Source organism: Paenibacillus sp. NPDC057886, from assembly GCF_042796655.1.
Taxonomy (GTDB): Bacteria; Bacillota; Bacilli; order Paenibacillales; family Paenibacillaceae; genus Paenibacillus.
On sequence record NZ_JBHVMZ010000005.1, the window covers coordinates 1 to 230,686 of the forward strand.

Here is a 230,686-nt window from a genome sequence, read left to right on the forward strand (position 1 = left end):
ATCCTACCACCGCTCATGTTTTCTTCATTATAAACAAAAAAAAGCCCTATAAGATGACCTTTTTCAAAGTGTCTATCTTATAGGGTACATTTTATGAGAGGAACAGCCTTCTTTATTTACTTTCATAAGCTGCACGTTAGCCTTATTACAATCTATTCAAACTTGAAATCATCATCCGTCAGGGGTTCTACATTCAGTGTACGAATATACCCGTTGCCTTTTTTAGAGAAAAAGTCATGTTGTTTGGTATGTGTACTGATTCCATTTAACACAATCGGGTTGACTTCCTCATCTTCAAATAATGGCTCAAATCCAAGGTTCATCATGGCTTTGTTAGCGTTATAACGAAGGAAGGTTTCCACTTCTTCGGTTAAATGAATAGGTGTATATAATTCCTCCGTATAGTGCAACTCATTTTGATGAAGAAGCTGTACTAGATCAACTAGACTTTGGTACACATCGTTCCGCTGCGTTTCATCAAAGCTTGCGTATATTTCCTGGGCCAACACGCCCACATATACACCATGAATACTTTCATCCCGCAGAATCAGATCAATGATCTCACCACTGCAGGTGAGCTTGCCTTGTCCAGCTAAATAGAGTGGATAGAAAAATCCGCTGTAAAACAAATAACTTTCCAAAAGTACGGAGGCAGCCATCGCCATATACAAATCTTTTGAAGTTTCAATGTTCATGTAATACTGACGTATAACTGTCGCTTTGGTTTGCAGATATGGATTTTCTTCCACCCATTTGAATACACTGTCAATTTCTTCGGTTGATGCCAACGTGGTAAAAATACTGCTGTATGATTTCGCATGAATTTGTTCCATCATTGCCATAAAACTAAGTACGGCCTTGCGTTGCAGTCCATCGACATGCTCCATAATCTGCGGCATACCTACACCGCCCTGGATCGTATCCAGAAGGGTTAAGCCTCCCAAAACTTTCATATAAGCGTCTTTTTCTATATCACTGAGCATGCCCCAGGTCATTTTATCATCGGATAAAGGAATCTCGTCATCGGTCCAAAATTGCATAATATTCTGATTCCAGAACATCAAGGTGAAATCATCATCCGCTCGATTCCAGTTCACAGCTTGAATTGCCGGCATGTTATATCAAACTCCAATCGTAATACCCCAAAGGGAATTTTGTTTATATTGAACAAGCAATGCATTCTTCCATCGTCAGTTTGTTGGTTCTTGTATAATATAGAGATTTCAACCCTTTATGAGCAGCATACAGGTAGCAGCGAGCCAATTCTCGCGTGGATACATCACTGTTTACATGAAGAATGGTTGAAATCCCCTGGTCCACATGCGGCTGAATCTCCGCAATCAAGTCAATTACCTTGAATTGATCCATTTGATACGCCGATTTGTAATAGAAGACGTTATCCTTTTGCAAATAGGGCATTGGATAATACGTGGTTGAATTGGCATAGGTCCGTGTCTCAATCTGTTCCACGATGGGCATTACACTGGATGTTGCGTTTTGGATATAAGAGATGCTGGCCGTTGGAGCAATAGCCATCCGATAGGCATGATAGAGACCCTTTTTCATCACTTTAGCCTTAAGCTGCTTCCAATCCTCGGGAGACGGAACAGCAATGCCTTTAAACAATTTCTGTACTTTGGACGTGTTAGGACGGTAATCCGTAGTCACATAACGATCAAAATATACCCCGGTCGCATAATCCGATTGTTCAAATCCATAGAACCGTTGACCCGTTTGCTCTGCAAACTCCATACTTTTCTCCAGAGAATGATAATTCATGGTCATAAAGAAGGTGCGTACAAAATCTTTGGCTTCCGAGCTTTCATAAGCAATCCTGTTTTTGGCTAAGTAACCGTGCAGATTCATGGCACCCAAGCCAACGGAATGCATTTCGGAATTGGCTTTTGCCACACCGGGAGCATTGGCAACATGTGTCATGTCGCTGACGGAGGTCAGTGCGATCATGCCCTCATGAACGGATTCCTTGATCTTGCCACTCTCCATAACATTAACAATATTGAGGGAGGCCAGGTTACAGCTGATATCTTTACGGATAATATCCGGTTGACCATAGTCTGTAATTTCAGAAGTCTCCTGAAGTTGGAAGATCTCTGTGCAGAGGTTGGACATTTTGACTTGTCCTACGTTTTTCAAGGCATGTGCTTGATTGGCATTGGTTTTATTAATGATGTAGGGATAGCCGGATTCAAGTTGAGTCATCGCTATTTTGGTCAGCATATCCCGCGCGTTCAACGATTTTTTCTTCTTCACACGATCGTCAGCCAGCAACGTATCATACATCACATCCAGATCCATATCATCCAAGTGTGTTCCATACGCTTTATAGACACTATAAGGTGCGAAGAGGTACAGGGGCTCATTATCTTGAGCCAGCTTATAAAAACGATTGGGAACAATAAGTCCGATAGAGAGAGTTTTCAGCCGGATTTTCTCGTCCGCATTGATCTTTTTGCTATCCAGTAGTTCCATAACGTCCCAACCGAAAATATTATAGTATGCTGCGCCAGAACCTTTACGTTGACCCATCTGATCGGCGTAGGAGAAGCCATCTTCCATCAGCTTGAGAACAGGTGTAATGCCTTTAGCAGCACCTTCAACACCTTTAATGACTTCGCCACGAGCACGCAACTTCGAGAGATTGACAGCCACTCCACCACCGATTTTCGATAACTGCATACAAGTGTTTAGTACATAGTTTATGGAGTTCAGTGAATCATCCATTTCAAGCAGGAAGCAAGAAACCAGTTCACCGCGCCGACTTTTTCCCGCATTCAGAAAAGTGGGGGTTGCGGGTTGAAGACGCTGCTCCATCATAGAACGAGACAGCAAACAAGCCGTATCAAAGTGTCCTTGACCCAAATGAAGTGCTACGGCTGCTACTCGGTCCGCATATTGCTCTAGGTATGTTTTTCGGTCATATGTTCTCAACGCATAATCGGTGTAGAACTTGGACGCTGCCATATAGGAAGGAAAGTGATATTGATAGCCGCGCGTAATTTCAAACACCGTTCTAACTTCATCGGTTGTATAGAAAGCATAGAAATCCTCGTAATAATCATGATCAATCATGAAATTGATTTGATCATCAATGTTGGCAAACGCCATACTTTTATCTTTGATTTCTTTCATAAACTCCTCTACAGCCTCTTTATCCTTATGTAACTGGAAGAAGCCATCAGAGTCGCGCTTTAGCAGCATGTTATTTAATTCAATATGACGCAATGCGGCTCACCTCCTGTTCAAAATACTCCACGTCTCTCTTGGAACCCGATAATTCAAATTTACTAATAACCGGAACGTTATACGATGCAGATATCAAATCTGCACTTTTGGCAAAACGCTCACCCCAGTTACGGTTACCGCTGGCGGCCACGCCAATCAGGTATGCAGAGTTTTTTTGCAAAAAAGAAGACACCTTATCAGGTATCTGTCCAAAACCTGTTGTATATGTCACAAGTACGTACGGTTCATCAATCGTCATTTGATTCTGAATCTGAACAGCCGGCAGTTGAAGCTTGGAAATAAACCTCTTAACGTTCCCGGTTATCGAATCATACACAATTAGCACTATCATTTCCTCCTTGACAAATGAAAGGTGATCAAAAACAAACACTATATATAGATTACTTCCTTAATTTTATATCAATATATAGGTTTGTCAAATGCTTATCGGTATCAATTTTGTGAAAAACCGGATGAATGGGCTCTATTACTAGGTTTCAAAAATTTGTGGCTTAGTAGATATCCATATTCAAAGACACGTTATTTGGTGCATGAAAGAATTATGATTGAAAGCTGTCACCGGCAAGACATAAGCCTGAACATAATCGTTCATACATTGTCTACAATTCAGAGATAGATTATTAAAGGCATGGCTCTATGGAGTCATGCCTTTTGAGTACGTTGAAGGTATGCTGATTACATCAAGTTCACTCACTGGGAGGCTTTATAAAGAGAAACTAAGAAAATGACCCGAATATCAAAGATTTGGAGGTAAGACATGAACGGGACCCTGCAGCAAAATAGAATATTGATTGTAGATGATGATAAACGGGTCCGTGGACTTCTTCGAATGTATTTGGAGAAAGAACAATTTATCGTTGAGGAGGCTTCGCTGGGCTGGCAAGCCTTAAGCAAGCTTCATCATGACTCGTATGCCATGATCATTCTGGATTGGATTCTCCCCGATATTAAGGGGATTGAAATATGCCAATATCTACGGACCAACTTAAGCATACCCGTCATGTTTCTGACAGCCAAGTCAGAAGAGGGGAATCGGCTTGAAGCTTTCAAAGCCGGGGCGGATGACTTTGTCGTGAAACCGTTCAGTCCGAGGGAAGTTGTGCTGCGCATCAAAACCATGATGGCTCGTTATAACGGATTAATTAAACCTGCGCCAAAAGACCATTCAGCAAGCGAGGTGTTGATCTCCTCTATTTTAATCAATCCTACTTCCCGAAGAGTCACAGTAGAACATGAGGAGATTCATATGACTCCCAAAGAATTTGATTTGCTTTATCATCTGGCGACACACGCAGAAATCGCATTCTCCAGGCAGGATTTGCTGAGAATTGTTTGGAAAGTGGAGGATGAGGAAGATCTGGATTATCGAACCGTGGATACCCATGTGAAACGGTTGCGGGACAAACTATCCGAGCATGTGCCGAATCGGGAGGATCTGATTCAAACCCTGTGGGGGTTCGGTTATATTCTTCGTTTGCCTCACTGATTCTTATCTTGAAGTTCAGGAGGGGAATATGTCTTATAAACAAATCAAGTGGATGATCTTGCTCATTCCCACCTTAACCGTTGGTCTCTGGGAATATGTACGACATCAGTTTCTACTCCCCTATATATCAATGGATTTGGGCAACTGGCTTACGCCAGTCATTGTATATGTAGTGAGTATAACGTTGTTAACTCGGTTATTTCTCATGTTGGAACGAATTCAAAAAGAGCTGGAGCATGAGCGTGAAGCCAAAGCCGCATTTGAATCTCGCGAAAAGATGGCCAAGGAGCTCCATGATGGAATCGCCCAATCCCTTTTTTTATTATCGGTGAAAGTGGGGCGTTTAGAGGAACAAGCCAAGCAGGATCAACAGTTGGACGATGTGTATTCGATCAAAAAAACGGTTCATGAAGTCAACCGTTATGTGCGTCAGGCCATTGCCGATTTACGTTATGATCCTAACGCTAATTATGCCTTGGCTATGAACGAATCGGTCACACTACTTGGTCAAATTCGAAGAATTGCCAAAGATATCCCCGTCCGAATCGAACTGGATTGGAGCATCCCGGATGATGCATTTACTGAGAAAGAGAAAGTAGAACTGCTCGCTTGTATTCGGGAAGCTCTTTTTAATATTCAAAAGCACGCATCTGCTTCCCAAGGATGGATTCAGGGAAACGGGCACAAGAAGTGCTGGAATATTACGATTCGAGATAATGGAAAAGGATTTGAGATGAATCCCTTTGAACGAAAGGATCGATATGGGCTGAAAATCATGAGAGAGCGGATGCATGAACTGAACTTTAACATGCAATTCCGAAGGGAGCAGCAGCTTACTGTTGTCGAATTTACAAAGGATGGTGAGATGTTATGAGCCATACTCGCGTACTTGTTGTAGACGATCACGCTCATGCGAGAGAAGCCATATGTGAAATTTTATCCATGGATCCCGGCTTCGAAGTGATTGGCGTTGTGTCGGACGGTCAACAGGCGATTGATTATACAGAACAATGGCTTCCCGATCTAATTCTCATGGACATTCAGATGCCGATTATGAATGGCCTTGAAGCAACTCAACGAATCAAATTAGCCTTTCCTTATGTGAAAATTGTCATGATTACCGTCTCGGATGATGTACTCCACCTTCTGGAAGCGTTGAAGCGGGGAGCTCAGGGTTACTTGCTCAAAAACCTTGAACCGTCCATGTGGCTGGAATATCTTCATTCCATCGTTACAGAAGAAGCCCCATTGAGCCGCGAGGTGGCTTACCAAATCCTGAAGGATGTCTCCCTCACGGAGAAAAAAGAACCTGACGTTCCACTAACCACAAGAGAAAAGGATATTCTGTATGGCGTGGCTGCAGGATGGACCAACAAAGAAATCGCTGTAAATTATACGATCTCAGAGTATACGGTCAAGAATCATTTGAAAAATATTTTGCAAAAACTGCAGGTTCAAAATCGCGTTCAACTGACACGTTATGCGCTGGAGCAAGGGCTTATTACAGACCACAATCGTCTGTAATAAGCCTTTTTTACTATCCGAGCGTTCTTTCTGTTTTTATGTTAAGTGGATGTCCTTTTTTCTGCTTTTCACCACAATGACCTCACAAATTGGACACAAAACTCCCAGCTCTATAGCCAGATTGAGCTATATGGTAAAAATTTGTTTTTATGTACACTATGAGCAGTGTGCTTCATAAAGGAGGTTATGATGTTAAACGGACGGATTGTCCTGGGCATGTTGCTGCTTATAGGGATACTGGCGATCCCGCTCTCTTACCCGCTTGACACTGCAAACGCTGCTCCTGAAACCAAAGACGCTATTCCACTCCAGCCAATCATTGATGGTTCTAGACCCGGAGAAGTGCTTGTGCTTGAGCCTGGTATTTATTCTGGTCCCGTAAGTATAGACAAGAATATATCCATTCGGGGGGACTCATCCGTAACGGTATTGAATACGGAAGCTGAATCCACGATCACCATTCGTTCAGATGGAGTGACTTTGCAGGGGTTCACGGTTCGACACTTAACCAACGAACCTACTGCAGCGATTCAGGTTGAAGGAGATCGTGTAGAGATCACGGGCCTGGATATTCAGAGTCAAAGTTTCGGAATCGTGCTGCGCGGTTCCGTCGATGGGCTCATACATAGCAATACCATTTCATGGGCTGGACCGGAATCTGCTTCCAGTGGTCAAAAGGGGAATGGCATTGATCTGTACAATTCACATCGTACACACATCGAAGACAACAAAATTACGGGAATGCGGGACGGTATCTATCTGGAGAACAGTCGCAATCTTACGGTCAAGGCTAACACGCTGTTACATACCAGGTATGGCATTCATTGTATGTATATCGATGGTTCTTCTGTTGTGGACAATTTGGGGGAGAACAACAGTACCGGGGCCATGGTGATGGGTGTCAAGAATACGGTTGTATCGGGAAATTCCTTTCGTAAACAGAGCGAAAATGTGCATTCACAAGGGATTTTGTTGTATGACGTACAGCAATCCTCGATTCATAACAATGTCGTGGAAGGCAATCGAGTCGGCATGAACATTGCCGAATCCTCAGGAAATGAAATTCGCGGCAATGCGGTGCTCCGGAATTTCATCGGAATTCAGCTCGTTCTTGCAGAGGATAATCAGTTTACCAGAAACCAATTTGTTTCGAATGTGATTGAAGCTTCAGCGATGGACAGCCGGAACAATGAGATGAAGGAAAATTACTGGGATTCCTTTCAGGGTCTTGACCTGAACAATGATGGAATCAGTGAACTATCCTATGGGATTAATCCTTTTTATGAGCAAGTGGTTAACCGAAATTCAGCCTACCAGCTTTTCTTTCAATCTCCAGGCATGATCTTTATGAGCAACTTGTTTACGGAAGGCAAGGCAGAGTGGACAAGCGACAGATCACCGTTAATGAGTATGGAAGCGGAATCACAGACGACGAATACAGATACACAAGCGGTTAAAGAGACAACTGGGGTTTGGATCATCGGATGCATTCTGCTGGGTATGGCCACTTTTATTATGATCAAAATGGGGGTATTACGAAAATGAGAATGAAAACACATTGGAAAACAGTTATGGTGCTTCTCTTTGGGGTACTGTTACTAACAGCTTGCGGAAAAAAATATGAGGCATTGCCCATCAATGAAGACGTGGACATCTGTGCCATTTGCAAAATGCAGGTGAAGGATGATGCCTATGCCACGCAGCTTACCACGAAAGACGGTAAAAATTATAAATTTGATGACATTGGTTGTATGCACCAATGGAAAGAAGAGAACGGAACAGATAATATCGGGATGGATTTTGTTCGTGATTATAATGACAAGGAATGGATTGAGTACAGCAAAGCCACTTATGTATATGATACTTCACTGCGTACACCCATGGCTTACGGCATCCTCAATTTCAAGGATAAACCATCTGCCGAAGCATTTGTTGCCGAGCAGGGTGTGGGAACGATCATGACCGCTGAAGACCTCGCCTCCCACGACTGGAAACAAAACACAGAGATGATGGATATGATGGGTGAGCATGGGCATTCGGAAGAAGGAATGAGTGAAGGCGTGCATGAAGAAACACATGGGGAAAGTGAATCAACGGAAGATTCAGGCCATAAGTAAATGACCAATAAAGATGGTGATGCATGATGGGAGATATGTTACAAGTTGTACGACGAGAGATGAAAATGGGATTTCGCAACCCTTGGGCATATTCATTTTTGATTCTTTTCTGCGTATTTAGCCTGAGTTTGTTGATCATTAATTCTCAGAATTTTGTAGCAGGATACTCTGGCACGACAGGTTCCATGTTAAATCTTATTCTTTATCTGTTGCCGCTGATGACCCTCTTTCTGGGCTCGTTCTCGTTGACTTCTGAAAAGGAAGAGGGCAGCTGGCAGCTGTTGTCCACATACCCCATCGGCACGATGTCTTTTATTGTTGGCAAATATCTGGGTCTGTCGGTTGTATTAATGACGATAGTTACATTCGGATATGGCCTGATGGGACTTCTTAGCGGATGGGTGGGCAGCCCTTTAGATGTTATGACGTACCTTTTGTTTCTGGTATTCTCCTGCGGACTGGTGTTGCTATTTCTGACTATTGCACTGTTCATCGGTTCGTTATCCAAAAATCGGTGGCAAGCGTTAACGATATCCGTATCCGTTTGGTTTTTTGCTGTAATCGGATGGCCTACACTTCTAATCTCTGTATTGGGTCTCATGCCTTATCAGTGGGTAAAACCTTTACTCACCGTTCTAACCTTCATCAATCCGGCTGAGCTGGTACGTTTGTTTGTTGTGATCAAACTTGGCGGTGGCTCTATATTGGGACCTGAATATTATCAGTGGGTAGATTGGGTACAGCCATCCAGCGGGACCTGGATCTTTGTGGGGATATGCCTGCTGTGGATTGCATGTTCGATCGTGGCAGTTTACGGGATCTGGGAAAGGGGGCGTTCCCATGGATAACGTGGAAGCAGAGATTGTTGGACTGTGTAAATCCATAAAAAAACAACAGATTGTTGAAGATATATCCTTTCGCATTTCTTCCGGTCATGTGCTTGCCTTATGCGGCGGAAATGGGGCCGGAAAAAGCACCGTTCTGCGTATGCTCGCAGGTATCCTTCAACCTACCTCGGGTGAAATCATTGTAAACAAGATGCGCTGGTCCAAAGAACGAAAGCGATATTCGGAACAGATCGGATATATGCCGGATGATTATCATTTCAACCTGGGTCTGACGGCAGAGGAAGTGCTCCAGTTCTGGGCGGCGCTTAGGAAAGTGTCTAAAGAGAGAGTAACGGAAGTGCTAACCATGGTAGGCTTGGCCGATCAAAAAAATAAACGGGTCACGACCTTTTCCAAAGGTATGCGGCAGCGTGTGTTATTTGCTCAGGCTCTGCTGGCCAAGCCTCCGCTGCTGATCATGGATGAGCCAACGAATGGACTGGACCCCTTCTGGATGCAGGAGTTTGCAAATCTGATAAAACAGATCAAGGAGGAGGGACATATGGTCGTGTTCTCCACCCACCAGCTTGAAATTGCAGATGATGTTGCCGATCACATTGTTTTTATGAACCATGGACGTAATGTGGGAGATGGCTCAACTGAAGACTTTCGTCAACAGTTCGGGTCGCTTCATGCTGCTTTTCATCATAGTCTTGGCTTAAAATGAAGGTGAATCGATTGGAAAAAAAGAGTGTGAAAATGAGTGCGGAAATGAGACGTTTGATTACAATCCTGATTGGAATGGCTGCTGTGCTGACCGCTGTGTGGGCAATTTATCAGGGGAATTCATCATCCGAACCCAAAAGAACCGGTGCCATTGAAGCCGGTGCAATCGCTCCCGAATTCACTGCGGTTAATTCAGCCGGACAACAGGTAAAGCTCTCCGATTATCGGGGAAAAGTCGTCATGATGAACTTCTGGGCTTCATGGTGCACCCCCTGTGTGAGGGAAATGCCGATGATTAATCAGATCGCTCAGACATATCAAAATGACGTAGAGACCCTGTTTGTCAATGTGGGGGAAGCGAAGGGCACCATTCGTGAATTTATGGAGAAACGGAAATTCGATTTCCCTGTTATCGTTGATGTAACCGGAAAAGTCTCCGGTCTGTATCGCATCACCGGGTTGCCAGCAACGATGATCATAGATCAGAAAGGCATGTTCAGCCACATTCTGCTTGGTGAGTTGACCGAGGAGATTCCCTTGCAGCAATGGCTGGAGGAGATCGTAGAGTAAAGGAATTGAAGAATTAAAGGATCAGTTCCCAACAGATCTGCTGATTTGTAAGACTTAAGATTAAGAAGTCGCTCCAGTAAAAGCGGCTTTTTTTTGTTTTGTTTGAAGGCTGCTATAAGAATCTGAGCAAGCTCGAACGATTTTTTCGAACATCGTGCACGCATAGTGAAAAAAATGCAATACCACGGTTGTGCCCAATGAATCAATAGCTCCTTTGGGTACTTTTTACGCTTTTCACCGAGTTGTCAGAAAGAGTTGATCCTTTCTTGAACATTTAGGGACGAAGACGTGTCAGTGATTGAATTGCTAATTCACAAAGATATAATAATTTTAACTATTAGGTCCCATTAAGTACTTTGGCCCTTCAGTATCAGGTAAAACATAGCTCGCCAACCCATGCTCAGTCCAGTAACTATGTGTAGCAATACACAATGATGGAGTGGTAAAGCTTCCTTCGCCTCTTACTTTGTGAAAAAATTCTCTTTGTACATACAATGATGGAGGAACACTTTATAGACAAATTCTGAACCTATCTCATGGAGCTTCTTTAAACCTGATGTTGAATGTCGTCCAAGGGCTGACTGACCTAATGATTAAACGATTCAAATTATTGAAAATCGAACAGAGTTTGAAAGGAGGCAGTAAAGAATGGCAATCGATACGGTAATGTGGAGTAAGTTGGTGACAGGCATGACGCTGGGCTTCCACGCTATTTTTGCAACGCTTGGCGTCGGTGTACCCCTAATGATCGCAATTGCAGAGTTCATGGGGATTCGCAAGAAGGACCCTCATTACACACTGATGGCGAAGAGGTGGTCTAGAGGGTTTGTCATTTCTGTGGCGGTTGGTGTAGTGACCGGTACAGCGATTTCACTGCAGCTGGCCCTGGTGTGGCCGAATTTTATGAAACTGGCAGGGAATGTCATTGCACTTCCTTTATTTATGGAAGTATTCGCGTTCTTTTTTGAAGCCATCTTCCTGGGCATTTATTTGTATACATGGGATCGATTCAAAAATCCGTATATCCACTGGCTGCTGACGATTCCAATCGTCACTGGTGCAGGCATGTCGGCTGTATTTATTACGACGGTGAACGGCTTCATGAACCAGCCTGGAGGCTTTGTCATGGAAGCAGGCCAATTCACAGCGGTTAACCCAGTGGAGGCGATGCTGAATACGGCGACGTTCTCCAAGGTGTTTCATGTGTTAAGCTCGGCATATTTGACAGGAGCTGCCCTGTTAGCCGGAATTGCAGCCTTTGCGCTGCTGAGAAAAGGGGCATCTGCATACCACAAAAAAGCCTTGAACCTCATGATGGCGGTGGTTTTGCTATTTGGCTTACTGAACACATTAGCGGGAGATGTGTCCGCCAAGTTTTTGGCCGAGCATCAGCCGGAGAAACTTGCAGCAGCAGAATGGCATTTTGAGACGGAAAGCGGCGCAGATTTGATTTTATTGGGATGGCTGAATGCAGAGCATGAAATTATAGGAGCTCTTCACCTGCCTAAACTGCTCAGCTTCCTGGCCTTTAGTGACTTTAATGCAGAGGTAACTGGACTGGAGGAGTTTCCGAAAGACGAATGGCCGCCGCTGCTCGTTCACTACCTGTTTGATTTAATGGCTGGAATCGGATTTACTCTGCTGGCTATCTCAGTTCTGTATTTCCTGTTTGTGTTCTGGAAAAAGCGCAATGAGCTGAACAAGTGGCTGCTTGGGATCATTGCCCTGGGCGCACCGATGGCTTTTCTCGGGGTTGAGCTGGGCTGGTTCTATGCTGAACTGGGACGACAACCGTGGATTATCCGGGGATATATGCGTGTGGAGGAAGCCGCCACTTCATCACCCAACATAAGAATGATCTTTTTCTTCTTCCTGCTGCTCTACATCGTTCTGGGAGTCATGTGTGTTCTCGTGTTAAGACGGTTGTTCAACAATAATCCGGCAGAAGTCGAGATGGAGAAATGGATGAAGGAGAAGGGCAATCAGTCTACAGAAAAGGGTGAGCGTGCATGATGAGTTACGAGCTGATTGGCATCTCGGTGCTCTGGCTGTTCTTATATGGCTATTTAATTGTAGCCTCCATTGATTTCGGGGCGGGCTTCTTTGCCTTTTATGCACGCTTGACGAAACAGGATCACCTGATTAATCGTCTGATTTCCCGTTATTTATCACCGGTATGGGAGATTACAAATGTATTTTTTGTCTTTTTCTACATCGGCATCGTTGGATTCTTTCCGGACACGGCCTATTATTACGGATCAGCACTGCTTGTACCGGGAAGCATTGCCGTCATTTTGCTCGCCATTCGTGGGTCGTTTTATGCCTTTGAGAACTATGGTTCCAAAAATAACATCGTGTATCTGTTTCTATATGGAGCTTCGGGTCTGCTTATTCCCGCTTCGTTATCAGTGGCATTAACCCTGTCTGAAGGTGGCTTTATCGTGAAGCAGGGCTCGACGGTTTCTCTGGATTACTGGACGCTGTTTACCAATCCGTTATCGTGGAGCATTGTTGGACTGGCGATTGTGTCGGTTTTGTTCATTAGCAGCTCCTTTCTGGCCTTTTATGCATCGCGGGCAGAGGATCATTCTGCGTTGAAGCTGGTGCGTACCTATGCCCTGTTCTGGAGTACACCGACGATTATCATCGCACTGACTGCATTTATTTATTTGGGACAGCACAATGAGCGACATTTTCAAAATATGATGGATTTATGGTGGCTACTTGCGCTCTCCGTTGCATTCTTCATGATTGCGATGTGGCTGATCTATAACGGACGCCGCTACGGATTAGCGTTTATATGTATCATGCTGCAATTTTTCTGTGCCTTTTTCGCTTATGGAATTGGTCAATATCCTTATATTCTTGATCCGTTCATTACAATTCAAAACAGTGTAACCTCACCAGCGATGGGCTTCGCACTGGTTGTTGTGTTTATCGGTGGCATGTGTATGTTGATTCCTTCCTTGATTCTTGTCTTCAGACTGTTTCTGTTTGATGCGGATTATGTAAAAGGAAAAAAATAAATTGAATTCATTATGTCATGTAAGGAAGTAATCTCACAGGTTCATAGAAAGGAGGAGAGCTTACATGAAGAGGAAAACAAGCCTGATCTCTCAACAAATGTCAGGCCAGCGAAAACGTCTTGTGCTCCTTGCGGTCATTTCACTTGCGCTGGGTGCAGCGATTGTAAGTCAGGCTGCGCTGCTGGCTGAAGCAGTGCAACAGATTTTCGTGGAGAAGGCTTCCCTCTCGTCGGTCGTCATGCTGCTCGGGATACTCCTGGCTGTCATGGTTATACGTACAGGATTGTCTTATGGGAACGGAAAAGTTGGTTTGCATATGGCTGCCAGTGCCAAGACGAATATGCGGGCAGCCGTGCTGAAACATTTGACCCATGCGTCGATGCCATCAACTCTTCGTGGACAAACAGGCGGAAAGGTCAGTGTTGCTCTGGATGCTGTGGATGAGGCTGACAGTTATTTCAGTCTGTATATGCCGCGTATGATGGAGGCTGCCATCATTCCGATTCTGATTTTGGTGGTAACGTTTATGCAGCATGCCAATTCAGGCTTCATTATGCTGTTTACGGCCCCGTTTATCCCCTTGTTCATGATTTTGGTGGGACTGAAAACAAAGAACAAATCAGAGGAGAAATATGCGCAGCTGGCCGAGTTTTCCGGTACGTTCCTGGATTCTCTTCAAGGGCTGGTTTCGTTGAAAATATTTGGACGAGCTCACCGCCAGCAGCAGGAGATTGAACGCACCAGCCTGGGTTATAGGGATGCCACGATGGGTATTTTGCGGATTGCGTTTACAAATACGTTTATGCTGGAATCGATCGTAATGCTAAGCATCGGTGTCGTAGCTCTCGAATTGGCAATCCAGCTGCTTGTATTCAAATCAATGTCGTTTCACACTGCATTTCTTGTTTTGTTGCTCGTTCCCGAGTTCTATAGTTTGCTGAAAAATACGGGAACAGCCTTTCACAGTGGGCGAACAAGTATGGGAGCGGTTCGTAAGGTGGAGCAGATGCTTGAGGAAACGGCTGGGGAGAGCAAGTCTGGAGAAGGAAAAGAGGGAGCAGGTACATCCCGGGGGATTGACGAAATCCACAGCGTAGAACGGATTGAAAGGGAGAACAGGATAGGGACGTTGCAAATAGCCCGCTTCAATGAAAGCTCCATGCCGCCATCCATAATATTGAACCATCTCGGATTTCGATACGCACCCGGGTCATTCGAGCTTGAAACTGGCCGGGTCCAGCTTGATCCGAGAGAACACATTGCCATTGTCGGCAAAAGCGGCTCAGGGAAAACGACGTTACTCCATCTTATTGCGGGTTTGCTGAAACCAGCATCAGGAGAGGTTATGGTCAATGGACAGCCGCTTTCCGATTGTGATGAGGCTGCATGGTTCGAACATGTTAGCTACATTACACAGCATCCGTATATTTTTGCAGGTACATTTGCTGAGAACATTGCGATAGGTGCGGGTCGGAACGTATCCAGGACTGAAATTGAGCAGGCGGCAGAGGATGCCGGGCTGGCCGAAGTTGCTGCCCAATTGGAGCAGGGCTTCGATACTTTCGTTGGTGAAGGAGGGCGTGGGCTGTCTGGTGGGGAAAAGCAGCGACTTGCCTTGGCACGCGCTTTTTTGAAGCGGCCTGCCATCATATTGTTTGATGAACCCACGGTAGGACTGGATTTGCGCACGGAGCAGATATTGCAACGTTCCATTGCCACATTGGCAGATACGGCGACAATGATTACGGTGGCTCACCGTTTATATACGATTCAACAGGCTGACCGCATATGGTTTATGGACCAAGGTGTGTTAGTAGATACGGGACGCCATGAAGAGCTTCTGGCGCGCCTGCCTCAGTATGCCGAGATGATTGATGTTCAACGAAAAGGGGGCTTAGCATGAACGAGCTAGCGATTTTGTCCAAGGCCATGATTCAGGAGCGTAAGGATATTATCCTTTCGATTCTAGGTGGGTTTATTGCCGGCATAGCAGGAGTGGCCCTTTTCTCGGCGAGCGGGTATCTGATTTCGCAAACGGTCTTTGCGCCACCGCTCTACACCTTAATTGTACTCACCTCGCTGGTCAAGCTGCTTGGACTGCTTCGGGCGGCGAGCCGTTACGGAGAGCGCTTGTATTCCCACCGGGCGACGTTCTCCATGCTTAGCCGTTTGCGTACATCCTTCTTTGCCCGGCTCATTCCTATGACGCCGGGGATATTGAACAAAAAACGAAGCGGGGACCTGCTTGCACGGATTGTTGGGGACGTGGAGAGCCTGCAACATTATTTTTTGCGAGTCGCTTATCCACCGATCATTGTTGTCATGGTCTTTTTGGCGACAGTGTTGTTTACTTCAGCCTTTTCATTCTGGATTGCGGGGCTTTTTGTATTAGGTATGCTCACTACGGCATTGGTTGTACCGGGAATGGTTTTGCTTGGGCAGCGTAAAATACATGGACACGTTCGGGAGCAACGGGCACTGCTTTCCACAGAAGTCACCGAAGTATTGTATGGATACCGGGATTTGAAAGTGTACGGACAACTGACACAGCGGGAGCAGCAGTTGCAGGAGACTTCATCGGCGTTGACGGCCCAGCAGCAACGGGCTGCTGGACACTTGCTACGCGGGCAATCCATGCACGCTTTGATTACGTTTCTTATTTCCTGGGGTGTGCTGGCTCTTGGTGCTTATCTGATTATCGATGGAGCGCTTGCTGGCGTGTTTCTTGCAATGCTGGTCATGGCCTCACTAACCGTATTCGAAGAAGCTGCGGCAATGGCGACATTACCCTTGTATAAGCAGGATAGCGAACACGCAGCCAAACGACTGACGGAAACCATACAGACCTCCGATAGGCAGTCTGCGCAGCCAAAAGGAGCGTTATCTGGCAATCAGGCTGTTTCGCTTGATCTCTCCGATGTTACGTTTCAATATGAAGGGGAATGGAGACCGGCGCTAAAGGACATTTCACTGCATATTTTACCTGGCTCCAAAACGGCGATTGTTGGACCAAGTGGATCAGGAAAATCAACGATTATTGAACTACTGCTTAAACTGCGAACCCCTACGTCTGGGGAGATTCGATTAAACGACCTTTCGGTGAAGGAACTGGATGAGACGAGTATTTGGCGATCGGCTAATGTCGTGCTGCAGCAAAGTCATTTCTTCCGGGGAACGATCCGGGATAACCTGCTGCTGAATGATGAAGAACACTCGGACGAACAACTGTTAGATGTGCTGGCCAAAGTACAGCTGCCGAATACATCATTGACTGATGAAGTATATGAAAAAGGGGAAAACCTCTCAGACGGCGAGAAGCAGAGGCTGGCTCTGGCACGGGCCATGCTTCGCAGAGGTCGGTTATGGCTTCTTGACGAACCTACTTCCTCACTGGATTACGTTACAGAAGAACGTGTGCTGAAACATCTCTATGCACAAGCAGCCGAGGATACCATTCTCCAGATCTGTCATCGGCTTACCGGTCTGGAAAAGATGGATCGAATTGTAGTGATGGAACAGGGAAGGGTTGTGGAGGTAGGTTCCTATGCGGAGTTAATGGAGCAAAAAGGTTATTTTTATGAGATGAAGAGGATTGAGCGGCAAATGATCGGAGAAGTTGGAGTGTAAAGAACAAGATATGCACTGATGCGAAAGAATGAGGATGCTTCATCGCAGTTTGAACAACTTCGCCATACAAAAAAATACACTCGCACGTTTACACGGTGTGCGAGTGTATTTTTTTGTATAAAATCCGAAAAAGAATGATGGCAAGCATCAATCAAATGAAGCTTCGTTTAGCAGCTTGCAATACAATAGGCCTTAATGGCCTCCTGTATTGGATGCCCAGACTGGATACCAACCTGTACTAGGGGTTTCTGTATTGTACAGCACCAGATTGCCGTCATTTTGAACGATGAGCACATTGCCTCTAAGGTTGGGTGGCACATTGTCCGCTCCATACCACGCTGTAGACCATGCTTTGTTGTCTGACGTCCAGTAAGGCGTGTTTTGGGGATCCTGGAGTACTAGTTTTCCACTCCAATAATCAATCTTGAAATGATTTATTCTCGTGTCACTGGTCTTGGTGTTCCATAACATCGTGCGTGTGCGGTTATCCCAGAGCTGTAGGTCGCCGTAGACGTTGTATTGCAGAGAAAACCTGTTGTTGCTGGATACGAGTGGAATCGAGTTGTTATACATGATGTCGTAAATGAGGCGGTCTCCAGCCGCAGACGCTGAAGGAGCGATGGAGAGCAAAAACATGAAAATTGCAGCAAATAGCAAAACGACCTTTTTCATAACATCCTCTTTTCTGGAATATATTTTAAATTACATACCAAATATATCATATGTTTCTATCAAAAATGTATAAAATTTCAAGTGGGATGAAAATATTTTTGGAGGTACTTTCGTTTGAAAATAATTCATTTAACAACTTATTGTAAGCCTATTAACATGATATTGACATGAAGGGTTATTCTACTTGAATCTATCTGATGATAGACTAATCTAAATTCCCATGTTACCTATATCTATCGTATCCATGTCAGATTCACGAGCTTTCTTCAAGCTTAGGGATATAGGATTATGAATAATTAACTGTTTATTGATCAAGATACCTTTCAAATTTGGCGTTCTAAATGCCAAGCTGAGGTATAGATTTGCCGCAATAATCAGGGATGTCGGAGAGTGTAATGCGTGTTCCAAAATGACGAATTAATTATTTTTTAGTAATCACTTGATTTTTTTTGATGTATCTGATATTGTAAAACCTGTGATTTTGGAAAGCAGATATATCAACATAAATCAGGTCTTTCCAGCAGATAATTTTTGACCACTTCTCCAAGGGAAGTTAAGGCCATACGGACAGCCGGGTCAAACGCCGATTGGCAACTTATGTTGCCTTATTGATTGAGTTAAAAGCTCAAATTTTATAAGTTGGTTACTTTACAACCAGTGCATCTGCACATCAACTTGTGAAACGGTCAATAAGAGTGGTAAAGGCGAATTATTTGCTATATAGACTCTGATCTGATATTGATATACATGAAGAAGCTTTCCGCTAGAGGAGTTCTTTTGAACTTTTTTAGTTATGGAGACTTTGCGTCTTTTTAATGATGTATATCGACAAGCAAGTGTGATGATGCGCGTTTGGGGCATTTTTCACCTTGCTTTTTTTGTTGGTTCAGAACGGGCGAAAAGTTGAAAAATGAGAAAAATAATGAAGTTAATTTAAAAAAATTTATATTGGGTTAGGAGAATGGAAAATGGGAAAAGCACTAATCATCGGCGCCGGCGGCGTAGCTTCAGTAGCAGTTCATAAATGCGTTCAAAACAGCGAAGTATTCGAGGAAATCTGCATCGCAAGTCGTACGAAATCCAAATGTGACGATCTTAAAGCCAAGCTGGACGGCGGTAAAACAAAAATTACGACGGCTCAAGTGGATGCCGACAACGTTGACGAACTGATCGCGCTCATCAATGAAGTTAAACCGGATATCGTCATGAACCTGGCATTGCCTTACCAAGACCTGACAATCATGGATGCTTGCCTTGCAACGAAAACCAACTACATGGATACAGCCAACTATGAGCCGGAAGATACGGCAAAATTTGAATACAAATGGCAATGGGATTACAAAGAGCGTTTTGAAAAAGCGGGAATTACAGCTCTGCTCGGCAGTGGATTTGACCCAGGTGTTACCGGGGTATTCTCTGCGTATGCCCTGAAGCATTACTTTGACGAGATCGAGTATATTGACATTCTGGACTGCAACGGTGGGGATCACGGCTATCCGTTTGCAACCAACTTCAACCCTGAAATCAACATCCGCGAAGTTTCGGCTAACGGGAGATATTGGGAAAAAGGTGAATGGATCGAAACAAAACCAATGGAAATTAAACGTGTCTATGACTTCAAAGAAGTTGGCGAGAAAGACATGTATCTGCTTTATCATGAAGAACTGGAGTCCCTGGCTAAAAACATGCCTGGTCTGAAACGTATCCGTTTCTTCATGACATTTGGCCAAAGCTACCTTACGCACTTGAAAGCACTTGAAAATGTGGGCATGACTTCGATCGAACCTATCGAGTACGAAGGCAAACAAATCATTCCGCTGCAATTCCTGAAGGCGGTACTGCCAGATCCGGCGTCCCTTGGACCACGTACTGTGGGCAAAACGAACATTGGCTGCATTTTCAAAGGTAAAAAAGACGGCAAAGACAAAACGTACTACGTTTATAACATTTGCGATCACCAAGAATGCTACAAAGAGGTTGGTTCCCAAGCCATTTCTTATACAACAGGCGTTCCAGCCATGATTGGTGCAGCAATGGTGATGACTGGCAAATGGAACAAACCAGGTGTATACAACGTTGAAGAGTTCAATCCAGATCCATTCATGGAAGAGTTGAACAAATGGGGTCTCCCATGGGTTGAAGACTTCAACCCAGTACTTGTTGACGAACTGCCAGAAGAACTCAAAGAATCGGAGCTCGTTCGTTAAGATGCGGTTTGAGCAATTACCGACGCCATGCTTTGTTGTTGATGAAGGACTTATCGAGAGAAATCTCAAAATCCTGAACGGTGTCATGCAACGTACAGGAGCCAAAATCGTGCTGGCTCAGAAAGCATTTTCCATGACCACGATGTATCCGCTCATTGGAGAATACCTGAGCGGTGCAACGGCAAGCGGGCTGTATGAAGCCCGCCTGGGTCATGAGGAGATGGGCAAAGAGAACCATGTCTTTGCCCCGGCCTATCGAGAAGATGAGATCGATGAAATCCTTTCGATTTCTGATCATATTATCTTCAATTCATTCTCCCAACTAGAGAAATTCAAGGGCAAAGCGCTTCAGGCTGGTCGAAAAGTAGGCCTGCGTATTAACCCTGAATGCTCAACTCAGGAGGGGCATGAGATTTACGATCCATGTTCTCCTGGTTCTAGATTCGGTGCAAAGCATGAAGATTTCCGTGCGGAGCTGCTGGAAGGTGTCTCCGGACTGCATTTCCATACCTTGTGCCAGCAAAATTCAGACGATCTGGAAACGACGCTGAATGCGGTAGAAGAGAAGTTTGGACAATGGCTGCCACAAATGGAATGGATCAACTTTGGCGGTGGACACCACATCACACGCGAGGATTACGACATTCCAAGACTGGAAGCTTGCATCAAACGCATGCAGGAGAAATATGGCCTGGAAGTATATCTGGAGCCGGGCGAAGCGGTTGCGCTGAACGCGGGCTTCCTGGTCACTTCCGTGCTCGATTTCCACAAGAACGGTATGGACATTGCCATTCTGGATACCTCGGCAACATGTCACATGCCGGACGTGCTGGAAATGCCGTATCGCCCGCCGCTTATCGGTTCGGGAGAAGCGGGAGAAAAACCTCACCTGTATCGTTTGGGTGGACAAACTTGCCTGTCGGGTGATGTGATCGGCGATTATGCCTTTGACCAACCGCTCAAAACAGGTGACAGATTGGTATTTGAGGACATGGCGATCTACTCCATGGTCAAAACAAATACATTTAACGGCATGCCGCTACCAGCGATCGCAGTGAAAAGAAAAGATGGCGATTGCGAAGTGGTTCGCGAGTTCGGCTATCAGGACTTCAAAATGAGATTGGCTTAATATTTCCTACTTTTATACTGTGTTTCTCAGATAGAAATGCCCCGCATATATGGCACTTCTGTTGGAAACATTTGAATACACAACCGGATTCCTCTCTACGAGGTATCCGGTTTATTTATGCTAAATTCAGCTTTTTAGATTTGGTCAGAAAGCATATTTTCGGGCGGAGATATCGTAAATGCTCTTCACACCAAAGCATATTAATTTGCCAAATTAGTGATAATTATTATAGACTATTTTCTATCGGTTAATTGTCCAAGGGGGAAAAGGAATGAATCAAAGGAACATGCAAAAATCTAACAAACTGAAAATCGTCTCCAAAGTATTATTGATTATGATCGGGGCTTTTATAACCTCATATGGTCTGGAAGCCGTATTAATTCCAAACAATGTCTCAGACGGTGGTGTAACAGGTCTTAGTATCGTTGGCTCACAACTGTTTGGGTTACCGTTAGGGATGCTGATTGGTGTAATCAACATTCCATTTGTCTGGTTAGGCTATAAACAAATAGGTAAGAGTTTTGCTATTTATTCCATTATCGGTATTGCCTCGCTAGCTGTTGGTACAAGCCTTATGCATCATGTACCAACGATTATTCAAGGGGATACATTGTTAATTACCGTTGTGGGCGGGATTATCATCGGTTTTGGTATGGGTTTGGCGCTGCGTAATGGTGGGGCATTGGATGGAATTGATATGTTGGCTGTCCTGCTTTCACGAAAATTACCTTTTGGGACCAGTGATCTAATCTTATTCTTGAACATGTTTGTCTTTATAGTCGTTTCAACTGTATTTGGTCTGCAAGGGGCTATCCTCTCCGCACTTGCTTATTACATCGCTTCTAAAGTGATTCATATTGTTGAAGAAGGTTTGAGCGGCTCCAAAACCTTTAAAATTATTACCACTCAACCTGAGATCATGGTCGAAACCATTCGTGATCGTTTAGGTCGTGGAGCAACTTATACCGATGCTTATGGTGGTTATTCCAATGAACAATTCAAAGAAATTACCTGCGTAATCAACCGTATGGAAGAAAGCAAAATCAAAGATATCATTCACGAAATTGATCCCAATGCTTTTATTGTAGTTTATGATGTAGCCGAAGTTAAGGGCGGAAATTTCAAAAAGAAAGATATTCACTAATCACTAAAATGAGCAGGAGTTAACTGTCGGGGAGAAAAGGACAAAACATACATAGGGGTCCCGCCAACATTTTCACGAAAATATACGCTAAGCCTTCGGAGTGACCGGCTTAGCGTTTTTTCTTACTCTAAGCTAAAGCAATATCCCCTGGATAAGCTCCAGCGGTGCACCGTTATCTAATAACTGGCAGGCGTAAGTGTGACGAAAACGATGTGGGTAGACGTTTACAGCAACATTACTCCGGCTTGCCAGCTTTTTTAATGAGTAACGAATCGTAGGTATCGACATTCGGCGAGCAGGCTGATTGCCATTCAAAATGGCTGAACAGTTTTCGAAGTTGATGTCTTCAATAATTACATGCCAAAGGAGCACCGCTAGGCGCCCCTTTCAATAAACTATAGTACCCCTTTAGTTGAACAAATTACTTAATAATTATTCTAAGGAGAGAAGTAGGTTTTACGTGAACGCTTTGTTATCTTCTTTCCATGAAATATTATAGTTGCTTGCTTATCGTCAACATGAAATGAAGAGCCAACATTTACGCTTCGTCCTTTTTCGAGAACTGGAAAATTGCCAGTCGTTTTATCTCGTATCAGGAATTCTTTAATCTCGTTGAACCATATTGATATTCCTTGTATTCCTCCCCCCAAACCATAACCGAATCTAGTATCGGCTTTAGTTTTTTTCCGATATCGCTCAACGAATATTCGACTTTAGGTGGTATTTGAGAATATACGTTACGAACAACAACGCCATGCTCCTCCAAAATGCGAAGTTGCTTGGTTAAGGTTGCATGAGTAATGTCTGGAAACAACCGTTGAATTTCATTAAATCGCATCGTTTTTTCACTTAAAAACAGAATGATCAGCATGGACCATTTTCCCGACAATATCTTTTGAGCGCTTGTGAATCCGCATTCTTCCAATATCTCATTTGTGTAGTTCATAATAGCTATCCTTCCCGGTATCCATTTGCATACTAACGCTACTCCAAGAGCGTAGAAACCCTCTGAAGAAACTTCTATAATACTAATTGCGCGATATAATTTTATCATATGATAAATTTTCAAACAATAAAATGAAAAACAGAGGAGAGTACTCGGATGAATACAATCATACCCGTTTGCAAAGAACACGTTATTTCAGCTTTTCAATATAGACACGCTACCAAAACTTTTAATACGACCAAAAAAATATCCGAAGAGGATTTTAACTATATTCTAGAAACGGGAAAGTTATCTCCCAGCTCGATTGGTTTAGAGCCATGGAGGTTTATCGTTGTGCAAAATCCGGAGTTAAGGAATAAGCTAAAAGCAGTTTCACCTGGAGCCCAAGGCCAACTGGATACTGCGAGTCATTTTCTGATCATTCTTGCTCGGACAAATGTAAGGTATGATTCCGAATATGTGATTGATCAAATGAAAAATGTGCAAAAAATGCCCCAAGAGGTTGTTACTTATATCTCTGGTGCATTAAAAGAGGTTCAGGAAGTGCGTGGTTTGTTGAAAGATGAACGTTTAATGTATGAATGGTCTGCCAAGCAAACCTATATTGCTATGGGGAATATGATGACCGCCGCTGCTTTAGCTGGAATCGATTCTTGTCCGATTGAAGGATTTGACTATGCAGCAGTAGACCATATCTTAAAAGAAGAAGGTTTGTTAGAGGAAGGAAATTTGAAGGCATCCGTGATGGTCGCTTTTGGATATCGGAATGAAGAGCCCAAACGAGCCAAAACAAGAAGCAATATGGATCAAATTGTGAGTTGGACATAAAGAATCGAAGATCGCCAATAACAATCAATTAGAACGGCCTTAGTCCTGAAACCCATTGGACTGAGGCCTTTTAACTATCGTTCTCTAGCTTAATATCATCCCTGAAATCTGAAATTTTATCATTTTATGCTAACGCATCACAATGGTGGGTAGTTCGCCATCATATGATTATTAATCAATAAGGCAAAAAAAACAGCCCTCATGTTGAGCAAACCTTACAGGCCCTGCACGATTCGCTCTTGTATGGCTTTCTCTTGCTTCGCGATAAATTTTACCGCTTCTTTATGGTAAGTCAACTTGTAACCCGAACTCACGCTTAGCCTCCTTACCCGACACACATATCCAGCATCGCTTTTCAACTGGCGAAGCTCTTCTTCACTCTTATCCGCTTCATCTCATCTTCTGGAAATTTGACTCACAATTCCTGAATTAAGTTTAGTGGAGCAAATAAAGTACAACAACTTAAAAATGGGAGAAAAGGGAGCGATTATCAGTATTATTGCTTATATTTGTCTGACTGCGATTAAAATGGTCATCGGTTATATGTCTAACTCCGAAGCTTTGAAAGCCGATGGGTTAAATAATGCTACCGATATTATTGCTTCAATAGCGGTTCTTATCGGTCTGAGACTTGCTCAACGACCTGCAGATAAAGATCATACATACGGACATTGGAAAGCAGAGACCGTTGCCTCCCTGGTTGCTTCTTTTATAATGATGGCAGTAGGGCTACAAGTGCTTTACGAAGCAATTACATCCGTATTCCTGGGGAAAAGCGAATCTCCGGACATCATCGCAGCATGGACAGGCATTTTCTGTGCCGCAGTGATGTACCTGGTTTACCGATATAATAAAAGACTTGCTTTGAAGATCAAGAGCCAGGCGATTATGGCAGCTGCAAAAGACAATATTTCTGATGCCTGGGTTAGTATAGGGACAGTTATAGGAATTATTGGATCACAATTTGGCCAACCGTGGCTCGACCCATTAACAGCTGTAGCGGTGGGCTTTCTAATATGTAAAACCGCTTGGGACATTTTTCGGGAAGCTACACATCATCTTAAAGATGGATTTGACGAAGAACTAATCAAGGTGTACAGAAAAATGATCGCTAATATTGATGGCGTAGAGGCAGTTAAAGATTTAAGAGCCCGGAATTACGGCAATAATGCCGTTGTCGATGTGGTAATTCTTGTACGATCGGATTTGGATCTTCAGAAAGCCCATGATATTTCAACAAATGTAGAGGACGAATTGTTAAGAGAACATGATGTGTACACTGTTCATGTTCACGTTGAACCCGACTCGGATGAAGCCCCTAACGAAGCACTTCAATTATAAACCATGGGCGGCAAATATAAGGACTTGCTAGTAAACAGGAACATAGCCTTCTCTTCTTGACGTATGACAGAACAGGTAGCCCTCCGGCTACCTGTTTTTTAGTTGGAAGGGTCCCCGAACATGTCCTTTTGATTTCTTTTGCGGAAACTTCTCGGAGATTCACCGACCGTTTTGGTAAATAGAATCGTAAAGTAGTTTGGGTTCTCGTACCCGACTAACTTGGAGATTTCCCATACTTTTTTCTTGGTCGAAACCAACAATCGGGTCGCTTCTCCCATTCTTCGCTGAATGAGGTAATGATAGGGGGAGGTACCGTAGCAATTTTTATACATATGGATTAAGTAGTAGAAGTCGATATGGAATTGGTCCGCCAAGTCCTTCAGCTTAATATTTTGACGATAGTTCGTGTCCAAATAATCTTTGATGCTTTCAGCGAGGGTATTGCTCCGAACGATCTCACTTGCTGTCCGCTGATGGTGAGACATGCGATCGATAATCAGCAGCACCGCATTCAGCAGATGATGGGAAATAGAGTCGTATCCTTCATCCCGGATTGAAAATTCATTGAACATGGTCTGCATTAACGAACGGATCTCTTCCGAATAACGATTGGCACGAACGACTGGCTCGCTGCCGGGAGGAACAACCCAATCATTGTTGGCGCGGGTACCCTCTTTGAAACGAAAGCCACAATAAAAGGTGGATAAAGGGAATTCCGGGTCCGATCTTTCCTCGTGAAGGGTTCCTTTGTTATATACAAGAAGATCTCCCTTTTGGGCTGAGTGCTTTGTCCCATCAATCGTGAACGAACCCTGACCCTCATTAACGTAAATAATCTCATGCAGATCATCATGCTTATGGGTCGGAAAACTCCAATGCGGATTGTCTGCCAACTTTCCTACATAAATAATAATACAATTTTGATCTTCATGCAGTCGGTCGGGCTCATGGCGTGTATTCATTAATGTCTTCCCTTCAGGATTCTGTGGTGAAATGACAACATACATAATGTTTTATATGAAGATCACAACAACCTTGATTGTCGAGGAGCATGTCTGACAGTACAATTTCACTATTCAATAATATGTACTATATATCGAATGGAAGGGATGTGAAAGCAAAATTTGCTAAGGATGGAATTCATTTAAGAAAATGAAACGCTTGCAACATTAGAGAGAATTGTGAGGGCTTATTCGTGACTAGAAAAAGAGAAAATTTACTTATTTTAACACTGACATTAGTTAGCTTTGTACTGGGAACAACCGAATACGTGATTGTGGGCGTGTTGAAGGAAATCGAAACCTATATGAAAGTATCGCTGGCTGCCGCAGGAGCGCTCGTATCTGGCTTCGCCATTGCCTATGCAATCGGAACACCATTTGCCGTTGCTTTCTTGGCCAAAATTCCCAGAAGAAACTCCATTTTAATTGGGTTTGCAGTCGTGCTTGCCTTAAACGTACTTACCATTTTCTCAACGACGTTCTACTCCTTGATGGTTATTCGGATCGTTTCAGCCGTTGCATGCGGACTTACGATATCGCTTTCGATCTCGATTGCAAGCGATGCAGTCAACCGTGAACGGAGAGGGGAAGCGATCGCCTGGATACTGGGCGGATTTTCCATCGCCAATGTGTTTGGCGTCCCACTCGGTACCTTCATCGGACAGCATCTGAACTGGTCCATGACGTTTGTTGTTACGGCATGCATCGGGGCCGTGCCATTCATATTCATGTTCCGTATTCTTCCGCAACAAACGACGACCATTGCCGGTTCATTCAGCGATCAGATGGCGCTATTTATGAAGCCGCGCATATTGCTGGCCTGCTTGATTCCGGTTCTTGGAAACAGTTGTATTTTTGTAATCTTTACGTATATTACTCCGTTGCTGGGGCAGTCCATGGGTATCCCTGCACGTTGGATTAGCGCTGTACTCCTCATCTACGGTGCCTGCAGCATACTGAGCAACTGGATCGGTGCCAAAATAGCAAAAGGAGATTTCTTGCCCAAGCTCAAGTGGCTTTTCGTCATTCAAGCCGCCATCTTTCTGGGACTCAGCTTCTCCGTGTCTCACCAGTGGCTGGGCTTGGCGTTCCTGTTCCTGATCGGTTGTCTATCATCGTCCATGAGCGCGGCGTCCCAGCTTTATCTGTTCGACGTCTCTGGAGCAATCGCACCGAATTCCAGACCGTTCGCGTCCACGCTGCTACCCGTGGCGGCAAACGTGGGCATAGCCCTCGGCTCCGGAGTTGGCGGGCTTGCTGTCAATTTAGGTGGTGTGAAGTGGGTGCCACCAGTAGCTGTGATACTAGCTCTGCTGGCTTTTGTGATCACAGCGATCTGCCAGCGATCCATTCAATTGAAGCCGGATGTAGCCACCGCTCCTAAAGTAGACTATTCGATTCCAAGTACCAATTAGTAGACCCTGTTTGAGCGAATTGAACCGACAAAATGATGCATATTCGAGCACGGAAAGCCGCTAATTTAGCGGCTTTTTTTGTTTTTTTTGCGGATACAGTTCTTGCACAAAAATCACAGTGAAAATAAGCTAAACAGCGCCTTTTTCCCATACATCACTTTTTGTTCAAAAACAGAATTGAAAAGGAGACATTCAAAAAAAACGGTTGACGAAGGAAGATATCCTGTATAAAATGAAGCCGTGATTTAGTAAATTAGTAATTTAGTAAATTACTAAATGAAAAGTTGGTGAATAGGAGGAAAAAAATGAAAGAAGCAGTTGCTCTAGAGCATAAGCCTGTTGTCGTAGTGGAGCACGATGAAAAGGTGGATGGCCGACTGGCCAGCAACGTGGGCGCAAAAGGTCTTTAATTGGGCTTGGTCCAGTGGAACAAGAGGCTATTCAGTCAGGCTTTGCATGATGATGAGATGAATAGTGAACGGCTGCGCACGTTAGCAAAAATCTTAAAGGATACGGGGTATTAAAATGTTTGCCAATCCATATGTTCGAACAATTATCCTCTCCCGGGTGCTCTTGCAGCTCGGAATTTGGATCCGGAATTATGCTGTTCTTCTTTATGTTTCTGAATTGACGCATAATAATCCGGTTGATATATCACTGATTTCGGTAGCGGAATTTTCACCAATCTTTATATTTGGCCTGATTGGCGGTACCTTTGCCGACCGATGGCGGCCGAAAAAAACAATGGTATGGAGCGATTTATTATCAGGTTTGTCCGTTGGCGTTGTATTGCTCGCGGTCATGAATGGTGGATGGATTGCACTTCTGATTGGATCTTTCGTTTCTGCCAGCTTGTCACAGTTTTCTCAGCCTTCGGCGATGAAACTGTACAAACGGCATGTACCAGCCGAACAATTGCAAGGCGTTATGGCGATGTCCCAAACGCTTGTTGCTGTCTTTATGGTTTTGGGGCCGGTCATTGGTACGTTTATTTTCATTAAATTTGGCATTAGCGTATCCCTCATCCTGACAGCAGTTATGTTTCTGGGCTCTTCGCTCGTATTATCCTGGCTTCCTAGGGATGTAGAAGAAGCAAAACCAGAAAATACTGGTGGCTTCATCAAAGAGCTGACGGATGGCCTGTGTTATATCGGGGCGAATAAATCCTTGAGAACACTTGGATTAACTTTCTCGGCTGTCGGTTTGGCATCAGGACTGACTCAGCCACTTCAGCTCTTTCTTGTCATTGAAAATTTGGGTCAGGACAAAGAGTTTTTACAATGGCTGGTAATGGCGAATGGGGCGGCCATGTTGGTCGGAGGTGCTGTGATCATCGCGATCGCTAAAAAAGTGAAGCCACAGTTATTGCTTTTAGTCGGTTTACTTGTTAATGCCATCTGTACGGTCGGAATGGGCGCATCAACACAAATTTGGTTAACCATTATTTTGCTCGTAATCAGCGGTTTGTTCTTCCCGTGTATCCAAGGTGGAATTCAGACGCTTCTTATGCGGAATACGGAAGGGGCATTTATTGGCCGGGTATCCGGAGCGATCATGCCGATTTTTATGGGAATGATGGTGATTGGTATGCTTACCTCCGGGTATCTCAAGGATACGTTTTCCCTGCTTAGTGTATTTATGGCGAGTGGTGTTTTTGTGATTATCGGTGCGATGTTTTTGCTCCCCATTGTCATTGAAAGAGGAAATAAAGTTGCCGAGGAAACTCCATCATTATGACGGAAAGGGAATCGAAATGAGAAGGAGAGAGACACATGGATATGAATAAGCGCAGGGAGCTGCTGGAGGAATACAAGCAGATCAAGACATATATGGGTGTAGTCCAAATTAAAAACAAAGTAAACGGAAAAATCTATATCGACAGCTATCCCAACTTAAAAAACAAATGGTTTACTCTGCAGATGCAACTGAATCAAGGAAGATTTGCAAATGCGGAGTTACAAAAAGAATGGAGAGAATTCGGAGAAGATGCATTCACTTATGAGGTTCTGGAACAGAAGGAAATCGATAAGGTGACGGATATGCGTTGGGAACAAAAACAAATCCTGAAGCCGTGGCTTCAGAAGTTACAGCCCTACGGAGACAAGGGCTATAATAGACCTCCAAAAAATTAAATAATATCACGGAAAACGGATTTGACTAACGGTGGAAATCAAGATAAGATGAAACCGTCGTTTAGTAAATTAGTAAAAGGTAAACGGAATGAGGGAATGAAATTGAAAATACCTACAACGTTAAAACATAAACCTGTTATCGTGTCGGATAATTATGAAAAGGTTGACGGCCGAACCGCCGGGAACACGGATGCAAAAGGTCTTTCCCTGGGATTGGCTCAGTGGAATGATAGAGGAAAGGTTGATATTTCAGCCAAAGTATGGAGATACACCGGAGAAAAGTGGTCAAGACAATCGGAGGAACTTCCTCTTCATCGCGTGCTTGATTTGTCCATTCTGATCTGTCGGTCTTTGGAACATTTTCGCGAGGCCTATAGATATGAGCATTTATATGATCCAGAGCAGCCCGTCATTGATCGGGTTGGCCTGCAGGGAGATGCGATGTCCGTAGAGATCTGTACGGACAATGAGAGAATTAATGAAGATATTAAGCTGTTCAGTCAAGCTTTGAGTGATGACGATGAAATGATCGGCGAACGTTTGCGCACATTATCCAAAATATTAAAGGATATGGGGTATTAAACGAAAAATGTCACGCTAAAGTGAATTGAGCAACAAAGAGCCTAAACGTCTATAGACGTTTAGGCTCTTTGTTGTGAGTTGAATATAACGTACTTAGTTAGCAATGAAATTCCCCATTCTATTGCTTTTATGAATCTCTTCCGTTCCAGCATCGAGAGCAGTCCTGTAATATGCACGTTTATGTTCAATAACTTCCATGGTCTTTCTAAGTTCTTCCATTTGTGCTTCTACACTAGCCTTGCGTTCGGTGAACATGTCATATCGCTCCTGCAAGGTGGAGTCACCCTCGGAACACCATGCAATAAAATCTTTGATATCCTTGATCGGCATCCCGGTAGATTTCAGACATTGAATGATCTTTAAAAAATCGATGTCTGATTCTTTGAAGTTTCGTGCTCCGCCAGGGGTACGCTCTACAAAGGGCATGAGTCCTTCCTTGTCGTAGTAACGCAATGTATATACGGTTAGATTCAATTCTTTAGCAACTTCGCTAATTGAATACGTCATTTATTTTCCCCTTTTCGTACTGATATAGACTTCGAGCTAACTCTAGGATCTTTTGGGATTTTACCACGCAGGTTGTAGGATGTCAAAGTTTCTAAAGACATTTGACCTAGAGTTAACTAGAGGGATTAAGATCGTTTTGCAAGAGAAAAGGAAGAATGACTATATTAGGAGGTTTTATGATGATAACTGCTAAAGCACGAGCTGTTGACGGTCCGGACCAATCGTTCCGGGCGGCTGAGATTAAACGACGCGATCTTGATTTGAACGATGTCCTGATCGAGATTCAATATGCCGGCATTTGCCACTCTGACATCCATACTGCTCACGGCGAATGGGGCCCAGTAAACTATCCGCTCGTACCTGGACATGAGATCGCAGGAATTGTCACAGATGTAGGAGCCGAAGTTTCAAAGTACAAAGTTGGTGACCGAGTAGGAGTCGGATGTATGGTTGACTCCTGTGGCGAATGTGAAAACTGCCGCCAAGGAGAAGAGCAGTACTGTCTCAAAGGAAATGTTCTCACATATGCTGGTGTTGATAAGTACGGCGAACCTACACAAGGCGGGTACTCCACTCACATTGTCGTAACTGAGGAATTTATCGTTCGTATTCCGGACAACATCGAGCTGGATGTCGCTGCACCTCTACTTTGCGCAGGTATTACAACATACTCGCCGCTAAATCATTGGGGAGCTGGACCAGGTAAAAAAGTAGCGGTTGTAGGTCTGGGCGGTCTGGGTCACATGGCTGTCAAAATTGCACATGCCATGGGTGCAGAGGTAACTGTTCTATCACAATCAATGAAGAAAAAAGAGGATGGTTTGCAATTTGGGGCAGATCATTACTACGCCACAAGCGAACCAGATACGTTCGAAAAACTCGCCGGGTCCTTTGATCTGATTATTAACACGGTAAGTGCGAATATCGACATCAATGCTTACTTCTCACTGCTCACTCTGGATGGCACCTTGGTTAATGTGGGTGCTCCTGGGGAGCCGTTGGCAGTAAACGTGATGTCCCTCATCGGTCACCGTCGTTCATTTGCAGGTTCAATGATCGGGGGCATCCGTGAGACTCAGGAAATGCTTGAGTTCTGTGCAAAACATAGTATCGTCCCTATGATCGAAGTCATTTCAGCTGACCAAATTGACGAAGCATACAAACGTGTATTAGCTTCAGATGTGAAGTACAGATTTGTAATTGACACGAGCACAATTTAAGTTTTTTAAAATTTCGATAATTGATTAAATCTATCTTCTAATACTGTCTCGGACTAGATCATAGTCCCATTGAGAGCCGCTAATGCAGCGGTTTTTTTTATTATGGCTTTAGCCAGTTGAGTGCGTGAAACGCGCGAAACAAAAAAACTACCTCTTTATGCCATGCCATAAAGAGGTATCAGGTGGAAACCAACCATAACAAAATAAGCTTCTCGGTACAAACACCGAGAAGGTAGGCATGTCGGGCATGTTACACGACAGCATGAGTATATGATGGTTATATTATGGACCTGAATTCTTGGGAAGTGCCCAAAATAAAATACAAAATGCTGCTTCGGTACTACATTAATCCAGCGATTTATTCGATCCTGCCCGTTCTGTGATGACCTTCCAGTCCTCTTCTTCAAAAAGTGTACCATCCTCATCCTCCGGTCCGCCGATTCGGGCCTCAAGAATGACCATCCTGGTTTCAGCCAGAATAGAAAATAGGCCCTTCAAGGTAATAGCGAACTGATTGCCAGTAGTAACCTGCATGATCCCACCATTGATAAACACCTGACCACTGCCTGAAAGGACAGTCCATGCTTTGCATCCTGAACGATGCTGGCGCAATCCGATATGTTTGCCGGGTAGAAGTATGATACTCAATGTGGTTACGGTTGTATTTTCGTCTTCCACCGTTCTCTCCATAACACGATAGCTGCCCCAGGTTGCTTCACCGTACATCGATTTCAGTGGCAAACTGCCCAATTGCTCTTTAATTTCATCTGAATTTTTTTTGTTCGCAATGAGAATGCCGTCTGGACTTGCGGCAGCGATAATACCCGGGATTCCGATAATCTGGATCGGGTAGGGTAGCACGTTAACGATATGGGAACCCGAAGATTGTCCGGATATTCCGCCTTTTCCGAATACATTGGAATCCAACTGGGCGCACAGCGCATCCCAGCTCCCGATATCCTGCCATACTCCGTTATATGGAAGCACAACGGACCGTTGCGTTTGTTCAGCAACTTGCTTGTCAAAACTGCGTTCAGGCAGCTGTTCATACAAGGCTAATAATTGTTCATAATGAACAGGAAGCCCGGATTTCTCAATATGGGATAACATAAACGCGAGTGAGAAGGCATATACCCCGCAGTTCCATAGTGCGCCTCGCCGTAACAGGGCTTCAGCAATCCCCGTCTCCGGCTTCTCTATAAATTGGTTTACTGTCGAATAAGCATCTTGTTCTTTCTTGTCAGGCAGGATGTATCCATACTGTTTCGAAGCATGTGTAGGCCTTGTTCCAATCAAAGCGATATCGGCACCGGACTGCTTCAATATATCAGGAAGCAAACCGAAGCTGCTAAAAAAGTCTTCGCTTGCGAACATATCCGCCGGCACGATACAGATCATATCGTCAGCTCCAGCTATTCCGAAGGATTGCAGATACAATGTCGCCAAGGCGGCCGCAGTAAACGTTCCCCGCTTAAAGGGTTCCCCGATAACTGGTATCTTGCCTTGGGTATGCCGGGTCGTTATACTGACCTGGTCCTGGTGTGAGATAATGATGGTTGAATCGAGCAAGTGCAAGCTCTCCAGTTGCCGACATACTCTGCCCATCATGGACTCTCTCCCACCTGCGGGTGATGGAAGTATATCAACGAACAACTTGGAGCGAAGCTCATTGGATAGCGGCCAGAGTCTTTTGCCAGAGCCGCCGCACAGCAGTACGATATGCATGGGCTTCCCCATTAAGCTTTGGGAGCTTTACTGTAGATTTTACGTTTGTGAAAAGACAGAGAGCGGTATTTAAGCGCCAATTTGCGGATTTCTTGCTCTTTTAACGAAGACGCGTTTATATTCAGACTTTTATTCATTGAACTTTTGAGGATCATGCTCCCCGGGCTCTTCGTGTACATAAAATTGGCATAAGTCTCGTACTCGGAGAAACCAAACTGCTTCTTCTTATTGATATTGGAAATAACCGCTTTGTACCACGGTAGCTGATGGATGGCTTCGATTTTCTTTTTCAAGGCAGAGAGCTTCGACTTTTCGAACAGCATATAATGGGTCACAAAAGAGCGGGGACGGGGCGCTTTTTTGCCCAACAGCTTACGATAGGTGTTAAAATATTCCGGCTGGCTCCAATCGCGGCAGTAAAATACGGTTTTGTTTTCAACAGTAAATGAATGAGGCTTAATCAGGACGGTATCCGCATCCATTACCAGAAAGTGCTTCGATTTCACAATATGATCTCCGTTCATTTTAAGCAGTTGCTGATACAACCAACCTGATCGATTCCAGTGGGAAGATTGATAATGTATATCGTTTTTGGTGATCGGCAGGACTGTCCGTTCATTAACAAAAATACAATTTTTGGTGGAACAAAGTTTTCTGATTATGTTGCTGGAAGGGGAAACGATATAAATGCGGCCAATCGGATGCTGTACATAACGGCGAATGTTATCGATGACGATAGGAAGAGTGCTCAAATCTTTTTCAATTGCAGGTATAAGAACATCGATCATAGGCGCACTATTGAACTGTAATCCGCGCTGAACTCTCATTTCCTCAACTCCTTGCACAAATAATTACGTCTTGTTCATGGTATGTTGTGCAAAGGTGGTTTGGTCAGGGCATTCGCCAATATAATATTTTTTACGAACAGGGCCTTTGCTTAGGATTGTTTTATCAATATTGCATATATTGCATGATCTTGACAAAACAGCAGGAGTTGAGTCTTTTGCTGAAGGAAGAGGTGTGTTGTGGAGATCGATAGATTGCAACCGTTAAAAAGCAAATGGTTAAAAACAAAAGTGATCCTCAAAAACGATTTTATCAAACCGTTTGTCCCTGACACGCAGAGGTATAACAAAACCAATCTGAGGTCCATGATCAAAAAATACGGTATGGTCTATATTAAACCGGAAAGCGGCACTTATGGAATGGGTGTTATTAAGGCGGAGATGGCGAGTGATCAGAACTTTGCTTATCAGATTGAACAAAACCACCTGACGTTCGACAGTTTTGAGTCGTTTTATACAAGTCTGGCACGTCTGGTGCATAAAAGAAGTTATCTGATTCAGAGAGGAATCCACCTGCTTAAGCATAACAACAGACGTTTTGATATCCGAGTCATGATCCAGCTAAGCCCGAAAAATCAGTGGGTAGCTACGGGGGTCATCGGCCGGCTTGGCCATCCGAAAAAAATCGTGACCAATTATCATAGCGGTGGGAAACCAATGGATGTTCAGGACCTGCTGAAATCCCATGCATCTTCAAAGCGCAGGAATGAACTGGTTCAGGAGATGAATGAACTTGGCCTGCGCATAGCCCGTCACATGAAGAAAAAATACCCGCATCTGAAGCAAATCGGCGTGGATATCGGGTTGGACCGAAGTCTGAAGCCCTGGATTATTGAAGTGAACGTCAAACCGGACCCTTATATTTTCAATCAATTAAAGGACAAAACGATGTATCGCAGAGTGATGCAATATTACCGCCACACTATTAAAAAAATGAAATAACGTTCCACCTTTGTAGGAAAACCCGCTGGGAACCCGATGATTTGTCTCGCTCCTGATTTATTGCACAAGCAGACCAGGAACCCACCTAACAATGGTGGGTTCCTGGTCCAGGATTAAGTATTTTTTAGAATTTTCATTGTTTAGTAGGAATCATTGAACACATAAATAGATGGAATCTATTACTTCGGCTATCATGCAAAGTTACCACAGAACTAGAAACAGAAGTTTACGACAATCTTGGCTTCCGCTTCATGCCAAGATTGGGAACTTCGAGGCACTAATTTCATTCACCCTTTGACTGCTCCCGCAGTAAGTCCGCTAACGATATATTTCTGTCCAAACAGGTAGAGGATAAAAACAGGAAGTGAGGTCAGTACAAGGTTAGCAAAAATCAGGTTCCAGTCCCGGCTGTATTTGCCGTAAAAATTATAGATCGAAAGTGGCATCGTCCATGTTGAACTATTCGTAAGGAAATACACCGGGATCGTAATATCATTCCATACCGACATAAACACCATGATCGCTACCGTTGCGTTAACGGGCAGAATTAGCGGTGTAACGATACGGAAAAACACGCCGAATACGCTGGCACCTTCCAGAAACGCGACCTCGTCCAGCGCTTTCGGAATGGTTTTGATAAATCCGCTGTACAAAAATACGCTAAAAGCAGTATTAAGCGCTGCGTAAATTAGGATGACGCTTGATATGCTGCCGTAAAAACCCAACCCTTGCACGACCCGGATCGTCGTAATGATTGACATCGGTGCAATCAGTCCCATGAAAAAATACATATATATGGTGTTTGAAAATTTTGTGTCCCGGCGTGCCAGAATGAAGGACGCTGCTGAGGAAGCCAAAATGTTGATGATGGACGAAATCCCCGTAATCCAGATGCTGTTCAGGAATGCCCTGGACAGACCGCCTTCTTCAAATACCCGAACATAGTTTGAAAATTGCCATTTATCCGGCAGACTCAAGGAGAAGCTGAGCACTTCAGCGCTTGTTTTGAACGAACCCAGAATTAGAATCACCAGAGGCAACAGAATGAGCAGAGAGGCGAGGAGCAGAAATCCTTCAACAATATAGTTGCGAATAGCGAGTTTGCGTGTATAGCCCATGTTATTCCGTAACCTCCTTGCGCCGCATGAAAATCAGTAGCGGTATGGCAATAATCGTGACAACCACAAACAGAAGCGTATTGACTGCGGTACCAAGTCCCCAATTTCCTTCGCCGAAGGAGCGGAGAATGATCGTACCCACAACTTGTGAAGCGTTGCCTGGACCTCCGCCGGTCATGACATACACTTCCGAGAATACTTTGAGCCCGCCAATCAGCGTCAACATCAGATTAATATTGATGGCTGGCAGCAAAAGGGGCAGTGTAATTTTGAAAAAACTTTTCCAGGAGCTTGCGCCGTCAATCGTGGCGGCTTCATAATATTCTTGAGAAATGGATTGCAAGCCAGCCAGATAGATGGCCATTTGGAATCCGGCGCTTTGCCAGATGGATACTATGGCGATTGTCCAGATGACAAGGGAAGGATTGGTCAACCAAGCCTGGCTCAATGAATGTAATCCGACTGCTTCCAATACGCGATTGATCGTACCTTCTGTACGCAGCATTGGTGTGAACAAGATGCTGATGACCAGAATACTCAGTATGGAAGGGGAGTAGAAAATTGCGCGTAGCAGGTTCTTCGTTTTTAATCTCATATTTAGAGCCACGGCCAATAGCAGACCAATGATATTTTTGCCAGCAACCGTAACGACGGCAAAAATCGCCGTGTTTTTAAGCGCCAAAATAAGCGTTTTGTCTGAGAAAATTTTCTCGAAATTGTCCCATCCGATAAACTTCAGATCAATACGATCCAGACGCCAATCCGTGAAGGAGTAGTAGAAAGCAGCAATTGCCGGAATAACAAAAAAGATAGAGTAGATGAGTAGTGCCGGAAATACCATGTAATACGAATATAAATTTTTTGCCCTTTTCATGTCTCACGCTCCGTTATGGCTAGGCAGCACATCATTCAGGAATGATATGCTGCCCTGTATTTCACTTCTTAGAAACCGGAAACGCCTTTATCCTGCATCAGCTGACTGAACTTCTCATCCCAGGATTTCAACACTTCCTCCGGTGTCAAACCGCCAGCGAATTGATCCTGTAACAGCCTGTATAGTTCACTGCGATCTACCAGCATGTAAGCATCCGTGGTCAACACGGTTTTCTTCGGCAGGATGTAATTGTCGACGATATCCTGTTTGTAAGCAGGTAACTCCGGCGTAGTAACGTCGCTAAAATTGGATACATAGCCCTTGGAATCGATGATCTGTTGCGCGATCTCCTTGGAGGCGATAAAGTCCAGGAACTGTTTGGCTTCGTCCAAATGCTTCGCTTTCTTCGGAATAAACAGTTGTCCTCCAAGCGGACTTGCCCCCAGTTTGGCATCATTGGAAGACGGAATTGGGAATACGCCCAGTTCCATGCTTGGATCCTGCTGTGCTACGCCTTCGATTAACCAATCTCCCATAAACATCATCGCGACTTCCTTGTTCAGGAATTTGCCAACCGCCATGTCATAGCTGTCGCTAAGCACATCTGTATTGGTATACCCCTTGGTGTACACTTCGTATTGCTGCTCCAAAAACGTTTTAAACTCGGGAATATCGGACCATTTTTTCTTGTTGCTGTTGAGTTCATCGAAAAAAGACGGATCATTTTTGGCTACAAAATCGGCAAATGCTGCCGCAGGCCAGATATTCGCAGCCCATGCATCTTTATAGGGCATGAATACCGGAGTAATGCCGCCAGCTTTAATTTTTTCACAAATGGCCAAAAATTGTTCGTAACTTGCAGGGATGGACAGACCCAGGTCAGCAAAAATCTGTTTGTTGTATACGACTCCTTGCATGCCCGTGTCCTGACTGACATGGAAGCTGTAGATATGGCCGGCAGCGGAGAGCACATCTTTGTTTACAATTCTGCCCGCCCAGGACTCGTTATCCAGAATTTCGAAATTGCGTTCAAGATTTAGATCCGTAATCGCGCTGGCCAAATTGTATTGAATGATGTCGGGCGTTTCGTCTACAGCCAGCTTGGTTTGCAGCACGGTCGTTGTTTGTTCAGCCGGAATGAGCTGCAGATTGACAGAAATATTGGTTTGTTTTTCAAACTCATCGAGAATGTCCTGCTGGATAAAGGCGGAATCCTGTGAGCTCTTGGAAATGGCCAATTCCAGTGTGACCTTGCTGTTTTTGTTGCCATTGCTTGCAGACGTACCAGAATCAGTACCTCCTGACCCGCAAGCGGTCAGCGAAATGGACAACAGACTTGCCAATACAATGGCTGCTGCTTTTTTTCTTTTATGCATTATCATTGCAAATCCCCCTCTGAAACATTTAATGAATCCGTTTACAAGTTCAATTATAGAATCCCCTTCTACTTCGGTACATGTCTGTGCTTGAATATTTATGTGTAAAATACTGAACTTGAAATCGCTATCATTTCATTCAAACCCATGCTACATTAAGACATGATCCAGACGAATTTCACAGCATGATAGGACAGGAGGCTTCTCGAAGAATGGCTAAATTTATACATAGAGCCACACAATTCAGCTTGCAGACCAAAGTATTTTTGACATTTCTGGCGCTTCTTTTGTTCGTGCTGGGCTGCTTTATCGTTTATGTGAACCTTGTCGTTATCCGCCCGCTTACACAAAAAACGGAGGAGGATATGCTAGTCACTGCCACTAAGGTACGAGAACAGGTTGACCTATACGTAGAGCAGCAAAACCAGATGTCCCAGCGCATATTGTCCAATAAGGACATCTTCGCAACGATGGACAAGAGCTCTTCAGCCCCAAGCAATTATGAAAGACTGAAGCAGATTCGTAAACTAAAAGATATCATGTTTCAGGCTATTGGCCCCAGCATGAACATCAAGGACATGTCCATTTATGATAAACATGGTGTGCTGCTTACATCGTATCTGGGTTCAGGACATCCTCCAACAATCCTAAGTGACTTAACGGGAAAAAGTAGAAGTGGACGAGAGTGGACCGGGAATGGTTTTATCCTGCTTCGAGAGGCAGACACCATCTCCTTTGTCCGCACGGTCAACGATCAGAATGGCAAGCTGTACGGATATCTTAGTATTCAAATGGATCAAGCTTACATTCAAAAACTTACAGAAGGAATTACAGCAGGGGACGTTTTTATTCTTAACCAGCAAGGTGAACAGATGACTGGCTTGGAAGCGAAAAAGAACGCGTTGATGTGGAAAGAACCATTATCTGATGAGGGACTGACAGTTGATCAACAGAATAATTATGTTACGCATTCGACATCTCATCATACGGGTTGGATTACTTTTATCGTAACTCCGAAAAACTCGGTGTTAGGCTCGATCCGTTCCGTACAAAGCATGTCCGTTCTACTGATTACAGTCTTAATGCTCATTTCTTTTGTGTACATTTTCTTCTCCACGCGCAACCTGTTGCTTCCCATTCGCAAGCTTCGCAGCCAGATTTGGCGCATCAATTACAGCAATATGAAGTTGAAAGTCGATGATCGGCCTAAAAATAACGACCTGCTGCTTCTGAATGAAGCTTTTCAGGATTTGATGGAGCGATTACAGGAGTCCATTAACCGTGAGAAGAAGGCATTACATGAAGAAGTCACCGCTCGGAATTCCGCACTGCAAGCTCAGATTGCTCCCCATTTCCTTCATAACGTCCTTTATTTGATCAGCATTGCTGCTCAAGAGGGGAGAACCGGGGTTGTGTCCGATATGTGTAAACATCTGTCAGACAGTTTGCGTTATATTGTTTCGTCCCCTTATGCACATGTAACAATGGCAAATGAGCTTGAGCATACGAGACATTATTTGTCGTTGGTACAGCAAAAGTATGAAGAAGATTTGGAGTGGAACATCCATGCTGATGAACTGGCGAGTGAAATCCGACTACCACGGCTGGTGATTCAGCCTTTTGTGGAAAACTGCATTGAGCATGCTTTTTTTAACATCACACCGCCTTGGCGTATTCAAATTACCGTGAAACATTATAACGGATTATGGGCTTTGGAGATCAAAGATAACGGGGAGGGCTTCCCGCCAAATAAAATAGAAGAGATTTTGTCTAATATTCAGCAGTCCGGCTCCGGAATGAATCAAACCCCCGATCGCCAGACAGCTCTTGGCAACATGGGGATCGTCAATAGCGTCAATCGGCTGAAACTGATGTATAGCAATCGGCTTTTATTTAACATCTACAACAATCATTCTGACGAGGGAAAAGGAGCAACTATTCAAATCATCGGCTCGATGACGAGGGATTTTTACTGAGCACAGGAGGCATAGACCATGTACAATATCATGATCGTTGAGGATAGCAAACCCATATTGCGCAATATTAAAATGCTGTTGGACAAGCTGAATTTTCCCATTCACGTGGCAGTTACGGCCACGAATGGGGAAGAGGCGCTGGCGGCACTTCAGAAGCAGCCAATCGATCTTCTGTTGACAGACATACGGATGCCCAAGATGGATGGCTTATCACTAATTGAGCACGCCAAGCTTGCCCAGCCTGAGTTGAAGGTTATTCTAATTAGCGGGTATAGCGATTTTGAATATACACGAAAAGCATTGAATTTGCAGGTCTTCGACTATTTGCTGAAACCCGTCGAGCCTGAGGCGCTGGAGGAAGTCATGGGCAGAGTTATTAAACAGCTCGATCAATCAAGGACGAGGAACTTTCATGAGTTGCAGGAGATCGTTGATCCCCATAGTATTGCTGAACTTAAGCCAGGAGAAAATGCTGCTTTTTTGGCCCAAATGATGATTATTCTGCGCAGACAGCCTTTTACCCGGGAACGGGAACGGTGGGGACAAAAGACGTTACAGGCTTCTTTGGAGGAATTCTTTGCTCCACGTCCCTGTAAAGTGTTTCTGAGCCAAAATCCGCAGCAATTCATCGTTTTTGTGAACAGGGGTATTCTTGATTTGTATTCTTCTGTACATGAATGTCTCGAAGCGTTGCGGCGCCATTTGGTTGCACAAGGTATGGACACAACAATCGGTGGGCAGCTGGTATGGTCGGAAACTGTTAATCTGTCTGAGCTTTACCACCAAATATCGTCCATTTTATCAATGCATCAGCGATTGAACAACGGATTGGTGTTAGATAGCGGAAACCTCTTCTCCATAGCAAGAACTGAAGCAGGTTGCCTGGATTCCGTATTGGAATCTGCTTTTGTCCACATGATACAAGCTCGTCAGAAGGAGCAGTTTGCCCTAAAGCTATCCGAGTTGATGAATCGATGGACGGAGGAAAACGTGCATGTAAAAGAATTAGAACGATTTATCGGACTAGTGGTGGATACATTCGCACATTTGGTTGAAGAGCAGGGGGGTGGAATTAGGCTTGGACTGGATCTTAGAGCAAAAAAACTATTTGATGAAGAAACATATGGCGATTTCTGCCGTGAATTAACGGAATGGATCGGCCAATGTTTTGAAATGCTTCAATCCCATGGTCGGAAAAGCAGAGAAGATCTGTTTGAACAAATGGATGAATACATCAAGCGGAACAAGTATACCCAAATCTCCATCAATGACATTGCAATGAAGTTTCACGTCAGCCCCTCTTACGTTAGCAGAGTGATTAAAAACGTAACTCAAGTCACGTTTGTTCAGTATTATACAAAGCTTAGAATTAAGGAAGCATGCAGACTGATGGAATGTCAACCGGATATGAAGTTTAAGGAGTTAGCGGATCTGCTATCGTTCAGTGATCAGCATTATTTTTCCAAGGTGTTTAAGGAATATACGGGACTCAGTCCCACAGAATATAAAGACATAATGCTTAAATAGTCCGGCATAGGAAAAACGTATTAAAATTCCGAAAACGTTTGCCATGTAATTCAATCTACCTAATCTCATTATTTTATGTTGCATACTATACAAATTTAGAGTAGATTAAATAGAATAATGTTGTATTTGCAACAAAAAAAACAAACTGCTTTTAATTAAGTAATGATTCCTAGAAGGAGAGATACATCACAATGACAGTAGAAATAAGAGCATGCCGTCGTGAGGATTTACAAAAACTACAAGAAATAAGTATAGAAACATTCAACGATACCTTTAAAGATCAGAATGCCCCTGACAATATGAGAGCTTATCTGGAAAGAGCTTTTAACATTAGACAGTTGGAGGCTGAACTGTCTAATAGCTGTTCAGACATTTTTTTCGTCTACTACAATGATGAACTTGCCGGATATCTAAAAGTGAACAGAGATGGCGCCCAATCCGAAAAAATGAGTGATGCTTCACTAGAAATTGAGAGAATTTATATCAGGAAAAAATTTCAAAAGCATGGACTGGGTAAATATCTGCTAAATAAAGCCATGGAGACCGCATTGGAGCACAAAAAGAAGCAGATCTGGCTCGGGGTATGGGAAAGAAATGACAATGCCATAGCTTTTTACAAGAAGATGGGGTTTGTTCAAACCGGCTTACACTCTTTTTACATGGGCGACGAGGAACAAATCGATTTTATCATGGTCAAGACCCTTTAGTAATCGTACCGATCCTAAAAAATTGTATGGATTGTTTAAAGTTGCTTTCTATTAGATATGGTCAATGCATACGAATGGTCGTATATTAATACTATGTGGGTCATGTGTATGAACACAGATTCACTATGTGCATTGATAAACGATTCTACATAGAAGGACGGGGAAATATGGACTTTAAACCGCTTGCTTCATTTATTGATCGCATCACATCATGGAGAATTCCGTGGGCAGAGGTACTTGTGATGCATCAAAATGATACCGTTTTCCGTTACCGGAATGGTTACGCCAATCTGGAGGAGCAAACGCCCATCGGCGATGGGGCGATCTTTAATCTCTACTCCATGACGAAAATTATGACCTGTGTGGCAGCGCTTCAACTTGTAGAGAGAGGGCAGATGCTGCTGAGTGATCCGGTATCCGACTATCTGCCGGAATACGCCGAGATGACAGTGAAGAAAACATTATCGAGCGGCGAGGTCAGATTGGAAAAAGCGACAAAGGCGATTACAGTACGCGACTTGTTTACGATGACTGCCGGGTTCTCCTATGATATTGGCTCGCCAAGCATTCAGGAAGCTGTGCAGAGCACCAACGGAACATTATCGACACGAGACTTCGCGAAAGCGCTCGCCAAAGAACCGCTTCTATTTGAGCCAGGTACACATTGGAACTATAGCATGTGTCACGATGTGCTCGGAGCCTTGGTCGAGGTTGTAAGTGGCAGACGTTTTGGTACGTATCTGCAAGAAGAAATTACCGGACCGCTCGGCATGAACGATACGGCATTCGATCTGAACGATGAACAGCAGGCCCGCCTGATCCCACAGTATGCTTACAATGATGAGCTTGAAAAAGCCGTACGCATGGACGGAAACGGATTCCGGATAAGCACGGATTTGGAGAGCGGCGGTGCCGGACTATTGTCCACCGTCAGCGACTACGCATTGTTCCTTAGCGCGCTGACGGGAAAAGGAACAAGTCCAAAAGGTGTTCGCATTCTGTCACAGGCTTCAATTGAGCTGATGCGCACAGACCATCTGAACGATCTGACCCGTGGTGATTACTCCTGGGATCATATGGGAGGGTATGGTTATGGGATGGGTGTACGTACGCATATCTCCAAAGCCGGCAGCGGTTCGTTAAGTCCGCTTGGTGAATTTGGCTGGAGTGGGGCTGCCGGGTGCCTGGCTATCATTGACCCAGACTCCGAACTCACGGTCATGTATGCGCAGCATCTGCTGAACAATCAGGAGCCTTACGTTCATCGTCGCTTGCGTAATGTTGTTTATTCCTGTTTGTAATGCGAAAAGGTGAGGCTTAAATACAAGAAAAGGTCGCTAATTAGCGACCTTTTTGTATTTAGAGAGTAAGTTCTTGTACCAAGTCTTAGGTGGGTAGTCCCTATTCGTTTGGAAAGAAACACATTATTTTGATGAGGTTACTCTATTGACCATATAAATACCGATGGATACAAACAGCAATGCGATTAGGTTTTTGAATTCCATAATCGTTTCTCCCAAAAACAACGCCGATAGTAATGCACCAAATACAGGGATAAGGAAGTTATACACAGATACTTTTCCGACTTTGTTGTATTTCAGAAGTAGATTCCACAAGCAAAATGCGGCAGATGAAAGTAAAACTAAATAAATCAAGATCCCCGTTGATTCAAGTGTAAAATGTGTAACCCGGCCGCCAAGCAGGAGTCCCAGTATGGTGAGTGCCAGTCCGCCGACAAACAGGCTAACTCCGGTAATTACGAGGACGTCGATGGAGCCAGTTAAGTGTTTTGCATAGATGGCCGTAATGGAAAAAATAAGAGCCGCCATAATAACGAAACCTTCACCTGTGAGAGAAAAGGAGAATTCCAGCAGATTGGAGTGGAAATTAACAATAATTACGCCAATAAATCCTAGCAAACAGCCAACTATTTTATTTTTGCTTAGTTTATCATTTTTATATAAAAAATGAGCTAGAACAACACTGAAAAAGGTCGTTGTTGCATTCATAATTGAACCTTTGACACCTGTTGTATTGGCTACACCCACATAAAAAAACATATATTGCAGACCCGTTTGGAACATGCCAAGCAATATTAAGCTTGAAAATTGTCTTCCAGACAGATTAAACTTCCGTTTACTAATGACACGAAACAGGAATAGGAGCAGTAATCCTGCTAAAATAAATCGATAACCCGCAAATACAAATTTTGATGGAACATCTTCTGCCAGGATGTCAAAAGCACTATATCCAAGCTTAATAAACGGGTAGGCACTTCCCCATAACAAGCAACATATACTTGCAACTAGTGTTACAAATAAAGGGTCGCTAAACTTATTCGGTTTCTCCATTGCTTTTATCTCATTCACTTTCAATCTTCTCCTCGCATGATATGTAAATGTGTACGATTGATAGCACCTCACTGACCATATCACAAACTGCTAGTGGCTGTAACCCAAAATAAGATGCCTTCTTATCAAGCAACAAATCTCTTAACTAAATAACAAAGAGCCAACTCAAAGGTTAGCTCTGCCGTGTTATGTATAAGCACTACTTTCTTTCCAAGGTGAAGCCTTCCTTCTCCAGCAAAGTAACTACCCTGGTCGCCAAACATAGTAGCATTCAACAACTACAATATACGTTTCTCTTATCGTTGTCTACAGTTTAGAAAGTTATATATTTACAAGATTCTTTTAGATTAAATGTTATGTTTAAGACCAAAAAAATCCAATCGCAAACATGTCTGCGATTGGATTTTTCATCTGATTTTATGAGGAAATTAGCCTACTTCATTAAGGTACTGACTCGCTACCCAGCCCCAGACACCATGTTTATAACTATATACACTTACCCATGTAATGCCTCCGGAAGTCACTTGTTCCGATCCTCCATTTACCAAATCACCTTTTTGGAGTTGGCCAAGAATAGTACCGCTGCTCGAGGCTGTCTTTCTGAAATTAACATTGTTTGCTGTAATTTCATATGTTGAAGTCATTATAGTAACAAGATCTGATCCAGGCTCTTCCGTAATACGTGAATCCTGTGTTAATTGATTGTTAGGAGAAATTCTATCCTGTGGATTTTCCGATGCAAATGCTGCTGTTGCCGGCAGTGCTGTTGTGGCTGTCACAAGTAAAACAGCGATGAACTTTTTCAACATTTTAATGTCTCCTTTTTAAATGATTATAGTAAGTAGAATATTAGAACCATCCTTTTCATTTACTATTAAACTTATATATGTAAATGAAATGACATACATAATATACCATATAATTACACAAAAAGGAAATAAAATTTCGTAACATACTGTTGAATTTGAAGAAATAATAGAGACAATCCAAAAAAAGGATTAGTGCTATTTTAGATGTATTAAATCCAATTATTGATTATCATCCGATCTCCAAGAGAGGAAGCGATTTCTGATACTTTAGGTGAATATCAAAAGAAAATATTTTTTAAATTATTTACAATTAAATGAAACATTTTACTATTATGGAGCGTCTATATATTGTACATAATTTTATGAGCGTTGGCCAATGTCAACCTGGGGTTAAACTACAGTGCTCTTTACTTGAAAATCAAAGCGATCAGCCTGGAATATACAAGAAATTTATACAGCTTTATTGAACAACAGAGATTAGAGCAGCTCACTTAAGAAAGGGGAGTGCTGTATATTCAGTACCTTTAACAGAAAGGTGTAAATGCAAGCTTCTCATCACATAACAACTAGTTGAAACCTCTTGAATTAGATAAATATGATTATAAGGCGGAAGGGACTGAATTTTTGTTGAAAAGAAAATTGAAATCTGCAATTGTTGCAACTATCGTTGGTGCTACATTCTTATTGTCTTCACAAGCGTTTGCAGCAGAAGTAATGTTTACTAATTCCACGAGTACAAATAGTTCGTTTGATCGGGGTAAGGCTGCGGACTATGCTGAAACATGGGCAACAACAGCCAACCCTGATTTTGCTAATTACGGAAGTAACAGTGATGGGGGAGATTGCACAAATTTTGTTTCTCAAGCTCTCTACAAAGGTGGAGGTTTGGCGTTTAATGGTTCAAAAGGGTACAACAGGAATACCGTCGATTGGTATTATTATGGTCCTCATGTCCCCCCATCAACAAATCCTAGAACTTCTTCTTGGACGGGAGCGCATCAGTTCCGAGAGCATTTTGCGGTTATAAATAATCAAGGCGGAAAAAAGGCTTATAAAGCAACAAAATACACATCAGAAGAATTACAGAATAATTTTGCCCCTATATATGCTGAATTGTATAGAGGAGATATTGTCCAACATGTTAATTCTGCAGGACACACTATCCATTCTCAAATCGTCAATGGCTACGGTTCCGGAAACGATCTTAAAATGGCGCAACATTCCGTCACCAACGGAACCTGGAACAAGGATATCTCTTTAAAATCGTACGTAGCTTATGGGTCATGGATGGTCTCAATAAAAATCAAAAATTAATTTAATGTAAGGAGTTGGAATAAGTTGAAAAAGAAAACGTGGGTTGTACTCACTATATGTTGTTCTCTGGCATTAGGCGTGGTAGCATTGGCTAATTTAAACACTAACCAGGTAAACGCAAATAGCCCGAGTCTTACAGAGAAAACCTCTTATGCGACTGAAAGCTACGAAGCACAGAAGAAAATCGCTGACGCTCCTGGTGCAACTACAGAGGATGAGCAAAAGCTCAAGGAACTGGCAACAAAAGCTGCAGATTTAGAAGCAGAACTAAACCCCAAAAGTGACTTGGAAGAATTCAATGAAGTATTTGAGGGTTACAATGACTTGTTCGCCATCGAAAGTGCATATTATGCGGACCAACATGATTCAGAAGACCCTGCAGTTCAGCGGGTATTATACGAACTGGAGCAAAAGGGAAAGTTAATTGCCCAATTCGAAAATTTACAATTAAAAGCTCAATCTGAAGATGCAAATTTAATCAAAACACTAAACGGACAATCACTGCTTGATAAGTTTCTTGAAGAAACGCAACAACTGAATCAAGAGCTTTATCCAGACAAAGATTCAACTAATTAAATCCAACTTATACCCAAACGAAGGCGTCTCTAAGGAGACGCTTTTTCTCCTTTAATAAAATAATCCTCCGATCCCTCACAAAGAAAATTTAGAAAATAAATGCTTTTTTATGAATCGAAAATCGGTAAGAATGACGACTTAATGCAATTGGGTGAAATCAAAGGACCCATTTGGAATAAAAACGAGAGCCAGATTTTCACATGGATGACGAAACACCAAAAGTAAAAGGTTTTGAAGGACCGAGGATGCTGGACGAAATCTGGTTGAGAGATATGGTTTTTGATGTAATTAATAATAATGGTAAGCAGAAAAAGAACCTGAGTGATTTTACTCGGTTCTTCGATATTGTATATAAATAAACACGATGATATAATCAGACTACACCTTATTTTTTTTCGAAAGACAAAATCATCTCATCTTATATTTAAATCTTATCATGGCGGTAAACTCTTTGTCAAATGTTTTTTTCTCAATATATTGGTTAGGGGAGATACGGAATGAGTTCTTTGGTTATCGGATTTCAGGAAATGGAAAAATTGCAGCTTGCACTCGTTGGTGGAAAAGGATTAAATCTAGCGAAGTTATCAAAGGTTGAAGGAGTACAGGTCCCCGATGGATTTTGTGTTACAACCGTTGGATATCAAAAAGCCATTGAACAAAACGAAACGTATCATTCTTTGCTGGATCAATTAACCATGTTGAAAGTAGATGAACGAGAGCAGATTAGTGAAATCAGCAGAAAGATCAGAGAACTTATTATGGACGTAGACATTCCTGCCGATGTTGAAAAAGAAGTTGCTTACTATCTCTCCAAGTTTGGAGAAGGACATGCGTATGCAGTACGTTCCAGTGCGACCGCTGAAGATTTACCATATGCCTCTTTTGCTGGTCAACAAGACACTTACTTAAATATCATTGGGAAAGAAGCAATCATGCACCATATCAGCAAATGTTGGGCTTCCCTGTTTACGGATCGTGCAGTAATCTACCGTATGCAAAATGGATTTGACCATGGTCAGGTTTATTTATCCGTTATCATTCAAAAGATGGTTTTCCCAACGGCTTCAGGGATTTTATTTACGGCTGATCCGATTACATCCAACCGGAAACTGCTATCCATCGACGCCAGCTTTGGACTTGGTGAGGCGTTGGTGTCCGGCTTGGTATCTGCCGATTATTATAAAGTACGGGAAGGTGAAATTGTCGAGAAAAGGATAGCCACCAAAACGTTGGCAATTTATGGACGGAAAGATAGTGGAACGTATACAGATCAGATCGATCCCGTTCTGCAAAAGACGCAAACACTTACTGATCAACAAATTTTAGAACTGGCACGCTTAGGAAGACAGATTGAAGCTCATTTTGGTTTCCCGCAAGATATCGAATGGTGTTTGGCGGATGATACGTTTTACATTGTTCAGAGTCGTCCAATCACCACTTTATACCCGATTCCTGAAGCGAATGACCAGGAAAATCATGTGTACCTATCTGTGGGTCATCAACAAATGATGACCGATCCCATGAAACCGCTGGGCTTATCTTTCTTTCTATTAACGACTCCGGCACCCATGCGTATAGCTGGTGGAAGATTGTTTGTTGATGTTACGCCTAGGCTGGCTTCGCCTGTCATGAGAGAAAACTTCATAAATACCCTGGGGCAATCCGATCCGCTCATTAAGGACGCACTTACAACCATACTCAAGCGAGGGGATTTCATAAAATCGTTACCTATTGATCAGCCAGCACCAACTCCACGTAATAACAATGAACAGAGCGTGTCTGAGGGTTTTCAAGCACATATTGAAAATGAATCGACCATCGTCTCTGATTTGATTAAGAGCAATCAAGCCTCAGTAGAAGAATTAAAACGTAACATTCAAAACAAATCTGGATTGGATTTGTTTGATTTTATCCTTGAAGATCTGCAAGAGTTGAAGAAATTTCTATCTGACCCACGAAGTTCAAATGTGTTCATGACTGCCATGAAGGCTTCAGCATGGATCAATGAAAACATGAAAGAGTGGTTGGGTGAGAAAAATGCAGCAGATACGCTGTCTCAATCTGTACCTAACAATATCACTTCGGAAATGGGTCTGGCATTACTTGATGTTGCAGATGTGATTCGTCCTTATCCTGAAGTCATTGCTTATTTACAGCATGTAAAAGAGGATGACTTTATGGATGAATTGGTTAAGGTTGAGGGTGGACAGGAAACAAGGGACTTTATCCAGAATTATCTGGACAAATACGGAATGCGATGTGCCGGAGAAATTGATCTTACCAGAATCCGTTGGATTGAAAAACCCGTGACGCTTGTGCCGTTGATTCTGGGTAACATCAAAAACTTTGAGCCTAATGCAAGCAAACGGAAGTTTGAACAGGGACGACAGGAAGCGTTGAAGAAAGAAGAGGAATTATTGGATCGATTGAAGCTATTGCCTGATGGTGAACAAAAAGCCAAGGAAACGAAACGAATGATCGACCTGGTTCGCAACTTCATCGGTTATCGGGAATATCCCAAATACGGCATGATCAATCGTTACTTCGTATATAAACAGGCTTTATTAAAAGAAGCCGAACGACTTGCACAAGCGGGCGTTATTGCTGAAAAAGAAGATATATACCATCTCACTTTTGAAGAACTTCGTGAAGTCGTACGCACCAATAAACTGGACCAAAAGATCATCAGCCAGCGGAAAGACGATTACAAATACTATGAAAAACTGACTCCACCTCGTGTGATCACGTCTGATGGTGAAATCATTTCAGGTCAGTACCAACGTGGAAATCTGCCAGCTGAAGCCATTGTTGGCCTGCCTGTTTCTTCCGGAGTTATAGAGGGTCGTGCACGTGTCATCTTCAATATTGAAGATGCTGATCTGGAAGATGGAGATATACTAGTGACCCCCTATACTGATCCGAGCTGGACACCATTATTTGTCTCTATAAAAGGCCTAGTCACCGAAGTGGGTGGATTGATGACCCATGGTGCAGTGATTGCACGTGAATATGGGTTGCCAGCCATTGTCGGAGTGGATAATGCTACCCAACGAATAAAAGATGGGCAACAAATTCGGGTACATGGAACCGAAGGATATATCGAAATATTGTGAATTTATATCAATAGATTATGAAATAGACGATCGTGCATCAGATCTGATGTACGATCGTTTTTATTTTCATATTCATAACGAAAACGAATCGTGCAAATTCAATTGCTAATTAGAGCACTTAATTCTGCCTGAAAGACCTTTTCATTATTTTGATTAAAAGTAGTGAGCAGCACAGTAACAATTCCGCCAATGCTCCTTCTTGGAGATAATTCAATCACTTCTGATAGAACACTGATTTCATCATCTGGAAACACAGGTTTGATAAACTTTATGTTATTCATACCCGTTCCTGCGACAATATCTTCTCCATATATCCCGAGTTCCACCCAAAGCTTGAAGGACGTGCTCATCGTCTGCATACCCGAAGCAATTAGGCTGCCGAAGCGGCCTTCTTTGGCTTTGGCCTCATCTATATGCATATATTGAGGGTCGTACATTTTTGCAAAATCAATAATATCCTTTTTTGACAATTGAATAGACTCTGTTCTATAGGATTCGCCTATAACATATTCGTTAAATTTCAATGATGTACACCTCCCATATCTACTCTAATAGATAAGTTGAATTTAGGGCAAGTAGTGCTCAACTAGAACATGTGCTTAATGTTCTAGTTTAACCATGTAGAGGTTGCATGAAAACTATTGAATTCTTTAGTGCAAATAATGAGTATTAAGCAGTTTAAACATGGATTAACTGGTTAAACATTTGATTATACTGCATATACCATTTTGATAAAGTATAGAAATTTAACAGATAACCCAACATTGGGTCGGCCACCATTCAATGGCTGACAACCGGCTATTTGCTGACAATGGGGGTTCACGTTCCGTTATCCGGCCAATTAATTCAGCGTTTTACAACAAGGCAACTGTTTATGACGTCGCTTATATTTTCATGTCTCGGTGCTCTGATTGGAGCCGTTGCTTCAAGCTTCGGCGTGTTAATGGTTTCGCGTATTATTGAAGCAGTAGGTACTGCGTTATTACTACCGCTTATGTTCAATACTGCTCATTTTCCCAGTGGAAAAGCGCGGTGCAGCCATGGGCCTGGTTGGGCTCGTTATTATGTTCGCCCCTGCGGTCGGGCCGACAATTGCCGGACTGCTCATTGAAGCGCTGAATTGGCATTATATCTTTTGGCTTTCATTTGTTTTTCTTGTCATCGCCCTGATGATTGGGATGTTCACGATGCAGCTTTAATCAGTCCTCTTTCTGGCCACTTGGATAAATTTCCAGTGAAAATAGGGTTGTCAAACTAAAAAAAATATGATATTTTCATATCTGTAACCGGTTACACATGGGAGTGAACGTTCATGACAACAATTAAAGATGTAGCTAATTTGGCTGGTGTTTCAGTAGCCACTGTATCAAGGGTCATTAATGAAAGAGGTTATGTTCATGCGGACACTCGCAAGAAAGTGGAGGAAGCGGTCAAGCAACTTAACTTCTCTCCCAATGAAGTGGCCCGCTCTTTATACAAGCGTAAGTCCAAACTGATTGGCCTGCTGCTACCGGATATTGCAAACCCTTACTTTCCGCAGCTTGCGCGCGGTGTAGAGGACCGGATGCAGGAGCAGGATTTCAGACTAATTTTCGGAAATAGTGATGAGGACGAACAGAAGGAAAAGGATTACATCCAGACTTTTATCCAAAATAATGTGGTTGGCGTAATCTCCTCAACGAATTACCCTCATTCTTCAATATATGAGAACTTGAAAATTCCCGTGGTGTTTCTTGACAGAACACCTCTGGACAGCCCCTCCGTATATGCGGATGGCAGAGAGGGGGGGCGGCTGGCTGCGCGGGAGATCATCAAGCGCGGAAGCCGCCGAATTACGGTTATGCAGGGACCGGCACATATCAAACCAGCGCAGGACCGTTTTGAAGGCGCAATCGAGAGCATACGTCAGGCCGACCTGGATTACCGTGTAATCCAAACGACATCCTTTTCCTTTAACGATGTTGGGTTATGGGCGGATGAACTTTTCAGCAAGTACGGCGATACTGACGGAGTCATTGCCAGTAATGACATTGCAGCTATGGCGGTACTGCACGAGGCACTGCGAATCGGAAAAAAAGTTCCGGAGGATATGCAGATTATCGGCTTCGACGATATCCCGATGAGCAGCCTGCTATCGCCTGCATTGTCGACCATTCGCCAACCGGCGTACGAGATGGGAAGGGAAGCTGCCGGTTTGCTTATCAAACTGGTGGAACAATCTCCAATCGAAAACAAACACATACAGCTGCCGGTCAGTTTCATTGAACGGGGCACAACAAGAAAGGTGAATTCAGATGGCTAAAATATGCGTAATTGGCAGCAGTTCCATGGATTTGGTTGTTACTTCCTCAAGACGACCGGGGGCGGGTGAAACCGTCCTTGGCGACAGTTTCAAAACCGTTCCGGGCGGCAAAGGAGCAAATCAGGCAGTCTCTGCAGCAAGACTGGGGGCCGAAGTTGCCATGATCGGCAGGGTAGGCGATGATGCTTTCGGTACGGCCATTTTAAATAATTTCAAAGCAAACGGTGTAATTACGCACAATGTGAAACCGGTTACACATATGGAAAGTGGTACGGCTCATATCGTGCTGGCTGAGGGTGATAATAGTATCGTGTTCGTTGAAGCGGCAAATCGCGAAGTTACACCAGCCTATGTCGATGAAGCGGCAGATGTGATCCAACGTGCCGATATTGTGTTGATTCAGCAAGAAATTCCGGAGGAAACCGTTGTTCGTGTCAGCGAAATTTGCGCCCTAAGCGGAACTCCGCTGTTGTTGAATCCAGCGCCGGCAAGAAAAGTACCGGATGAGGTCATCGACAAAGCTGCTTATATCACGCCGAACGAGCATGAGGCCGAGATTTTGTTTGAGGGGATGACCCCGGCAGAGGCGCTGCGCAAATATCCAAACAAGTTGTTTATTACGGAGGGCAGCAACGGAGTTCGATACTTTGACGGGGAACAGGAAATCGTTGTACCTACGTATAAGGTAGAACCAGTGGATACAACCGGAGCGGGTGATACGTTTAACGCCGCATTTGCGGTTGCTCTGGCTGAAGGCAAACCGCTACAAGACAGCATTAGATTCGCGAACCGGGCTGCATCGCTATCCGTAACCAAGTTTGGGGCGCAAGGAGGCATGCCAACGCGGGATGAAGTGGAGGAAAGCTTGAAATGAAGAAACAGGGAATAATGAATAGTCATATCTCCAAGGTGCTGTCTGATCTGGGTCATACGGACACGATTGTCATCGCAGATGCTGGGCTTCCGGTTCCAGACGGGGTACCCAAAATTGATTTGTCCCTGAAACTGGGGACACCGAGTTTTCAAGAGGTTGTGGAGCTTATTGCGGACGATATGGTCGTCGAGAGAGTGATTTTGGCAACAGAGATCAAGGCAGGGAATCCGGAGGCTTTGCAATTTATTACCGGGAAATTTGGCGATGAAGCCATTGACGTTTCCATCAGTCATGAACAATTCAAGGTGTTAACCCGGAATGCCAAAGTAGTCATTCGTACGGGTGAAGCAACGCCGTATGCCAATTGCATTTTACAATCGGGCGTCATTTTCGGTTAAAAGGGGGACGGCATCATGCATATTCAGATGCAAGACATATATAAAGCGTTTGGCACCAACCAAGTGCTGAGCGGTGTGGATTTTGAACTGAAGGAAGGCGAGGTTCATGCCCTGATGGGAGAGAACGGGGCCGGCAAATCCACGCTGATGAACATTTTGATCGGTCTACATGGGCGTGATCAGGGAACCATCTCTATTGATGGCAAAGAAACCTATTTTGCCAATCCGAAGGAAGCTGAGAAGATGGGGCTTGCTTTTATCCACCAAGAGTTAAACGTATGGCCGGAAATGACGGTGCTTGATAATCTCTTCATAGGTAAGGAAATAACTTCGTCTTTTGGGTTGCTGAACACGAGACAAATGAAAGCGCTTGCCTCAGAACAGTTCGCCAAGCTATCCGTGCAAATTCCGTTGGACCGTCCTGCTGGGGAATGCTCTGTCGGCCAGCAGCAGATGATTGAAATTGCCAAGGCACTGATGACCGACGCCAAAGTCATCATTATGGATGAGCCAACAGCGGCGCTTACAGAGCGGGAAATTCAGAAGTTGTTCGGCGTGATCACTTCGCTTAAGAAAAACGGTGTTTCCATCGTATATATCTCGCACCGAATGGAGGAAATTTTCACAATTTGCGACCGGATTACGATCATGCGTGACGGCAAAACGGTAGACACCAAGGCGATCCCGGAGACCAATTTTGACGAAGTGGTGCGGAAGATGGTTGGACGGGAGCTTACGGAGCGATATCCGGCACGAAATCCTTCGTACGGTGAAGTGGTCCTGGAAGTACGGGACGCAAGCAGCAAAGGATTGTTTCAGAATATCAGCTTCACGGTGAGAGCAGGCGAGATCCTCGGGTTCTCCGGGCTGATGGGCTCTGGACGGACAGAGATGATGCGGGCGATCTTCGGTTTGGAACCTCTGGATGGTGGCGAAATCATGATTCGAGGCAAAAAGGTTCATATCCGGAAGCCTGCCGACGCGGTTAGACATGGGATTGGATTTATTACCGAAGACCGCAAGGATGAAGGTTTGGTGCTCGATTTCTCGATTCGTGAGAATATGTCGTTACCCAATCTGTTCAGTTTCTCAAGTAAGGGTTTCATCTCGACTCATAAAGAACAGGAATTCGTTGATACGCTCATCAAACGTTTGCAAATTAAGACTCAATCATCTGAGACTGCGGTAGGAAACCTGTCAGGGGGCAATCAACAGAAGGTGGTTATCGCCAAATGGGTCGGCATCGGTCCGAGTGTGCTCATTCTGGATGAGCCGACACGTGGCGTGGATGTTGGAGCCAAGCGAGAGATTTATCAGTTGATGAACGAGCTGACAGACCGCGGAGTTGCAATCATTATGGTATCTTCCGAGCTGCCTGAGGTGCTTGGCATGTGCGATCGAATCGCGGTTGTGCACGAGGGACGTATTAGCGGTGAACTGACAAACGAAGAAGCAACGCAGGAAAACATTATGACATTGGCTACAGGGGGACAATGATATGACAACTTTGCAGGAAAACCAACCCGCCAAGAGCGGTTTCCGCTTGACAAATGTGACACAGAAATTAGGTCCGTTGCTCGGACTGATCATTTTAATTATCATCGTATCGGTATTGAATCCAAGCTTTTTGGAACCGCTTAACATCTTGAATCTATTGCGTCAGGTTTCGATTAATGCGCTGATTGCTTTTGGCATGACATTTGTCATTCTGACAGGCGGCATCGACTTGTCGGTCGGCTCCATTCTGGCTTTATCCAGCGCCTTTGTAGCCAACATGATGCTGTCTGGCCTGGATCCGATTTTGTCGATCATTATCGGGGTTGCGCTCGGCGGTGTCATGGGTATGGTGAACGGGCTGATGATTACAAAGGGTAAGATGGCTCCGTTTATTGCTACATTGGCGACGATGACAGTGTTCCGGGGATTGACGCTGGTCTATACGAACGGTAATCCGATTACCGGATTGGGCGATAGCCTGCTGTTCCAACTGTTCGGTCGTGGTTATATGCTAGGCATACCGGTTCCAGCAATCACAATGCTCATTACTTTCGTAATTCTGTGGACGATTTTGCACAAAACGGCTTTTGGCCGTAAAACGTACGCACTTGGTGGCAATGAGAAAGCATCGATTATCTCAGGTATTAAAGTGCATCGTGTAAAAATCATGATTTACTCCTTGGTAGGTATGCTGTCAGCGCTGGCAGGGGCGATTCTCACATCCCGTCTGAATTCTGCACAGCCTACAGCAGGTACTTCTTATGAGCTGGATGCTATTGCTGCTGTTGTTCTGGGTGGAACAAGCCTATCGGGCGGTAGAGGACGGATCGTCGGCACACTGATTGGGGTCCTGATTATCGGGGTGTTGAACAATGGTTTGAATCTGCTCGGAGTGAACTCGTTTTATCAAATGGTTGTAAAAGGCGTCGTTATTGCCATCGCTGTCCTGCTGGACCGCAAGAAAACGGCTTAAGGAGAGAAGCGAACATGAAAAAACTAACCATATTGCTTGTAAGCGTAATGATGATCGTTCTGGCGGGATGCTCTCTGGAGCCTCCGGGTTGGGCCAAGCCCGACTCTGCCGGAAGCAATGGACAGAAAAAAATCGGCTTGTCGGTTTCCACACTGAATAACCCTTTCTTTGTTTCCCTTAAGGACGGGGTAGTTGCAGAAGCCAAAAAACAAGGAATTGAAGTCATCGTGGTTGATGCTCAAAATGATTCGGCCAAACAAACCAATGATGTGGACGACCTGATTCAACAGGGCGTGGATGCCCTTCTGATTAACCCTGCCGATTCTGCGGCAATCTCCACAGCTGTTCAATCTGCCAATAGTGTGGGCATTCCCGTGATTACACTGGACCGCTCGGCAGATAAAGGTGATGTGGCTGCATTGGTCGCATCCGATAACGTCAAAGGTGGACAAATGGCGGCGGAATATTTCGTGAAACAGCTTGGCGAGGGAGCAAAAGTGATTGAGCTTGAGGGTGTACCCGGAGCTTCCGCAACAAGAGAGCGGGGGAAAGGTTTCCACGAGATTGCTGACCAAAAACTTAATGTGGTTGCGAAGCAGTCTGCCGATTTCGATCGCTCCAAAGGTCTGAATGTAATGGAGAACCTGCTGCAAGGAAATCCTGACGTGCAGGCGGTATTTGCCCATAACGATGAGATGGCACTGGGCGCAATCGAAGCGATCCAAAGCTCTGGTAAAGACATTCCTGTTATCGGTTTTGACGGCAACGATGACGCGATCAAATCCATTAAGGACGGAAAGTTGACGGCAACAGTCGCTCAGCAGCCAGTACTGATTGGTCAGCTGGCAGTACAAGCTGCTCTGGATGTGCTGGACGGCAAGCAGGTAGAAAAATCAATCCCTGCAGAATTAAAGCTGGTGACCAAGGAAAACGCGAACGATTAAATCATCCTGTACATCCCGTTCTGGACAAAAAGTCTAGAGCGGGATTTTTTAATTCGTCCGCTACGGTGGTGACGACAGTTATCCATTGAATCCTGCGCTAGCTTTGTCCGTTATTTTAATATTGATCGCATTTCGTGCGGCATGTAAATTAGTGGTATGCATAAGAAAAGGAGAGGACAGCACTATATGGAAAATGTATCAGAAGAAGAAAAATGGGAATCCATCCAAGCCTTTCGATCGACCATACGTAAATCGGAAAACGCTTTGACTAATTTGACTCAGAAAGGTACTAACACGACTCTAATAAAGAAACGTCTCAATGCTGTATACATCGGCTTGGCGATGCTGGAAACGGCCTGGAACCGAATGCCTAATCATTACACAGATGAAGAGTTAACAGAAGCTCGCAAAATTCTGAATGGTTTATTCCCGTCACTTGAGAACAGTTACAGTAAGTCCAAACTGGGCAGCCCTCAAAATACGCTTTTAAGAAGAAGAATTAAAGCATTTCAACTAGCTGTTCAAGCCATGGATGATTTTGCAAATAAATAAACCTCCTTAATTGTATGTCATACCTGTAATTCCACTTGTTCATTTCCAGTTTGCCGTTTGTTCACTTCAATGTATAATGATTATTCGAGGTGATGACTGTGGCAAGATCCAAAGAATTTGAAGTTAATGAAGTATTGGATAAAGCAATACAATTGTTCTGGACCCAAGGTTATGAGAAAACTTCAATGCAGGATTTGGTTGAATATATGGGCATTCACCGCAGAAGTATCTATGATACATTTGGGGATAAGCATGCTTTATTTATGAAAGCTCTTGAACGATATGAAACGAAGCAGACCAACAAAATGAGCTTATTGATTGATACACAAAAACCAATGAAAGAGATCATTCGGGCACTATTTGAATCAACGATAAGAAATGAAGGACAACCTTTAGGCTGTTTTCTTGTAAACTCAGGCGTGGAACTGGGCGTATTGGATCCTGAAGTTGCATCCTTGGTGAATGAGAGTTATTTGCGAACCGAGGAGTTCTTGAGAAACCTTGTTATGGAAGGCCGACAAACGGGTGAAATCAAGGCTGAAGTTGACCCTGTAATTATTTCTCACTATTTAATGAATGCATGGGTGGGGATACGTACGTTGGTTAAGACCACTACGGATCGGCAAAAATTAAAAAATATTATGGATATGACACTATCCGCTTTAGATTGAAAGTGGAGTTACAGCATGGTAGATAAAAGGGAGTAGCCTCCATAGAGGATGGTTTGTTTTAGTGATACAGGTTCTTGTTCTCTTAACGTTATAAAGAACTTGTATCATGTTTGGAAAACGCATTGTTCCCTTTTTCCAACGACATTAAATATTAGTCAGAAAATAATTCTTTACTGTTCGTTCTAGAAATGCTATTCTAAATAGCAAGTTAGATCTAACTGTTTTTTTGCAATATTAAGAACGATCGTTCTAAATTAATGTTGAAAGCTTATCTACACTAAAATACATGTTGAGAAGGAGAAAGTATGATGAAATATACAGTTATTACAGGTGCAAGTTCAGGGATTGGATATGAGACAGCATTGGCGTTTGCTGCACGAGGCAAAAACTTAATCTTGGTCGCCAGAAGATTGGACAAATTAGAAGAACTCAAATCAGCAATTCAGAATATTGATGCTACTGTAAATGTTATTGTTCATACAAGTGATCTATCGGATACAACTCAGGCATACACACTTTATAACACTCTTAAGGAATACCAAATTGAGACTTGGATTAACAATGCGGGGCTCGGTGAAGGTTCTTTTGTAGCAGAACAGAATCTGGAAAAAGTTGAAACCATGCTGCGTGTGAACATTGAATCCCTAACGATCCTTTCCACACTATATGTGCGAGATTATGCAGATGTAGAGGGAACTCAGTTAATTAACGTTGCATCCGCACTTGGATATGCCATTGCTGTTGGAAGTGTTGCGTATTCGGCAACGAAATTTTACGTTAGTGCCTTTACAGAAGGGCTTGCCAAAGAACTTGAAATAAAAGGTGCAAAGCTAAAAGCAAAAGTCCTAGCTCCAGCTATAACGGAAACGGAATTCGTGAAGAAATCATTAGATACAGAAGAATTTGATTACAAAGCAAACATGTCTAAATATCACACCGCCAAAGAAATGGCAGGCTTTATGTTAGATCTGTATGATAACAGCGAAGTCGTAGGGATTGTAGACCTGAACTACAATTTTAATCTGAGAAGTCCAATCTATCCAATCATAGGAGAATTGCAATAAAATATGCCGCAATGTGGCGAGCTTAACAACGGAAACATACAAAAAATGAATGAAAATAATTCATAAATGACATCATAAAGAAGTAGTATAACTCTAATTTTCCAGAGGAGGAGATCTTTTATGGCTCGCCAGAAGAAAAGGCAGGAAGCTGCTTGGAAGTCACGAAAGCAAGAACAGCATCCTCATGGTAAAATCAAATCGCTTAAACAATTATCAAGCGAATATGAAGAGAAGAATACTACGATTTAAGCAACTGACTGCCTGTGAAATTTGCAGGCAGTCGTCACAACAACTTCCGCAGAATACATTTCCATATAAAGTCGCTATTTTAGCGGCTTTTTTTGTTTTAATTTATCCGAATTCATTCCCCACATAATGAAAAGAATGAATATGCGTTTTTGACAGTTCGATCACGTTCTTGATAAACATATCACGTGATTCGCGAAAACCGCTTAATATCCAATTGTTCAATATTCCAAAAAAGCCGTAAGCCGTATAGTACTTAAAATACTCCATGTTAACAGGGAAATCGTTGATCGTCTCGAAGATAAACTGCTCCTCATAGATTTTCAGGATTGTCTGAGGAAAACCTGTATGCAGGCCAGGTAACGTATCATCATATCGAATCAGTTCGAAGAAGTCTCGGTGTTCATAGATATAATCGACGATTTGAAAGGATTCCGCATTAAGCTTGTTGGTGTAGACCTTTTGACCGTGCGAATATGGCTTGCCTACGGCGACCCTCAGACCTTCGAGCGTCGTATTCAACAATTCTTCGGCGAGCACGAATTTATCTTGATAGTGTAAGTAAAATGTACTGCGATTGTAACCCGCCTGATCAACGATATCTTTGACAGACACGGCATGATAGCCTTTTTTCTTAATGAGCTGGATCAGAGCGGTTTTAAGGTGCTCCTCGGTACGATTGCGCTGTTGAGATTTCAAAATTTGTTCATCATTCATACATAAAAACTCCTATAAAAATAGACATTGTTCCGCAAAGTGTCTATGTAGTAGACACATCATCGTATTTTAATGATTGGATTGTTACAATTTTAGGCATACAATTATATTTGTAAACGTCATATAGCACATATGCGAATAGGTGCTATTCAAAATAGTATACTGGAGGATTTAATCATGGGCAAACTTCAAGACAAAGTAGCAGTTATTACGGGAGGGGCATCCGGAATCGGCGCAGCGACAGCACGCTTATTCGTTTCAGAAGGAGCCAAAGTGGTCTTGGTAGACCTAAATGAAGAAAAAGGAAAGGCGTTTGAGCAAGAACTGAAAGCGCTTAAATATGATGTTCTTTTTATTAAAGCGAACATCACGAGTGAACAAGAGGTTGCTGAGATTTTCAAAAAAACTGTTGAGGCTTACGGTAAAGTGGATATCGTATTTAACAATGCAGGAATCGGGCGTGTTCATCCTTCGCATGAGCTTGACTATGCTGAATGGCGCAATACGGTGAATGTAGATCTGGACGGCGTATTCTTAGTCGCACGTGAATCGATCCGAGAAATGCTCAAAATTGGCGGAGGAACTATCGTCAACACAGCTTCCATGTACGGATGGGTTGGTTCGCCTGGTTCTGCAGCCTACAATGCAGCAAAAGGTGGCGTAGTGAATCTGACTCGTTCGCTCGCGCTGGAGTATGCTGAGAAAAATATTCGGGTTAACGCACTTTGCCCAGGCTTCATTGATACACCGATTATTCCAGAAGAGAGCAAGCAGGCTCTCTCTTCGGCAACACCAATGAAGCGGCTCGGTCAAGCAGATGAAATGGCCAAAGCCGTACTGTTCCTAGCTAGCGACGATTCATCCTATATGACAGGAAATAGCCTGATCGTGGATGGCGGATATACCGCCCAATAAGAGGGCTAAATTTGCAGAAAATGAATGGGTTAACCTATTGAAAGCCGCAAAATTGCGGCTTTTTTTGTCGTTACAAGACCTTATCCTAATGCTAGTACTTTTATAGAGGGGATATGAACACTCCTGCAGTGGAATATAGCTGCTGAAGGAACCCCATTTGCCTGATTAAGTACTAATTTTTTTTGTCCATATATTTGCAAAAATTGATACATATGCTATGTTTACAATGAAAGCGCCATCATGAGTGAACAGAGGAATCATTCTTTATCATATTTTAAAATGGGAAGGAAGATGATAATGAAGATTTTGCTCAAAAAGACAGGCGTATTAATGCTGGCATTGACTCTGCTTCTTGGATTGATGACAGTACCCGTTCATGCAGATTCACCTCTTTTCACGATCGAAAGCGAAAACGCTTTACTTTCCTCCGATCTTCAAGTGACGACCGAAATTTACGGACAACCCAAGCCCGGATTTTCTGGAAGTGGATTTGTCTGGATGCAGAATTCTGGCACGATAACCTTCACTGTGACTGTCCCGGAAACGGGCATGTATGCAATCTCCACCCGTTACATGCAGGAGTTAAGTCCTGACGGCAGACTTCAATATCTATCCGTTAATGGTGTTACCAAAGGCTCGTATATGCTGCCTTACACAACCACATGGTCTGATTTCAATTTTGGTTATCACAAGCTGAATCAGGGAAGCAACACGATTCAATTGAAGGCTGGTTGGGGATTCGCTTATTTCGACACCTTCACTGTGGATTATGCCAATCTTGATCCCCTGGACGTTCAGCCTGTCCTTACTGATTCCCAAGCCACACCGGAAACACAACTTCTGATGAATTATTTAACGGAGGTATATGGCAATCATATTATCTCTGGCCAGCAGGAGATTTACGGAGGTGGAAATGATGGCAATACGGAGTTGGAGTTTGATTGGATTCATAATTTAACCGGGAAGTATCCGGCTATCCGCGGATTTGATTTTATGAACTATAATCCGCTCTACGGATGGGAAGACGGCACAACCGATCGAATGATCGATTGGGTGAATAACCGGGATGGAATTGCGACAGCTTCCTGGCATATCAATGTGCCCCGAAATTTCACGACTTATCAGCTCGGGGATCATGTGGATTGGAAAGAGGCTACTTATAAACCAACAGAAACGAATTTTAATACAGCCAACGCCGTAATTCCTGGTACGAAAGAATATCAATACGTAATGAGTACTATTGACGATCTGGCGGAACAACTGCTGATTCTGCAAGATAACAATGTGCCCGTTCTTTTCCGGCCTTATCATGAAGCGGAGGGCAACGGTGGGTTGAATGGGGAAGGCGCGTGGTTCTGGTGGGCTTCCGCAGGTGCAGATGTGTACAAACAACTGTGGGATATGCTCTACACTGAACTTACAGAGACATACGGTTTGCACAACTTGATTTGGACTTACAACAGCTACGTGTATAACACTTCTCCTGCGTGGTACCCTGGCGACGATCAGGTAGATATTGTCGGTTATGATAAATACAATACGATCTACAACCGCAATGACGGTTTGTCCGGCGTACCGAATGAGGATGCCATTACCTCGATCTTCTATCAACTGGTTGATTTAACTGACGGCAAGAAAATGGTGGCCATGACGGAGAACGACACCGTCCCAAGTGTACAGAATCTGACAGAGGAAAAATCGGGATGGCTTTACTTCTGCCCATGGTATGGGGAGCATCTCATGAGTTCCGCCTTTAATTACCCCGCCACTCTGAAAACGCTTTATCAAAGTGGTTATGTAATTACTCTGGATGAGCTGCCCAATTTGAAGGTTAACAATCCAACACCAAATGCATCCCTCACACCTACAACCGTCGAATTTGACAAAAACACGCCCAATCCAAGCGACAAAGCCATAAGCGTGAATTTTAACGGTAATACGTTAACCGCTCTACGGGTAGGTACAACTGCATTGACTGCAAATCAGGACTATACGTTAAACGGAAATACGGTGCTACTGAAAAAAGAATTCCTGGCAGCGCTGCCTGTCGGCGATCATGCTATTGTGTTTGATTTTAACCAAGGACAAGATCCTGTATTAAAAGTTAAAATTATCGATTCAACACCAAGCGCAAGCGCTGTGATTTCGCCCGTGAATGCAATATTTGATAAAGCAGCGAATCTAGCGCAAGATGTTTCCTTAACCCTTACCTTAAACGGAAAACAGCTAACTAGCATTACGAATGGAAATTATACGCTTGTATCGGGCCAGGATTATACGGCATCAAGCACTGCTATCGTTCTGCGCAAAGCTTATCTTTCCACGCTGCTGTTAAGCCAGAATACGATAACCTTTCATTTCAGTGGAGGAAATAACGCTGTGCTTACATTAAATGTAGTGGACAGCAGTGTTTCAGTACCCTCTGGGGATTTAACGATCCAAGCCTTTAACGGCAATACAAGTGCGTCCACCAACGGAATCTCACCTAAATTCAAAGTAGTGAATAACGGTAATTCGGTGATTCAATTAAGTGATGTAAAACTTCGTTATTACTATACGATTGACGGGGAAGAAGCACAGAGTTTCTGGTCTGACTGGGCCAGTATCGGGAGTGCAAATGTAACCAGCAAATTCGTTAAATTGGCAACTCCAGTTGCCGGAGCGGATTATTATGTGGAGGTTGGTTTTTCGAGTTCCGCCGGAACGCTTAATGCCGGACAAAGCGCAGAAATTCAAGCACGGTTCTCCAAAAATAACTGGTCCAATTACAACCAGGCTAACGATTACTCATTTAAGGCGTCCAGTACTCAGTTCGCAAACAATGAAAAGGTTACCGGGTATATCAACGGTCAACTGGTGTGGGGAATTGAGCCGTAAACAGGCAAGAATAATAAAAGGTTGGAGCGGGGCTATCCCCTGCTTCAGCCTTTTATTTTGGGGATGTCGAAATCCACGAGAAAAGAATATTAAGAGGAGTATACGAAAGGAACATGTTATTATGGGGAGGATGCTAATTTTTCAGAAGGAGATCAAAATCAATGGTTGTAAAAAAATGGTTAAGTGCTTTACTTATTATTCTGGCGACGATCCTGTTTACAGGCTGCTCACTCGAAACGGTTTCATTAAATGGCTCATTTCAAGAGAGTTCAGCGCTAACGCAATTTGATGAAGTAGCCAAGTATATTTCGGAGCATCATGAACTTCCGGAAAATTATATAACCAAGAAAGAGGCTAGAGAATTAGGATGGGAGCCTAGCAAAGGTAATTTGGAAAATGTGGCCCCAGGGAAAAGCATTGGCGGCGACGTATTTCAAAATCGAGAAGGACTGTTGCCTAAGAAAAAAGGGAGAACCTGGTACGAAGCAGATATTAACTATTCGGGAGGAACGCGGGGGAGCGATCGGATTTTATACTCCAATGATGGATTAATCTATAAAACAACCGATCATTACCGTACGTTTGAGCAAATCGAATAGGGAAAGGGTGATAATATGAAGACAGTAGTCATCAATGGAAAGGACATTCATGGAAAAGAAGAACTACATGACGTCCTTCAGGCCAGGCTTGAATTAGGTCAAACGTATGGTCGGAATTTGGATGCATTATGGGATTGCTTAACTGGATTGCTCCCCATGCCACTTACCATTCAGTGGATTGATTTTGATGCAAGCCGAAAGTCCCTTGGAGAGTACGCAGATCATTTGTTGGACCTGATGCATGAAGCTGAAGAAGAGTTGGAAGGATTTACATTGGAGTTAAGAAATTGAACCATTTTTGAATCGGATCGTCGTGATCTGTAACATAACAAAGACGTGATTGAATTTGAAGAGCCATATTTTTAAAACCATTCAACTTGTAAAAGTTAAATGGTTTTTTTATTTGCTTAAAAAATGCATTTACAGAAGGACTTGCAAAAGGACGAACATATTCTAAGTCACTGCCAGCATTATTCTGAAGCAATTGGTAAATAATATAATTTAAAACAAAGGGAGAATAACTGGCATGCATCGTAAGCAAAATTTAAAAATGAAGAAAGTAGATTTATCACATTTAGAACAATATAGTCAACTGTTACGTTATGTATTTCAGGTCACTCATAATGATCTTCACAAACATGGTTGGAAAGAAAACGAAATTCTCCATGAAAAGTCACCTGTGTTACAACAAGCAGATGTACTTGGATGGTTCGATGGAGAAAAGCTGATTTCACAGGTATCCATATATCCATTTGAGGTTCGGATATTTAACCAAACTTACGCTATGGGTGGCGTCACTGGTGTGGGCACTTTTCCTGAATATTCCGGTCAAGGCTTAATGAATAAATTGCTGCTTCAAGCTCTCACCAATATGCGTGCAAAGAAACAATCCATTTCTTATTTGTATCCTTACTCCATACCGTATTATCGCCGTAAGGGATGGGAGATCATTTCTGATAAAATCGTGTTCGAGGTTCAAGACTTCCAATTACCCAAAAACAAACCTGTTCCTGGTGATGTGGCACGTGTAGAACCCGAAAGCGTAGATGTGAAGATGGCTTATGAACGCTTCTCAATGCAAACACATGGAGCCATGCTGCGAAAAGAACTTGCGTGGAGTGAGTATTGGCGGTGGGATTCAGATGATTTGACTGCAGCCGTCTATTATGGTGAAGACGGTCAGCCAGATGGCTACATTTTATATTGGATTGAAGAAGAAGTGTTTCACGTCAAAGATATGATCTTCATTCATGAAGAAGCACGAAGTGGATTGTGGAATTTCATTAGTGCTCATTTTTCAATGATATCCAAAGTGGTAGGCAATATTCATACCGATGAACAGCTTGCCTTTCTGTTGGAAGATGCTGATATTAAGGAAACCATTTCGCCTTACTTTATGGCACGGATCGTGGACATTGAGCAATTTATTTCAAAATATCCGTTCAAACCCGCTGCGATGGAGAGGGAATGGACCTTTACCTTGCAAGACCCTTTGCTGTCATGGAATCAAGGCACATTTACACTGCAAATTGAACCGAATGGAAGCGGGAGAGTGATTCGGAGTCAAAGTCGACGTAGTGAAGATAGCATAAGTATCCAAACCATGACGACCATGTTGTTAGGTTATAAGCGTCCTGAGTATTTGTATAAGATTGGCCGTATTAAATGTGACCCAGAAACGCTTGATTTATTAGAAGATGCTATCGAGCAGCAGGCGCCTTACTTTTCTGATTACTTTTAATATTCAAAATAGTGATCAGTATTCCCTTGTGAATTAGCAATATCTAGTTCTCCGTCTGGAGACCTGTGCTTAAAGATAAAACAACCAGTATTGATATATCAATACTGGTTGTTTTTTATTTCCAATCCATGTTGTCTCATTTTATCAGACTGGATGTATTCATAATTCATAGCAAGATATGCGCTGTTTAAGAAGGTACGACCATATCTGCGAGTGTATCCGACAACCTTTGTTTTGCTTTTTCCGATGCGGCAGTCAGTGGCAGACGCAGTTTTGCCGTGGCGATCAGCTGTTGCTGAGCAAGCCACCATTTGATCGAGGCGGGAGCAGGTTCTGCAAATACATCACTAATCAGCGGCTGCAGCTGCTTAAAGCTGTCTCTTGACCCATTCACGTCACCAGATACAAAGCGTTGATAAACGTCCACATACCGTTGGGTATGAATATTAGCAGAGGCCACCATCCCGCCTGCGGCACCTTGACACAGCATGGCATGGAAGTACGCATCCTCGCCGCAAAGTACAGGCTTCGTCTCATATTGGGTTAGCGCCAGCAGCAGATCCAACCCGCCAGTGCTGTCCTTCAGACCAATAACCCCATCCAGATCCATGACTTTTCTCATCGTATCCAAGGTCATGCGACTACCGGTTCGAGCCGGAATCTCATAGACTAGAATCGGCAATCCGGTCCGGGATGCATTGGAAAAATGCTCTAGAATTCCTTCTTGCGTCGGTCTGTTGTAATAAGGAGTGACCACCAGGGCAGCATCTGCTCCTAATTCAGCAGCCATTTCAGTCCGATGAACCGTCGAATAGGTATCATTTGTTCCTGTCCCCACGACGAGGGGGATGGTTTTGTTCAGACTTGTCAAAATCTCTTTCGTTGCTTCCACCATCTGTTTTACTTCATCCCAGGAGACAGTCGGAGATTCTCCGGTCGTGCCGTTTACGACCAATCCCTGAATGTCGTGTTTGGCAAGATGAGTAACATATTTGCGATACGATTCAATGTCGAGCTTGTTGTCATCCGAAAAAGGGGCAATTACCGGTATATAAATTCCTTGAACATGTTGTTCATTCATCATAATCAACTACCTCTTCCCGTTATATTGAAACTAATGTAACATAGGAACCAGCATCACAGTTACCTATAACAAATGATAGTTGTCATCAATATTTTCGATGAGGTGAGCAAGTTGGATTTAATCTATCTTCAGACATTCAGAGAAGTCGCAATTCGTGAGAGCTTCACCAGAGCTGCGGAGGTGCTGGGTTATGCACAATCCAGTGTTACTACGCAAATTCAGAAGCTGGAAAAAGCGTATCAAGTCAAACTGTTTGAACGCTACAGCAATAACAAAATTCGTCTGACTTCTGCCGGGGAAGAGCTGTTCAAGCTTGCCGGACAAATGTTGGAACTGTTTGAGCAGTCCAAGGAAAAAATGGCGAAGCAGGGCGGTGGCTCCTTAACGATCGGTACGATGGACTCTATCGCTTCTTACTTTTTACCTCCATATATGCAAGCCACCCGTAAGGAATACCCGGATCTGAACATACGATTGCATACGAATCGTGAGGGGTTAATTTTGCATCAGGTCAGGGAAGGTGAAGCCGATATCGGACTTATTCTCGCAGATGATTCGAGCGATCCGGCTTTGCAGTGGATTACCATTCGCCAAGAACCGCTTTTGCTGATCGTCCATCCGCAGCATCCGCTGATCACCAAAACACAGATTGGATTGAATGATCTCAAAGATATGGAATGGATTATGCCTGAAGATACCTGTAATTACAGGCAGTTGCTTGAAAGGGTGCTTCGCGCAAATTCAATTCCCTATCGGATCGGTCTGGAACTTGGCAATCCGGAAGCGATCAAAAGAAGTATTAAGTCAGGTGAGGGCATTTCGATTCTGCCGCAAATGGCTGTAATGGAGGAAATCGAGCGGGGAGAGTTGAAAGCCTTACCCCTTGAACATGCAGAGCTTCAACTCGAAATTCAGCTCGTTCTTCATCCGAAGAAGTGGGTATCCAACGCGCTGCACGATTTTATGGAAAGCTTAAAAAAGTAATGCACTAACCTGATGGAGTTGGTTAGGAGAAGGAGGGATTGTGTTGCAGCAGCTCTTTAACGATCTGATTAAACAGGATGTAAAGCCGTTGCTTTCCAATTACGGTTATACAAAGAAGAGTTTGAATTTCAGTAGAAAAGCAGACGACCTTGTTTACATGTTCAATTTCCAAAAATCCTCTGGAAATTCGGTGGATAATGTCATGTTTTATGTGAACTGCGGCATTTATTCAGTGGAGTTAGCGCAAATCCAATCAAAAGAGATTTTGACGGCACCCCTTGAACCCGAGTGTCACTTCAGAGCAAGAATCGGGGAAATTGTCCAGGCTGTTCCGGATCGATTCGCAGTTACTCCTGATACGAATAAGGATGATTTGATAGCATTGCTGCTGCCCGGGTTGGAAGAAGTAATACGTTTCTTTGAAACGATGACCGATGCGAGATCCATTGTTGATTATTACATGTCAGGTCCCTTTTTGCATCTCAGCGAAGAGAGCTTCCATCTCCTTCTGAAATCCGGGGATGTAACAGCCGCTAACCATTATTTGAGGGCTTTGCATGGAAAGTATGGAGCAGAAAAACGATGGACAATATTTGAAAATAAATACAAGGCCATCTTCAATATATATGGAGTGAAATTTGATGTGTCATAAGCTCGGACAGGAACAATTGTTTTAAATCATTTTTTTAATAACCGAAAGTAAAAAAACGAAAGCCCATTGACCGAACTGGTCAACGGGCTTTCGTTTTATACTATTATTCAAATCCTTGACGATGTTGAATCCGACCAAAGTTCGTTGAATAACATTCCATATTAAGACTTGGAGTTGGAATGATCTTTAGCGTGAAGTGTAGCAATCAGCTTCTCGCCCTCAACGTCGAGATTCGGTAGAATGCGATCCAGCCATTTTGGAAGTGACCAAGCCTTGTCACCGAAAATAGCCATGATGGCAGGAACCAATCCCATCCGAATAATGAAAGCATCAATCAGAATACCTACAGCTAATGTGAAACCAATCTGTTTGATCATGACGTCATCTGTGAAGATGAACCCTGCAAATACCGAGACCATGATTACAGCTGCAGCAACGACTACGCGACTTACCTGATTATAACCATGAACAACAGACTCTGTTCCTCTGTGACCGTGTACGTATGATTCCCGCATCGAACTGACAAGGAAGACCTGATAGTCCATTGCCAAGCCATACAGGATACCTGTCACGATGATGGGCATAAAGCTCAGCAGCGGGCCGCCAGTGTCGAAACCAAAGAGCGAATGGAGCCAGCCCCACTGGAATACAGCAGTAGTGATCCCGAATGTAGCCAGAATGCTAAGAAGGAAACCGATAGTTGCCTTAATTGGAACGATAATTGAACGAAATACCAAGAGCAGAATGATAAGCGACAGCAAGATAATAATTCCGACATATATAGGGAATACCTGCGCTAATTTCGCTGACATATCAATGTTAACGGCAGTGAATCCCGTAACACCAATCTTAACGTCATTCGTCTGTGCAACGCTCGATTCAGTAGATCGTAGTTCATTCACCAGATCTTTGGTGATTTTATCGTTAGGACCTGTGCCGGGAATAAGACTAAAGATAGCCAGATCTTCTGTCATGCCTAGCGGTGTAACCTGTGCAACGTTATTTTGGCTTTGGAGTTCCTTCATAACATTGCCCAAGAGTTCCGGAGTCACCTGCGCGGAAGAATTGTTAGGCTCCGCGACCAGAATAAGTGGTCCGTTAAATCCTTCTCCGAAGCCTTCGGATATTGCGTCATAACCCTGTCTTGCTGTCGTGTCCAGATTAGCTGAAGAAGCTCCCGGAATACCCATTTCCATTTTTGTTATAGGAGTGGCTGCCGCGCCAAGAAGCACGACGATGGCAGTAATTGTGATCCAACGATACTTGATAACGAATTTCACCCATCTGTGAGCGATCCCGTGGCCAGCCGCTTTAGGATGTTTTGTACTTTTCTCGCGTGCTTTAGTGGAACAGATACGTTCACCCACCAATCCAAGTAAAGCGGGCAATAGAGTAAGGGCAACAAATACATTAATAAGAACGGTAGCTGCGGCAACTAAAGCCATCGTAGATAGGAATGTGAGGCCGATGACAAGCATACCGCAAAGTGCAATAATAACGGTTAATCCAGCAAAGAATACAGCGCTACCCGATGTGCCAATCGCTCTTGCTGTTGCTTCTTGTGCGCTCAAGCGCTGATCAATAATCATTCGGCGCTGGCGATTAACAATGAAGAGAGCATAATCGATTCCGACGGCCAGACCAACCATGAGAGCCAGGACGGAAGTGACACTCGGCATTTCTATAAATTTGGAGATCGAGAATGCACCACCTACTCCAATGGCAACGCCGAGGAGTGCGGTGACAAGTGGCAGACCTGCCGCAACAACGGAACCCAAGGTGATTAACAAAACAATGACAGCAATGATCAGTCCAACAATCTCTGCCGAGCCTACTCCGATCGCTACTGTTTTGAGCGTTTCGCCCGGTAACACGGTGATGTTGGTCCCTTGCTGGGCAGACATAACGGAGTCAATTACAGAATCAAATACGTCTTGCGTAATTGCAGACTGCTCAATGGTAAACTGAAATTGAAACAGAGCAACTTTACCGTCAGAAGAGAGAAGGACACCAGGTACAGGAACGCCATCCACCATTAGAGGTCCATAGGGAGGAGGTGAGGCTGTTGCTGATTGCTGCATATTGGCAGCCTGAGCCATGTCTGCGGATGCACCCGAACTGCTAGTCTCAGCTGCATAATCCGCAGGGTTAATCACATCCTTCAATCCGTATACTTCACTAACAGCTTTCATCATTGCAGCCAAACGTTCAGGCGTATCCAAACGCTCGTTGTCAGGTGCTTTGAACACAACACTTCCTTGCCCGCCGGAGGCGGCTGGTAATTCTTTAGCTAATTGATCCAAAACCTTCTGTGATTCTGTGCCTTCAATTTTCATTTCAGAACTGATATGAATGCCATTGATGCTGATCATAGAAATGACAACACCCAGAATCAATACCCACCCAATGATGAAATACCCCGGTTTACGAAAAGCCGTTTTCCCCAATCTATACAATAATGTAGACATCTCTCTAATTTTACACTCCCTCTATGGTGTTTATGGGTTGCTAGCGCGTTAGAATCCTTTGCGCAAATGACCAAACATGCTTTCTAAAAACTCATCAAATGCTACTGCCTCAGTGCTTGGATGGTCCGTTTTCTTTTGTCCAGGGAGCAACACATTAAGTCTTCCGTCAATTAAAGGAAGAATAATCCCGTAAACTGCGTTTATAAGAAGATAAGTATATACCTCGTCATCATTTCCATTAGACAAGTCTAACAATGTTTCTTGCGCAGTCGTCTGCATATGATGCAGTACCCCGAGGAAATGCGGTTCTAAAACCGGATATTTTTTCGAAAGTAACAAAAGTTCTCGCAATCTTCCTATGAGATCCGCTGTAAGCTGCATCTGGATGAGTTGATACAGAACGTCAAGCAAGGAGGTATTTGGGGGAATCACGGTAAGTAAATTCTCAAACTCAGCAGTATTATGAACAGCTGTAGCTCCCATCGCAACAGCTTCTTCCTTGCAAGTGAAATAGTTTGCGAAAGTTCTTCTGGAGTAACCGGCTTTTTGCACGATATCTTCAACAACGAAACCATCCAGACCATGTTCAAGCGCAAGTTCAAATGCTGCGATTGCCAGCGATTGCTCTGTCGCTTCTTTTTTTAAATGCCGCAAAGTTGGTTTGGCCATCATTTTCCGCTTATGCGTACACCTCCGTCATGGTTGTTTCGGGAGGGAAGCAATTGTAAGTTGTTAACTTCATTATGGTTTTACACGACTCCTTTCTCAGGATCATCTTAACTTATATTTGCCCTTTAGGCAAATTTGCTCAAAGGGAAAATTATTACCTTTGCGATAAACGTAAAACTTCGTTCGTTGTTCATAGATGAGATGTTTCATTCAACCGAGGGGTTTATTTGAAAAATAGAAAGAGCTCTGTAAAGAGCTCTTTGATCCAGCATGGTATGAACGATGTTTTTTCCTAAACTGAATGAATCCATTCAGCAATGTCATGTATCACTTTCTTATCTACATGTTGTGCAACTTTGTACTCTTTTTTCATTTTTAATATTTCCCCATAAACAGCTGGCATAAATAAATGATTTAAGTGGGGATAAAGTTTAAACGTTACGTTAGGCTTTTCTCCCAACAAGTCTTGGTAACCCTTAAAATCTTTGTCTACGGATACATGAAAATCTTGATCTCCCTGCAAAATGAGTATGGGTTTATCTAATACGTTAAGGTAATTAATGGATGGATGTTCTCCCATTTCTTTGAAGTAGAAGGCTCTAGAATATTTCCCCAAAACGACAGTTGATTTTGCTTCTGCATCACTTAACGTATAGATTTTATTAAACTTGGATGATAGTGCTGCTATTTGTTTCTTCGCAATCATTTTCAAAAACAGATTCAACGAGTTCAAAACATCGTCATTCTGGTCCATCAAAATCGCTTCTAATTTTCGTGGAGACCCACCCATAATAATGATACCCGCAAAATGTCCACCTTCTGCATCAATTCGTGGAGCTAACATCCCGCCTAAACTATGACCTATAATAAATATTTGGTTTGAATCAATACGTGAGTCTTGGCGTAATAAGTCAGCTGCGAGGATAGCATCCTCAATGGTTTCTTCTTTAACGGATAATCCGGTATCGTTTTTCATTTCTTTTCCATAGACGAATGTTCTTTTGTCATATCGCAGCACGGCAATTCCTTTTTCGGGCAACCCATCGGCAAGGTCTTTAAAAGGGTAATTATTGCCGACTTTTTCATCCATATCCGCAGGGCCAGAGCCATGAACCAATACCACGGCTGGAACTTTTGATGTACAGTTCTCTGGCAGTGACAAAATTCCATTTAGAGGATATTTCGTTTCTTTGCCAATGATTCGTTTTTCGTTCATTCCATAACCTCCAATTAACATGTCTCTTCTAAAAAATGATTCATTTTTTGAACTAGTCGTTGATATTCGGGAACTTCACGTAAGGAATTAAACGCTGGATTCATCAGAACATCCCTCATCATGCTATTCTTTATAACCTGCTCGCTGCGTGGGGCGGAGACGTCGAAATCTTTCAGCCACGGATCAATCAGGTCAAAAAAGGAATCTCCACGAAGCTCAAAAGGAAAGAATCCTTCCACGCAGGTATCCACATATTTTTTTAGGAGTTCAATCGATTTCTCAGGGAATTTGTTCACGCAATATAGATGAGCACCTAGTGCGTAAAGCAAGATAACATTGTTTGGGTTTAGTCGTTTTATATCAAATATCCGTGCAAAATCCGACGCCCTCATAAAAGCTTCTTCGGCTTTTTCGATATTATTAATATTTAATTGCAGGACGTTCAGCAAACCTTGAAAGACTGCCATTATGAAGTCAGCACTTACTACGGTCCACACAATCCTCCCAATGCCAAAGAATGTATTACATTCGATATCGATATAGGTAAGGTTAAGTTAATTAAATATATCCACAGGAACGACTAACTTTGATTATAAGCTACTCAAGCATAGTTTAGATAATTGTGCATATCGAATTTGTAACTTGTGTATTTAACTTTTCTTGAATCCTTGCTACACTTTTTTGATAATGAGAATCATTATTATTAAATAAGGCCTAAATCTAGACCTCAGGGCTTTCTAGAAGCACATCAATGATAAGTAATAAGAAAGGTTGGTAGAAATGACTTCAAACAGACAACTATGTATTGGATTGTCCTTAAATGCAACATGGAATAAAGGTGACGGTTGGCGACACCCGGATAGTGGAGTGAAGCAGACAGGATCCATTGACTATTATATTCATTGGGCAAAAGTAGCGGAGAACTCGAAGCTCGATTTCCTTTTCAGAGCAGATTATCTGTATATTAGCCCGCAGATGTTAGGCGATTCTTCTAATTTCGGCAGTCCGGATCCTACTTTGTTTTTTTGCAGCAATAGCTCGTGAAACCAACCGGATTGGACTGGTTACGACCATTTCCACCACGTTTAATCCGCCGTATGTGGTTGCCCGGCAGCTTCAATCCTTGAACTGGCTAAGTAATGGACGTGCCGGCTGGAATATTGTCACTTCTATTGAAGGGGCCGATAATTTCGGCAATTCACCCATGCCATCACCGGAAGAACGGTATGCGAAGGCAATGGAGTTTACGGATGTGGTATGCAAGCTGTGGGATAGTTTTCCGAATGAAGCAATTGTTATTGACCGTGAGTCAGGCATGTTTTCTGATAAGGAAAAAGTGACTGCTATTCATCATTCCGGTGAATTTTTCAATGTAAAAGGGCCGCTTACTTTACCTTCTCATCCATCGGGAACCATTCCTCTGTTTCAAGCTGGTGCTTCGGATATTGGACGGAATTTTGCCTCTTCCGTAGCGGATGCTATTTTTGCAGCAATGCCGGATCTTGAATCAGGCGTGGAATTGCGAAGTGATTTGAGAAAAAGAGCTGTAGAGCATGGGCGCGATCCAAAGACGATTAAAGTTTTGCCGGGTTTATATTTTTTCCTGGCCGATACGCACGAAGAAGCGCTTGAATTACATAAGGCTGCTCATGCCCATTTGAGTCTTGAGCGCAGACTTGCCTCTCTGCAATCGTTGATGGGGCTTGATCTAAGCGGTTTCCCCTTGGTTCAACGCGTAACTGAAGATATGCTTCCTGATCCGGATCAGGCCGTTCGCAGCCGCACACATGCCGAGCTGTTGCGCCGGTATATTACAAAATATCAACCTACAGTGAATGATATCCTGAATCGGCCGGAGGTTGTCGGATCTGCCCATTGGGTATCTGTGGGGACAGTTGAGACGGTAATGAATGATATTATTGAGCGAGTTGAGGCTGGCGCTATTGATGGCTTCATCGCTCTGCCAGGTGGTTCAGAAAAATCGATGGAAATATTCTTTGAAAAGCTGATTCCAAAGTTGGTTGAAAGAGGATTGTTCAGAAGTGAATATACCGGGGAAACGTTGCGTGATCATTTAGGGAATTCATAAAACATTGTATACACAGCGGTGCTACATCCCTTGTACTTAGATTACTTTTTTGCTTTGGATACTCCTCCAATCGCATCAATAAGCGCGGTAGAAGCAATGGAGAAGTTTGCTACATTACAGCCTTACGCCGGATCTGCTGAGATTATTGATTTGGGCAGCGACTCAGCGAATTTGGAAAAGATTATTGAGGCTCAGCCTGATGTAATTGTAACTTTTAAGGGGTCTGTGGATACCATTTATGACGAGTTGAACAAGATTGCTCCAGTCATCTTAATTGATTACACGGACACCTGGGAAAAAACGACGATGCTCTGTGCTGAGATTGTTGGAAAAGAAGAGCTTGCGGAACAATTGATTAAGGAAACCCAAGAAATGATAGCAAAAACGAAAAAGCAGTTAGGTACTCTTGAGGATAAGACCTTTGCCTTGTTGCGGGTTGATGGAAAAGCTAATTTTAATGCTCAAGGATCTAAAAATACAATGTATTACAATCAAACTGCAGGTTTTGGATTGTTGGCACCGAAGGGATATCCTGAGGGTGGCGAGGCGCTTACGCTGGAGGGGCTATACGACATGAATCCCGATTATATTATTATCCAGCATGATATTGACGTTGCAAAGGCAGCTGTGAAGGAAAAGGAATCTTCGAAGGTATGGAACTCACTGGAGGCGGTGAAAAACAACCAAGTTCTTATATTTGATAATTCCCTCAATAGTGCGAGTATTCTGGCTGTCCGTTTGGCCTCAGAGTATTTTCTAAAAATGGCTGAACAATAATTTGTACACAAAAATCCGATTGCTGATACTGGGCGCAATCGGATTTTCTGATGTCAGAAGAGGCAGACTGACTTCCGGTTTGCCTTTTTGTTATGCAAACGTATAATGAGAGCTTGAAGGGGGAGGAATGCCATGACCATCGAAGCCAGCTTCCGCAGAGCCAATCACATATGCAATCGTTATATTACAAAAGTGGAGCAAACAGGGCTTTCATTGTCCATTTTGTATTGGGGATTCATGCCCGACCATTTTGATAATGCCTTCCACCGGCATTCCTTTTTTGAGGCCTGTTATGTGGTAGACGGTGAAGGAAGCTACGTAGAACAAAATCAGCATTATGCTTTAAATAAAGGAACGGCTTTTCTATCTCTTCCGGGCATATGGCATCAAATCCGCAGCCAGACTGGACTGACGCTTTGTTATGTTGCTTTTGAACTGGATGAAGCTGACACTGATGCTTATTATACCGAATCCTTCCGTCGTCTTGCCGAGCTTGGGCAAAGTGTAGCTCAGCAAGCGGACCTTATGCCAACTGGCCATTTATGGCAAGCGCTCATTACTTCTTTCAACCAGCCTGGAGCAACTCTTCCTCTTGCTGTAAAGCAAATTTCCGCTTCTCTTCTGTTATCGATAGCAGATTTGCACGTTCCAGCTCGATCGAACTTGGCGGGCACGGGTGATCAGCCAGTGGAACCAAATACGTTGTTCCGCCAGGCCAAACGGTACATTGATGATAATTTGATCAATGAGCTTACGCTTATGACGGTGTCAAGGCACCTCCACATTTCGTCCCGCCACCTGACCCGGTTGTTTCAGGAAAATCTGGGGCAGTCCTTCGTCCACTACATTCAGGAACGACGTGTGCAGCAAGCGGCTGGGCTCCTGTTAAATGAACAGACACCAATCAAAGATATCGCCATCCAGTGCGGGTTCCAATCCGTGCACTATTTTACCCGGATCTTCACCCGCGAGCTTGGTGTTTCCCCGGCCAAATTCCGCCGTATTCAGTTTGCCGAAGGCCGTTCTGGCAAAATGCATTACCCACCCCAAATGTCCTGATTGTACAAAAATACAGCTTGATCGTTTAAAGACAGCACCTCCAACTCCCTATACAATGATGAACATAAATCGATATAGAGTTGGAGGTTTAAACATGCCCCGAATAGCCCCTTTGACCTTTCAAACCAACCCAGTTAATTTCATTCGGCTTCAGCCCGACCAAGAGACCGAACCCGGGATCTGGAATGGGTATGAAGAATGGCTTGATCAAATTTGGCCCGAATGTGTACAGAGTGATTTGTTTCCCTTTTATATGGTCATTGACGGTACGCACGGCGCCGCATTCAGCGAATTTCTGGAAATACTCCGGTGGCGCTGCCACCGGGAGAGCAGGGTTTTAATTGAAATAGACAGCGCTGATTATTTAAAGAAATCAGCAGATTTGCTGAAGCAGTTTCACCCTTATCTGACGGATAACCGTGCTTTTGGCGTTGTGGCCTCGGACGTCAGTGTCGAGGATTATTTCCGACCACATGCGCAGTCGGCCTGGCTCAGTGAGGTGGAGGATCAACTACGTCTTTATAATTCAGCTGAAAATGCTGAGGCCCAGTCGCCAAAGGCAAATCAGTTGACCCCCATCGTAGTGACCTTTGGGCCAGGCTCTGGTTTTCTTTCTAAAGCATCAGGCTTAGCCAACGTTTCTCTTTATTGCGACTTATCCAGAGAGGCACAGCAGAAACTGCATCAGCAGGGGATGGGTTCTCTGGGGTTAGGTCCTTGCCGGGATACGGTCGAAACCTATAAACAGGCTTTGTTTTTGGAGTGGCCCGTCTGGGAGGAGTATCGGAAACGTAGCTTGTACGATTTTGACTACTATGTGGATACGAACAACCAGGAACGACCCGTATTGGTCACCGTCCCCATGCTGCGCCGACTTTTGGCTTTGGCAGCCCGACAGCCTTTTCGAGTAAAGCCGTTTTTTGCACCAGGGATTTGGGGCGGACAGTATTTAAAAGAACTATGCGACCTGCCCCAAGATTGGAATAACTGTGCATGGGGGTTTGAACCTATCGCACCGGAGAACACGTTATTAATCGGTTATCGGGATTTTATAGTAGAGCTTCCCTTCCCGCTACTACTATCCGCTCATCCAGAAGAAATTATGGGCGAGCGCAATGTCCAACTGTTTGGCGACTATTTTCCGATCCGGTTTGATTATCTCGATACGATAGACGGGGATCATCTGTCTTTGCAGGTCCACCCCCGGCAGGCTTACATCGAGCAGACCTTCAATGAAACGATGACGCAGCAGGAATCCTATTACATTATGGAACAGAAGGAAGGTGCCAAACCTTTTGTGGGACTGGGTTTCACGGAGGGAACAACCGGGGAGGAGCTGCTTCAGGCGGTTGAATCTGCCCACACCTTGGGAAAACCGCTGAAGATCGCAGAATATGTGAACATTTGGGATGCGAGTAAGGGTGACCTGTTTCTGATCCCGCCGGGAGCCGTACATTTTTCGGGCAAAAACAACCTGGTGCTGGAGATTTCTTCGACAACCTGGTGGTTTACCTTCAAAATATACGACCATTTGCGGCTAGATAGAGACGGGCGGCCACGTCCGATCAACGGCGATCATGCAAGAGCCAACATGCAGGAACAGTTTGACACTGATTACGTACAGAAGCATTTGATAGCGGTTCCAAAGGAAAGCCGGGTACAGGGAGACAGCAGGGAAGAACTGCTGGGTGAACGGGAGGATCTGCTTTTTCAGATCAAAAGATTAAAGCTGGACGGAGAGTGGATCGACGAAACGGCTGGAGAGTTTGTTATGTTCAATCTCGTAGAAGGTGACCGTGTGCGGCTTACTCCGCTTGATGATGAGGCAGCGGCTGTGGAGTGGGGGTACGCAGAAGCGTATATCGTTCCTTCCTCCGTCGGAGGTTTCCGTCTGGAGTCTCTGGGTGACCGATCATGCACCCTGATCCGGGCACAGGTTTCGCCAGACTGGAACACCCCTCTGCTTCCGCATCACTGGAGATCTGGTGAGCGTTTATGAACCCTGACGTCACGATTGCCATTGATGCCGGGGGGACCTTTTTGAAGGGTGCCGTCGTACTGAGTGACGGGAATCTTCTACCACAACTTTATGTCAAAAGGTCATCGCGCTCCGACAGTAGCGCGTATGAAATTGCCGCCAACCTAGTCGACGTGATTCAGGAGCTTGCTGCTGCATACTTCGCCTACATGCAGCAGCTAAGTTCCGTTAAAGGAACCCGGGCCAGTTTTCCCAACTTTCACATCGGATTTGCTTTCCCCGGCCCTTTTGAATACGACACAGGTGTTTCCCGTATCCAGGGTTTGAATAAATACGAACAGCTATATGAAGTCAATTTAAAAACACTGCTGCGAAGTGAATTAACGGCGCTTGCATCAAAAGGTTCCGCGCCTAAATGGATGACCCAGCTTGCCGCCGCAGATATTCGTTTTGGCAATGATGCTGCCCTGTTCGCTCTGGGGGTCAGTAGGCTTTTTCCGCAGGAAAGATTGCTTTGCCTTACATTGGGAACGGGCCTTGGCTCCGCTTTTGTTGAGAACCGGTCCATTGTCAGCGGAAAATGGGGAATTCCCGACTCAGGCATGTTGTATGCCGAGCAATACAACGGAGGAACTGTGGATAATCTGTTCGGAAGCCGAGGGATTTTGGCCTTGGCAGATAGCCATGATGCTCGAAGGCAGGGAGAGGACGTGTACCATCTGGCGATAGCGGCCAGACAGGGAAATTCCTCTGCCATCCGTGTATGGCAGCTTTACGGCCAGCGGCTTGGGGAAATGCTGCGTCCGTACGTGGCTGAGTTTCGCGCCACTCGTCTGATCTTGGGGGGACAAATTGCTGAAACCCATGATCTATTTGGCGGGACGCTTTCGGAAGCACTCTTGCCCGAGAAGATGCCTCTGCATAATGAGAAACAAATGCAGGAGCATGTGTTTCACGGGATTTTCCAACTCGTAAAAGGTACCTAATCCACCAATAAAGGAGAAAAAAAGATGACACTCGAACAACAAATCAAACAGGCCGCCATCCCGACACTTGAACGGAAATGGAAAATATATGTCATTCACCATTCCCATACTGACATTGGTTATACCGACCGGCAGGAGAAGATTGAACAATATCATATCGATTTTATCCGTCAGGCACTGCGTATTGTTAATGATGCTCATAACGGTGTAAACCCCGAGTGGGAAGGGTTCCGTTGGACCTGTGAGACCTTCTGGGCTGTGGAGCAATTCCTGAAGCAGGCTCGAGACGAGGAAAAAGTTGCATTTGCCGATGCCGTGCGGCGCGGCGATATCGAGCTCTCCGGCACGTATTTGAATATGACCGAGCTGCCCGACCTACAGTTGCTGAACAAAATACACAGCAAAGCTCAGACCTATGCCGAATCTATCGGTCACCCAATAGACAGTGCGATGACGGCGGATATCAACGGCTACAGCTGGGGATATGCCGACAGCCTGCTGGATAACGGAATCCGACATTTATTCAGCTGTATACATACCCATCACGGCATGTATGCGCTGGGCCGCAAGCAGTCCCCTTTCTGGTGGGAAGCCCCAAGTGGGGAACGCCTGCTGGTCTGGAATGGAGACCACTACATGCTTGGCAACGAGCTTGGCTTCTGCCCTGGTGCGCTTGGCAAATACATGATTCGTGATGAATTCGGGCACAGACTTGTGGAACCGGCGAACATTCATGATCAAATCGCCAATATTCGCATCCACCGGTACTTGGCCCAGCTTGAGGCGGAACAGTATCCATATGATTTCGTGCCGATGATGCTGTCCGGATTGCCCACAGACAACGGATCGCCCAATAGCGCAATCATGGAATGGATCGATACATGGAACCGTCAAAACGGCGAGGGAATTTCCGTGGAGATGAGCACGTTGAGCGGCTTTTTTGCCCGCTTGAAGGAGGAAGGGACGGATGGTCTGCCTGTGCATAAAGGGGATTGGCCAGACTGGTGGTCGGACGGTGTGAGCTCCACACCGATGCACACTCAGATTTACCGTGACGCACAGCGGACACTTCGCAAGGTGGAAAAGCTCGACCCTGAACAGAAGAGTGTTAGTCTCCAGGAAATTGAGGCTGTAGAGCAGGCGCTTACTCTTTATGCCGAACACACTTGGGGTTATCACTCCTCTGTTTATGAACCGTGGCACAAAAATGTGCAGATGCTTGAGGTCCGCAAAACAGCTCATGCTGCAGAGGCAAGCAGGCTTGCTTACCGCGCGCTAGATCAGGTACTGCTTGCCGATAATGCCGCCACCTTGTACCCGGGGCGTCCTTATCGTTTCAAGGTAACGAATCTCTCGGAGCGGGAGGTAACCGAGTTGGTTGAGTTGAAGCTTGAAGGATGGGAACCGGATGAGCTGTTGAACGGAGTAGAAGTAATCCGGGAGGACACGGGACAGGTGCTGATCCAGCAGTCAAGCCACCCACAGACGATTATTGCGGAGCTTAAGCTCCAAGGCATGGAGAGCTGCATACTGATCCTGCGCCCAATTCTGGCAGCGCAGAAGAGTCTTTCTTCCTTAACGTCAACCTCCAATTCGAAGCTGATTGGCGCTGACCAGGTGTACGATATGGAGGATATGTATTCCTTAACGACAGGTGGACAGCAAGCGCCGGTCTCCGTTTGCCAAACTGGGCTGGAGTCACCTTTTGTACGCTTGACTTGGTCGAAAGAGCGCGGCATTGTCTCGTGGATCGATAAGGAGACAGGACGCGAACTGCTGAAAGCGGATGATCTGTATGGGGCGTTTACACCCATCTATGAGGTGACAAATCCAGCGAACCCTGCGGATGCTTCTCAGGTTTGGAGTGTCCGTTCCAAAATGGGACGCAACCGTAAAGGCCTTAACGTGGAGCGTTCGGTTGGTCAGCTCATCTCTGTGCGCGCGGTGGATAATGGACCGCTGTATGCTACCGTTGAGCTTGGTTATCAGCTCAAGGGCATCGCCTATTTTTCACTGCATTTGCGCATCTATACCCGTCAAAACCGGATGGATATTTCGGCGCGGTTCCATAAAGAGAGCATCTGGAATCCGGAGAACGTTTATCTCGCTCTGCCGTTCACCACGGGAGGCACTGGGCCAGTTACCCTGTTTGCCGACAAGCCAGGAGGCCTCGTTCGCCCTTGGAAGGATCAGATTCCGGGTACTTGCCTGGATTATTCCGCTGTACAGTCGGGCATTGCCTGGCAGGATAATGACCGCAGCCTGCTGCTTGCCGTCCCGGACACACCTCTCGTGCAATGGGGAACGCTGGATTACGGGACCAGAAAGGTCCACAACCAGCAAGCGCCTGATGCTCAACCGGAAGCCTATGCCTGGCTGATGACGAATTATTGGGAAACGAATTTCAAAGCGACCTTGGGCGGCTTCTATGAGTTTCAATATCATATTTCGGCTGGCGGCAGCCTTTCGGTTGAAGATATGGCCGCAGCCCTGCATGCGTTGAACGAGCCATTTGTGGTTACCCGGGTTAATGAAAAATAAACATAACGGCAAAAGCCCGGACTCATTGAAGATCAGGGTAGGCAGTGAGTAACAAATAGCAGAAATAGCTTATAGCCGATAAAACAACAACCAGCAGGCTTCCATATGGAGGCTTGCTGGTTGTTGGCGTCCGGTCATTTAGTTCGGGTAAGGATTGCGTCTTTGCTTAATGATGTAGTTAAAGCTGAAATGTATTTAAACCTACTCTTGAACTGCCTCTAGCTCAGTAATTTGCGCTTTGTATTGCTTCAGAAGCTCGGCGAGTGAAGTCTTGATTGCGGATTCATCCTTAGCTGTTACAGCATTATTCAAATTACTTTGTGCTGAGAAGAATGCACTGGCAGCTGTAGTACCGCTTAATTGAAAACTTTCAGCATTCGCTATAACTGCGCTTGTTGTTCCGGTTATTTTTTCGTCAAGTGTCAGAGGGCTGAGGGCCATTGTCACTCCAGATTCTGCTTTCTCAACGAATCCTTTCAGATCCGAACTGCTTGTGGTAATGGAGAAAGACAAGGTGTTCTTGTTTTCGGAATTAGGTACTTTTACGGCTTTTACTCCCTCAACTGAGGTGAGTTTGCCTTCCACAACCTTCAAGGCCTGCATTTCTTTGATCTCACCTGGTTTGGCGTTCTCGAAAACATTCTTCCATTGGTCAGAGTCTACGTCAACAGCAAATAAAGTGGCCATTACTTCGGATGTAGAGTTTTGCGAAAGAAGTTTATTGTATCGGGCCAGCGTTTGTTCCCATTCACTTACTGTTTCTGGCGCGTACTTTTTGGCGAGTTCCACTGGATTAGCCAATGTAAAGGTCGCAATGGCGGATTTCGCTTCTTTCAAGGAAGCTGTCCCGTTTGTAACAGCATTTGCGTTAGCGTCGCTGTCGGCACTCGCAACAATCGGTGCGGAGATCGCAGTGAGTAGCAGGGCGGACAGGGCAACATTTCTGAATTTGAAACTGTAGTTCATTTCGTAACACTCCTTGTGGTTTGGTTTGTCTTACAGTTATCAATTTACCGAAGGAGTGTGGCACAATATTGGTGTAATTGTGGAAAAACAATGGCAAAGCTCTTTCCATATATATACCTTTGGTATACTCACTATAGAGAAAAGTACAGGAGGCCCCATTCATGAATAATGATTACCTCATCGCGGTTGTAGATGATGACGAGAATATACGCACACTGATTCAAGCTTATTTGCACAAAGAGAACTATCGAACGATAGGCCTCGCTAATGCGGAGGATGCCTGGTCCTTATATAGAATAAGTCCGCCGAGCATGTGGGTGATGGACATTATGCTGCCTGGAATGGATGGCTATGAATTGTGCAAACGCATCCGTAATGAAGGAGAGGTTCCCATTATTATGATCTCGGCGAAGGATAATGAGGTGGACAAAATACTTGGCCTTGAGCTGGGCAGTGACGATTATCTGGTGAAGCCTTTCAGCCCCCGTGAGCTGGTAGCCCGCATCAAGCGGCAGCTGGAACGTTGGATTAGACTTACCGGTGCGGAAGAAAGAGCTGTTGTAAGCGAAGCTGCGACGCCACGAATCGATACGGGGGAGCTTCAATTAATGTTGGAAGAGAGGCGGGCCATATGGCGAGGGGAAGAAGTGGACCTGACCAGCAAAGAGTTCGCCATGCTCAAGGTACTGGCTGAACATCCGAATCGTGCGTTTACCAGGGACGAGCTGCTCAGTTTTGTCTGGGGAGAAGATTATTTTGGCAGTGACCGTGCCGTGGATCATTTAATTAAGCGGATTCGCAAAAAGATTGAGGAACTTCCCGTCGAGTCGGTGTGGGGACACGGGTATCGTATGCGTACAGATCGGAGTGAAGTTTAATATGAAACTTGTTCATCAGATTAACCTTGCGTTCGGATTGTCACTGGTTCTGATCCTCTCTGTCACGGCCATTTTACTTCATTACGTGCTGTTGGATCATTTCATTGGGACAGAAAAGAATGATCTCAAGACGTTAAGTGCGGCGATGTCCGCTTCTATAACTAAAGCGGGGGATCTCACAATGAGTCCTGTACTCACCACTGGAGCTGCTGTCACGATGCCTAATTCGAATATTACCGCAACACTCATTCCTGCGGATGTTGAAGCCTTTGTCACTGATTTTAACGGAAATGTGCTGTCAGGGACTTTGTCTGTGAGTGGTACAACCGGAATGGTGAGCAGTGATACCTGGACTGAAGCCGTACCAGCAAACTTGTCGAAATTCACAGCGGTCACTTCGTCCAGCATCAAGGACCTGTGGAAGGGAACGGATGGGCGGTATGTGATGGATGTCAGTCCTATCCCCCAAGGAACCCTGACTCTGTTGACTCCCATGAGCAAGATCAAAGCAATCGAACAGGCGCTTCTGGGTCGTCTCATCCTGGTGATCTGTATCGTTGGAGCGATTATGTTCCTGCTCAGTTTGTTTATTACGAAAAGGCTGATTCAACCATTGATGAATCTGAAGCAGGAACTTAAGAAGGTCAAAGAACGTCATTTTACGGATGTGCAGCTGGTCAGGGCTGGCGGTGAGATTGGAGCTGTGGCACAGACGGTATACGAGATGGCTGGCGAACTGAACAGGTTCAATGAGGTGCAGAAGCAGTTTTTCCAGAATGCATCCCATGAGCTGAAGACCCCTCTGATGTCCATTGCAGGCTATGCGGAGGGCATTCGAGATGGAATCTTTGAAGGTGAGAACGTCCGTAAAGGGCTGGACGTGATCCTGGGGGAGAGCAGCAGATTAGGAAAGATTGTCACCGAAATGACGCTGCTTGCGAAGCTGGATAGTGAAGAGGATGTCTTCAAACCTTCCAAGGTCAGTCTGAACGAATTATTGACGGAAACGTCCGAACGTGTCAATCCGCTCCTTGTAAAGAAAGGACTTACACTTCATATCGCCTGCCCGGAGAATAAAGAGCTGTTCATCATGGCTGACCAGGATAAACTGCTGCAGGCACTGCTCAACGTCGTGACGAATGCCGCAAGATACGCCAAAGAAGAAATTCACATCACAGCGAACTTGGAAAAAGGGAAGATCGCGCTATCCGTATCGGATGACGGTCCCGGCTTTCCGCAGGAGCTGCTGCCCACCTTATTCCACCGTTTTGTCAAAGGAAAAGACGGTGAGTCCGGACTGGGTCTGGCGATTGCCCGGGCCATTGTGGAACGCTGCGGCGGGCTGATTCAGGCTACCAACCGTAAGGAGGGAGGAGCTGTAGTCTCGTTCGGCTTCCCTGCTGCTCAACGTGTCTGAAAGGAAAGGACGGCAATAAGTCCTTATGGATATGATGGGATGCTGTAGATATCACCACATGGATGCTTTGAATTCCCTATGGCAGCAGCGATTCCTTATTCAATGTCGCGTTTTTACGGAAATCTAATGGGGCTTGATTGTAGAATTTTTTGAACTGATGGTAGAAGTGGCCGACGTTAGGTTGTTCAATAGTTTCCAACGCAAAGAAATGCTGCGTCAAGATCTGAATAATCAGTCCATATTCTGGTTCCTGGTGTCGGCTCCCGGCATTGTCTAATAAATAGGTGCAATGTATGCATTTCGGTGCTAGACTACCAGTAAGATTAATTGTAAAGAAGGAGAGGAAAAGGATGATTAAAAACTTAGATCGCATTAATGAATTGGCGAAAAAACAACGTGAAGAAGGTTTGACCAATGCGGAACGAGTTGAACAACAAGTATTACGAGAAGACTATTTACGGGAAATTCGAGGGCAAGTTCTAAACACTTTTTCAGTGCTTACAATACTCGATCCACATGGAAATGATGTAACACCGGACAAAGTACGAAATGAAAAGGGAATCAGTTTATAGGGGAAATAAGCTTGTTTGAAGAACAAAAAGCCTGCGAGTATTCATTGACAGAAATGGTGTGTATAAATACACTTGTTTTGTAGTTGATTTCGTAGGATGCTTTTTACACACTTTATAAGTATTTTTTATAAAGGTGTTGTATAAAGTGTGTTTTATTATTATCCTTAGCAGTTTGGTTAATTCATGTATCGAAGTATTCATAACAGGAGTTGATAACATGACTGAAGAAGAACGAATTTTTAATGGGATCTTATTTAGTCCCGGCCATTCTGACCTTAGGGCTATTAAGCTGCGCTCTCACAATCTTAGTAGTCAATACAGCCGTACTTTTGAGGATCAAACGGAGGAACGTGAAGCATTACTCATGCAGATTTTGGGTCGAAAAGGAGAGGGTTGTTTTATACAAGGACCCATCTTCTTTCATTATGGCGTTCACACAGAAATCGGTAACTATTTTTTTGCGAACTACAATTTGACCGTCCAGGATGATGCTAGGGTTACCATTGGTGATCATGTCAGCTTTGGACCTAATGTGACCATTGTTACACCGGTTCACCCATTCATTGCTTCGGAACGTCGACAAATGCTGGACCAAAACGGGGAACCCAAGTCGCTCTGTTATGCTAAACCTGTCACTATCGGAAATGATGTTTGGATTTCGGCTAACGTAACCATATGCGGCGGTGTTACCATCGGCGACGGATGCGTCATTGGTGCAGGAAGTGTAGTGACCCAAGATATCCCTGAGGGATCTTTTGCAGCAGGTGTACCCTGCAGAGTCATTCGTCCAATCACAGAAGCGGACAGCATGCGTTATAAACCGGAAGTCCTGGCTGATTGCAACGTAATTGAATAAAAGTGCTTAACGGTTTGTTTTAGGTGGGGAAAAATGGTCATATTTAAAGTCGCTAATGTAGCGGCTTTTTTTGTTTTATGTTCTAAGTTCTCGTCTCATTCCAGGACAAGAACTTAGAACGAATTCTGAATTCTGGTCAATGGGTATTCACTCAGTGGAAGGATATAGAGATATGTGGTAAAATGTGATTATGTATTATTGATTAAAGTAACCTAATTCAATGGAGTTGATATAAGATGGAGGACAAACAATTTAAGATTGGTCTTTCTAAGAAAGACGGTCAGCTCGGCTTCGTGTTTACCCGTGGAGGGCCACGCGAGGGTGCAGGAAGAAAGGGGATCGGCGTGACAAAGAAGGTTTCCTTGACTCTAACTGAAGATATCTGGGAAGAAGTTGATCGTGAGTGTGAAGATCTAGAGATCTCTCGGTCTTCATTTTTAAGGGGTTTGATTGAGTCCTATTATGACGCAAATAAGAAAGACAGGTGAATAAGTTGTTAGTACACTTATCAAGAGATTTACTAGCTAGGTCTATTCAACATGTCTTTAAGGCTTTATCGAATAATAGTCAGGGTATCTTGTCCGGGTTGTACATATATGCAGGAAGCAAAGAGGTCATTTTTAGCGGTAGTAACGTAAGTCTAACGGTTCAATATAGGGCTTGTATTTCTGATAGCAAGATTCATATTTTTAAGGAGGGGAGTATTGTCTGCCCAGCCAAGTATCTATATGAAATCATTCGTAAATTGAATGATGGAAATGTGGTCTTGGAGGTAAATGAGCAGCTTATACTAAGTATTACGTCTGGGAACACGCGTGTTTGCCTGAGCGGAATGTCTCCTATTGACTACCCATTTACCCCAACACCATATCATCAACATACAGGTAATAGCATAGATGTATCATGCAGTTCATTAAAATCTTTGATTAAACAGGTAGCAGGGGCAGTTTCAACATCTGAGGGGAAACCGATTTTGACGGGAGTATCGCTGAAGGTTCAAGGAAATCTGCTTACTATGATTGCTACAGACGGGGTTATAAGAATGGCCACACGGTCAATCTGTATTGAGAACGGAAGGGGATTTTCGGGAAGTGCAGTAATTCCTGGTGTTAACTTAATGGAGATAGTCAAACTGTTGGACGATGAAGACGACGGAATGGTTACTATACAACTTAACCATCATGAGATCAGGTTTATAGCGCAAAATCAGATTATTGAATCGATGTTAATCGAAGGTTTATACCCATCAACCAGAAATCTTATTCCAACCACGTATGTCTCTGAGATTATCTTGAATATCAAATCATTTAGACAAGTGATTGACCGCGTATTTGTGTTGGCTGATTATCATTTAATTACAATGCATATTTCAGAGAAGAAGTTGGAGCTTATATCAAGTACGGCCGAAATTGGTGAAGTAAGGGATGTACTACTTTTGAAAGATAAGAACGGAGAAAATTTTAGCATTACGATTAATGGGAAGTATCTTCTAAGTACGTTACGGTGTATTGAATCAGATAGCATCCGAATACGTTATGCTGGTACAAAAAGTCCCCTTGTTTTGCTTCCGGCTTTGGACAATAGCACATGGCTGTTCTTGTTGAATCCGGTTATGACAAGGATAAATGTATAGATTTTAAAATATTTTTATGTGATCACGCAAAGATCGCTTGGTCTTCTATAGATTGCACTTGATTGGAACGAATTAGAAGTAAATGAATTGAAGTATGTAGAAGAAGGGAAAACTAAATAATCATATAGCTGTGGTCTTGAACCGCCGTTCATTATATAGAAAACGCCCAATTTTTTTAGAAAAGATTGGGCGTTTTTATTTGAATTTATAAATAACTAACACCGGAAGATTAAGCCTGTGCATAGCGCTCTAAAGTACACTCTGTCACCGTGCGTGTTATTTTATATGTTTTCTAGTGTACGAGATTCCCAAGATCTGGATGCAATTTGTTTCGCAGGATATACAGCATGATGGCTCCAACCAGGAACGCGACGACATCTGCAATGACGAGTGACCATACCACCCCGTGGAAGCCGTTCAGTCGGTTGGCGATATAGAGCACAGGAATCAGAGTAATTCCTTGAATGACTGACATAATAAACGCGGCGGATCCTTGCGCTGTTGCTTGGAAGATCCCCACAAACAACGAGGTCATTCCTGTAATGAACAGGGATAAGAACGTGACATGCAGAATGTAGCTACCCATTTCAATTAATTGCGGGTCATTCGTAAATAAACCAACTAAGTGATCGGAAATCAGATAGACGATAATACCGAACACAACAGCTAACGCCAGAATCGCTTTGATCGTGAATCCAATAGTATGCTTCATGCGTAATTTATTTGCTGTAAAAGAGAAGGCAATCAACGGTACAACTCCCTCGCATAAGCCCATCAGAATAAACTCAGGAAATTGCAACAAACGTGATGAAATTCCATACCCTGCTATGGCCTGATCGCCATATTCGACAAGAAAAAGATTAAGAATGAGCGACATTGCACCCAAGAAGACACTCATTATAAAGACTGGAACTCCGATTTTGAAAACATTACTCATAATTTCCTTGGAAGCCTTGAACCATTTTACGGAAACAGTCAAGAATTGGCTTTTATATCCCATATGGAATGCGTAAAAAACACTGGCAACCAAGTTAGAAATAACCGTTGCAGAAGCAACGCCGATTACACCCCAATGAAAGATGAAGATGACAATCGCATCAAGAATAATATTTACAACCACACTGAGAATCATACCGATCATGGATGTGATTGCTGCACCCTCCGAGCGCACGATATTCTCCAGTGTGAAGAATAATATGACGAATGGTGAACCGATAAGCATAATCGTGACATAGTCTTTTGTAAATCCGAAGGATTCAGGCGTTGCTCCCAAGCTATGAACGATTGGATCGATCAGCGGGAGGCCGATGGCTATTACGATAAGACCAAGAACTAAACTGCTGTAAAAGGCGAATGAAGAAACATGTTTTAGATCATCATATCTTTTTTCACCTAACAAACGGGAGATGAATGTACCGCTACCCATACCAATCAAATTGCCGAGCGCCATAATCACCGCGAATAGTGGCAAGGTTAGCGCGAGTGCGGTTAACATGGCAGTATTGCCTAATGTACCAAGGAAATAGGCGTTCAGGATAGAATAGATGACACTCATCGACGTACCTAACATCATTGGTACAGCGAAGTGAGCTACGGCTTTTGCGATCGGTGCTTTTTCAAAATAATGGAGGTTTTCTGCATCCATGTGTGAGTCACTACTTTCTTCATTTATTTTTTGAAATGATTTGGAATTCGAACGATATTCCAATTTCCAATCTAACAGTGTTAGTTTGTGCCTTACAGTGTTAGATGGTATCATGAACTTATGAACCTGTAAAGCATAATCTTACACTGTTAGATAAAAGGGCGGATACGGATGAAAAAACAACAGCCTCAGATTTCGGAGGATAAGATTTTGGAAGCCTCATGGGAGCTTCTTGGGGATGAAGGCATTGAGAAATTCAGTATGAGGCGATTGGCCGATCGGCTGGGTATTCAGGCTCCTTCTCTGTACTGGTACTTTAAGAGCAAGCAGCATCTCTACCAGCATCTGGCCAACCAGATATCGAAAATGATCCTGAACGAATTCCAATCCGACGGGGACTGGAAGGTGCAAATGGGGGGCCTTGCGATATCGATACGGAGTGTACTCCGCCGGTATCCCTGCTCCACGCAGCTTATGATGCAGACGCTGCCACATGAGCCGGACATGATTCGCTTCACCAACCGTATGCTGCTCTGCATGGAATCGACGCCACTTGAGCAAGAGCAGAAATTGCAAGCCGTTCTTACGCTTGTGAACTATGTTTTCTTCTTCGTTCTGGATAATTATGAGCATCAGCGCACGGTCTCCGTAATGATTAAGAACCAGGGAGAGCTTCCGGGCGGGGAGATGATCCAGCTTCTGGACTCCATGAGCGAGACGGAAGCAGGACTGTTCCGGAGAATGCACAAGGGCGGGCTGTTTGAGATGATGGGGAGCGACGGAGCGTTTGAGTTCGGCTTGAAGCTGATCTTGTCGGGAATTGAGCAGGTGATAAAGGAACAAGAAAATTAGAATGTCAAAAAACCGCACATCCGAATATCGGATGTGCGGTTTTTGATAAGGCTTATTTTAATTTTATATTGCACTGTTACCTTCAAAATCCACCTGATGACGCAGGAATACTCAGCAACAATTGTTATGAGAAAAACGTTTATAAACATATCCTTTTGAATTATTATTGGAACTACAGAGAATGAGAATAAGGAATTTGCACAAGAGGTTTTTATGAGAACGGTTACAGGATATATTGAATGCAACATATATAAGGAGGACAGTTAGCGTACATGAGTTTATATCTGGAAATCCCGGAACTTGACAAAAGACTCCCATTTCGAAGCTTTATTCACCAAGGAGATGTGCTCTGTTATCCTCACTGGCATAAAGAAATAGAAATTATTTATGTTACCCAGGGAAGCCTGGATTTGGGATTGAATGACAAGGTAATCCGTCTGAAGCAGGGGGAAGTCCAATTCATTAATGGCGGTGACGTCCACTTTTTTTTGTCGTCCCCTGATAGTGAGCGAATTGTTATTCAATTTGATCTGAGCCTTTTCCAAGACGTATCAACACTAATTTACGATGATCGGTCGCTTCGTGACATTTTTACTCAAATAGAGCAATCCAGCAGGAACTGGCCTCGTGAAACGGCAACCAAGCTTCTTCCTCTTCTTCAAAACATAAGCACAGAAGATTACGAGCGTAAAGAGGGCTATGCATATATGATCAAGGCCAAGCTTTACGAAATGTTGGCTTTTATTCTAAGAGAAGTACCAAGGGGGAGTGAGAAACATCGACCCCAAATCTCGGAAAATATCTTGACTCCGACCAAAGAAATGCTTTTAAAGCTGGAACGAATTTTTGAATATGTAGAAAGCCATTACCAGGAATCAATTATACTAAAAGACGTAGCCGACTATATAGGCTTCAGTCCTTATTATTTCACTAAGTTTTTTAAGAAAAATACAGGAATGACCTTTGTAACTTTTCTAAATGAATATCGACTTAATAAAGCGAAATGGATTTTGCTCAATGAAAATTATTCGATTACCGAAATAGCAGAGCAGGCCGGATTCAATAGCGTTAAGACGTTTCATCACTTCTTCAAGGAAGCGACGGGGACATCGCCTTTAAAGTATCGCATGACAATATCCGGGAATAAAACAGCAAGAAAATAGGAAGATAGTCTTTTATGAGACTTGTATGATAAGGGTATTAAACAAGTTGAGGTGCTATACATCTTGCATAAATCAAGGTCGCAGCCACTCATCTTTTTTACATAAAGTTTGCTGTGAGAAGTCTATCATATAGGCATATTCAAAAAGGGAAAGGACGATGAAGATGAATAACCGAATTTATAATATAGCAATTGTTGGCTTTGGGGGGATGGGCAGCTATCATTGCCAGTTAATTGAGCCTGTATCACAGATTTCCGTAATTGGGGTATACGATACTGTTGAATATCGGATGGAATTGGGAAAGGAAGCCGGCTATAAAACATACGCAAATCTGGATGCTGTTCTAACAGATGAGCTGGTGGATATCGTTTTAATTGCTACACCTAATGATGTTCACAAAGATATAGCAATTCAAGCTCTGCAGGCTGGTAAACATGTAATTTGCGAAAAACCGGTTACAATAACCAGCAAGGATTTTAATGATATCGTCAAGGTAGCGAACGAGGAGAAACGCGTGTTTACGGTCCATCAAAATCGTCGCTGGGATGAAGATTTCCGGACTGCCAAGGACATCATCGATAAAAAGACTTTGGGCGAGCTGTTCCATTTGGAATCCCGGGTTCAAGGAGCCAATGGCATTCCTGGCGATTGGCGCCAGCTTAAGGATTACGGTGGAGGTATGCTGCTGGATTGGGGCGTGCATTTGCTGGACCAACTGCTACAGATTACAGATAGCCAAATTGAAAGTGTGGCGGCTAATTTAAGTTATATTTTGGGAACCGAGGTGGATGATGGTTTTACGAGTTATATAACGTTTAAAGATGGCCTGACGGCACTTATTGAAGTGGGAACGACCAATTATGTGAAGTTACCGAGATGGTATCTGAAAGGAACGGAAGGTACTGCAGTGATTAGGGACTGGGATTTAAGTGGAGAGATTATCACTCGAAATCCGGATGTTGCACATATAGAGCCGAAACCTATCCAAGCGGGGCAGGGATTGACCAAAACGATGGCGCCGCCCTCCGAACAGTCCACGCTAAAGTTTGCGATAGAAAAGCCGGACTTGGAGGAGCAAAGCTTCTATGAAAATTTTGTCTCTGTTCTTGAAGGGAAATCTGAAATAGCAATTAAGAATAATGAAGTTCACAGAGTACTTGTACTAATTGAGACCATTTTTGAGGCAGCAGAGACCAAATGTGTGATCCATAGAAGTATTTAACACGCTTTCTGTTATTGCTGTAACTACTATAGATGCGTTAAAACGTGTAAGCCGTCATAATGACGGCTTTTTGTCTGTCTAATAACTCATACACACCTCATCTTTATTCCGGTAGGGATCATTTGGGAGCATTGCTCATTACAGGCGAGGCCTTATGGTGTCCGGAGGACACGCTATTACGGTTATAGGGGGACTGTTTACTTCAACAATATTGACACTAGTCGTAGTGCCTGTGATTTACAGCATGGCTTGGGGGAGCGTAGGTCGAAGGAGATCGAAACGTTCTAATGTTGGTTTATTCGTCAAAGTCGCTATTTTCGCGGCTTTTTATTGTTTTATCTTACAAATCCATATCCGCTATTGAGATCAAGAGGTTGGTCTGGTCACCCGTTTGAAAAATATTTAAACATTAAATTTACAACAAAATGTGACCAAATGCCGTCCTTGAGAGTGTTAGAGATATAAAGGAGGGCAGAACAACCATGCAGCGATCAATGCCCCAACGGGGAGATCATATGATGAAAGTCTATGAGACTTACGCGGATACGCTGTTCCGGATTGCCATGGTGCACCTCGGCAGGCGAGAGGACGCGGAGGAAGCCACTCAGGATACCTTCATCAAGTTAATGGAAAAAGCCCCTACGTTCAACGATGCTGAACATCAGAAAGCATGGTTGATCAGGGTCATCACCAATCATTGTAAATCCTTATTAGGCAGAGGTTGGCGCAAACGGGAGGTCAAGCTGGAGGGAGCAGATCCCCTTACGACAGACAACCCCGAAGATCAGGCACTGATTGAACTCGTGCTGTCACTGCCCGTCAAGTATAGATCGGTGGTTCATTTGTACTATTACGAAGATTATCCGATCCGGGAAATCAGCGAGATTCTGCAGATTAGCGAGTCTGCAGTGAAGATGCGATTGAAGCGGGGAAGACAGCTGTTAAAACTGGAGCTGGAAGGAGAAGAATCCCTATGAACGAGGAACAATTCAAACGAAATTATAAGAAAGCGGTGGACCATATGAAAACAAATGACCAAATGAAAAAACGGATAGAGCAAACCTTGAACACACAACGCCATGAACAAAAGCGCCAGCGAAAACCTCTATACATTGCAGCGAGCGTCGTCATTGCTGCCAGTGTTGGACTTGCGGCGCCAAGTATATGGCAGCAAGTGAGTGGACCGACCGCGCCAGCGACGCAGTTGGCACAGGTCACTCCGGGCGCGTCATTCGACCCGGTGGTGATTCCGAAGACAGAGCTGCCTGATTCCAAGAATGGCGTGAAAGCCGATATGCTTCAACTGGTGGTCTATCAGGGCAATGTCTATACACAGTCTGCTACATCACTTGACGGTGCGGATACGCTTGCCCTGCGAGGTGAGAAGCTCGGTACTACGACCGGGGGAATTCATGAGCTGAGCGACAAGGGTGAGTACACGGAGCTGGCCTCCAACATTGGAGAAGCGGACATCTATGCGGTCAACGGCTACGACACGAATTTCCGCATCATGTCCTACACCGAGATCGATGGTCAGGGGTATGCCCAACTGTTTGATCAGAGCAACGGCATCACTATCGGTAGCGGCGAAGACCTGATCGGCAAGCTTCATCTCGAAGGCAACGTCGCTTCAGCGCAGTGGGAGACCTTCGCCAGCTGGAACAACGGCTTGCAGCAGATGCAGCCGCTCGCAGCGGACAAATCGCTGAACAGCTTTATCTCAGCGCTATACGCTGCCAAACCGGTAGCAACAAGCCCTGAACTGGAGGAGCGTCTTTACGGGCAGGAAGATCGCAAGATCATCTACCTGACGCTCGAAGATAAGACGCAGGTCCAATTAGTCCTGTTTGGGGAAGGTCTGGTTCGTTACGGCAATGTACCGGTATTCTTCGAAATCGAGAAAGGTGCCTTCCAAGCGTTCTGGAACAACCTGGGCGAATAATCATGGAGTTTGACTCAACAAATCCACCAATCAAATCTGTTTGCTCTCTTTTACCCGTTGCTGAAAAATAGTTCGGTAAAGACAGGCAATTAAAAGGCTATGCACCGGATTCCTTCCGCCTGATAAAAATTCAAATGATAATTGATATATTTGATATTTCGATCATGTCGCTTGCTATTATTAAACACCTCACCTGAATATTCAAGGTGAGGTGTTTTGGGTGTAAAGGCGTCCATTGTCATTCCAATTGCCATACATTTTATTTTGTTTGGTGTTAGTTATAAATTTATCTAATCTTTTGTTAAATAACTCAGGTTGATTTTTATAACTTTGGATGGTGTCGATTCGAATTCTTTTATAAAGATCTGGGAATGCCGCAAAATTTTGATAAACATCCGTGTCCTCATTCAACCTCTGCTCAATAATAGGGTCAATTTTAAATGATTCGTAACTGAGATCAGGGAGAGCCTTTCGACCTTCATCTGTCATCAATCCCAACGATTCAAGGCGACGGGCCCGTTCTTTATTCAATTCAGTCCACGAACTTTTTTTGCTTCGAGGAGATAGCCTTTGAGCTAATTGAGTCTCGGATATTTTCTTTTTTTGTCCATCAATCCATCCAAAACACAAGGCTTCTTCAACAGCATCCAGATACAGCAACGTACTTGGTGTTGATTTCATACTCACAACGACCCAGCAAGAATTTTCAGTCAGGCAATGTTCTTGAAACCAAGATCTCAATTGGCTTTTTGACTTTGCTGGGAGCAGTTCATTAAGTAGCATTAGAAATTACGCTATCCAGGAATGTATCAGCGTCGCTATTAAACTTCCAAACGATACCAAATTTATCAACCAACATTCCGAAGCAGGAAGACCAAGGCATTTCTGATAATGGCATGATCACATAGCCACCTACAGACAAATTAGAAAAGTAATTTTCCATTGCCTGTTTATCATCAATAATGATACTAATGATTACATTGTTGCCTTTAACCAGCTTACCCGTTACATTCTTCATCGAAGTAAGAAGATCAGACATCATTATTTTTCCACCAGCGAATTCTAACGATGACTCCATAATCATATTCAACTCATTTTCTGGCAAAGGGTAGTTTGGATCTTGTGAAAAATCCTTGAATTTCACTTTTTTTACCTCACTTGCGTTTAAAGCTTCTGAATAAAACGCGATGACCTGCTCTGTGTTCCCATCAAAATTTAAATATGCAATAACTGACATGATAAAACCTCCTTCTTGTAATACATGAAGTGTAAGCTATAATAGGTGACAGCTAGATTGTCACCTATTATAGCTTTGTTCAAAATTTATTTACCTAAAGAGGACTATCATGAACAAAATTGAAAGATTAATATCTATCATAATGATCTTGCTGCAAAAGAATGTGGTATCAGCCACCGAATTTGCAAAATTATTCACTGTGTCAAAAAGAACGATTCTACGTGATATGGAAACACTTGGATTATCTAACATTCCCATTTATTCTATAAATGGAGTGAACGGTGGATACGGGATTATGGATGAATACAAAATAGACAAACGACTTTTAAGTAGCAAAGACTTAGAAAATATACTAACTGCACTCGGTGGATTAGGAAAAATTCTATTTAGTGACGAAGTAGAATCAACGCTTAAAAAGATTGAATCGATGATAGGTTCAACGACTTCGGGAGGTACAATTCAACTGTCTTTTTATAATTGGGATGGTCGTCCTGAAATTGTCCAAATCTTAAAGACTTGTCAGGAAGCAATAGTGCAAGGAAGGTTACTTACATTCGATTATATAGATCGAAGTGGAATCAAGACGAAGAGAAGGGTCGAGCCATACCAGCTTCATTTTAGTGAAATGAGTTGGTATTTGAAAGGATTTTGTTTAGATCGAATGGAATATCGAACTTTTAAACTGTCTAGAACGGATAATCTGAATATCGATATTAAAACATTTGTTGCTAGAGATTATATGACTGACCAGAAAACAAAACAATATTATCAACCGAAACTAATTACAATTAAAGCATTGATCTCACATCGCATAAAAGATCAATTTATTGAAAGATACGGTCAAAAAAGGATTGAAGCCTATAATTCTGAACTCCTAATAGCTGAAATAGATATGCCGCAAAACCACTTTGGATTTCGGTTTTTAGCTAGTTTCGGAACGGATTTGGAAATTATAGAACCTAAAGCATATGTTGAAGAATTTCGAGAGTTTCTAAATGCCATGATAAATAAATATGCCTAAGAACCCATATCGACTTTTTAAAGGATACGTGGATTTCAGTAGAAACAGCAGATAATAAAAGCACGACCAAGTTCAAATTTATTTGGTTTTAACTATCCACTGCTTAATATAAGCTTAATCTCTCTTGTACACCTGCTAAAATTTCTTCTGGCATCTCCTTAACTTTGATATCTCCACCTAAGAAAAGCAACCAATTGGTTATTTCGGTTAATTCTTCTGCATGATGAACGTTGATAAACGTCTTTATAACGGCTGTAGTTTGGTAAGGGTTCGTATAAGAAAGTGAAAGCTTTAAAGGGTGGTATTTCTTGAACTGTGCAATCGCCTTTGGACCAAGTTCAAGGACAAGGTTGATCATTTCTTCCTGCTTACTTAATTTTTCTAAAATTTTTTTCTTACTTACCTTTTTCTTCGTAGGAAAGGTTTCTATATGGGTGAGATTGTCGACAGATAAAATCCGCCGCTTTTCTTCCTCTAAGTCGAAGCCTTCAATGATCCATAGGCTTTTCTCACGATAAAGGTGCAGGAGATAAATGGGATACGACTTTATTTCCCTTTCTTCCTGGACGGTAACCAACAAAGAGCTTTCTATTAGAAGAAGCTGAATGAGTTTTTCCAACATAGGGTGGGGCAGGTCTGAGAGATCAAGCAAGTCGGGATTATGGGGGTTGGTCCCTTCAAAAAGCAATATTTGATTTAAAAGAACAAGGTCATCTTGCTGATTTTCGGAGATGAGGCCCAGTAACTTTTCGGTTAAAGACTGACGGCTCTTTAGATAAGGGAGTTGTTGATTTCGGGTTGCCATAAAGGCGAGAAAAAGAGCTTTAATTTCATTATCCGTAAAGCGGACCGTAGGCAAGACAGAGTTGTTCATGACAAAATAACCCCCATCTCTCCCAACTTCAGCGACAAGTGGCATACCCATAGCTTCAATTTCTCGGATATCTCGAATAGCGGTCGAACGAGAGATGTTAAATTCCCGCATGATTTCAGAAATGGTAAAGTGAGCACGGTTGTTAATATATCTCATGATGATATTAATTCGTTCAACTTTTTTCATCGGGTCCTCCTAAACAGTATCATAATTTGACATGATTTAAGGTTATTATAAACCCATCAAGTGAAAAGACAAATGCATTGATAAATTTAAAGAGGATGGTGTTACGAATGAGTAATTATAATTTTGAAGAAAAAGACAGCTTTATCGTTTTGGGTATTGGAACGGAGCTTAAGAGCAACTACACAGACTATGCTGGTATTAACAAAGAAAAGGCTGATTTTTGGTCGGCTGTGAAAGAAGATGGAAGTCTGGACTCTTTAAAATCAATAGCGACAAATGACTATATTTTTGCCGTGAACGAAGCGGTGAATAACAAGATGATGCATTATGCTGGTGTCATGACAGAAGAAACACTGCCAGAAGCAACCAGAGTGATACAATTCCCTAAAGGAGAATACCTGGTCGTTAAGGGGGAAGGGACGACATCTGATGAGTTAAGTAATAACCTTACTGGCGTTGCTTTTGGTCAAGTTCTTCCAACGGAAACGAATTATGCTTATGTCGGTGGGCCAAATACTACGGTTGAGATGGGACAACGAAACGGCTTGTTATTTGGTGAAATATGGATTCCTGTAGTAAGGAAATAAACTTGAAGGAGAGATCGGAATGTCGTATATCGTTGATTTTAATAATGTATCTACGGTCGGATTAGAGTCTTCACCAGTAGCAGCAGCGCTTGCAGGTTTGCGTGCGAATGAAGCCCGTTATTTTATGAACAAATATAAGCATGAATTTACGGTTGTTCCTGCTAGCGAAAGTCAGGACACCCTTGACTATGTAACACGAATTTTGAAGGAAGAACGTGATATTGAGTTTGCAGCCAAGCCCTTGGAGACGTCAGCTTTTCAAGTAGAAAACATTCGATTTTCCTACGTCTTTTATGAAGATGGTCTTGCTCTCAATGTCATGTATACGGTGGATGACCCTAAGAAGCGGGCCGTGGGTTTTAAGCTTTCTGAGGGGATGGAAGTCCCAGAGGAGTTAGAAGGGAAGTTTAAGTTTGCCAGGCAGAAATCTAAGTTAGCTGGAACCATTCGGGGCTCGTTTTTTGTAATAAAGAGAGAGTATTGAAGGGGATAAGTCGCGTCTTGAATATATCCAACTACGGGAAAATAAAGCTATAGCACTGAGCTATTGCTTTATTTTCATTGGTTTAAACCAGCATCGATTTACGGATTATACAAGATGGATAAACTCGATGTAAACTATAGAGAATGGAATCTGAATTGATGAGGAGGGAACCCCGATGTCTATTCAATTAAACAGTAAGTTCTGTGAAAGCTTCAATATTCGTTATCCAATTGTTCTTGCCGGCATGGCCGGTATTGCAAACATGGCACCACTAGTCGCTGCGGTTTCAAATGCAGGTGGGTTAGGTACGCTAGGCGCTGCGTATATGAGCCCTGAAGAACTAAGAGATGCCATACACGAGATCAAAAAACGGACTCAGGCACCGTTTGCCATAAATGTTTTTGCTCATGTTGGACCGGATCACTATACGAATTTTGATGTGGTAACCGAAGCGTTGACCCCGATTCAAGAGTCCTTGGGTGTGAAGCAGCGTGCTAAAGATGAAATACGTACACCCAATCATTTTGAGGAACAGTTTGGCCTCTTGTTGGACGAAAAAGTTCCGATTATCAGTACAACGTTTGGATTACTTTCTGAGCATCATATGCAGAAGGCAAAATCGTTAGGGATCAAAATCATGAGTAAGGTCACAACGGTAGAGGAAGCTATTCAAGCGGAGAAGCGCGGATGTGATGTCATTGTTGCACAAGGTAGTGAAGCAGGAGGGCATCGAGGAACTTTTGATGTATCATCTCAGCCCAGCGGAGCAAATATCGGAACCATGGCACTTGTCCCACAAATTGTAGATCATGTTCATATTCCAGTCCTTGCGGCAGGCGGAATTATGGATGGCAGAGGACTGGTGGCTTCGCTCGCTTTGGGAGCACAGGGTGTACAAATGGGGACCCGTTTTTTGACATCCGTTGAGTCTGGGGCACATGAGGTATACAAACGTGCGTTACTTGATAGCACAGAGGAAAGCACCGTAATTACGAATGCCTTTTCTGGACGGCCAGCGCGTGGAATCAAGAACAACTTTATACAGCATTGGGAAGCATCCAGTCTTAAGCCGCTAACCTTCCCTACCCAAAATACATTAACTCGCGAAATCAGGAATGCTTCTGCTAAGCAAAATAATCCCGAGTATATGGCCCTTTGGGCAGGTCAGGGAACGAGAATGTTAACAGATAACCACACTGCAGGCGATATCATTAATCAAATTGTAGAAGAGGCCAGAAGTATTATTTAGTACTTGGCCCGCTTAACAATTTGATGACGATCCAGCTACATCTTCACTTGTGGATCATATTTCTGCGGTACTGGTATGGCGTAACCCCGAATTCCACTTTGAACAACTGGATAAAATATTGATTTTTTTTGTAACCGACCATTTGCGCTATATCGTTTACGCGAAGCTCAGAATCCTGAAGCAGTCGGGATGCTTTCTCCAACCGTTTTCTGGAAATGTAGTTTGACACATTTTCGCCCGTCTCCTGTTTGAAAAGTTTGGAAAGATAGACAGGATGGAGATGTGCGACTTTTCCCAGCTCATCCAGGCTAAGGCCGTGTGAAAGGTGGTCTTTGATGTACTTTTGCACTTTGTCGACGATGGTTTGAATGGACATCTGTTTGTTATTCCTGATTCGGCTGACCCTATCGGTGAGGGTCGACCAAAGTTCATCAGGGTCCCGTAGCCGATTGAAAATCCAATCCGCGGTTTCAGATGCATCCCGATTCTTATCCGCCAGATATACATAAAGGATGGTCTCCATGAGAAAGATCGTTTTTTGCTTACTGAGATGGATTCGTTCATATTTTTTGATGATGTTTCCGGCAGACTCCCATTCCCCGCATGACGGAGAAGGGTTAAATAAGCCAATGAAGTCGTCATAGTGTACGTCCTCACTTAGGAAGAACCCGTAGAACATCTGTCGGGTCACCTTTCGATCGGTCAACGAAAAGGGAGGGGACACGACCGAGTGGTCCAGTTGGGTGGTCAGTTCCCCAGCAACTTCTTCAGGAACAAAAGCTGCCAGTTGGGTTCCCGCAGCCCAAACGAGACGATCCAATTTGTCTCCGACAGCACGTTGTAGACTCTCTACATGTTCTTGTGTGAAACCCTCCACCTTGAAGCAGCAAAAACGGTGCCCCCTGAAAAATTCAGTATAAGCATCAAACTCTTTCCTTAAAGCCTCGTTTTCTCCAAGAAGCGATAACAGATACCCCAAACCATCGAAGTTCTCCCATGCGACGGGTTGAATGGGCCTTGTCTTTATAATATTTTTGATGGCTTTAGACATGGCTTTCTCCACATCATCTTTGTCTACAGGTTTGAGCAGATAATCAAGTGCACCTAAACGAATTCCTTGTTGTGCATATTCGAACTGGGAATAGCCGGAAAGGATGATGACCTTGGTTGGCAAGCTATGTTTGTGAATATGTTGCAGCAGATCAATCCCCGAAACCTCGGGCATTCGAATGTCAGTGATCAGAATATCTATTTGGCTTCGATTCAACATATCCCTGGCTTCAATCGAGTTGGTGGTCGTTTCGATCTGATCGATGCCAAAGGTTTTCCAATCGAGCAGGTGCTTCATATACTCAACGACATAATGCCCGTCATCCACGATTAATAATCGCATAAGGTTTCTCCTTTCTCCGCAGGAATGTGGATGTGCAGCAGGACGGACAGGCCGGCCCATTCATTGGTAGAGAATTGCAGTCCACTAAGCTCGCCATACGTATTCTTCAACCGCCGATTGACATTCCAGAGCCCGACACCTTTGGTTCCTTCAGGCTGAGCATTGCTCTCAAGCGTGGCCTCCAGCCCGCGGATGTCTTCCAGCGCAAGACCTTTTCCGTCATCCGAAACCTTGATCGCTATCACAGCTCCCATCTGTTTTACTTCGATCGTTACCCGATGGGCTCCCTGTTGTCCTTCAATACCATGTTGAATGGCATTTTCGACGACTGGCTGGATAATCAGCGGCATAAGGGGAAGGGAAGCCAGCTCCGGCGGCAGATCAATGCTGTACTCGATTTTTTTGCTGAGAGTCATAATAATCAGGAAATGTTCTGCAAACTTGAGTTCGCTTTCCAGCGTGACTTCATGTCGGTCCAATTTGGTTAAATAGCGGTAATATTCGGCTAGATGCTTACTCATGCGCATGACGGCATCTGGAGAAAACTGAGCCACCGACATGATAAAAAACAAACTGTTGTATAAAAAATGAGGATTAATCTGAGCCTGGAGCTGCTGAAGTTCCGCACTACGTCTCAGTTCCGTTTCGGTCTTCAAGGATACGAACAGATCCTGAATTTCGGTAACCATATGGTTAAAGCTCCTGAACAGGCTGTAAAACTCTTTATCGGTATTTTCGGTAATCCGCGTGTTGTGATTGCCTTGCTCGACCTGTGAAAACTTCTTCTCCAATAGACGGATATTACGGTAATAGTTCCGGTAAAACGTAAAGATAACAACCAGACCAAGCGTCAAAACCGCCAAAATGCTGGCAAGGAAAACTTTACGGTTACGGTCAAGTGGTTGCAGAAAATCATTTGTCCGAGTATATGTAATTAGGTAGGTATCCATAGGTTCAATATAACGGGAAAGAACATAGTAATCATCCGAATTGGTATGATAATCGTATTTTATCGTTGCTTCGGTCTGGGAAGAGAGCATAATAGTAATCGCTTTCAACAGATCGTTATCGACATTTTTCTCACTCCATAACTGATGATCGTTAAACAGATAAAAAGCGTTGGAGCTGTCATTGTTCACAGCCTTTTTCAGCAGGCTTTTCAAATAGTCGGTATTCAGCTTTATACCAACCACATACTGAGCCGGTTCATGTTGTCCGGATTTCTGGATGTATGGATAGACAGCAAAGTAATACAAGCTGTCACCAACGATTTGCCATCCCCGTTGCTGCACATTCTTGAACGGAAGCCTCGCCTCCAGCGTAATGTTGGTGGACAGAAACGTCTCTTCAGACTTCCAGTATATGCCGATGGATTCAATGGATCGACTGGACAGAAGCGTTTGCCGCAATCGATCAACGATTTCATTTTTTTTCATTTGGGAATCATAATTGCTCAGCTCAATAACATGGTTCTGATAGAACCGGACATCACTGTCTGCTGCATACTGAACCCCGTACATATTAACCTCATATATAATCCCATCCAGAATGCCTTTCACATAATCAAGCTGGTTTTTGGAAGCTCCGATCAGATTTTCTTCAAGTGTCTTTGAACTCAAACGGTTCATCACGAAGAACAGACTCAACGTCAGCAGCAGAAAAAAAACAAAGAAATAGATAAATCGCTTCATGTACATTTTTCTTATCATATGCCTGTCCTTTCATAACGCAAAACATAGAAGCCAAAAGCATAACGGATTAACTTTAATATAAGCCAAACCCTCCAAAAGCGGAAGGGAGGTCATGATTATAAATGTAAGCGGTTTTAAAATGATTCAGAATGGGGTGATGATCTTGAAATTTTGGCATTTTGGTATGAAAGCGCTTTTGTTAAGCTTTACTGCAAGGATTGCTATCGAAGAGCCGTCATAGAGGAGGTATGCAACATTAACGAGATTGGTTCTGTTACGTCTGCTAAAAAAGCAAATACAAAGGTATCCCAGCCCAATCCAATGAAAAAGGAAATTAGGAAAAATTGGCCTTTGTATGTACTGTGTATTCCGGCTTTTGTGTTTGTTTGCATCTTTTCTTATGGTCCCATGGTAGGTTTGCTCATGGCGTTTCAGGATTACAAACCTTGGCTCGGCATCGGGGGTTCCCGGTGGATAGGGTTGGATAATTTCGAAAGGATTTTCCAGTACAAAGAAGCAACACAAGCGATCGTCAATACGCTGATTATCGCCGTTTCCAAAATTATTGTCGGTATTATCGTTCCCATTGTCATGGCTATTCTGCTGAGCGAAATTCGAAATGTTGGGATTAAAAAAAGTGTACAGACTCTGGTGTATCTGCCGCATTTTTTGTCCTGGGTCACTGTTGCGGGGTTGATGATAGACATTCTCGGATTAGACGGAGGCGTCAACCAAGTTTTGACCCGGATTTTCGGGAACGATCCCATTTACTTTTTGGGTGATCCTGATCTTTTTAGATTCACGGTTGTGGTCAGCGATGTGTGGAAGAGCTTCGGATTCGGCATGATTGTCTACTTGGCAACGATAGCGGGAATCAACCCTTCCTATTACGAAGCGGCCGAGATTGACGGTGCTACACGACGGCAGCAAATCCGATACGTCACCTTGCCTAGCATGTTGCCCATGATTATCGTCATTTCTACACTGAGTCTGGGAAATATTCTGGACGCGGGATTTGATCAGGTATTCAATCTGTACAATCCGCTTGTCTATAGCACGGGAGATATCATTGACACCTATGTCTACCGTTCATCCTTGTTAAGCGGGCAGTACGGGTTCGGAACCGCTGTAGGGCTGTTTAAGTCGGGGATCAGCCTGATCTTGATTGTCGTATCCTACAGGCTGGCCTATAAGTATGCCAATTATAAAATATTCTAACAAGGAGGGGGAGGGATCATGTACCATAAGACAACGGGCTACAGAGTATTCTCATATTTTAATTATGCGTTCATGATATTGGCGGGACTGGCGTGTTTTCTCCCACTGCTGCATTTGCTCGCGCAATCGCTCAGCAGTAAAGCGGCGATTAGCGGTAACATGGTGTCATTTTGGCCGGTTGGATTCAATGTGGACGCCTATGTAAAAACGTTCAACAATTCCAATTTCAACGGTGCCATGCTGACATCCATCACTCGAACGGTTTTGGGGACGTCCATCAGCATGTTCATCCTTACCTGTGCAGGGTATGCTTTGTCCAAGGAATTCCGGGGCCGCAACGTGCTGATGTGGTTTTTTATCTTTACCATGCTCTTCTCTGGGGGATTGATTCCTTCTTACATTTTGGTAACAGCCCTTGGATTAAAGGACACGATATGGGCCCTTGTGTTGCCAGGAGCTTTCGGAGCTTATAACCTGATCCTTCTCGTCAATTTCTTCAAAACCATTCCCAAAGCCTTGGAAGAAGCGGCATTCATTGACGGAGCGTCCTTTTTCGTTATCCTTAGCAAAATTTATTTACCATTATCTCTTCCCGGACTGGCGACCGTATCCTTGTTCATCATGGTGGGACACTGGAATTCCTGGTTTGACGGAATTTTGTACATGTCCGATGCGAGCAAGTATCCACTCGCATCGTTCCTCCAGACGGTTGTGGTGCAGAGCAATATGCAGAATATGGCCATGAGCCAATCTGAAGTTGCAGCCATGTCGGAACAAAGCATCAAGGCGGCCCAGATTTTTGTCAGCACGCTACCCATCATTCTGGTCTATCCTTTTTTGCAGCGATATTTTGTTAAAGGGATTGTGTTAGGGGCTGTCAAAGAATAGGTGCAATGAAGAGATAATCGAATCAATAGAAAACAAAACCAATAGATCGAAGGGGGCATATTTCTATGAAGAAAAGAAACGATTTATGGAAAATGGTAAGTATGGTTATGCTATCGGCCACTCTCGTGGCTGGCTGCAGTGGAGGGGAAAGTGCTTCTGAGACCGCACCATCATCGGTGCTGAAGGACGGGAAATACGATCCTCCGTTTACAATTACAATCGCGAAACAGCAGGACGAGAATGCCGGAAAGTACATCAATGGTGAAAGTTTGAATGACAATGTATTGACCCGCTGGGGCGAACAAAAGCTGGGCATTAAGATCCAAACCACCTTGCTGGGTGGTGACGCTTCCCAGTACAATACCAAGCTGAGGCTCGCGCTGACAGGTTCCGAGAAGCTGCCAGACGTTCTGCCGGTCTATGACACCATGTTGGTCAATGATTTGATTGAATCAGGGCGGGTCAAGGAGATTACGGAAGATATTTCAACCTATATGCCTGACCGGATTAAAGATATATACAAACAATCCCCGACCACCTTCAATCCAGTGGTCAGGGATGGCAAGGTTTACGGGATGGCCATTGCACCGAATTTGACCGAAGGCGAAGTCATGCTGATCCGTCAGGACTGGCTGGACAAGTTGAATCTGAAAGCGCCAACAACAATTGAAGAATTCGAGCAAGTCATCGCGGCGTTCACCAATGAGGACCCGGATGGGAACGGCAAGCAAGACACATACGGCTTTACATTTTCGGGTAAAGATTCCTACAATACGGGCTGGGTCAGCGATCCGGTCATGATTTTCAGCGCATACACGGGCAAGCATCTTCCAAGGCAATGGCATAATGACAACGGCAAACTCACCTATGGATCCGTGGCTGATGGCAACAAAGAGGCACTTGCCAAGTTACGCGATTGGTATGCAAAAGGGTACTTGAACAAAGAATTGGCAACCCAGGGAGCCTGGGACGCACTCTCCGATTTTACCGAAGGGAAGGCGGGTATCATCATAGGCCGTCCTTGGCTTTACGACAGTGTGAAGGACGTGGAGAAAAATATAGAGGGTGCGAAAATCAGTGCTTATCCAACCATTCAAGGCGTGAACGGTGATAAAACCTATCAATCTGCCCAGTTGAACGATGGCGTGTTCATGTTTAACAAAGACTTTCAAAACATGGAAGCATTCTTCCTTTACTACGATAAAATGTACGATGCCGCGTTTAGCACGGGAGATTTCAAATACGGCTACGCTCAGGGATATGATTACGATATCGTTAACAACGAAGTGACTTTCGATCCAACGAAATTCACTACGCCTTTGGAAGCTATACAAGGCGTTGGGAAAATGGCATTCACCAAAAATACGCCGAGCGTCGACGGTCCGGGCAAATCGTACTTTGATCTGGCGACAGGGGCCGAGCACGATACGGGTGTCCTGATTCAAAGCGACTCGAAGGATCAAACGACCAAAGACGGATATCGGATTTCGTATGAAAATAGGGATGTCTTGCTGCCAAATGAGTTTAATGGACCACCCACTCCAACGATGCAGAATGTGTGGGAACAGCTGACCACCATGGAGCAAGAGACATTCACCAAAATCATATACGGTAATGAGCCCATTGAAGCATTTGATACCTTTGTCAAACAGTGGCACGAAAAAGGCGGAGACCAAGTAATCGAAGAAGTTAACGATTGGTACATCCAAGCCAGCGAGACGGATGTCATGGCACTGATGAAATTGAAATAAAAGTGAATTTTAACCTGGATCAGCCTTCTGGCAACAGGAAGGTTGGTCTTCTAAAAAAGGAGATGATGAGACATGATCAAAGGTAAACAGGGGATTGCTATCGTCATTGTATTTTTTTTGTTAACATTTTATATAACGTCCTCAGCTCAAACCGTTCACGCTGCTAGTGAGGAGACTAATATTGCTGCAACACTGTTTATGTTGAAAAACGAATCCGAAGTATCCAATGCCAAAATACATTGGGCATCTGTTGACGGGGCGACCGAATATGAGTTGCTCAGATCCGAGAACAATGAACCCTATGTATCATTGCAGACCTTAACCGGTACAACGACGGATGATTATGACCTCAACATAGGTAACACGTACAGGTATCAAGTGAAGGCATACGGCGGTAATTCCTTTTTAACCTCTGCCGTTTCGCCCGAATATGCGCCTTACATCCTCCCCACAAACCTCACAAGTTTTGATAATACAACGAAATCAACCCTGAACCTCCCGAATGAGCTTAAAGTTGGGGATACCTATTATAGGTTCAACTTTGTGCAAAAGGCATCAGGCGGTTTTGGTGAAATGATTCAACAGACGTCAACCGATGATATTACCTATGGTAATGACAAAGTGGTGCTTTCCTATACGGATCATCCGGATCTGGCCAATTCTAAATTTGAGGGGATCAATATCCTTTACCATGCTCCCACGAATAAATTTGTTTTTTGGGCTCACTATGAAAACAGTACTGACTACACGCTTGCCAGGGTATCTGTGGCTTCGGCCAAGCCTGGAGAAGACTTCACATTTCACAAAAGCTTTCGACCAGAAGGGAATGAGTCTAGGGATATCTCGATTTTCAAAGATGATGATGGTTCCGCTTATTTGATCTCAACAGCGAATAATAATTCGGACACCATATTGTATAAGTTGACCTCCGATTGGCTGGATGTGGATCATCAAGTTTCTGTTATATATCAGAATCAACACAGGGAACTGCCAAAGGTGATTAAAAAAGATGGCATTTATTATTTGTTTTCTTCCCAAGCTGCAGGTTGGTATCCAAGCATACCGATGTATTCCTCAGCAACTAGCATGGATGGAGAGTGGTCTGAACTACGAGTAATCGGCAACACGTCGACCTTCTCTGCGCAATCGGGTTCCGTTATGCGGGTGAAGCCAAACACGGGTGACAACGTGGTTATGGTTGCTTATCGCTGGATGTTCGGCTGGGCAGGTACGCAAAACGGAACAACGGAGGAACGTTTGCTCCCCGTTTGGTTCTCCAGTGGTTACGCATTCTATGATTATTTTGATCAAATTCTGTACAATGCTGACGATGATGTGATCGTTCCCGTTCAGAACGGAAAACTGCTGTCGCAAGGTAAACCTGCAGCAGCACAAACTGCTTCGGGAACTACCCCGGCAAGTTATGCGAATGATGGTAACTATCAAACCGAATGGGTAGGCACAGGCAGCTCCTGGCCACATTGGTGGAAGGTAGACCTCGGCTCCGTTCAACAAATTAATAACGTGCAAATCTCCTGGTGGATGCAAAAAGGCTCTGAGGGATTTTACAAATATAAAATTGAGACCAGTACGGATAATGTAAACTGGACCGTGGCTTTGGACCGAACCAATAATACATCTTACGGCTTCACCTCTGATCATCTCTCAACTACGGCTAGATACGTAAGAATTAATATGGTCGGTGCGACACTTCATAACAACCCGAACAACTGGTATACACCAAGGCTGTGGGAAGTGAAGATATTTGGAGCCGAAACGGACTAACGATACTCTTGAATGTGAAAATGAATAGAAGAGAGGTAGCTGTGTGAATACAACATTAACCAACGGTACTGTTTGGGAGGATTCTAAAGGTCAGCCAATCCATGCCCATGGTGGACATATTCTATTTCATGACCATTTTTATTACTGGTATGGCGAAGATCGCAGAGACGATATTTATGTCAGTTGTTACCGTTCCAAAGATCTATTCAACTGGGAGTTTCGAAATCATATCATAACAACCTCTACTCCAGTTGCACCCATTCGAGTTCGGACGAATCTGAAATTATTGAGCGACAAAGGTGGAAAGGTGAATCTCGAACGCCCTAAAGTGCTTTTCAACTCGGTGACGAAGAAGTTTGTTCTCTGGGTTCACTATGAGAATGGGGAACATTACAATGATGCTGCATGCGCCATTGCCACATCGGATTCACCGGATAGTCATTTTGTTTATCATGGCAGCTTTAATCCTTATGGGTATATGTCGCGTGACTGTACGCTCTTTCAGGATGATGACGGGACAGCATACTTTATTTCAGCTGCCAGAGACAATGCGGATCTTCACATCTATCGTCTGCAGGAAGATTACCTTAATGTCGAACGTCTTGTCGGGAAGTTGTGGCAGGGTGAATATCGGGAGGCGCCGGCCGTCTTCAAACGAAACGGAAAGTACTATATGCTGAGTTCGTTTTGTACCGGCTGGGACCCGAATCAAGGTAAATACGCGATGGCGAATTCCATGGATGGACCTTGGGGAATGCTCAGCGATTTTGGCGATGAAACGACATATCGAACGCAGCCGGCATTTGTACTGAAGAGATCAGAGCAGGAGTACTTGTACTTTTCGGATCGTTGGAACGGATCAGATTACTTTCAATCGAGCTATGTGGTACTGCCTATTGAATTCAATGGGGACATTCCGATTCTGAATATTTATTCCACGTTATCTTTTGAAAGGGATGCAAATTCGATTGCGGGTCATTCGTAAAAAAACCAATTAGGTGGTCGGAAATCAGATAGACGATAACGCCGAACACAAGAGCTAAGGCTAAGATCACTTTAATCGTAAATCCAATGGTTTGTTTCATGCGTAATTTATTTGCTGTAAAAGAGAAGGCAATCAACGGCACGACTCCCTCACATAAGCCCATCAAAATAAACTCAGGAAATTGTAATAAACGTGATGAGATCCCGTAAGCCGCTAAGGCCTGATCCCCATATTCGACAAGTAAGTGATTAAAAATAAGCGACATTGCGCCCAAAAAGATACTCATAATAAAGACGGGGACTCCGATTTCGAATACATTGCTCAAAATATCCTGGTAGCGTTGAACCACTTTATGGAAAATGTTAAGAATTGGCTCTTATATCCCATATGAAAGGCGTAGAATACACTTGCAACCAGGTTAGAAATGACGGTAGCCGACGCCACGCCGATCACACCGCAATGGAGTACGAAGACGACTAGCGCATCGAGAATAATATTCACGACAACACTAAGAATCATGCCGATCATCGACGTGATAGCTGCCCCTTCCGAGCGCACAATATTCTCCAGCGTGGAGAATAATACGACGAATGGCGAACCAATAAGCATAACCGTGACATAGTCCTTCGTGAAGCCAAAAGAATTAGGCGTTGCCCCCAGGCCGTGAACGATGGAATCGATCAAGGGGAGGCCGACGGCCATCACGATCAGGCCGAGAACCAAACTGCTGTAAAAGGCGAATGAAGACACATGCTTTACATCATCATATTTTTTTCTCCTAGTAAACGGGAGATGAACGTACCGCTGCCCATACCAATCAAATTGCCTAGCGCCATGATAATCGCGAATAACGGAAAGGTTAGGACGAGTGCGGTTAACATCAAAGTACCGAGAATCGCACCCAGGAAATAGGTATTTAAGATGGATGGAGCAGAACCCCGACGAATTGGGGTCTTGCTTGCAGCATGAAACAGGCCCTTCCGCTTTTTTGGGCGGAAGGGCCTGTTTCATGTGAATTGAGCAGTTATATGGTTGTTATTCAACATGAGAAACGGCGATCAAGATCAAGAGCCTTTGCAAGGTAAGGCTGCTTTATTTTGTTCTTTCCGCCAACTTACGAATGGACTCCATGTCTTGATCGGTTAACAGGTCTAGAAAATGCTTGCGTATTGCCTGCGAGACGATGGGGAGGGCTTCATTCAACGCTGACTGCCCTGCGGCAGTAATAATGACTTGAACACCGCGATCCGTGTCTAGCGGTTTCCTCAGAACAAGGCCACGTTTCTCCATCCGCGTTAGATGATGGGATAGTCGACTTTTATCCCAGTCCATCGAGTCCGCCAATTCCTGTTGGCGAAGCTTTCCATCCCCAAATTGAACCAACCGGTCCAATACTCCAAAATCACCTTCAGACAATCCTGTGTGTTCTGACATCTCTTTTACAACGCGTCCGAAGATTCGTTTGAAGGAGCCTTTCCACATATTCCATATTTTCATTTCTTCTTCGTTCAGTTCGTTCGTATTCATACGACTATAATATCATGGTTGACACATCAACCACAAGTTTGTTATAGTGTATTTACAGGTTGATATATCAACCGATAAAAGGGGGCACTGGTTCAAGGTTGATATATCAACAAACTTAAATATAGAAGGAGTTTGTTATTATATGGAATATGTGAAACTTGGTCAGAGCGGATTGGATGTTTCGACGATAAGCCTCGGTACCATGAGCTTCGGTGTACCTGAACGAGGCAATGCCCCATGGTCGTTGAATGAAGAGAACAGCAGACCGATTATTAAAAAAGCCATCGAATTAGGCATTAATTTTTTCAGTACGGCCAACATGTATTCCGATGGAACAAGTGAAGAAATTCTTGGACGCGCCTTGAAGGACTTTGCTTGTCGTGACGAAGTCGTCATCGCCACAAAGGTATTCGTTCCGATGCGAAAAGGTCCGAATGCGATGGGGCTTTCCCGAAAAGCCATCATGACCGAAATCGATAACAGCCTAAGAAGGCTTGGAACGGATTATGTCGATCTGTACCAAATCCATCGTTGGGACCCCACTACACCAATCGAAGAGACCATGGAAACCCTTCACGATTTAGTCAAGTCGGGCAAGGTCAGATACCTCGGGGCATCCTCCATGCTGGCTTGGCAGTTTGCAAAAGCCCAATATGTCGCGGAGCGCCATGGTTGGACACGCTTCGTTTCCATGGAAAATAGACTGAACTTGCTCTATCGGGAAGAAGAAAGAGAAATGCTTCCGCTATGCAAAGATCAGGGAATTGCCGTCACTCCGTACCTGCCTCTGGCCGCAGGCCGGTTAACCAGGGATTGGAATGACCAGACCGCACGATCGGAGAGTGACCAGGTAGCCAAGGCACTGTTTGTGAAAACGGAAGAAGCTGATCGCAAAGTGGTTGAGAGAGTTGCAGAAGTTGCAGCTAACCGAGGAATTCCGCGCGCGCATGTGGCTCTTGCATGGTTGCTTCAAAAAGAAGGGGTCACTGCTCCGATTATCGGGTCGACCCAAACAAGCCATCTCGAAGACTCGGTTTCGGCATTGTCGGTTCAATTGACACAAGAAGAAATCACACGTTTGGAAGAACTCTATATCCCTCATCCATTAGCATAAAATACGGATACCAACCAAAGCCGCTAAATTAGCGGCTTTTACGTATTTAAGGATCAAGTTCTTGTCTCAATCCCGAGAACAAAATCTTCGTTCTTGTGAATGTGTAGAGGAAAAAGCTAAGACATACTTACTTCTGTGATACAAATAATATATTTGATTCTAACTGATGCATCTGATGCAGAATTCAATTAGCTTATTTCATGATATTCACTTGTATTAATTCACTATTAAGGAAACTATTACAGAGTCAAATATTACGATTTGATCCTCATGTGTGTTGGCCGGGAAACTTGAAGGGTAGAATACGATTAACGTTAACCCGCAACACCTCGGCGGAATTTCTTTAGTCGCAAGCGGAACTTAAATCCGCTTTTGTGGACACCGGAGTTATTTAAGGTAAGAAGCACAGCAGTCTGTTCTAATTTTAAACTCGACGTTTTATGCCCTTTTTTTGGACAAACTTCTCCAGAACCGAAAAATCCTCTGTTACCTTCTTAAAAGGCAACGTTTCCAGCACCTGTTCACGGTAATTCTTTTTTGCCACTCCGCTGAGACGGGAGTCCAGTATGCTGAGTATGCCAAGGTCCGTTTCACTGCGAATCAAGCGTCCAGTTCCTTGCCGTAACCGGAGAAGCATATCCGGTACAAACACCTCCATAAACGGATTCTTCGTTACAGATGCCTTATATTCATAAATAGGATCCGAAGGAACAGAGAAGGGCAGCCGGAAAATAATGACCTGCGACAGGTCTGGGCCCTCGATATTCACACCTTCCCAGAATACACCGGTACTTAAAAGTACCCCTTTGCTTTTCCTGAATTCGGCGATGACACCGTCCTGGGAAGATCCCTCTTTTTGAACATGGACTGCCCATGTATACTCATTAGTTCTTGAAATCAACTTCTTATGAATGTATTTCATGTCCTCCTTTGCTGAAAAAAGGACGAGAGTTCTTCCTTCTGTCAGATTACAGAGCTCAATCACTTCGTTGTAGGCTGCTTCAAGATAGTTTTCGCGCTGATCATGGTGGTAATAAGGAACTTTGTTCGAGATGTACATCATGGCATGGCTGGTGTAGTCAAAAGGGGAGGGCTTGCGATCCATAAATTCACCCTTATAACCGAGGGAGTGCGTCAAATAAGAGTATTGTTCCTCCAACGTATCCCCGCCCTGACACAGCGTTGCCGACGTGAGGATAACAGGCGCCTTGCCATTAAATAAAGCGTACTTCAGAAATTGGCTTATATCTTTGGGACAAATGCTGATCGTGGCCACTCCCAGGGGACTGCTTGCCCAAATGAGATCGTTGTCCTCTATTTCAGCCAAGACATTGATGAGGGTAATAAGCCCGTTTATGGCCTCAAAAGCGTCATCAATCTCCCGCTCGTGGCGGGAGGTCAAAATGGAAAGGCGTAGACTGAGATCTTTCAAATCGTTCGATACTTGGCTTAATGGTATTCCTTTGATTCCTGACACTTTTATACGGTCGCTATCCTGCTTGGCATGGTGGAGCAGATCAGCGTTTATCTGTTTAAAGATTCGTTCAATACATTTTTTTATAAACTTGGATTGTGAAAAGAGACTTTTATCCCCGGATTGCTTCGTGAGAAGCTGCACAGTGGTATCCAGAGTGCGGCATACTCCCCGATAAGTGAACTCGAGCGTTCTTGCATCTCGAACTTTTGCTTCCAGATTATGCGCTTCATCAATGACGATCAGAGCAGGCTGCTCCGAGATAATGCTCTTGGTTCCTTCTTTTTTCTTCATCAAATCCCGTATGAGCAGGTCCTGGTTCACGATAATAAAATCAATTTCATGAGCCTTTGCATTCAATTTAGCTCTCATATCGTAAAACAAGCACGCATTTTTATGATGGCAACGTTCAAATTTGCAATCATTCACGGAAACGTTGGACCACTCGGCATCACTTATTCCACCTTTAATATCCGCTCTTTCATCAATTTCAAAATCTAAAATGCGCTGGGCAAGGGTAGACAGTGAGGAGTCCGGATCATCAGGTCTGATCCATTCCGCCGCCCTGCTTCGGCAGGCATACTGGCCCATGCCTTTCCCCACGACGGAGCGAACGGTTGTGAATCCCAACCGGCTACCAATGACCCTTAAATCTTTATGTATCTGCTCCGACAGCTGAATGGAGGATGTAGCTATAATGACCGGTTTCTGCGACATTTGATTCGTGAGCAGGCTTGGGATCAGGTACCCAAAAGACTTGCCGATTCCGACACCAGCTTCAATCATGGCGTTATGCCCATGGATGTAAGCATCGGCTATATCGAGAGACATTTCTTGCTGCCCGATTCGCTCTCTAAGGCCAATTCGAGGGAACCGATCATAAATTCGGAAGATAGCGTCAACCAAAGATCGTTCGATTTCCCTTTTCGATTCCCGCTTATTTATCTTATAGAGTTCATTTAACCAGTTCATAATGATCGCCCCCCTTCCAAATAAATGATCCTCTTGTAAGGAATTTTTTAGTCAAACTGTAATTATCTTAGATGCTGAGATAACAGTCAAGTGTTCATAGGGGGGATAAGTACCAGAGCGATAAAAGCAGCGAGCAAACGCAACAAAACGTATAACAATAGCGTCTATTTATCTTACATAGAACAGCAACAGGAGTGAAACAGATGCAACAAAAAATGATAGCGATATTCGGTGCAGTTCTCGGTTCTATGCTCATATGGGCAGGAAGTGCAGATGCGGAAGCACGTTTTACGGATCTACAGCATTCAAAGTGGGCAGAAGATGGTATCGAGTATATGGCCAAACGAGGAACAGTCGCAGGATATGGAAATGGGATATTTAAGCCCCAAGGGCTGGTAACAAGAGCGCAAGCCGTCACGTTTATGGTGCGGGAGCTTTATCCTCAACAGCTAGAGAAACCGGTGGAAGGTAAGACTTATTCGGATGTTCCGACAACGCACCCCTTTTATCGGGAAATCGCGTTAGCATCAAAAAACGGACTTGCCAGCGGATTTCCGGGCGGCTCTTTCCGTCCGGACGCACCGCTTAGCCGTGCCGAAACTGCGGCATTCCTTACGCGTGCGTATTCACTCTTGGAAGGCAAGCAACCAGCCAATTGGTCAGATACGAAAAAACATTGGGCTGAAGCGCCCATTCTTATTTTGAGCTCAAACGGTTTGGTTGGCGGATATTCGGATGGTACTTATCGTCCGGATCAAACGGTCACGCGAGCGGAATATGCAGTATTTATGTCACGGGTGATTCGGTTTGAACGCGAAGCAGCCATTCGTACACAAGATTGGGATAAGCTGATATCCTATATGACCGTAAGCGAGCAAGTCGGCCAAATGCTTATGCCGGACATTAGGCAATGGAACGGTAAAGTGACTACGACCGTTAATGAAGGACTGAAGCGCAGCATCCATGATCAAGATTTGGGCGGACTTATTCTTTTCGACAAAAATATTGTAGATGTAAGGCAGCTTACAACGTTCACACATGATCTGCAAAGGGAAGCCGGAGATATTCCTTTATTTCTTAGCATCGACCAAGAAGGAGGCGTCGTTAAGCGGATACCGGGCGGGACGAATCTGCCGGGGCAGATGGCGCTTGGCGCAACGGGAGATACAGCACTAGCTGAAGCGGCTGGTCAGCTGACAGGGGAGGAGCTGAAGGCACTGGGTCTGCAGATCAACTTTGCGCCGGTGCTCGACATTAACAGCAATCCCGACAACCCAATTATTGGCATACGATCGTTTGGCTCAGACGCGGATTTGGTGACGCGGCTTGGTCTCGCAACGATAAAGGGACTACAGCAATCAGGGGTGATCGCGGCAGTCAAGCATTTTCCAGGCCATGGGGATACGACTGTAGACTCCCATCTCGGTATGCCGGTACTAACCCATAACCGCGCGAGGCTTGATGCGGTAGAATTAAAACCATTTCGGGATGCGATTGAAAACGGGGTAGAGATGATCATGACTGCGCACATTGCTTTCCCTGCCATTGATAACGAGCATGTCACTTCACTCAAAGACGGAAAGAGTGTGCCCATACCTGCCACCTTATCCAAAAAGGTGCTGACCGGACTGCTTCGGGGGGAGCTGGGATACGAAGGTCTGATCATTTCGGATGCCTTTACCATGAATGCGATCGCGGAGCATTTTGGAGAGAATAAAGCCGTGGAACGTGCTGTTTCCGCAGGTGTTGATATCATCCTTATGCCAAAAGATTCGACAGCTGCACATCAAACGCTGGTGAACGCAGTGAAGAGCGGGAAGATCCCGGACGAAACCATTCATGCTTCAGTGAAACGAATTTTGGAGCTGAAAGCCAAATACGGTTTGTTTGAACGCAGCCAGACTCTTGCGCAAAAACTAACCGAGATTAACGGAATCATTGGATCGAAGCAGCATCGGGCGGTGGAACAGGAAATCGCCGAGCGAGCGGTCACTGTATTGGCCAGCCGCGAGGGTGTACTTCCGGATCAAATTCAGCAAGGCGACCGGGTCGTTATTCTCGCAGCCGAACAGGCACAGGCACAGCAGCTTGAAAAGCAACTGATACAGGCTGCCAATAATCTATCCCTAAAGACAGAAATTTCTCTTATTGGACAAGGGAAGACGAATCAAGAACTTCAGGCGATTGCACAAGCCGACTACGTCATTCTCGCATCTTACCAGTTCCGTAACGTGGCCAGTGAGTTCGGTTGGTCCAATTATCAAACCTTAATTGATACGATGAACAGGCGTAATCAGCGATACTCCCTATTATCGCTTGGCAACCCATACGAGATGATTTATTTGCAGAATGTGCGATCAGGGCTTGCCGTGTATGGAAAGCAGGAGCCCAATACGACAGCAGGGATCAAAGTGCTGGTTGGCCAACGGAAAGCTGGGGGCAAGTTACCTGTGAGAACTGGAACGTAACCGGAAAGATTTTTGAGGGAAAAGCGCTTGATGGAGGAGCGGATACTCAGATTATCGCGAAACAGGGTGATCACCACCAGAGCGAACAGGGCCACCAGTGCTTTGTTCGCTTTTCTTAATCAACGGATGGAATAGATTAATTCAAATTTTTGTAATAAACTAAATGGTCTGTCCACTCATTATATTCGTGGATAAACCCTTTGCGAACACATTCAAATTCCATGCCCACACTTTCTGCAAGTTTCATAGAAGGTGTATTATCCAAATTTATATGGGCTTCTATACGGTGGAATTTCAAATGTTTAAATGCAATATGAAGAGCTTCATTTACGGCTTCTTTGCCGTAGCCTTTTCTCCAATACTGACTATGGATAGTATATCCGAAGCTTCCCCATTGAAAATCAGCTCTTCCTAAGGTTGCGATATCAATCATACCCAGATGTGTACCATCTTCCTTTCTAAACACACCAAATACATAAACGGCATCTGTACGCGCTAACTCTTGGTGTCGATCCACCAGATGATGAAACCAATCCAATGTACATTCAGTCATATCCATTTTCCCTTTATCGTGGCGTTGTTGGGACCATAGGATACCTTTGATGAGAACAACAACAAAAGAAACATCCATTTGATTAGAAATCACAGTTCGAAAAAGGGAGGCTAGACATCTTTGCAACAATTAGTTTAATGGTAAAATAGTTAAAATGGTTCATGTTGGAGGATGCTCATGTATAAACTGATGATCGTAGATGATGAACTGCTAATGCGGGTTGGAATTCGTTCCATGCTGAATTGGGAAGAGTACAATTTCTATGTTGCTGGTGAAGCGGGGAACGGAAAGGAAGCGTTGGAACTCGCACTGGAAGTGAGCCCTGATCTAATTATTACGGATATCAAGATGCCAATCATGGACGGGCTAGAGCTCATACAAGAGGCATCTTGTTTACTGAAAGACTGCAAATATGTCATCCTGAGTAATTTTGACGAATTCCATTATGTAAAAGAGGCGTTGAAGCTTGGCGCTGTAGACTACTTGATTAAAAGTGAGATTACAGAAACCGCTCTAATCGATCTCCTTGCCACCATTGAAGAGAAACTACAAAGTGAACGTGGCAGTCAGACCAACGTACCATTTATGACACATGATTATTCCAAGAGCCTGAGACATCTAAAGGATAGCTTCTTCCAAGATGTTGTAAGCGGATTCATAAATGAAAAGGATATGGTTTCCAAAGCTGAAGAAATGCATTTTCGTATACGATCAGACAAGTTGGTCGTCATCCAGTTTATTGTGAACTATTACGAGGAAGCGAAGAGGAAATATGTCGAGAAGGGGGAAAAACTACTTCGATTCTCTATTCTGAATATTATGGAAGAGATCATTCCATCCAAATGGGAGAAAGAGATTTTCGTGGAAAGCTCATCTGAATATTGGGTTATTGTCAATGTTCTTCCTGAGAGTGAGTCCGTGCAAGCCGATCTAAACAAACTATGTAATAAGCTTCTGTCTTCAATCAAGGATTTTATGAATCTGTCACTCACAGCGGGTGTAAGTACAATCGTTTCCGGTTTCCATGGCATAAGAAAGGCATGTCAAGAAGCGGAATTCGCCCTAAGGCAAAGTTTCTTTAAAGGCAGCAACCAAATACTGTACTACGCGGACGTGATTCAAGCTCCAGCTCGGAAAGAAGTGAATGGAATGCTCAGTCCAGAGCAAGAACGAGATTTCCTCAAATTATGGGTGAGTAAAGACAACAAAAAGGCGGAGGGTTTCCTTGAAGAAATTCGCTCTGATCTGGAAGTGCAACGAGCAGATGAGAGCAGTATTCGCAAGCAATATATCATGGTGATGGAAACCATACACTCCCATCTGTCACGGGCTACTGAAAGAGGTAAACCTTCATTTACGCAGAGATCGCCTTACGAAATCGTTTTGAAGGGAGAGTATTGGGAGGATATTCACCAAGATATGCTGGCTCATATCGCGTATTACTTTAAAACCGATTCCCTGATTATGCAGGAACGTTCCTACACAGACCTCGCAATTGAGCTGATGGACAAGTATTATGCCGAGGATATTTCGTTACAAAGTATCGCTAGCCAAATCAGTGTCAATCCTTCATACCTCAGCCGATTGTTTAAGCAGGAAAAAGGAGAGAACTTTATCACGTACTTGACACGAGTCCGGATTGAACATGCCAAGGCTTACCTATTGAGCAGGGAACTGAGAGTATATGAAATCGCTGACAAGGTGGGCTACCATAATTACACGTACTTCAGTAAGATTTTCAAAAAATCGGTAGGATTCACTCCTGAGGAATATCGAGAACGACAGCAGGGATTAATGTAATCCGTGAATAGAGGTGCAGCATATGAAGCATGCCCGGCTCTTACGAATCAAGTACAAAATCATGGTGATATGCATTACAGTCATCATTCTTCCAGTACTTGTGATGACGATTAGTTCGTATTACTCCTCTGAGCGATTATTGGCACAGAATTACACAAATCTGCTCACGGATCTGTCCAAGCAGACGAATATTCGCATCGACGAGTTCCTAAAGGAAATTGAAAAAATCACGCTGCTTGCCAGTAATGGACTTAGCAACAATTTATCTGCAACCCATGAAGGTAGCTTCCCGATCCAGGATTTCCTGCGAGAGGGTGATGAACAAAATGAGATTGCGGCATACAATATTTTGATGAATTATATCATGATGAAGGATCGCGTATTTTCCATCTACCTCTATAATTTGAACGGGGGACAAGATCTGTTCGTCAGTCCTAACCAACCTATTGACCCAGACTTCAAAGTGGCGAACGAATTATGGTTTAAAAAGTTCATGCATGATAATGATCGAACCATCACGTTGACAACCCGAATCGATGAGCAATTGGCGAATAAAATTCTGGCAGTGTCACACGCTCGTAAAATTCATGATGTGGCTAGCGGTGAACTGCTTGGCGTGATCGTGGTCAGTATTGATATAAAGTTCATCGAAATCGTTAATCGTAACTTGCAGGAAGGGCTACGTTCCAGGTTCATGATTGTCGATGAGAATGACAAGATTGTATATAACGTGAATGACCGATTAATCGGTACATTGTTCCGGGACAACGTTCGTCCACCCGAATCATTGAATGTTGTCGTGACCAGTCCACTTAGTCAACAGAAATGGACAACATACTTATACATGCCATTGGACGAGCTGACTGCCGACGGCAAAATATTAGGGCATAATCTGGTGACACTGGCCATTGTCCTGGTTCTTTTTGCTGCCATCATTTCGATTTTTCTATCTCATGTCATCACCACACCCATAAAGAAACTGCTGCGCAATATCGCCTTGGTCGAGAAGGGGCAGTTTGAACAAGTCGAACATATTCGTTCTCGCGATGAGATTGGACATTTATCGGTTCGATTTAACAAGATGTCACATGAATTGAAGCGTATGGTTGAGCGGATGCAGCAGGAAGAAATAGAGAAAGCAAAGGCCGAGATGCGTGCGCTTCACGACCAGATCAAGCCTCATTTTCTGTATAATACACTGGGTTCAGTGAAATGGATCGCCTCCATGCAGCAGGCTGACAAAATCGTAGAAATGACAGATGCATTAATCTCAATGCTTCGTTATACAACAAGATCCGATGGAACCCTTGTAACGATTCGTGAAGAAATCGATAATATAGCGAATTACGTGACGATCCAGAATGTTAGGTACTACGACTGTATTCAGATGAAGTATGAGATTGAGGATAGACTGCTCGATTATCATATGCCCAAAATGATCCTGCAGCCCATTGTGGAGAATGCGATCTTTCACGGTCTGGCCGAACTCGAAGAAGACGGAGTCATTACCATTCGGATTCAACCACGGGGCAGAGATATTGTGATCGAAGTCTGCGATAATGGCATCGGTATGGATCAACATACGATCCAGAACTTTATGGAAGATAAGCTCGAAGCAGACAAAGGAACAGGAATTGGCCTGCATAATGTGCAGCGGCGTATTCAACTTCATTTTGGCAAGCCTTATGGAATACAGGTGGCTAGTCAGATTGGCGAAGGTACCACTTTTACCATGCTGCTACCTGCCATCATAGAAATAACTTAGTCATACATGGATTGATGCATACGTTTGCCATAGTAGAACGATTCCAACTATGTTTCAGAGGGTGAACACACCAAAAGAGCTTGCAGGATTAACTGCAAGCTCTCCCTTTTAATTATCCTTTGACGCTACCGAGTACCAAGCCCTTGGTAAAATATTTTTGCAGGAACGGATAAACGAGCAAAATCGGAATGGCACCCAAGAACATTTGAGCAGCGCGTCCAGTTCTGGCGTTCATCATAGATAGCAGTTGAGTATAATCCGAGCCAGATTTCAGCATGATTTGTTCAAAGCTCTGCAGCAGGGTCTGCAGGTAGCTTTGTAATGGATAATTGGCTGGATTGTTCATATAGATAATTCCATCGAACCATGAATTCCAATGGCCGACGATACTGAACAAACCGACAGTTGCGAGAGCGGGCTTGAGGAGCGGCAGTAGAATACGAAGCAATACCTGTACAGGCCCGGCACCGTCGATAATCGCTGATTCTTCAATCTCCTCTGGCAAACCTCTAATGAAATTCATAAGAATAATCATACTAAACACAGGCAGAGCTCCGGGCAGAATCAGAGACCAAATCGAATCAATTAAGCCCATTTTGACGACTACCAGATAGGTAGGAATTAATCCTCCACTAAATAACATGGTCACAATAAAAAATCCCATATAGATATTACGGCCCATCAATTTTTGTTTTGATTTGGATAATGGATAGGCGGTGAGTACGATCAAAACCAGATTCACAAACGTTCCGAGAACGGTTCGTTGGATTGCAACCCAGAGAGAGGAGAAAAATGACCCTCCAGTTAATGCAAATTCATAAGCCTTAGTCGTGAATTCAACTGGCCAGAACGTAACACTTCCCGCGGACACAGCGGAACTGCTACTGAATGAAACAGCCAACAGGTTGATAAATGGAAGGATACAGAGCAGGGAGATTAGAAGCAATATGGTGTAGTTTAGGATATGGAATAAACGCCTGCTCATACTTTTATCATAGATCATAATGATAGTTCCTCCTTAGAAGATACGATACCCTGCTACCCTGTAAGCCAGGAAGTACGATACGGCAACGAGAACACTGGAAATGATGGATTTAAATAATCCGACAGCGGTACCAATCGAATACTGTGCCTGCTGAATTCCCAGACGGTATACATAGGTATCAATAATATCTCCAGTCTGATACACGACAGGCGAATACAGGTTATAGATTTGGTCGAATCCGGCATTGAGGACGTTACCAAGTGACAACACAGTCATTAAGACAATCGTTGGCATGAGGAGGGGCAAAGTAATGTAGACGGTCTGCTTCCACCGTTTGGCTCCATCAATTACCGCGGCCTCATATAGCCCAGGGTCAATACTAGTTAGGGCTGCTAGATATACAACCGTTCCGAATCCAAAGCCTTTCCAGATATCACTCACGATCATAGTCCAAGGAAATATGGACGGTGTGCCCAGAAAAGAGATAGGTGCAATCCCGAATACGCCTAGAAATGTGTTGATGATGCCGTCGGAGCTAAGTATATCCAGCATGATGCCGGCCATAATGACCCAAGACAGAAAGTTCGGAATATAAACCAGGGTTTGAAAAGTGCGTTTGATACCACTGTTCAGGACTTCGTTAAGCAGTAATGCGAAAATAACGGGCACGATAATACCGCCGATAATCTTGAAGACGGACATATAAAGCGTATTCCAAATGGTTCTTACGAAGTTCGGCTGACTAAATACATGCGAAAAATTGTCCCATCCGACCCATGGAGAGTTAAAGCCGAGACCCGGATTGTATTTTTGAAATGCAATAATAAGCCCATAAAAAGGGATATAACTAAAGATGAAGACCAAGACTAGGCTCGGGATCAACATGAGATGGTAGGGACTCTGCTGTTTCCATTTTCTCAGCATTCATTATTCCTCCGTTCTTGGCAAAAGCACTTCTATTTTCCGTAGGCGTCATTGACTGCCTGGGTTGCTTCATCGCCTCCGGCTGCTCGCCAATTCTGGACGATAATATCAAAATAATCAATACTTTCGCTGCCCATGATGATCTTGGTGAAGCCTTCGGTCAGGATATCGTCCAGCGTTGTGCCATAACTCGACAGCACCTCCGGTGAAACACCCCATAGAGCCGTCTTTGTGTAGTTCTCGCTATCAAGCACTTTCTTAGCCAGACCATACGCATTCTTTGGAGCACCTTGTTGCAAATAATCACCGACTGCTCCCGGTGTTGCATTATTCATAAACTCAACACTGTTGTTATATTTCTGCCACATACCCGAAGTTGTGAGTCCACTGGTATCTTTGGATTGAAGGGCTGCTGATACAGCCTCGAACTGCTCGTAGTCGGAATTTGGATTAAGTACACGAAATGCCCCGACCACATGGGCAATATCATTGTCCAGCAAAGCGGATAGCGTTTCTGTGGACTCCTTGCCAGTGCCTTCATCAACGATATAAGCATAGTCGTTCAAAATCTTAATTACTTCTTGAGGGCTCTTGAATCCCTTTTTCATGACTATATAATTGTTGTTGGCGAAGAAGATGGATTGTTTCGCTTCCTTACCATCGATGGTAGGGATGATATACGGATAAAAGATCGCATCCTTACCCAGATTGGCTACCGTATCGACACCAGGATTATAACCCCACCACTGGTAATAAGGCTGTACGCCCACTTTGCCGGCTACGATATCCGCGTTCATCGCATTAAAGTCTTTGATTGCAAATTCCGGATCAATGATGCCTTGCTTGTACCATTCCGACCACTCAGCCAGTGCATTCTTCATTTCAGGCTGGACTGAGCCATACACTAATTTTCCACTGTTATCCTTCATCCACATATCCGGATGCGCATTCCATGCAATGGCGAGCAGGTTGAGGTAATCCAGCGATTGATCTACTGCTATACCATACCCTCCGTGTTTTTCCATAAATTTCAGTGCAATGTTCTTGATGTCTTCCACAGATTTCGGATCCTGGAGACCCAGCTCTTCTTTCCAATCGTTCCGGATCCAGATGAAGTCTGGTTGTTCAATTAATCCCCAGTGCATCTGCGGTATCCCATACAGCTTGCCGTCCTTCTTACCAGACTCATAACTGTCCGCATCCGTTTCCATGTAGCCTTTGAGACGTTCTGAAGCGTGTTGTTCAAAGACATTGGTAAGGTCCATTACCATATCTGCTTCGACCAACTGCCTTAATTGTGATGGATTTACCCTAAACACGTCGGGGAGATCATTCGATGCTATAGCCAAATTCAATTTGGTATCATACTCATCGCTGACCCAGTCTGTTTTGACATCGATATTAAACTGCTCCTTGTATCGCTTAATCCACACATTGTTTGTGATATCGTCGCCCTTTGGATATTTGGCAGAAGTATATTCTGACGTTACGGTGTGGATGGTTGTTATTCCGCCCTCGTTGGCATCCGAATAGGTATTGGATGTACTTTTCTCGGTACTGCTACCATTCGTACAGGCGGCGAGCAATAAGGTCGACATGCATAAAGACAACACTAAAGTTTTGGTTTTCTTGTTCATTTCCTTTCCCCCTTAAGCGTCATATTTCAATACGTTTTCTTGAAAATATTCTAAACGAGAAAGGGAGAACGTGATATAAAGGTTATTGACGAGAACTAGTATGTTTTTTTACTTTCGAGTTGTAGCGAAGAATTGATAAAAGAGGTTTGTGCACTTTTTTTACTTATCACCAAATCTTTTTTTACTCATGGCTCCAAAAATCGTCTTAGGTGACGATCTATAACGAGTGAATCTGCTTCGTTTGCTCCAATTCCAAAGCAGTGTCCCCACATGGAATCTATAGGTTTAAATTAGGTATGAATGGAACACCAAAAGCCCTCCAGCTTCGTGAGAAGATTGGAGGGCTTTGTTTAATGTGAATGGGTAGCCATCATGCTTACCAAACTTTATTTAGGCAGCATCGGCTAGCTCAAGCCTGGTTAGTTTTAAGACGAATGACATTCCATGACGCTTTGTTCAGGATCGATTGGACTTTTCCTTGATCCACCTTGGTATATCCGCCGGAATGAGGAACAACATTGTTAGGGTTCGACTTGGTATTAACGGCTTTTAGATCCGGGTTCTCAAGCACGATATGCTCCATGAATGTCGTTTCTCCGAAGGAGCGCAGGTCTACGTTGAGTTCCAACTGCTCATCCAGATGTCTGTTAACCGCAAAGATTGTGATCGTACCGTTTTCTTCATCATGCACACTGATCGCTTCAAGGTAAGGCACGTCCGTGAAGTCTTTGGAATCATATTTAGGTGAAGTTGTGATGGACCGCAGCACTGTACCGCGTCCGAAATTGGAGGCGTGCAGGAACGGGAAATACGTCGTCTGGAACCAGATTGCTCCGTTATTTTCCGTCATGATTGGTGCAATGGTGTTAATCAACTGAGCAAGGCAAGCCATTTTTACACGGTCGGCGTGCTTGAGTATGGTAATCAGGTAACAGCCCACGGCTAGTGCATCTTCATGCGTGTACACATCTTCAAATTCAGGAGGAGCAATCTGCCAGCGTTCTTCCATACGGCTTGTGCCAATGGATTTCCAGACATTCCATTCATCCAGGGACAGCATCAATTTTTTCTTGCTGCGTTTTTTGGCTTGTACAAAATCACAGATCGAAGCAACACTATCAATAAATTGATCCAGATCCAGCGATGTCGCCAGGAAGTCATACGTGTTGTCTCTGTTGTTATTGTAATACTGATGCAGGGACAAGTAGTCTACATTTTCATAGGTAAGATCCAGCACGGTTGCTTCCCAATCTGCAAATGTACTCATGTCGCGGCTGGAACTGCCGCACGCCACCAGTTCAATATCCGGATCAACCCATTTCATCGCTTTAGCTGTCTCATTGGCAATACGTCCATACTCATATGCGGTCATCGCACCAATCTGCCATGGTCCGTCCATTTCGTTGCCCAGACACCACGTTTTGAATTTATGTGGGTCCTTGTAGCCGTGAGAGATCCGCAGATCACTCCAGTATGTGCCAGATGGGTGGTTGCAGTATTCGACCAGGTTTCTGGCCGCATCAATGCCGCGAGTACCCAGATTTACAGCCATCATAACTTCGGTTCCAACCAGCTTGGCCCAGTCTGCAAATTCGTTCGTTCCTACTGCATTCGTTTCAATCGTCCACCATGCCAGTTCAAGTCTGCGTTTACGCTCCGCTACCGGACCAACGCCGTCCTCCCAATTGTAACCGGATACGAAATTGCCGCCCGGATAACGAACGATGGGCACGTTCAAAGCCTTGATCGCTTCAATGGCATCTTGACGAAACCCTTGCGCATCTGCTGTAGGATGACCCGGATCATAAATACCGCCGTATACGGCCCGTCCCAGATGTTCTATAAATGAACCATAGACACGCGGATCTACTTCAGCAATCTGAAAGTCTTTATCGATAAGCATTTTGGATGTAAGCAATGGGAAAACCTCCATAGAATTAATTTTAGGTGTGTAAGAAACTTCATTTCACGATGAGTTCGCATAAAAGCAAAATCAACTCATTGATTTGTTATCTAATGTGTATCATAATGCTATTATATCGAGCAAGTTTATTTTACAGGATTCGCTAAATAGCGAATTCTAAATCAATAATAAATTGATTTCTAAAGAGATAGGGAAGTGAAGTTCATGATGCTTGGCACGGATTCCTCATCCTTGATCATATATGAGGCGCTCGCCAGCGAGGCCCGTTTAAATATCGTTCGCTTATTATTGCAAAACAGGGAGATGCATATTAATGCGCTTGCCAAAGAGCTGTATCTGAGCAAAGCTATCGTTAGTACACATGTGAGCAAATTGCAAAAAGCGGGCATCGTAGGCAGCCGCATGAAGCGTGAGAACGGTGGAACGTATAAATACTGCTTTATTCTGCAAGAATTTATGACTATTAATCTCTCTCCTGAACCAGTTGATGCTCCTTACCATGAAGTCTCTATTCCGGTTGGTCAGTATACGGATTACGAAGCTTGGCCTACCTGTGGCATTGCAACAACGACGCAAATGATTGGACAATATGACACACCAGCCTGCTTCATGGATCCGGATCGGGTCAATGCGGGTATTCTTTGGTTGGCACGAGGTTTTCTGGAATATAAGATTCCGAATTATCTGAATACAGAACAGCATCTCCAGGAAATTGAAATTTCACTCGAACTCAGTTCGGAAGCACCCCAAGTCAATGAAAACTGGCCTTCCGACATCCGCTTTTCCCTTAATGGCAAACACCTGGGAACATGGACAAGCCCAGGGGACTTTGGGGATCGGAAGGGCAAACATACACCGCTATGGTGGAAATTGGACGTCAACCAGTATGGTGTACTGAAGGTGATGCGCATTAACGGAGAAGGAACGTTTATTGATGGCCAGCCCATCTCGGATGTACGTATCCATGATCTGCAATTGGATTCTTCCACCTACTGGACGTTTGGATTAAGACCGGAAGAAGGGGTGCCTGGTCGGGGCGGACTTACGCTGTTTGGGAAAGGGTTCGGCAACTACGATCAGGACATTTTGATTCGGTACTATTACGAGGCTGCAGCATTGAAAAAGGAATAGAATAATCTGGAATTGTAGGATAAGATATAACCATCTGAATAAAAAGGAGCGTTTTCAAATGTCTAACAAGGTGATTGTGCTTTAGGTTCACAAAAGGATATTTGCGTAACAGGGATTCCTTTTGTGGACATTGCAGTGCGGGAAACCGTCCCGACAATGTTTACTGGAGGAGATCATTATTAACTTTAACGAGGCTGTTAACATTAGCAATACGCATGTACTGGCATTGGTATCCGAGTTGTTTCATCTGGAGGGTTATAACATTCAGCTTATTCCCCCTCATGAGGGTGGGCGGAATGTCGTTTATACCTGTGAGCAAGAGGGGCGTGAATCGCTAATTCTACGAGTGTCTTTTTTGCCTGACAGAAAGCGGGAAGATTACATTGCCGAACTGGAGTATGTCCGGTATTTATTTGAGCACGGTGCAAGTGTCTCGAATGTAGTCAGCTCGAAAAAGGGCCATCTGCTGGAAGAGATTACTTATGATGAGCATACGTTCTTTATCTGTTTGTTTGTGAAGGCCCAGGGAAAGTTGCTGGTAGAGAACCATTATCAGTACCGGGAAGGCGTTCCACTTACCGAATACTATTATAATAGCGGCAAAATTCTGGGCAAAATGCATCAGCTATCGAAAGGGTACACTCCCGTCCATCGCCGGCATCATTTGATTGACAATTACAAAGGTGAATATCTCGATAATTTGATACCTGAATCATTTTCTCTGCTTAAGGAGAAGATGGTCGAGCTCCTGAATACCTTAAAAGGTTTGGATACAAACAAGGAAACATTCGGGATGATCCATTTCGATTATAACGATGGGAATTACTCAATCGATTTTGATACCGGCCAAATCACCGTGTATGATTTCGATAATTCATGCTTTGGCTGGTATATGTATGATCTGGCAGATTTATGGACACACGGTGTGGGCTGGATACAATTCGAACCTGACGCCGGGAAACGCAAAGCATTCATGGACAATTATTTTGAAACCGCCCTCGCTGGTTATACTTCCGAAACCAAGATCGAAGATTCGATGTTGGAGAAGCTGCCTTTATTTATTCAAGTCACCCTCTTGGAGAATATCCTAGGTCAATTTGAGGAAAAGCAGCATACTGGCGAAGAAACGGAAGATGACGAAGAACTGTTGTATCTCATTAAATGTTTGGAAGAGGATGTACCGTACAAGGGATTTTTCCATGACATGTATTCGAGTGAAGCACCCTTTACGTTATGAGGAACGCTGAAGTGACATACACCTGTAACATGAATAACCAATGACTAATCAAGTGTGGAGGCAGCCGGCATAGACCGGTTGCCTCTTTGTTTAGCTACTGCACTTTTATTCAAATTTGGAAGGAGGCACGTTGTAAAATTTTTTGAACGCTTTGGAGAAGGTAAAGGGATCGGGATAGCCCAGAAATCCGGCAATTTGCTGAATCGTATATTTTTTCTCGTACAGATAGTCTCTGGCTCGATTCATCTTAATTTGATTGATATACTGTCCCGGCGTAATACCCAGAATTTTCTTGAACAAAGAGATAAAATATTTCTCAGAGACACCGGCAATAGCCGCAAGCTCGTTAACTCGGATGACACGATGAAGATTCGCATCTACGTATGGGAATACGTTCTGCAGAACTTCCAGACTTCCTTCCGTTTTCCTCGGTTTTCGGTCTTTTAGAAATTCGCCGGTATATAGACCTTGCCCGTGAAGCTCCAAAATTTTCGCAATAACCAGAAGCAGAGAAGCCTTCAAGTAGAGTGGACTTCCGGAAGCGCCGCTGTCCTGCTTGAACTTTCGATAGGACGAGGTGAACAGCGTTGATTCCTCCCGAACCAGGTTGCCTGTTACGATGCCGGGCAGTTGAAACTCGCCCAGAATTCGCTTTTGTTCAGCGATGCTGAAATCAAAGTGCATGTATACGAATCGGCACAGCTCTCCGGTCGTGGAAGCAGTGTAAGGCATATCCGGATAAAAAAACACCACGTCACCCGGGCCCGCCATATGCCCGATTCCATCGATGGTAATCTTGACGGAGCCTGCTGTAATGAACCACAGATCATAATCGGAATGAGACTTGTGCTCCGTCCAAATGCTGTCGTGCGTTTGTTCCAAATAAGAGCTCATGCGAAGTGTGATATACTCCGAAAGCTCGTCAATTATACTCATATTTACAGTCTCGGCATGCATCTAATCCAACCCTTTCCTCTCCACTTTATGACATCCTTCATTTTTAACTATCATAGCAAAGGATTTATCTCTTATTAACTATCGTACCATATGACATGTTTTGAAAACTATCACACATTCCGATTCCAGCTCACTCACCTATAATGAACTTATATCGTTAAGAGGAGGGGTTATTGATGAATGCTACAAACACACAGCATCCAAAGGTAGTCGTTATTGGGGCAGGCAGCCTGTTTTTCGGTCGTCAGTCCATCTGGCAGATGGTTCACTCCCCATATTTGAATCAGGGAACGCTGGCTTTGGTGGATACGGACGAGGAACGGCTCTCGAAAATGGTAACACTGGCGGAGAGGGTCGCTCGCGAGAACAACGTATCCTTAAAGATAGAGGGTTCGGTGGACCGACGACAGGTGCTTCCGGGAGCAGACTTCGTTGTACTCAGCTTTGCGGAGCAATCGGTGAAATATCGGGGCATCGACTGCCAGGTTTCTCTAAAGTACGGGATTCGCATGTGTTCCGGCGATACGATTGGCCCCGGCGGGATCTTTCGCGCGATGCGGGAACTGCCGGTTATTATGGAATGCGCCAAAGACATAGAGGAGCTGTGTCCAGATGCGTGGGTGATCAATTATATTAACCCGTCTACCGTTCACGGCATCGCTTTACATCGTTATGCACCGAAGCTCAAATCGTTTGCGCTGTGCGATAGTCATCATATGCCGCATAAGAAAGCCTATTACGCTGTACGAGCCGGAATCATCGACAAGTCAGACGAGTTCACCAATGAGATCGACCAGAAATTCGATTTCCGCATCGCTGGGGTCAATCATTTCACTTGGCTGCTTAAAGCGGAATTCGAAGGGAAAAATGTGATGCCCCTAATCGCGGAAGCCATGCGCAAAATGGCAGGTGATGAGAACAACGGCGGTGATCGCGGCGCAAAAGCTATTTTTAACGATGCTATTACCTATGAACTGTATGATATTTTCGGAATTATTCCCACTTGCACGGCGCATACGAAGGAATACGTTCGGTATTGGCAAGGTCTCGGCAAGACTACAGACCCGATTCCGCCATTATCCATCTGGGAGACAGAGGACAGGTATCAGCGTCACGACGAAATGTGGCGTCAGGTGGATGATTTTCTTGCGGGGAATATCCCGATTGCCGATTACATGAGCACCTTTGGCCCGGATCATGCGACTGATATCATTGAGAACATGGTAGGGAATTTGGGGAAGAAGTTTTTCATCAATACGCTTAATCAAGGCGCGGTAACCAATATGAATGCCGATTCGTTCCTGGAGTTACTGTGCGACGTTGGGATGGATGGGGTGAAGCCACTTCATGTAGGCGAGATGCCGCGTGGAATAAGAGGTATGCAAGAACTTGTATTGGATACGCATGAGCTTACGGTCGAAGCTGTTCTGGAACAGAGCTACGAGAAACTGAGAAGGGCGATGCTCACCGATCCGCTCGTGAATTCGATCAGTGACGCGGACAAGATCATTCATGAATTGTTGGAACTGGAGCGTGAGATGATTCCGGACGTTTGGTACAAGGACAAATTGCAGTATAGCTAAGGAATAGATAACGATAAAAGACCACGTAGTTTCCTTGCAAAAGGGTAACGTGGTCTTTGGTTTTATATGAGTTCCTGGTTCATTTGAAAGGATAAATAGGTATAAAAATTAGCTTATTGTAGAAGGGATTTATTACCTTTGGATAATAATGACATTGACATCTGCGGCTTTTTCTAAAATAATAAATGTAATTGAATACTGGTACCTTTAATTCAGTCCAGAGAGGCTGGCAAGGGCAGCGGATTTTATAATCACGCGTGTTTCGGGGCATATTCCGTCAGGGATGCTCTGCGTCTTCGCGCGGATTATGATGCAAAAAGAGGCTACTTGTCAGTGTGTAACTTGACGAGTAGCCTCTTTTTTCTGCTTTTTTTGGTATCAGATACACTTTAAGTTGGAGGTATTCTGATGAGTAAACAAGATCAAGAGTTTTCATGGCAAGAGGTGCCAAAAACGCAGAGAAACCATTTTTGGAAGACGTTGTCCGTCATGCTGGGTTTCACCTTCTTCTCGGCAAGTATGTTGGCAGGGGGTACGCTTGGAGTCAGCTTGACGTTCATGGAGTTCATTGGCATCGTGCTTGCGGGCAATCTGGTGCTCGGCATCTATACAGGAGCACTGGCACATATCGCCGCCAAGACGGGCCTGTCCACACATTTGCTGGCAAAATATGCGTTCGGTGAGAAAGGATCGTATCTGCCATCGTTCCTGCTCGGCTTCACACAGGTTGGATGGTTCGGGGTAGGTGTGGCCATGTTCGCGATTCCAGTAGCTAAAGCGATGGATTGGAACGTGTACCTGCTGATTATCCTGTTTGGTCTTGCTATGACGGCATCAGCCATCTTTGGTATGAAGTCGCTCGTCATCTTGGGTTATATCGCGGTTCCGGCTATTGCCATTCTCGGAGGTTACTCCATGTTCGAAGGTGCAGGCTCGCTGGGAGGTCTGCAAGGATTGCTCGATTACACGCCGACAGAGACACTCACCGCGGCAGCAGCATTGACCATTTGTATCGGTTCATTCATTAGTGGCGGAACGCTGACGCCCGATTTTGCCCGATTTTCACGGACGTCCCGCCAAGCGGTTACCGCAACGGTGATTGCCTTCTTCCTCGGAAACTCGCTCATGTTCCTGTTCGGGGCAGTGGGTGCAATGGCGTATAACCTGGCCGATATCTCGGAGGTCATGTTTCTGCAAGGCTTGCTCATTCCCGCGATCATCGTTCTTGGACTCAATATCTGGACAACCAACGATAATGCCTTATACGCCTCCGGGTTGGGATTTGCCAATATCACTAAAATTTCCAAAAAATTCTTCGTCATCGTAAACGGTATTGTGGGTACCGTATTTGCCATGTGGATGTACAACAATTTCGTCAGTTTCCTGAATGTGTTGGGCGCGGCGGTACCGTCCATTGGGGCGATTATCATCGCGGACTACTTCTTCGTGAAGCGCAGAAACTATAAACCGTTTGCCGACATGAGTTTCAAGACGGTAAACTGGGTAGCGATGGTCGCTTGGGCCATCGGCGTTGCGTTTGCTCAGCTGGCTCCAGGAGTAACACCATTAAATGCACTGATCGGTACGGCGGTGGCCTACATCGTGTTGATGCTGATCGTTCCTACGAAAGAATCCAACAAAGAAAAGGGGAAAATGAATGATTATACAGAACGCAAAATTGCGGGGTAAAGAAGGTCTATGGAATATCGTCGTGAAGGACGGAAAGTTCGAACAAATTACACAGGAGCAGCAAGCAACTGCAAATGAGGAAGTACTTGACGTCAACGGTTCACTTGTACTGCCGCCATTCATTGAGCCTCACATTCATCTGGATACAACGTTAACGGCTGGCGAGCCGGAATGGAATTTGAGCGGAACGCTGTTTGAAGGCATCCAGCGTTGGTCGGAACGCAAAGCATTTTTGACACATGAAGATGTTAAAACCCGCTCCAAAACAGCGCTGAAATGGCAAATGGCGCAGGGCATCCAACATGTTCGGACACATGTGGACGTTACAGATCCAAGCTTGACGGCAGTCAAAGCGATGCTTGAAGTAAAAGAAGAGATGGCCCCATACATCGACATCCAGCTTGTGGCTTTCCCACAGGAAGGTATTCATTCCTATCCGAACGGTGCAGAACTGCTGGAAGAGTCACTGAAAATGGGCGTTGACGTGGTCGGCGGCATTCCGCACTTCGAATTCACGAGAGAATACGGTGTCGATTCGATGAAGGTTGCTTTTGACCTTGCCGAAAAATACGACCGTTTGATCGACATCCATTGCGACGAGATCGATGACGAGCAATCCCGCTTCGTGGAAGTCGTTGCCAAGGAAGCCTACGAACGCGGACTGGGCTCTCGCACGACAGCAAGTCACACGACGGCGATGGGGTCTTATAATGACGCATATACGTACAAATTATTCAGATTGCTGAAGATGGCTGACCTCAATTTCGTCTCCAATCCGTTGGTCAACATTCACCTGCAAGGACGCTTCGACACGTATCCAAAAAGAAGAGGACTGACTCGCGTCAAAGAGCTGCAGGAAGCTGGTCTTAACGTATGCTTCGGTCATGATGATATCTTTGATCCATGGTATCCGCTAGGAACGGGCAACATGCTTCAAGTACTGCACATGGGAATCCATGCTTCACAGTTGCTTGGTTATGATCAAATCGTAAATTCGGTCGATCTCATTACGAAAAACAGCGCAAAAACGTTGCAGATTGAGGATGTGTACGGCATTGAAGAAGGAAAGCCTGCCAACTTCATCGTTCTTGAAGCAGAGAACGAATACGAGGCTGTTCGCAAACAGGCCAATGTACTTTACTCGTATAGAGGTGGCCACAAAATCGCGGAAACAAAACCGCGGGACACGTCGATCATTCTTGAAGGTGGTTCGGAGAGGGTTACTTTCAATAAATAATCAAATGAAAAGTGCGATGCATTAACCAGAGCTTTCGCATTAGCCAATACATCCCCTCAGGGTGGACAGGTCTATAGAGATTCCATGATTGTGAACTCTTCCTGTACAAAAGAGGGGATTTTTGGTGTTCAGTTTTGAAAGACTAGAGAGACGAGACAGAGAAAGTCCTCACAATGGAACTGTGACGGCATTTTTTAATTTGGATACGCCTTCCTGTAGTTGAACATCTGACAAATGTGCAAATGATAAATAGATACCATACTTCGTACCGTCAGACGTTGAACTGCTGACTTCTGAGTATACAACCCCTTCAGATCTGGCCGATGCCCGAAAGACTTCATACGTGGACGCATCACCTCGCCACCAGCCAAACACGTGCAGACCCGCTTCGTTTTCTACCCAATCAAACCATGTAGAGAGTTGCTCGTTCAAAAGTTTGAGTAACAGATGAAATTTGCGACTGTATAAACGATTCATCCTACGCAGATGACGCTCATATTGGCCGCTTGTCATAAATGCTGCTAATGCCCGCTGCTCGATCAGATTAACAGGTCTGGGCTCGTATAATGCCTGTGCTTTCCTAAAGGTGTCTGCCAAAGTGGGGGGGAGAACCACATAACCAAGCCGTACTTCTAAAGGCAAGGTTTTCGTGAAGCTGCCGAGGTAGATTACGCGTCCCGCTTTATCCAATGTTTTCAGCGGTTCAACATGCATTCCACGATATCGAAATTCACTGTCATAATCATCCTCGACAATCATAGCATCATGACGATGTGCCCAGTCCAGCAATGTTTGTCTGCGTTCAAGGCTAAGCATTTCCCCCGTAGGAAATTGTCGTGACGGCGTGACAAACAGCATACGTGCGTCCCAGTTTTGGGGTACAACTCCCTGACCATCAAGATTGGCTTCAATCAATTTTGCACCGGCAGCCACAATAGCTTGTGATATCCCGACATAACAAGGGCTTTCCGTCACTACATGATCCCCAGGATCTGCAAGTAATTGAGTGAGCAGAGCTATAGCTTGCATAGAGCCTGCAGTCACTGCAATATGATCTGCATCGACTTGAATCCCCCGCATCCGCCGAAGGTAGGCAGCAATGGCTTCTCGCAATTTCGGCTCTCCTGTTGAACTAACAAGAGCAGAGGTTGTTTCGATGTGATGCTCTCGATTTCGTATCTCAGCATACAATCGATTATTCCATTCATCGTAAGGGAATTTGGAGAAATCAGGCTGGTATTTGCTAAAATCAATAACTTCGTCGCTTTCTATTCTGGAAATACTTGTTTGTGCATTGGTTTGTGAATTCCTATGAGTTGTCTGCTGTTCAAACTGCTGAATACGATTGCCCCAGGCAGATAAGTGATGAGTGCAAGCCTTCACGTTGGATGCATCATTGCTTAAATCCAACTGATAAGCAACAAAGGTTCCTTTTCCATGCTCTGAATGAATGTAACCTTGAGCAGTCAACGTATCGTATACCTGATTCACTGTTCCGCGGGAAATGTGATAGGTCGCAGCTAACTCTCTTGTAGAGGGTAACTTCTCGCCATGCACCAGATTACCTTCATGAATAGCGTCACGAATCGCATGATAGAGAGACTTCATCTTGGTATATTTTCGGTTCATATATGAACTGTAAGCTACATGAAATTGCATATGCCCTCCAGAGATTATTTTAGAAGTGGTACAATAAAAACCGAAATTATTGGATCTTTTTAGTTGTCCATTCTCATTTTATACTAAACCATAGGTTGAAGTGAAACAATAAATTTAATTAGGAGGAATATAATCATGCAAACAGGTACAGATCGTGTAAAAAGAGGAATGGCTGAGATGCAAAAAGGCGGCGTCATCATGGACGTCATGAATGCAGAGCAAGCTAAAATCGCTGAAGCAGCAGGGGCAACAGCTGTTATGGCTCTTGAACGGGTACCCTCCGATATTCGCGCAGCTGGCGGTGTAGCTCGTATGGCAGATCCAACCATCGTGGAAGAGGTTATGAAAGTTGTATCTATTCCGGTTATGGCCAAGGCTCGTATCGGTCATTACATAGAAGCCAAAGTGCTTGAATCCCTAGGTGTGGACTATCTCGATGAAAGCGAAGTTCTTACGCCTGCAGACGAAGTGTTCCATATCGATAAACATGAGTTCACTGTACCATTTGTATGTGGAGCCAAAGATTTGGGAGAAGCTCTTCGCCGTATTGGCGAGGGTGCATCGATGATTCGTACAAAAGGCGAGCCTGGAACGGGTAACATTGTTGAGGCAGTTCGTCATATGCGTCTGATTAACAGCCAGATCCGCAAAGTGAAAAACATGTCCAAGGATGAGTTGTACGCTGAAGCAAAAAATCTGGGCGTAGCTTATGAATTACTGCGCGATGTTCATGAAAATGGAAAACTTCCTGTCGTTAACTTTGCAGCAGGCGGTGTAGCCACTCCGGCAGACGCAGCACTAATGATGCATCTGGGAGCAGACGGTGTGTTTGTAGGATCAGGTATTTTCAAATCAGATAGCCCTGAGAAATTCGCTCGTGCAATCGTTGAAGCTACAACACATTACACGGATTACAAGCTAATTGCCGAAGTATCCAAAAACTTGGGCGCCCCTATGAAAGGCATTGAAATTTCGAAATTGGCTCCAGAGGAGCGCATGTCCAACCGCGGTTGGTAAGAGTGACACAGCGCTGTAGATAAGCGCATTTAGCTTGAATAGAGCATGAATAGATATCAAGAAAAGCGGATCCATGGAGAAATATGGATCGGCTTTTTTTGATGATAAACTGTTGAACCTTATCTAGAAGTCCGGCGATTTACCAACACTTGAGAATGATTATAGTTCTCATTTACGTAATTCGACATTTGATGTATACTGAAAAAAACGATCATACATAATGCACAAAAAGAAAATTATGTATCAAAAAGGGAGCGGTTTGAATGTCTACACGTTTTAAAAAAGGAATGTTATTTTGTTTAATTACAGCACTTGTTTTTGTGCTTGCCGCCTGCGCCAGCGATAATGCGAATAATAGCTCACAGCAAGAATCAAACAATAACACATCGGAGACTCCAGCAGACGGGAAGAAAACGGAAGCGGATGCTTCGAATACAGCTCAAACAACATACCCATTAACCGTATCTAACTATACAACTGAAAATGGGGCATGGGTAGCAAAGGAACAAACCTTTGACAAGGCACCTGAACGAGTAGTAGCAAATACCCAAGGGGCAGCTGAGTTACTGGTACGTCTTGGTTTGACTGACAAGATTGTTGGGGTGGCAGCGCTGTTTGGTAATGTACCAGAAGATATTGCAGATGAGTTTAACAAAATTCCTGTGCTAGCTGAGGGCTATGTAGGCAAGGAAGTGACCATAGGTGCTTCGCCTGACCTCGTTATGGGACGTGGTGGTTTGTTCGAGGATGCTGACTGGGGTGTTGGTACAGTAAACAGTCTAAATGATATGAGTATCAAAACGTATGTGCAAAATACGAGTGTTACGGGTGCATCGTTAGATAGTCTATATCAGGATATTACAGAGCTAGGTGAGATATTTAACGTACAAGCTAATGCAGCAGCATATGTTGGGCAGCTTAAAGTTCGCGAGGAAGCATTAAAGGCACGGGCAAGTGCTGAAACAATCAACTATGCATCCTTCTCCGATAACGGTGATGGAACCATTGGAATTTACAACGGAAATGGAGATACGTTTATTGAAAATGCAATGTCACTAATCAATATGCATAATATGCTGATCAATGAAGAGGGAACGCTCAGCTTGGAAAGGCTAATTGAGATGAATCCGGATGTCATGATTATTTCCAGATACGCCGGAGGCATTGATCCGAAAGAAACGATTGAAAAACTGCTAGCCAACAAGCAGGTACAAAACATTAACGCAGTTAAAAACAAAAAAATCTTTATTATTGATTTCAATAACTTCTGGGGCTATGGGGATTCCATTTTCACAGGTGTTGAAGCACTTGCTGATGATATGGGCTTGTAATGGCACCGACAACTTCAAATCATTCAGCTGGGTTAAATCCATAACACCAGGCCAAAGTCGCTAAGTTAGCGGCTTTTTTTTGCTTAAGGAGCCAAATCATTGTAAGGTGTAACAGCTTGAAAGGCTACCTACTGGCTTTTAGAGAGACGTTGTGGATGATATGCCTTGTTCTAATGCTGGTTACATGAAGGGGGTCTCCTCCTCGAAGTCAATATCCCATCGTTCTGGGATTGTAGGCTCATTGTGTACTCTTATATAATGAAATTAGTCGAACCAAGATTAAAATCTGATTTTTACATAGAAGGAGTGTAGCACAAAGAACAATAGTTACTATTCATTCAATTCATTAAATAAAGAGGTGTACATGTATGTCGTTAGAACCGTTCCAAAATCAAGAAAAGAATGAACGCCTTCTCGCAGAAATCCAAGGATACGTAGGGTCACATCAGAAGCAGCGTCAGCTGCAAAAAAGAACATTGAGAATTGTCATCGCATCTCAAATATTTGGCGGTGCAGGGCTCGCTGCTGGCATCACTGTGGGAGGATTGCTTGCTCAGGAGATGCTAGGAACGGATCGTTATGCCGGAATCCCAACAGCACTATTTACGTTAGGTTCTGCCGCAGCGGCGCTGCTGGTTGGTCGCCTTTCTCAGAGAAAGGGCCGTAGAATTGGATTAGCTACAGGATTTCTGGCAGGGGGGCTTGGTGCGGTTGGAGTCGTACTTGCTTCGATATTCAACAATTTGCCGCTACTCTTTCTTTCATTGTTAGTCTATGGGGGAGGTACCGCGACAAATATGCAAGCACGATATGTGGGTACCGATTTGGCATTACCCGCAGAACGAGCGAAAGCAATAAGCATGGCCATGGTTTTCACAACGTTTGGTGCAGTTGCTGGTCCTAATCTAGTTAATGTAATGGGGAGATTTTCCACATCCATAGGTGCTCCAGCATTGTCGGGACCGTTCATGCTCGCGGCAGTAGCTTATATTGTTGCCGGCGTGGTACTGCTCATTTTTCTGCGCCCCGATCCGTTCATGGTGGCCCAAGCCATTGCAGAAAAAGAGAGCCATAATGGAACGGAACTACCGAAGAATAGGATAACAAGAGTCCATAAGCGTGGCATCATCGTTGGCGCAGCGGTCATGATTCTTACTCAGATTGTCATGGTTGCCATTATGACCATGACTCCAGTTCATATGACGCATCATGGACATGGAATAAGCGATGTAGGAATTGTCATCGGTATCCATATTGCGGCCATGTACCTGCCTTCTTTGATTACAGGGGTCCTCGTCGATAAGTTTGGACATACATTGATGTCTTACGCTTCTGGCGTGACATTGCTGCTTGCAGGTTTGCTGGCTGCATTTGCGCCTGCTGACTCCATGATACTCCTTATCCTAGCCTTAGCCCTCCTTGGGCTCGGATGGAATTTTGGTTTGATCAGTGGAACTGCAGCCATTGTCGATGCCACCCCTCCTCAGGTTCGTGCGAAGACTCAAGGGATGGTGGATGTGTTGATCGCTTTGGCAGGGGCTTCTGGAGGTGCTATGTCTGGCATGGTTGTGGCACAAGCAAGCTTTTCAACACTCTCATTAATAGGTGGTTTCCTATCCTTGCTTTTAATCCCCGTAGTTGTTTGGTCGCGTCCCAAACCATAATTATGGAGGCTCCATAACAACGATTAAACCGTTGATCATATCAGATCAACGGTTTTTGTGCATTTTAGGTTCTGAATCATGCTTTTCATCCGAATTCTGTCCTGAAACCTATGATAATATAGTATATTCGAGATTGAAACTCAGAGTCGATGTCAATGAAAGGCGGATGGTTCAAACATGTTCAATGTTGCAATCTGTGATGACGAGGAGAAACAAAGAGAACTAGTGAAAACGATGCTGATCTCCTTATCTCTAAAAACGAATATTGATTTCCAAATTACATTATTTGTATCTGGTGAACAGCTGATCGCTCATTATAAAAACGTCGGGGATACGTTTCATATTCTCATCATGGATGTGGAGATGCGAGGAATGAACGGCATCCAGACGGCCAAAGAAATTAGAAACATGAAGCATATGGATGTGCAGATCATGTTTCTAACCAGCTATCCTGAGTATATGGTGGAGAGCTTTGATGTGGTCACCTTTCAATATCTAATCAAACCGATCGAGCCGCATATCTTCGAGGAGAAGATGATTAAGCTGTGCCAGTATTTCCAAGCGATGGACAAAAAGTATGTGCTAATCAAGTCAGACTATGAAGAATTGTTGTTGAAATATGATGATATTCTCTGGATTGAAGTCATGAAGAGTTTAACGATCAAAAACAAGCTGAACTTTGTAACCCAAGAAAATTCGTATGAGACTAAAGGCATTTTATCCAGTTATGCAGTTGCCTTGAAAGACCATGGTTTCCTTCAGATTCATCGTTCAATTATCATCAACCTGATGCATGTGCAGAAGTTTGCCGGCACCCAGGTAGTCATGTTAAATGGAACTGAATTGCCGATAGGCCGTTCCAAAGTCAAGGAAGTCAAAGATACCTACACCAAATTTATGATTATGAGGATTCAATGATATGGATACATACGTGATCTTGTCCGTCATCGTCGTTCCTTTACTTATGGCATTCCAGGTGAATTTTTATTTCAATTCCGTGCTGGGCAAGTCCAGACGAAAGCCATACAGAGCGATCTATTTCATTGTATTTGTTGTACTGGGGTATTTCTATTTGGTATCTTCATTTTCACCTGTCTTTTCGTCCGCTTTTGCATTGTTATTCATCTTCAGCCTGGCACAATCCTATGTGGTGGAATTCATCAAAAAAATTGCATTTACCATCCTCTATGCAGTACTGCTCACAACGGTAAATTACATTGCCGTATATATTATGAGTGCGATTGATTCCACGGATTACAGCATATGGGATCATTTCAACGTGGATTATCACTGGGTGTTCTCCAAAGTGATGCTGCTTGGTTGCAGTATCATGTTCATTGTTATCCAGATTGTGCGTTTAATTGCCAAACGGAGAAGTTTCGCTGTACATTATCGTTATTATTTCTTGTTTCTGATCGTACCTACCATTACGATCTATCAGATCAATGTGGCCTCAACTTATAGTGAAAAAAACATATATTATGTCGTTTCCGTATTAGGCTCCCTTTTTCTTAATGTATTCATTGTTTATCTATTCGATAATATGGTAGAAAAGGTTCAGCTCGCACATGAAAATGTTCAACTACAGCGTCAGATGGACTATCAAGATGCCAACTATGAGAAGACAGTGCACAGTTTCAAAAACGTGAAAAGCATCATCCATGATACCAATCAGCAGTTCCTGTACATTGAAGAGTGTATCAAGCAAAACAAGCTTGATGCCGCAGTTGAGCATATTAAACTCACATTAAATAAGATTGAAGGAGCGTACCAGCGCGTGAACTCCGGCAATCTTGTGATTGATGCTCTTGTTACAAATACCATTGCGATGGGGCAGGCCAACGGGATCAAAATCGACACCCGAATTGGGCTCCACTCACAACATATTCATATTGATCGATATGATCTGTGCGTTGTGCTCGGCAACATGCTGGATAATGCCATCGAAGCTTCCAAGAAAGTCAGACATGCTGAGGACAGGTATATCTTAGTTGCGATTCACTCTACAGCGTCTACAATCATCATCCAGATTGTGAATCATGTGGAGCAAAAATTGACTCACTTGAAGAGTGAAAAGCCCGATCCGGAGTTTCACGGGATCGGCCTAACCAATATATCGAGAATGTGCGAAAAGTATGGTGGACATATGAGTATCGAAAATCATCATCGGACATTTAATAACATGGTCGTGCTTCCTTTTGACATGAACAGTCTCTGAACATACCGTTCGGGGATTGTTTTTTTCCATTCAGGGTTCGTTATCGTTCTATATGCTTCGTCCCCGATATGATGAATGCAAACATATGAGCAGCATCATAAGGGAGGAAGTTGTTAAATGAAGAAGAAGCTAATCAGTATGCTATGTACGGCTGTACTTGTGGTCATTCCGATGACAGATGTCAGGGCAGAGGCGAACAAGGTGGGGGTGATCGAGGATCGGGCAGGGCGACTCGCCACAGAGATGGTGCAGAATTATGGTGTCACAGGTTTGCAATATGCCATCATGGATGAAGGGAAAATCGTTTTGTCCGACAGTGTTGGATTCCAGGACAAGGCATCCCAGACACCAGTCAACAAAGATACCATGTTTGGAATAGGCTCCGTTAGCAAAATGGTTGTCACGGCTGCCACCATGGTGCTGGTCGATTCCGGTAAAGTGGATCTGGATCAGCCCCTCACTTCATATATTAAAGATTTTGAAATGGCAGATGCCCGATATACCCAAATAACCCCGCGAATGCTCATGAACCATTCTTCCGGGCTTTATGGTACCCATTATGGAAACAGTATGTTATTTGACGATACCGATACCCGCAATCATGATGAATTACTGCTCAAACTAAAGTCAGAGAAATTGAAATCAAACCCGGGAGCCTATTCCGTTTACTGCAATGATGGATTTCAGTTGCTTGAGATATTGGTTGAACGTGTGAGTGGATTGAGCTACAGCGAATTTATTGCCAAGTTCATCAGCGATCCGTTACAGTTGAAAGCAACCAAGACACCACTTGATTCTTTTGATAGAAACCAATTATCCGAAACATATTGGCCTTCGTTTGAAACAAAACTGCCTGTTGAAAATGCCAATATCATCGGTGCGGGTGGAGTCTACTCGACTGCAGAAGAATTAAGCCAATTCGCTGAAATGTTGATAGGAAACAAACCGGATATTTTGTCCAAATCAGCAGCAGAATCCATGCGAAAACATGAATATCGTCAAGGAATATGGGTGTCCGAAGAGAGAAATACCTTCAACTATGGTCTTGGATGGGATGCTGTGGCACTTGCACCGTTCAGCGATTATGGCATTACTGCACTTGCCAAAGGTGGAGACACCATGTTGTATCATGCCTCATTAATCACTATACCGGAACATGATATATCAATGGCGGTCCTTTCTTCGGGCGGGTCTTCTATCTATAATCAGATGTTTGCCACTAAAGTTCTGCTGGAGGTTCTTGAGGATCAAGGCATCATCGATGAGATAGAGCCTGATCAGATATTCTCACCACCAGTCAAAATGAAGATGCCTGCTGAGTTTACGGCGTATTCCGGCCTCTATGGTACGGTAGGTTCAACCCTTGATATAGAGGTTAAGAATGGCGAAATCGCACTTCCGGCTATGCAGGGAGGAATGATCCCGGAACAGAATTACGTGTACACTGGTGAAGGACAATTTACGAGTAGCGACGGAAGTGTGAAAGTCAGCTTTGAGGAAGAAAGCAACAATAAGGTATATTTTAAAGTTCAGGCGAATATCACGTTGCCCGCTTTAGGCCAAACGGTGATGAACACATATGATTATCAAAAATTGGAAAATAATTCGCTGGACACAGCATCGAAAGAGAAATGGAAGGCTAGAAACGGCTCGAAATATTACGCGCTGGATGAAAAGATAACATCAATCTTCTATTTGGTGCCAACGATGCTGATCAAAAACCTGACCGTAGATGTGGAGAACGGATATGCGAATGGTACCCGAGTTGTTGATCCGGACAATGCAGAGAATGTCGCCCAGATTCCTGTTATGAACGGAAGAGATGCTTTCGATCTGCATTTCCGTACGAAGAATGAAGCTGAGCACTTAATTCAGGATGGACAGGAGTATATTGCGGAGGAGGCCATCACACCAATTTTCGGTGGCAAAACAGGCATCACCACCATCCCGTCAAACGGTCAAGCTCGGTGGTATGCCATCGATTCCCGCTCGGCGAACAAAACGTTAACGGTGGATTCTCCGGAGAGTGGAGGTTATGCGGTATATAACGCTAAAGGTGAAGTGGTTCAATTTTCGAAAGCAACGAATCAACAATCAACGCTGCTTCCCAAAGGTGGTTTTATCGTCTTTGGTGGTGAAGCAGGAGATGTCTTCAAGATTCAACTAAAGTGATTGCATAAGGAAAAATGATTTCATTCGAAAATATCGGATCCCGAGCGTAGGTTGCTCGTGATCCGATATTTTTCTTTTTTTATACGCCCAAACACAACATGATTCTCCTTCATAGGTTATATGGAATCAGCCTAATTTGTTAATGAAAATTATGTGTTTTCATAACTAAGGAGTTGGATAGATACATGATTTCAAAAGTTAAGCTTACAGGGCGAGTGGTGTTTAAAGGTGACCCTGGATATGAAGTGGCTCGGAAGAACTGGGATCCGCATACGGACAGATTCCCTAAAGTTTTTGTGTTTGCTCAAAAAACACTGGATGTAGCGAATGCCATAAGATGGGCGCGTCAAAACAAGGTCCCTATTCGTCCGAGAAGTGGGAGGCACGCTTTAGAGTCCAACCTTTCACAAGTCAATGGTGGTATTGTCATCGACGTTAGCGAAATGAAGAGAATCAAGTTAAACAAAAAAAGCGGAACGGCCGTCGTTGAGACAGGTAATCGGGTAGGAAGAATCGTGGATACGTTGGCTCGACAAGGTTTTATGGCCCCATTTGGTGACAGTCCAACGGTTGGGATTGGTGGAATAACACCTGGTGGAGGAATTGGTCCACTGCAAAGGACAACGGGTCTCATCAGTGATAATCTAATCGAACTCGAAATGGTTGACGCTAAAGGGCGGATTATTCGGGCGAACAAAAAGCAAAATTCCGATCTTCTGTGGGCTACACGTGGCGGCGGAGGCGGTAACTTCGGTGTATACACTAAATATAAATTTAAAGTGCGGCGCTCTCCAGCCAAAGCTACTGTATTTAGTATCACATGGCCATGGGAACAGTTCGAAAAAGTCGTGAAGAAATGGCAAGTATGGGCGCCTAAGGCTAGTAACAAGCTGGGAAGTGAATTAAGTGTTGGTCCCAAAAAAGGCGGAAATGTTAGCATGCTAGGGGTATACCTCGGTTCGAAGAGTGAAGCCCTTCGTCAGTTGGAACCCATTCTTAGCGTAGGAACGCCTACTAAAAAAAGCATTCTGTACCTGCCATACAGGGCAGCCACGAAGTTTTTGCTAGCCCCAGATCCTGTGCTCACTCAAAGGTACAGCAACCAGTTTTCCAGTGGCTTTGGCAGACAGCCATTCCCGGATAAAGCCTTCAAAGTCATGCGTGAGTTTCTGGAAAATGCAGAGGAAGGTACACCAGCCGGTTTCTATTTCCTAAACTGGGGCGGAGCTATAAGTCGAGTCGCTCCTCAAGCCACTGCGTTTTACTGGCGAAAAGCTGAATTTTATGTGGAATGGAACAGCTCATGGGTGAAGCCATCGCGTGCAGCTAAAAATATTGCTTTGACTCGGAACACAAGAAAGAAATTGCAACCTTATATTGTAGGGTCCTACATTAACGTACCAGACCAAGGTATTAAAAATCCAGGGCCGACCTATTATGGAAAGAACTACGCCAGATTGCGAAAAGTAAAAGCGAAATACGATCCGAAAAATGTATTTAATAACCCGCAAAGTATTCCACCAGCTAAATAATAATAAGGTAACGACTCCAAACCGTTAATGCTGAAAAGGGTTAACGGTTTTTTGTTGTAAGAAAAGCCGGAGTGGAGATGAATATTATCACCTAGGATGGAGGTCTTTAACTCGCCTCCTTTCTAATCCTTGTATTTACTATTTATTGTAGAGTAAGATGTAAAAAAATTATAATATCCAAATTATATCTTGGGGGTCAGGTACATATCTCAAGGAGGTAAAACATGAATTACACTTTACAATTAATTCATTCTTACAAAAAGCTTACAGATGAAAGGGAGGAGGACGCAGTAGCCTTTTTTATTTACAGCCTTGTCAAATTAAGAAACCCTGAATAATCTAACACATACCACAAAAAGGGGGAAGAAACATGAGTAAAGTTGGCTATGGAAATGTAGGAGGACTTGGTGGAGGATATGGTGGTTTCACGTCCGTTGGTGCAATTCTGGTACTTTTTATCCTGTTGGTCATCATCTCCAAAGCTTTCTTAGTTTAAAAGTAAAGCTTTAGAATTTTCGCTGGCTTTCGCTGGCGTTTTTTTACGTTGTTGTATGAAGATTAACAAAAGCAATTTAAATAGGGAACATTATGTCATGATTAACTGACACAACATTCCCTATTTGACTGAAATACTATGGACAATTTGGAAGTGATAAAGATACTGTCATTTAGACTCTATCATTAAAGTGCTTGCCTTTCATCCTACATTTCTCGCTTATACTACGGTGATCGTTCCATAATACATGTACATGCCACAATTGAATTTATACGTTCCAGGTTTCAGATCATTTAAGGTTATGAAATTATCTCCTTTTTCAAGATACACATCTATTCCTAAATCTTTAGACTGAACGCTTCTTATACATGTATAACCTGAATGTTTTATAAAATTTATTTTCGTCGGAATCCCAGCTTTTACTTCAATATTTTCTTGACTAAAACCATCTGATTTTACATCGACTGAAACAATCTGATATCCTGAATTTTCTTGAAGAGAATTAGCTTGCTCACTTTGTGATTCTTGTGATTTAATTGCCGATGTATCATTCGGTTGATATTGGTAAAATAACGTTGCACCCACAGCTACAATTCCAAAAGCGACAGTAAGTATACCTCCAATAAACGGCATTCCGATTCCACTTTTATTTGTTTGATGGCTAGTATCCGTTTCTTGATTCGACAATTGAAGAGCAACGCTCAAAATAAAAATGAATAGGATGTCAACAAAGATCATCATGATATAGGAAGGGCCAACCATTACCCCGAGCATTGCGCCCATCATGCCACCCATAATTCCTGCTAACATACCATCCAAAGCTGCTAATATACTGATAGGTTTGCCTGTGAAGTATCCAGCTCCCAAGCCGAACAATATGGCGGTAATGGATGGGACTGTTAAATCACGTGGAAATACAATGCCTAATTGTACACCAAGTGCAAGGCTTGACATCATTCCAACGGTCATAGCTATCATCATGCCAGGCATACCTGTAAGTTTTTCTTTTCGCTTATACGTTTTAAGAACAATGAATGCTGAAAACAGTACAACCATAAGCATACTTAATATCGCTAATAACACAATCTTATTCCTCCTAATATCCTTACAGTAATGATGTGTAGTTATCTACTCATTGACATTACGATCAAGATCATTCATCTCCATGTATTAATATATCAGAATTATCATAACAACATAACTATTGTCACAGACAAGTCAATGGATTGTCGCAATAGTATGAAGATAAATTGACATTTTGCTGTTAACTCTTTCTATAAAATCTATTTATATTTAAAATTTTAGACATTAAACTCACTTAGATTTTTTGTTAGATCGTGAGTGAGATTGAAGTTATCTTTTCTCTGAGATAAATTTTGGAAGAGATCTGGAATGTTATTGTCACTGGTGGTAGGGAGGTTTTGTAATAGCTGTTTTTGTTATATATTTGCAAATTGCAAGTAATGTGGTTATAATGATGACCAAGAGGTGATCATGTTGCCAGATATTCAAAATCCCAGAGAGCTGCTACAAATCATGGTCCGTCGTTTTGGCTTACTGGATAAAAATTGTTGCACGGTTGGAGAGCAGGAAATATCTCTGATTCAGAGCCATATCCTATACGAAATTGACCATCAACATGAGCCGTCCATGCAACAAATTGCTGAAACGCTCGCCATGGATATCACAACCTTCAGTCGTCAAGTACAGACTCTAATCAAGAAAAATCTGGTTCAAAAAACACCACTGCCCGAAGATCGGAGAGTATACATTCTCAGTTTGACAGACGAGGGACAGTTTGTAACAACGGCTATAGATCATCGGATGAATGCTCATCTGGGTGAGGTTTTTTCTTTCATGACGGATACGGAAAAAGAAACCGTCATTCAGTCTATTAAACTGCTCAATGAGAGCATGCTAAAATCGAAAATGTGTTGTACGCCGCTGGGGTAATGGGCTTCATTACCCCGTTACATTGCTCAAACACTTGCAAAATGCAAGTATATTTAAACATACTGGAGGTACATTGATATGAAAAACGTTGAATTAAAACAAGTTAATTCTTGCTGTGCTCCCACTTTAGAGAAAAAGAAGGTTTCCCCTTCGGAGTCTTTAAACCAAGGAGATTTAACCCATCTACCTATTGTTATCATTGGTGCAGGACCTATTGGGTTGGCTGCAGCAGCTCATCTGATCGAAGCGGGTCAATCGTTTATTATTCTTGAGGCGGGGACTAAAGTAGGTGGGAATATTTCCCAATGGGGCCATGTTCGTCTGTTCTCACCATGGCAGTATAACGTAGATAAAGCGGCTGGACGATTGTTAACCAAGAAGGGATGGATTGCCCCCGCCCAAGACGATTTACCGACGGGGCATGAACTTCGAGATCTGTATTTACTCCCGCTCGCAGAACTTCCAGAGATTCAGTCCAATCTTCATTTAAATTCACGTGTTGTGGGCATCAGTCGCAAAAATACAGATAAAATGAAAACAGCGAGCCGAGAAAAACAACCCTTTATGATCTACGTTGAAGAGGAGGGTAAGGCCAAGCGGTATGAGGCGAGAGCTATCATTGATGCTTCAGGAACGTGGGGGCATGCTAACCCTGTACTCGCCAGCGGCGTGTTGACTCCTGAGGAACAAGCTCTACGTAACCATATATTCTATGGCATTCCGGATGTGTTGGGGGGTGATCGAGAGCGCTATACAGATAGACATATTGCTGTAGTAGGAAGCGGTCACTCTGCCTTGAATACATTACTTGATCTTGCCAAGCTCCAAGAATTAAATTCCGGAATGACACTGACCTGGATTATGAGAAAAGACCACGTGAAGGAAGCATATGGCGGTGAAGCGAATGATCAGCTCGAAGCGCGAGGCGAACTGGGACGTCGTATTCATGAACTGGTGGATTCCGGAAAAATCACTGTTGTTACACCGTTCCATATTCAGGAACTGAAGCAGAAAGGGAAGCAGATTACCATAAGCGGAGAACAACCTGGTGTGATACAGGTGATAGCAAATATAGATGAGATCATCGTGAATGCCGGAAGTCGGCCTGACTTGTCCTTCCTTAGGGAGCTACGCTTGAGTATCGACCCGACCACAGAAAGTGTGGCAACCCTTGCTCCGTTAATCGATCCGAATGTTCATAGTTGCGGCACTGTTCGTCCTCATGGGGAGAAGGAATTGCGTCATATGGAACAAGGATTGTATATTGTTGGGATGAAAAGTTATGGGCGTGCGCCAACCTTCCTGATGGCTACCGGATATGAACAAGTTCGTTCGGTGGTTGCTTTTCTGGCAGGTGACCTGGAGGCAGCTACAAAAGTAGAACTGGATCTACCTGAAACGGGTGTATGCAGTCTGAATCGTCCACAAGTACAGGTAGCCGAGCAAACAAGTGATTGTAGTTCATCCTGTTCCAATTAATAAAATTGACATTAAGACTTTTGCATTATAATATAAGCATGTGCTTATATACACAGAAGGAGGTAAGTGATATGGATTCTATTCAAGAAGCATCGGAAAAGTTAAAATTGCTGGGCGATAAGACACGTCTGACGATACTTACACTCCTCAAAGAACGTGAATGGTGCGTGTGTGAGTTTGTAGACATTCTGGACATGTCACAACCTGGGATAAGTCAGCATTTGCGCAAGTTAAAGGATCAAGGCTTGGTTAAAGAGAATAAACGTGGACAATGGGTATACTACTCTTTGAATGTAGAGGATACACCTTATATTAAATCTGTGTTGGAATTTATGCCGGATTCTGCAGTCATTCTTAAGTCTTTAAATAAAGAGAATATTTCATCCGTATGTAATTAATTTTTGGGTAATACATAAGAATATTTTTATATATTTATGTGGATATGATTGATTTGATCGGAGGCGTATATGTTTGTTTTCGTTTTCTACTTTTCTTGCTTGCATTATCTTTTTGATAACGTTAGTCCTCGTCATCTGGCAGCCTAAAAACCTGTCTATAGGCTGGTCTGCTTGCGGTGGAGCAATTCTGGCGTTGCTTGTTGGCGTAGTTAATTTCCAGGATGTTTGGGATGTTACGCAAATGGTATGGAACGCCACGCTTGCTTTTGTGGCCATTATTATCATCTCATTGATTTTGGATCGTATCGGTTTCTTCGAATGGGCAGCCTTACATATGGCGAAGGCAGCTCATGGCAGAGGTGTTCGGATGTTTGTATACGTCTCAATCTTGGGAGCTGTAGTTTCTGCTTTTTTTGCTAATGACGGAGGAGCACTGATTCTGACCCCAATTGTTCTGGCTATGGTGCGCGCACTGAATTTTGATGAGAAAAAAGTGTTTCCCTTCATTATTGCCAGCGGATTTATTGCGGATACAACTTCATTGCCACTGGTTGTAAGTAACCTGGTAAACATCGTGTCTGCCGATTTCTTCGGTATTACGTTCATGGAGTATGTAGGCAAAATGTTTATTCCGAATCTGTTTTCACTGGCTGCAGGTATCGGTGTGTTGTATCTCTTTTTCAGGAAAAGCATTCCCAAGCGGTTTGATGCCAGTGAACTGAAAGCACCAGTAACAGCGATCAAAGATCTGAAGATGTTCCGGTTGTCATGGATTGTACTTGGCATCCTGCTCGTCGGTTACTTTGGCAGTGAGTTTGTTGGTGTACCTGTATCTATTGTGGCAGGAGTCGTTGCTATATTCTTCCTGATTATGGCTTCTCGAAGCTCCGCAGTACCGACTAAAGTAGTCGTTAAGGAAGCGCCTTGGGCGATCGTATTCTTCTCTATCGGTATGTATGTCGTGGTCTATGGCTTGCGTAACGTGGGTCTGACGGATCTGCTGGCCGTAGTCATCCAGGCCGTGGCAGATCAAGGATTGTTTGTCGCAACGCTTGGTATGGGCTTTATTGCTGCGATCATTTCATCTTTGATGAACAATATGCCTACGGTCTTGATAGATGCACTCGCCATTGACGCAACAACTGCTACGGGAACCGTTCGGGAGGGGTTGATCTATGCCAATATTATTGGCTCCGATCTAGGTCCCAAGATTACACCGATTGGTTCACTGGCAACACTGCTCTGGCTTCATGTGCTCAGCACCAAAGGCGTCAAGATTTCATGGGGCACCTACTTTAAGACAGGTATCATTATCACAGTTCCGACTCTACTTATTACGCTAGTGGGTCTATATCTGTGGTTAAGCATTCTATAAATTCAAACAACGAGGAGAAGACGATGAACATGAGCAAAAAAACACTTTATTTCCTATGCACAGGCAACTCGTGTCGGAGCCAAATGGCTGAAGGTTGGGCCAAGAAATATCTGAGTGAGGACTGGAACATTTATAGCGCAGGAATCGAAGCTCACGGTTTGAATCCAAAAGCAGTGGAAGCGATGAAGGAAGTAGGTATCGATATTTCAAGCCAGACTTCGGACATCATTGACTCCGAGCTACTGAACAATGCAGATTTCGTCGTCACTTTATGCGGGGATGCGGCAGATAAATGTCCGATGACCCCTCCACAAGTGAAACGGGAACACTGGGGATTCGATGATCCCGCGAAAGCGCAAGGTTCAGAAAAAGAGAAATGGGCTGTATTCCAAAGGGTTCGTGACCAGATTGGGGAGCGCATGAAGACTTTCGCTGAAACTGGAAAATAACACGAAAAGCCGGGAGTAACTTTTCCCGGCTTTATGTCATATTTCTAATGATAGTTCGGTTTTTCTTTCTCTTTCTCGGTATGATATAGAGCGTTCCATCCTCGCCATATTCCGCGTAAGCTATATCCTTAATATTGTCATATCCCTGTTTTTGCATCTCGATTCTTACCTTATCCATATCAATGTGCTTTCCTCTCATCGACATTTTCAGTAATTCCCCTTTATCAATCACTGTAATAGCAAAACTATCGGAATATGTTTCGAGGCCCAAATCTTGGGCAGAAGGTGGTTCATATTCAGGTTTGCGAAGGACGGACAGAGACCCGTCTATTTCTAAGACAGCATGTTTGACCTCTTGAAGCGAAAAAACATTCTGTTTTCGAAGCATCGAGAGCAGTTGTTTAAACTCAATATCATATTTCTTGAGCAAGCTTTGATTCACCTCTCCATTATCAATTAAAAGAGCAACCCGGCCTTCTGCTACATAGCCGAATTTTACAAATCGGGTTGTTACTTTCTCAAAAAGGTAAGAGAGTGCACTCCAGACTGCCAATGCATATATAAGTTGAGATATGTTTACCTGATCATCATAAAGCGTATTCCCTACAATTTCACTGAGTACTAATGAAGATAGGAAGTCTAGTGGTGTAAGTTGGCTGAGCGTTTTTCTACCAGTAATAAAAGTGATGGCCCATAGCCCAAAAAAGCTAATTACTAGTTTGATGGTTAATTCCATAAACATATTTATCTAACCTCCCAAATGAACAAATCATTGATGAATATATACCCGGTCGATTAGATTGAAAACATACATAACATGTAAGTTTAGAGGGAAGAAAAAATGGAGCCTACTATCTTTAAGATAGTAGGCTCCATTTTTATTATATATTCTTTTAATTTTGTCTCTTATTTTGTCTGTATTGTTTTTGATCAAATGCTTTGAATTAATTTACCGCAGGTTTTGTTTCAGTCTTACCCTGCTGATTCTTTAACGTCTCGACAGGTTCCTCAATTACTTCCGCACGTTTAATGAAGAAAACTAATAGTAATGCGACAATATTAATGCCAAGTGCGATATAGAATGAATATTGGATTCCGGCTAGTAACGCTTCTTGGGTTAATAAAGCTTTATTGGCTGCTGTCAGGGTTGTTGGATCAACACCTGTCATTAAATCTTCAGCTCTTGTTTTTGTCACCGAATTCATAATCGTAATCAGAATAGCCGTACCAATCGAACCGGACACTTGCTGAACTGTATTGTTGACAGCTGTACCATGTGGATTTAAGCGTGTTGGCAATTGATTAAGGCCGTTTGTCATAATAGGCATCATCACCATTGCCATACCAAACATACGCAGAGTGTATACAAGGATAATATAGGCGTGACTAGAGTCGATTTGCAGGTTTGCCAACATGTACGTTGAGACAGCTGTAATCGTAAGCCGGATTACGCCAAGAACCCGTGGACCATATTTATCAAATAGTCTACCTGTAATAGGTGACATGATCCCCATTATTATCGCACCAGGCAACATCATTAAACCTGAATCAAGTGGTGTAATACCTCTTACGTTTTGTACGTATGCCGGTGTTAAAATCATTCCGGAAAACATGGCCACTGCGTTTACAATCGCAATAACGGAACCAAGGGCGAACATCGGATACTTGTAAACCCGTAAATCCAATAATGGTTCATCCATTTTTGATTGACGTACAATGAAGGTCATAATATTCTACAATGAAACCTGATAATGTTGGCCCGATTGCAGGGGCTGTAATCATAACTAATCCGAAAATACCCATTGCTGTTCCGCGTTTTTCTCGCGGGAAGCTTACCAGCATAAAATTCATTAACAGTGGTCCCATTACTGAGGAGCCTGCTGCTTGAACCCTTCTTCCTGTAAGTAATAAACCAAAATTTGGTGCAATGGCTGCTATGGCCGTACCTAAAGTGAAAATGGCCATGGAGGTAATAAATAAACTTCTATTTGAGAAACGTGTTAATAAAAATGCTGACGCCGGAATCAATATACCGCTGACAAGCATATAGCCAGTAGAAAGTCACTGGATCGTGGAATAATCTTTATTGTTTAAATCCACCATAATGGATGGTAACGCTACATTTAAGAGCGAGTTATTTAGAAATGAAACAAATGCACCAATAAAAAGAATGGCAATCATTAAATAGGGTGTTTTTTTTCTTGTAAAGCTGAATCCATATATTTGTTTTCTCCTTTTGTACACTTCTGTTTATTGAATTTTTTTAAATCCTCTTTTTAGCAGGTCCATTTGCTCACCAAAATTTTTTAAAGCTTCTTCGTATGTTAAATCCTTCACGAATACTTGAATAAGGTTATCAAAAGTTACAGCTAAATAATTTTTAAAATATGCTGTAGTTCTCGTTCCCCTTGTATATTTAAATTTTCCGTATTCATTAAGGCAATGATGGGTAACAGATGATTATCCCTATTTTCTTCATAAATGTTCTTCGTAAATGTTTTTTCCGTTTTATAATTCATATTTAAAAAAGCATTTCTAAAAAAGTTTTTGTGTTCTTGATTGGTGTGATTCTGAATCATAAATTGAAATGAATCAATAAAAGCTTCGAATATATCTCCGTTATTCTCCTTTAAAGCTGCAATAAATCGGTCACTATTTTTCTGCGAGGACTGGTTCAACAGATAATAATATAGATCTTCTTTTTCCTCGAAGTATTGATAAAAACTTCCTCTAGAGATCCCCGCGTCTTTGATAATATTGGCAATGGATGCTTCGTGTTTGTCATATGTGGGAAAGGCGAAAGATTTATGGTGGGGGAGTACAGGCAGGATAATTAATAAAGTACTCATCCGTTTCGAGCTGAAAAGCTTGTAACAAGCATGCGCCAAAACAGGCTTAATGCTGGCGTAACCAGTTTATTCCGGTGTCTTACTGCATAGATCGTTCTAAATGGAGTCCAGTCGGGAATAGGGCAGGCTTTTAGTTCTCCTTTTTGCAGTTCCTGAATAATGGAGGCTTCAGACACCATGCCGATACCAAGATTAAGGCGAACAATGGATTTCAGTGCCTCGGAACCGGATATTTCAATGGCATGGGTGAACTGGACCTCATGTGCATCCGCCCATTGATCAATCAGCGTGCGACTGCTTGAGCCCTCTTCATGGGCAACGAGCGGATATGCCTGCAAATCCTTGGGTCGAACGATACTTTGGCGAGCCAGCGGATGATCGGGATGGAAAATAATGACGAGATCATCCTTCATCAGTGGTTCAAAGATCAGATCGGCATCATCCGGGGAAGTGTGGGAGATAACGCCCACATCCAATTCGAAATACTTTATTTTCTCCATTATGTAGCGTGCCGGTTTTACATCAAGACTCAGGAGCAGATTATGCTGCTGTTTGAAATCGGATAACAATGCTGGAAGCATATATGTGGCGGGTGTGTGGGTACTTCCGATCAGCAATCGGCCAGTCTCGGAGCCCCTGTGGTCATCCAGAGTACGGAGCATTTCCTCGTTCAGGGCAACAATCTGACTGGCATAGTGGTACAGTGCCTTGCCAGCTTCCGTCAATTTGATGACATGATAGGTTTTGGTATGAAACAGAGCAATCCCGGCATCCTCCTGCAGTTTGTTCAAATGGAATGTCACTGTCGGTTGTGTAATATTCAGCTTATGTGCGACTAAGTACAGCTTTTGCAATTCCACTACGTAGACAAACACCTTCAATTGCTGCAAATTCATCCGTTAACGTCTCCTTTTCGCCTAAACATTGATAGCATCTATAATATCATATAATACATTAATATCATTTAAATTAGCGTTTACTTTCCCATAATATGAATCTCCAATAATAGCTTTAGGATGAAGAGAGGTTCAACAAGCAACATATTTGAGGGGGAGAATAATGAATAACATTTGGCGAAAAAGATTAAGCGGAATGAGTTTGCTGCTCGTACTGGTTACGGCAGGATGCGGAGGAGGAACGATAACAACAGGGAGTGGATCATCTAACGGCGACGCTGCAGCACCGGTCTCTTCTACAGCTGAAGGCAGCAGCACACTTGCCCAGGAGGACACAGGAGAGACCATCTATTTGTATGGGAATGACTTTGTGGATATTGTGGCACCCGAATTTGCCAAACAGACCGGATACAAAATAGAGGCTGTACATTATGGCGGCGGAGAGGCCTTGGCCAAAATTGAAGCCGAGCAAGGCAATCCGCAGTGGGATGTTGTCATGATGGACGGTCACGGATCAATTCGCAGCCTGGCTGAAAGGGGATTTTTGATGACGGACTGGACTCCTGAAAATATCGGTAACCTGACCGAATACGGCTCCTCGCTGGTTCCCGAGGACCACGCGTATACTCCAATCAGTATCCATGCATCAGCGGTTATCGCCTATAACACCAATCGTCTTACCAAGGAGCAGGCGCCCAAGACCTGGGATGAGTTTTTTGAATACAAGGGCACCGCAGGTCAGGCTGATCCGGCAGTTGCGGCACCTGCATATCCACTCGTTTCTGCACTGTTTTATAAGTGGGGCATCGATCAGGGTGAGCAGAAGTATACACAAATGATGAGTAATGGTCTCAGAGTTTATCCCAAAAACGGTCCTCTGGGCAGTGCCCTTGTCTCAGGGGAAATCGATATTGCAGCGCTGCAGGAGAGTAACGCATATGACCTGAAGTTGTCCGGGGAACCCGTCGATCTGATCTGGCCGGAAGAAGGTGCACCGGGAAGTCTGCGTGTTGCTGTCATCAGCAAACATACCAAAAACCCTGCCGCAGCAAAGGCCTTTGTAGAGTTCATGCTTGAACCGGAAACGCAGCAGATGTTAGCTTCCCTCGATTCATCGGATAGCTTCTTTACACCATTGGTAGAGGGAGTAGAAGCGAGGAAAGAACGCGAAACGAATGCAAATTTCATTCTTCCGCCAGCCGAGTGGGCCGCTGAGCACGAGGTACAGATCAAAACCTGGTTTGCTGACCAGAACGTAAATTAAGAGGAACAACCTATGAAAAATTCCGGAACACGTTGGGGAGTTGGCGTAGCTCTTCTGTTATTCATCATGATCTTTCTGCCGCTGCTTGCGGTTCTGTTGAACGCGATTTTGCCCGGCTTGTTTTTTGGCAACATACAATTTCAGGGCTTCGGACTGCTCGGGGAGATTTTTCACCGTCCCTTGTGGCGTCAGTCCTTGCTTAACTCCGTATGGCTTGGCATAGGAACTGCACTTCTTGGCACGTTGATTGGAGCCTCGCTAGCTATGGTAAGAGCACGCTGGAACTTTGCATCTGGGCGTCTGTTGGATGCCGGAGTCTGGCTGCTGCTCATCGCGCCCTCATTCATGCTGGCGCAAGGATGGGTTCTGTTTGCTGGTGCCGACGGACTTGCCAGCCGATTGCTCGGTATGAACTGGGTGACAGCTGCTCTGTTTCAACCATCTGGGCTTATGGTCATTATGGCCCTGAGCAAATTTCCTCTGGCTTATCTGACGGTTCTTGCTGCAACTGAATGGAATGTCAGCCAGTACGGACATGCTGCCCGTTTGAATGGCGCACACCCATGGACGGTATGGCGCACGGTGGAGTTACCGCTTGCGGCTCCTTCCATTGTAGCGGGAGCTACGCTGGTATTTATAGATACTGTCGGTGATTTTGGTCTGCCGGCGGCATTGTCCACCGTCTACCGTTTTCCTACACTCACATATTCAATCTATTCTGCCATCTATCAATCTCCTGTTCGTTTTGATATGGCCGGAGTGCTTGCTTTTTATCTGGTTGTACTACTGGCAATCGCCATGACCGTTCTGCTGTTGTCCCTGCGCAGATCCAGGTTTGATTTTTTAAATGCGAGAGCGGTCAGAATGCTTAAGGTTAGACCGAAGAGCACACTCCTTCTAAATGGAGTAACAATTGTATTTTTAATGATGAGTATCGGTATTCCGGTGGGAAGCAGTCTGTGCATTTCCTTGATGAAAAAGGCTGGTAACGGATTGGTTTTGCCAAATTTGACCCTTGAGCATTATCTTTCCCTGTTTGCAGGGTCATCCGTGGACCACACACAGCTCAGTTTTGTTGAGGGCATGCTCCATTCATTGACGATTGCTGCAATCGCGGCAGGCATCAGTATCATCATTGGATTCATCGTAGCTTATGTTCTTACATTTACGGAATTTAAAATGAAGGGCTGGCTGCAGTTATTTTCGATTATATCGCTGGCTGTGCCGGGGATTGTGATGGGTATCGGTTACATTTTTGTCTGGAATCAAAAGTGGCTGGAGGCATTCAATCTGCATCTCTATGGGACCCCCTCGCTGCTTGTGATCGCAGTTATTGCAGGCGCCATTCCATATGCCGTACGTGTTCAGTTGGGTTCTTTCGGCACCATCTCGTCCTCTATCCTGAATGCCGCGGCAGTGCAGGGAGCAGGAACATTGGCACGAATGCTGCACATTGTTCTTCCCTTGGTACGCAGATCATTGCTGCTTGCCGTCCTGACTGCCTTTGGCACAAGTGTATTCGATCTTGCTCTGACCTCCATGCTGCAGCCGGCCAATTATGTGCTGATGCCGCTTGTGATTGATCAAGCCTTTGAGTTTGGTCGTTATGGTTATGCAACCGCAGCAACTGTTCTCAGTGGAGGGATGGTTCTCCTGATCATTGTACTCATCCAATTTGCAGGAGAGACCATATTTAAGTGGAGCGATCGCCGAGAGGGGAACAGAACCAAGATACAGGAAAGGCATACCAATACGGGACAACAAGGAGGCTCACCATATGAATTCAATTCTTAAACTGGAAGGGGTGCACAAGTCCTTCGACAAACAGGTCGTGCTCAGGCCGATGTCTTTTGCTCTGAATCATGGGGAGAGGATCTGCATTCTCGGACCTTCGGGATGTGGAAAATCCACCTTGCTGCAACTGATTGCGGGACTGCTGAGAGTGGATGGAGGAAGCATTGAAATGGACGGAAAAAGAGTGGACAGTAGCCAGCAGTACATCCCTCCAGAAAAGCGTCCGGTAAACATGGTGTTCCAGGATTATGCCCTGTGGCCACATATGACAATTCGCCAGAATATCGAGTATGGCATGAAACGCGGCAAAATCGGCTCCATTGTTCGTAATCAGCGATTGGATCACCTGCAAGCGATGCTGCAGTTGGACGGGCTGCTGGACCGTCTGCCCTCCCAATGCTCGGGTGGGCAGCAGCAACGCGCCGGAATGGCACGTGCGCTGGCAACGGAACCTTCTATACTGCTTATGGACGAACCGTTATCCAATCTTGATGTGAAGCTGAGGACTGAAATGCGAAGTGAACTGGGGCGTCTTTTGTCGGATCTGGAGACCACAGTGCTCTATGTTACCCATGACATGCTGGAAGCTTTTACTTTGGCTGACCGGATTTTGGTGCTTCGCGAAGGACGAATCGATCAGTTTGCCGAACCTCAGCAATTATTTACGCGTCCGGCAACGCCTTGGGTTGCCCGATTAATGGGATATCATAATCGGCTTAACGGGATCTATACAATAGGAGCATCATCCGTCATGATTGCAGGCCAGTGTATTGCAGGGAAAATGATAGATCAAGGAGTTAGCGGACAGCCAGCGATAATTATGCTTCACCCGGATCAATTAAAGCTTCGTGCAACAGAAGAGGAAGGAAATCCTAATGAGATCAGGGGGACGGTTATACAAACCATTTTTGAAGGCATACATTGGAGAGTAATTATCGCAACAGAGGATCATCAACGTATTCATGCTTTTCATGCTGAGTCACTGGAACTGGGCTCGGCATGCTGGGTTCAATGTTCCCCAGAGCAAACGATGATCTATCGGGGAGGAGTACACACGGAAGATGAGTAGACTGCTGGCCGTGTCTGATATACACGGACATGGACATCTTCTGAAGCAGCTGCTGGCTGCTTCAGGTTATAATCCTGACAGGGACCGCCTCGTCCTGTTGGGAGATTACGTGAATAAGGGCCCGGATTCCTGGGGAACGCTCCAGTTGGTGCATGATCTGACCAAAAAAGGGGCCATTGCCTTACAGGGGAATAATGAACGCAAGTGGCTGCGTTCCATGCCGGATTCAATCCCTGCAAGCCATGATGAGATCGTATATGTCCGCAAATTTTTGGATCAAATGCCGTTATGGTATACATGTGATTCCTATTTGTTCGTACACGCCGGCATTCGTCCCGGAATTCCGCTAGACCATCAAACCGCTGAAGATCTGACCGAGATCAGACAGCCATTTTTTGAAAGCCCGGTTAACCCTGAATATACAATAGTATTCGGTCATACCTCGACGTACCGCTTTCTTGTTCCTCCATGGCAAATATGGATTGGAGCGGGCAAAATGGGGATTGATACAGGAGCCGGTCACGGATATTATGTCAGTCTGATTGATCTTACACATCGCTTGCAATGGTACGTTTCTGTCCATTCTCCCTCGACTGTCAGATGTTCTGTCATCCCCGACACATCCGGGCTGGAAGACAATAGCATATACTCATAGACTGCAAAATAAGCGTTTCTGAAATGATCTCTTACCTGATAAATTCAATTGAAAAAACAACCGTTCCTGCTGAAATAGCGGGAGCGGTTGTTTGAATTTTACCCGAAGGCCGGGGAAGCAAATAGGATGGCTGCAATAAAAACAAGCTGCAAAACCAGGCGGAATGTAGTTTTTCCTCACGAAGATCTTTAGAACTGAATATCTATCTTTAAAGATTGCTATAGTTACCCCATTCACATCCATATAGAATGGAAACACCAAACATGTAAGCGTTTTACATATCTACTGCGGCAAGAGGAGCTACTCGTTTTTCGGGGATTACTTGCCCAAACTCCATACATGTGTGGAATCCTTCATGGAGGTGTGTGATGAAGAGGAAGTCTTGGTACACTTTGGTGGTGGTAGGTGTGGTATCTTTATTTGTTTCGGTAAGTGCTTTCGCAAGTTATGTATTCTGGGAACCACTAACTTATTTTAACCCGGAAACATGGCAAAAGGCAGATGGTTATTCCAACGGAGATATGTTCAATTGCACGTGGCGGGCCAACAATGTCAATTTTACGAATGATGGGAAGCTCAAGCTGGGTTTGACAAGTTCTGCGTACAACAAATTTGATTGCGGAGAGTATCGTTCCACTAATAATTACGGATACGGACTGTATGAAGTCAGCATGAAGCCTGCCAAAAATACGGGCATAGTCTCCTCCTTTTTTACGTACACAGGACCTGCTCATGGCACACAATGGGATGAGATTGATATTGAATTCTTAGGGAAAGACACAACCAAAGTGCAGTTTAATTATTTTACAAATGGGGTCGGTGGTCATGAGAAGGTTATTAACCTTGGGTTTGATGCATCGCAAGGGTTCCATACCTATGCTTTTGACTGGCAACCAGGGTATATCAAATGGTATGTTGATGGTGTATTGAAGCATACTGCAACCAGCAATATCCCCGTAACACCTGGTAAAATTATGATGAATATATGGAATGGAACCGGGGTGGATAGCTGGTTAGGTCCTTATAACGGTGCCAATCCATTGTACGCAGAATACGATTGGGTTAAATATACGAGTAATTAATGATGCAGAAGCAGCCGCTCACCGGCTGCTTTTTTTATTTGGTTTGAAATTACAAGATTACAATTAAAGTAAAGCCTAATGTTTCTTGGCATAATTCAACCCTAAGTGATGAGCTTGGTTAAGCAGCATCTCATAATGCTGGGGATTGGAATCCAAAGTCTCATATAAAAATTCAACCTTGGAACTGGAAACACCGCAATAATCGGCAATTCCCACATTCTTTAAAACAGGGTCAAAGCCAATCTCATGTAAATCCAATATCTCATAGTCGTGGCCAGCCTCGGAAAGACCCTTGTACGAAACGATCGGCAACCTTAAAGGTAAGAGAATCTTTTCTCGAATGCGAAACAACAATTAATACTCTCATAATTATATCTTCACTACCTTTCTGAGCAGCTAACTCGTAGTCATGATCAATGGCTGGTGCTATTATAAACAGTAATTAAAACAACCTGGACTGAAGTGAATAAATGTTATGTTCTTAGCCAAAAACAGCGTTTTAACGGAGGAATAAAAGATGACTGAAAATAGAGGAAGTAGCGTTCAAAAGAAATACAAAGTTGGAGTGGAGGCGGCTTTAGAAGTAATGGGAGGGAAATGGAAGCCGTTGATCATCTATCATTTGATGACAGGACGAAAACGGTCATCGGAGCTTCGGCGGTTAATACCTGACATTACGCAAAAAATGCTGACCACTCAACTAAGAGGTCTGGAAAAGGATGAGATTGTTGCACGAAAGATTTATAAAGAAATCCCACCCAAAGTGGAGTATGAGTTAACGGCCTACGGCTGGGGATTAAAACCCGCGCTAGACCATTTGTGTTATTGGGGTGAGGAACACCTGGAGAGAGTTCACGGGGACAAATCCAAGGTTTTGGAAGAGTTTTGAGGCAGTACAGCGTGAAAAAAATCTCTCATGACAAGCGTAGATGACAACCAGTCCTACTTTTATAAAATTATGAAGGTATTCCAATAAGGTTGAAGAATACCCTATTAGAGGTAGAATACAAATTTTAAAGGGGAATGAAATGAGTAAACGGCTTACTAAGAATATACCGATATGGTTTCTTTTTGTCGGGATAGTGGTATTTATTCTACTGTGTATTAATTTTGTTGAAATGAATACTAGAATTAATATGCTTGCATTGGTAATTTTGAATATTGCTAATACAATTCGATTGTGGAAGAATGATCGTCAGTCAGCAATGATGTTTCTATTGATAGGTGTTCTGTGTACGTTCTTTCTTATCAAGTCATTAATTTTATATTGATTTGAACCCTGACCCATGCATCTGTTATCCATCATGCTGTGGACTTAATCACAACAGAACATGAAATAGTCATTCATGATATGATGGAAAGTCAAAAAGCCAATAAATACCACAGCTTCTGCGTGTTTAACGGCTTTTCTTATGATGTTCCTTTTCTAAATAACTCTCCGGCCAATTGCAACCATTGTTCTTTAATTAATTTCGGATTCTGAAATTATTACCGTAAACTGAATTGCACTAGCGGAAGACTAAAGTTCGATAAAACTATTCAAATACCAGTTGGAACCCTGTCATTGAAAATAATAAATATGAGGTGCCAAAATGAGAAAGAATTTTCCTGATCCTACATGGGCAAGATTAGGATTTTCCGAGCCTCCTGATTTTCATAACTCAGGTAAAAATATTGGAATTGTTATTTTAGATAAGCTTACCCCACATGATGCTATTAGCCACCTAGGTTCTCGAATTAAGTACATAACTGTAAATGAAGACTTATCTATTGTTAGTAGGAATATAGCTTTTGATTCTCCTTCGGAACTCTCCGATGATAGCGGAGAACATGGTCTTATGACTGTATTATCATTAACGCATCAACCTTTCGAATTGCAAGGCAAAAAATATGTTGGAATTGCACCTGCAGCTAATTATATCGTTCTTGATCATGCTGCTTTTAAAGACGGTGAGGGAGAGCGTTTGAAATCGGGCATGGATTGGATTATGAGCAAACAGCTTGAATGGAATATTAAGATCATCTTGTGTATGGGATGGCATGCTGGAGATAATCAGGTTCGTCTAAAAAACACCATAGAAAACTCTACCGTTCAAGCCCTTGATTCAGCTGTTAAGCAAGGTGTATTGGTTATTTGCGCAAATGGAAATACGCGATTAATAAATATTCTACCTCCCCAATCCTTTTTTGCAGTGGGTGGTTACAATGATTTAGGTAACCAAAATCGAGCTAAGCATGTAGCTTACCCGGACGAGCCTTATGGACGAAACAGCGATGGTCACTTTAGACCTGACGTGCTGGCACCAAGAGTATATCTAACAATTCCATTTTGCGAAAACAATAAAGAGGTATCTAGAGTTTCATACTATTGGGGAACTTCTGGCGCAGCTACACTTGTCGCAGGTGTTGCTGCATTTCTATTTTCCAAGTACCCCAACCTAGATGCAGATACACTACGAAGTGCATTCGTAGAATATGGGGACCCGTTAATCGGTTATGACAATCCTGCACCAAGAGTGAATGTGGCTAAGATTGTTAATGCTTTAAACGAAGGTTTCCTATCAAAAAGAATGAAAAACAAATGTGTCTCTTTACAAGTAAAGGACCCTTATATCTCTATTCACTCCGACGATGACATAGAAAGAGGTTTAGCCTTATCAAATCTCATTCAGAACCAATTATATTTACGAGATGCATTATGGGATTTCACTAAAGATGAGTCTCCAGTAATCAGAAAAATCGCCGTTTCTGCTTTAGGTAGACCAGTCGATGATCTGGAGAGAAGACGGTTCTGGAATCAATTAATGGAGGAAAAAGAGGGAGGCGTACGTGGCTGGTATACTTACGGACTGTTAACAGATGCAGGAAAAGATGAATTCACCATGTGGATTCCTTTAGCTACGGATATAAACTGGTCGGTCCGCTGGTGTGTGAGTGAGTACTTAGCTAAGTTTCCAGATTTGTACCCGCAGCTTGAAAAAACACATGATCCAGATTCAGTTGAAACCAAGGCATTCATTATATTAGATTGGTTAAATGAACATTTAATATGAGTTAAAGTATGCTGAAATTGATTGTCCTATAGCTGGGATTTTAAGTAATTGTTTGTGGAATCATAACGATTAGAGAAGCAGGAGTCGACATGGAAGAACGGACCGATTTTGAATGGACATATCAAATAACCCCCAATTTGTTAGAAGTGAATAACAGATTGGGGAGAGTAAGACGTAGGCATCAGATTGTACGTTATAAGGAATATTTATTGTGCATCCTCAGGAATTAATTTTTAGGATTAACATATTAAAAGATACACCTTACCTAATTGATTATTGATACAGGGTCATGAGCATAAGGTGAAAATATTTTGACATTCCAATTTATATATCGTAATATTACGATATAACGATTCGGGAGGGGTAATTTTGAACACTGAAGCTTTTGATAGCACTAATTTAAAACAGTTCGATGAACCTGCTAATTTACTGAAAGCTCTATCTCATCCGATTCGTCTGTGCATTGTGCGTGGGTTGATGCGAAAAAAGAAATGTAATGTTTCATATATGCAGGAGTGTCTGGACCTCCCGCAATCAACAGTGTCTCAGCATTTGCAGAAGCTGCGCAGTGCAGGGATTGTAACGACTGAGCGCAATGGTCTTGAAGTAAATTATGTGCTTGCCGACCAACGGATTGAACAGATGATCCCTATTTTGTTTGGAGAGGAAGATTGTGAATCATGAGCAAAAAAATACTGATTGTGGGCGGAGTAGCAGGTGGTGCATCAGCAGCTGCCCGTCTGCGCCGTCTAGATGAACATGCCGAAATTATCATATTTGAAAAAGGACCCTATATATCATTTGCCAACTGCGGCTTACCTTATTATATTGGCGGCTCGATCGAGGAGCGAGAGCGTCTGCTGGTCCAAACTCCTAAAGGTATGGCCGATCGTTTTAATATTGATGTGCGTACACAAAGCGAGATCGTCGCTATTGATCCCAATACTCGTACAGTTCAGGTACAAAGCCAGGAGCGTGGTCCTTATGAAGAAAGTTATGACGAGTTGATTTTGTCACCAGGTGCAAAACCAATTATTCCCGATCTGCCGGGTAAGGATAATCCACTAATTTATACAGTGCGCAGCATTCCAGATATTGATCGCATCAAGGAGCAAATAAATTCATCTAACAACGGTTCATCGATTGTTATAGGTGGAGGGTTTATTGGTGTTGAAATGGCGGAAAATTTAAAGGAAGCCGGATTGGAAGTAACGTTGGTAGAGGGTAATGGTCAGCTGCTCACCCCATTTGATGCTGAGCTGGCAGCAGCATTGGCACAGGAAATGGAGCAAAATGGGGTGAAGCTGCTGTTTTCCCAGCGTGTACAGGGCTTTCGTTCACTTGAGCAGGGCATTGGTGTTGAGCTTGCTGATGGTCGTGTTCTGACAGCTGACCTGGTTATTCTTGCGATAGGAGTAACTCCAGATACAGCTTTTCTGAGAAATAGCGGAGTTTCCCTGGGAACACGTGGACATATTATGGTCAACGAAGCTCTCGAAAGCAGTGTGCAACATATCTATGCTGTTGGTGATGCCATTGAAGTAACTGAAACCATTCATGGCACAAAGACAGCTATTCCGCTTGCTGGACCTGCCAACAAACAGGGACGCATTGTTGCAGATCGTATTGCCGGACTAAGTTCCATCTACAAAGGAACACAAGGGACAGCCATTATTAAAGTGTTTGGAATGACCGGAGCAGCCACAGGCAGTAATGAGAAAACACTAAAGCGTCTCGGCATCGATTATCGAACTGTAATCGTGCATCCTGCATCTCATGCATCGTATTATCCGGGTTCCAGCGCGATCACTCTTAAACTGCTGTTTACACCGGCAGGTAAAATTTTAGGCGCACAAGCAGTTGGTTATGACGGTGTGGATAAACGGATTGATGACATTGCTGTAGCCATTCATTTTGGGGGTCACATCAGTGATTTGACAGAGCTCGAGTTGAGTTACGCGCCACCGTATTCCTCTGCGAAAGATCCAGTTAATATGGCTGGTTATGCAGCTGAAAATATTACGGCTGGACGTGTAGAAACGTTCACCTATGATCAGCTATCTGAACGCCAGCCGGAGCAGTCGATATTGCTGGATGTACGCAGTGAGCTGGAGCATCGCAATGGGAATATTCCGGGTTCGTTAAATATTTCAGTGGATGAGCTTCGTCAGCGGTTAGATGAATTAGACTCAACCAAGGATATCTGGGTATACTGCCAGGTTGGTCTGCGTGGATATACGGCTTCGCAGATTTTGCGTCAGCATGGCTTTAATGTGAAAAATCTGAGTGGAGGTTATAAAACATACCGCCAAGCACAATTTCGGCCCGCTCCAATTTCTACCGGAAACGATGAAAATATTGACGAGCAGGATCAGAACAACAATCCGAAACATGCTGTAAAGGAAACAGAGCTCTCCAATCCAATCTCTGCACAGCCACAGCGTATCGATAACGAGTTGAACGTGTGCGGTTTAAGTTGTCCCGGCCCGCTGATACAACTTAAGCAGAAAATGGATCAACTATCGAATGGAGAGACCTTGCGGGTGAAAGCTTCCGATCCAGGATTTTATGAAGATGTGAAAGCATGGGCAACCATGTCTGGCTCCTCGCTCCTACACTTGGAACGATCCAAAGGCGGTACGATTGAAGCTGTAATTGCCAAGAATACCATGCAGACCGCATCTTCAGCTATGGAAACTTCTAAAGAGGAGCCTGCCAGCACAATGGTTGTCTTCAGTGGCGATCTGGATAAAGCGATTGCTTCTCTTATTATTGCGAATGGAGCAGCAGCAAGTGGACGTAAAGTAACCATGTTCTTCACTTTCTGGGGATTAAATATTATTCGTAAGCATCAGCCGCAGCCTGTATCCAAAACAATGATCGGCCGCATGTTTGACATGATGCTACCACGTAGTAGCCAGAAGCTTGGCATGTCCAAAATGAATATGCTTGGAGTTGGTCCAAAGATTATTCGAGGCATGATGAAGAATAATAATGTTGCTTCTCTGGAAGAACTGATGCAGACCGCAACTGCGCAGGGAATTGAGTTTGTCGCTTGCCAGATGTCCATGGATTTAATGGGGATTCAGCGTGAAGAATTAATGGATTCAGTTAACATTGGTGGAGTGGGCTACTATCTTGGGCAGGCAGCTCATGCAAATCATAATCTATTTATTTAAAATCGATTTATTAGTAAACCATTCAACTGTTCAGTGACATGTGTTATCTTAAAAAGCAAAAGCCCCTTCGTTTCTGAAGGGGCTTAGTTTCGTTTATTTCATTTAACGTGCGACGAGACGTAGTGGGCTGTTTACGCGGACTCAGTCCCGCTAGTGTTTCCTTCACTTTTAGGTTCCATCAACATGATATGACATTCCTTTTCGGCAGAGGGTTTGATCTCGAGTCCCCTCGGGACAATAAACATCTCATCCTTAGAGATTCTCACCTGACCATCACGAAAATCAATAATCATCTCGCCTTCAATCACGAAAAATAACTTATCGGTTTCGGGATGAACATGCCATTCATAATCGCCAGCAATCTTAACGATCTTAAATTGATAGTCATTCATTTCACCAATTAATTGGGGTGACCAATTATCGTTTATTTTAGACAGTTCCTCGCTTAGTTTAATCGATTGATAATGGATAGTAAGCCCTCCTTATTTTTCACCTACATTATAATGCTGCATACGCAATTCAGACATGATGTTTCCTTAGCCTGCCATAAGTATACTGATTTAATTTTGGCTTTAAAATGGATGCCTGTTGAAGTTAGCATGGATTATTGATGAACTTCTGTCGATATTCAGTAGGAGAAAATCCAAATTGTTTCTTGAACACTTTACTAAAATAAAAGGGGTCAGCAATTCCAACCGTTTGTGCAATTTGCTGTACGGGCACATCACTTGTAAATAGCATTTTTTGTGCCATGTTTATACGGTATTTTAATAGATATTCTGCCGGTCCCATTCCTGCATGTTTTCTGAATACGTAAGAAAGCCGATTTCGATTAACGTTATATTGTTCTGCGAGCGATGTTATGGTAAGGCCATGATAGTAGTATTCATGGATATAATTAGATACCCGTTCGAATAAAGCCTGTGACTCACTGCTCATTTGTCTATTCGCCACGCTTATTAAGGCTTCGTTCAGCACATCGCGAAACAGCATTTCAGTCTGAAACATCGAAATGCCTCCACGTTGATTATACACATGCCATAGCTGCTTAATTAATTCCATAAGACGAGGGGATTGTCCCGTTGATAATTCAAAATGTTGATGGGAAAAGCTTGACTCTTCTAGTTCTGAGCTGCATATACGGTATAAAACAAGGATATATTCCCAGTTAGAGTTATCAAACATTTGTTTATCCAATTTCATTTTTGCACCACCATGCACCACTTTTCCTGGCGAAAGAATATATGGCTTTCCATTAAAATGAAATTGTATCTTTCCTGTAAGGGGAAACACAAATCCAGGAAAAGAATCTGTATAGTCAGCGTGAGGCACCCCTGGATCTCTAGCATATCGATATATTCCTTCTACTTGAAAAGGAATGTGTGCAAAATGTTCTGCTAACTGATTCACGTCTATTTTCACGTTGCGTACCTCATTTCGATAGTAGGTTACCGATAATCCTGAAATTAATCATTACATCTTATTTAAACATTATTGATAACCATTTCACAAAAAAAGAAAATATATTTTGATATAATAGATATTGATTGTTAATTACGCTGTCGAAGGAAATTTATAATGAGGTTTTTTTGGTGGGAAGCCGTGTTTTATTGCGTTATGTTTGTACTTGTCTTTTTTATGATATTCAATGATTATTCTCCAGTCTTGACAGTAGGAGTTGGAATGGGTGCCACCCTTGTTGCTTTTATAATCCACGTTTATTATCCTTTAACGCTGGAAAAGCGTATGGACCGAGTGGAGTCCTTTTTATGTAGGCAGAAAAATAGCCCGGGACTTTACATTAATTATGTTTTTGCGAACAGACTTGAGGATGAGGCCATATTAATTATGGAGCAGCTTATGCGTAAATATAAGCAAGCAACGGCACTGGCGCCTTACAAGGCGGCTTACGGCGTTTATCGCAAGGATATGGCTTCTGTTCGGAAAGCCTTGCCAAATATCCGCTTTTCCGATTACCGAGCTTATTACGAAACGATTCTACTATCGGAGGACGGGGAAAGTGGTCAAGCGCGAGAACGCCTTGAGTCAATCAAGAAGCCATGGATGAGATCAGCGCTGCTCGCGGAAATAGAACTCAAAGCAGGTCACCGCGAAGCAGCCATCGAGCATGCTAAGGAAGCTCTAAATTCGTCTAGAGGCGTTCATCGTTATGTGTTATATAAGGAATACGAAAGGTTATTACCGCAAGCTGTTGAGTCACTCGCTTAGTCAGGCAGTTCTCTTGCCCTGGTTCGGCAACAGGCTGGCCTGTGAAGGGAACGGTGCAGTCCCGAAATGATAGCTTGATAAAACCAAAAAGGCAGTCGATCAACGTGATCGACTGCCTTTTTGGTTCAACGTCTTATTTGGCTGATGACGGCGGAAGAGGCGTAGAGTACAGTGCACTTCGGAAGATAACATTCCCGATCCTATGTGGAAACATTATTAGGGACTTGCTATTACTTGGAAATCCAAAAGTTTTGTCTTTAGGACACGACTTATCTTAATAATTTTCTCCGCGATAATAGCGCTCCAATTTGTTATCCAAATGAACGAGCTGCGCTTTTTTCTCCTCGATATCTTCCAGTAACTTTTGCCGCTGATCTTGAATCAGTTTGGTTCTTTCCGGTAGGGTTGAGGTTCCTTCATTTACTTTGTCATAATACGTTTTGATGTCCTCCACACTCATCCCGGTTTCGCGAAGACATTTGATAAAAACCAGCCAGTTCAGATCATCTTCCGAGTAAAGACGGTTATTCTGCTCACTTCGCGCAGCAGGCTTCAACAGGCCCTTTCTTTCATAAAAGCGTATCGCTCCGATAGTGATCTCGACTTTCTTGGCCACTTCTCCAATCGTTAACATGCTAACCCTCTTTTATCAAAATTTATTGTTGACCTACACTAAGTGTAGCATAGTAACTTATACATTGTTAATGAATTCAAATTAGAGAAAGAAGGATTCGCATGAAAAAGACCGCTTTTGTAACTGGAGCAAATAAAGGAATCGGATTCGAAATCGTTAAGCAGTTAGGTCAAGCCGGCTGGAAAGTTGTCCTTGGTGCACGCAGCGCCGGACGGGGCGAAGCGGCTGTTTCCGAGTTAACTTCTGAGGGGTTAGACATAGGATTTGTGCAAATCGACATGAGTGACTTGGAAACTATCAAAAAGGCAGCCGCTACGATTACCAAGGATTATCCGGACTTAAAGCTTTTGATTAATAATGCTGGTATGCCTGGTGCTTTCTCTCGTTCTTTTACGGATACCAAAGAGGAGGATCTGAGGAACGCTTTTGAAGTCAACTTTTTCGGAACCTTCCGTCTGAACCAGCGTTTGTTTCCGTTAATCAAAGATAACGAAGGCACAATCGTTAATGTATCGACCGACATGGCTTCTCTGGATCATATGCAAAATGCTGGATTTGCTTTAAACGCATTCGACTATAATTCATCCAAAACGGCCAACAACGCCATGACAGTTTCGATGGCTTATGAACTCAAAAGCAGTAGAGCTCAAGTATTTGCGGTTACGCCCGGATTCACATCAACAGACCTTAATGGCAATGCTGAAGGCGGTAAGTCGAAAGAAGCCGCCGCTGCGATTATTGTAGGTTATGCAACTGATGGCAAACATCATAACGGCGAATTCTTGGATGAGAAGGGCGTGTACGCCTGGTAATCCACAGCTGTCAAAACACTGCAATTTCTAATTACATTTCGAAATATACAAAGAGGTAACAACGTCAATAACTTCACTGACCGCGGTTGTCAGTGAAGTTATTTTATCATAATGACTATCATTGATTACCGAGATGGATGATTGATATCACTTGATAAATCGTGATCAGTTAAAGGAGGAGCGGAAGAAGGGAACCACTGATAAACTTTGTTTCAGGTGATCGATTCGGAAGTATATTGGATCCTAAATCCAAGCGCAAGGAACGTCCAAGCATAACGCTCATGTCGCTAAAAAAGTGTTTTTTTACCGTTTCCATTTACTTTGCCTCCTTTTTGCTAATGATTGCGAGGAATATATCCTCCAATGTCGGCTGTTTTTCGATATATTCCACCTTTGCGGACGGGATCAACTTTTTAAGATCCGAGAGTGTTCCGCTGGAGATACATTTTTGAGGGTCGCGTTCTTAAACGAAACTTCGTTCAGTGCCACCTTGTCAAACTTGACGCCGGTCAATCTTATACCTGTGAATTTAGCTTGGTCCAGTCCCGATTTGCTGAAGGTAGTGCGTACAAGGATCGATTGATTGAAGCTTACATTTGAAAGGTCAAGGGTGGAGAGGTTGGCAACCTCCTGTACCGTTTGCTCAATATCGCCGATGCTCTCGATGGTCATCTCAAAAGCAGTCTCATCATCCTTGCCCTCGGCTTTGAGATCACGGAATCGCTCCTGCAAATCGGATTGCAGGTCTGCTTATAATTCAGTGACGCTTTTTACCCCATCGTACGGTGCGAAAACGCCGTTCAAATCGTTGGTCAATTTCTCATTCATAACCTCATCACTCCTTATAATGAGTTTTCAAGAGCGCGCTTGGCGTACTCCCAGTTGTCTTTGTTGCTGTCATACGTTGTCTTACCCTTTTCGGTAATCCAAAAATATTTACGACGTCCACCTTGAGATTCATCGCCCCAATACCACTCGATATCGCCCTCCGCTTCAAGTCGCCGAACGCGGGAGTACATTAGCCGGAATTTCGCTTTAATTTTAGCAGGTGGGTACGTGTTTAATTGTTTAATTTTAGTATTATCAAACTAAGACAAAATTTGCTAAAGTAATGTAAAGTTACTCTAACTAAAATTACAGCTGTGCTGGCGGAGGATAGGACGAAGTATGAGAAAGTTTTTGAGTGAGCAGTCCATTGAGGCATTTAGATCGATCATTAATTACAATCCGGATGCCATCTTCATTGTTTCCAACGAAGCAAAGATCGTAGAAGTAAATGAAGGGGTTACAGAGTGTTTAGGCTATAAAAAGGAAGAAATTATAGGTTCATCCTACAAAGATATATTTTGTATCCATCAGCTTGAGTTGATTAGCCAGTTTTTCTTAGAAGTTTTAAAGGGTGCATCCTGTCAATACGTTGCCGAAGCTTATCATAAAAATGGAGATATCGTTCATTTGCAAATTAAGCAAGTTCCCTTGTTCTTTGAAGGGAAGGTCAATGGTATTTTTGGAGTGGCTAAAAACATTACTGAGCAAAGGCAGTTGCTCACGGCTTTGAAAGAAAGTGAAGAGCGCTATCGATTGTTAGCAGATAACTCCCTCGATCTTATCCAACTGATTAATCTTGACGGAATTGTGGATTATGCTTCTCCTTCTCACAAAATGGTACTTGGGTTTGATCCAAAAGAATACATAGGCAAATGGGTATTCTACCAACCGAATGAAGAAGTCGATGAAAATTTTCGTACGGTTTTTATGAGTATGCTGCTTTTACAAAAGCCCTTCACCTATGAGATACAACGTCAGCATGAGCAGGGATTTCCGGTATGGCTAGAGTTGAAAGGAACACCGATGTTCGATGAGTCCGGTGATTTTAAAAATATGATGCTTATCGGAAGAGAAATAACAGAACGAAAAAAGTACCAGATACAACTGGAGCAATTAAGTTATCATGATGCCCTAACCGGAGCACCTAACCGAAGATTTCTAAATAAAATGTTAAGTGATGCCTTGAGTGGAGAAAAAACAGACGTGGGTCAGCTGGCTGTCATGTTTGCGGATCTAGACAATTTTAAGCAGATCAATGATACATTAGGGCATGATGCTGGGGATGAATTGCTTCGTCAATTTGTGAAGAGGGCAGGAGCTTGCCTTCGAGAACACGAGGTTTTGGCCAGAATGGGTGGTGACGAATTCGTTTTTGTAATTCCCAAAGTTCAATCCTCCTTAGACGTCAGGCTAATGGCTGAAAATATCTTAGAATCGTTGCAACATCCCTGGAATATAGACGGGCAGGAGCTATATACTACTTCCAGCATAGGAATTGCCTTTTATGAAAAAGACGATACAGTAAAAGAACTGCTTCAAAAAGCAGATGCGGCTCTCTATCTTGCTAAAGCGGAAGGGAAAAATGCATATCGCATATTCTCCTTCCTTGATTCGTCAATTTCCTAGAGTGAATACCGCACGGATGATTCCATGGCTAAAACCAACGAAATACGCCTAAAGGCAAAGCGGTATAAAGCCTGGCCCGTTCTGCGTGACTCTTCATAGTGGTGAAACTTACATCGGTTACATCACTGACGTAATAACGGAGGTGTGGTGCTTACGGGGGGAGGAACGATATCAAGCACGGCCGTTCTCAGAACCGGAAAAAGGTGAATGGTACGCGTAAGTCGTCTACCCGTTGGCGCACAGTACTACGCGCAGGTTTCGTCCTTTCTGCCAATGATGGGTTCGCTGTTTGGCGGGGCGACTTTGGTTGGAGGTCTAACGGAAAGAATACGAAAGAGCGGATGGAAGCTGAAGAACCGTGATTGAATATCAATATTTTCACCGTCACTTAATCCTTGATTGCTGCCTTCTGGCCTATTATTCTCTAACTCTTGGAGGAAAAACTTCAGAAATCGATTTCGAAAAAAGGTGCCTCCTTTACTCGCCAGCACTGCGGAGAAGAATAAATAATGACGCTCAAAATACTCGAACCATAATAACCCCGCATCTATATAATCAGCGTCACTGCCTGTCGAATTGCAAATTTCCCGCATCTCGTCAATATGTTCTTCGATCCATCTTTAACACTTGAGAATCACCAGCTTTCAGTTGCATAGGTCCAACCAAAAACTTCCCGCCGGGTGCCTTCATGTCGAAGGGAATCCCGAATATGCTTGCGGCAAACTTCTCGCCAGGTACCGTCATGTCGGAGGGAACTCCGAATATCCTTGCAGCCTGTCAGCGTGCTGGAGTTAAGCGCCTAGTCATGCAGAGCGGCATTGTCTGAGCGATGGGGAAGAACTTTCCGCAGTCAATCGGTGGGCAATGCGCATTCACCAGCGCATCTTCTCGAAGGCGATCAAGGACAAGGCCATTGCCGAGCGTGCAGTGCAACGGAGTGACCTGGATTGGGTTATTGTACGACCGGCCTGGCCGCCACTTTGAAATATACGGCAGGCCCCTCAGATCGCATCGCTCCACTCCGGACTCTTTATAGACTGTGCCGACTGCCTTGTGCGGGCGGCGACGAGTGAGCCAGCATGGGTCAGGAAGATCGTTAATGTTGGACGATAGCATACAGATGAGGTTTCCCGTTCCAGTTATGGAAATACTAAAGAGAATATGACATCGGATTTGCCCAAGGATTATTCCTTTGTCATCCAAAACACAATGTTAACCATCAGCAATGATGAGCTTGACTTGATAAGAAATAAAAATTGTTCTGGCGTGGGTTGTTATTCGCAAGGCAATGTTTTATATTGGTTTTATATCGACATTATAGTAGGTCAAAAATAAAAGAGGTGAGCGGACGAGATGACTCCACGCACGAAAGAACAAAACGAAGAGATTCGGATGCGGCGACTGGCGCAAATCCGTAAAGCCGCTGCCGATGTGTTTTTGAATAAAGGGCCTTTATTGGAAATCCGCGATGTGGCCGCGCAGGCAGGACTCGGCTATGGCACGGTGTACCATTATTACAGCAATAAGGGCGATTTGCTTCACGATTTGCTATGGGACGCGTTGGAGCGGTCTGAGGGGTGGCCAGAGGCCCCGCGCGTTTCGGATGCGAACGAGGAACCAGTGGGTGAGCATTTCGGCTTGGCTGCGTCGGCGGATATCGGGAAGTCGGCTGCCACGGATTCCAGAAACGAAAGCCGCGAAACGGCCGCTACCGAAAAGTTTGGCCCTATCGCCGCCGCTAGCGTCTGGCTGCTGGAGCTTTGGGCAGATGACCACGCCCTATATCTGCTGCATAAGCTGGCTGTTGAGGGTTTTGCCTGGCTACCTGAAGCTCGCTCGACCAAGCTCTCGGCTGCTTTTCAGCATGATGTGATTACACCGTTTGCCGCGTTGGTGGACACCGGGCATGCGAAGGACGGGGATGCCGCTTCCGGAGGAAACGCGGCGGAGCAGCCGTATCGGCTACAGCGCGCGGAAATGCTGCTGGCCGCCTTGGTTGGCTGCGCCTCGCTTTCCCTGCGCCGCGAAAAGCTGCACGAGGAGGCGATGGATATCGTCCGGTTTTTAAAATTATAGGATGCATAAGGAGTGAATAAACAAAAGATGATCATTATAAAATCACCTAGGGAAATCGAAGAGATGAAGCCGGCGAGCCAAATTGTTGCGGACTGCTACCGCGAGGTGAGCAAACTGATCGAGCCTGGGATCACCACCCGAGAAATCAATGATTTTGTTGCCAGACACATCACCAAGCTGGGTGGCAAGCAGTTTACGAAAGGCTATAACGGTTTTCCCGCCGAAACCTGCATTTCGATCAACGATGTGGTGGCCCACGGGATTCCTTCGAACCGGGCACTTATGGACGGAGACTTGCTGAAGCTTGATATCGTCGCGGAATACGGGGGATGGTTTGGCGATTCGTGTATGAGCTATGCGGTGGGCAATATTCGGCCGGAGGCGCAAAAATTAATGAAGGTGACAAAGGAATGCTTAGATCTGGGAATTGCCCGTGCTATACCCGGGGGCCGACTCGGCGACATAACGTCGGCGATTCAACAGCATGCCGAAGCGCACGGGTTTTCGGTCGTACGCGATCTGTTGGCGCATGGGATCGGGCGGAGCCTGCACGAAGAGCCGACCTATGAGCATATCGGCGTAGCCGGCAAAGGTATTCGGTTAAAGGAAGGCATGGTGTTTACGATTGAACCAATGATCAACGAAGGTACGTTCCGAATCACGATCGACGACGATCGGTGGACGGCGAGAACGGCCGACGGCAAGTTGTCGGCGCAATATGAGCATACCATTGCAGTCACGCCGGATGGACCACTGATTTTAACGGCTCAGTAAGAATAGATGTTAGCAGGTGGTAGAAGCTTCCTGCCCCTTGTATGCAGTGCGAAAACAATCTAGCGATAAAAAGATAAAAGGGACCGTCTTCTTTTAATAGAAGTCCGGTCTTTTTTGCATTTACAGAATATTAACACGATGCAGATACGGATCTGATTTTTTGCACGTAACATAAGTATTAGATGTGGGAACGGTCCCACATTCAGCAAAAAGTGTATAACGTAAGTCATGAAGATAACGGAATAATGAAAGGTGGCATGGCGCAATGAAGCTGCTGGATCTACAAGGATATGTATCTCCGGAGGATTCCAAAACGCATATCCGCATTCCTTTTGAGTTGGACGAGGGCTGTGGAAAGCTGAACCTGCGATTACAATATACGCCGAAGACGCTCGAAAATCGGGAGAAGGCGCTGCGGTTGCTCAAGGACAGTTACGATCTATACATTTTGCCGGAACATCGGGAATACGCGATTGCCAATGCTGACCGGCATCTCCCTCTGAAAAATCTGGTCACACTCTCGCTGGACGATGCGCGGGGATATCGTGGGGCGTGCCACCGCCAAGACGAGGTGCAGGATCTATACGTATCGGAGAGAGAAGCTTCTCCCGGCCTTATGGCGGGCGAGCTGGTTCCGGGGCCCTGGAGCGTCACATTAAGCCTGCACTGCATCGTGACCGATACGTGCGCTTACCGGCTGGAAGTCTGGACGACAGAGGAGGACTCGATATGAAGTGGTTCGCCTGTGAACTGCATACACATACGCTGCACAGCGATGGCAGTCAGACGCTGGGAGAACTGGCAGCGGGAGCAGTCAATCTGGGCTTTGCCGCCATCGCGCTGACCGATCACAATACGATGTCCGGCTTAAGCGGCAAAGCGGAAATCGAGCAGAAATACGGACTGCGAATCATCCCGGGCATGGAGTGGACAACTTTTTACGGCCATATGGTGACGATAGGACTGAGTGCTTTTGCCGACTGGCGTCAAGCGAATCGGGATGGAATCGATGAGGGGATCGAGAACGTGCATCGCCTCGGTGGAATCGCCGGGCTTGCTCATCCCTTCCGAATCGGCAGTCCGGCCTGTACCGGTTGTTTCTGGGAATACGAGATTGGGAACTGGTCCGCTGTCGATTACATCGAAGTCTGGTCCGGCACGTTCCCTTCCATTCAAACGAACAATCGGCGAGCATTTGATCTGTGGACTCACAAGCTGAATGAAGGATATCGGATTGCAGCCACTTCAGGCAGGGACTGGCATGCGCAGGGCGAGACAGACGATCCGATCTCGGTTACTTACCTCGGCATCGAGGACGACGCAGTGGCGGGGAACGGGGACTCGACAGCCCTTTCGCTCCATGAAGAAACGCTTATCCAAGCGCTGCGGGAAGGGCGTGCGTCCGTAACGATAGGTCCTCTACTTACCCTGACGCTTGACGCTGGAGGTACAGTCTATGCAATTGGCTCTGCGGTTCCAACGATAGTTGAGAGGCGGAAAGCCGTAGAGGAGCCAATCCGGGCAAACTTGACGTTGGACTTCTCGGTCCGTGCCGGACTGTGGTCGCTGCCGAAGCAGGTCTGCAGATTGAAGCTTCGCTCCAATCTGGGCGAGGAGCTTAACCTGGAAGTTCCGTCTTCATCGGACGGACAGATGATGCAATTTGAAGCCCAACTGAGGGAGTCCGCGCCAAATACCCCCCGAAGGTGGATTCGCGCCGAGCTGTGGGGAACCGTACGAGGAGTCCATATGCTGATCGCCTTTACCAACGCGATCTACTTCGAAGAAGGAGGATATCCGCGATGAACAAATTTCCGCTAATTACGGCTCATACCGGCTGCATGGGCCATCCCGATCATTCTTTCGAGTCACTTCAGGAGGCCCTGAGACTTGGCGCAGATATTTACGAAGACGATATCCGGTCGACTCGGGACGGCGTGCCGGTACTCGCCCACGATGACGATATCGTTTTGTCAGATGGAAGCCGCGGCAGTCTTGCAGAAATGACACTGAAGGAGTTGAACTCCGCTAGATTAGCGCCCATTCCGACGCTTCAGGATGTGCTTGAGCAGATACGCGAAGCTGGTAAAATCATGAATCTAGATATCAAAACGGACAAGGCTCTGGAGCCGGTCTCCGTTCTAGTTGATCGGATGGGTATGGCGGAGATGGTGTTTCTCAGTGGCTGCGAATACGGGTCAGCGGTTAAAGCTAGCCGGTACGCTCCAAGCATCCGCAGGCTGCTTAATGTGAACATGCAAAGCTTCGGGAGTTTGCGCTACAACGAGGCAATGTTCCAGGCGTGTGCAAATGCTCGCGAAGCCGGCTGCTTTGGGATTAACGTGCCGTATCAGGTCGTTCAGCCAGAACTGATGGAAGTTGTGCAGCGGAGCGGTTTGGCTATCTACGTCTGGACGGTTATGGAGGCTGACGACATGCGGAGACTTGCACAGTTGGGCGTCGACTCGATAACAACCCGTGATCCGGCGAAGCTGATTGCCGTCCGGGAAGAAACGGATTTTGCAAAGGAGAATAGGGATTGGACAATAAGCTGAATCATAGTTTGCGGGAGCTGGCCCAACTGGCCGGAGTATCGAAATCGACCGCTTCTCGGGTTATCTCCGGAAACGGATACGCGAGTCCCGAAGTCCGGGATCGTGTTCTCAAGGCGGTCGAGCAGCTTCGCTACAAGCCGAGCGCCGTTGCCCGGGCGATGGTCGCCAAGCGTACGTACAACATCGGAGTCATCGTTTTCCGTGACAGATTGCCGATCGTGTCCCACACGCTGTACGGCAGAATCATTGACGAGATACTGATGGCCGCTGAAGCGATGGGCTACTCGATTTTCCTGAAGACCGACCGGGAAATGTCGCTACGCTCCACCGATTATATGCTGGAACAGCGGGTGGATGGTCTCATCCTGGTCAGCCGGCTTCAGAAAAACGTCATCGATTACGTCAAAAATTTCAATATCCCTTATCTGATGGTGAACGGATCGACGGAAGATCCGGACGTGGTGCATCTCGTGAGCAACGATGAAGCCGGAGGAGAACGGGCGGCAGAGTATCTGTATGACTGCGGACACCGCAAATTCTTCATTATCGCCGGGCCGGGCGAGCATCGGAGCCACTCGCTGCGACTGGGAGGCTTCCAAAAACGGCTGGAATCCCTCGGCGTTAGTTCTGAACAGGACGGGTTTACCGTCGTCGAGTCTTTGGAATCGAGCTTCGATTCCGGTCGGAAGCTGATGGAGGAGCATTATGCGGCATTCCGGGAGGGAGGATACAGCGCTCTGTTCAGTACGAATGACATGCTGGCACTGGGCGCAATGAAGGTGCTGCTGGAGCGCGGTGTCCGTGTTCCGGAGGAAGTATCCGTCATGGGTTACGACAATATCGAAGTGGCCGGTATGTACCACCCGTCGCTGACTACCGTCAGCGTGGATGCATCTGGTATCGGCCGAGACGCGGTATCGATTCTGGATCGCCTGATTAGCGGCGAAGGCAGCGTGCCGCGCTTGATTGAATACGAAAGCGAAGTGATTGTCCGTCAATCGACAAATGGAAGGGAGGACGGAACATGTTTTGGTACTGGAAACACGTAGGTCCAAGAAGAATTATCGAATTTGTGTTGCTGACCGTGTTCGCTGTTTTTTTTGCGGGTCCGCTGGTCAACCTGCTTGTGCTTGCCTTTAGTGAAAAGTGGAATTATCCGGACATTCTGCCCCAGGTATGGGGCTTCAAATGGTGGGAATTTGTACTGGCCAAAGACGATATCGTCTCGTCGATCTCACTGTCGTTCCTCATTGCTACCCTGGTGACCCTGCTGTCCATCGTCGTCTGCATCCCAGCAGCGTACGCCTTTGCAAGACTCCAGTTTCCGCTGAAGCGGATGTTCCTGTTCTCGTTCCTGCTGACACACGCCTTTCCGAAAATGGGGTTGTATGTCTCCATCGCGGTCCTTTTCTACCGGATTGGACTGATGAATACGCTGCTCGGCGTTGTGCTGATCCATATGATCAATGTGTTGATGTTCATGACCTGGATTCCGACCTCCGCCTTTCGTAACGTTCACCGGGCGCAGGAGGAATCGGCGAGGGACGTTGGGGCAAGCCCGTTCAAAGTGTTCCGAAGCATCACCCTGCCAATGGCGATGCCCGGCATCATGGTCGCTTCAATCTTCACGTTTCTCAATTCGCTCGATGAAGCGCAGGGGACGTTCCTGGTCGGCATTCCTGATTACAAAACGATGCCAATCGTCATGTACTCCATTATTTCCGACTTTCCGAGCAGCGCCGGAGCTGTATTCTCCATCATCCTGACGCTGCCGACCATTATTCTGCTGGTGGCAGCCCAGCGGCTGGTGAGCGCGGACGTGCTGGCGAGCGGTTTTCAAATGAAATAAAAATGTTTCGGTCGATATACCTAAGCAAAGGGAGGCAGAAGTATGCAGTTGTCTGTACGAGAGTTAGCCAAACGCTACAAAACCGGTGACGGGGTCAGCGGCATCAACATCGATATCGAAAAAGGTGAGCTGGTCACCCTTCTTGGTCCCTCCGGGTGCGGGAAAACTACCGTATTACGGAGCATCGGCGGATTTCTCGAACCGGACTCCGGTGACATCCTGATCGAGGGCAAGAGTGTCATTCAACTGCCACCGGAGAAACGGCCGACCTCGATGGTGTTCCAGAGCTATAATTTGTGGTCGCATATGTCGGTATACGACAATCTGGCGTTCGGCCTGAAGATTCGCAAAATGCCGAAGGAAGAGATCCGCACAGCGGTTGAAGATGCACTCAAGCTGGTTCGACTGTCGGGTTTCGGGAAGAAATATCCGGCCGAGCTTTCGGGCGGACAGCAGCAGCGGGTTGCGCTGGCTCGGTCGCTGCTGCTGAATCCGGCGGTACTGCTGTTGGACGAGCCTTTCTCGGCGCTGGACGCCAAGCTGCGGCACGAAATGCGTGAGGAGCTGCGTGAGATCCAAATGAAGACCGGGCTGACAATGGTCTTTGTCACGCATGATCAGGAAGAAGCACTGTCGTTGTCCGACCGCATTATCGTCATGAATCACGGGCGCATCGAACAGATTGCTCATCCGCAGCAGATTTACGATAAGCCCGCTTCATTGTATGTCGCCGGTTTTATCGGCAAAATGAATTTCCTTAAGGGGGTGGCGGAAGGGGAGAGCATCCGGATTGGACATCTTCGCCTGCCGAACGAGAAGGGGTTAAGCGGACAGGTGACGGCTGCGGTCCGACCAGAAGACGTACAGGTGAGCAGTACTACGACGGGTGAAGATATTTTGGCGGGCAAGGTCAAGCAGGTAATGATTCTTGGGCATTACGCCGAAGTTACCGTGGAACTGGTGGAATTCGGCATTATACGTGCTTTTCTGAACAAGGAATTCGTTGAGCAACTGCAGGTAGGAAAAGACGTCGGCGTCTCGATCTCGAAAATGACCGGATTCCCGGTCGATGAATCGAACTGAGGAGGATGAATGATATGCGTATGAAAAAGCCATTTTTATCATTGTTGACTGTTGTGGGATTATCAGTGTCATTGCTGGCCGGGTGTGGAAATGGAAGCGAGATTAAAAGTAGCACCACCACCGGGGGGAACGCTGCTGCATTGAGCGATCCGGTAAAATTTAATTTCTACTTTACGGGCTCTCAGAACGTCAAGGATCTGTGGGATTCGCTGGAGCCGATGTTTGAGAAACAGCATCCGGATATCGACGTGAACCTGGTCTATATCCCTTCCGGTACTGGCGCTGAGCCGACCTACGACCGGATCGTGGCCGCTAAGAAAGCCGGTAAGGGCTCAGGAGACATTGACCTGTACGAGGACGGAATCACCTCCGTCGCGCAGGGGACAAAGGATGGTATTTGGGAGCAACTGAACGAGAAGGACATTCCTAACCTGAGCAAAGTCAACACGGACACGATGAAGGATGTGGACAACTTCGCTGTTCCGTATCGTTCGTCCGCCGTGGTTCTGGCCTATGACAGCAGCAAAGTCTCCAATCCACCAACTACGCTGGACGAGCTGTTGCAGTGGATCAAAGCCAATCCCGAGCAGTTCGCCTACAATGACCCGTCAACGGGTGGTTCCGGCAGCTCGTTCGTGCAGACAATTGTCTACAAGGACTTGCCGGAAGAAGACATTCACAACTCCGATCCGGCGATCATGGAGAAGTGGAACGGCGGATTCGACACGCTCAAAGAGATCGGACCTTATGTATATGGGCAGGGCATCTATCCGAAGAAAAACCAGGGCACGCTGGATCTGTTGATGAATGGCGAAGTGTCCTTAATTCCGGCCTGGTCGGACATGGTGCTGCAGCAGCTGAACGAGGGTTTGTTGCCGGACACAATTAAGATGCAGCAGATCACACCGGGCTTCAACGGCGGACCAACTTACCTGATGGTCAACCAGGAGTCGGACAAGAAGGAAGCGATCAATGAATTTCTGAACTTTGTCCTGTCCCCTGAAGCACAGGAAGTGATCGTCGACAAAATGAACGGCTTCCCAGGCATTGAGCTCTCCAACATGTCGCAGGAAATGCAGAATAAGTTCGACGGTGTGGCCGAAGGCTTCCGCACGTTCAACATCGGGGATCTGGGCACGGAGATTAACAAACGCTGGCAGAGCGACGTTGCCGCGAAATGAGTAAGGAAGCCAGACAGTCGATCATAGGCCTGGCGATGGTGCTCCCCTCCTTCGCCATCCTGTTGATCGTCGTCATTATTCCGATTGTTCAATCCTTCATCATGAGCCTGAGCAACGGCTCGGGCGGATACGATCTGAGCCGCTATACCTATCTGTTCACTGATAAGGGGATGCGCAGCAATATCGTATTTACGCTTCGGGTGACTGCCATTACGTGTGTTGCCGTGATCTTGGTCAGCTACACGCTGGCGATCTACATGCGCTTCAACCAGGGGCCGATCGTTAATCTGATTCGTAAAACGTACATGATCCCGCTGTTCATCCCTGGTGTCATCGCAACTTACGGTCTAATCAACTTGCTTGGTAATCATGGTTGGCTCGCCCGCATGCTTGAAGTGGTCGGAATCACGCTGCCACGCATCATCTTTGACGAGAAAGGGATTATCATCGCCAACCTATGGTTCAACATTCCATTTACGACGATGCTGCTCAGTTCCGCGCTGTCGGGCATTCCTTCATCGATCATTGAGAGTGCAAAGGATGTGGGTGTAGGCAGACTGACGCTGTTTACCCGGTTTATTTTCCCGCTGTCGTACAAGACATTTCTCGTTGCCCTGACCTTCGTCTTCATGGGGGTTATCGGCTCGTTCACTGCGCCCTATCTGATCGGAGCCAACTCTCCGCAGATGCTTGGTGTCTCCATGCAGCAGGTATTCAGCGTTTTCCAGGAGCGCGAACAAGCCGCAGCGATCGCTTTCTTCTCATTCCTGCTCTGCTCGGTGCTGGGTGCTTTCTACATCCGGTCGATGGCGGAAGAGGAGAAGGCGAAGATTTAGACGGGTTTCAAAAAGCTGAAGTGCTCCTTTATAGGGAGCGCTTTTTTTTTGATGGGAAAACGGATTCAGTACTTTCTCTATTTTACAAAGGTGAAAATTAACAACCCGTTTACATCACAATGATACATAACGAATAGTTCAGCTTTAACATTTAAGAAGACAAACGAGGGAACGAGGATTGACTCATGAAGAATTATCCTATCATAGCCTCCATCACGACAGATGAACAAATTTCACAAGCTATAGCAAGCGATGTGCAGCGAGTTATCTTGATGACAGGGAACATTACCAATCTGGGTTCAATCATAGAGAGTCTGCATCAAAGTGGCAAACAGGCTTATGTGCATACCGAGATGGTATCCGGGATTGGACGAGATGCCTCAGCAATTCAATATCTTGCAGATGTGTTCAAAATCGACGGGATCGTGACGACAAAGAGCAACGCAGTTTCTGCGGCCAAGCAAGCGGGCATATTAAGCATTCAGCGCATATTCGCCATTGATACGGCAGCAATAACGACTGCGGTTCGTATGATTATGAGCTATAAACCTGATGAGGTTGAACTGATGCCGGGGTTAATGCCTCGAGTCATCCAAGAACTAAAAGAACGAATCTCACAGCCATTGATTGTGGGCGGCCTTATCCGGTATGAGGAAGAAATACAACAAGCATTAAAGAGCGGGGCAGATTTTGTTTCGGTAGGCCATGAGAAATTCTGGAATTAATTAAATTCATACATTTATCCTTGGGTGGAGACGACGAGAAAACCCGGTGGTAAGTAAATCAAAACAACCTTGATGTTGAAGGAGGGTGATTTGCTGCTGGGTTTTTTGTGTTGTCCAAAAATATATAACGGGAGGTAATAGAGCATGATCATTCAAGCAGTTGCTCATCGCGGCTATCCAAGTAAGTATCCTGAAAATACGATGTCTTCCTTTTTAAAGGCGGTAGAGCTTGGGTTCACACATCTCGAACTGGATGTTCATCTCAGCAAGGATGGAATTCCAGTGGTGATTCATGACCATACGCTTGACCGCATGACAAATGGAACAGGCAGGGTGGCTGATTATACTGCTTCGGAGCTGCAATCTTTAAAAATCAAGCAAGATGAACATATTCCAACCCTTGAAGAAGTGCTGCGTGCTTTAAAGGGTAAGATTCAACTTAACATTGAGCTTAAGCAGATGGGAAGCTATTACCCTCATCTGGAGGAAAGAGTACTTGAAGTTATTGAGGAATTCAACATGCTGGATCAGGTAGTAATTACGTCATTTGATTTTGATGCTCTGGAAAAGATCAGGGAACGATCTGGTGATGTACGTATTGGTCTCATTACCTTTGGCTGTTCGAAAGCTATTCTGGACTGGTCATTAGAGATGGGTGCGACGTTCTTGTCCATACACCATGCGTTTGTGACCGAGCATTACATTCATCAATGCAAAGAATTAGGAATCCAATTGATGGCGTGGACAATCAACGAGACTTCCATCATGAAGAAATTTCAGGAGTATCCGTCCGTATGGGTCTGCACTGACGAACTGGAATGCTTCATCGATGTATTGGAGTTGTCCAGCTCATTGTGAGCGGGCAGGATTAACGTCATGGAAGATGTATATGCTTACGATGCTTATTGCTTTGATTTGGACGGGACGATCTATATTGGCCAGATGAGGCTTCCTGGCGTGAATAGCTTCATAAACAGCTTGCGGTCAAAAGGCAAACGCCTGCTGTTCCTTACCAATACTCCTGTTCATACCAAGGAAGATTGCTACAAACGCCTGCTGAGTTTGGGCATTTCGTGCCAGCCTGATGAAATTCTGACTGCAGGTTACGTGTCGGGAATGTATTTTGCAGAGCATGCACCGGACGCCAAGGTGCTGGTTGTAGGTGAGGAGGCTTTGCGGAGGGAACTTCGGGCACTCGGGATAGCAATTACAAAAGATCCATATCGATCAACACATGTGTTAGTCGGAATGGATCGGGAATTTAACTACGATAAGCTCCATCTGGCGGCAAAAGCAGTGCGCCATGGAGCGGCTCTGCTCGCAACTAATCCGGACAACTGTTGTCCCATTCAAGGGGATATCATTCCGGATACCGGAGCCATTCTAAGCTCGATTGAGGCGGCCAGCCAGCAGAAAGCATCGGTCGTGATTGGCAAACCTTCCCGCTATTATGCAGAGAAGGCGCTTCAGCTATTGAATGTGGATCGCAGCAGATGCCTGATGATAGGTGATCGGCTGGAAACAGATATTTTATTTGGACAGCAAAATGGAATGAAGACTGCGCTCGTGCTTACGGGGATCTCTTCAAGAGAGGATATCGGAAAGACAGATATCGCTCCGGATTATATATGGCCTTCATTTAACGAATTCATCATGGAGCAGCAGGTCCATCCAAAGCCTTCCAATGTTTTGCAGGTGGAGAAGACTTGAACCGCAAGGTATCCAAAATAAAGATGGAGGTGGCGTTTATGCGTCTGGCATTACTTGGTGATCTTCACTATTCAAGCATGAGTCACGGGACGGAAGAAATGAGGGCTGCAAGAGTCCGGGCATACGAGCATATGCTCAAGGCTTTTCTGAAGGAGGATGCGGACTACCATATCTCAATTGGTGATTTAACGCATGAAGGAACGGCTCAGGAACTTCGATCCATTTTCTCCATTCTTGCAAAAAGTGAACGGAGATTCATTCATGTGCTGGGCAATCATGATACGTATTCGCTGCCAAAGCATGAAATTTCCACGCTAACAGGTCAGGCGCGCTACCAGGCCATTGATACGCCTCACGTCAGGCTGATTTTTCTAGATACTACCCAGGAAATGAACCGAGAGGATTGGGGAGGGGAGCTGGACGAAGAGCAACTGACATGGATTAAAGGCCAACTTGCCGATTCGCATGAAAAGCAAGTGCTCTTCTTCGGGCATCATCCGGTATTCGATACGACTGCGCGCTCGACACTGGAAAAGCTGTATATCCGTCCGCAGGATGAACTGAGGGGTATATTCAACAGTCGGCCAGAAGGTGGCATCTATTTTTGCGGGCATAATCACATGAACTCAATCGTTAAGCAAGGAGAATGGCATTATGTACAGACTGCAGCTTGTCTCGATGTGCCGGCATACCGCGTTATTGAAGTTCATGAGGGCGAAGTAATAATAACTCACCAACGTATGCTGGATGCTGATCTCAATAATGATATTCAGAGCTTTTGTCGTGATACGCCAGGCTTTGGACCTGTTGCTAATGCATTGGGTGAAGAAAACGACCTTATCTTATCCGTTCGAATAGCATCGGCCGCACAATAATGTGAAGAAAAAGGAGGGAATGTCGTGGCTCAAATTGTATTAAAGCAGATCGAAAAAAGCTTCAAGCAGGATAAAGTTATCGAAGGTCTCGATCTGACCATTGAGGATGGTTCCTTTACGGTATTGGTCGGCCCGTCCGGCTGTGGAAAATCAACGACACTCCGTATGATCGCAGGACTTGATAAGGAGTCGGGTGGTGAAATTTGGATCGGGGACCATTGTGTCAATGGAGTGGAGCCGGGCAAGCGCGATGTCGCCATGGTATTTCAAAACTATGCATTATATCCAATGATGACGGTAAAGGAGAACATTGAATTCGGATTGGTGAACCGCAAGGTGCCTCGGACAGAGCGAGAGCGTCTCGTAAAGGAGATCACCGAGGTTGTCGGCTTAGCCGAGTATTTGCACAAGAGACCACAAGCTCTGTCCGGAGGTCAGCGTCAGCGAGTTGCCTTGGCTCGAGCCATGGTTAAGAACCCCGCAGTCTTCCTGATGGACGAGCCATTGTCGAATCTGGATGCCAAGCTACGCCATCAGATGCGAACGGAGCTGATTCAGCTTCACAAACGGCTGGGCGCAACCTTTGTCTTTGTTACTCATGACCAGGTTGAGGCCATGTCGATGGGAGATCGTATCGTCATCATGAATAAGGGGCGTATTCAGCAAGCAGATCGTCCAATGAAAATCTACGATGACCCGGATAACGTTTTCACAGCCCAGTTTATTGGCACCCCCCCAATGAATGTGATGGATCGTGAACGTATTCTGCCATTTTTGAATGTTCGGCTTCATGACGAAATTGGGCAGGTTGGCTTCCGTCCGGAGAAGGCAACGATGACGCTTGATCAGATTTCGCAGTCAGGACATGTACAGTTCACGGCCCGTATCCTGACGCGCGAGACACTAGGAGCAGAAATCATCTATCAACTAGATTCCGCGCTTGGACCTGTTGCCGTGAAGAGCTTCTTGAAACCGTTGGAGTCAGCCTCTGAGGTATACATCACCGTGTCTGAGCAGGACCTGTACTATTTTGATCGAAACGGTGTGCGTGCTCGTCAGTATGAGCTGGCGGAAGCAAAGGAGCTAATTGTCCTGGGAGGGGGATATTCATGACCGTCTGGTCCAAGCTCCGTCCCTATGTATTGGTGGCTCCCTCCATCGTGATATTCTCCATTTTTTTCATTTATCCGATCTTTTATATGATCTTCTTGAGCTTTTACAACTGGGATTTCATTAATCCGGTCAAGGAGTTTGTGGGCTTCAACAACTTTGTTGAGCTATTTAAAGATAGTGCATTTCTTCAGGTGCTGAGCAATTCCTTGAACTATACGCTTCTTTCCGTATCCTTATCCATTGTGATTTCGCTTCTGCTTGCGATTTGGCTGAATCGGGAAGGGGCATGGTACGGGTTTGTTCAGGGCGCGCTTTTCAGTCCACATATTGTTTCACTTGTATCGGTATCCCTGGTGTGGATGTGGTTAATGGATCCCAAATTTGGTTTGCTTAACGGTTTGCTTGATATGGTCGGCTTGCCTAAGCTGGCATGGCTGAGTAGTCCAGACAGTTCATTACTGTCGCTTGTACTTGTTTCGGTCTGGAAAGGCGTGGGCTACAACGCCCTCATCTTCATCGCGGGCCTCCAAAGCATTCCCAGGGATGTGTATGAAGCCTCAGCTCTGGACGAGGCCAATTGGTGGCGCAAATTCTACAAAATTACGCTGCCCATGCTTTCGCCGACCCTGTTTTTCTTAATTATCATTAATTTGATCAGTTCATTCCAGGTGTTTGAGACCATTGCCATTATGACTAACGGGGGTCCAATCAATTCAACCAACACGCTCGTCTTTTACATCTACGAGTATGGATTCCGCTACTTCAAGATCGGTTATGCATCGGCAGCGGGAGTTATACTGCTCGTTGTCGTTGGTCTGCTTACGCTAGTCTACTTCAAGTTGCTGAGCCGCAAGGTTCACTACCAATAGAGAGGAGAAGGGAAATTTTATGGCAAGGAAGTCATTGCTGCGTACGCTCAATATTACTGCCACAATAGCATTGGTTGCGATTTTTGCTATCCCTTTTCTATGGATGATTTCAACATCTTTGAAGTCTTACCCGGAGACGGTAATCTTTCCACCCAAGTGGATTCCCTCCAAGGTGATGTGGAGCAATTTCCAAGCAGCGTGGGAATCGGGGCCATTTTTCAAATATCTAATGAACAGCGTCGTGGTATCGGTCAGTATACTTATTCTTCAATTCACGACCATTATATTGGCAGCCTACGCTTTTGCAAGATACTCCTTCAAAGGAGACAAGTTGTTATTCGGAATAACGATGGTGACATTGATGATTCCTGGTCAACTCATTTTCCTGCCTGTGTATTTGTTGATGAGCAAGTGGGGACTCATTAATAATCTGCTGGCACTCATTCTGCCCTTCTCTTCCAGCGCCTTTGGCATATTCATGCTCAGGCAGTCATTCAAGCAAGTACAGGAAGAACTTATTGAAGCGGCGAGACTTGACCAGGCGCCGGAATGGAAGATCATTCTTAAGATTATGGTGCCGATGGCACGTCCAACGTTGGTAACCTTTGCATTGTTCAGCTTTATTGCACACTGGAATGATTATTTCTGGCCGCTTGTGATGACAACCTCTGATGCAGCAAGAACACTTCCGATTGGAATATCCAAGCTGCGCGAGGTTGACGGAGGAGCTGCCTGGCACATTTTGATGGCTGGAAACATGATTTTGGTCGTTCCGATTCTTATTGTTTTCTTATTTGGACAACGTCAAATTATTAAAGCATTTGTCTATTCGGGTGTAAAATAATCGAATTTATAGGAGGATTTATTCATGAAAAAATTTGGTTTTATTTTGTTAGCAGCAACCCTTGCACTCGCAGTAACTGCTTGCGGTGATTCCAACTCCACTGGTTCAACCGATAATGCTGCTTCAGGTAGTTCGAATGGCACTTCCAACAAACCAATAGAGATTACATATTGGTACTCATGGGGAGACAAGATTGCTGAGAACAATGAGAATTTGGTTAAAATGTTTAACGATTCCCAAGATGAAGTGATTGTGAAGGCGGAATATCAAGGGACTTATGCAGATCAGCATTCTAAGGCACAAGCTGCATTCGCAGCCGGCAATGCCCCCGAAGTATGGCAAAATGAAATTGCCTCAGTGGGTGTGTTTGCGGAATCCGGCATGACGCAGGAGTTGACTTCTTTTGTGGAGAAGGATCAGCTGGATATGGAAGATTTTATTCAAGGGCTCATGGGGAATTCCTATGTGAATGATAAACTGTATGCTCTTCCTTATTTACGCAGCACCCCGATCCTGTACTTTAATCGTACGATGCTGAAGGAGGCGGGCCTTGATCCTGCTGGACCCAAGAATTGGACAGAGTTTGAAGAGTATGCTCGCAAGCTAACGATCAAGGATCAGCGCTATGGCATCTCGATGCCTGTTGATATTTGGCTCTATGAGGCTTTTGTAAGGCAGAGTGGAGGAACAATGATCAGCGAAGATGGAAAAAGTGCGGCGTTCAATAATGAAACCGGCATTGAGCCTGTGAAGCTGTGGCTGAAAATGAAAGAAGAAGGCAGTATGAGCATTGGTACGACCGATGATGCCGGTACGCAAGCGAAGACGGATTTCCACAATCAGCGTTCAGCGATGCTGTTCTCCTCCACTGCGGACCTGACAAATAATATGAAGGTTGCAGAAGATCAGGGCTTTGAACTGGGAACGACATTTATGCCTGCGAATGATACGTATGGGGTGCCGACAGGTGGTGCTAACCTGGTTATGACTTCTGGCCTGTCTCCAGAAAAGCAGGAGGCAGCGTGGAAGTTCATCAAGTGGATGACCGCCAAAGAGCAAACGATTTATGCAAGCTCCTTTACCGGATATTTGCCTAGCCGAATCAGTGCAGTGGAAAGCGATGAAATGAAGAAGCTTTATGAGGAAAAGCCGCTGTTCAAGGTGGCGGTAGATCAACTGGAATATGCGAGTCCGCGTCCAATGCAGAAGGTTTATCCGGAGATTGGTGAAATGATCAAGAATGAGATTCTTCGCGCGGTCGTTGATTCTTCCGTTTCGGCAGAGGCAGCTGTAGCTGAAGCGGCGAAGAAGGCCGATGCCTTGCTGAATAAGTAGAGTTATGATTTAAAGAGACCAAGGAGCTAGGCGGCATATATCCCGCTTAGCTCTTTAGTTTGGATGACAGAAAAAGTGGTCCAGGTGTGAGAAAGACTTCTGTCAAAAATATAATAAAATCATGATCTTTATAGTTTTTCAATGGTATCACTTATTTTGATGAATTGACCTATAGCGAATACCGCACGTATGTCTCATTCGCACAGGCAAGTAGTCCACTTCTCGCGTAAACTGAAGTAGATTCAGTAGAGCGAGGTGAAATTCAATGGCTAAAACCAACGAAATACGCCTAAAGGCAAAACGGTATAAGGCCCGGCCCGTCTGCGTGACTCTTCATAGTGGTGAAACGTACATCGGTTACATTACTGATGTGAATAACGGAGGCGTGGTGCTTACCGGGGGAGGAAAGTTATCCCGCACGACAACAACAGAGGCCAGTTCCCAACGTTCCAAAAGAAAGGTCGTTTCACGCAACAAAAACGGTCGTTCTCAAAACCGTAAACGGGTGAATGGCACGCGCAAGCCGTCTACCCGTTCGCGAACAGTATCGCGCGCGCAGGTTTCGTCTTTTCTACCGATGATGGGCTCGCTGTTTGGCGGGCTTGGTGGTGCGGCTTCGGCTGGAGGCATACTTGGCGGCGGCATGCGGCTATTCGGCATGATCCAGCAATTCATGCCGGTCATGAAAATGGGCTACGGCATGATCAAATCCATCCATCCGTTTATGGGTGCCGTCAAAGGTCTGATGGCTCCACCTAGTCAGGCCGAAGAGGAAGAGGTATAATACGATATTCAGCCCCTTTGACGTAAGGGGCTTTTCTTTTTTATTGTCAAGGTGTTATTGATAAATCGAGTTTTTTAAAAAATCCGTAAAATTCACTGGGGATCTGCCAATCAGGTTTTCCAAAGCGGGATGGGTTTGCGAAAATTCGCCCAATCGACTTGCCTGAAACATACCCGTAAGCATGCCGACCATCGCTTCCGGTAAGCCTCGGGACGTCAAGTGGTTCCGATATTCATCATCCGACACGACAATTCGCCGAATCGGTCGATCCAATACATTGGAAGCAATCGATGCGATTGTATCCATGTCGATCGCTTCGGAAGCCGTAAGGTTAGGAGTGATACCATCATATGTCTGTTCTGTCAGGATTACTGCTGCGGCTTCAGCCAAGTCGGAATGGGTGGTCCAGGCAACAGGACCATCTTTCGGAGCAATCAATTCCCTTGTTTTCAAGGCATCACCCATCCACATCATCGCCGATGCAGCATAGAAGCCATTTCGTAGCGACGTGAAAGCTACTCCTGAAGCTTTTAGCATCTCTTCTGTAGCCGCATGAACGTCCATGGGAGGAAAATGCGATGTTGAAGATGAAAACATTTGGCTAGTGTATAGAAGTCGACTAACACCGGCTTTTTTTGCCGAGTCAATTGCGGTTTGATGCTGACGAACAGCAACATCTCCCAACGAGTGGGACGAGATAAGGAGAACTTGAGACGCTCCCTCAAAGGCATGAAGAAGACTTTCAGAATTATCGAAATGTCCTTGTCGAACACGAACCCCGCGTTCTTTTAGATCCTGCGCCGTGTCCACATGACGGACACTTACACCAATATCTCTAGCAGGGACACGTTTGAGAAGTTCCCCTACAACCTTCCGACCTAATTTCCCATTCGCTCCTGTAACAACAATCATTTCTACACTCATCCTTTCGTTTGCAAATCCAATAAAGAGTTTCTTGTTATACGATTTTTTTTGTGCCATCATAATCGTATAAGTGGCGTGTTGAAAAAGTCGCATAATCAAAAGATAAAAGGATTGAGTTGTGCGAACAACCTGCAAAAAGCTGTTTTTGTTGTGTTCCCAACATTTTTGTCCTTTTGTCTGTTAGTGGAGTTCAAGAGAAAGAGGGAGTGAAATGTCGGTTAATCCTCAGGATCCGCGTGTTAAAAGAACCCGTCAATTGTTCGTACAGGCTTTTAACGATTTGATTGGGAAAAAGAGAAACGTATATTCCATTTCTGTGCACGATATCACGAATCAAGCAACCGTAAATCGGACAACATTTTATGCGCACTTTCAGGATAAATATGACTTTCTAGAATATTGGATGACGGAAAAGTTCCAAATGACGATGAGGGATAGACTGCCGGAAGAAGCAAGATGTAATGCGGACAATTTGCGAATTCTTATGCAAACGATATTCGATTTCCTTTTGCAGTTTCAACAATGTAGTACGCCAGGAGACAAGCAGTTTGAAGCCATGTTTGAAAATGCCATGCGTCAGGATCTTCATCGACTCCTGCTTAAACGGATCAATGAAGTGCAGACACAGGGCTTTTCGCAAGAAAAATTGGAAGCGATGGCACTTGTTATCAGTTGGGGCATATTCGGATCGGCATTGCAGTGGAGCCGGAATCCTCAAGATCGCTCATTCGAAACGATGTTTGAAGAAGTCATTGAGGTTTTATCGTTCAATTTGATCCCTTTTTGGGAGAACATAACCCGCTAGAGACAAGCACTTTATCAATGCTTTGCACTCAGCGATGCAGTCACCTCATGTTTTATAAAGCATACTTATAGTAACAACATGAGAAACGTCTCTCATAACTAAAAAGTCGAGGGGGCATACAGGGCATTTCATATAACCCGTCGACGTTTAAAAAAAGTTGCGAAGCTGTGCCCCTTTGGATATGATTATCTAATGGGTGTTTCTGCTTATACAGTTAATTGACGATGAAAGATAGTGAGGTAGGAAAAATGATTGCAAAAACAGAAGAAGACTTTAATGGTTTAAAGGAAATTGGCAGAATTGTTGCCTTTATCAGAGATGAATTGGTACAAAGAACAGTTCCTGGCATAACGACGAAGGAACTTGATGATATAGCTGGAGAGCTTTTTGAGAAAGAAGGCGCCATCTCAGCTCCAAAAAGTGCATATGATTTTCCTGGCTATACTTGTATTAGTGTTAATGAAGAAGTGGCACATGGTATTCCGGGGCAACGGGTTATTCAAGAAGGAGATCTAGTAAATATAGATGTTTCTGGCTCAAAGAACAGCTATTTCGCAGATACAGGAATCTCTTTTGTAGTAGGCGAAGGAGAAGAAGTATTAACGAAAATATGCGACGTTGCTAAACTAGCATTTGAAGCAGGTCTTAAAAAAGCAAAGCCTGGTTCCAAAAAAAGCGGAATCGGAAAAGCGGTATTCCTAACAGCAAAACAGCATGGATTAACAGTTATTAAAAACCTTACAGGACATGGTGTTGGGCGTAACATACACGAAGCACCTGACCATATTTATAATTATAACGATACATCGGATGATGAGTTATTAAAAGAAGGTATGGTTATTGCATTCGAGCCATTTATCTCAACTATAGAAGAACAAGTGTATCAAAAAGAAGACGGCTGGACCTTTGCTACAGAAAAAAGCTATGTAGCTCAAGTGGAACATACGATTATCCTTACTAAAAATGGTCCGATTATTGTCACACTGTAATGAATCAAGAGCATTTTTTTAGGTCGATTTCCAACTGGGAAATCGGCTTTTTTGATTCTGCTTAACCAATGGTCTCAATTGATAACTTGACTTACAGTTAACTCTATGTTTTATACTCTGAATAGGCTTGTGTCTGTTAAGATATTTGGACGTTAACGATTGGAAGAAGGAAGTGATACCCCCAACAGCAATGACGATTCAAATAAAATAAATGATGTAATGAATTGGAGATTTAATTAACAATGATGAAGAGCAAGAGCAATAATTGGAATGTATTTGGCCTGGCATTATTGCTGGGTTTATTTTCAACATTAGGTCCATTTACGATTGATATGTATTTACCGGCTTTTCCTGAGATTGCAGAGAATTTCAATACAAGCGCATCACTTGTTCAATTTAGTCTTACTGCTTGTTTATTAGGGTTAGGTATGGGACAACTCGTTATGGGTCCTTTGAGTGATGCTCACGGTAGACGTAAACCGTTGTTAATCTCCATGGCAGCCTATATTATTTGTTCCCTGGCGTGCGCTTATGCTCCTAATATCGGACTATTGATTTTGTTTCGCTTCACTCAAGGATTTGCGGCTTCAGCTGGCATTGTCATTTCTCGTGCCATAGCTAGGGACCTTTACAGTGGACATGAACTTACTAAATTCTTCTCGTTGCTGTTGCTTGTAGGGAATTTGGGACCTTTGGCAGCACCGATCGCTGGAAGTGGCATTCTTTCATTCACAACATGGATTGGTGTGTTTATCTCACTCTCATTTTTGGGCGTTTTCTTATTAATAATGACAAAATGGAGTTTGAAGGAGTCAAACCCGCCTGAACGACGTATGGCTCCTGACTTCAAACAACAGTTGGGGAACTACAAAACACTTCTGCGTGACCGCAAGTTTGTTGGCTACATGCTGGCACAGGGAATCATGACGGCCGGGGTCTTTGCATATGTAGCAGGAACACCATTTATTTACCAAAATATTTATGGAGTCACACCAACTGTATTTGCTATATTGTTTGCCTCTAACGGAATCAGCTTGATTATCGGTTCCCAAATCGTGGGGCGGTTGGCACAACGTATACCTGAGCAGACCCTACTATTATCTGGACTGTGGCTTGCTTTAGCGGCAAGTGTTGCTGCTTTGGTGGTAACTATAGTTCATGGTCCGCTTTTCGCTTTGGTCATTCCATTGTTCTTCTTTGTTTGCTCGATAGGTATTACGTCAACTGCGGCATTCCCGCTTGCCATGGAGAGCCAAGCTAAGATGGCTGGAAGTGCAGCAGCACTACTTGGGGTTGTTCCCTTTCTTTTAGGCGCATTGGTTGCTCCTCTGGTAGGTATCGCAGGTGAAGACACTGCTGTCCCGTTAGGCCTCACTTTATTAATGACCAGTCTCGTTGCAATTCTCACTTACTTCCTACTCGTTAAAAACATCTCACATCACACACCTCAACATGCTCAGTCTGATCCTGACTTTTAATTGAGAATATGAGGGATTGATCCTATTAGATATAGAAAACCGTTGAACTTTAATTTAAAGAATCAACGGTTTTTTTATTATTTGTAATGAAGGAAAGACGTGAAAGAACTTTCCGCAGACTAGCCTTTCGGGATCTTGCGATAGCTGGAAGGAGAGAATCCCGAAATCTTCTTGAAGAGTCGGGAAAAATAATATGGGTCACTAATGCCTACTGCAGAGCTGACTTCCTTAATGCTAAGTTCGGTAAGATCAAGAAGATGACCAGCCCGCTGAATTTTGAGCCGTAGGAAATATTCAATCGGAGCGATGCCGGTTTCGGAATTAAACAGAAAGATCAGATGCTGTTTCGATACCCCGACATGTTTAGCCAGCTCCGTAAGAGAAATTGAGTCGCATATATGTACATTCATGTATTGAATTGCTTGTTCCAGATAAGTTTCACGTTTCTTCTCTTGTGCCGATTTGACGGCATTCAAACCAATCCCAGAGAGCAACTGTCTTGTAGTTTGGGCCACATGTACATGGGTAGTCAGGGCATATGTCCGTTCAGCCAGCATTTCATAGGTAGGTACGAACCATTCCATTAAACGGGCCTTGCCGCTTGGGGATAAAGAGAGTGAAGCGTTAGACAAACCAAACATTCTCACCAATCTACTCGCATGGCTACCTTTGAAATGAAACCAGTAGATACTCCATGGATTCTCCTGCATTGCCCCGTAACGGTGAGTAGTTTCAGGCGGGATTATCATCATATCTCCCTGCTGCATGATTATTCGTTCTCCATGATTCAGCTCGACCCATCCTTCTCCCGCTTCGCAAAAAATGAAAATATGCGAGGGGCTGCCTTCCAGGCGCTCTCTGAAATGATACTGAGCGTTAGAGAAATAGCCGATGTCCGTAATAAATAAGGTAGAGGTTAGTTCTTCCTGCTCCAGCTCCCTCATCCAATATTCCGGAAGTACATATAACTTCTCCTCTAGAAATCCTTCTGGCTTACGTATATGGTCAGGACTCATTCCAGTCACCTCTGTAATTAATAATAAGAAGAATAAGAATATAATCCATCACTTCCCGCATTTCGTCAATTGGAACCTTCCTTGCCAGAAGATACAGTAGAACTATCAAGACAAGGGAGGCAGTTCTAACATGAAGCATGAGGCTGTGGATCTTACGCTGAAAGCGAATTCAATCAAATCCAGTCAGGTACAAGTGTGGGAGACGAGCATGTTGATACCTACATATGAGACGGGTGAAGCTGACCCGAATCCTATGTTTCTGGAGAAAAGAGTCTATCAGGGAAGCTCCGGCCGTGTGTATCCGCATCCTGTGATCGAGAGTATCTCCGATGTGAAGCATGATAAAAATTACAAATTGGTTATTCTGGAGAATCAATATATCCGTATTGAGATCATGCCGGAAATCGGCGGCAGAATCTATCGCGCGCTTGACAAGACGAACAATTATGATTTTGTCTATTATAACCGCGTCATTAAGCCTGCGCTGGTGGGCCTTGCCGGACCTTGGATCTCCGGAGGAATTGAATTTAACTGGCCCCAGCACCACCGCCCTAATACGTTCGGTCCGGTTGAATACAAATACGAAGCAAAGGGCGATGGAAGTGCTACAGTATGGGTAAGTGAGATTGACCGGATGTACGGCACGAAAGTCACTGTAGCCTTCAAGCTCTATCCGGGTAAGGCTTACTTGGAGATAAATGCTCAATTATACAACCGGACACCTCAGCCGCAGACCTTCCTGTGGTGGGCCAATCCGGCTGTAGCGGTTAATGAATATACGCAATCCGTGTTTCCTCCAGACGTAACGGCTGTATTTGATCATGGCAAAAGGGATGTCTCGCGTTTCCCTATTGCTACCGGAACCTATTACAAACAGGATTATTCGGAAGGCGTAGATATTTCCCGGTATAAGAACATCCCGGTTCCAACTTCGTACATGGCTTATAAATCCGATTATAATTTCGTCGGCGCATATGATCACGGCATAGAGGCCGGATTACTGCATGTGGCGAATCATCATATTTCTCCCGGCAAGAAACAATGGACCTGGGGGAATGGAGAGTTCGGCCAGGCGTGGGACCGTCAATTGACGGATGAGGATGGCCCGTACATTGAACTCATGACTGGAGTGTACACAGACAATCAGCCTGACTTTACCTGGCTACAGCCTTACGAGGAGAAGACCTTCACCCAGTATTTCATGCCTTACAAAAACATCGGTGTCGTAAAAAATGCCTCCATTGAAATAGCTGTCAATCTGGAGATTGATGCTGAAGCCGGAGAGGCCGTAATCAAGGTCTATGCAACATCTGAACTTGAACATGCCGTTGTGGAGTTCAACGGAGCAGCAACCCGGTATCTGCAGGAAACTGTTGAATTGTCCCCGGTAGATGTATATCAGAAGGTTATACTGCTAGAGAGCGGGGAGCAGGAGCATGATCTGAAGCTTTCTGTCCGAAATAGGGAAGGCAGGCTGCTGATTTCCTATCAACCGAATCGTCCGGATATTGAACAGATCACTGAAGCTGCTAAACCACTGGCAGCACCAGAAGAACTGCGTTCGACCGAAGAACTGTATCTGGCGGGCCAGCATCTGGAGCAATACCGGCATGCTACGTTTGAACCTGAATCCTACTATCTGGAAGGATTGAAGCGGGACAACAGTGATATCCGGTTGAATGTAGCTTACGGAACGTTACTGCTTCGCCGTGGATTATATATAGACTGCGAGCAGTATTTCCGCAAAGCGATCGAGCGTTTGACCTGGCGTAATCCGAACCCATATGACAGCGAAGTCTACTATCAGCTGGGAGTAGCACTTCGTAGTCAAGGTCGTTTGGATGAAGCTTTTACTGCTTTTCACAAATCGGTATGGTCGGCAGCGTGGCAGGATGCAGGGTACTTCTCTCTTGCACAGATTTCCAGCTTGAAAGGCCAGTACGCCGAGGCACTGGAGCAGATTGAGCGTTCACTCATCCGCAATTCACGAAACTACAAAGCACGTAATCTGAAAGCTGCATTGCTGCGCAAGCTTGGGCTGATGGATAAAGCAAAGGGCTATGCGCTTGAAACCCTTGAACTGGATGTTGCGGATTTTGGAGCTTATAATGAGTTGGCGTTGGCCCATACAGCGCTGGGAGATAAGGATGCTGCACAAGGTATTCTGACTGAATTGCAGCAATTGATGAGAAATGACGCCCACAACTATCTGAATGTCATCGCAGATTATATGAACAGCGGTCTTTATGAAGAAGCCATTGCAGTAGGGGAAAGAATAGTAAATCCGGAGAATTCCGCCTATCCGATGCTGCATTATGCACTCGCTGAATTATATGATCGTACCGGACAGCATGAATTTGCTCATGAAGCTCGCCGTAAGGGACAATTGGCCAATCCAACCTATTGCTTCCCGAACACGTTGTTTGAACTTGAACTGCTGATAAGAGCAGTTCAGGCTAATCCGGAGGACGATAAGGCTCATTACTATCTCGGAAACTTCTATTATGACAAGAAACGGCCTATCGAGGCGATTGCGAGCTGGGAGCAGTCCCGCGACCTGCGAGATAATTATCCGACGGTACACCGAAACTTGGGGTTGGCCTATTACAACAAGCAGAATAATCCGCAAGCGGCGTTGGCTTCGCTTGAACAGTCCTTTGCTTGTGCACCGGGTGATGGGCGTATTTTCTTTGAACTGGATCAGCTGCGTAAGAAGCTCGCGTGGTCAACAGACGAACGTCTCCATATTCTTGAAGAGCGGCGGGATTTGGTTGAGAAGCGGGATGATCTGTATGTGGAATACGTAACACTGCTAAACAATCTTGAACGTTATGAAGAGGCTATCGCTGCCCTGTCCCTGCGCAATTTCCATCCGTGGGAAGGTGGAGAGGGGAAAGTGACCGGACAATATAAGTTTGCTCATACCGAGCTTGGTAAACAAGCGCTGCAAAACGGTCATTATGAAGCAGCAGCTCAGTATTTACAACAAGCACTAGTCTATCCAATGAATCTGGGTGAAGGTAAGTTGGAAGGAACCCAGGAGAACAATATTTATTATTATCTCGGCATGGCCTACGAAGGTCTTCAGCGGAAAAAAGAAGCGATCTCCAGTTACACCATAGCTTCACAGGGTCTGGATGAGCCGACAAGTGCGTTGTTCTACAATGATCAGCCGCCAGAAATGATCTTCTACCAAGGGTTGGCCTGGTTGAAGCTCCGTAACGGGAAGGAAGCCAAGCGCCGTTTTAATAAACTGATTGATTATGCGGAAAAGAATATTTTTGACGACATCAAAATGGATTACTTTGCCGTATCCTTGCCGGACTTCCTGGTATTTGAGGATGATCTGAACCGGCGCAATGTAATCCATTGCCGATACATGAGAGGCCTTGGACTTCTGGGGCTTGGACGCGGTGCAGAAGCAAGAACCGAACTTGAGTTGGTTCTGAAAATGGAGCCAGCTCATCAAGGTGCGATGGTTCATCACCGTTTATGCGTTGCAGAAGTGGTCTGATCGGATAGGGTTACATTACACTGGAGGAAGGTTGCGGATATCTTGATCAATGAAGGACGTTACACGGCAAGAATGGAGGCGGGCTGGGATTTTCAGCCCGATCCTCTTAACCAAGGTGAACGGGAAGGATGGCAGGCTTCAGGTTTGCCATCTCCGGCAACAGTCTCCGTTCCTCATACCTGGAATGTACAGGAGGGCCTTGAGGAATACCGCGGGGCGGGCTGGTATGAACAACTACTTGATATCCCTGAAGAGTGGAAGGACTGCCGGATACGTCTTTCCTTTGAAGGAGTGTACCGTGATACAGATATTTGGCTGAATGGGGTAAAGGCAGGCAATCACTACAACTCCGGCTATACACCGTTTGAAGTGGACCTTACCCCGCATCTTCACATGGCCGGCGAGAACCGGCTTGTAATTAGAGTGGACAACAGCAATAGTGATGCGGCATTGCCCAGAGGAAACAGCTTTGACTGGGCAGATGACGGCGGCTTGATCCGGCCGGTAACTCTAATCGTAACAGGCTGCATGTCCATAGAACACATCCGGATCGAGCCCAAGATTGACTTTGCGGACAATGGCGGACAAGAAGGCGGAAAGCTATCTGCTGCTATCAAGCTTTGCGGGCTGAAGGCTGGTGCGTTCAGTGCCGATATTACCGTTTACCGGAATGAAATCCGGATTTGGCAGGGGACTGAAGAAGTGCAGGCTGGAGTGCTCTCATGGGCAATTGCAGACATCCTGCTGCCGGAGATTGATTTGTGGCACTTCGATCATCCTCATTTATATCAGCTTGAAGTTGTGCTGCGTACAGGTGAACAGGTACAAGACCGGGTAGTCCGCTCCTTTGGTTTCCGGGAGATTGTAGTCAAGGGACATGAGTTGTGGCTGAACCGGGAACCGGTCCGGCTGATGGGTGTGGAGTGGATGCCGGGTGCGAGTCCGGTAACCGGAATGGCCGAGAAGCAGGAAGATCTGATTGCGATGCTTGAGCGGTTGAAGGAAGCGAACTGTGTCATTACACGCTTCCACTGGCAGCAGGGAAATGAGCTGCTGGACTGGTGTGACCGCAACGGTCTGCTGGTGCAGGAGGAAATTCCGCATTGGCAACAGCCGGCAGAGCCGGATCAACAATCTTTCGCATTAGCCTTATCGCAGGCTGCGGAGATGGTTGCGGATCATTCACACCATCCGTGTATTTTTGCCTGGGGGATGGGCAACGAGCTGGATGGCCAATCTAAAGTGACCCTTCGGTACATGGAACAGCTGAAACAGGAGATTCTGCATCTGGACTCAAGCCGGCTCGTCAACTATGTAAGCAACACCATTCACTTTCAGCCGGGCAACGATGCTACCGGAGCCGGGGACCTGTTAATGTGGAATGACTATATCGGAACATGGCATGGTGACCTGGACGAGCAGGAGGTGATTAAGCAGATTATTGCCGATTATCCGGATAAGCCGATTGTTGTGGCTGAATACGGACTTTGCGAGCCGGTCTATGAAGGAGGGGATAGCAGAAGGACCGAAATTCTTTTGCGAAAAACCGAGATCTACCGCCAATATCCTCAATTTGCGGCGTTAATCTTCTTCAGCTTAAATGATTACCGCACGCAAATGGGAGAAGACGGTAAAGGTAAGCTGAAGCAGCGGGTTCATGGTTCTGTAGATATTCATAATAGGGTGAAGCCTTCTTTTGCTGCTCTGCGTGAGATTTCATCACCGCTCCTGCTGGCGGAAGCACCCGTGTGGCGCGAAGGTGAGCTTGAGGTGACACTGAAATGCCGGAATGATATTCCCGGCTATGCCGTGAAGGACTACTACTTAACTCTGTCTTCGGCAGATGGGGAATCAGTCAAACAGGTGATTCCTGAGCTGCAACCGGGCGATCTCCTGACAATGAACATTACGTTACCAGCCACCACCCTTGAGAAGGAACAAGTGCTTACCGTCTATCGTCCGAATGGCTTCAGTATACTTGAACAGGAATTGAACTGAGGAGAGGGTTACCTTTATGAAGAACTATCGCATTGCTGTGAGCGATGACAAAAAGAATATTTTTGCAGGACATATCAAGCTTGGCGGCGTGAACCCTTCCGGTGAGCGGATTAGTTTTACGAACTACTATATTGAGAAGAACGGTAAGCCGTTTTTTGGCGTGTGCGGAGAGTTCCATTTCTCCCGTTACGACGAACGGTACTGGGAAGATGAGATTATTAAGATGAAAATGGGCGGCGTTAACATCGTCACTACCTATATTTTCTGGAATCTGCACGAGGAAGCGGAAGGCGTGTTTGAATGGGAAGGCCGTAAAGACTTACGCCGGTTCATTCAGCTGTGTGATCAGCATGATCTGTATGTCATGGTCCGTATCGGCCCCTTCTGTCATGGGGAAATGCGCAATGGGGGCATGCCGGATTGGCTGTTCGGCCGTCCGTTCGAGGTCCGCTCCAATGATGAAGGTTATATGGTGTATGTACGGAGGCTTTATGCAGAAATTAGCTTACAGGTGCAAGGCTTATTGTATAAAGACGGAGGTCCGGTCATCGGCACTCAAATCGAGAATGAGCATAACCATTCTTCGGCACAGTGGGGCCTGACGACCGGCATTAACAATATGTGGCTTAACGGCGGCAGTGGTGGCAATGAGCATATGCTGCGGCTGAGGGACATGGCGATTGAAACTGGAATAGATACGCCTATCTATACATGTACAGGATGGGGCGGTGCAACAACACCAGTACCTGATATGCTGCCGTTGTGGGGCGGCTATGGCTATTGGCCGTGGATTTACTATGAAACTGACCGTTTGGATGGCATCAACGAGCATCCGGCAACACCCGAGTATATTTTCCGGGATAAACATAATAACGCCGTTCCCAAGAGCTATAACTTCGAGCCGTTCTATTACCCTGAGGATTATCCTTACGCTTGCTGTGAAATGGGCGGCGGGATGGTCCAGTTTTATAAATACCGGTTCGAGTTTCCATATCATAGCGTTCCAGCCATGTCCATCATGAAGACGGCCGAAGGCTGTAATATGCTCGGATACTATATGTACCATGGGGGAAGCAATCCGAAAGGCAAAATTAACCCCTTCACGAACGATCTGGCAACGCCAAAAATCTCTTACGATTTCAACGCCATGATTGGCGAATACGGACAGGTGCGCGAATCGTATAAGCGGACGAAGCTGCAGCACTATTTGTTCACGGAGTTCCAGAATCAATTCGCCTTGACCAAGACGGTTCTGCCGGGAGACACTTCCGGGCAAGATCCGTACGATGTGAGTGAATTGCGCTATGCAGTCCGTTCGTATGAGGGCTCCGGCTTCCTGTTCCTGAACAATTTCCAGGATCATGTGGATAATCACGACTTGCAGGACATGAACGTCAGCATTGAGCTTCCCGGTGAGACGGTCACCATTCCGGCTCGAGGGGAGCTCACGCTTGGCAGTGAGAGCTTTGCTATTCTGCCGTATAACTTCGATCTGGCCGGAATCACGCTGAAATATGCCACTGCACAGTTGATCACGAAGCTGGAGGTGGAGGATGAAGTGTATTACTTCTTCTTTGTGCCTGGAGGGATGAAGGGCAGCTATGCGTTGACAAGTGACGATGTAACGAGCGTAGAGACCGATGGCGGATGTACCTTGCAACTGGGTGATATGACGATTATTGAAGTAGAAGAGCAGGCTTCCGCCATCGTGCGGCTTGTATCCACGGCAGGCAAGAAGATTGTGATCTATACCATGACGGACGAGCAAAGCCTTGGGTTCTGGAAGGCTGATGTCCGCGGGAAGCAGCGTGTTTTATTTACGGATGCCAATCTGCTTGTATCCGGGGATGAGATCAAGCTGGAATCAACGGATCAGGAGGAAGTCACGCTGAGCGTTTTCCCTGATTTCGAAGAGGGTATAGGCTCCGTCTCTGGCGGAGAGCTGGCGAGTGCCAGGGAAGACGGTTTATTTAAGACCTACAATCTGCTTATCCCCAGGACAGAGATCACTTTTACATGGACGAAAGTCAAGAATGAACGGGCGGTTCTGGAATTTGCAGCTGGAGCACTGGATGGTGTTAAAGAAGCCTTGCTGCAAATCGACTATTCCGGCGATATCGGTTATGCCTTCATTGAAGGAGATCTTATTAACGATAACTTCTGCAACAACACGACATGGGAGATTGGACTTAAGCGATTTGAAGAGCGGCTGCTTGAAAAGGGGATGTATCTCTATATATCGCCGATCCGCAAAGGGACTGTCGTAAATAGTAATACGACGATGGCTGGGTGGAACGAGACAGCTACAGAACTGATTGCCGGTATTGCTTCTGTCCGTGCGGTCCCGGTATATGAGCTTGTGATAACCAAATAATAGGGGGGATAGTATGAGTTCATTACTTAACAATTTGCCGCGCAAACTGACCGTCACGATGTGGGATTTCTCCTGGTACACAATGACCTTACCAGGAGAACCGTACAGCGATCTTGAGGCGAGGTTTAAGGAAGCGGTGGAGAGAGGCTACAATACGATTCGAATCTGTGCGATGCCCTTCTTATTGTTCACGGCGGAAGGCAAGCGGCAGGGCCCGTTACACTTCGGTAGCCTTGGTGAGATCGGGCAGCGGACACGCTGGTACAACTGCCGGGGCGGTGCCGAGCTGGACGGGCATGCGCATTTGCTAGAATTGCTCAGACAGGCCAAGGCCCATGGCTGTTATATCATGCTGTCTTCGTGGGAATATCAACAGAGTCCCAGCTTCCTAGCCTTTCCCGCGCTGCGCGACGAACTGGCTGCCATCGCCCCGGAGAAGCGGTTTATGGCTATTGCCAGATCCATGGATCAGCTTATCCGATATATAAAAGCGGAAGGATACGGCAAACAGATCGTCTACGCAGAGCTGCATAATGAGGTGGAGTTCGGACAACTGACCGCCCTAGGTACTGCTCAAGGTATTGCCTCGTCCAATGTGCCGGCTCTTGTGGAAGCCATGCAGCCTTATATTGAAGAGGCTGTCGGTTCTCTTAGAAGTGCCCACCCGGATATTCTGATGACAGCAAGCTATACACTAAATGAAGCCTATCCCAAATTCTATGTGGCGAGAAATTTACAGGTTGCACATTTCCATCTGTATATCAAAGGGGTCTTGAATGAATTAACCGAAGCGGCCGGGCTCGATGATGAGCAGTCCCCTTTTCCCGGCGCATTCGTCCAATCGCTCCTGCGGGAGGATGCGCCTCCATTTGAAGAGTATTCGCTACCGCGCGGCCAAGAATGGAGGATGGAAGGAAATCCGGTAGGGTTAAGACTGCTCTATCTGCATGACTGGGTGGAGCCAGATAAATGGGATCTTTTTTTATACGATAATTATAGTAAACATAAGCTGGCTATGCTGCAAAAGGCAGATATGCGCTTGGAGGAAGCTCACGAATGGGCCGCTCATTCCGGGTTACCGGTCGTTATTGGGGAAGGATATGTGGGTTATACACCGCTGTTAGCGGGATTTGAGGAAGGGCCTGTCGGGAAATTTATTGCAGAGTACGCGCTGCGTAAAGGAATGGCTCTTGGCTTCTGGGGAATGACTCTATGCTCTAACTGTGCACCGCATCATCCCTTCTGGGATGATGTCGCTTGGCAGCAGAAATGGAACCGATATATTCTTGAATCGAAATAGCTGTAGCTTTTTTTTAGACGAAATGCTTAAGGAATAATAAAATGTCAATGACCTTGGCGCACGTATAAACTACGGCGAGCTAAGGTCTTTTACAGTTCTACACGTTGACTGTTATATTGAGGATGAGTCAAACATTATGCTCATGTTCTATCAGAAACGTTGTACATCAGAGTGAAAGGTTTCCAATTGAATAACGTAATATTAGATGATAATGTGAAATAGGGACGTAGCTTCCTCATTGAGGGAATATACTATTTAATGGAGGTTCTGAAAATGAGGGTAAAACGAATTGTCACCAATATTAGTACACAAAACGTACCAGCAGCAAAAAGCTTTTACCAGGACGTGCTTGAACTTGATTTATTGATGAATCACGGTTGGATTGAAACATACGGATTACTCGGGGAGGAGAACGTTCAAATAAGTATCGCCACACAAGGTGGCTCCAATACACCTACACCTGACCTTTCGATTGAAGTCGACGATGTCGATGTAGTGTACCAACGCATGACAAGTGCTGGTTATACAATAGAATATGAACTTACAGATGAGCCTTGGGGAGTTCGACGATTCTATGTCCGCGATCCATTTGGTAAGTTAATCAACATCCTTGCTCATAGACATTAAATCAGTTGTCAGGGAGTGTATACAAGCCGAGTTGCTGATCAAATTAAAGCACTTCCTTTAAAAATTATTGTTTATTGGTAATGACTGAATTTGGATCAGAATAATCGTCGAATGTGGTACATAAAAGCTAATGAGGTGTGGGGCTGAGAAAGTTTCGCTATCGTAAAATGAGGACTACACCAAAACGCTATAAAAGAGTAAAGCTTTGGATACTAAATCAAGTATTGTCTATTGTATAAGAGCTGAAAGATCTAAATAATTAAATAGGTGCACATTTTCCAATGTGCAATGATCCATGTTTTTGTCCGAGGAAAAGCAGATTATTCACCACTATTAACGGGGGGAAACAAGAATGATGAATGTTTTGTTGGTGGATGATGAGCCATGGGTACTGGAAGGTCTGCGAACAATGGTAAATTGGAACAAATACGGTTTTCAAATTTGTGGAGAGGCCGAGAACGGAAACGCTGCTTGGTCCATTATTGAGGACCTTCAGCCAGACCTGGTATTTACAGATATTCATATGCCTTCTGTGAGCGGACTTGAACTGATTGACCGTTCGATACAAAAACTAGCCAAACCGCCGCGATTTGTCATATTAAGCGGATACGATAGCTTCGATTATGCGAAAATAGCGCTGGAACAGCGTGTGGAGGATTATTTGCTCAAACCCATTGATGAGGTTGAGATTGAAAACGTATTAGAACAGATGTGTCGTAAAATTCAGAACGAGCTTGTCTCAGAGAAATTGCATCAACACGAGCGTACTTTATATGTAAATTGTTTGTTCAACCGCCTGTTCCAGGGTGAGGACAGCAGCAAACTGCAAGCCGAAGTGGAAAGTATACTGCAAATGGAGGGTCATGAGAACATGGCCTGTCTTTTAATTGAGACGGATACTTGTAATGAGGACATACAGTCACAGGTACAGCGTTTTGCTAGCGCTCCTCACTACGAATTTTTTATGGATGCTGACGGAAGAATGGGTGTGTTTGCTGCTGAAATTGAAGATTCTCTAAGCTGGCTTGAGAGGCTAGGGAGAACCCTGTTTGAGATGTACTCCGGTCATGCATCGATCATTGTGGCATTTGGATATCATTCAGGTGGAGTAGTCGCTATGCGGCCGGCCTATGAAAAAGCATTTTCTGCACTGAAATGGAAGCGTTATCAGAAAGGAAGCGGAATTATTCACGATCAAGATCTGCCAAGGGATGGTAGCATGGCGACTGTGAACCAAAAAGCTTTGACTAACCTGTTTAGAATCATTTTAACGGGTCAAGAGGATGGACTGGAGAAAGAGGTACATGAACTGCTGGCGAATCCAGACTCAGGGCTGCCTGCGTCGGATATAGAATATGTTCGGGTGCAATTGCTTGCCCTTGAAATGGGAGTTCTCAAGCAATTGAAGGAGCTGGATGGAGATGTAGAGAGGTTTGTGTTGCACTTACAACATACGTTGGGCGTCTTAACCGACATTGACTCCTTTCCTGCATTTCGCGAATATGCACTTATATTAAGTCTCAATGCTTTGAGAGCTCTGCAGGAGCAGCGGAAAGCAAAGGAATGCAGCACCATTTTTCGTGTGGTGCAGTATGTTAACCATGAGTTTCGGGAGAAGCTGCAGCTCCAGGAACTTGCACAGAAATTTCATATGAATGCCAACTATTTGGGGCAAGCCTTCAAACAGCAGACTGGCAAGTCTTTTCGGGAATATCTGAATGATAAACGGATCGAGGAGGCCAAGAGACTGTTGCGTCAGAGCTGTTCCAGCATAGCCGAAGTTGCGGTCCATTCAGGATACCCCAATGCCGACTATTTTGTAAGTCAGTTCAAGCGCATGACGGGCATGGCCCCTTCTGCATATCGGAAACAACCATAGAAGTAACGAATGAAGGATGGCGATTGAAGACATGTTTAAGAAATTCCGATTTCGCGGCATCGTGAATGATATTCCTTTGAACTACAAGTTTACGCTGATATATGTTATCGGCATTTTGCTTCCAATTATTGCAAGCAATTACTTGTTCATGGATCGTATGTCGGGGCTGATCAAGGAACGGGAAGAGCAGAATTTGCAAATATCGCTGGAGCGGGCGAGAAAGGACATTCACACCATGATTGACGGGGGTATAGCTGTCAGTCACGCTTTAATCACGGACAAGCTGTTATCCGAATCCATGGATCGTGTATACAATGGCCAGCTGGATTTCTACAATACATTCGACGAACAGCTGCGCCATCGGATGACTTCCTATATTCCCGTGAACAATCAGATTCAGCGAATCGGCATCTACACGGATAACCCAACCATTGTGTCAGGAGGGGACTATTATTATCTGGGCAGCTCAATGAAAGCCAGTGCCTGGTACAGACAATGGGAAAAGGCAGGGGAAACACTAAGTGTGCTCGCTTATCGCGATCAGGCAGCGAATGATCGCGCGGCGACCTCGTCTTATTTTAGCGTAATTGAAAAAATGGACTATTACAACGTAGACAACTCTTACAAGAAGCTGGTGCGCATTGATTTTTACCTGAATCGGTTCTATGACGTTATTGCGAGAGAGAAAAGTTCGCTGGACCTGTATCTGGTCAACGCCGAGAATCAAATTATCGTGTCCACAGATGACAAGTATCAGGGCGAGGTAGGTAGTAATTATGCGTTATTCGATACGAGCAAGGCGGCAGACCAGGACCTACATATCGTCCCGATTGGCAATGCCAGCTATGTGAAAGGTTGGAAGCTCATAGGCGTGCCTCAGGAAACACGTGTCAAACAAGCAATGCTTTCCATGAAACTATATTACGGCATGCTGGCCGGTATCATTACTTTGGTTACCTCCATCTTCATCTATGTCATGCTGCGTTCATACAATTATCGAGTGAAGCGCCTGTCCAGACATATGCAAAAGGTGGGTAACGAGAAATTTGATCTGATCAACATTGATGGTGGACAGGATGAGATAGGTCATCTGATTCGTAATTTCAATATGATGACCGCGCAGATCCATTCCTTGATCAATAATGTGTACAAGCTTGAAATTCAGCAGCGGAGCCAGGAGGCTGAGCGCATTCGCGCTGAGCTGAATTTGCTGCAAAGCCAGATGAATCCCCATTTTTTATTCAATACGCTCAATGCGCTGCTGGTGGTCAGCACCAAAAACAATTATGCGGATGTTAAGGATATTATCAAGGACCTATCCAAGCTGCTTCGCCGTCTGTTGAATTGGAAGGACGATGTGGTCACCCTGGAAGAAGAAATGAGTTTTACGGTCATGTATCTGGGAATTGAAAAATTCCGTTTTCGAGACAAGTTTGAATTTTACATTGATATTAGCGATGAGGCGAGGCAGTATAGAATTCCCAAAATGAGTATCCAGCAATTGGCCGAGAATGCATGTAAACACGGAATTCAGGCTATTGAGGGGCTCGGCTATGTAAAAATTAAAGCGGAAGTTGTGAGCGAGCGCCTGCGCGTCGTTGTATCTGATAATGGTAAGGGCATGGACAAGGAACGGTTACAAGAGGTTCTGTATCATATGCGAAGCAAGGAGGAGAGCGGGGAGAGTAATATTGGCATACGCAACGTATATCGCCGTCTTGAATTGTATTATGACGATAAAGTGAGTTTTAACCTGGTGAGCAGAATAGGTGAGGGGACAGAGGTATCCTTCGAAATTCCCTTACAACTGCTAGAGTATCAGGGAGCAGAAGGAGGTAGGGACAATGGCATTTAAAGTGCTGCTGATTGATGACGAGCCATGGGCGCTAGAGGGCTTGGAGCTGTGGATTCCATGGGAAAGTCTTGGCTTTGAGGTATGCGCTTTATGCGGCAACGGGGCGGAAGGGTTGCAACGAATGGAAGAGCTTAAGCCGGATCTTGTCATGGTTGATATTCATATGCCAATGATGAATGGACTAGAAATGATTGAAGAATGGCGACATAGAGGGAATTGGTCGACCAAGTTCATTATTCTTACGGGGTACAGCGATTTTGAGTTTGCGCGAAAAGCGCTTAAATTCAAAGTTTCCGGTTATCTCTTAAAGCCATTGGACGAGGAACAGGCGGAGTCCGAAATTCGTACGATGGGCAAGGAACTGATGAAGGAGCAAGAGCAGCATTATATTGGGCAGATTGCATTGAGAGAGCAGGAAATGTTGACGATGAAGGAGGCTTTGATGGGCAAAGTGCTGTCTGCAGAAGGTGCTCAACTTATGGAGTCCCTGTCCCGGTCAGCTGAATCCTGGAATGTGTGCCTGGTTCAGGTGTCCGAGAAAGAGTTTGGCCGTTGGAGCAGTCTTGCTTCAGAGGTTCTGGGCGGACAGCATGTCATTTATATCATTCGTATGCGAAATGATCTCGTGTCCATTGTGTTCGGCGATGTTTCCTCCGGATCTCAGAGAACGAGCGGGAATTTAAGAAAACAATTAGAAGCACTGGCTCGCCATCTGGCGGGCTTTCGTACATATATGGCGATTGGCTCAACCGAATCCTCTCTTGATCAAATCAGCAACTCCCGAATAACAGCAGAGAAGGCGTTGCTGCACGCCTTTTATGAAGTGGAGGGGAACAGCATATTGGATTATGCCGATCTCCAGAACCACGATTTTCAAAGACATAACCAACAGGTTGAACTGATCGAGCGAGTGCTGGGAGCACTTCAGCTCATTGATTACGCCAACTACCAGTCCGCTGTGGAGTTTATAGAGCAATCCTTTCGACAGATGCGGGTCCACCCGGATGAGGCTCGAAAATTTGTCATTTACCTTCTTCATGAAATTCTGGCTTACATGAGGGCGCAAATGGCTGAAGATTCAGAGAATTACCGTTTGTTCGAAATCCCGGATCTGGATGAAGCACTGTTAACCTTTGATGATTTGATCGGCATGCTGCATTCGTGTGGTAGAGTCTGCTTTGAGTTATTGCTTAAAGAGAGTGTCTTCGAAGCGCAGGGTATTGTGCAGGATATCAACGACTACATTCATACGCATTTCCGGGATGCATTGACGATTAAGATGCTTTCGGAACGTTTCTTCCTGCATCCGGCTTACTTGGGGCAACTGTTGATACGCAAAAATGGAATCGGCTTCAATGAACTGCTTCATAACCAAAGGGTGGAGGAGGCATGTCGATTGCTACAGATGAATCAGTACAAAAATAGCGAGGTCTCGGAAAAGGTAGGGTACTCCAATTATCATCATTTTTTAAAACAGTTTGAGAAACGCATGGGCATGTCTCCTACCGAATATAAGAAAAACGTCTAGTTATGTACCTTCAATGAAGCCAGACGGCGTTTAGCAGAAGTTTTTCTTGAAATATCAGGAAGCATTGCTATGAAGTTCAAGCATTTCGATATGATAAGAAAACCTGAGCTTTTCTCGGAAAGAGCTATAATTCGAATATAGTTTCCATGGAGATGTAAATTTATAATTAAATTATTCAAATGAAAGGGCTTTCATATAGTGAGATCAAATTTTGGAGGTGCTTTATGGGGGACAACAAAAAATCATTCTTCCGTATGGGGGCAACGTTGTTATTGTCGTTGAGCGTTGTGCTAGCAGGTTGCTCAGGTAGCAATTCAGGCAGCGGAGAAGAGAGCAGTAAAGGTAGTGAGGTGGGGGCTGACAATCCGTTAGAAATCTCGGTATTCCTGAACGAGGCCGGTCAACAGCCAACTGCTGACAACAAAATCTACAAAAAAATCAAGGATGAGCTCGGCGTTACATTCAAATTCGAATTTTTGGCTGGTGACAAGAACCAAAAGCTTGGCGTCATGATCGCCGGTGGAGACTATCCGGATCTGATCTCAGCCGATACCAAACTTACGGCAGCCGGTTCAGTCATACCGCTTGAAGATCTGATTGAAGAACACGCACCTAATTTGAAGAAGCATTACGAGAAGTATTGGAATCAAATGAAGGACCCGAATGATGGACACATTTACTACCTGCCAAACTACGGTGCATACAACGGCGAAGTGGCTGATACTTACTACAGCGGACCTGCCTTTTGGATTCAAAAAGCGGTGTTGAAAGAGTTCGGTTATCCGACGCCAAAAACACTGGACGAATACTTTGACTTGATCGCGAAATACAAGGAAAAGTATCCAACAATCGATGGCAAGCCAACCATTGGTTTTGAAGTGTTGAACTATGACTGGAAAAACTGGGGCTTGCTGAATCCGCCGCAGCATTTGATCGGTCATCCGAATGACGGGGGTGTCGTTGTAAACGACGGCAAGGCAGAAATCTTTGCAGACAAGGATTATGCGAAGACGTACTATCAGAAGCTGAATGAAATTAATGCACAAGGCTTGCTGGATAAGGAAGCGTTTGCACAAAACTACGACCAATATATGGCCAAATTGTCCAGTGGGGCAGTACTCGGCATGTTCGACCAGCACTGGAATTTCCTCAGCGCGGAAGATTCGCTCATAACGCAGGACAAAATTGAACGCACGTACGTCGGCTTCCCGCTGGTATACGACAGCAGCACGAAGGACTACTATCGCGACCGCGCGGCGCTCAACCTGAACAATGGTTACGGCATTACTGTAAGTGCCAAGGACCCTGTGAAAATTATTAAAGCGCTCGACAAACTTATGGAAGAAGATTGGCAAAAGACACTCACTTGGGGCATTCAGGATGAAGACTATTACGTGAATGACGAAGGCCGTTTCATGAAAACCCAAGAGCAGCGCGACAATGCCGCAGATGCGGCCTGGAAACTGGCCAATAAAGCAGATGCTTTCTATGGAACCGCACCGAAGATGGAAGGTTACTTTAGCGATGGCAACGCGACTTCAGCAAGCAATCAGCCGGAAGAATATCAAGCCAGCTTGAGACCGTTTGATAAGGAAGTTTTGGAGGCTTACGGTTTCAACAGCTATGTAGATTTCTTCAGTGCTCCACCAGAGAATCCGGTGACTTACCCTGCTTGGTCTGTCGATGTGGTAGAGGGATCTCCAGCCAAGATTGCCAATACGAAGTTGAACGAGTTGTCAACCAAATATTTGCCGAAAGCGATTTTGGCTAACACGTCTGAATTCAGCAGTGTATGGAGCGAATACGTTTCCGAAATTCAAAAGCTGGATATCAAAACGTATGAAGATCGTATCAATGAAGTATTGAAGTGGAGAATCGATAACTGGTCTGTGAAATAAGAAATTGCTGTCAGGAAGGAAGGTTACCTTCCTTCCTGATTTTCAAAGAAACAAGTCACTGGGCGCGGGTTGTCATAGTGGAAAATGTGTCGCTAGACGTTTTTCCTTACAATATAAAGATGGATAGGGAGCTTGATATTATGGAGGAAATTGTAGTGGGCAACAAGCCGCTCGGCCCAAAGAAAAAACCTAAAATCCGACGGCTGACCTGGCAAAATATCAAAGCACAGAGACAGTTAATTTGGATGTCTGTTCCTCTGCTTGCGTACATTATCATCTTTGCTTATGTGCCTGTCTGGGGCTGGACGATGGCCTTTCAGGATTACAAACCGGCCAGAAGTTTCTCGCAGCAAACGTGGGTGGGGTTCAAGCATTTCCAATTTTTATTCACTGATGACAATTTCTTGCGCGTGCTTCGCAATACGCTTGCCATGAGTATCATCAACATGATTCTGGGTTTCGTTACCGCTATTGTTTTGGCATTGTTACTCAATGAGATTAAGAAGATCATGTGGAAGCGGACGGTACAAACCATCTCTTATCTTCCTCACTTCTTATCATGGATTATCGTTACCGGCATCGTAGCGACATCGCTTGCTTCTGACGGCATTGTCAACGATATCCTCATGAAACTGCACTTAATCAACGAGCCGATCTTGTGGCTGACGGAAGGGAAGTATTTCTGGGGCGTTGTTGCAAGTTCCCATATTTGGAAAGAGGTAGGATGGAGCACCATTATTTATTTGGCGGCCATGGCCTCTATTGACCCGGCACAGTATGAAGCTGCCGATATTGATGGAGCCAATCGATATCAAAAAATGTGGAATGTAACCTTGCCGGGAATCAAGCCTACCATTGTCATCCTGTTGATTATGTCGATTGGACATATTCTAGAAGCCGGCTTCGAGGTTCAGTATTTGCTGGGTAACGGGTTGGTTGTTGACTGGGCAGAAACGATTGATATCTTTGTGCTCAAATACGGGATTGCACAGGGTAACTATTCGCTCGCAACTGCAGGCGGAATATTCAAGACCGTGGTCAGCATTACGATGTTACTTGTAGCGAATTGGACCGCCAAGCGGCTTGGGGAAGAGAGGCTGTTATAATGACGAAAAAAACACCATTGTCTGGTTTAGGAAATACAGCGGCGCTGTCCGTTCGCCGCCCGGGTGGCAGAGGTATGGAACCGTTTCTGTTCAATACCTTTAATACCATCTTTATGGTTCTGTTGGTGATTGTGACATTGTATCCATTTTTGAACACAATTGTGGTTTCGTTTAATGCAGGGAATGACACCATTCGAGGAGGCTTATATTTGTGGCCCCGCGATTTCACCATGCAGAATTACAAAGCCGTATTTGCATCAGGCACAATTTATAACGCATTTTTGGTTTCCGTTGCACGTACAGTACTATCCACCGTTCTGAACATTTTCTTGACCACCATGCTGGCTTACACGCTGAGTCGGCGCGATTACATTTTCCGCAAGCTGATCACGACCATTTTTGTGCTGACGATGTATTTCAATGCAGGGCTAATTCCGGGCTACTTCCTGATGAAGGATCTGCATTTGATTAATTCCTTCTGGGTGTATGTCCTGCCTTCACTGGTTAGTGCGTTTAACCTGATCGTAATTCGTACCTATATTTACACGATTCCCGAAAGCCTGATCGAATCAGCAAAAATCGACGGAGCAGGAGATTTCAGAATTTTCTGGAGAATTATTTTTCCGCTGTGCAAACCTGTGCTGGCGACTATTGCGCTCTTTGTCGCGGTCGGCGCGTGGAATTCCTGGTTCGATGCTTTTCTGTACACGTCATCACGTCAAGAGCTCAGCACACTGCAATACGAACTGATGAAGCTGTTGTCTTCCAGTATGAACGCCAACAGTAATCCTTCCGTTGCCAACGGCGTGGGGGTGGAGCATTCAACACAGGTAACGCCAATTTCTATTCGTGCTGCAGTTACGATTGTCGCTTCTGTTCCGATCTTGCTGGTGTATCCGTTCATGCAAAAATACTTTGTTGTCGGACTTAATGTAGGGAGTGTGAAGGAATAGATGAAGCAAACACAAGCTAATCCCATCTCTTATGCCAACCCGATTCTTCCCGGATTCTATCCGGATCCCAGCATCGTGAAGGCGGAAGAATATTTTTACCTCATTTGCAGCTCGTTTGAATATTTTCCCGGAGTGCCGATCTTTCGGAGCCGGGATCTCATTCATTGGGAGCAGATTGGTAATGTATTGGACCGGGTCAGCCAGCTTGATTTGACCGGGCAGAAAAGCTCAGACGGGATTTATGCTCCTGCACTGCGTTACCATAAAGGTACATTTTATATGATTACAACAGATGTGAGAGGCATCGGCAATTTCTACGTTACGGCAACCGACCCTGCAGGCCCCTGGTCTGATCCGATTCGTATCCCATTCGGGGGAATCGACCCATCGCTGTTTTTTGACGACGATGGCAAAGTGTACGTGACCGCCCAACAAGGCGCAGATTACGATTCTCATGCCATCCAATACGAGATTGACATCACCACAGGTGAGGCGCTCTCTGAACCACAAGTTGTCTGGCATGGGGATGGAGGACCATGGACCGAAGGACCGCATCTTTATAAAATCAATGGTTTGTATTATATGATGTCTGCTTCAGGCGGGACGGCGAAGGAGCATCGTGAGATCATCGGCCGAAGCGATCGACCTTATGGTCCGTTTGAACGTTATCCTGAGCCCATCCTGACCCATCGCCATCTGGATCATCCAATCCAGTATTTGGGTCATGCCGATCTGGTGGAGGATCATCAAGGAGACTGGTGGGCCGTTTTCCTTGGCGTGCGTTTGACGGAGGACGGTTATAGCGTGCTTGGACGTGAAACCTTCCTCGCACCAGTCGTTTGGAACGAGGGGTGGCCCCACATTGATAACAATGAAGGAATAGTGAGTCTGGATATGAAGGTCCAACGTTTGCCAATGGCATCGCCTTCTTTGTCCGAGAGCCATACAGCCATCGTTGTCGGCCGGGACGAATTTGACGGTGAACTTGGGCCGCAATGGATGTTTGTGCGCAACCCGACAGAAGGGACATGCTCGCTTTCGGAAAAACCAGGATCCCTAACGCTGTATGGTCAGGCAGGAGGGCTTGGAGACGTAGGTCAGATTACGTTTGTTGGCCGCAGGCAGCAGCATATACATGCCTGCTTTACGACCTGTCTGACATTCATGCCAGTTGCGGATGGAGAAGAAGCAGGACTGTGCGTTCGTCGGGATGAAGATGCTCACTATGAGCTTGGCATAAGCAGGTTGGATGGGCGAAACGTACTGTTTGCTCGCTTAACGGTGCGAGGAGAGTCGAACATGGTGCACGAGAGCGAGGTTGCAACGGAGCAGTTATGGCTTCGAATCGAATCGACAGAGAAGGAATACAGATTGATATGTTCTGAGGATGGACAGGACTGGACATTCTTGTGTGCAGGCTCGGCACGTGCCATATCTCCCGAGGATTTTGTACACAAAATGTGCTTTACCGGATCGGTGGTCGGACTATACGCTACCGGCAATGGTAAGGCAAGCAGCACACCTGCGTATTTTGTTTGGTTCGAGTACTCGGTCTGATTCAGTCGCTAATAAGCAATGCGAAAAAGGGAATTCAGAGGAGGAAAATCATGGGTTCATTTCGAGAAGAGGCACCACTGAAGGAATTGTACAAGGATGCGTTCCACATTGGAGCAGCAGTGAATCCGCAGACGATTGAAAGCCAGCGTTCATTGCTTGCCTATCACTTCAACAGCCTGACGGCAGAAAATGAAATGAAATTCTCCAGTGTGCATCCAGAGCAGGAAAAGTATACGTTTGAGGATGCGGATGCCATCGCTTCATTTGCCAGAGAGCAGGACATGGCGCTCCGCGGTCACACGCTGGTCTGGCACAACCAAACTCCGGATTGGCTGTTCGAGAATGAAACTGGCGGACTCGTGGAGCGAAGTGTTTTGCTGGAGCGATTGAAGGCTCACATTCAGACTGTCGTTGGCAGATATAAGGACGTTATCTATGCCTGGGATGTTGTAAACGAGGCTATTTCCGATGATGCAGATGACGAAAGCGCATTCCTGCGTCCAACCAAATGGCTGGACATCGCCGGAGAGGATTTTATTGCCAAAGCGTTCGAATTCGCCCATGAAGCAGATCCGCAGGCGCTTTTGTTCTATAACGATTATAACGAATCCGATCCGCAGAAGCGGGAACGCATCTTTCGGCTTGTTCGTTCGTTACTCGATCAAGGCGTGCCGATTCATGGCGTCGGTCTGCAGGCGCACTGGAATCTGTATGATCCGTCCCTGGAAGATATGCGCGCCGCGATTGAGCGGTATGCGCAGCTTGGCCTGCAGCTTCAGCTCACCGAACTGGATGTATCGGTATTTCGCTTTGAAGACAGGCGTACGGATCTTGTTCAGCCTTCGCAGGAAATGCTGGAATTGCTAGCCGAGCGATACGAATCCATCTTCCGCTTGCTTTACGAATATAAGGAACATATTAGCGCTGTGACATTCTGGGGGGCGGCCGACGAGTACACCTGGCTTGACAATTTCCCTGTCCGAGGTCGGAAAAACTGGCCATTCCTGTTCGATGAATTGCATCGTCCCAAGGAAGCCTATCAGCGTGTTGCGAAAATTGCTGCACCCAAGTGACATGAACCGATCAATATCGTTTAACCTATAGCAGTCTCGAAGAGTGATTCGGGGGTGCATATCTTTTGGAAGGAGCCATTTGTATGTCCGAATTGCCTAAACCGCATCAACCTATAGTTACCCATATATTTACTGCTGATCCGTCAGCGCATGTATTCGAGGATCGCATTTATATTTATCCCTCCCATGATCTGGATCATGATGGTCCGGTGAATGACAATGGAGATCAGTATAAGATGGAGGATTATCATGTACTGTCTATGGCGGACATGGATTCACCCGTGAAGGATCATGGTGAAGCGCTGCATGTGAAGGATGTCCCTTGGGCGTCCAGTCAAATGTGGGCACCGGATGCCGCATACAGAAAAGGAACCTACTATTTGTTTTTCCCGGCTCGAGACCATGATGGCATTTTTCGCATCGGCGTGGCTACGTCGTCGTCTCCGGAAGGACCGTTCAAGCCGGAGGATCAATATATTCAGGGCAGCTTCAGTATTGATCCCGCTGTGTTCGTGGACGAGGATCAGCAGGCCTATATGCTCTTTGGCGGGTTGTGGGGGGGACAGTTGGAGAAATGGCAGACAGGAAGCTACGTGGAACAAGCGGAAGGACCAACTCCGGATGCGCCGGCGCTCGGCCCAAGAATTGCGAAGCTGAGTGAAGATATGCTCTCAATGACTTCGGAGGCGCTGGAGATATCCATTGTGGATCAGGAAGGAAAACCGCTGATCGCTGGGGACGAGGATCGCAGATATTTTGAAGGACCATGGATGCACAAATATAATGAAAAATATTATCTGTCTTACTCCACAGGAACAACGCACAAGCTGGTGTACGCCATCGGTGACAATCCAATGGGGCCGTTTACGTTCCAAGGCACCATCTTGCCGCCGGTCATGGGCTGGACAACACATCATTCGATTGTACAATTTCAGGAAAAGTGGTATTTGTTCTATCACGATTGTTCCCTTTCCGGCGGGGTCGACTACAAGCGCTGCGTCAAGTTTGCTGAGTTGACGTACAATCCGGACGGCACGATTCGCATGATTGATCCGTATCCGGAAAAGTAAAATGGATTAAAGTGGAAAGCTGCGGCCTTTTCCAGGCAACTGTAGACCCCAAAAAGCCCTTGAATGAATACGCATTTTAGGGCAGGGTCACAGTTTTCCAAGAGGAAAGGGAGCAGCATTCATATATAATCTCTTTTTATATTTTATTGTAAGTGCTTTATTATGGTTTAAATCCATATTATACCTATCAAGGTTCGGCTAAGGGACGTTTAACTAAAATTGAAAAGGAGTGCAAGGTCATGCGCCGAAAAGGAACAAAGGTATTTTTGACGGGTCTGCTGGCGGTGGGGATGATGTTGCCAGCTTGGACGACTTCGACAGTAAAGGCCGAAGAAACAGTGAAGCTTGAGCTGGGTTTTGAGGACGGTCAGACTGGAGGCTTCATGGGCAGGGCGGGGACGGAGGTTCTTACGGTGACCAACGAAGCCAATCATACCGATGGTGGCAACAAATCACTTAAGGTGGAGGGGCGAAGTGACTCTTGGCATGGACCAACGCTGCGTGTGGAGCAATTGGTCGAGACTGGAAAGGAATACCAGATCAGCGCATGGGTAAAGCTGATCGAGCCGGCAAGCACTACACTGCAATTGTCCACACAGGTCGGGCAAGGCAGTGGAGCGAGCTATAATTCGGTGGCATCAACGACTGTAAATGTTGGCGACGGCTGGGTCAAGCTGGAGGGCACATATCGCTATAACAGTTTGGGCGACGGATATTTGACGATTTATGTGGAAGCGCCAAACAGCAAAACTGCTTCTTTCTATGTAGACGATATTCGTATTGCGAATACAGGAACAACTGCGCCGGAAGTGCAAACTGATCTTGCGGCGATCAAAGATGTTTATGAAGATGACTTCCTCATTGGCAATGCCATTTCGGCAGAGGACCTGGAAGGGAGCAGACTGCAACTGCTGTCCATGCATCATAATGTCGCAACTGCGGGCAATGCGATGAAACCGGATGCGTTGCAGAAGGTGAAAGGCCAGTTTACGTTCACAGCTGCGGATGCCATGGTGAACAAAGTGCTGGCCGAAGGCATGAGCATGCACGGTCATGTGCTGGTCTGGCATCAGCAATCTCCAGCCTGGATGAACAGCACCAAGGATAGTAGTGGAACAGATGTGCCGTTGTCCCGCACAGAGGCATTGGACAATATGCGGTCCCATATTCGCACGGTGGTGGAGCATTTCGGAGATCGCGTTATTTCATGGGATGTAGTGAACGAAGCGATGAGCGATAATCCTTCCAACCCGACCGACTGGGAAAATGCACTTCGCAAGTCGATGTGGTATAACGCGATTGGCTCGGACTTTGTAGAACAGGCCTTCCTGGCTGCGCGGGAAGTGTTGGATGAGCACCCGGCGTGGGATGTGAAGCTGTATTACAATGACTACAACGAAGACAACCAGAACAAGGCAACAGCCATTGCCAGCATGGTTCAGGAATTGAATGATAAATATGCTTTGGAGCATCCGGGTAAAAAGCTCATCGACGGAATCGGCATGCAAGGGCATTATGGATTGAATACAAATCCGACTAATGTGCAGCTTTCCCTGGAGCGATTCATTAATACTGGCGTGGAAGTCAGTGTGACAGAGCTTGATATTCAGGCTGGCAGCAACTACGCGATCACAACGAAGGAAGCCAATGCACAAGGTTATCTTTATGCACAATTAATGGACTTATACCGTGAGCATAGTGATAACATTGCGCGCATAACCTTCTGGGGTATGGATGACGGCACAAGCTGGCGTGCAGCCAACAATCCGCTATTGTTCGATAAGCAGTTGCAGGCGAAACCCGCTTATTACGCTGTTGCTGATCCGACAACTTTCATGGAGGATCATGTTCCCGATACGACCGGAGCTCATGAGTCGCAGGCTCGTTTTGGTACTCCTGTAATCGACGGTGAGATCGATGTGATCTGGAATCAGGCCCCAGTGATTCCGGTCAATCAATATCAAATGGCGTGGCAAGGCGCAAACGGGGTTGCCAAAGCGTTATGGGATGAGAACAACCTTTATGTACTTGTGCAGGTAAGTGACAATGAGTTGGATAAATCAAGCAGCAATGCCTGGGAGCAGGACTCGGTCGAAGTGTTCCTGGACCAAAATAATGGCAAGACAACGTTTTATCAAGCGGATGATGGGCAGTACCGCGTGAATTACGAAAACGAGACTTCCTTCAATCCGGCATCCATCGGAGCGAATGTTGAAACGCAAACTTCGAAGTCAGGTACCAATTATATTGTCGAAATGAAAATCCCGCTGACAGCGGTAACGCCTGACAACAATACCAAGCTTGGATTCGACGTGCAGATCAATGATGGTAAGGCTGGCGCACGCCAAAGCATAGCAACGTGGAATGATACGACGGGAAATGGCTATCAGGACACTTCAGTCTATGGCATTCTAACTCTGACGGGCAAGTCGGCCAGCAATGAAGAGAATAGCGCAAATGGCGAAGGTGGTGCTTCCTATGTTGACTATAGCACTCCGCCGGCATGGGCGAATGAAGCAGTGGATGCTCTGGCGTTACGAGGCGTCGAGTTGGCTGCGCCTGCGGATGAATTCAGATTCTCACCTGACTCTTTTGTGTCCAGAGCGGAGTTTGCAGCTTTATTGGTCAGAACGTTTGAGTTGTCTAGTGACGTCCAGAAATTAGGAAACTTCGCTGATGTTAAACAAGATATGGTTTATGGACAGGAAATCCAAACTGCACAACAGCTTGGCATTGTTCATGGTTTTACGGATCAGACCTTCCGCCCTGAGAATCCGGTAACCCGTCAGGATATGATGGTGATGACAACGCGGGCACTAGAAGCTGCCGGTAAAGAAATGACTGACCAAGCCGATTTGAACGAATACCTTGATGCATCCGATCTGGCAGGTTATGCGCTGGATAGTGCCGAAGTACTTGTAAAAGCAGGGATTGTGGGCGGCAAGAGCGGTAAATTAGTGCCAACTGGCATGTTGAACCGTGCTGAAACGGCAATGATATTGTATCGCGCCTTACAGTTATAATTAGGAAAGATTCTAAAAATCAATTAAATCGACTAAAACTCCGTGCCTAAGCACGGAGTTTTAGTTTTCATTGCACAGCAGATCGAATCTGATTAACCTAGTTGCTGCGAACCATTAAACCACACGGATTTGATCGACAAGGTATCCGAAATATTAGTTGTTGGATCACCGTTTACGAGAATAAGATCTGCGCGCGCACCTTCGGTAATACGGCCGCGATCATGAAGACCAAAGCAACGGGCTGGTTTGGTAGTAGCAGCCTGAAGAGCTTCAATCGGAGTGAACCCGGCCTTCACCAGCAGTTGCATTTCGTGGTGGACACTTGCCCCATGAGCAAGGCCGCCAAGGTTTGGAACGGGAACCGGCGCGACATCCGTCCCTACCAGAATATCAACACCGGCACGGTGAAGGTCCATCACATTCTTAAAGCTATTCTCCATATTTCCTTGAGGGAACGTATTGAAGCTTGAGTTCAAAATATCAATCCAATCTGGACTTAATTTGGAATGAACACGCGGATCATTCGCCAATTCAGATGCCGTATTTCCAATAATCGATGAATTTAACACCAAGCATGGTGTAACAAAAGCGCCTGAACCTGCTATGGATTTCACTAACTCGGAGGTGTACTCGGGTCTGTCGATAAACAAATGGCCCAAACCGTCGACTCCAAAATCGATGGCTTGTTGCGATGAAAGAGCCGTCAAGACGTGGGCGATGACCAGCTTACCGGACTTGTGGGCTTCTGTCACGGCTGTTTTTAGAATCTCGTCGCTTAATACAGGCAGGCCAGGTGCACCCATGACCGTTCCTTCTTCAATCATGATCTTAATATAGTCGGCCCCATTCTCCACTTGGGTATGCACATGTTTAATCGCTTCTTCGACCGTTGTCACTTGCGGTATTTCATCGTGATCGTGAGCGTATGCGGCTAACATTGCTTCCCGGTCTTCCTCCGATAACTTCTCTAGTTCCTTTAATATGAATTCAGGTATTTCATCTCCATCCGGCAATAATTCATCCGGATGTCCGCCCGGAGCGGTAATCGCTGTGCCAGCAGAACGGACATCTGCGACGTCATTCACATTTTTTAACTGAATCTCGCGCCCTCTTTGAGTAAAATCGCCGTTCATTTCAAGTTCAGTGGTAACACCGAATTTTAGGGCATCACGTAATCCGCCGATGGAGGTGTGGACATGTGCATCAATCAGACCAGGCATTAGAGTCGCATTTTCTCCATCGATAATCGTTGCATCGGCCGGAATGTCTCCACCGACTGAAATGATAGACTCCCCCTTAATGACAACATTTCTAGGCGCAATGATTTGATCTCCATCAAAGATACGTACATTTGTAATCGCTGTAACTTCTTCTAACGCAGCATTTTGAGTTACCTTCTCCATTTGAATTCCTCCAAAGTGTTTATTTATGAACAATTCGAATAATAACTGTTAGTTGTCTAACTGTCAATTGACTAATGTTTTTTTGACAAGCCAATAGGATCGCTGTATAGTTTAGTTGCTTACAATTAGACTTCTAACAATCACAGGGGGGGACGATTATGAAATCCCGAAAAGAAACGCCTTATCTGGATTTGTTTCAGATTATCGGTCTTAAGTTAAAGAAAAGAGCAGACGAGAGCATAAAAGAGCTGGGATTAAACGCTCAACAAGGAAAAGTAATCGACTATATTTACGAGAACCAAAATAACAATATTATTCAAATGGATCTTGCAGATCGGTTTCATCTACGTCGGGCCAGCATTACAAGTATGCTTCAAGGTCTAGAGCAAAAAGGGTTTATAGAACGCAAAATTCCGGCCAATAATGAACGGCAAAAAAATATATACGTATTGCCAAAGGCGATTGAACTGATTGAAGACTTCCAAGACTCTTTCCAAAAGGTGGAGGAAGAAATCGTTCAAGTCCTTACCGACGAGGAGAAGCAAGTATTAAAGAAATTGTTGATTAAAATCAATGAGACTATATAAAGAAGACAATTTCCTATCTTCTGGAGTGAAAAACAAATCACTTGACCCCGGCATAACGAGTGCAGGAGAGGAGATTTTACGTAATGCCTGCTCGAAGTTGAAGTGGTCCACGGGATTATCGCTAATGTCTCCACTTATTCCTGTACGTAACATGGCAATCAAATCGTTAGCATCGAAGGATAAAAACACCTGATCCCAGTAATCTTCTACATAAGATTTCAAGGAATCGTAACCTTCGGATTGATACAATTTCTCCAAATAGTACGCCTGCGAAAATCCCCAAGGGGCATAGACTCTCCCCATCGCGGCAAGACCGTCAACAGGTGGGTGCTTGTAAAGTCCTCTTTCCCATTTGGAATCCGCTTGTAATGCGGCGATCATACTCTGGAATAACAATGTGCAAGTGGCCTCGTTTTCGCTGTTCCGCCAAATGGTGCAATACGTTCGACCATTTCAGGATAACTTGTTCCCCATTGAAAAACTTGCATTGCACCCAAAGACCAACCCACAACCAGCTTGATTTTGCTGATACCGAATTTTTCAGTAATGAGTTGATGTTGAGAACGTACATTGTCATACATAGAGATGAGAGGGAAATTGGACTTACCAAAAGGAGCGGGAGTATTACTGGGAGAGGACGATAATCCGTTACCCAACATATTGGGCACAATGATAAAATATCGATTGGGATCTAGTGCCTTGTTCTCTCCAATTAACCATTCATTATCGGTGTGAAGACCAGCAAACCAAGTCGGATACACAATAACATTGTTTTTTTCGGCATTTAAGGAACTGTAGGTCTTATAAGCAATAAATGCTTGAGGCAGTTGCTGACCGGATTGAAGCAATATATCTCCAAGGGGATACGTTTCATAATCATTCATTGATGACTTTCACAAACAGTATTTTTTGTTGACTGAAAAAAACTGTTCTTATCGCACTCATTTTAACCAGTCTTTATTGAAAAAAGGTGTCGATGCTTTGACAGAACTGGAGTTTCGTAGTGTAGAAGCAATTAAACAATGCGCTGTGGCTGGTCTTGGGATCGCCCTGTTACCTAAGATGGCTTTAAAGGAAGACTTGAAAGAGGGTAGGCTAGTTGCTTTACCATGGGATTTATCGGATGTATCCTTTTCCGCACAGATGCTCTGGCATCGTGAGAAATGGATTTCTCCATCAATGGCTGCCTTCATCGATATCGCAAAGAGTGAGTTAGAAACGGAAGCAGTATCTGGCTCATAAGAGGGAGAACACCAAAGGCAACGCCCATGAAAGGAATCTAAGGAGAGAGTCATATGCTACTAAAAGAGTTTGATTTAGATTTACCATATATTGTAGATCAAGATAATGTTAATTCAATAATAAAAAATCAAAAATGTGAGTACAACGAAGCAATAAAATTAGATTATGAGTTGAATTGGAAATGGAAAAGACGTTCATTTAGATTGGAAACTCGCTGTATTACAGCGATGTATGAACGTTTGTTTGGGAAATACAAAACGAAAGATTGTTGGAAAG

202 protein-coding genes and 9 pseudogenes (1 of these 211 cut by a window edge) are annotated in these 230,686 nt (G+C 44.7%); 155 read left to right on the top strand and 56 right to left on the bottom strand.

All coding sequences use genetic code 11. The features are described 5' to 3' along the window. Positions 1-152 precede the first annotated feature (152 nt). Genes nrdF through nrdI form a run of 3 tightly spaced genes read right to left on the bottom strand, consistent with a single transcriptional unit; the run spans position 153 to position 3,589 of the window. Complete coding sequence (gene nrdF, locus ACFVQB_RS17290; protein WP_379441430.1) at positions 153-1,115, bottom strand: class 1b ribonucleoside-diphosphate reductase subunit beta; 963 nt, start codon at positions 1,113-1,115, stop codon at positions 153-155. Positions 1,116-1,158: 43 nt separating this feature from the next. Continuing rightward, positions 1,159-3,243: a class 1b ribonucleoside-diphosphate reductase subunit alpha gene (gene nrdE / locus ACFVQB_RS17295; RefSeq protein WP_379441434.1), complete on the bottom strand. Its 2,085-nt coding sequence runs from the start codon at positions 3,241-3,243 to the stop codon at positions 1,159-1,161. Beyond that, positions 3,230-3,589: a class Ib ribonucleoside-diphosphate reductase assembly flavoprotein NrdI gene (gene nrdI / locus ACFVQB_RS17300; RefSeq protein WP_063562791.1), complete on the bottom strand. Its 360-nt coding sequence runs from the start codon at positions 3,587-3,589 to the stop codon at positions 3,230-3,232. Before nrdI ends, nrdE begins: the two co-directional genes overlap by 14 nt. 432 nt (positions 3,590-4,021) lie before the next feature. Here nrdI and ACFVQB_RS17305 point away from each other — a divergent pair, with 432 nt between their 5' ends. The 12 genes from ACFVQB_RS17305 to cydC all read left to right on the top strand — a co-directional run bounded on the left by ACFVQB_RS17305 (position 4,022) and on the right by cydC (position 17,167). Next, entirely contained in the window at positions 4,022-4,750 is a 729-nt protein-coding gene (locus ACFVQB_RS17305; protein ID WP_379441439.1) for a response regulator transcription factor, read from the top strand. A gap of 28 nt (positions 4,751-4,778) precedes the next feature. After that, a complete protein-coding gene (locus ACFVQB_RS17310; protein ID WP_379441442.1) occupies positions 4,779-5,624 on the top strand; it encodes a sensor histidine kinase in 846 nt (281 codons plus the stop codon). Continuing rightward, positions 5,621-6,274: a response regulator gene (locus ACFVQB_RS17315; RefSeq protein ID WP_064637236.1), complete on the top strand. Its 654-nt coding sequence runs from the start codon at positions 5,621-5,623 to the stop codon at positions 6,272-6,274. The genes ACFVQB_RS17310 and ACFVQB_RS17315 overlap by 4 nt, the downstream gene beginning before the upstream one ends. Before the next feature lie 186 nt (positions 6,275-6,460). Continuing rightward, a complete protein-coding gene (locus ACFVQB_RS17320; protein WP_379441448.1) occupies positions 6,461-7,819 on the top strand; it encodes a right-handed parallel beta-helix repeat-containing protein in 1,359 nt (452 codons plus the stop codon). After that, a complete protein-coding gene (locus ACFVQB_RS17325; protein WP_379441452.1) occupies positions 7,816-8,391 on the top strand; it encodes a nitrous oxide reductase accessory protein NosL in 576 nt (191 codons plus the stop codon). Before ACFVQB_RS17320 ends, ACFVQB_RS17325 begins: the two co-directional genes overlap by 4 nt. Before the next feature lie 26 nt (positions 8,392-8,417). Further along, positions 8,418-9,239: an ABC transporter permease gene (locus ACFVQB_RS17330; protein ID WP_379442813.1), complete on the top strand. Its 822-nt coding sequence runs from the start codon at positions 8,418-8,420 to the stop codon at positions 9,237-9,239. Then, positions 9,232-9,945, top strand: a complete 714-nt coding sequence (gene ccmA, locus ACFVQB_RS17335; protein WP_379441455.1) for a heme ABC exporter ATP-binding protein CcmA — start codon at positions 9,232-9,234, stop codon at positions 9,943-9,945. Before ACFVQB_RS17330 ends, ccmA begins: the two co-directional genes overlap by 8 nt. Positions 9,946-9,956: 11 nt before the next feature. After that, complete coding sequence (locus ACFVQB_RS17340; RefSeq protein WP_379441459.1) at positions 9,957-10,514, top strand: TlpA family protein disulfide reductase; 558 nt, start codon at positions 9,957-9,959, stop codon at positions 10,512-10,514. A gap of 648 nt (positions 10,515-11,162) precedes the next feature. After that, positions 11,163-12,527 carry a cytochrome ubiquinol oxidase subunit I gene (locus ACFVQB_RS17345; protein WP_379441462.1) on the top strand — a complete coding sequence of 455 codons (1,365 nt, stop codon included), beginning with the start codon at positions 11,163-11,165 and terminating at the stop codon, positions 12,525-12,527. Beyond that, on the top strand, positions 12,524-13,540 hold the full coding sequence (locus tag ACFVQB_RS17350; RefSeq protein ID WP_379441464.1) for a cytochrome d ubiquinol oxidase subunit II: 1,017 nt from the start codon (positions 12,524-12,526) through the stop codon (positions 13,538-13,540). The genes ACFVQB_RS17345 and ACFVQB_RS17350 overlap by 4 nt, the downstream gene beginning before the upstream one ends. Before the next feature lie 64 nt (positions 13,541-13,604). Next, a complete protein-coding gene (gene cydD, locus ACFVQB_RS17355) occupies positions 13,605-15,443 on the top strand; it encodes a thiol reductant ABC exporter subunit CydD (RefSeq protein ID WP_379441466.1) in 1,839 nt (612 codons plus the stop codon). Next, complete coding sequence (gene cydC, locus ACFVQB_RS17360; RefSeq protein WP_379441468.1) at positions 15,440-17,167, top strand: thiol reductant ABC exporter subunit CydC; 1,728 nt, start codon at positions 15,440-15,442, stop codon at positions 17,165-17,167. The genes cydD and cydC overlap by 4 nt, the downstream gene beginning before the upstream one ends. 192 nt (positions 17,168-17,359) lie before the next feature. Here cydC and ACFVQB_RS17365 read toward each other — a convergent pair whose 3' ends face one another. Next, positions 17,360-17,839: an immunoglobulin domain-containing protein gene (locus tag ACFVQB_RS17365; RefSeq protein ID WP_379441470.1), complete on the bottom strand. Its 480-nt coding sequence runs from the start codon at positions 17,837-17,839 to the stop codon at positions 17,360-17,362. Positions 17,840-18,807: 968 nt separating this feature from the next. Here ACFVQB_RS17365 and ACFVQB_RS17370 point away from each other — a divergent pair. From ACFVQB_RS17370 to ACFVQB_RS17380, 3 genes are all read left to right on the top strand, one after another. Beyond that, positions 18,808-20,046 (top strand): saccharopine dehydrogenase family protein, encoded by a 1,239-nt coding sequence (locus ACFVQB_RS17370; RefSeq protein WP_379441472.1) that lies wholly within the window; start codon positions 18,808-18,810, stop codon positions 20,044-20,046. Position 20,047: 1 nt separating this feature from the next. Further along, the gene (gene nspC / locus ACFVQB_RS17375; protein ID WP_379441476.1) at positions 20,048-21,175 is read left to right on the top strand and encodes a carboxynorspermidine decarboxylase; all 1,128 of its coding nucleotides are present in this window, start codon (positions 20,048-20,050) and stop codon (positions 21,173-21,175) included. Between the two features lie 271 nt (positions 21,176-21,446). After that, complete coding sequence (locus ACFVQB_RS17380; protein ID WP_379441479.1) at positions 21,447-22,319, top strand: YitT family protein; 873 nt, start codon at positions 21,447-21,449, stop codon at positions 22,317-22,319. A 132-nt stretch (positions 22,320-22,451) separates the two neighbouring features. On the opposite strand, the gene ACFVQB_RS17385 is transcribed toward ACFVQB_RS17380, so the two are convergent. Further along, entirely contained in the window at positions 22,452-22,691 is a 240-nt protein-coding gene (locus ACFVQB_RS17385; protein ID WP_379441482.1) for a tyrosine-type recombinase/integrase, read from the bottom strand. A 220-nt stretch (positions 22,692-22,911) separates the two neighbouring features. Beyond that, positions 22,912-23,265 carry a winged helix-turn-helix transcriptional regulator gene (locus ACFVQB_RS17390; protein ID WP_379441486.1) on the bottom strand — a complete coding sequence of 118 codons (354 nt, stop codon included), beginning with the start codon at positions 23,263-23,265 and terminating at the stop codon, positions 22,912-22,914. Positions 23,266-23,421: 156 nt separating this feature from the next. On the opposite strand from ACFVQB_RS17390, the gene ACFVQB_RS17395 reads away from it, so the two are divergent. Both ACFVQB_RS17395 and ACFVQB_RS17400 read left to right on the top strand, forming a co-directional pair. Next, entirely contained in the window at positions 23,422-24,093 is a 672-nt protein-coding gene (locus ACFVQB_RS17395) for an NAD(P)H-dependent oxidoreductase (protein ID WP_379441490.1), read from the top strand. Positions 24,094-24,531: 438 nt separating this feature from the next. Then, positions 24,532-25,434, top strand: a complete 903-nt coding sequence (locus ACFVQB_RS17400) for a cation diffusion facilitator family transporter (protein ID WP_379441493.1) — start codon at positions 24,532-24,534, stop codon at positions 25,432-25,434. A 98-nt stretch (positions 25,435-25,532) separates the two neighbouring features. Here ACFVQB_RS17400 and ACFVQB_RS17405 read toward each other — a convergent pair whose 3' ends face one another. After that, on the bottom strand, positions 25,533-26,396 hold the full coding sequence (locus ACFVQB_RS17405) for an AraC family transcriptional regulator (RefSeq protein ID WP_379441497.1): 864 nt from the start codon (positions 26,394-26,396) through the stop codon (positions 25,533-25,535). A gap of 233 nt (positions 26,397-26,629) precedes the next feature. Here ACFVQB_RS17405 and ACFVQB_RS17410 point away from each other — a divergent pair, with 233 nt between their 5' ends. The 5 genes from ACFVQB_RS17410 to ACFVQB_RS17430 all read left to right on the top strand — a co-directional run bounded on the left by ACFVQB_RS17410 (position 26,630) and on the right by ACFVQB_RS17430 (position 30,564). Beyond that, entirely contained in the window at positions 26,630-27,850 is a 1,221-nt protein-coding gene (locus tag ACFVQB_RS17410; protein ID WP_379441501.1) for an MFS transporter, read from the top strand. Between the two features lie 305 nt (positions 27,851-28,155). Further along, the gene (locus ACFVQB_RS17415) at positions 28,156-28,260 is read left to right on the top strand and encodes a DUF6530 family protein (protein WP_379441505.1); all 105 of its coding nucleotides are present in this window, start codon (positions 28,156-28,158) and stop codon (positions 28,258-28,260) included. A gap of 115 nt (positions 28,261-28,375) precedes the next feature. Further along, positions 28,376-29,587, top strand: a complete 1,212-nt coding sequence (locus ACFVQB_RS17420) for an MFS transporter (protein WP_379441509.1) — start codon at positions 28,376-28,378, stop codon at positions 29,585-29,587. A gap of 35 nt (positions 29,588-29,622) precedes the next feature. Continuing rightward, positions 29,623-29,982: a GIY-YIG nuclease family protein gene (locus ACFVQB_RS17425; protein WP_379441513.1), complete on the top strand. Its 360-nt coding sequence runs from the start codon at positions 29,623-29,625 to the stop codon at positions 29,980-29,982. Between the two features lie 102 nt (positions 29,983-30,084). Beyond that, positions 30,085-30,564, top strand: a complete 480-nt coding sequence (locus ACFVQB_RS17430) for a DUF6530 family protein (RefSeq protein WP_379441516.1) — start codon at positions 30,085-30,087, stop codon at positions 30,562-30,564. A gap of 93 nt (positions 30,565-30,657) precedes the next feature. Here ACFVQB_RS17430 and ACFVQB_RS17435 read toward each other — a convergent pair whose 3' ends face one another. Then, entirely contained in the window at positions 30,658-31,071 is a 414-nt protein-coding gene (locus ACFVQB_RS17435; protein ID WP_076289189.1) for a MerR family transcriptional regulator, read from the bottom strand. Between the two features lie 179 nt (positions 31,072-31,250). Between ACFVQB_RS17435 and ACFVQB_RS17440 the strand changes: the two genes are divergently transcribed. Then, entirely contained in the window at positions 31,251-32,291 is a 1,041-nt protein-coding gene (locus ACFVQB_RS17440) for an NAD(P)-dependent alcohol dehydrogenase (protein WP_379442816.1), read from the top strand. A 345-nt stretch (positions 32,292-32,636) separates the two neighbouring features. On the opposite strand, the gene ACFVQB_RS17445 is transcribed toward ACFVQB_RS17440, so the two are convergent. Together ACFVQB_RS17445 and ACFVQB_RS17450 are read right to left on the bottom strand one after the other, a co-directional pair. Then, the gene (locus ACFVQB_RS17445; protein ID WP_379441522.1) at positions 32,637-34,016 is read right to left on the bottom strand and encodes a sugar phosphate nucleotidyltransferase; all 1,380 of its coding nucleotides are present in this window, start codon (positions 34,014-34,016) and stop codon (positions 32,637-32,639) included. 11 nt (positions 34,017-34,027) lie between these two features. Further along, positions 34,028-34,843, bottom strand: coding sequence for a DUF6492 family protein (locus ACFVQB_RS17450; RefSeq protein ID WP_379441526.1), 816 nt, complete (start codon positions 34,841-34,843; stop codon positions 34,028-34,030). A 198-nt stretch (positions 34,844-35,041) separates the two neighbouring features. Here ACFVQB_RS17450 and ACFVQB_RS17455 point away from each other — a divergent pair, with 198 nt between their 5' ends. Next, positions 35,042-35,803 carry a YheC/YheD family protein gene (locus ACFVQB_RS17455; protein ID WP_379441530.1) on the top strand — a complete coding sequence of 254 codons (762 nt, stop codon included), beginning with the start codon at positions 35,042-35,044 and terminating at the stop codon, positions 35,801-35,803. A 287-nt stretch (positions 35,804-36,090) separates the two neighbouring features. Here the strand turns inward: ACFVQB_RS17455 and ACFVQB_RS17460 are convergent, their stop codons facing one another. From ACFVQB_RS17460 to ACFVQB_RS17470, 3 genes are all read right to left on the bottom strand, one after another. Then, a complete protein-coding gene (locus tag ACFVQB_RS17460; protein ID WP_379441533.1) occupies positions 36,091-36,921 on the bottom strand; it encodes a carbohydrate ABC transporter permease in 831 nt (276 codons plus the stop codon). 1 nt (position 36,922) lies between these two features. Continuing rightward, the gene (locus tag ACFVQB_RS17465; protein ID WP_024633185.1) at positions 36,923-37,795 is read right to left on the bottom strand and encodes a carbohydrate ABC transporter permease; all 873 of its coding nucleotides are present in this window, start codon (positions 37,793-37,795) and stop codon (positions 36,923-36,925) included. A 68-nt stretch (positions 37,796-37,863) separates the two neighbouring features. Then, on the bottom strand, positions 37,864-39,177 hold the full coding sequence (locus ACFVQB_RS17470) for an ABC transporter substrate-binding protein (protein ID WP_379441536.1): 1,314 nt from the start codon (positions 39,175-39,177) through the stop codon (positions 37,864-37,866). A 206-nt stretch (positions 39,178-39,383) separates the two neighbouring features. Between ACFVQB_RS17470 and ACFVQB_RS17475 the strand changes: the two genes are divergently transcribed. From ACFVQB_RS17475 to ACFVQB_RS17490, 4 genes are all read left to right on the top strand, one after another. Continuing rightward, positions 39,384-41,147, top strand: coding sequence for a cache domain-containing sensor histidine kinase (locus ACFVQB_RS17475; protein ID WP_379441539.1), 1,764 nt, complete (start codon positions 39,384-39,386; stop codon positions 41,145-41,147). A gap of 18 nt (positions 41,148-41,165) precedes the next feature. Then, complete coding sequence (locus tag ACFVQB_RS17480) at positions 41,166-42,674, top strand: response regulator transcription factor (protein WP_379441541.1); 1,509 nt, start codon at positions 41,166-41,168, stop codon at positions 42,672-42,674. Positions 42,675-42,865: 191 nt separating this feature from the next. Further along, on the top strand, positions 42,866-43,381 hold the full coding sequence (gene paiA / locus ACFVQB_RS17485; protein ID WP_379441544.1) for a spermidine/spermine N(1)-acetyltransferase: 516 nt from the start codon (positions 42,866-42,868) through the stop codon (positions 43,379-43,381). A 167-nt stretch (positions 43,382-43,548) separates the two neighbouring features. Next, entirely contained in the window at positions 43,549-44,682 is a 1,134-nt protein-coding gene (locus tag ACFVQB_RS17490; RefSeq protein WP_379441548.1) for a serine hydrolase domain-containing protein, read from the top strand. Between the two features lie 123 nt (positions 44,683-44,805). On the opposite strand, the gene ACFVQB_RS17495 is transcribed toward ACFVQB_RS17490, so the two are convergent. Beyond that, a complete protein-coding gene (locus tag ACFVQB_RS17495; protein ID WP_379441552.1) occupies positions 44,806-45,750 on the bottom strand; it encodes a DMT family transporter in 945 nt (314 codons plus the stop codon). Positions 45,751-46,160: 410 nt separating this feature from the next. After that, positions 46,161-46,541, bottom strand: a complete 381-nt coding sequence (locus ACFVQB_RS17500; protein WP_379441556.1) for an SH3 domain-containing protein — start codon at positions 46,539-46,541, stop codon at positions 46,161-46,163. Positions 46,542-47,165: 624 nt separating this feature from the next. Between ACFVQB_RS17500 and ACFVQB_RS17505 the strand changes: the two genes are divergently transcribed. From ACFVQB_RS17505 to ppsA, 4 genes are all read left to right on the top strand, one after another. Beyond that, positions 47,166-47,855 (top strand): amidase domain-containing protein, encoded by a 690-nt coding sequence (locus ACFVQB_RS17505; RefSeq protein ID WP_258311770.1) that lies wholly within the window; start codon positions 47,166-47,168, stop codon positions 47,853-47,855. 24 nt (positions 47,856-47,879) lie between these two features. Beyond that, on the top strand, positions 47,880-48,431 hold the full coding sequence (locus tag ACFVQB_RS17510; RefSeq protein WP_379441562.1) for a hypothetical protein: 552 nt from the start codon (positions 47,880-47,882) through the stop codon (positions 48,429-48,431). Positions 48,432-48,631: 200 nt separating this feature from the next. Further along, complete coding sequence (locus tag ACFVQB_RS17515) at positions 48,632-48,790, top strand: hypothetical protein (RefSeq protein WP_379441568.1); 159 nt, start codon at positions 48,632-48,634, stop codon at positions 48,788-48,790. A 138-nt stretch (positions 48,791-48,928) separates the two neighbouring features. Then, positions 48,929-51,544 (top strand): phosphoenolpyruvate synthase, encoded by a 2,616-nt coding sequence (ppsA, locus tag ACFVQB_RS17520; RefSeq protein ID WP_379441572.1) that lies wholly within the window; start codon positions 48,929-48,931, stop codon positions 51,542-51,544. 98 nt (positions 51,545-51,642) lie between these two features. Here ppsA and ACFVQB_RS17525 read toward each other — a convergent pair whose 3' ends face one another. Beyond that, positions 51,643-52,068, bottom strand: a complete 426-nt coding sequence (locus tag ACFVQB_RS17525; RefSeq protein ID WP_379441575.1) for a MaoC family dehydratase — start codon at positions 52,066-52,068, stop codon at positions 51,643-51,645. Between the two features lie 236 nt (positions 52,069-52,304). Between ACFVQB_RS17525 and ACFVQB_RS17530 the strand changes: the two are divergent. From ACFVQB_RS17530 to ACFVQB_RS17580, 11 genes and pseudogenes are all read left to right on the top strand, one after another. Beyond that, positions 52,305-52,737: pseudogene (locus tag ACFVQB_RS17530) on the top strand (MFS transporter); the annotation flags it as partial. A 119-nt stretch (positions 52,738-52,856) separates the two neighbouring features. Beyond that, complete coding sequence (locus ACFVQB_RS17535) at positions 52,857-53,846, top strand: LacI family DNA-binding transcriptional regulator (protein WP_379441579.1); 990 nt, start codon at positions 52,857-52,859, stop codon at positions 53,844-53,846. Then, a complete protein-coding gene (gene rbsK, locus ACFVQB_RS17540; RefSeq protein WP_379441583.1) occupies positions 53,839-54,720 on the top strand; it encodes a ribokinase in 882 nt (293 codons plus the stop codon). Before ACFVQB_RS17535 ends, rbsK begins: the two co-directional genes overlap by 8 nt. After that, on the top strand, positions 54,717-55,118 hold the full coding sequence (gene rbsD, locus ACFVQB_RS17545; protein WP_379441587.1) for a D-ribose pyranase: 402 nt from the start codon (positions 54,717-54,719) through the stop codon (positions 55,116-55,118). Before rbsK ends, rbsD begins: the two co-directional genes overlap by 4 nt. A gap of 15 nt (positions 55,119-55,133) precedes the next feature. Beyond that, on the top strand, positions 55,134-56,615 hold the full coding sequence (locus tag ACFVQB_RS17550; RefSeq protein ID WP_379441591.1) for a sugar ABC transporter ATP-binding protein: 1,482 nt from the start codon (positions 55,134-55,136) through the stop codon (positions 56,613-56,615). Between the two features lies 1 nt (position 56,616). Continuing rightward, positions 56,617-57,588 (top strand): ABC transporter permease subunit, encoded by a 972-nt coding sequence (locus ACFVQB_RS17555; RefSeq protein ID WP_379441594.1) that lies wholly within the window; start codon positions 56,617-56,619, stop codon positions 57,586-57,588. A 14-nt stretch (positions 57,589-57,602) separates the two neighbouring features. After that, positions 57,603-58,532 carry a ribose ABC transporter substrate-binding protein RbsB gene (gene rbsB / locus ACFVQB_RS17560; protein WP_379441597.1) on the top strand — a complete coding sequence of 310 codons (930 nt, stop codon included), beginning with the start codon at positions 57,603-57,605 and terminating at the stop codon, positions 58,530-58,532. A 186-nt stretch (positions 58,533-58,718) separates the two neighbouring features. Beyond that, positions 58,719-59,084, top strand: a complete 366-nt coding sequence (locus ACFVQB_RS17565) for a hypothetical protein (RefSeq protein ID WP_379441601.1) — start codon at positions 58,719-58,721, stop codon at positions 59,082-59,084. Positions 59,085-59,182: 98 nt separating this feature from the next. Then, on the top strand, positions 59,183-59,755 hold the full coding sequence (locus ACFVQB_RS17570) for a TetR/AcrR family transcriptional regulator (RefSeq protein WP_379441604.1): 573 nt from the start codon (positions 59,183-59,185) through the stop codon (positions 59,753-59,755). Positions 59,756-60,063: 308 nt separating this feature from the next. Then, the gene (locus ACFVQB_RS17575; RefSeq protein WP_379442820.1) at positions 60,064-60,819 is read left to right on the top strand and encodes an SDR family NAD(P)-dependent oxidoreductase; all 756 of its coding nucleotides are present in this window, start codon (positions 60,064-60,066) and stop codon (positions 60,817-60,819) included. A 120-nt stretch (positions 60,820-60,939) separates the two neighbouring features. Then, a complete protein-coding gene (locus ACFVQB_RS17580) occupies positions 60,940-61,068 on the top strand; it encodes a DUF6254 family protein (RefSeq protein ID WP_379441608.1) in 129 nt (42 codons plus the stop codon). 102 nt (positions 61,069-61,170) lie between these two features. Here the strand turns inward: ACFVQB_RS17580 and ACFVQB_RS17585 are convergent, their stop codons facing one another. Continuing rightward, positions 61,171-61,782, bottom strand: coding sequence for a TetR/AcrR family transcriptional regulator (locus tag ACFVQB_RS17585; protein ID WP_379441611.1), 612 nt, complete (start codon positions 61,780-61,782; stop codon positions 61,171-61,173). Positions 61,783-61,959: 177 nt separating this feature from the next. Between ACFVQB_RS17585 and ACFVQB_RS17590 the strand changes: the two genes are divergently transcribed. The 5 genes from ACFVQB_RS17590 to ACFVQB_RS17610 all read left to right on the top strand — a co-directional run bounded on the left by ACFVQB_RS17590 (position 61,960) and on the right by ACFVQB_RS17610 (position 67,914). After that, on the top strand, positions 61,960-62,697 hold the full coding sequence (locus ACFVQB_RS17590; RefSeq protein WP_379441615.1) for an SDR family NAD(P)-dependent oxidoreductase: 738 nt from the start codon (positions 61,960-61,962) through the stop codon (positions 62,695-62,697). 297 nt (positions 62,698-62,994) lie between these two features. Next, complete coding sequence (locus ACFVQB_RS17595; RefSeq protein WP_379441618.1) at positions 62,995-65,574, top strand: glycosyl hydrolase; 2,580 nt, start codon at positions 62,995-62,997, stop codon at positions 65,572-65,574. A 161-nt stretch (positions 65,575-65,735) separates the two neighbouring features. Beyond that, positions 65,736-66,173: a ribonuclease gene (locus ACFVQB_RS17600; protein ID WP_379441621.1), complete on the top strand. Its 438-nt coding sequence runs from the start codon at positions 65,736-65,738 to the stop codon at positions 66,171-66,173. Positions 66,174-66,188: 15 nt separating this feature from the next. Beyond that, positions 66,189-66,464, top strand: a complete 276-nt coding sequence (locus tag ACFVQB_RS17605) for a barstar family protein (RefSeq protein ID WP_379441625.1) — start codon at positions 66,189-66,191, stop codon at positions 66,462-66,464. A 235-nt stretch (positions 66,465-66,699) separates the two neighbouring features. Continuing rightward, positions 66,700-67,914 (top strand): GNAT family N-acetyltransferase, encoded by a 1,215-nt coding sequence (locus ACFVQB_RS17610; protein WP_379441628.1) that lies wholly within the window; start codon positions 66,700-66,702, stop codon positions 67,912-67,914. Positions 67,915-68,101: 187 nt separating this feature from the next. Here ACFVQB_RS17610 and dapA read toward each other — a convergent pair whose 3' ends face one another. Next, positions 68,102-68,998 carry a 4-hydroxy-tetrahydrodipicolinate synthase gene (dapA, locus tag ACFVQB_RS17615; RefSeq protein WP_379441632.1) on the bottom strand — a complete coding sequence of 299 codons (897 nt, stop codon included), beginning with the start codon at positions 68,996-68,998 and terminating at the stop codon, positions 68,102-68,104. A gap of 111 nt (positions 68,999-69,109) precedes the next feature. Between dapA and ACFVQB_RS17620 the strand changes: the two genes are divergently transcribed. Then, positions 69,110-69,982, top strand: coding sequence for a LysR family transcriptional regulator (locus tag ACFVQB_RS17620; RefSeq protein WP_379441634.1), 873 nt, complete (start codon positions 69,110-69,112; stop codon positions 69,980-69,982). 40 nt (positions 69,983-70,022) lie between these two features. Continuing rightward, positions 70,023-70,634 carry a DUF4304 domain-containing protein gene (locus tag ACFVQB_RS17625; protein ID WP_379441637.1) on the top strand — a complete coding sequence of 204 codons (612 nt, stop codon included), beginning with the start codon at positions 70,023-70,025 and terminating at the stop codon, positions 70,632-70,634. A gap of 161 nt (positions 70,635-70,795) precedes the next feature. Here ACFVQB_RS17625 and ACFVQB_RS17630 read toward each other — a convergent pair whose 3' ends face one another. From ACFVQB_RS17630 to ACFVQB_RS17645, 4 genes are all read right to left on the bottom strand, one after another. Next, on the bottom strand, positions 70,796-73,102 hold the full coding sequence (locus tag ACFVQB_RS17630; RefSeq protein ID WP_379441641.1) for an MMPL family transporter: 2,307 nt from the start codon (positions 73,100-73,102) through the stop codon (positions 70,796-70,798). Between the two features lie 48 nt (positions 73,103-73,150). Further along, complete coding sequence (locus ACFVQB_RS17635) at positions 73,151-73,774, bottom strand: TetR/AcrR family transcriptional regulator (protein ID WP_379441644.1); 624 nt, start codon at positions 73,772-73,774, stop codon at positions 73,151-73,153. Positions 73,775-74,063: 289 nt separating this feature from the next. Beyond that, positions 74,064-74,987 carry an alpha/beta hydrolase family protein gene (locus ACFVQB_RS17640; RefSeq protein ID WP_379441647.1) on the bottom strand — a complete coding sequence of 308 codons (924 nt, stop codon included), beginning with the start codon at positions 74,985-74,987 and terminating at the stop codon, positions 74,064-74,066. Between the two features lie 14 nt (positions 74,988-75,001). Then, entirely contained in the window at positions 75,002-75,484 is a 483-nt protein-coding gene (locus ACFVQB_RS17645; RefSeq protein ID WP_379442923.1) for a hypothetical protein, read from the bottom strand. On the opposite strand from ACFVQB_RS17645, the gene ACFVQB_RS17650 reads away from it, so the two are divergent. The 7 genes and pseudogenes from ACFVQB_RS17650 to ACFVQB_RS17680 all read left to right on the top strand — a co-directional run bounded on the left by ACFVQB_RS17650 (position 75,440) and on the right by ACFVQB_RS17680 (position 84,417). After that, positions 75,440-75,571 (top strand): DUF3888 domain-containing protein, encoded by a 132-nt coding sequence (locus ACFVQB_RS17650; RefSeq protein WP_379441650.1) that lies wholly within the window; start codon positions 75,440-75,442, stop codon positions 75,569-75,571. The two genes, ACFVQB_RS17645 and ACFVQB_RS17650, sit on opposite strands and share 45 nt — an antisense overlap. A 196-nt stretch (positions 75,572-75,767) precedes the next feature. Next, a pseudogene (locus ACFVQB_RS17655) lies at positions 75,768-77,076 on the top strand (NtaA/DmoA family FMN-dependent monooxygenase). 18 nt (positions 77,077-77,094) lie between these two features. Continuing rightward, the gene (locus ACFVQB_RS17660; RefSeq protein ID WP_379441654.1) at positions 77,095-77,853 is read left to right on the top strand and encodes an ABC transporter substrate-binding protein; all 759 of its coding nucleotides are present in this window, start codon (positions 77,095-77,097) and stop codon (positions 77,851-77,853) included. A 132-nt stretch (positions 77,854-77,985) separates the two neighbouring features. Continuing rightward, positions 77,986-78,912 (top strand): helix-turn-helix transcriptional regulator, encoded by a 927-nt coding sequence (locus ACFVQB_RS17665; protein WP_379441658.1) that lies wholly within the window; start codon positions 77,986-77,988, stop codon positions 78,910-78,912. Positions 78,913-79,006: 94 nt separating this feature from the next. Beyond that, positions 79,007-80,911, top strand: a complete 1,905-nt coding sequence (locus ACFVQB_RS17670; RefSeq protein ID WP_379441661.1) for a class I mannose-6-phosphate isomerase — start codon at positions 79,007-79,009, stop codon at positions 80,909-80,911. After that, on the top strand, positions 80,908-81,876 hold the full coding sequence (locus ACFVQB_RS17675; RefSeq protein ID WP_379441664.1) for an ROK family protein: 969 nt from the start codon (positions 80,908-80,910) through the stop codon (positions 81,874-81,876). Before ACFVQB_RS17670 ends, ACFVQB_RS17675 begins: the two co-directional genes overlap by 4 nt. Positions 81,877-81,900: 24 nt before the next feature. Next, positions 81,901-84,417 (top strand): glycoside hydrolase family 38 N-terminal domain-containing protein, encoded by a 2,517-nt coding sequence (locus ACFVQB_RS17680; protein WP_379441670.1) that lies wholly within the window; start codon positions 81,901-81,903, stop codon positions 84,415-84,417. A gap of 201 nt (positions 84,418-84,618) precedes the next feature. On the opposite strand, the gene ACFVQB_RS17685 is transcribed toward ACFVQB_RS17680, so the two are convergent. Further along, positions 84,619-85,383: a hypothetical protein gene (locus ACFVQB_RS17685; protein WP_379441673.1), complete on the bottom strand. Its 765-nt coding sequence runs from the start codon at positions 85,381-85,383 to the stop codon at positions 84,619-84,621. Positions 85,384-85,544: 161 nt separating this feature from the next. On the opposite strand from ACFVQB_RS17685, the gene ACFVQB_RS17690 reads away from it, so the two are divergent. From ACFVQB_RS17690 to dnaN, 7 genes are all read left to right on the top strand, one after another. Next, positions 85,545-86,261, top strand: a complete 717-nt coding sequence (locus tag ACFVQB_RS17690; protein ID WP_379441676.1) for a response regulator transcription factor — start codon at positions 85,545-85,547, stop codon at positions 86,259-86,261. 1 nt (position 86,262) lies between these two features. After that, positions 86,263-87,678, top strand: a complete 1,416-nt coding sequence (locus ACFVQB_RS17695; protein WP_379441679.1) for a sensor histidine kinase — start codon at positions 86,263-86,265, stop codon at positions 87,676-87,678. A gap of 133 nt (positions 87,679-87,811) precedes the next feature. Further along, positions 87,812-87,955, top strand: coding sequence for a hypothetical protein (locus tag ACFVQB_RS17700; protein ID WP_379441683.1), 144 nt, complete (start codon positions 87,812-87,814; stop codon positions 87,953-87,955). 73 nt (positions 87,956-88,028) lie between these two features. Next, complete coding sequence (locus tag ACFVQB_RS17705; protein WP_379441686.1) at positions 88,029-88,250, top strand: DUF896 domain-containing protein; 222 nt, start codon at positions 88,029-88,031, stop codon at positions 88,248-88,250. Positions 88,251-88,467: 217 nt separating this feature from the next. Further along, positions 88,468-89,106 carry a sugar O-acetyltransferase gene (locus ACFVQB_RS17710; protein ID WP_379441689.1) on the top strand — a complete coding sequence of 213 codons (639 nt, stop codon included), beginning with the start codon at positions 88,468-88,470 and terminating at the stop codon, positions 89,104-89,106. Positions 89,107-89,342: 236 nt separating this feature from the next. Then, positions 89,343-89,594 carry a ribbon-helix-helix protein, CopG family gene (locus tag ACFVQB_RS17715; RefSeq protein ID WP_379441692.1) on the top strand — a complete coding sequence of 84 codons (252 nt, stop codon included), beginning with the start codon at positions 89,343-89,345 and terminating at the stop codon, positions 89,592-89,594. A gap of 5 nt (positions 89,595-89,599) precedes the next feature. Beyond that, entirely contained in the window at positions 89,600-90,739 is a 1,140-nt protein-coding gene (gene dnaN, locus ACFVQB_RS17720) for a DNA polymerase III subunit beta (protein WP_379441695.1), read from the top strand. Between the two features lie 292 nt (positions 90,740-91,031). Here the strand turns inward: dnaN and ACFVQB_RS17725 are convergent, their stop codons facing one another. After that, complete coding sequence (locus tag ACFVQB_RS17725) at positions 91,032-92,384, bottom strand: MATE family efflux transporter (RefSeq protein ID WP_379441699.1); 1,353 nt, start codon at positions 92,382-92,384, stop codon at positions 91,032-91,034. 171 nt (positions 92,385-92,555) lie between these two features. Here ACFVQB_RS17725 and ACFVQB_RS17730 point away from each other — a divergent pair, with 171 nt between their 5' ends. From ACFVQB_RS17730 to ACFVQB_RS17750, 5 genes are all read left to right on the top strand, one after another. After that, positions 92,556-93,236: a TetR/AcrR family transcriptional regulator gene (locus ACFVQB_RS17730; RefSeq protein ID WP_379441703.1), complete on the top strand. Its 681-nt coding sequence runs from the start codon at positions 92,556-92,558 to the stop codon at positions 93,234-93,236. 272 nt (positions 93,237-93,508) lie between these two features. After that, positions 93,509-94,399, top strand: coding sequence for an AraC family transcriptional regulator (locus ACFVQB_RS17735; RefSeq protein ID WP_379441707.1), 891 nt, complete (start codon positions 93,509-93,511; stop codon positions 94,397-94,399). Positions 94,400-94,556: 157 nt separating this feature from the next. Further along, complete coding sequence (locus ACFVQB_RS17740) at positions 94,557-95,621, top strand: Gfo/Idh/MocA family protein (RefSeq protein WP_379441710.1); 1,065 nt, start codon at positions 94,557-94,559, stop codon at positions 95,619-95,621. 482 nt (positions 95,622-96,103) lie between these two features. Continuing rightward, positions 96,104-96,598 carry an RNA polymerase sigma factor gene (locus ACFVQB_RS17745; RefSeq protein ID WP_379441713.1) on the top strand — a complete coding sequence of 165 codons (495 nt, stop codon included), beginning with the start codon at positions 96,104-96,106 and terminating at the stop codon, positions 96,596-96,598. Further along, positions 96,595-97,563, top strand: coding sequence for a hypothetical protein (locus tag ACFVQB_RS17750; RefSeq protein ID WP_379441716.1), 969 nt, complete (start codon positions 96,595-96,597; stop codon positions 97,561-97,563). The genes ACFVQB_RS17745 and ACFVQB_RS17750 overlap by 4 nt, the downstream gene beginning before the upstream one ends. Before the next feature lie 201 nt (positions 97,564-97,764). Here the strand turns inward: ACFVQB_RS17750 and ACFVQB_RS17755 are convergent, their stop codons facing one another. Then, positions 97,765-98,346 carry a YdeI/OmpD-associated family protein gene (locus tag ACFVQB_RS17755; RefSeq protein ID WP_379441718.1) on the bottom strand — a complete coding sequence of 194 codons (582 nt, stop codon included), beginning with the start codon at positions 98,344-98,346 and terminating at the stop codon, positions 97,765-97,767. Beyond that, on the bottom strand, positions 98,336-98,800 hold the full coding sequence (locus ACFVQB_RS17760; RefSeq protein ID WP_379441720.1) for a VOC family protein: 465 nt from the start codon (positions 98,798-98,800) through the stop codon (positions 98,336-98,338). The genes ACFVQB_RS17755 and ACFVQB_RS17760 overlap by 11 nt, the downstream gene beginning before the upstream one ends. A gap of 109 nt (positions 98,801-98,909) precedes the next feature. On the opposite strand from ACFVQB_RS17760, the gene ACFVQB_RS17765 reads away from it, so the two are divergent. Continuing rightward, entirely contained in the window at positions 98,910-99,821 is a 912-nt protein-coding gene (locus ACFVQB_RS17765; RefSeq protein ID WP_379441722.1) for a helix-turn-helix transcriptional regulator, read from the top strand. A gap of 103 nt (positions 99,822-99,924) precedes the next feature. Here the strand turns inward: ACFVQB_RS17765 and ACFVQB_RS17770 are convergent, their stop codons facing one another. Next, on the bottom strand, positions 99,925-100,881 hold the full coding sequence (locus ACFVQB_RS17770; protein ID WP_379441724.1) for a helix-turn-helix transcriptional regulator: 957 nt from the start codon (positions 100,879-100,881) through the stop codon (positions 99,925-99,927). Between the two features lie 107 nt (positions 100,882-100,988). Between ACFVQB_RS17770 and ACFVQB_RS17775 the strand changes: the two genes are divergently transcribed. From ACFVQB_RS17775 to ACFVQB_RS17785, 3 genes are all read left to right on the top strand, one after another. Continuing rightward, positions 100,989-101,468 carry a GyrI-like domain-containing protein gene (locus ACFVQB_RS17775; protein WP_379441726.1) on the top strand — a complete coding sequence of 160 codons (480 nt, stop codon included), beginning with the start codon at positions 100,989-100,991 and terminating at the stop codon, positions 101,466-101,468. A gap of 19 nt (positions 101,469-101,487) precedes the next feature. Further along, positions 101,488-101,952, top strand: a complete 465-nt coding sequence (locus tag ACFVQB_RS17780) for a phage tail protein (RefSeq protein WP_379441728.1) — start codon at positions 101,488-101,490, stop codon at positions 101,950-101,952. A 175-nt stretch (positions 101,953-102,127) separates the two neighbouring features. After that, positions 102,128-103,201 (top strand): NAD(P)H-dependent flavin oxidoreductase, encoded by a 1,074-nt coding sequence (locus ACFVQB_RS17785; protein WP_379441730.1) that lies wholly within the window; start codon positions 102,128-102,130, stop codon positions 103,199-103,201. 43 nt (positions 103,202-103,244) lie between these two features. Here ACFVQB_RS17785 and ACFVQB_RS17790 read toward each other — a convergent pair whose 3' ends face one another. Both ACFVQB_RS17790 and ACFVQB_RS17795 read right to left on the bottom strand, forming a co-directional pair. Then, positions 103,245-104,594, bottom strand: a complete 1,350-nt coding sequence (locus tag ACFVQB_RS17790; protein WP_379441732.1) for a response regulator — start codon at positions 104,592-104,594, stop codon at positions 103,245-103,247. Continuing rightward, entirely contained in the window at positions 104,582-106,285 is a 1,704-nt protein-coding gene (locus ACFVQB_RS17795) for a sensor histidine kinase (RefSeq protein ID WP_379441734.1), read from the bottom strand. The genes ACFVQB_RS17790 and ACFVQB_RS17795 overlap by 13 nt, the downstream gene beginning before the upstream one ends. Before the next feature lie 321 nt (positions 106,286-106,606). Here ACFVQB_RS17795 and ACFVQB_RS17800 point away from each other — a divergent pair, with 321 nt between their 5' ends. The 5 genes from ACFVQB_RS17800 to ACFVQB_RS17820 all read left to right on the top strand — a co-directional run bounded on the left by ACFVQB_RS17800 (position 106,607) and on the right by ACFVQB_RS17820 (position 112,912). Beyond that, complete coding sequence (locus ACFVQB_RS17800) at positions 106,607-107,503, top strand: ABC transporter permease (protein ID WP_379441736.1); 897 nt, start codon at positions 106,607-106,609, stop codon at positions 107,501-107,503. An 18-nt stretch (positions 107,504-107,521) separates the two neighbouring features. Next, on the top strand, positions 107,522-108,391 hold the full coding sequence (locus tag ACFVQB_RS17805; protein WP_379441738.1) for a carbohydrate ABC transporter permease: 870 nt from the start codon (positions 107,522-107,524) through the stop codon (positions 108,389-108,391). 65 nt (positions 108,392-108,456) lie between these two features. Further along, positions 108,457-110,142, top strand: a complete 1,686-nt coding sequence (locus ACFVQB_RS17810; protein WP_379441740.1) for an extracellular solute-binding protein — start codon at positions 108,457-108,459, stop codon at positions 110,140-110,142. 72 nt (positions 110,143-110,214) lie between these two features. After that, positions 110,215-111,927: a discoidin domain-containing protein gene (locus tag ACFVQB_RS17815; protein ID WP_379441742.1), complete on the top strand. Its 1,713-nt coding sequence runs from the start codon at positions 110,215-110,217 to the stop codon at positions 111,925-111,927. A 343-nt stretch (positions 111,928-112,270) separates the two neighbouring features. Next, positions 112,271-112,912: a family 43 glycosylhydrolase gene (locus tag ACFVQB_RS17820; protein WP_379442824.1), complete on the top strand. Its 642-nt coding sequence runs from the start codon at positions 112,271-112,273 to the stop codon at positions 112,910-112,912. On the opposite strand, the pseudogene ACFVQB_RS17825 reads toward ACFVQB_RS17820, so the two are convergent. Next, positions 112,896-113,838: pseudogene (locus ACFVQB_RS17825) on the bottom strand (MATE family efflux transporter); the annotation flags it as partial. The gene ACFVQB_RS17820 and the pseudogene ACFVQB_RS17825 overlap by 17 nt on opposite strands. Positions 113,839-114,004: 166 nt before the next feature. Continuing rightward, complete coding sequence (locus ACFVQB_RS17830) at positions 114,005-114,439, bottom strand: MarR family winged helix-turn-helix transcriptional regulator (protein ID WP_379441744.1); 435 nt, start codon at positions 114,437-114,439, stop codon at positions 114,005-114,007. 142 nt (positions 114,440-114,581) lie between these two features. On the opposite strand from ACFVQB_RS17830, the gene ACFVQB_RS17835 reads away from it, so the two are divergent. Beyond that, positions 114,582-115,553, top strand: coding sequence for an aldo/keto reductase (locus tag ACFVQB_RS17835; protein ID WP_379441746.1), 972 nt, complete (start codon positions 114,582-114,584; stop codon positions 115,551-115,553). A gap of 424 nt (positions 115,554-115,977) precedes the next feature. On the opposite strand, the gene ACFVQB_RS17840 is transcribed toward ACFVQB_RS17835, so the two are convergent. Next, a complete protein-coding gene (locus tag ACFVQB_RS17840; protein ID WP_379441749.1) occupies positions 115,978-117,999 on the bottom strand; it encodes an ATP-dependent DNA helicase in 2,022 nt (673 codons plus the stop codon). A 203-nt stretch (positions 118,000-118,202) separates the two neighbouring features. Here ACFVQB_RS17840 and ACFVQB_RS17845 point away from each other — a divergent pair, with 203 nt between their 5' ends. Next, complete coding sequence (locus ACFVQB_RS17845; RefSeq protein WP_379441752.1) at positions 118,203-120,467, top strand: glycoside hydrolase family 3 N-terminal domain-containing protein; 2,265 nt, start codon at positions 118,203-118,205, stop codon at positions 120,465-120,467. 136 nt (positions 120,468-120,603) lie between these two features. Here the strand turns inward: ACFVQB_RS17845 and ACFVQB_RS17850 are convergent, their stop codons facing one another. Beyond that, complete coding sequence (locus tag ACFVQB_RS17850) at positions 120,604-121,098, bottom strand: GNAT family N-acetyltransferase (protein ID WP_379441756.1); 495 nt, start codon at positions 121,096-121,098, stop codon at positions 120,604-120,606. Positions 121,099-121,197: 99 nt separating this feature from the next. Here ACFVQB_RS17850 and ACFVQB_RS17855 point away from each other — a divergent pair, with 99 nt between their 5' ends. Together ACFVQB_RS17855 and ACFVQB_RS17860 are read left to right on the top strand one after the other, a co-directional pair. Then, a complete protein-coding gene (locus tag ACFVQB_RS17855) occupies positions 121,198-122,820 on the top strand; it encodes a helix-turn-helix domain-containing protein (RefSeq protein WP_379441760.1) in 1,623 nt (540 codons plus the stop codon). A gap of 22 nt (positions 122,821-122,842) precedes the next feature. Next, positions 122,843-124,585 (top strand): cache domain-containing sensor histidine kinase, encoded by a 1,743-nt coding sequence (locus ACFVQB_RS17860; RefSeq protein ID WP_379441763.1) that lies wholly within the window; start codon positions 122,843-122,845, stop codon positions 124,583-124,585. Between the two features lie 112 nt (positions 124,586-124,697). Here the strand turns inward: ACFVQB_RS17860 and ACFVQB_RS17865 are convergent, their stop codons facing one another. From ACFVQB_RS17865 to arfA, 4 genes are all read right to left on the bottom strand, one after another. Continuing rightward, positions 124,698-125,588: a carbohydrate ABC transporter permease gene (locus ACFVQB_RS17865; protein ID WP_379441767.1), complete on the bottom strand. Its 891-nt coding sequence runs from the start codon at positions 125,586-125,588 to the stop codon at positions 124,698-124,700. A 15-nt stretch (positions 125,589-125,603) separates the two neighbouring features. Next, positions 125,604-126,494, bottom strand: a complete 891-nt coding sequence (locus ACFVQB_RS17870) for an ABC transporter permease (protein ID WP_379441770.1) — start codon at positions 126,492-126,494, stop codon at positions 125,604-125,606. 32 nt (positions 126,495-126,526) lie between these two features. Beyond that, complete coding sequence (locus ACFVQB_RS17875) at positions 126,527-128,131, bottom strand: type 2 periplasmic-binding domain-containing protein (protein ID WP_379441774.1); 1,605 nt, start codon at positions 128,129-128,131, stop codon at positions 126,527-126,529. 409 nt (positions 128,132-128,540) lie between these two features. Then, positions 128,541-130,034 (bottom strand): arabinosylfuranosidase ArfA, encoded by a 1,494-nt coding sequence (gene arfA / locus ACFVQB_RS17880; RefSeq protein ID WP_379442828.1) that lies wholly within the window; start codon positions 130,032-130,034, stop codon positions 128,541-128,543. Positions 130,035-130,259: 225 nt separating this feature from the next. Here arfA and ACFVQB_RS17885 point away from each other — a divergent pair, with 225 nt between their 5' ends. Continuing rightward, a complete protein-coding gene (locus ACFVQB_RS17885) occupies positions 130,260-131,186 on the top strand; it encodes an ArsR/SmtB family transcription factor (RefSeq protein WP_379441777.1) in 927 nt (308 codons plus the stop codon). 121 nt (positions 131,187-131,307) lie between these two features. Beyond that, the gene (locus ACFVQB_RS17890; RefSeq protein ID WP_379441781.1) at positions 131,308-132,423 is read left to right on the top strand and encodes a phosphotransferase enzyme family protein; all 1,116 of its coding nucleotides are present in this window, start codon (positions 131,308-131,310) and stop codon (positions 132,421-132,423) included. 105 nt (positions 132,424-132,528) lie between these two features. Here ACFVQB_RS17890 and ACFVQB_RS17895 read toward each other — a convergent pair whose 3' ends face one another. Beyond that, a complete protein-coding gene (locus tag ACFVQB_RS17895; protein ID WP_379441784.1) occupies positions 132,529-133,380 on the bottom strand; it encodes an AraC family transcriptional regulator in 852 nt (283 codons plus the stop codon). Between the two features lie 176 nt (positions 133,381-133,556). On the opposite strand from ACFVQB_RS17895, the gene ACFVQB_RS17900 reads away from it, so the two are divergent. The 3 genes from ACFVQB_RS17900 to ACFVQB_RS17910 all read left to right on the top strand — a co-directional run bounded on the left by ACFVQB_RS17900 (position 133,557) and on the right by ACFVQB_RS17910 (position 137,889). Then, entirely contained in the window at positions 133,557-134,963 is a 1,407-nt protein-coding gene (locus ACFVQB_RS17900) for a family 4 glycosyl hydrolase (RefSeq protein ID WP_379441787.1), read from the top strand. A 408-nt stretch (positions 134,964-135,371) separates the two neighbouring features. Continuing rightward, positions 135,372-136,652: a cytosine permease gene (gene codB / locus ACFVQB_RS17905; RefSeq protein WP_379441791.1), complete on the top strand. Its 1,281-nt coding sequence runs from the start codon at positions 135,372-135,374 to the stop codon at positions 136,650-136,652. After that, positions 136,621-137,889, top strand: coding sequence for a cytosine deaminase (locus ACFVQB_RS17910; protein ID WP_379441795.1), 1,269 nt, complete (start codon positions 136,621-136,623; stop codon positions 137,887-137,889). Before codB ends, ACFVQB_RS17910 begins: the two co-directional genes overlap by 32 nt. 168 nt (positions 137,890-138,057) lie before the next feature. Here ACFVQB_RS17910 and pdxR read toward each other — a convergent pair whose 3' ends face one another. Next, entirely contained in the window at positions 138,058-139,548 is a 1,491-nt protein-coding gene (gene pdxR, locus ACFVQB_RS17915) for a MocR-like pyridoxine biosynthesis transcription factor PdxR (protein WP_379441800.1), read from the bottom strand. Between the two features lie 132 nt (positions 139,549-139,680). On the opposite strand from pdxR, the gene pdxS reads away from it, so the two are divergent. From pdxS to ACFVQB_RS17955, 8 genes are all read left to right on the top strand, one after another. Then, positions 139,681-140,565: a pyridoxal 5'-phosphate synthase lyase subunit PdxS gene (gene pdxS / locus ACFVQB_RS17920; protein ID WP_218642256.1), complete on the top strand. Its 885-nt coding sequence runs from the start codon at positions 139,681-139,683 to the stop codon at positions 140,563-140,565. A 263-nt stretch (positions 140,566-140,828) separates the two neighbouring features. Beyond that, complete coding sequence (locus tag ACFVQB_RS17925) at positions 140,829-141,896, top strand: ABC transporter substrate-binding protein (protein WP_379441803.1); 1,068 nt, start codon at positions 140,829-140,831, stop codon at positions 141,894-141,896. Between the two features lie 368 nt (positions 141,897-142,264). Further along, on the top strand, positions 142,265-143,560 hold the full coding sequence (locus tag ACFVQB_RS17930; RefSeq protein ID WP_379441806.1) for an MFS transporter: 1,296 nt from the start codon (positions 142,265-142,267) through the stop codon (positions 143,558-143,560). Positions 143,561-143,737: 177 nt separating this feature from the next. Beyond that, on the top strand, positions 143,738-144,478 hold the full coding sequence (locus ACFVQB_RS17935; protein WP_379441809.1) for a LytR/AlgR family response regulator transcription factor: 741 nt from the start codon (positions 143,738-143,740) through the stop codon (positions 144,476-144,478). A 1-nt stretch (position 144,479) separates the two neighbouring features. Then, the gene (locus ACFVQB_RS17940) at positions 144,480-145,778 is read left to right on the top strand and encodes an ATP-binding protein (protein ID WP_379441812.1); all 1,299 of its coding nucleotides are present in this window, start codon (positions 144,480-144,482) and stop codon (positions 145,776-145,778) included. Between the two features lie 117 nt (positions 145,779-145,895). Continuing rightward, positions 145,896-147,950, top strand: coding sequence for a serine hydrolase domain-containing protein (locus ACFVQB_RS17945; protein ID WP_379441815.1), 2,055 nt, complete (start codon positions 145,896-145,898; stop codon positions 147,948-147,950). Positions 147,951-148,135: 185 nt separating this feature from the next. After that, positions 148,136-149,482 (top strand): FAD-binding oxidoreductase, encoded by a 1,347-nt coding sequence (locus ACFVQB_RS17950; RefSeq protein ID WP_379441818.1) that lies wholly within the window; start codon positions 148,136-148,138, stop codon positions 149,480-149,482. A 370-nt stretch (positions 149,483-149,852) separates the two neighbouring features. Then, positions 149,853-149,978 carry a YjcZ family sporulation protein gene (locus ACFVQB_RS17955; protein ID WP_379441822.1) on the top strand — a complete coding sequence of 42 codons (126 nt, stop codon included), beginning with the start codon at positions 149,853-149,855 and terminating at the stop codon, positions 149,976-149,978. 219 nt (positions 149,979-150,197) lie between these two features. On the opposite strand, the gene ACFVQB_RS17960 is transcribed toward ACFVQB_RS17955, so the two are convergent. Next, positions 150,198-151,061, bottom strand: a complete 864-nt coding sequence (locus ACFVQB_RS17960) for a cupredoxin domain-containing protein (RefSeq protein ID WP_379441825.1) — start codon at positions 151,059-151,061, stop codon at positions 150,198-150,200. Positions 151,062-151,484: 423 nt separating this feature from the next. Here ACFVQB_RS17960 and ACFVQB_RS17965 point away from each other — a divergent pair, with 423 nt between their 5' ends. The 5 genes from ACFVQB_RS17965 to arsC all read left to right on the top strand — a co-directional run bounded on the left by ACFVQB_RS17965 (position 151,485) and on the right by arsC (position 155,632). After that, positions 151,485-151,931, top strand: a complete 447-nt coding sequence (locus tag ACFVQB_RS17965) for a MarR family winged helix-turn-helix transcriptional regulator (protein WP_379442835.1) — start codon at positions 151,485-151,487, stop codon at positions 151,929-151,931. 78 nt (positions 151,932-152,009) lie between these two features. After that, positions 152,010-153,410, top strand: coding sequence for an NAD(P)-binding domain-containing protein (locus tag ACFVQB_RS17970; protein ID WP_379441827.1), 1,401 nt, complete (start codon positions 152,010-152,012; stop codon positions 153,408-153,410). Positions 153,411-153,481: 71 nt separating this feature from the next. Continuing rightward, positions 153,482-153,808, top strand: a complete 327-nt coding sequence (locus ACFVQB_RS17975) for an ArsR/SmtB family transcription factor (protein WP_379441831.1) — start codon at positions 153,482-153,484, stop codon at positions 153,806-153,808. Between the two features lie 73 nt (positions 153,809-153,881). Beyond that, positions 153,882-155,183, top strand: coding sequence for an arsenic transporter (locus tag ACFVQB_RS17980; protein WP_379441834.1), 1,302 nt, complete (start codon positions 153,882-153,884; stop codon positions 155,181-155,183). Positions 155,184-155,212: 29 nt separating this feature from the next. After that, entirely contained in the window at positions 155,213-155,632 is a 420-nt protein-coding gene (gene arsC / locus ACFVQB_RS17985; protein WP_379441836.1) for an arsenate reductase (thioredoxin), read from the top strand. Positions 155,633-155,663: 31 nt separating this feature from the next. On the opposite strand, the gene ACFVQB_RS17990 is transcribed toward arsC, so the two are convergent. The 4 genes and pseudogenes from ACFVQB_RS17990 to ACFVQB_RS18005 form a co-directional block, all read right to left on the bottom strand. Then, positions 155,664-156,374 carry a DUF421 domain-containing protein gene (locus ACFVQB_RS17990; RefSeq protein ID WP_379441840.1) on the bottom strand — a complete coding sequence of 237 codons (711 nt, stop codon included), beginning with the start codon at positions 156,372-156,374 and terminating at the stop codon, positions 155,664-155,666. Positions 156,375-156,576: 202 nt separating this feature from the next. After that, a pseudogene (locus tag ACFVQB_RS17995) lies at positions 156,577-157,813 on the bottom strand (MDR family MFS transporter). A 69-nt stretch (positions 157,814-157,882) separates the two neighbouring features. Continuing rightward, positions 157,883-158,481, bottom strand: a pseudogene (locus ACFVQB_RS18000) (TetR/AcrR family transcriptional regulator). Continuing rightward, entirely contained in the window at positions 158,478-159,377 is a 900-nt protein-coding gene (locus ACFVQB_RS18005; RefSeq protein WP_379441843.1) for a LysR substrate-binding domain-containing protein, read from the bottom strand. Before ACFVQB_RS18005 ends, ACFVQB_RS18000 begins: the two are co-directional and overlap by 4 nt. A 163-nt stretch (positions 159,378-159,540) precedes the next feature. Here ACFVQB_RS18005 and ACFVQB_RS18010 point away from each other — a divergent pair, with 163 nt between their 5' ends. From ACFVQB_RS18010 to bglS, 5 genes are all read left to right on the top strand, one after another. Next, positions 159,541-160,641, top strand: coding sequence for an extracellular solute-binding protein (locus tag ACFVQB_RS18010; protein WP_379441845.1), 1,101 nt, complete (start codon positions 159,541-159,543; stop codon positions 160,639-160,641). Between the two features lie 12 nt (positions 160,642-160,653). Beyond that, positions 160,654-162,435 carry an ABC transporter permease gene (locus ACFVQB_RS18015; RefSeq protein ID WP_379441847.1) on the top strand — a complete coding sequence of 594 codons (1,782 nt, stop codon included), beginning with the start codon at positions 160,654-160,656 and terminating at the stop codon, positions 162,433-162,435. Continuing rightward, complete coding sequence (locus ACFVQB_RS18020; RefSeq protein ID WP_379441851.1) at positions 162,419-163,504, top strand: ABC transporter ATP-binding protein; 1,086 nt, start codon at positions 162,419-162,421, stop codon at positions 163,502-163,504. The genes ACFVQB_RS18015 and ACFVQB_RS18020 overlap by 17 nt, the downstream gene beginning before the upstream one ends. Further along, positions 163,497-164,159, top strand: a complete 663-nt coding sequence (locus ACFVQB_RS18025) for a metallophosphoesterase (protein WP_379441854.1) — start codon at positions 163,497-163,499, stop codon at positions 164,157-164,159. The genes ACFVQB_RS18020 and ACFVQB_RS18025 overlap by 8 nt, the downstream gene beginning before the upstream one ends. A 368-nt stretch (positions 164,160-164,527) precedes the next feature. Then, positions 164,528-165,241 carry a beta-glucanase gene (bglS, locus tag ACFVQB_RS18030; RefSeq protein WP_379441858.1) on the top strand — a complete coding sequence of 238 codons (714 nt, stop codon included), beginning with the start codon at positions 164,528-164,530 and terminating at the stop codon, positions 165,239-165,241. A gap of 75 nt (positions 165,242-165,316) precedes the next feature. Here the strand turns inward: bglS and ACFVQB_RS18035 are convergent. Beyond that, a pseudogene (locus tag ACFVQB_RS18035) lies at positions 165,317-165,608 on the bottom strand (NAD(P)H-dependent oxidoreductase). 150 nt (positions 165,609-165,758) lie between these two features. Here ACFVQB_RS18035 and ACFVQB_RS18040 point away from each other — a divergent pair. From ACFVQB_RS18040 to ACFVQB_RS18055, 4 genes are all read left to right on the top strand, one after another. Beyond that, the gene (locus tag ACFVQB_RS18040) at positions 165,759-166,130 is read left to right on the top strand and encodes a winged helix-turn-helix transcriptional regulator (protein WP_379441862.1); all 372 of its coding nucleotides are present in this window, start codon (positions 165,759-165,761) and stop codon (positions 166,128-166,130) included. A 703-nt stretch (positions 166,131-166,833) separates the two neighbouring features. Beyond that, positions 166,834-168,294, top strand: a complete 1,461-nt coding sequence (locus tag ACFVQB_RS18045; protein ID WP_379441865.1) for a S8 family serine peptidase — start codon at positions 166,834-166,836, stop codon at positions 168,292-168,294. A 369-nt stretch (positions 168,295-168,663) separates the two neighbouring features. Beyond that, positions 168,664-168,978, top strand: a complete 315-nt coding sequence (locus ACFVQB_RS18050) for an ArsR/SmtB family transcription factor (RefSeq protein WP_064637503.1) — start codon at positions 168,664-168,666, stop codon at positions 168,976-168,978. After that, on the top strand, positions 168,975-171,473 hold the full coding sequence (locus tag ACFVQB_RS18055) for an FAD-dependent oxidoreductase (RefSeq protein ID WP_379441870.1): 2,499 nt from the start codon (positions 168,975-168,977) through the stop codon (positions 171,471-171,473). The genes ACFVQB_RS18050 and ACFVQB_RS18055 overlap by 4 nt, the downstream gene beginning before the upstream one ends. A gap of 131 nt (positions 171,474-171,604) precedes the next feature. Here ACFVQB_RS18055 and ACFVQB_RS18060 read toward each other — a convergent pair whose 3' ends face one another. Both ACFVQB_RS18060 and ACFVQB_RS18065 read right to left on the bottom strand, forming a co-directional pair. Next, positions 171,605-171,943 (bottom strand): cupin domain-containing protein, encoded by a 339-nt coding sequence (locus ACFVQB_RS18060; protein ID WP_379442839.1) that lies wholly within the window; start codon positions 171,941-171,943, stop codon positions 171,605-171,607. Positions 171,944-172,067: 124 nt separating this feature from the next. Beyond that, complete coding sequence (locus ACFVQB_RS18065) at positions 172,068-172,895, bottom strand: helix-turn-helix transcriptional regulator (protein WP_379441872.1); 828 nt, start codon at positions 172,893-172,895, stop codon at positions 172,068-172,070. Between the two features lie 426 nt (positions 172,896-173,321). On the opposite strand from ACFVQB_RS18065, the gene ACFVQB_RS18070 reads away from it, so the two are divergent. Then, positions 173,322-173,702 (top strand): hypothetical protein, encoded by a 381-nt coding sequence (locus tag ACFVQB_RS18070; RefSeq protein ID WP_379441873.1) that lies wholly within the window; start codon positions 173,322-173,324, stop codon positions 173,700-173,702. 274 nt (positions 173,703-173,976) lie between these two features. On the opposite strand, the gene ACFVQB_RS18075 is transcribed toward ACFVQB_RS18070, so the two are convergent. Beyond that, positions 173,977-174,336: a MerR family transcriptional regulator gene (locus ACFVQB_RS18075; RefSeq protein ID WP_379441874.1), complete on the bottom strand. Its 360-nt coding sequence runs from the start codon at positions 174,334-174,336 to the stop codon at positions 173,977-173,979. A 101-nt stretch (positions 174,337-174,437) separates the two neighbouring features. Here ACFVQB_RS18075 and ACFVQB_RS18080 point away from each other — a divergent pair, with 101 nt between their 5' ends. After that, complete coding sequence (locus ACFVQB_RS18080) at positions 174,438-175,148, top strand: SDR family NAD(P)-dependent oxidoreductase (protein WP_379441875.1); 711 nt, start codon at positions 174,438-174,440, stop codon at positions 175,146-175,148. Between the two features lie 316 nt (positions 175,149-175,464). Here the strand turns inward: ACFVQB_RS18080 and ACFVQB_RS18085 are convergent. The 3 pseudogenes from ACFVQB_RS18085 to ACFVQB_RS18095 all read right to left on the bottom strand — a co-directional run. Beyond that, positions 175,465-175,596: pseudogene (locus ACFVQB_RS18085) on the bottom strand (ABC transporter ATP-binding protein); the annotation flags it as partial. After that, positions 175,587-175,976, bottom strand: a pseudogene (locus ACFVQB_RS18090) (permease prefix domain 1-containing protein); the annotation flags it as partial. The pseudogenes ACFVQB_RS18085 and ACFVQB_RS18090, both read right to left, overlap by 10 nt. A gap of 14 nt (positions 175,977-175,990) precedes the next feature. Then, positions 175,991-176,173 (bottom strand): annotated as a pseudogene (locus ACFVQB_RS18095) (PadR family transcriptional regulator); the annotation flags it as partial. Positions 176,174-176,315: 142 nt separating this feature from the next. On the opposite strand from ACFVQB_RS18095, the gene ACFVQB_RS18100 reads away from it, so the two are divergent. From ACFVQB_RS18100 to ACFVQB_RS18210, 23 genes are all read left to right on the top strand, one after another. Beyond that, entirely contained in the window at positions 176,316-177,602 is a 1,287-nt protein-coding gene (locus ACFVQB_RS18100) for a diguanylate cyclase domain-containing protein (protein ID WP_379441876.1), read from the top strand. A 207-nt stretch (positions 177,603-177,809) separates the two neighbouring features. Continuing rightward, complete coding sequence (locus ACFVQB_RS18105; RefSeq protein ID WP_379441877.1) at positions 177,810-177,968, top strand: hypothetical protein; 159 nt, start codon at positions 177,810-177,812, stop codon at positions 177,966-177,968. A 322-nt stretch (positions 177,969-178,290) separates the two neighbouring features. Then, positions 178,291-178,428: a hypothetical protein gene (locus ACFVQB_RS18110; RefSeq protein ID WP_379441878.1), complete on the top strand. Its 138-nt coding sequence runs from the start codon at positions 178,291-178,293 to the stop codon at positions 178,426-178,428. A gap of 38 nt (positions 178,429-178,466) precedes the next feature. Continuing rightward, positions 178,467-178,586, top strand: a complete 120-nt coding sequence (locus tag ACFVQB_RS18115; RefSeq protein ID WP_379441879.1) for an NAD(P)H-binding protein — start codon at positions 178,467-178,469, stop codon at positions 178,584-178,586. Positions 178,587-178,955: 369 nt separating this feature from the next. Continuing rightward, entirely contained in the window at positions 178,956-179,678 is a 723-nt protein-coding gene (locus ACFVQB_RS18120; RefSeq protein WP_379441880.1) for a TetR/AcrR family transcriptional regulator, read from the top strand. Positions 179,679-179,705: 27 nt separating this feature from the next. Further along, entirely contained in the window at positions 179,706-180,452 is a 747-nt protein-coding gene (map, locus tag ACFVQB_RS18125; RefSeq protein ID WP_379442844.1) for a type I methionyl aminopeptidase, read from the top strand. A gap of 265 nt (positions 180,453-180,717) precedes the next feature. After that, the gene (locus ACFVQB_RS18130; protein ID WP_379441881.1) at positions 180,718-181,185 is read left to right on the top strand and encodes a hypothetical protein; all 468 of its coding nucleotides are present in this window, start codon (positions 180,718-180,720) and stop codon (positions 181,183-181,185) included. Beyond that, positions 181,182-182,258, top strand: coding sequence for a CehA/McbA family metallohydrolase (locus tag ACFVQB_RS18135; protein WP_379441882.1), 1,077 nt, complete (start codon positions 181,182-181,184; stop codon positions 182,256-182,258). The genes ACFVQB_RS18130 and ACFVQB_RS18135 overlap by 4 nt, the downstream gene beginning before the upstream one ends. Continuing rightward, positions 182,255-183,007, top strand: a complete 753-nt coding sequence (locus ACFVQB_RS18140; RefSeq protein WP_379441883.1) for a glycerophosphodiester phosphodiesterase — start codon at positions 182,255-182,257, stop codon at positions 183,005-183,007. Before ACFVQB_RS18135 ends, ACFVQB_RS18140 begins: the two co-directional genes overlap by 4 nt. An 8-nt stretch (positions 183,008-183,015) precedes the next feature. After that, positions 183,016-184,056: a LacI family DNA-binding transcriptional regulator gene (locus ACFVQB_RS18145; protein WP_379442847.1), complete on the top strand. Its 1,041-nt coding sequence runs from the start codon at positions 183,016-183,018 to the stop codon at positions 184,054-184,056. After that, complete coding sequence (locus ACFVQB_RS18150) at positions 184,032-184,856, top strand: ABC transporter permease (RefSeq protein WP_379441884.1); 825 nt, start codon at positions 184,032-184,034, stop codon at positions 184,854-184,856. Before ACFVQB_RS18145 ends, ACFVQB_RS18150 begins: the two co-directional genes overlap by 25 nt. A 42-nt stretch (positions 184,857-184,898) precedes the next feature. Further along, on the top strand, positions 184,899-185,939 hold the full coding sequence (locus ACFVQB_RS18155; RefSeq protein ID WP_379441885.1) for an ABC transporter ATP-binding protein: 1,041 nt from the start codon (positions 184,899-184,901) through the stop codon (positions 185,937-185,939). Between the two features lie 14 nt (positions 185,940-185,953). Further along, the gene (locus ACFVQB_RS18160; RefSeq protein ID WP_379441886.1) at positions 185,954-187,120 is read left to right on the top strand and encodes an extracellular solute-binding protein; all 1,167 of its coding nucleotides are present in this window, start codon (positions 185,954-185,956) and stop codon (positions 187,118-187,120) included. Beyond that, positions 187,117-187,956, top strand: coding sequence for an ABC transporter permease (locus tag ACFVQB_RS18165; protein ID WP_379441887.1), 840 nt, complete (start codon positions 187,117-187,119; stop codon positions 187,954-187,956). The genes ACFVQB_RS18160 and ACFVQB_RS18165 overlap by 4 nt, the downstream gene beginning before the upstream one ends. A gap of 185 nt (positions 187,957-188,141) precedes the next feature. After that, complete coding sequence (locus tag ACFVQB_RS18170) at positions 188,142-188,681, top strand: glycerol-3-phosphate responsive antiterminator (protein ID WP_379441888.1); 540 nt, start codon at positions 188,142-188,144, stop codon at positions 188,679-188,681. Positions 188,682-188,825: 144 nt separating this feature from the next. After that, positions 188,826-189,539, top strand: coding sequence for a glycerophosphodiester phosphodiesterase (locus tag ACFVQB_RS18175; protein ID WP_379441889.1), 714 nt, complete (start codon positions 188,826-188,828; stop codon positions 189,537-189,539). 18 nt (positions 189,540-189,557) lie between these two features. Beyond that, positions 189,558-190,391, top strand: a complete 834-nt coding sequence (locus ACFVQB_RS18180) for an HAD-IIA family hydrolase (RefSeq protein ID WP_379441890.1) — start codon at positions 189,558-189,560, stop codon at positions 190,389-190,391. Beyond that, positions 190,388-191,266: a metallophosphoesterase family protein gene (locus ACFVQB_RS18185; RefSeq protein WP_379441891.1), complete on the top strand. Its 879-nt coding sequence runs from the start codon at positions 190,388-190,390 to the stop codon at positions 191,264-191,266. The genes ACFVQB_RS18180 and ACFVQB_RS18185 overlap by 4 nt, the downstream gene beginning before the upstream one ends. Positions 191,267-191,290: 24 nt before the next feature. Beyond that, positions 191,291-192,379, top strand: a complete 1,089-nt coding sequence (locus tag ACFVQB_RS18190) for an ABC transporter ATP-binding protein (RefSeq protein ID WP_379441892.1) — start codon at positions 191,291-191,293, stop codon at positions 192,377-192,379. Then, positions 192,376-193,248 carry a carbohydrate ABC transporter permease gene (locus tag ACFVQB_RS18195; RefSeq protein ID WP_379441893.1) on the top strand — a complete coding sequence of 291 codons (873 nt, stop codon included), beginning with the start codon at positions 192,376-192,378 and terminating at the stop codon, positions 193,246-193,248. The genes ACFVQB_RS18190 and ACFVQB_RS18195 overlap by 4 nt, the downstream gene beginning before the upstream one ends. Before the next feature lie 19 nt (positions 193,249-193,267). Beyond that, positions 193,268-194,092 carry a carbohydrate ABC transporter permease gene (locus tag ACFVQB_RS18200; RefSeq protein ID WP_379441894.1) on the top strand — a complete coding sequence of 275 codons (825 nt, stop codon included), beginning with the start codon at positions 193,268-193,270 and terminating at the stop codon, positions 194,090-194,092. Positions 194,093-194,116: 24 nt separating this feature from the next. Next, a complete protein-coding gene (locus ACFVQB_RS18205) occupies positions 194,117-195,427 on the top strand; it encodes an ABC transporter substrate-binding protein (RefSeq protein WP_379441895.1) in 1,311 nt (436 codons plus the stop codon). A gap of 265 nt (positions 195,428-195,692) precedes the next feature. Continuing rightward, complete coding sequence (locus ACFVQB_RS18210; protein ID WP_379441896.1) at positions 195,693-196,211, top strand: hypothetical protein; 519 nt, start codon at positions 195,693-195,695, stop codon at positions 196,209-196,211. A 54-nt stretch (positions 196,212-196,265) separates the two neighbouring features. On the opposite strand, the gene ACFVQB_RS18215 is transcribed toward ACFVQB_RS18210, so the two are convergent. Continuing rightward, positions 196,266-197,123, bottom strand: coding sequence for an SDR family oxidoreductase (locus ACFVQB_RS18215; protein ID WP_379441897.1), 858 nt, complete (start codon positions 197,121-197,123; stop codon positions 196,266-196,268). 223 nt (positions 197,124-197,346) lie between these two features. Here ACFVQB_RS18215 and ACFVQB_RS18220 point away from each other — a divergent pair, with 223 nt between their 5' ends. The 3 genes from ACFVQB_RS18220 to ACFVQB_RS18230 all read left to right on the top strand — a co-directional run bounded on the left by ACFVQB_RS18220 (position 197,347) and on the right by ACFVQB_RS18230 (position 200,407). Next, positions 197,347-197,940 (top strand): TetR/AcrR family transcriptional regulator, encoded by a 594-nt coding sequence (locus tag ACFVQB_RS18220; RefSeq protein WP_379441898.1) that lies wholly within the window; start codon positions 197,347-197,349, stop codon positions 197,938-197,940. Between the two features lie 248 nt (positions 197,941-198,188). Continuing rightward, positions 198,189-198,929, top strand: coding sequence for a type I methionyl aminopeptidase (gene map / locus ACFVQB_RS18225; protein WP_379441899.1), 741 nt, complete (start codon positions 198,189-198,191; stop codon positions 198,927-198,929). A 242-nt stretch (positions 198,930-199,171) separates the two neighbouring features. Then, on the top strand, positions 199,172-200,407 hold the full coding sequence (locus ACFVQB_RS18230; RefSeq protein WP_379441900.1) for a multidrug effflux MFS transporter: 1,236 nt from the start codon (positions 199,172-199,174) through the stop codon (positions 200,405-200,407). Between the two features lie 119 nt (positions 200,408-200,526). Here ACFVQB_RS18230 and ACFVQB_RS18235 read toward each other — a convergent pair whose 3' ends face one another. Then, a complete protein-coding gene (locus ACFVQB_RS18235) occupies positions 200,527-201,423 on the bottom strand; it encodes an AraC family transcriptional regulator (protein ID WP_379441901.1) in 897 nt (298 codons plus the stop codon). 130 nt (positions 201,424-201,553) lie between these two features. On the opposite strand from ACFVQB_RS18235, the gene ACFVQB_RS18240 reads away from it, so the two are divergent. The 15 genes from ACFVQB_RS18240 to ACFVQB_RS18310 all read left to right on the top strand — a co-directional run bounded on the left by ACFVQB_RS18240 (position 201,554) and on the right by ACFVQB_RS18310 (position 227,178). Then, positions 201,554-204,937, top strand: a complete 3,384-nt coding sequence (locus tag ACFVQB_RS18240) for a tetratricopeptide repeat protein (RefSeq protein WP_379441902.1) — start codon at positions 201,554-201,556, stop codon at positions 204,935-204,937. A gap of 42 nt (positions 204,938-204,979) precedes the next feature. After that, a complete protein-coding gene (locus ACFVQB_RS18245) occupies positions 204,980-206,935 on the top strand; it encodes a glycoside hydrolase family 2 protein (RefSeq protein ID WP_379441903.1) in 1,956 nt (651 codons plus the stop codon). 16 nt (positions 206,936-206,951) lie between these two features. Then, entirely contained in the window at positions 206,952-209,309 is a 2,358-nt protein-coding gene (locus ACFVQB_RS18250) for a beta-galactosidase (RefSeq protein ID WP_379441904.1), read from the top strand. 13 nt (positions 209,310-209,322) lie between these two features. Further along, positions 209,323-210,609 (top strand): cellulase-like family protein, encoded by a 1,287-nt coding sequence (locus ACFVQB_RS18255; RefSeq protein WP_379441905.1) that lies wholly within the window; start codon positions 209,323-209,325, stop codon positions 210,607-210,609. Between the two features lie 273 nt (positions 210,610-210,882). Continuing rightward, positions 210,883-211,236 carry a VOC family protein gene (locus ACFVQB_RS18260; protein ID WP_379441906.1) on the top strand — a complete coding sequence of 118 codons (354 nt, stop codon included), beginning with the start codon at positions 210,883-210,885 and terminating at the stop codon, positions 211,234-211,236. A gap of 352 nt (positions 211,237-211,588) precedes the next feature. Next, positions 211,589-213,115 (top strand): response regulator transcription factor, encoded by a 1,527-nt coding sequence (locus tag ACFVQB_RS18265; protein ID WP_379441907.1) that lies wholly within the window; start codon positions 211,589-211,591, stop codon positions 213,113-213,115. 31 nt (positions 213,116-213,146) lie between these two features. Next, positions 213,147-214,970 (top strand): sensor histidine kinase, encoded by a 1,824-nt coding sequence (locus ACFVQB_RS18270; RefSeq protein WP_379441908.1) that lies wholly within the window; start codon positions 213,147-213,149, stop codon positions 214,968-214,970. Next, positions 214,960-216,498 carry a response regulator gene (locus ACFVQB_RS18275; RefSeq protein ID WP_379441909.1) on the top strand — a complete coding sequence of 513 codons (1,539 nt, stop codon included), beginning with the start codon at positions 214,960-214,962 and terminating at the stop codon, positions 216,496-216,498. Before ACFVQB_RS18270 ends, ACFVQB_RS18275 begins: the two co-directional genes overlap by 11 nt. A gap of 224 nt (positions 216,499-216,722) precedes the next feature. After that, the gene (locus ACFVQB_RS18280) at positions 216,723-218,396 is read left to right on the top strand and encodes a type 2 periplasmic-binding domain-containing protein (protein WP_379441910.1); all 1,674 of its coding nucleotides are present in this window, start codon (positions 216,723-216,725) and stop codon (positions 218,394-218,396) included. A 140-nt stretch (positions 218,397-218,536) separates the two neighbouring features. Continuing rightward, complete coding sequence (locus ACFVQB_RS18285; RefSeq protein ID WP_379441911.1) at positions 218,537-219,502, top strand: ABC transporter permease; 966 nt, start codon at positions 218,537-218,539, stop codon at positions 219,500-219,502. Continuing rightward, a complete protein-coding gene (locus ACFVQB_RS18290; RefSeq protein WP_379441912.1) occupies positions 219,502-220,455 on the top strand; it encodes a carbohydrate ABC transporter permease in 954 nt (317 codons plus the stop codon). The genes ACFVQB_RS18285 and ACFVQB_RS18290 overlap by 1 nt, the downstream gene beginning before the upstream one ends. Then, positions 220,456-222,012, top strand: a complete 1,557-nt coding sequence (locus ACFVQB_RS18295; RefSeq protein WP_379441913.1) for a glycoside hydrolase family 43 protein — start codon at positions 220,456-220,458, stop codon at positions 222,010-222,012. A gap of 50 nt (positions 222,013-222,062) precedes the next feature. Next, positions 222,063-223,085, top strand: coding sequence for an endo-1,4-beta-xylanase (locus tag ACFVQB_RS18300; RefSeq protein ID WP_379441914.1), 1,023 nt, complete (start codon positions 222,063-222,065; stop codon positions 223,083-223,085). Between the two features lie 83 nt (positions 223,086-223,168). Beyond that, positions 223,169-224,155: a glycoside hydrolase family 43 protein gene (locus ACFVQB_RS18305; protein ID WP_379441915.1), complete on the top strand. Its 987-nt coding sequence runs from the start codon at positions 223,169-223,171 to the stop codon at positions 224,153-224,155. A 239-nt stretch (positions 224,156-224,394) separates the two neighbouring features. Continuing rightward, entirely contained in the window at positions 224,395-227,178 is a 2,784-nt protein-coding gene (locus ACFVQB_RS18310; protein WP_379441916.1) for an endo-1,4-beta-xylanase, read from the top strand. Between the two features lie 92 nt (positions 227,179-227,270). On the opposite strand, the gene ACFVQB_RS18315 is transcribed toward ACFVQB_RS18310, so the two are convergent. Then, positions 227,271-228,581, bottom strand: a complete 1,311-nt coding sequence (locus ACFVQB_RS18315) for an amidohydrolase family protein (RefSeq protein WP_379441917.1) — start codon at positions 228,579-228,581, stop codon at positions 227,271-227,273. Positions 228,582-228,739: 158 nt separating this feature from the next. Here ACFVQB_RS18315 and ACFVQB_RS18320 point away from each other — a divergent pair, with 158 nt between their 5' ends. Beyond that, positions 228,740-229,168, top strand: a complete 429-nt coding sequence (locus tag ACFVQB_RS18320) for a MarR family winged helix-turn-helix transcriptional regulator (protein ID WP_379441918.1) — start codon at positions 228,740-228,742, stop codon at positions 229,166-229,168. Here the strand turns inward: ACFVQB_RS18320 and ACFVQB_RS18325 are convergent. Both ACFVQB_RS18325 and ACFVQB_RS18330 read right to left on the bottom strand, forming a co-directional pair. Further along, complete coding sequence (locus ACFVQB_RS18325) at positions 229,130-229,564, bottom strand: alpha/beta hydrolase family protein (protein ID WP_379441919.1); 435 nt, start codon at positions 229,562-229,564, stop codon at positions 229,130-229,132. The two genes, ACFVQB_RS18320 and ACFVQB_RS18325, sit on opposite strands and share 39 nt — an antisense overlap. Then, positions 229,546-230,052, bottom strand: coding sequence for an alpha/beta fold hydrolase (locus ACFVQB_RS18330; protein WP_379441920.1), 507 nt, complete (start codon positions 230,050-230,052; stop codon positions 229,546-229,548). The genes ACFVQB_RS18325 and ACFVQB_RS18330 overlap by 19 nt, the downstream gene beginning before the upstream one ends. Between ACFVQB_RS18330 and ACFVQB_RS18335 the strand changes: the two genes are divergently transcribed. Together ACFVQB_RS18335 and ACFVQB_RS18340 are read left to right on the top strand one after the other, a co-directional pair. Beyond that, positions 230,051-230,410, top strand: a complete 360-nt coding sequence (locus ACFVQB_RS18335) for a substrate-binding domain-containing protein (protein WP_379442852.1) — start codon at positions 230,051-230,053, stop codon at positions 230,408-230,410. The genes ACFVQB_RS18330 and ACFVQB_RS18335 overlap by 2 nt on opposite strands. A gap of 53 nt (positions 230,411-230,463) precedes the next feature. Beyond that, positions 230,464-230,686 carry the start of a hypothetical protein gene (locus ACFVQB_RS18340; protein ID WP_379441921.1) on the top strand. The gene runs 398 nt beyond the window's last position, so only the first 223 of its 621 coding nucleotides appear in the window; it begins with the start codon at positions 230,464-230,466; the stop codon falls past the right edge of the window.

Bases quoted from the DNA above. Each gene is read 5' to 3' on its own strand.
- ACFVQB_RS17665 (WP_379441658.1), top strand. From the start codon at position 77,986: ATGACCATCGAAGCCAGCTTCCGCAGAGCCAATCACATATGCAATCGT.
- ACFVQB_RS18235 (WP_379441901.1), bottom strand. From the start codon at position 201,423: ATGAGTCCTGACCATATACGTAAGCCAGAAGGATTTCTAGAGGAGAAG.
- ACFVQB_RS17780 (WP_379441728.1), top strand. From the start codon at position 101,488: ATGTCGTATATCGTTGATTTTAATAATGTATCTACGGTCGGATTAGAG.
- ACFVQB_RS18015 (WP_379441847.1), top strand. From the start codon at position 160,654: ATGAAAAATTCCGGAACACGTTGGGGAGTTGGCGTAGCTCTTCTGTTA.
- ACFVQB_RS17775 (WP_379441726.1), top strand. From the start codon at position 100,989: ATGAGTAATTATAATTTTGAAGAAAAAGACAGCTTTATCGTTTTGGGT.
- dapA (WP_379441632.1), bottom strand. From the start codon at position 68,998: ATGATGAATGAACAACATGTTCAAGGAATTTATATACCGGTAATTGCC.
- ACFVQB_RS17405 (WP_379441497.1), bottom strand. From the start codon at position 26,396: ATGAATACACGCCATGAGCCCGACCGACTGCATGAAGATCAAAATTGT.
- ACFVQB_RS18020 (WP_379441851.1), top strand. From the start codon at position 162,419: ATGAATTCAATTCTTAAACTGGAAGGGGTGCACAAGTCCTTCGACAAA.
- ACFVQB_RS17925 (WP_379441803.1), top strand. From the start codon at position 140,829: ATGTCTACACGTTTTAAAAAAGGAATGTTATTTTGTTTAATTACAGCA.
- ACFVQB_RS17500 (WP_379441556.1), bottom strand. From the start codon at position 46,541: ATGTTGAAAAAGTTCATCGCTGTTTTACTTGTGACAGCCACAACAGCA.
- ACFVQB_RS18275 (WP_379441909.1), top strand. From the start codon at position 214,960: ATGGCATTTAAAGTGCTGCTGATTGATGACGAGCCATGGGCGCTAGAG.
- ACFVQB_RS17745 (WP_379441713.1), top strand. From the start codon at position 96,104: ATGCAGCGATCAATGCCCCAACGGGGAGATCATATGATGAAAGTCTAT.
- ACFVQB_RS17630 (WP_379441641.1), bottom strand. From the start codon at position 73,102: ATGTCTACATTATTGTATAGATTGGGGAAAACGGCTTTTCGTAAACCG.
- ACFVQB_RS17440 (WP_379442816.1), top strand. From the start codon at position 31,251: ATGATAACTGCTAAAGCACGAGCTGTTGACGGTCCGGACCAATCGTTC.
- pdxR (WP_379441800.1), bottom strand. From the start codon at position 139,548: ATGCAATTTCATGTAGCTTACAGTTCATATATGAACCGAAAATATACC.
- map (WP_379442844.1), top strand. From the start codon at position 179,706: ATGATCATTATAAAATCACCTAGGGAAATCGAAGAGATGAAGCCGGCG.
- ACFVQB_RS17695 (WP_379441679.1), top strand. From the start codon at position 86,263: ATGAAACTTGTTCATCAGATTAACCTTGCGTTCGGATTGTCACTGGTT.
- ACFVQB_RS18105 (WP_379441877.1), top strand. From the start codon at position 177,810: ATGGTACGCGTAAGTCGTCTACCCGTTGGCGCACAGTACTACGCGCAG.
- ACFVQB_RS17770 (WP_379441724.1), bottom strand. From the start codon at position 100,881: ATGAAAAAAGTTGAACGAATTAATATCATCATGAGATATATTAACAAC.
- ACFVQB_RS17550 (WP_379441591.1), top strand. From the start codon at position 55,134: ATGCATATTCAGATGCAAGACATATATAAAGCGTTTGGCACCAACCAA.
- ACFVQB_RS18205 (WP_379441895.1), top strand. From the start codon at position 194,117: ATGAAAAAATTTGGTTTTATTTTGTTAGCAGCAACCCTTGCACTCGCA.
- ACFVQB_RS17565 (WP_379441601.1), top strand. From the start codon at position 58,719: ATGGAAAATGTATCAGAAGAAGAAAAATGGGAATCCATCCAAGCCTTT.
- ACFVQB_RS17750 (WP_379441716.1), top strand. From the start codon at position 96,595: ATGAACGAGGAACAATTCAAACGAAATTATAAGAAAGCGGTGGACCAT.
- arfA (WP_379442828.1), bottom strand. From the start codon at position 130,034: ATGCTTATCGATAAAGACTTTCAGATTGCTGAAGTAGATCCGCGTGTC.
- ACFVQB_RS18115 (WP_379441879.1), top strand. From the start codon at position 178,467: ATGCGCATTCACCAGCGCATCTTCTCGAAGGCGATCAAGGACAAGGCC.
- ccmA (WP_379441455.1), top strand. From the start codon at position 9,232: ATGGATAACGTGGAAGCAGAGATTGTTGGACTGTGTAAATCCATAAAA.
- ACFVQB_RS18120 (WP_379441880.1), top strand. From the start codon at position 178,956: ATGACTCCACGCACGAAAGAACAAAACGAAGAGATTCGGATGCGGCGA.
- ACFVQB_RS17740 (WP_379441710.1), top strand. From the start codon at position 94,557: ATGAAGATGAATAACCGAATTTATAATATAGCAATTGTTGGCTTTGGG.
- ACFVQB_RS17810 (WP_379441740.1), top strand. From the start codon at position 108,457: ATGAAGAAAAGAAACGATTTATGGAAAATGGTAAGTATGGTTATGCTA.
- ACFVQB_RS17805 (WP_379441738.1), top strand. From the start codon at position 107,522: ATGTACCATAAGACAACGGGCTACAGAGTATTCTCATATTTTAATTAT.
- ACFVQB_RS18255 (WP_379441905.1), top strand. From the start codon at position 209,323: ATGAGTTCATTACTTAACAATTTGCCGCGCAAACTGACCGTCACGATG.
- ACFVQB_RS18270 (WP_379441908.1), top strand. From the start codon at position 213,147: ATGTTTAAGAAATTCCGATTTCGCGGCATCGTGAATGATATTCCTTTG.
- ACFVQB_RS18005 (WP_379441843.1), bottom strand. From the start codon at position 159,377: ATGAATTTGCAGCAATTGAAGGTGTTTGTCTACGTAGTGGAATTGCAA.
- ACFVQB_RS17705 (WP_379441686.1), top strand. From the start codon at position 88,029: ATGATTAAAAACTTAGATCGCATTAATGAATTGGCGAAAAAACAACGT.
- ACFVQB_RS17970 (WP_379441827.1), top strand. From the start codon at position 152,010: ATGAAAAACGTTGAATTAAAACAAGTTAATTCTTGCTGTGCTCCCACT.
- ACFVQB_RS17865 (WP_379441767.1), bottom strand. From the start codon at position 125,588: ATGATCTATGATAAAAGTATGAGCAGGCGTTTATTCCATATCCTAAAC.
- ACFVQB_RS18280 (WP_379441910.1), top strand. From the start codon at position 216,723: ATGGGGGACAACAAAAAATCATTCTTCCGTATGGGGGCAACGTTGTTA.
- ACFVQB_RS17755 (WP_379441718.1), bottom strand. From the start codon at position 98,346: ATGCTACTTAATGAACTGCTCCCAGCAAAGTCAAAAAGCCAATTGAGA.
- ACFVQB_RS17640 (WP_379441647.1), bottom strand. From the start codon at position 74,987: ATGAACGAAAAACGAATCATTGGCAAAGAAACGAAATATCCTCTAAAT.
- ACFVQB_RS18130 (WP_379441881.1), top strand. From the start codon at position 180,718: ATGAAGCTGCTGGATCTACAAGGATATGTATCTCCGGAGGATTCCAAA.
- ACFVQB_RS17575 (WP_379442820.1), top strand. From the start codon at position 60,064: ATGAAATATACAGTTATTACAGGTGCAAGTTCAGGGATTGGATATGAG.
- ACFVQB_RS18330 (WP_379441920.1), bottom strand. From the start codon at position 230,052: ATGAATGATTATGAAACGTATCCCCTTGGAGATATATTGCTTCAATCC.
- ACFVQB_RS18195 (WP_379441893.1), top strand. From the start codon at position 192,376: ATGACCGTCTGGTCCAAGCTCCGTCCCTATGTATTGGTGGCTCCCTCC.
- ACFVQB_RS17690 (WP_379441676.1), top strand. From the start codon at position 85,545: ATGAATAATGATTACCTCATCGCGGTTGTAGATGATGACGAGAATATA.
- ACFVQB_RS18305 (WP_379441915.1), top strand. From the start codon at position 223,169: ATGTCCGAATTGCCTAAACCGCATCAACCTATAGTTACCCATATATTT.
- ACFVQB_RS18250 (WP_379441904.1), top strand. From the start codon at position 206,952: ATGAAGAACTATCGCATTGCTGTGAGCGATGACAAAAAGAATATTTTT.
- ACFVQB_RS17955 (WP_379441822.1), top strand. From the start codon at position 149,853: ATGAGTAAAGTTGGCTATGGAAATGTAGGAGGACTTGGTGGAGGATAT.
- ACFVQB_RS17330 (WP_379442813.1), top strand. From the start codon at position 8,418: ATGGGAGATATGTTACAAGTTGTACGACGAGAGATGAAAATGGGATTT.
- ACFVQB_RS17760 (WP_379441720.1), bottom strand. From the start codon at position 98,800: ATGTCAGTTATTGCATATTTAAATTTTGATGGGAACACAGAGCAGGTC.
- ACFVQB_RS17950 (WP_379441818.1), top strand. From the start codon at position 148,136: ATGATTTCAAAAGTTAAGCTTACAGGGCGAGTGGTGTTTAAAGGTGAC.
- ACFVQB_RS17465 (WP_024633185.1), bottom strand. From the start codon at position 37,795: ATGAAAAGGGCAAAAAATTTATATTCGTATTACATGGTATTTCCGGCA.
- ppsA (WP_379441572.1), top strand. From the start codon at position 48,929: ATGAGTTCTTTGGTTATCGGATTTCAGGAAATGGAAAAATTGCAGCTT.
- ACFVQB_RS17815 (WP_379441742.1), top strand. From the start codon at position 110,215: ATGATCAAAGGTAAACAGGGGATTGCTATCGTCATTGTATTTTTTTTG.
- ACFVQB_RS17580 (WP_379441608.1), top strand. From the start codon at position 60,940: ATGGCTCGCCAGAAGAAAAGGCAGGAAGCTGCTTGGAAGTCACGAAAG.
- nrdF (WP_379441430.1), bottom strand. From the start codon at position 1,115: ATGCCGGCAATTCAAGCTGTGAACTGGAATCGAGCGGATGATGATTTC.
- ACFVQB_RS17380 (WP_379441479.1), top strand. From the start codon at position 21,447: ATGAATCAAAGGAACATGCAAAAATCTAACAAACTGAAAATCGTCTCC.
- ACFVQB_RS18155 (WP_379441885.1), top strand. From the start codon at position 184,899: ATGCAGTTGTCTGTACGAGAGTTAGCCAAACGCTACAAAACCGGTGAC.
- ACFVQB_RS18170 (WP_379441888.1), top strand. From the start codon at position 188,142: ATGAAGAATTATCCTATCATAGCCTCCATCACGACAGATGAACAAATT.
- nspC (WP_379441476.1), top strand. From the start codon at position 20,048: ATGCGGTTTGAGCAATTACCGACGCCATGCTTTGTTGTTGATGAAGGA.
- ACFVQB_RS17460 (WP_379441533.1), bottom strand. From the start codon at position 36,921: ATGGGCTATACACGCAAACTCGCTATTCGCAACTATATTGTTGAAGGA.
- ACFVQB_RS17435 (WP_076289189.1), bottom strand. From the start codon at position 31,071: ATGACGTATTCAATTAGCGAAGTTGCTAAAGAATTGAATCTAACCGTA.
- ACFVQB_RS18135 (WP_379441882.1), top strand. From the start codon at position 181,182: ATGAAGTGGTTCGCCTGTGAACTGCATACACATACGCTGCACAGCGAT.
- ACFVQB_RS18045 (WP_379441865.1), top strand. From the start codon at position 166,834: ATGAGAAAGAATTTTCCTGATCCTACATGGGCAAGATTAGGATTTTCC.
- ACFVQB_RS17715 (WP_379441692.1), top strand. From the start codon at position 89,343: ATGGAGGACAAACAATTTAAGATTGGTCTTTCTAAGAAAGACGGTCAG.
- ACFVQB_RS17350 (WP_379441464.1), top strand. From the start codon at position 12,524: ATGATGAGTTACGAGCTGATTGGCATCTCGGTGCTCTGGCTGTTCTTA.
- ACFVQB_RS17595 (WP_379441618.1), top strand. From the start codon at position 62,995: ATGAAGATTTTGCTCAAAAAGACAGGCGTATTAATGCTGGCATTGACT.
- ACFVQB_RS18140 (WP_379441883.1), top strand. From the start codon at position 182,255: ATGAACAAATTTCCGCTAATTACGGCTCATACCGGCTGCATGGGCCAT.
- ACFVQB_RS18080 (WP_379441875.1), top strand. From the start codon at position 174,438: ATGAAAAAGACCGCTTTTGTAACTGGAGCAAATAAAGGAATCGGATTC.
- ACFVQB_RS17975 (WP_379441831.1), top strand. From the start codon at position 153,482: ATGGATTCTATTCAAGAAGCATCGGAAAAGTTAAAATTGCTGGGCGAT.
- ACFVQB_RS17840 (WP_379441749.1), bottom strand. From the start codon at position 117,999: ATGAACTGGTTAAATGAACTCTATAAGATAAATAAGCGGGAATCGAAA.
- ACFVQB_RS18320 (WP_379441918.1), top strand. From the start codon at position 228,740: ATGAAATCCCGAAAAGAAACGCCTTATCTGGATTTGTTTCAGATTATC.
- ACFVQB_RS18075 (WP_379441874.1), bottom strand. From the start codon at position 174,336: ATGTTAACGATTGGAGAAGTGGCCAAGAAAGTCGAGATCACTATCGGA.
- codB (WP_379441791.1), top strand. From the start codon at position 135,372: ATGAGTAAACAAGATCAAGAGTTTTCATGGCAAGAGGTGCCAAAAACG.
- ACFVQB_RS17795 (WP_379441734.1), bottom strand. From the start codon at position 106,285: ATGAAGCGATTTATCTATTTCTTTGTTTTTTTTCTGCTGCTGACGTTG.
- ACFVQB_RS17635 (WP_379441644.1), bottom strand. From the start codon at position 73,774: ATGATGGCCAAACCAACTTTGCGGCATTTAAAAAAAGAAGCGACAGAG.
- ACFVQB_RS17475 (WP_379441539.1), top strand. From the start codon at position 39,384: ATGGCTAAATTTATACATAGAGCCACACAATTCAGCTTGCAGACCAAA.
- cydC (WP_379441468.1), top strand. From the start codon at position 15,440: ATGAACGAGCTAGCGATTTTGTCCAAGGCCATGATTCAGGAGCGTAAG.
- ACFVQB_RS18295 (WP_379441913.1), top strand. From the start codon at position 220,456: ATGAAGCAAACACAAGCTAATCCCATCTCTTATGCCAACCCGATTCTT.
- ACFVQB_RS17945 (WP_379441815.1), top strand. From the start codon at position 145,896: ATGAAGAAGAAGCTAATCAGTATGCTATGTACGGCTGTACTTGTGGTC.
- ACFVQB_RS17320 (WP_379441448.1), top strand. From the start codon at position 6,461: ATGATGTTAAACGGACGGATTGTCCTGGGCATGTTGCTGCTTATAGGG.
- ACFVQB_RS17850 (WP_379441756.1), bottom strand. From the start codon at position 121,098: ATGGATGTTTCTTTTGTTGTTGTTCTCATCAAAGGTATCCTATGGTCC.
- paiA (WP_379441544.1), top strand. From the start codon at position 42,866: ATGACAGTAGAAATAAGAGCATGCCGTCGTGAGGATTTACAAAAACTA.
- ACFVQB_RS17855 (WP_379441760.1), top strand. From the start codon at position 121,198: ATGTATAAACTGATGATCGTAGATGATGAACTGCTAATGCGGGTTGGA.
- rbsB (WP_379441597.1), top strand. From the start codon at position 57,603: ATGAAAAAACTAACCATATTGCTTGTAAGCGTAATGATGATCGTTCTG.
- ACFVQB_RS18315 (WP_379441917.1), bottom strand. From the start codon at position 228,581: ATGGAGAAGGTAACTCAAAATGCTGCGTTAGAAGAAGTTACAGCGATT.
- ACFVQB_RS17895 (WP_379441784.1), bottom strand. From the start codon at position 133,380: ATGCATGCCGAGACTGTAAATATGAGTATAATTGACGAGCTTTCGGAG.
- ACFVQB_RS17370 (WP_379441472.1), top strand. From the start codon at position 18,808: ATGGGAAAAGCACTAATCATCGGCGCCGGCGGCGTAGCTTCAGTAGCA.
- ACFVQB_RS18215 (WP_379441897.1), bottom strand. From the start codon at position 197,123: ATGATTGTTGTTACAGGAGCGAATGGGAAATTAGGTCGGAAGGTTGTA.
- ACFVQB_RS18265 (WP_379441907.1), top strand. From the start codon at position 211,589: ATGATGAATGTTTTGTTGGTGGATGATGAGCCATGGGTACTGGAAGGT.
- ACFVQB_RS18200 (WP_379441894.1), top strand. From the start codon at position 193,268: ATGGCAAGGAAGTCATTGCTGCGTACGCTCAATATTACTGCCACAATA.
- ACFVQB_RS18240 (WP_379441902.1), top strand. From the start codon at position 201,554: ATGAAGCATGAGGCTGTGGATCTTACGCTGAAAGCGAATTCAATCAAA.
- ACFVQB_RS18150 (WP_379441884.1), top strand. From the start codon at position 184,032: ATGTTTTGGTACTGGAAACACGTAGGTCCAAGAAGAATTATCGAATTT.
- cydD (WP_379441466.1), top strand. From the start codon at position 13,605: ATGAAGAGGAAAACAAGCCTGATCTCTCAACAAATGTCAGGCCAGCGA.
- ACFVQB_RS17605 (WP_379441625.1), top strand. From the start codon at position 66,189: ATGAAGACAGTAGTCATCAATGGAAAGGACATTCATGGAAAAGAAGAA.
- ACFVQB_RS17725 (WP_379441699.1), bottom strand. From the start codon at position 92,384: ATGGATGCAGAAAACCTCCATTATTTTGAAAAAGCACCGATCGCAAAA.
- ACFVQB_RS17870 (WP_379441770.1), bottom strand. From the start codon at position 126,494: ATGCTGAGAAAATGGAAACAGCAGAGTCCCTACCATCTCATGTTGATC.
- ACFVQB_RS17490 (WP_379441548.1), top strand. From the start codon at position 43,549: ATGGACTTTAAACCGCTTGCTTCATTTATTGATCGCATCACATCATGG.
- ACFVQB_RS17480 (WP_379441541.1), top strand. From the start codon at position 41,166: ATGTACAATATCATGATCGTTGAGGATAGCAAACCCATATTGCGCAAT.
- ACFVQB_RS17610 (WP_379441628.1), top strand. From the start codon at position 66,700: ATGCATCGTAAGCAAAATTTAAAAATGAAGAAAGTAGATTTATCACAT.
- ACFVQB_RS17600 (WP_379441621.1), top strand. From the start codon at position 65,736: ATGGTTGTAAAAAAATGGTTAAGTGCTTTACTTATTATTCTGGCGACG.
- ACFVQB_RS18070 (WP_379441873.1), top strand. From the start codon at position 173,322: ATGGAGCAGCTTATGCGTAAATATAAGCAAGCAACGGCACTGGCGCCT.
- ACFVQB_RS17590 (WP_379441615.1), top strand. From the start codon at position 61,960: ATGGGCAAACTTCAAGACAAAGTAGCAGTTATTACGGGAGGGGCATCC.
- map (WP_379441899.1), top strand. From the start codon at position 198,189: ATGATTGCAAAAACAGAAGAAGACTTTAATGGTTTAAAGGAAATTGGC.
- ACFVQB_RS17470 (WP_379441536.1), bottom strand. From the start codon at position 39,177: ATGATAATGCATAAAAGAAAAAAAGCAGCAGCCATTGTATTGGCAAGT.
- ACFVQB_RS17845 (WP_379441752.1), top strand. From the start codon at position 118,203: ATGCAACAAAAAATGATAGCGATATTCGGTGCAGTTCTCGGTTCTATG.
- ACFVQB_RS17585 (WP_379441611.1), bottom strand. From the start codon at position 61,782: ATGAATGATGAACAAATTTTGAAATCTCAACAGCGCAATCGTACCGAG.
- ACFVQB_RS17900 (WP_379441787.1), top strand. From the start codon at position 133,557: ATGAATGCTACAAACACACAGCATCCAAAGGTAGTCGTTATTGGGGCA.
- ACFVQB_RS17445 (WP_379441522.1), bottom strand. From the start codon at position 34,016: ATGCATATCGTACTGCTGTGCGGCGGCTCTGGCAAAAGACTCTGGCCG.
- ACFVQB_RS18175 (WP_379441889.1), top strand. From the start codon at position 188,826: ATGATCATTCAAGCAGTTGCTCATCGCGGCTATCCAAGTAAGTATCCT.
- ACFVQB_RS17830 (WP_379441744.1), bottom strand. From the start codon at position 114,439: ATGAATACGAACGAACTGAACGAAGAAGAAATGAAAATATGGAATATG.
- ACFVQB_RS17390 (WP_379441486.1), bottom strand. From the start codon at position 23,265: ATGAACTACACAAATGAGATATTGGAAGAATGCGGATTCACAAGCGCT.
- ACFVQB_RS17875 (WP_379441774.1), bottom strand. From the start codon at position 128,131: ATGAACAAGAAAACCAAAACTTTAGTGTTGTCTTTATGCATGTCGACC.
- ACFVQB_RS18160 (WP_379441886.1), top strand. From the start codon at position 185,954: ATGCGTATGAAAAAGCCATTTTTATCATTGTTGACTGTTGTGGGATTA.
- ACFVQB_RS18290 (WP_379441912.1), top strand. From the start codon at position 219,502: ATGACGAAAAAAACACCATTGTCTGGTTTAGGAAATACAGCGGCGCTG.
- ACFVQB_RS18025 (WP_379441854.1), top strand. From the start codon at position 163,497: ATGAGTAGACTGCTGGCCGTGTCTGATATACACGGACATGGACATCTT.
- ACFVQB_RS18230 (WP_379441900.1), top strand. From the start codon at position 199,172: ATGATGAAGAGCAAGAGCAATAATTGGAATGTATTTGGCCTGGCATTA.
- ACFVQB_RS17930 (WP_379441806.1), top strand. From the start codon at position 142,265: ATGTCGTTAGAACCGTTCCAAAATCAAGAAAAGAATGAACGCCTTCTC.
- ACFVQB_RS17990 (WP_379441840.1), bottom strand. From the start codon at position 156,374: ATGTTTATGGAATTAACCATCAAACTAGTAATTAGCTTTTTTGGGCTA.
- ACFVQB_RS17395 (WP_379441490.1), top strand. From the start codon at position 23,422: ATGAATACAATCATACCCGTTTGCAAAGAACACGTTATTTCAGCTTTT.
- ACFVQB_RS17415 (WP_379441505.1), top strand. From the start codon at position 28,156: ATGAAAGAAGCAGTTGCTCTAGAGCATAAGCCTGTTGTCGTAGTGGAG.
- ACFVQB_RS17675 (WP_379441664.1), top strand. From the start codon at position 80,908: ATGAACCCTGACGTCACGATTGCCATTGATGCCGGGGGGACCTTTTTG.
- ACFVQB_RS17940 (WP_379441812.1), top strand. From the start codon at position 144,480: ATGGATACATACGTGATCTTGTCCGTCATCGTCGTTCCTTTACTTATG.
- ACFVQB_RS17935 (WP_379441809.1), top strand. From the start codon at position 143,738: ATGTTCAATGTTGCAATCTGTGATGACGAGGAGAAACAAAGAGAACTA.
- ACFVQB_RS17365 (WP_379441470.1), bottom strand. From the start codon at position 17,839: ATGAAAAAGGTCGTTTTGCTATTTGCTGCAATTTTCATGTTTTTGCTC.
- ACFVQB_RS17835 (WP_379441746.1), top strand. From the start codon at position 114,582: ATGGAATATGTGAAACTTGGTCAGAGCGGATTGGATGTTTCGACGATA.
- rbsK (WP_379441583.1), top strand. From the start codon at position 53,839: ATGGCTAAAATATGCGTAATTGGCAGCAGTTCCATGGATTTGGTTGTT.
- arsC (WP_379441836.1), top strand. From the start codon at position 155,213: ATGAGCAAAAAAACACTTTATTTCCTATGCACAGGCAACTCGTGTCGG.
- ACFVQB_RS17310 (WP_379441442.1), top strand. From the start codon at position 4,779: ATGTCTTATAAACAAATCAAGTGGATGATCTTGCTCATTCCCACCTTA.
- ACFVQB_RS17305 (WP_379441439.1), top strand. From the start codon at position 4,022: ATGAACGGGACCCTGCAGCAAAATAGAATATTGATTGTAGATGATGAT.
- ACFVQB_RS17515 (WP_379441568.1), top strand. From the start codon at position 48,632: ATGGATGACGAAACACCAAAAGTAAAAGGTTTTGAAGGACCGAGGATG.
- ACFVQB_RS17785 (WP_379441730.1), top strand. From the start codon at position 102,128: ATGTCTATTCAATTAAACAGTAAGTTCTGTGAAAGCTTCAATATTCGT.
- ACFVQB_RS18220 (WP_379441898.1), top strand. From the start codon at position 197,347: ATGTCGGTTAATCCTCAGGATCCGCGTGTTAAAAGAACCCGTCAATTG.
- ACFVQB_RS17535 (WP_379441579.1), top strand. From the start codon at position 52,857: ATGACAACAATTAAAGATGTAGCTAATTTGGCTGGTGTTTCAGTAGCC.
- ACFVQB_RS17735 (WP_379441707.1), top strand. From the start codon at position 93,509: ATGAGTTTATATCTGGAAATCCCGGAACTTGACAAAAGACTCCCATTT.
- ACFVQB_RS17450 (WP_379441526.1), bottom strand. From the start codon at position 34,843: ATGAGAGTTCAGCGCGGATTACAGTTCAATAGTGCGCCTATGATCGAT.
- ACFVQB_RS18310 (WP_379441916.1), top strand. From the start codon at position 224,395: ATGCGCCGAAAAGGAACAAAGGTATTTTTGACGGGTCTGCTGGCGGTG.
- ACFVQB_RS17730 (WP_379441703.1), top strand. From the start codon at position 92,556: ATGAAAAAACAACAGCCTCAGATTTCGGAGGATAAGATTTTGGAAGCC.
- ACFVQB_RS17765 (WP_379441722.1), top strand. From the start codon at position 98,910: ATGAACAAAATTGAAAGATTAATATCTATCATAATGATCTTGCTGCAA.
- ACFVQB_RS18010 (WP_379441845.1), top strand. From the start codon at position 159,541: ATGAATAACATTTGGCGAAAAAGATTAAGCGGAATGAGTTTGCTGCTC.
- ACFVQB_RS17790 (WP_379441732.1), bottom strand. From the start codon at position 104,594: ATGCGATTATTAATCGTGGATGACGGGCATTATGTCGTTGAGTATATG.
- ACFVQB_RS17860 (WP_379441763.1), top strand. From the start codon at position 122,843: ATGAAGCATGCCCGGCTCTTACGAATCAAGTACAAAATCATGGTGATA.
- ACFVQB_RS17325 (WP_379441452.1), top strand. From the start codon at position 7,816: ATGAGAATGAAAACACATTGGAAAACAGTTATGGTGCTTCTCTTTGGG.
- rbsD (WP_379441587.1), top strand. From the start codon at position 54,717: ATGAAGAAACAGGGAATAATGAATAGTCATATCTCCAAGGTGCTGTCT.
- bglS (WP_379441858.1), top strand. From the start codon at position 164,528: ATGAAGAGGAAGTCTTGGTACACTTTGGTGGTGGTAGGTGTGGTATCT.
- ACFVQB_RS18040 (WP_379441862.1), top strand. From the start codon at position 165,759: ATGACTGAAAATAGAGGAAGTAGCGTTCAAAAGAAATACAAAGTTGGA.
- ACFVQB_RS18165 (WP_379441887.1), top strand. From the start codon at position 187,117: ATGAGTAAGGAAGCCAGACAGTCGATCATAGGCCTGGCGATGGTGCTC.
- ACFVQB_RS17885 (WP_379441777.1), top strand. From the start codon at position 130,260: ATGATGCTTGGCACGGATTCCTCATCCTTGATCATATATGAGGCGCTC.
- ACFVQB_RS18055 (WP_379441870.1), top strand. From the start codon at position 168,975: ATGAGCAAAAAAATACTGATTGTGGGCGGAGTAGCAGGTGGTGCATCA.
- ACFVQB_RS17680 (WP_379441670.1), top strand. From the start codon at position 81,901: ATGACACTCGAACAACAAATCAAACAGGCCGCCATCCCGACACTTGAA.
- ACFVQB_RS18300 (WP_379441914.1), top strand. From the start codon at position 222,063: ATGGGTTCATTTCGAGAAGAGGCACCACTGAAGGAATTGTACAAGGAT.
- ACFVQB_RS17425 (WP_379441513.1), top strand. From the start codon at position 29,623: ATGGATATGAATAAGCGCAGGGAGCTGCTGGAGGAATACAAGCAGATC.
- ACFVQB_RS17670 (WP_379441661.1), top strand. From the start codon at position 79,007: ATGCCCCGAATAGCCCCTTTGACCTTTCAAACCAACCCAGTTAATTTC.
- ACFVQB_RS17800 (WP_379441736.1), top strand. From the start codon at position 106,607: ATGAAAAAGGAAATTAGGAAAAATTGGCCTTTGTATGTACTGTGTATT.
- ACFVQB_RS17555 (WP_379441594.1), top strand. From the start codon at position 56,617: ATGACAACTTTGCAGGAAAACCAACCCGCCAAGAGCGGTTTCCGCTTG.
- ACFVQB_RS18210 (WP_379441896.1), top strand. From the start codon at position 195,693: ATGGCTAAAACCAACGAAATACGCCTAAAGGCAAAACGGTATAAGGCC.
- ACFVQB_RS18260 (WP_379441906.1), top strand. From the start codon at position 210,883: ATGAGGGTAAAACGAATTGTCACCAATATTAGTACACAAAACGTACCA.
- ACFVQB_RS18100 (WP_379441876.1), top strand. From the start codon at position 176,316: ATGAGAAAGTTTTTGAGTGAGCAGTCCATTGAGGCATTTAGATCGATC.
- ACFVQB_RS17910 (WP_379441795.1), top strand. From the start codon at position 136,621: ATGATTATACAGAACGCAAAATTGCGGGGTAAAGAAGGTCTATGGAAT.
- ACFVQB_RS18285 (WP_379441911.1), top strand. From the start codon at position 218,537: ATGGAGGAAATTGTAGTGGGCAACAAGCCGCTCGGCCCAAAGAAAAAA.
- ACFVQB_RS17710 (WP_379441689.1), top strand. From the start codon at position 88,468: ATGACTGAAGAAGAACGAATTTTTAATGGGATCTTATTTAGTCCCGGC.
- ACFVQB_RS17315 (WP_064637236.1), top strand. From the start codon at position 5,621: ATGAGCCATACTCGCGTACTTGTTGTAGACGATCACGCTCATGCGAGA.
- ACFVQB_RS18110 (WP_379441878.1), top strand. From the start codon at position 178,291: ATGTCGAAGGGAATCCCGAATATGCTTGCGGCAAACTTCTCGCCAGGT.
- ACFVQB_RS17345 (WP_379441462.1), top strand. From the start codon at position 11,163: ATGGCAATCGATACGGTAATGTGGAGTAAGTTGGTGACAGGCATGACG.
- ACFVQB_RS17420 (WP_379441509.1), top strand. From the start codon at position 28,376: ATGTTTGCCAATCCATATGTTCGAACAATTATCCTCTCCCGGGTGCTC.
- ACFVQB_RS17685 (WP_379441673.1), bottom strand. From the start codon at position 85,383: ATGAACTACAGTTTCAAATTCAGAAATGTTGCCCTGTCCGCCCTGCTA.
- ACFVQB_RS18180 (WP_379441890.1), top strand. From the start codon at position 189,558: ATGGAAGATGTATATGCTTACGATGCTTATTGCTTTGATTTGGACGGG.